Annotated in this window: 191 protein-coding genes, 1 pseudogene and 1 riboswitch; of the genes and pseudogenes, 83 read left to right on the top strand and 109 right to left on the bottom strand. The window is 68.8% G+C overall.

The window, feature by feature from the left end; all coding sequences use genetic code 11:
- Positions 1–552: 552 nt before the first annotated feature.
- The 12 genes from JR064_RS05835 to JR064_RS05890 form a co-directional block, all read right to left on the bottom strand.
- The gene (locus JR064_RS05835; RefSeq protein WP_206229106.1) at positions 553–4896 is read right to left on the bottom strand and encodes a hypothetical protein; all 4344 of its coding nucleotides are present in this window, start codon (positions 4894–4896) and stop codon (positions 553–555) included.
- Positions 4897–5444: 548 nt separating this feature from the next.
- Positions 5445–6293: a hypothetical protein gene (locus JR064_RS05840; RefSeq protein WP_206229107.1), complete on the bottom strand. Its 849-nt coding sequence runs from the start codon at positions 6291–6293 to the stop codon at positions 5445–5447.
- Between the two features lie 71 nt (positions 6294–6364).
- Positions 6365–7042, bottom strand: a complete 678-nt coding sequence (locus tag JR064_RS05845; protein ID WP_206229108.1) for a DUF4145 domain-containing protein — start codon at positions 7040–7042, stop codon at positions 6365–6367.
- A gap of 319 nt (positions 7043–7361) precedes the next feature.
- Entirely contained in the window at positions 7362–9209 is a 1848-nt protein-coding gene (locus JR064_RS05850) for a glycoside hydrolase family 35 protein (protein ID WP_206229109.1), read from the bottom strand.
- 118 nt (positions 9210–9327) lie between these two features.
- Entirely contained in the window at positions 9328–11670 is a 2343-nt protein-coding gene (locus JR064_RS05855) for a GH92 family glycosyl hydrolase (protein WP_206229110.1), read from the bottom strand.
- 130 nt (positions 11671–11800) lie between these two features.
- Positions 11801–13246, bottom strand: a complete 1446-nt coding sequence (locus JR064_RS05860) for a glycoside hydrolase family 125 protein (RefSeq protein ID WP_206229111.1) — start codon at positions 13244–13246, stop codon at positions 11801–11803.
- A gap of 148 nt (positions 13247–13394) precedes the next feature.
- Positions 13395–16124: a glycoside hydrolase family 3 C-terminal domain-containing protein gene (locus JR064_RS05865; protein ID WP_206229112.1), complete on the bottom strand. Its 2730-nt coding sequence runs from the start codon at positions 16122–16124 to the stop codon at positions 13395–13397.
- Entirely contained in the window at positions 16124–18823 is a 2700-nt protein-coding gene (locus JR064_RS05870) for a beta-mannosidase (RefSeq protein WP_206229113.1), read from the bottom strand. The genes JR064_RS05865 and JR064_RS05870 overlap by 1 nt, the downstream gene beginning before the upstream one ends.
- A gap of 16 nt (positions 18824–18839) precedes the next feature.
- Positions 18840–21323, bottom strand: a complete 2484-nt coding sequence (locus JR064_RS05875; protein ID WP_206229114.1) for a family 20 glycosylhydrolase — start codon at positions 21321–21323, stop codon at positions 18840–18842.
- 55 nt (positions 21324–21378) lie between these two features.
- A complete protein-coding gene (locus JR064_RS05880) occupies positions 21379–22434 on the bottom strand; it encodes a glycosyl hydrolase family 18 protein (RefSeq protein ID WP_206229115.1) in 1056 nt (351 codons plus the stop codon).
- A gap of 14 nt (positions 22435–22448) precedes the next feature.
- Positions 22449–24143 carry an alpha-L-fucosidase gene (locus JR064_RS05885; protein ID WP_206229116.1) on the bottom strand — a complete coding sequence of 565 codons (1695 nt, stop codon included), beginning with the start codon at positions 24141–24143 and terminating at the stop codon, positions 22449–22451.
- 103 nt (positions 24144–24246) lie between these two features.
- On the bottom strand, positions 24247–26865 hold the full coding sequence (locus JR064_RS05890) for a TonB-dependent receptor (RefSeq protein ID WP_206229117.1): 2619 nt from the start codon (positions 26863–26865) through the stop codon (positions 24247–24249).
- Positions 26866–27756: 891 nt separating this feature from the next.
- On the opposite strand from JR064_RS05890, the gene JR064_RS05895 reads away from it, so the two are divergent.
- Positions 27757–28779, top strand: coding sequence for a glucokinase (locus tag JR064_RS05895; protein WP_179566391.1), 1023 nt, complete (start codon positions 27757–27759; stop codon positions 28777–28779).
- 162 nt (positions 28780–28941) lie between these two features.
- On the opposite strand, the gene JR064_RS05900 is transcribed toward JR064_RS05895, so the two are convergent.
- From JR064_RS05900 to bioA, 3 genes are all read right to left on the bottom strand, one after another.
- Positions 28942–31560 (bottom strand): TonB-dependent receptor, encoded by a 2619-nt coding sequence (locus JR064_RS05900; protein WP_206229118.1) that lies wholly within the window; start codon positions 31558–31560, stop codon positions 28942–28944.
- Between the two features lie 489 nt (positions 31561–32049).
- Entirely contained in the window at positions 32050–32781 is a 732-nt protein-coding gene (locus JR064_RS05905) for a 16S rRNA (uracil(1498)-N(3))-methyltransferase (protein WP_179566387.1), read from the bottom strand.
- A complete protein-coding gene (gene bioA, locus JR064_RS05910) occupies positions 32772–34163 on the bottom strand; it encodes an adenosylmethionine--8-amino-7-oxononanoate transaminase (RefSeq protein ID WP_179566385.1) in 1392 nt (463 codons plus the stop codon). The genes JR064_RS05905 and bioA overlap by 10 nt, the downstream gene beginning before the upstream one ends.
- Before the next feature lie 74 nt (positions 34164–34237).
- Here bioA and nudE point away from each other — a divergent pair, with 74 nt between their 5' ends.
- The 10 genes from nudE (at position 34238) to JR064_RS05960 (ending at position 42732) form a co-directional block, all read left to right on the top strand.
- Complete coding sequence (nudE, locus tag JR064_RS05915; RefSeq protein ID WP_206229119.1) at positions 34238–34792, top strand: ADP compounds hydrolase NudE; 555 nt, start codon at positions 34238–34240, stop codon at positions 34790–34792.
- Positions 34789–35589, top strand: a complete 801-nt coding sequence (gene cysQ, locus JR064_RS05920; RefSeq protein WP_179566381.1) for a 3'(2'),5'-bisphosphate nucleotidase CysQ — start codon at positions 34789–34791, stop codon at positions 35587–35589. Before nudE ends, cysQ begins: the two co-directional genes overlap by 4 nt.
- A 231-nt stretch (positions 35590–35820) precedes the next feature.
- A complete protein-coding gene (gene mazG / locus JR064_RS05925) occupies positions 35821–36642 on the top strand; it encodes a nucleoside triphosphate pyrophosphohydrolase (RefSeq protein ID WP_425510274.1) in 822 nt (273 codons plus the stop codon).
- Positions 36639–36962 (top strand): YnfA family protein, encoded by a 324-nt coding sequence (locus JR064_RS05930; protein WP_179566377.1) that lies wholly within the window; start codon positions 36639–36641, stop codon positions 36960–36962. Before mazG ends, JR064_RS05930 begins: the two co-directional genes overlap by 4 nt.
- Positions 36963–37114: 152 nt before the next feature.
- Positions 37115–37417, top strand: a complete 303-nt coding sequence (locus JR064_RS05935; RefSeq protein WP_179566375.1) for an Mpo1-like protein — start codon at positions 37115–37117, stop codon at positions 37415–37417.
- A gap of 68 nt (positions 37418–37485) precedes the next feature.
- Positions 37486–38454: an SPFH domain-containing protein gene (locus JR064_RS05940; protein ID WP_179566373.1), complete on the top strand. Its 969-nt coding sequence runs from the start codon at positions 37486–37488 to the stop codon at positions 38452–38454.
- A gap of 3 nt (positions 38455–38457) precedes the next feature.
- Complete coding sequence (locus JR064_RS05945; RefSeq protein WP_179566371.1) at positions 38458–38889, top strand: NfeD family protein; 432 nt, start codon at positions 38458–38460, stop codon at positions 38887–38889.
- Between the two features lie 261 nt (positions 38890–39150).
- Entirely contained in the window at positions 39151–40257 is a 1107-nt protein-coding gene (gene gcvT / locus JR064_RS05950) for a glycine cleavage system aminomethyltransferase GcvT (protein WP_206229121.1), read from the top strand.
- Between the two features lie 100 nt (positions 40258–40357).
- Entirely contained in the window at positions 40358–40753 is a 396-nt protein-coding gene (gcvH, locus tag JR064_RS05955) for a glycine cleavage system protein GcvH (RefSeq protein WP_179566367.1), read from the top strand.
- A gap of 1520 nt (positions 40754–42273) precedes the next feature.
- Positions 42274–42732 carry a histone H1-like repetitive region-containing protein gene (locus JR064_RS05960; protein ID WP_179566365.1) on the top strand — a complete coding sequence of 153 codons (459 nt, stop codon included), beginning with the start codon at positions 42274–42276 and terminating at the stop codon, positions 42730–42732.
- A 1190-nt stretch (positions 42733–43922) separates the two neighbouring features.
- On the opposite strand, the gene JR064_RS05965 is transcribed toward JR064_RS05960, so the two are convergent.
- Positions 43923–45311 carry a serine hydrolase domain-containing protein gene (locus JR064_RS05965; protein WP_218848122.1) on the bottom strand — a complete coding sequence of 463 codons (1389 nt, stop codon included), beginning with the start codon at positions 45309–45311 and terminating at the stop codon, positions 43923–43925.
- Between the two features lie 280 nt (positions 45312–45591).
- Here JR064_RS05965 and JR064_RS05970 point away from each other — a divergent pair, with 280 nt between their 5' ends.
- Positions 45592–46488 carry a DMT family transporter gene (locus JR064_RS05970; protein WP_206229122.1) on the top strand — a complete coding sequence of 299 codons (897 nt, stop codon included), beginning with the start codon at positions 45592–45594 and terminating at the stop codon, positions 46486–46488.
- Positions 46489–46515: 27 nt separating this feature from the next.
- Here the strand turns inward: JR064_RS05970 and JR064_RS05975 are convergent, their stop codons facing one another.
- Positions 46516–48114, bottom strand: coding sequence for a choline dehydrogenase (locus JR064_RS05975; RefSeq protein ID WP_206229123.1), 1599 nt, complete (start codon positions 48112–48114; stop codon positions 46516–46518).
- A gap of 177 nt (positions 48115–48291) precedes the next feature.
- On the opposite strand from JR064_RS05975, the gene JR064_RS05980 reads away from it, so the two are divergent.
- Complete coding sequence (locus tag JR064_RS05980) at positions 48292–49602, top strand: NTP/NDP exchange transporter (RefSeq protein WP_241092882.1); 1311 nt, start codon at positions 48292–48294, stop codon at positions 49600–49602.
- An 83-nt stretch (positions 49603–49685) separates the two neighbouring features.
- The gene (locus JR064_RS05985; RefSeq protein WP_179566357.1) at positions 49686–50039 is read left to right on the top strand and encodes a DUF1304 domain-containing protein; all 354 of its coding nucleotides are present in this window, start codon (positions 49686–49688) and stop codon (positions 50037–50039) included.
- Between the two features lie 31 nt (positions 50040–50070).
- Here the strand turns inward: JR064_RS05985 and JR064_RS05990 are convergent, their stop codons facing one another.
- From JR064_RS05990 to JR064_RS06000, 3 genes are all read right to left on the bottom strand, one after another.
- On the bottom strand, positions 50071–50550 hold the full coding sequence (locus JR064_RS05990; protein ID WP_191826541.1) for a hotdog fold domain-containing protein: 480 nt from the start codon (positions 50548–50550) through the stop codon (positions 50071–50073).
- Positions 50551–50619: 69 nt separating this feature from the next.
- A complete protein-coding gene (locus tag JR064_RS05995; RefSeq protein ID WP_191826542.1) occupies positions 50620–53100 on the bottom strand; it encodes an acyl-CoA dehydrogenase in 2481 nt (826 codons plus the stop codon).
- A complete protein-coding gene (locus JR064_RS06000; RefSeq protein ID WP_206229124.1) occupies positions 53097–54017 on the bottom strand; it encodes an alpha/beta fold hydrolase in 921 nt (306 codons plus the stop codon). Before JR064_RS06000 ends, JR064_RS05995 begins: the two co-directional genes overlap by 4 nt.
- A gap of 139 nt (positions 54018–54156) precedes the next feature.
- Between JR064_RS06000 and JR064_RS06005 the strand changes: the two genes are divergently transcribed.
- The gene (locus JR064_RS06005; protein ID WP_184410732.1) at positions 54157–54768 is read left to right on the top strand and encodes a TetR/AcrR family transcriptional regulator; all 612 of its coding nucleotides are present in this window, start codon (positions 54157–54159) and stop codon (positions 54766–54768) included.
- Complete coding sequence (locus JR064_RS06010; RefSeq protein WP_206229125.1) at positions 54768–56060, top strand: aspartyl/asparaginyl beta-hydroxylase domain-containing protein; 1293 nt, start codon at positions 54768–54770, stop codon at positions 56058–56060. Before JR064_RS06005 ends, JR064_RS06010 begins: the two co-directional genes overlap by 1 nt.
- Before the next feature lie 69 nt (positions 56061–56129).
- Here the strand turns inward: JR064_RS06010 and JR064_RS06015 are convergent, their stop codons facing one another.
- The 5 genes from JR064_RS06015 to hslO all read right to left on the bottom strand — a co-directional run bounded on the left by JR064_RS06015 (position 56130) and on the right by hslO (position 63631).
- The gene (locus tag JR064_RS06015) at positions 56130–56696 is read right to left on the bottom strand and encodes a 2OG-Fe(II) oxygenase (RefSeq protein ID WP_179566345.1); all 567 of its coding nucleotides are present in this window, start codon (positions 56694–56696) and stop codon (positions 56130–56132) included.
- Entirely contained in the window at positions 56693–58540 is a 1848-nt protein-coding gene (locus JR064_RS06020; protein WP_179566343.1) for a tetratricopeptide repeat-containing sulfotransferase family protein, read from the bottom strand. The genes JR064_RS06015 and JR064_RS06020 overlap by 4 nt, the downstream gene beginning before the upstream one ends.
- 77 nt (positions 58541–58617) lie before the next feature.
- A complete protein-coding gene (locus JR064_RS06025) occupies positions 58618–61521 on the bottom strand; it encodes a TonB-dependent receptor plug domain-containing protein (protein ID WP_206229126.1) in 2904 nt (967 codons plus the stop codon).
- A 244-nt stretch (positions 61522–61765) separates the two neighbouring features.
- The gene (locus tag JR064_RS06030) at positions 61766–62617 is read right to left on the bottom strand and encodes an XOO1806 family protein (RefSeq protein WP_179566339.1); all 852 of its coding nucleotides are present in this window, start codon (positions 62615–62617) and stop codon (positions 61766–61768) included.
- Positions 62618–62734: 117 nt separating this feature from the next.
- Positions 62735–63631 carry an Hsp33 family molecular chaperone HslO gene (hslO, locus tag JR064_RS06035; protein ID WP_425510275.1) on the bottom strand — a complete coding sequence of 299 codons (897 nt, stop codon included), beginning with the start codon at positions 63629–63631 and terminating at the stop codon, positions 62735–62737.
- An 81-nt stretch (positions 63632–63712) separates the two neighbouring features.
- On the opposite strand from hslO, the gene mtgA reads away from it, so the two are divergent.
- From mtgA to JR064_RS06050, 3 genes are all read left to right on the top strand, one after another.
- Complete coding sequence (mtgA, locus tag JR064_RS06040; protein ID WP_179566335.1) at positions 63713–64450, top strand: monofunctional biosynthetic peptidoglycan transglycosylase; 738 nt, start codon at positions 63713–63715, stop codon at positions 64448–64450.
- 390 nt (positions 64451–64840) lie between these two features.
- Entirely contained in the window at positions 64841–65863 is a 1023-nt protein-coding gene (locus JR064_RS06045; RefSeq protein ID WP_206229128.1) for a glycosyltransferase family 2 protein, read from the top strand.
- Entirely contained in the window at positions 65823–66251 is a 429-nt protein-coding gene (locus tag JR064_RS06050; RefSeq protein WP_179566331.1) for a CBS domain-containing protein, read from the top strand. Before JR064_RS06045 ends, JR064_RS06050 begins: the two co-directional genes overlap by 41 nt.
- A 115-nt stretch (positions 66252–66366) precedes the next feature.
- Here JR064_RS06050 and JR064_RS06055 read toward each other — a convergent pair whose 3' ends face one another.
- The 4 genes from JR064_RS06055 to JR064_RS06070 form a co-directional block, all read right to left on the bottom strand.
- Positions 66367–68346, bottom strand: a complete 1980-nt coding sequence (locus tag JR064_RS06055) for an AsmA family protein (protein WP_206229129.1) — start codon at positions 68344–68346, stop codon at positions 66367–66369.
- 61 nt (positions 68347–68407) lie between these two features.
- Positions 68408–69052, bottom strand: coding sequence for a PAQR family membrane homeostasis protein TrhA (gene trhA, locus JR064_RS06060; RefSeq protein WP_179566327.1), 645 nt, complete (start codon positions 69050–69052; stop codon positions 68408–68410).
- A gap of 127 nt (positions 69053–69179) precedes the next feature.
- A complete protein-coding gene (locus JR064_RS06065; RefSeq protein WP_179566326.1) occupies positions 69180–70784 on the bottom strand; it encodes a peptide chain release factor 3 in 1605 nt (534 codons plus the stop codon).
- A 46-nt stretch (positions 70785–70830) separates the two neighbouring features.
- Complete coding sequence (locus JR064_RS06070) at positions 70831–71850, bottom strand: M23 family metallopeptidase (RefSeq protein ID WP_338123867.1); 1020 nt, start codon at positions 71848–71850, stop codon at positions 70831–70833.
- A gap of 130 nt (positions 71851–71980) precedes the next feature.
- Positions 71981–72099: riboswitch (SAM riboswitch) on the top strand.
- A 70-nt stretch (positions 72100–72169) separates the two neighbouring features.
- On the opposite strand from JR064_RS06070, the gene metX reads away from it, so the two are divergent.
- The 3 genes from metX to JR064_RS06085 are packed head-to-tail and all read left to right on the top strand — an operon-like array spanning position 72170 to position 75518.
- Positions 72170–73219, top strand: a complete 1050-nt coding sequence (gene metX, locus JR064_RS06075) for a homoserine O-succinyltransferase MetX (RefSeq protein WP_206229130.1) — start codon at positions 72170–72172, stop codon at positions 73217–73219.
- Positions 73216–74433 carry an O-succinylhomoserine (thiol)-lyase gene (locus tag JR064_RS06080; protein WP_206229131.1) on the top strand — a complete coding sequence of 406 codons (1218 nt, stop codon included), beginning with the start codon at positions 73216–73218 and terminating at the stop codon, positions 74431–74433. The genes metX and JR064_RS06080 overlap by 4 nt, the downstream gene beginning before the upstream one ends.
- Positions 74434–74453: 20 nt before the next feature.
- Complete coding sequence (locus JR064_RS06085; protein WP_206229228.1) at positions 74454–75518, top strand: homoserine dehydrogenase; 1065 nt, start codon at positions 74454–74456, stop codon at positions 75516–75518.
- A 22-nt stretch (positions 75519–75540) separates the two neighbouring features.
- Here the strand turns inward: JR064_RS06085 and JR064_RS06090 are convergent, their stop codons facing one another.
- The 3 genes from JR064_RS06090 to JR064_RS06100 form a co-directional block, all read right to left on the bottom strand.
- On the bottom strand, positions 75541–76575 hold the full coding sequence (locus tag JR064_RS06090; protein WP_206229132.1) for an alpha/beta fold hydrolase: 1035 nt from the start codon (positions 76573–76575) through the stop codon (positions 75541–75543).
- Between the two features lie 69 nt (positions 76576–76644).
- A complete protein-coding gene (locus JR064_RS06095) occupies positions 76645–79632 on the bottom strand; it encodes a ligand-binding sensor domain-containing diguanylate cyclase (protein ID WP_338123868.1) in 2988 nt (995 codons plus the stop codon).
- Between the two features lie 360 nt (positions 79633–79992).
- Positions 79993–81375 (bottom strand): L-serine ammonia-lyase, encoded by a 1383-nt coding sequence (locus JR064_RS06100; RefSeq protein WP_179566321.1) that lies wholly within the window; start codon positions 81373–81375, stop codon positions 79993–79995.
- 90 nt (positions 81376–81465) lie between these two features.
- Between JR064_RS06100 and JR064_RS06105 the strand changes: the two genes are divergently transcribed.
- Both JR064_RS06105 and JR064_RS06110 read left to right on the top strand, forming a co-directional pair.
- On the top strand, positions 81466–81696 hold the full coding sequence (locus JR064_RS06105; protein ID WP_206229134.1) for a glutaredoxin family protein: 231 nt from the start codon (positions 81466–81468) through the stop codon (positions 81694–81696).
- A gap of 82 nt (positions 81697–81778) precedes the next feature.
- Entirely contained in the window at positions 81779–83383 is a 1605-nt protein-coding gene (locus tag JR064_RS06110) for an amidase family protein (RefSeq protein ID WP_206229135.1), read from the top strand.
- A 75-nt stretch (positions 83384–83458) separates the two neighbouring features.
- On the opposite strand, the gene JR064_RS06115 is transcribed toward JR064_RS06110, so the two are convergent.
- The 4 genes from JR064_RS06115 to JR064_RS06130 all read right to left on the bottom strand — a co-directional run bounded on the left by JR064_RS06115 (position 83459) and on the right by JR064_RS06130 (position 86040).
- Complete coding sequence (locus JR064_RS06115; RefSeq protein ID WP_206229136.1) at positions 83459–84031, bottom strand: GNAT family N-acetyltransferase; 573 nt, start codon at positions 84029–84031, stop codon at positions 83459–83461.
- 208 nt (positions 84032–84239) lie between these two features.
- Positions 84240–84806: a YceI family protein gene (locus JR064_RS06120; protein WP_206229137.1), complete on the bottom strand. Its 567-nt coding sequence runs from the start codon at positions 84804–84806 to the stop codon at positions 84240–84242.
- An 11-nt stretch (positions 84807–84817) separates the two neighbouring features.
- Positions 84818–85384, bottom strand: a complete 567-nt coding sequence (locus JR064_RS06125) for a cytochrome b (RefSeq protein ID WP_206229138.1) — start codon at positions 85382–85384, stop codon at positions 84818–84820.
- Positions 85381–86040 carry a YceI family protein gene (locus tag JR064_RS06130; protein ID WP_191826561.1) on the bottom strand — a complete coding sequence of 220 codons (660 nt, stop codon included), beginning with the start codon at positions 86038–86040 and terminating at the stop codon, positions 85381–85383. Before JR064_RS06130 ends, JR064_RS06125 begins: the two co-directional genes overlap by 4 nt.
- Before the next feature lie 238 nt (positions 86041–86278).
- Here JR064_RS06130 and JR064_RS06135 point away from each other — a divergent pair, with 238 nt between their 5' ends.
- Together JR064_RS06135 and JR064_RS06140 are read left to right on the top strand one after the other, a co-directional pair.
- The gene (locus tag JR064_RS06135; protein WP_206229139.1) at positions 86279–89881 is read left to right on the top strand and encodes an ATP-binding protein; all 3603 of its coding nucleotides are present in this window, start codon (positions 86279–86281) and stop codon (positions 89879–89881) included.
- Positions 89882–90041: 160 nt separating this feature from the next.
- On the top strand, positions 90042–93575 hold the full coding sequence (locus JR064_RS06140) for a hybrid sensor histidine kinase/response regulator (RefSeq protein ID WP_425510276.1): 3534 nt from the start codon (positions 90042–90044) through the stop codon (positions 93573–93575).
- Positions 93576–93666: 91 nt separating this feature from the next.
- On the opposite strand, the gene mdtD is transcribed toward JR064_RS06140, so the two are convergent.
- From mdtD to JR064_RS06165, 5 genes are all read right to left on the bottom strand, one after another.
- Positions 93667–95097, bottom strand: a complete 1431-nt coding sequence (mdtD, locus tag JR064_RS06145; protein ID WP_206229141.1) for a multidrug transporter subunit MdtD — start codon at positions 95095–95097, stop codon at positions 93667–93669.
- A gap of 815 nt (positions 95098–95912) precedes the next feature.
- Positions 95913–96983 (bottom strand): uroporphyrinogen decarboxylase, encoded by a 1071-nt coding sequence (hemE, locus tag JR064_RS06150; protein WP_206229142.1) that lies wholly within the window; start codon positions 96981–96983, stop codon positions 95913–95915.
- A gap of 10 nt (positions 96984–96993) precedes the next feature.
- Positions 96994–97248 (bottom strand): WGR domain-containing protein, encoded by a 255-nt coding sequence (locus tag JR064_RS06155; RefSeq protein ID WP_179566308.1) that lies wholly within the window; start codon positions 97246–97248, stop codon positions 96994–96996.
- Between the two features lie 370 nt (positions 97249–97618).
- A complete protein-coding gene (gene aroB / locus JR064_RS06160; protein ID WP_206229143.1) occupies positions 97619–98743 on the bottom strand; it encodes a 3-dehydroquinate synthase in 1125 nt (374 codons plus the stop codon).
- Complete coding sequence (locus JR064_RS06165) at positions 98740–99282, bottom strand: shikimate kinase (RefSeq protein ID WP_206229144.1); 543 nt, start codon at positions 99280–99282, stop codon at positions 98740–98742. The genes aroB and JR064_RS06165 overlap by 4 nt, the downstream gene beginning before the upstream one ends.
- A gap of 376 nt (positions 99283–99658) precedes the next feature.
- Between JR064_RS06165 and pdxH the strand changes: the two genes are divergently transcribed.
- From pdxH to JR064_RS06180, 3 genes are read left to right on the top strand one after another with little or no spacing between them, the layout of a single operon-like run.
- Complete coding sequence (gene pdxH / locus JR064_RS06170) at positions 99659–100258, top strand: pyridoxamine 5'-phosphate oxidase (protein WP_179566305.1); 600 nt, start codon at positions 99659–99661, stop codon at positions 100256–100258.
- Positions 100255–100707 carry an aminoglycoside 6'-N-acetyltransferase gene (aac(6'), locus tag JR064_RS06175; RefSeq protein ID WP_338123869.1) on the top strand — a complete coding sequence of 151 codons (453 nt, stop codon included), beginning with the start codon at positions 100255–100257 and terminating at the stop codon, positions 100705–100707. The genes pdxH and aac(6') overlap by 4 nt, the downstream gene beginning before the upstream one ends.
- 1 nt (position 100708) lies before the next feature.
- Positions 100709–101500 carry an ABC transporter substrate-binding protein gene (locus JR064_RS06180; RefSeq protein WP_206229145.1) on the top strand — a complete coding sequence of 264 codons (792 nt, stop codon included), beginning with the start codon at positions 100709–100711 and terminating at the stop codon, positions 101498–101500.
- Between the two features lie 16 nt (positions 101501–101516).
- Here JR064_RS06180 and JR064_RS06185 read toward each other — a convergent pair whose 3' ends face one another.
- Positions 101517–102941, bottom strand: a complete 1425-nt coding sequence (locus JR064_RS06185; protein WP_206229146.1) for an MFS transporter — start codon at positions 102939–102941, stop codon at positions 101517–101519.
- A 99-nt stretch (positions 102942–103040) separates the two neighbouring features.
- On the opposite strand from JR064_RS06185, the gene soxR reads away from it, so the two are divergent.
- Positions 103041–103478: a redox-sensitive transcriptional activator SoxR gene (gene soxR / locus JR064_RS06190; protein ID WP_179566298.1), complete on the top strand. Its 438-nt coding sequence runs from the start codon at positions 103041–103043 to the stop codon at positions 103476–103478.
- A gap of 43 nt (positions 103479–103521) precedes the next feature.
- Entirely contained in the window at positions 103522–104547 is a 1026-nt protein-coding gene (locus JR064_RS06195) for a 2-hydroxyacid dehydrogenase (protein ID WP_206229147.1), read from the top strand.
- Positions 104548–104559: 12 nt separating this feature from the next.
- On the opposite strand, the gene JR064_RS06200 is transcribed toward JR064_RS06195, so the two are convergent.
- From JR064_RS06200 to JR064_RS06215, 4 genes are all read right to left on the bottom strand, one after another.
- Complete coding sequence (locus JR064_RS06200; RefSeq protein WP_191826570.1) at positions 104560–105015, bottom strand: DUF4426 domain-containing protein; 456 nt, start codon at positions 105013–105015, stop codon at positions 104560–104562.
- A gap of 12 nt (positions 105016–105027) precedes the next feature.
- Positions 105028–105861 carry a pyrroline-5-carboxylate reductase gene (gene proC, locus JR064_RS06205; RefSeq protein ID WP_179566292.1) on the bottom strand — a complete coding sequence of 278 codons (834 nt, stop codon included), beginning with the start codon at positions 105859–105861 and terminating at the stop codon, positions 105028–105030.
- Positions 105862–106011: 150 nt separating this feature from the next.
- Positions 106012–107058: a hypothetical protein gene (locus JR064_RS06210; RefSeq protein WP_206229148.1), complete on the bottom strand. Its 1047-nt coding sequence runs from the start codon at positions 107056–107058 to the stop codon at positions 106012–106014.
- 278 nt (positions 107059–107336) lie between these two features.
- Positions 107337–108023: a YggS family pyridoxal phosphate-dependent enzyme gene (locus JR064_RS06215; protein ID WP_206229149.1), complete on the bottom strand. Its 687-nt coding sequence runs from the start codon at positions 108021–108023 to the stop codon at positions 107337–107339.
- Positions 108024–108111: 88 nt separating this feature from the next.
- Between JR064_RS06215 and JR064_RS06220 the strand changes: the two genes are divergently transcribed.
- The 9 genes from JR064_RS06220 (at position 108112) to JR064_RS06260 (ending at position 120042) form a co-directional block, all read left to right on the top strand.
- The gene (locus tag JR064_RS06220; protein WP_104557606.1) at positions 108112–109149 is read left to right on the top strand and encodes a type IV pilus twitching motility protein PilT; all 1038 of its coding nucleotides are present in this window, start codon (positions 108112–108114) and stop codon (positions 109147–109149) included.
- A gap of 113 nt (positions 109150–109262) precedes the next feature.
- The gene (locus JR064_RS06225) at positions 109263–110393 is read left to right on the top strand and encodes a PilT/PilU family type 4a pilus ATPase (protein WP_179566286.1); all 1131 of its coding nucleotides are present in this window, start codon (positions 109263–109265) and stop codon (positions 110391–110393) included.
- Between the two features lie 161 nt (positions 110394–110554).
- Positions 110555–111820, top strand: coding sequence for a WD40 repeat domain-containing protein (locus tag JR064_RS23300; protein WP_206229150.1), 1266 nt, complete (start codon positions 110555–110557; stop codon positions 111818–111820).
- Entirely contained in the window at positions 111817–113313 is a 1497-nt protein-coding gene (locus JR064_RS06235) for a GGDEF domain-containing protein (protein WP_191826574.1), read from the top strand. Before JR064_RS23300 ends, JR064_RS06235 begins: the two co-directional genes overlap by 4 nt.
- Before the next feature lie 50 nt (positions 113314–113363).
- The gene (locus tag JR064_RS06240; RefSeq protein WP_206229151.1) at positions 113364–113963 is read left to right on the top strand and encodes an MFS transporter permease; all 600 of its coding nucleotides are present in this window, start codon (positions 113364–113366) and stop codon (positions 113961–113963) included.
- 168 nt (positions 113964–114131) lie between these two features.
- Positions 114132–114806 (top strand): YitT family protein, encoded by a 675-nt coding sequence (locus JR064_RS06245; protein ID WP_241092900.1) that lies wholly within the window; start codon positions 114132–114134, stop codon positions 114804–114806.
- A 588-nt stretch (positions 114807–115394) separates the two neighbouring features.
- Positions 115395–116768: a hypothetical protein gene (locus JR064_RS06250; protein ID WP_338123751.1), complete on the top strand. Its 1374-nt coding sequence runs from the start codon at positions 115395–115397 to the stop codon at positions 116766–116768.
- 36 nt (positions 116769–116804) lie between these two features.
- Positions 116805–118913, top strand: a complete 2109-nt coding sequence (locus JR064_RS06255; RefSeq protein ID WP_206229153.1) for a LodA/GoxA family CTQ-dependent oxidase — start codon at positions 116805–116807, stop codon at positions 118911–118913.
- A 13-nt stretch (positions 118914–118926) separates the two neighbouring features.
- Positions 118927–120042 (top strand): FAD-dependent oxidoreductase, encoded by a 1116-nt coding sequence (locus JR064_RS06260; protein ID WP_241092886.1) that lies wholly within the window; start codon positions 118927–118929, stop codon positions 120040–120042.
- A gap of 79 nt (positions 120043–120121) precedes the next feature.
- Here the strand turns inward: JR064_RS06260 and JR064_RS06265 are convergent, their stop codons facing one another.
- From JR064_RS06265 to JR064_RS06280, 4 genes are all read right to left on the bottom strand, one after another.
- Positions 120122–121024 carry a DUF72 domain-containing protein gene (locus tag JR064_RS06265; protein WP_206229154.1) on the bottom strand — a complete coding sequence of 301 codons (903 nt, stop codon included), beginning with the start codon at positions 121022–121024 and terminating at the stop codon, positions 120122–120124.
- 104 nt (positions 121025–121128) lie between these two features.
- Positions 121129–122193: a hypothetical protein gene (locus JR064_RS06270; protein WP_338123870.1), complete on the bottom strand. Its 1065-nt coding sequence runs from the start codon at positions 122191–122193 to the stop codon at positions 121129–121131.
- 155 nt (positions 122194–122348) lie between these two features.
- A complete protein-coding gene (locus JR064_RS06275; RefSeq protein WP_179566270.1) occupies positions 122349–122888 on the bottom strand; it encodes a DNA-3-methyladenine glycosylase I in 540 nt (179 codons plus the stop codon).
- A 15-nt stretch (positions 122889–122903) separates the two neighbouring features.
- Positions 122904–124712: a DUF4153 domain-containing protein gene (locus JR064_RS06280; protein ID WP_206229155.1), complete on the bottom strand. Its 1809-nt coding sequence runs from the start codon at positions 124710–124712 to the stop codon at positions 122904–122906.
- 106 nt (positions 124713–124818) lie between these two features.
- Between JR064_RS06280 and JR064_RS06285 the strand changes: the two genes are divergently transcribed.
- The 10 genes from JR064_RS06285 to JR064_RS06330 all read left to right on the top strand — a co-directional run bounded on the left by JR064_RS06285 (position 124819) and on the right by JR064_RS06330 (position 138307).
- Positions 124819–125385 carry a YqgE/AlgH family protein gene (locus tag JR064_RS06285; RefSeq protein ID WP_179566267.1) on the top strand — a complete coding sequence of 189 codons (567 nt, stop codon included), beginning with the start codon at positions 124819–124821 and terminating at the stop codon, positions 125383–125385.
- Positions 125378–125875, top strand: a complete 498-nt coding sequence (ruvX, locus tag JR064_RS06290) for a Holliday junction resolvase RuvX (protein ID WP_179566265.1) — start codon at positions 125378–125380, stop codon at positions 125873–125875. The genes JR064_RS06285 and ruvX overlap by 8 nt, the downstream gene beginning before the upstream one ends.
- Before the next feature lie 19 nt (positions 125876–125894).
- Entirely contained in the window at positions 125895–126842 is a 948-nt protein-coding gene (locus tag JR064_RS06295; RefSeq protein WP_206229156.1) for an aspartate carbamoyltransferase catalytic subunit, read from the top strand.
- A 167-nt stretch (positions 126843–127009) separates the two neighbouring features.
- Positions 127010–129013: a M1 family metallopeptidase gene (locus JR064_RS06300; protein WP_206229157.1), complete on the top strand. Its 2004-nt coding sequence runs from the start codon at positions 127010–127012 to the stop codon at positions 129011–129013.
- Positions 129014–129280: 267 nt separating this feature from the next.
- Positions 129281–130045: a hypothetical protein gene (locus tag JR064_RS06305; RefSeq protein ID WP_206229158.1), complete on the top strand. Its 765-nt coding sequence runs from the start codon at positions 129281–129283 to the stop codon at positions 130043–130045.
- Positions 130046–130506: 461 nt separating this feature from the next.
- Positions 130507–131571 carry a pectate lyase family protein gene (locus tag JR064_RS06310; protein WP_206229159.1) on the top strand — a complete coding sequence of 355 codons (1065 nt, stop codon included), beginning with the start codon at positions 130507–130509 and terminating at the stop codon, positions 131569–131571.
- A 518-nt stretch (positions 131572–132089) separates the two neighbouring features.
- Positions 132090–134327 carry a methyl-accepting chemotaxis protein gene (locus JR064_RS06315; protein WP_206229160.1) on the top strand — a complete coding sequence of 746 codons (2238 nt, stop codon included), beginning with the start codon at positions 132090–132092 and terminating at the stop codon, positions 134325–134327.
- A 529-nt stretch (positions 134328–134856) separates the two neighbouring features.
- A complete protein-coding gene (locus JR064_RS06320; protein ID WP_206229161.1) occupies positions 134857–135033 on the top strand; it encodes a hypothetical protein in 177 nt (58 codons plus the stop codon).
- 233 nt (positions 135034–135266) lie between these two features.
- Complete coding sequence (locus tag JR064_RS06325) at positions 135267–137513, top strand: methyl-accepting chemotaxis protein (protein WP_206229162.1); 2247 nt, start codon at positions 135267–135269, stop codon at positions 137511–137513.
- A 200-nt stretch (positions 137514–137713) separates the two neighbouring features.
- Positions 137714–138307, top strand: coding sequence for a hypothetical protein (locus JR064_RS06330; RefSeq protein ID WP_191825756.1), 594 nt, complete (start codon positions 137714–137716; stop codon positions 138305–138307).
- A 220-nt stretch (positions 138308–138527) separates the two neighbouring features.
- On the opposite strand, the gene JR064_RS06335 is transcribed toward JR064_RS06330, so the two are convergent.
- The gene (locus JR064_RS06335) at positions 138528–139010 is read right to left on the bottom strand and encodes a hypothetical protein (protein ID WP_179566255.1); all 483 of its coding nucleotides are present in this window, start codon (positions 139008–139010) and stop codon (positions 138528–138530) included.
- Between the two features lie 677 nt (positions 139011–139687).
- Between JR064_RS06335 and JR064_RS06340 the strand changes: the two genes are divergently transcribed.
- On the top strand, positions 139688–141082 hold the full coding sequence (locus JR064_RS06340; protein ID WP_206229163.1) for an amino acid permease: 1395 nt from the start codon (positions 139688–139690) through the stop codon (positions 141080–141082).
- Positions 141083–141240: 158 nt separating this feature from the next.
- Positions 141241–141375: a hypothetical protein gene (locus JR064_RS23210; RefSeq protein WP_277420374.1), complete on the top strand. Its 135-nt coding sequence runs from the start codon at positions 141241–141243 to the stop codon at positions 141373–141375.
- Between the two features lie 140 nt (positions 141376–141515).
- Here the strand turns inward: JR064_RS23210 and JR064_RS06345 are convergent, their stop codons facing one another.
- From JR064_RS06345 to JR064_RS06425, 17 genes are all read right to left on the bottom strand, one after another.
- Positions 141516–142778: an arsenic transporter gene (locus JR064_RS06345; protein WP_425510277.1), complete on the bottom strand. Its 1263-nt coding sequence runs from the start codon at positions 142776–142778 to the stop codon at positions 141516–141518.
- Positions 142779–143218: 440 nt separating this feature from the next.
- Positions 143219–143668 (bottom strand): hypothetical protein, encoded by a 450-nt coding sequence (locus JR064_RS06350; protein ID WP_206229165.1) that lies wholly within the window; start codon positions 143666–143668, stop codon positions 143219–143221.
- 320 nt (positions 143669–143988) lie between these two features.
- Entirely contained in the window at positions 143989–144822 is an 834-nt protein-coding gene (locus tag JR064_RS06355; protein ID WP_191825751.1) for a carboxylesterase family protein, read from the bottom strand.
- Between the two features lie 225 nt (positions 144823–145047).
- Positions 145048–146406, bottom strand: coding sequence for a magnesium transporter (gene mgtE, locus JR064_RS06360; protein WP_179566246.1), 1359 nt, complete (start codon positions 146404–146406; stop codon positions 145048–145050).
- A gap of 446 nt (positions 146407–146852) precedes the next feature.
- Positions 146853–148559, bottom strand: coding sequence for a phosphoenolpyruvate--protein phosphotransferase (ptsP, locus tag JR064_RS06365; RefSeq protein WP_179566244.1), 1707 nt, complete (start codon positions 148557–148559; stop codon positions 146853–146855).
- 58 nt (positions 148560–148617) lie between these two features.
- Positions 148618–148887, bottom strand: coding sequence for an HPr family phosphocarrier protein (locus JR064_RS06370; RefSeq protein ID WP_009591660.1), 270 nt, complete (start codon positions 148885–148887; stop codon positions 148618–148620).
- On the bottom strand, positions 148880–149272 hold the full coding sequence (locus tag JR064_RS06375) for a PTS sugar transporter subunit IIA (protein ID WP_179566242.1): 393 nt from the start codon (positions 149270–149272) through the stop codon (positions 148880–148882). The genes JR064_RS06370 and JR064_RS06375 overlap by 8 nt, the downstream gene beginning before the upstream one ends.
- 145 nt (positions 149273–149417) lie before the next feature.
- Positions 149418–150296, bottom strand: coding sequence for an RNase adapter RapZ (gene rapZ, locus JR064_RS06380; protein WP_179566240.1), 879 nt, complete (start codon positions 150294–150296; stop codon positions 149418–149420).
- Complete coding sequence (gene hprK / locus JR064_RS06385; protein WP_179567931.1) at positions 150293–151243, bottom strand: HPr(Ser) kinase/phosphatase; 951 nt, start codon at positions 151241–151243, stop codon at positions 150293–150295. Before hprK ends, rapZ begins: the two co-directional genes overlap by 4 nt.
- A 2-nt stretch (positions 151244–151245) precedes the next feature.
- Positions 151246–151701: a PTS sugar transporter subunit IIA gene (locus tag JR064_RS06390; RefSeq protein ID WP_179566238.1), complete on the bottom strand. Its 456-nt coding sequence runs from the start codon at positions 151699–151701 to the stop codon at positions 151246–151248.
- 22 nt (positions 151702–151723) lie between these two features.
- Positions 151724–152041: a ribosome hibernation-promoting factor, HPF/YfiA family gene (gene hpf, locus JR064_RS06395; RefSeq protein ID WP_003478125.1), complete on the bottom strand. Its 318-nt coding sequence runs from the start codon at positions 152039–152041 to the stop codon at positions 151724–151726.
- Positions 152042–152099: 58 nt separating this feature from the next.
- The gene (locus JR064_RS06400; protein WP_206229166.1) at positions 152100–153548 is read right to left on the bottom strand and encodes an RNA polymerase factor sigma-54; all 1449 of its coding nucleotides are present in this window, start codon (positions 153546–153548) and stop codon (positions 152100–152102) included.
- Positions 153549–153591: 43 nt separating this feature from the next.
- Positions 153592–154311: an LPS export ABC transporter ATP-binding protein gene (gene lptB, locus JR064_RS06405; protein ID WP_191825749.1), complete on the bottom strand. Its 720-nt coding sequence runs from the start codon at positions 154309–154311 to the stop codon at positions 153592–153594.
- A complete protein-coding gene (gene lptA / locus JR064_RS06410) occupies positions 154311–154892 on the bottom strand; it encodes a lipopolysaccharide transport periplasmic protein LptA (protein ID WP_206229167.1) in 582 nt (193 codons plus the stop codon). Before lptA ends, lptB begins: the two co-directional genes overlap by 1 nt.
- On the bottom strand, positions 154870–155436 hold the full coding sequence (lptC, locus tag JR064_RS06415; protein WP_191825747.1) for an LPS export ABC transporter periplasmic protein LptC: 567 nt from the start codon (positions 155434–155436) through the stop codon (positions 154870–154872). The genes lptA and lptC overlap by 23 nt, the downstream gene beginning before the upstream one ends.
- A complete protein-coding gene (locus JR064_RS06420) occupies positions 155433–155981 on the bottom strand; it encodes a KdsC family phosphatase (RefSeq protein WP_179566232.1) in 549 nt (182 codons plus the stop codon). Before JR064_RS06420 ends, lptC begins: the two co-directional genes overlap by 4 nt.
- 91 nt (positions 155982–156072) lie before the next feature.
- A complete protein-coding gene (locus JR064_RS06425; protein WP_206229168.1) occupies positions 156073–157074 on the bottom strand; it encodes a KpsF/GutQ family sugar-phosphate isomerase in 1002 nt (333 codons plus the stop codon).
- 52 nt (positions 157075–157126) lie between these two features.
- On the opposite strand from JR064_RS06425, the gene JR064_RS06430 reads away from it, so the two are divergent.
- From JR064_RS06430 to JR064_RS06445, 4 genes are all read left to right on the top strand, one after another.
- Positions 157127–157357, top strand: coding sequence for a BolA family protein (locus tag JR064_RS06430; protein ID WP_003478139.1), 231 nt, complete (start codon positions 157127–157129; stop codon positions 157355–157357).
- Positions 157358–157401: 44 nt separating this feature from the next.
- Positions 157402–158676 carry a UDP-N-acetylglucosamine 1-carboxyvinyltransferase gene (murA, locus tag JR064_RS06435; protein WP_206229169.1) on the top strand — a complete coding sequence of 425 codons (1275 nt, stop codon included), beginning with the start codon at positions 157402–157404 and terminating at the stop codon, positions 158674–158676.
- A complete protein-coding gene (locus tag JR064_RS06440) occupies positions 158673–158984 on the top strand; it encodes an EF-hand domain-containing protein (protein ID WP_206229170.1) in 312 nt (103 codons plus the stop codon). Before murA ends, JR064_RS06440 begins: the two co-directional genes overlap by 4 nt.
- A 539-nt stretch (positions 158985–159523) precedes the next feature.
- Positions 159524–162505: a TonB-dependent receptor gene (locus JR064_RS06445; protein WP_206229171.1), complete on the top strand. Its 2982-nt coding sequence runs from the start codon at positions 159524–159526 to the stop codon at positions 162503–162505.
- Positions 162506–162679: 174 nt separating this feature from the next.
- Here JR064_RS06445 and JR064_RS06450 read toward each other — a convergent pair whose 3' ends face one another.
- The 6 genes from JR064_RS06450 to purM form a co-directional block, all read right to left on the bottom strand.
- Complete coding sequence (locus JR064_RS06450) at positions 162680–163363, bottom strand: DUF3108 domain-containing protein (RefSeq protein ID WP_206229172.1); 684 nt, start codon at positions 163361–163363, stop codon at positions 162680–162682.
- A gap of 2 nt (positions 163364–163365) precedes the next feature.
- The gene (locus JR064_RS06455) at positions 163366–164217 is read right to left on the bottom strand and encodes a DUF3108 domain-containing protein (protein WP_179566223.1); all 852 of its coding nucleotides are present in this window, start codon (positions 164215–164217) and stop codon (positions 163366–163368) included.
- A 65-nt stretch (positions 164218–164282) separates the two neighbouring features.
- The gene (gene purN / locus JR064_RS06460) at positions 164283–164936 is read right to left on the bottom strand and encodes a phosphoribosylglycinamide formyltransferase (RefSeq protein WP_191825743.1); all 654 of its coding nucleotides are present in this window, start codon (positions 164934–164936) and stop codon (positions 164283–164285) included.
- Between the two features lie 3 nt (positions 164937–164939).
- Positions 164940–165380 carry a hypothetical protein gene (locus JR064_RS06465; protein ID WP_206229173.1) on the bottom strand — a complete coding sequence of 147 codons (441 nt, stop codon included), beginning with the start codon at positions 165378–165380 and terminating at the stop codon, positions 164940–164942.
- A gap of 10 nt (positions 165381–165390) precedes the next feature.
- Complete coding sequence (locus JR064_RS06470) at positions 165391–166017, bottom strand: DUF2238 domain-containing protein (protein WP_206229174.1); 627 nt, start codon at positions 166015–166017, stop codon at positions 165391–165393.
- Positions 166018–166022: 5 nt separating this feature from the next.
- Positions 166023–167048, bottom strand: coding sequence for a phosphoribosylformylglycinamidine cyclo-ligase (gene purM / locus JR064_RS06475; protein ID WP_206229232.1), 1026 nt, complete (start codon positions 167046–167048; stop codon positions 166023–166025).
- A 128-nt stretch (positions 167049–167176) separates the two neighbouring features.
- On the opposite strand from purM, the gene JR064_RS06480 reads away from it, so the two are divergent.
- Genes JR064_RS06480 through hda form a run of 3 tightly spaced genes read left to right on the top strand, consistent with a single transcriptional unit; the run spans position 167177 to position 170177 of the window.
- The gene (locus JR064_RS06480; RefSeq protein WP_191825740.1) at positions 167177–168295 is read left to right on the top strand and encodes a DUF2066 domain-containing protein; all 1119 of its coding nucleotides are present in this window, start codon (positions 167177–167179) and stop codon (positions 168293–168295) included.
- The gene (locus JR064_RS06485) at positions 168292–169461 is read left to right on the top strand and encodes an AI-2E family transporter (protein WP_185822641.1); all 1170 of its coding nucleotides are present in this window, start codon (positions 168292–168294) and stop codon (positions 169459–169461) included. Before JR064_RS06480 ends, JR064_RS06485 begins: the two co-directional genes overlap by 4 nt.
- Positions 169458–170177, top strand: coding sequence for a DnaA regulatory inactivator Hda (gene hda, locus JR064_RS06490; RefSeq protein ID WP_179566212.1), 720 nt, complete (start codon positions 169458–169460; stop codon positions 170175–170177). The genes JR064_RS06485 and hda overlap by 4 nt, the downstream gene beginning before the upstream one ends.
- A 198-nt stretch (positions 170178–170375) precedes the next feature.
- Here the strand turns inward: hda and murU are convergent, their stop codons facing one another.
- The 4 genes from murU to JR064_RS06510 all read right to left on the bottom strand — a co-directional run bounded on the left by murU (position 170376) and on the right by JR064_RS06510 (position 174167).
- Entirely contained in the window at positions 170376–171107 is a 732-nt protein-coding gene (gene murU / locus JR064_RS06495) for an N-acetylmuramate alpha-1-phosphate uridylyltransferase MurU (RefSeq protein WP_206229175.1), read from the bottom strand.
- Complete coding sequence (locus JR064_RS06500) at positions 171104–172132, bottom strand: aminoglycoside phosphotransferase family protein (RefSeq protein ID WP_206229176.1); 1029 nt, start codon at positions 172130–172132, stop codon at positions 171104–171106. Before JR064_RS06500 ends, murU begins: the two co-directional genes overlap by 4 nt.
- Positions 172133–172214: 82 nt before the next feature.
- On the bottom strand, positions 172215–172484 hold the full coding sequence (locus JR064_RS06505; RefSeq protein ID WP_039956005.1) for a GlsB/YeaQ/YmgE family stress response membrane protein: 270 nt from the start codon (positions 172482–172484) through the stop codon (positions 172215–172217).
- A gap of 192 nt (positions 172485–172676) precedes the next feature.
- On the bottom strand, positions 172677–174167 hold the full coding sequence (locus JR064_RS06510; RefSeq protein ID WP_206229177.1) for a M20 family metallopeptidase: 1491 nt from the start codon (positions 174165–174167) through the stop codon (positions 172677–172679).
- 132 nt (positions 174168–174299) lie between these two features.
- On the opposite strand from JR064_RS06510, the gene JR064_RS06515 reads away from it, so the two are divergent.
- The 5 genes from JR064_RS06515 to xopAW all read left to right on the top strand — a co-directional run bounded on the left by JR064_RS06515 (position 174300) and on the right by xopAW (position 177699).
- Positions 174300–174707 carry a ComEA family DNA-binding protein gene (locus JR064_RS06515; protein ID WP_179566202.1) on the top strand — a complete coding sequence of 136 codons (408 nt, stop codon included), beginning with the start codon at positions 174300–174302 and terminating at the stop codon, positions 174705–174707.
- Between the two features lie 490 nt (positions 174708–175197).
- Positions 175198–175794, top strand: coding sequence for a HutD/Ves family protein (locus JR064_RS06520; protein WP_206229233.1), 597 nt, complete (start codon positions 175198–175200; stop codon positions 175792–175794).
- A 139-nt stretch (positions 175795–175933) separates the two neighbouring features.
- Positions 175934–176626, top strand: coding sequence for a response regulator transcription factor (locus JR064_RS06525; protein WP_338123871.1), 693 nt, complete (start codon positions 175934–175936; stop codon positions 176624–176626).
- A 23-nt stretch (positions 176627–176649) separates the two neighbouring features.
- Positions 176650–176982, top strand: a complete 333-nt coding sequence (locus JR064_RS06530) for a hypothetical protein (protein WP_206229178.1) — start codon at positions 176650–176652, stop codon at positions 176980–176982.
- A 15-nt stretch (positions 176983–176997) separates the two neighbouring features.
- The gene (xopAW, locus tag JR064_RS06535; RefSeq protein ID WP_206229179.1) at positions 176998–177699 is read left to right on the top strand and encodes an EF-hand domain-containing protein; all 702 of its coding nucleotides are present in this window, start codon (positions 176998–177000) and stop codon (positions 177697–177699) included.
- A 400-nt stretch (positions 177700–178099) separates the two neighbouring features.
- Here the strand turns inward: xopAW and JR064_RS06540 are convergent, their stop codons facing one another.
- From JR064_RS06540 to JR064_RS06610, 15 genes are all read right to left on the bottom strand, one after another.
- A complete protein-coding gene (locus JR064_RS06540; RefSeq protein WP_206229180.1) occupies positions 178100–179068 on the bottom strand; it encodes a phosphotransferase family protein in 969 nt (322 codons plus the stop codon).
- Positions 179069–179613: 545 nt separating this feature from the next.
- The gene (locus tag JR064_RS06545) at positions 179614–181245 is read right to left on the bottom strand and encodes a sulfite reductase subunit alpha (RefSeq protein WP_206229181.1); all 1632 of its coding nucleotides are present in this window, start codon (positions 181243–181245) and stop codon (positions 179614–179616) included.
- Positions 181242–182231, bottom strand: coding sequence for an FAD:protein FMN transferase (locus JR064_RS06550; protein WP_206229182.1), 990 nt, complete (start codon positions 182229–182231; stop codon positions 181242–181244). Before JR064_RS06550 ends, JR064_RS06545 begins: the two co-directional genes overlap by 4 nt.
- Positions 182232–182274: 43 nt before the next feature.
- Positions 182275–183081 carry a DUF4198 domain-containing protein gene (locus JR064_RS06555; RefSeq protein WP_206229183.1) on the bottom strand — a complete coding sequence of 269 codons (807 nt, stop codon included), beginning with the start codon at positions 183079–183081 and terminating at the stop codon, positions 182275–182277.
- A 29-nt stretch (positions 183082–183110) separates the two neighbouring features.
- A complete protein-coding gene (locus JR064_RS06560) occupies positions 183111–183623 on the bottom strand; it encodes a DUF2271 domain-containing protein (protein WP_179566188.1) in 513 nt (170 codons plus the stop codon).
- 34 nt (positions 183624–183657) lie between these two features.
- Positions 183658–184299 carry a PepSY-associated TM helix domain-containing protein gene (locus JR064_RS06565; RefSeq protein ID WP_191825730.1) on the bottom strand — a complete coding sequence of 214 codons (642 nt, stop codon included), beginning with the start codon at positions 184297–184299 and terminating at the stop codon, positions 183658–183660.
- Between the two features lie 149 nt (positions 184300–184448).
- Positions 184449–185141 (bottom strand): Fe2+-dependent dioxygenase, encoded by a 693-nt coding sequence (locus JR064_RS06570; RefSeq protein ID WP_206229184.1) that lies wholly within the window; start codon positions 185139–185141, stop codon positions 184449–184451.
- 67 nt (positions 185142–185208) lie between these two features.
- Positions 185209–187515, bottom strand: a complete 2307-nt coding sequence (locus JR064_RS06575; protein WP_206229185.1) for a catecholate siderophore receptor Fiu — start codon at positions 187513–187515, stop codon at positions 185209–185211.
- A gap of 300 nt (positions 187516–187815) precedes the next feature.
- Entirely contained in the window at positions 187816–188148 is a 333-nt protein-coding gene (locus JR064_RS06580) for a non-heme iron oxygenase ferredoxin subunit (protein ID WP_053841580.1), read from the bottom strand.
- The gene (locus tag JR064_RS06585; RefSeq protein ID WP_053841579.1) at positions 188145–188681 is read right to left on the bottom strand and encodes a GNAT family N-acetyltransferase; all 537 of its coding nucleotides are present in this window, start codon (positions 188679–188681) and stop codon (positions 188145–188147) included. The genes JR064_RS06580 and JR064_RS06585 overlap by 4 nt, the downstream gene beginning before the upstream one ends.
- A 133-nt stretch (positions 188682–188814) precedes the next feature.
- Complete coding sequence (locus JR064_RS06590; protein ID WP_206229186.1) at positions 188815–190068, bottom strand: cysteine desulfurase; 1254 nt, start codon at positions 190066–190068, stop codon at positions 188815–188817.
- Positions 190065–191327, bottom strand: coding sequence for a Fe-S cluster assembly protein SufD (gene sufD, locus JR064_RS06595; protein WP_191825728.1), 1263 nt, complete (start codon positions 191325–191327; stop codon positions 190065–190067). The genes JR064_RS06590 and sufD overlap by 4 nt, the downstream gene beginning before the upstream one ends.
- Positions 191327–192091, bottom strand: coding sequence for a Fe-S cluster assembly ATPase SufC (sufC, locus tag JR064_RS06600; protein WP_206229187.1), 765 nt, complete (start codon positions 192089–192091; stop codon positions 191327–191329). The genes sufD and sufC overlap by 1 nt, the downstream gene beginning before the upstream one ends.
- A gap of 116 nt (positions 192092–192207) precedes the next feature.
- Complete coding sequence (sufB, locus tag JR064_RS06605) at positions 192208–193650, bottom strand: Fe-S cluster assembly protein SufB (RefSeq protein ID WP_185815763.1); 1443 nt, start codon at positions 193648–193650, stop codon at positions 192208–192210.
- 15 nt (positions 193651–193665) lie between these two features.
- Positions 193666–194124, bottom strand: coding sequence for an SUF system Fe-S cluster assembly regulator (locus JR064_RS06610; protein ID WP_179566171.1), 459 nt, complete (start codon positions 194122–194124; stop codon positions 193666–193668).
- Positions 194125–194325: 201 nt separating this feature from the next.
- Here JR064_RS06610 and JR064_RS06615 point away from each other — a divergent pair, with 201 nt between their 5' ends.
- The gene (locus JR064_RS06615; RefSeq protein WP_179566169.1) at positions 194326–194793 is read left to right on the top strand and encodes an SET domain-containing protein; all 468 of its coding nucleotides are present in this window, start codon (positions 194326–194328) and stop codon (positions 194791–194793) included.
- A gap of 91 nt (positions 194794–194884) precedes the next feature.
- Positions 194885–195430 carry a type 1 glutamine amidotransferase domain-containing protein gene (locus JR064_RS06620; RefSeq protein WP_206229188.1) on the top strand — a complete coding sequence of 182 codons (546 nt, stop codon included), beginning with the start codon at positions 194885–194887 and terminating at the stop codon, positions 195428–195430.
- 392 nt (positions 195431–195822) lie between these two features.
- Here the strand turns inward: JR064_RS06620 and JR064_RS06625 are convergent, their stop codons facing one another.
- The 5 genes from JR064_RS06625 to JR064_RS06645 all read right to left on the bottom strand — a co-directional run bounded on the left by JR064_RS06625 (position 195823) and on the right by JR064_RS06645 (position 198928).
- Positions 195823–196419 (bottom strand): DUF1439 domain-containing protein, encoded by a 597-nt coding sequence (locus JR064_RS06625; protein ID WP_206229189.1) that lies wholly within the window; start codon positions 196417–196419, stop codon positions 195823–195825.
- 116 nt (positions 196420–196535) lie between these two features.
- A complete protein-coding gene (locus JR064_RS06630) occupies positions 196536–196835 on the bottom strand; it encodes a DUF3861 family protein (RefSeq protein WP_179566158.1) in 300 nt (99 codons plus the stop codon).
- Between the two features lie 276 nt (positions 196836–197111).
- Entirely contained in the window at positions 197112–197675 is a 564-nt protein-coding gene (locus tag JR064_RS06635; protein WP_206229190.1) for a M23 family metallopeptidase, read from the bottom strand.
- A 4-nt stretch (positions 197676–197679) separates the two neighbouring features.
- Entirely contained in the window at positions 197680–198378 is a 699-nt protein-coding gene (locus JR064_RS06640; protein WP_206229191.1) for a tellurite resistance TerB family protein, read from the bottom strand.
- 151 nt (positions 198379–198529) lie between these two features.
- Positions 198530–198928, bottom strand: coding sequence for an HU family DNA-binding protein (locus JR064_RS06645; RefSeq protein WP_145708001.1), 399 nt, complete (start codon positions 198926–198928; stop codon positions 198530–198532).
- A gap of 667 nt (positions 198929–199595) precedes the next feature.
- Between JR064_RS06645 and JR064_RS06650 the strand changes: the two genes are divergently transcribed.
- Both JR064_RS06650 and JR064_RS06655 read left to right on the top strand, forming a co-directional pair.
- The gene (locus JR064_RS06650) at positions 199596–200027 is read left to right on the top strand and encodes an OsmC family protein (protein ID WP_179566153.1); all 432 of its coding nucleotides are present in this window, start codon (positions 199596–199598) and stop codon (positions 200025–200027) included.
- A gap of 251 nt (positions 200028–200278) precedes the next feature.
- Positions 200279–200899: a glycine zipper 2TM domain-containing protein gene (locus tag JR064_RS06655; RefSeq protein ID WP_179566151.1), complete on the top strand. Its 621-nt coding sequence runs from the start codon at positions 200279–200281 to the stop codon at positions 200897–200899.
- A gap of 135 nt (positions 200900–201034) precedes the next feature.
- Here JR064_RS06655 and JR064_RS06660 read toward each other — a convergent pair whose 3' ends face one another.
- A complete protein-coding gene (locus tag JR064_RS06660) occupies positions 201035–201913 on the bottom strand; it encodes a PhzF family phenazine biosynthesis protein (protein WP_206229192.1) in 879 nt (292 codons plus the stop codon).
- A 174-nt stretch (positions 201914–202087) separates the two neighbouring features.
- On the opposite strand from JR064_RS06660, the gene JR064_RS06665 reads away from it, so the two are divergent.
- The 4 genes from JR064_RS06665 (at position 202088) to JR064_RS06680 (ending at position 208438) form a co-directional block, all read left to right on the top strand.
- Entirely contained in the window at positions 202088–204697 is a 2610-nt protein-coding gene (locus JR064_RS06665) for a bifunctional aspartate kinase/diaminopimelate decarboxylase (RefSeq protein ID WP_206229193.1), read from the top strand.
- Positions 204698–204784: 87 nt separating this feature from the next.
- Positions 204785–206140 (top strand): UDP-N-acetyl-alpha-D-muramoyl-L-alanyl-L-glutamate epimerase, encoded by a 1356-nt coding sequence (murL, locus tag JR064_RS06670; RefSeq protein WP_179566145.1) that lies wholly within the window; start codon positions 204785–204787, stop codon positions 206138–206140.
- The gene (gene murD / locus JR064_RS06675) at positions 206121–207554 is read left to right on the top strand and encodes a UDP-N-acetylmuramoyl-L-alanine--D-glutamate ligase (protein WP_206229194.1); all 1434 of its coding nucleotides are present in this window, start codon (positions 206121–206123) and stop codon (positions 207552–207554) included. Before murL ends, murD begins: the two co-directional genes overlap by 20 nt.
- Before the next feature lie 89 nt (positions 207555–207643).
- Entirely contained in the window at positions 207644–208438 is a 795-nt protein-coding gene (locus JR064_RS06680; RefSeq protein ID WP_179566141.1) for a dienelactone hydrolase family protein, read from the top strand.
- A 218-nt stretch (positions 208439–208656) separates the two neighbouring features.
- Here JR064_RS06680 and JR064_RS06685 read toward each other — a convergent pair whose 3' ends face one another.
- Positions 208657–209655 carry a polyprenyl synthetase family protein gene (locus tag JR064_RS06685; RefSeq protein WP_206229195.1) on the bottom strand — a complete coding sequence of 333 codons (999 nt, stop codon included), beginning with the start codon at positions 209653–209655 and terminating at the stop codon, positions 208657–208659.
- A gap of 191 nt (positions 209656–209846) precedes the next feature.
- Between JR064_RS06685 and JR064_RS06690 the strand changes: the two genes are divergently transcribed.
- Positions 209847–210362: a single-stranded DNA-binding protein gene (locus JR064_RS06690; RefSeq protein ID WP_179566137.1), complete on the top strand. Its 516-nt coding sequence runs from the start codon at positions 209847–209849 to the stop codon at positions 210360–210362.
- A gap of 139 nt (positions 210363–210501) precedes the next feature.
- Here the strand turns inward: JR064_RS06690 and JR064_RS23360 are convergent.
- Positions 210502–210966 (bottom strand): annotated as a pseudogene (locus JR064_RS23360) (DUF6602 domain-containing protein); the annotation flags it as partial.
- A 429-nt stretch (positions 210967–211395) separates the two neighbouring features.
- On the opposite strand from JR064_RS23360, the gene JR064_RS06700 reads away from it, so the two are divergent.
- From JR064_RS06700 to JR064_RS06715, 4 genes are read left to right on the top strand one after another with little or no spacing between them, the layout of a single operon-like run.
- Positions 211396–212298 carry a hydroxypyruvate isomerase family protein gene (locus tag JR064_RS06700; protein WP_206229197.1) on the top strand — a complete coding sequence of 301 codons (903 nt, stop codon included), beginning with the start codon at positions 211396–211398 and terminating at the stop codon, positions 212296–212298.
- Positions 212299–212328: 30 nt separating this feature from the next.
- Positions 212329–214014 (top strand): GMC oxidoreductase, encoded by a 1686-nt coding sequence (locus JR064_RS06705; protein ID WP_191825712.1) that lies wholly within the window; start codon positions 212329–212331, stop codon positions 214012–214014.
- Positions 214014–214589, top strand: coding sequence for a gluconate 2-dehydrogenase subunit 3 family protein (locus JR064_RS06710; protein WP_179566130.1), 576 nt, complete (start codon positions 214014–214016; stop codon positions 214587–214589). The genes JR064_RS06705 and JR064_RS06710 overlap by 1 nt, the downstream gene beginning before the upstream one ends.
- Positions 214590–214633: 44 nt before the next feature.
- The gene (locus JR064_RS06715) at positions 214634–215377 is read left to right on the top strand and encodes a 3-keto-disaccharide hydrolase (RefSeq protein WP_206229198.1); all 744 of its coding nucleotides are present in this window, start codon (positions 214634–214636) and stop codon (positions 215375–215377) included.
- Between the two features lie 27 nt (positions 215378–215404).
- On the opposite strand, the gene JR064_RS06720 is transcribed toward JR064_RS06715, so the two are convergent.
- From JR064_RS06720 to JR064_RS06740, 5 genes are read right to left on the bottom strand one after another with little or no spacing between them, the layout of a single operon-like run.
- Positions 215405–215701, bottom strand: a complete 297-nt coding sequence (locus JR064_RS06720; protein ID WP_206229199.1) for a c-type cytochrome — start codon at positions 215699–215701, stop codon at positions 215405–215407.
- Positions 215702–215719: 18 nt separating this feature from the next.
- Complete coding sequence (locus JR064_RS06725) at positions 215720–216574, bottom strand: sugar phosphate isomerase/epimerase family protein (RefSeq protein WP_191825710.1); 855 nt, start codon at positions 216572–216574, stop codon at positions 215720–215722.
- A gap of 19 nt (positions 216575–216593) precedes the next feature.
- A complete protein-coding gene (locus JR064_RS06730) occupies positions 216594–217718 on the bottom strand; it encodes a Gfo/Idh/MocA family protein (protein ID WP_206229200.1) in 1125 nt (374 codons plus the stop codon).
- Between the two features lie 11 nt (positions 217719–217729).
- On the bottom strand, positions 217730–218947 hold the full coding sequence (locus tag JR064_RS06735; RefSeq protein WP_206229201.1) for a nucleoside permease: 1218 nt from the start codon (positions 218945–218947) through the stop codon (positions 217730–217732).
- Between the two features lie 27 nt (positions 218948–218974).
- Positions 218975–220027 carry a TIM barrel protein gene (locus JR064_RS06740; protein WP_206229202.1) on the bottom strand — a complete coding sequence of 351 codons (1053 nt, stop codon included), beginning with the start codon at positions 220025–220027 and terminating at the stop codon, positions 218975–218977.
- A 96-nt stretch (positions 220028–220123) separates the two neighbouring features.
- Between JR064_RS06740 and JR064_RS06745 the strand changes: the two genes are divergently transcribed.
- Entirely contained in the window at positions 220124–221128 is a 1005-nt protein-coding gene (locus tag JR064_RS06745) for a LacI family DNA-binding transcriptional regulator (RefSeq protein ID WP_206229203.1), read from the top strand.
- 99 nt (positions 221129–221227) lie between these two features.
- Here JR064_RS06745 and JR064_RS06750 read toward each other — a convergent pair whose 3' ends face one another.
- Positions 221228–221908, bottom strand: coding sequence for a TetR/AcrR family transcriptional regulator (locus JR064_RS06750; RefSeq protein ID WP_206229204.1), 681 nt, complete (start codon positions 221906–221908; stop codon positions 221228–221230).
- Between the two features lie 211 nt (positions 221909–222119).
- Here JR064_RS06750 and JR064_RS06755 point away from each other — a divergent pair, with 211 nt between their 5' ends.
- From JR064_RS06755 to JR064_RS06775, 5 genes are all read left to right on the top strand, one after another.
- Positions 222120–222782, top strand: coding sequence for a DUF3313 domain-containing protein (locus tag JR064_RS06755; protein ID WP_206229205.1), 663 nt, complete (start codon positions 222120–222122; stop codon positions 222780–222782).
- A 286-nt stretch (positions 222783–223068) separates the two neighbouring features.
- Positions 223069–223863, top strand: a complete 795-nt coding sequence (locus JR064_RS06760; protein ID WP_206229206.1) for a MipA/OmpV family protein — start codon at positions 223069–223071, stop codon at positions 223861–223863.
- A gap of 73 nt (positions 223864–223936) precedes the next feature.
- Positions 223937–224944: a lipid A deacylase LpxR family protein gene (locus JR064_RS06765; protein ID WP_338123872.1), complete on the top strand. Its 1008-nt coding sequence runs from the start codon at positions 223937–223939 to the stop codon at positions 224942–224944.
- Positions 224945–224946: 2 nt separating this feature from the next.
- A complete protein-coding gene (locus tag JR064_RS06770; protein WP_206229208.1) occupies positions 224947–226002 on the top strand; it encodes an NAD-dependent epimerase/dehydratase family protein in 1056 nt (351 codons plus the stop codon).
- A 170-nt stretch (positions 226003–226172) separates the two neighbouring features.
- Positions 226173–228107, top strand: a complete 1935-nt coding sequence (locus JR064_RS06775) for an alpha/beta hydrolase family protein (protein WP_241092890.1) — start codon at positions 226173–226175, stop codon at positions 228105–228107.
- A 93-nt stretch (positions 228108–228200) separates the two neighbouring features.
- On the opposite strand, the gene JR064_RS06780 is transcribed toward JR064_RS06775, so the two are convergent.
- Positions 228201–228635 carry a hypothetical protein gene (locus tag JR064_RS06780; RefSeq protein WP_206229210.1) on the bottom strand — a complete coding sequence of 145 codons (435 nt, stop codon included), beginning with the start codon at positions 228633–228635 and terminating at the stop codon, positions 228201–228203.
- 144 nt (positions 228636–228779) lie between these two features.
- The gene (locus JR064_RS06785) at positions 228780–230543 is read right to left on the bottom strand and encodes an oligopeptide:H+ symporter (RefSeq protein ID WP_206229211.1); all 1764 of its coding nucleotides are present in this window, start codon (positions 230541–230543) and stop codon (positions 228780–228782) included.
- Positions 230544–230686: the final 143 nt, after the last annotated feature.

A 230686-nucleotide genomic window follows, 5' to 3' on the forward strand; every position in this document is an offset into this window, starting at 1 on the left:
GTGCAGGTCTGCGGCGGGCGTGGGCGGCGGGGCGCGCGTGGCGGGCGGGCAAGCTCGGCGGCGATGGCGGCCGCGGCGTCTTCAACTGACATCATCGGCGTGCACGGTGGCTCGATGTAACGCAGGAATCCGGCCGGCTCGGGCGCGGGACTGTGCTTCGGTTGGCGCGTTGCACGTTTGCGTGCAGTCGTGGGGCGGGCAGGGGCGCTACGGGGTGACGGTTGACGCATGGCACAGCCTCCTTGGCAGACAGGAACCCGCGCCGAACGGCGACGGGATGTCGGGAGGTTAGAAACCGCACGTAGCCGGCGGGCTTATTTCCCCGAAGGGTGTTGTATTCGCCGCCCTCCCGACGCAGGTAGCACGTCGGAGTGTGCCTGCGGACAGGCACAAAAAACCCACCGGTTTGACGGAGGTGGGTGCCGCTACGTGAGGAGTTTCTACGCTCCTTGGAGGAATGGTGCTATTGGATTTTGGGGATGTCAACTGGTTTGGGGTGACGAGCGATGGCGCGCTTTCTAAATGAACCTGACCTCGTTATCAGAACGTCTCTTACTTCTTCTGTCTTTTTGCTGGCAGCTTGCTAGCCTTCTTACTTGGTTTGGTGGCAAAGGCTGGGGGACTCAGGTCAAGGCCGCGCACGGCAAGAAACGCATCGGGACCCAGCGTCGCCGCCAACTCCTGGGCCTCGCTGTTAAGGCGCCTAATCACCTCGCCGAAGCTGACCTTCTCGCCGTTGGCCGGATCCTCCCAAGTCTTGCTGCCCCTCCAAGAGATCACCAGCGCGCCCACACGCCGCTGTTCTGGCAGGAGATATTTATCCATAAGCTGCGCGCGAAGCGCCCTCTGGAAATCGACAATCGTGTAGCTGTTCTCGCCGACTTTTAGTTCGATAACAGCTTGGATTGATGCGTTAGACTTCGACACCAGCCGGATATCGGTCTCCTTCTCATCACCTGTCACGCCCTCTTGTGTAACTATGTAGCTCCCGCGATCGAGGCGCTCAAATTCCGCTGACAGAGCCCGCCTCAACAGGCGTTCTTTTTGGAAACTCGCCCACCCCTCGCGGTGCGATGAATCTCGGCGAAGATTATCTTCGATTTCATCAAGGCGTCCGTCCAGCACATGGGCCATCTGGCGAAGCGTTCTGGGGAAGATTTCGAAATTCGTCTCGAGTTCCCTGACCTCACGCTCGTTCAGTACCTCTGCGTCGAGTTCTTCCGCAAGTTTTTCTCGGCGGATCGCAATGATTCGGTCGCGGTAGTGCGAGACCTCGGGATCGTCTGACAAGCTGAGTTTCGCTCGCGAGGCTTCTTCCCCCCTTGCATCCATTAGGGTGTTGAACAAACTGGATCGCGCGTATTCCGCGTTCTCTCGGTTGCCGACTGATCGCACGCCTCCGGCCGGGTCGTCGTCCTCACTGCGCACATGGCGGTGTGCTAGCCGTAGCAGCCGAAGGATGAGATCGGGCCGTTCGCTCATTGAACCGAGGCCAAGGGTCGCTTGGTGCCCGAAGAACGCACCAAGCCATTCGACTACTTTCGAGTTCTTGGCGGCAGTGATCGATCCGGAGAGCCGCTCCAAAGTTTCAACTAACGCCTCGGCGTCCAGGCGACCCAAGATTGGCAGCCAGAGATCGACGTTCTTGAAATTGGGCCTCCCAGTCGTCGCAGCGATCGCTGCGTCCCGGAGAAGCGCCGCGTCTTCTGGCGATCCATGCGCGAGCAGGAAGTCGGCTGCGTTTCCAATGTTGCGCCGCTGGATATCAGTTAGACGCTGCTTCGCGACGACTGCATGCGCCCAAGCTCGAACGCGGGGCAGGAGAAGATGCGCCAACGGCTCCGCGCTACGCCGCAGGTATTTCAGGAGCATCCCGTGCGGGTCCGCATCCTTCCGAAGATCTTCTGACAGCTCATGACCAATCACGGCTTTTACGGCGATGGGATGTCGGGTCGCGAGCTGCTCAAGCCAGTAAGGAAGCCGATTGAGTTCCAAAAGCGCGTAACGACAGGCTAGCTTAGCCTCCTCAGTGCTTAGCCTGGCTGCCCAGGCAGGATCTTCCGCCTCGGCATAGATGCCCGCCAGACCCATCCGCCAACCAACTTGCGTTGTGTTCTTGTTTTCCTCATCACGCTCAGATCGAAGCGTGGGACTCTCGCGGCGCCAAGCCGCAGCGAACGCCTTTTGGAAGCGGTCTGCGAGATCCTTACTCAGCATCCGCTCAATGAACCCACGATTCCATCCCGCCTGCGAGTATGCGTCGCGTTCATTTCCCATGGCACGCCAAAAATTCCACAGCGTGTTCTCCACGCGGGCGTCCGAGAAAGCTAAGTCAGGGCTGCCGCGCAGCTCACGATGGAACTGTCGCCAGCTCGCGATACCCTTCGCGTGCTTCCTGCGATTTGCTTCCATACGCTCGGCGTTCTTCTTTTCCCATTCGCTGGGTTCGTGACTCGTGAGATACGCCCTTCGGAAGGCTTCAACCCTTGACCGCAATCCGTGCTCGCCTTTAGTCGATGCACTTAGCTGAGCGATCCACCCTTCAGGATCGGGCTTATGCATCGTCCACTCGATTGCAACTTCCAATGCGAGTGAACGCTCGTCAGGCCTTCTTTGGGGATCCGCAATGGCCGCAAGCACCCACGGCTCATCCCGCTGCGAAACGGGTCGGTAAACACCCTCATGTTGCAATTGATAGAGCCGACTCTTCGCGTCTTGCTTGTCCTTTAGGCAGTATTTGCGCGCGATGGCATCCTGTGCCCAGAAAACGCCGGAGCGGACCGAGTCAGGCGCTTCACTCAAAGCGGCTCGTAGGTCCTTGACATCGTCCCTAGTTTCGTAGCTCTCGACCGTGAGCAAGAGTGCGAGCGCAATGCCCCTGATCAGCACCGCATCGCACGGATGATCGCTTAGGCGCCGCAAGCAGATTGCCAATAGCGCGGGCACCAGATCCTGGCGCTTTGACTGCACCCGATAGAGAGACATGTCCCAGGCCAGGCCCGCATTGACCAGGGCAGATATCTGCCTCTGCATCAATAGAAGCGTATCAGCATGGAAGGGAGCGCGCGCCACAACAATGGTGAAGTGAGTGATAGGACCCGAATAACTTCGCCTCTTCAAGCCTTGCCGCGCGAAGATCTGCATGAGCTGCCCGGGAGACATTCGGTTCGGAAAGAACTCAATCACTGCACGCTTGACGAGAACGGGTGGCCAGTCAGGCGCACCGGCAGCGATCTCGCCGAGAAGTGAGAACAGTCGAGGGTCATCAAGGCGGGATAGTGCTGCGAGGGCGCTGATGCGACTACCAATCTCGGCTTTGGCATCTGCCGCAGCTTCATGAGCCAGATCCGCATTTTTCTTCATCTGGCCCCAGCCGATCAGCCCCAGCAGGGTTTCGCGAACCTCTGGATTCTCGATACCGCTCTTCCAGAGACGTGCCACGTCTGCCATAAGATCTTTTGACGCGAAGCGCTCGACTTGGAGGCTGGGCACGGCTTGGCCGCGCCACCCGCCCTTGCCGAAGCGATCGACATAGCCTTCTAGCGCCGCGCGGCGAAGGGGCATATCGAGCGACTCAGGATCCCCTGCGTGAAGAAGCAGTTCGGGTTCGTGCTTAATAACCTCTCCACGTATGAATGCATCATGCCGAGCTAGCCACGCCACTACAGGGCGCATTGCTGGCTTCGCGATGCGCTCGCCTTCGCGTGTGAGTGCAAAGAGCAGCCGCGCAACTTCGCGATGGGGGAGCCCCTTATCTCTAAGTTGGCGAAGTCGCTCGGCGGCAAGGAACTCAATGGCAGATCGGTGGTAGAAACGCACACGGCCGTAATTGGCGAACCCAAAAAGCCCACGCTCGAGCAAGGTGTCGAGCTGGTCTCCCGTCCAGTCGGGAAGAACCTTGCCGGGATCAAGAGCGCCGTCTCCCGAGGCACGGTCTCCCCCGTGGCCGTGCCAGATGTTGAACTTGCGCCCCAGGAGGGCAGCGAGCGCTATCCGTGCAGCGCCTTCGCGTGCCTTGATGGGCTCAAGCGAGACACGCTCATCGCGCTCTTTGTTCGGGCGCAACCTGATATCAATTGCTGTATCCACCTGATCGCGATGCGAGCGGATATAGCCGTTCTCTTTCCAGTCACCGCACAGCTCAAGGAAATCCAACGGTCTGCGCGCGAACTCGTGCGCGTTTCGAGAACTTATTGCCTCGAATAGCCTTTCCGGGTCAGTGACACCAGCGGTCTTTGCCATTGCCCGCATTTGTTCCCCGTTGAGCGGCGCAAGAGCGACACTTCTCCACATCGGAGCCTTGCCTTCCTGCTTTTCCGCCTCTTTCTCGCGCATCGCAATACTCGCGAAGGCGACCTCTGGATCCATCTGCGCTTCGACCAAAGGGACCGGGAGATACTTGGAAATGATCTCGCGATCCACCGGAATAGGCCGGGTTGTAATCACGATCGTGACTCGTCCCAGATGCCCCGCAAGTGATCTGGCGACTGACTTGACTGCGCGATCAAAGCTTGAAAGCGTCAGGTTCAGTTCGTCGATCGAGTCAAGAAAGAAGATCGCTCGCTCTGTCTGGGCCGACTTCCAGCTATCGAATCGAGCCTCCTCCTCTAGGGAGAAGCCCGCATCGAGTGAGTGTGAAGCGAGCGTAGCCAACTCCACAAAGAAGGCCGCGTGCCCATCGTTCCATAGAGAATCTCGCATTCTCTGGCATTCAAACGTCTTGCCCATTCCGGCTTCGGACACGATCAACACCCGGTCGGATTCCAACAGAGTTGTCCAATCAATCTTGCGTCCACCTGGAAAGTTCGCTAGGAACTCGGTGGCTTCCATGTTTTCGACCTTGTCGTCCGGCAGATCGGAGAAAGAGCGAACGACAGCGGTGTCGGTAATTGCCATGTAGATACGGGGTCTAGATATGGGATCAGGTTGTCTTATCTTTTTCTTTCGGAAGTGGAATTTTATTCATTGATCGAAGTAAGACGATGTACTTGGAGCTGGTGAGCGGCATAACGCCTGAATTAAGCTGTGCCGCGAGGCGGCATAGGCCTGAATGAATTGTTAGGCCGCCGCAGGTGAAAGATGTGCAGCCTTGTCACAATTGACCTGTCGTGTTCGTTCGCACGTTCAGCTTCCAGCGAATTTTCCCCTGCGTCTGACTATGTTGATGGTGGTTCTGGGGCGGAAACGGATCATCTTTATTTGAAGTGATCTCGCGGTTACAGCCCAAGCAAATATAGATACCGGACGTAGGGACCGTGTCACCTGAGTTATATGTGTTTTGCCACCAAGGTTTTGAGGTATCTACACTCTTAAGGACGGAGCTGTCAACATAGTTCGACATCGTGTGATCTCCTTTTCGTATCGAATCTCGCCTGAATTTTGATATGGCGGCCTAGAACTTGAGTTGAGCTGCGCCACGAAGTGGCGTCGGCTTGAATGAGTTGTTAGGCTACCGGTCGCCCCGGCCAGTTATCTTCCGGGTGATACTTCTCAAGTACGGTGTATATCTCTCTTCCTTGCATCGAATCTTCAAAAGTGACAGTCGATAGCACCACTGTAGGCTCTGTTCCAACAACAATCTTTCCGAGATCAGATGCTTTGTGCGAAGGCCGAAGCTCAGTGGCGAAATGAGCTATAAGGCCATCGAAGTAGAACCGTATCGTTTTCATAGGATATGGTGTTGCATTCTCGTTTTCGATATCAGGAATGTATTTGATGTCAGGATAAGGCGTCTGGTTGTGCATCAGGCCCTTAGTCGAAATTTGGGTGAGCTGGACAGGATAAAAGCCTGGATCTGGCTCTTCCTGGCCGAGCACGATCTTGCGTAGAACCTCAAGATCTTTTTGGGGTAAAACTACGTCTTTAAACTCATATCGCTCGCTCGCAGCCGCACGCCACAGCAAGCTGAGAAAGAACATTCGCAACCTCTTTGTGTCGAGGGAGACTTCGCGAATACCTAGGTGTTCACTGAACTTTGTATGCAGTTCGCCTAGCTCAACGGCTTCGCCCCAGCCGCTCCAAACGAGCTTGTGCTCCCGAAGCGCCGCGATTGCCCAGGTATCCAGAGCCGACAGGATGTCTTCACCTGCTCGAGTGACAAGCTCAGAGTCGTACCAACTGCTCCAACGACGACTGGGCTTAAGCCCGTCACCGTACTGAAAAAGTGGTGCGCCGGGTTGGCTCGGCCTAGTGAGCGCTTCAGGAATCAAATGAGATTTGACGAACGCTCCGGGTCTGCCAGTCAACTTGCAGTAGCCGTGACGTGTGCGCTGTGCAGGCTTCTTACGAGTCACTAGTGGCTTCCACTGTTGCCTAGCGCCTGAATTGAGCCGGCCCGCGAAGCGGGTTCGGCTTGAATGAATCTTTATGCCCCACTCGGCATCTCGTCCATGTACTTCTTGGTTAACAGATGGTTGTCTATCCAGTTGACAGTTAGACGAACAAGGATTTTGAGGTCAGACACATCCTTGTCACTCCACTTTCGGATGTAGTGGGTTTCGTCGTTGCCTAGCCAGGCCGCACGCTTTGCGCACTGCAAGATATTTTGATCCGAAACGTAAGTGTCAATGCATTTGGCAAGCGGCATGCGCTCAATCTTGTCTGCCTCGTCAGCATGTTCAGATTTTGAGAAGTCTTTGATCAGGAACTCAAGGGATTTACGCAGACCGATGCCAACTAGCTGATCTAAGTGCTCATCTGAGGCACTCTCAACCTGTCCGTAGATCTCGCAGAAAGTTGGCGAGATGTCTGCTACCGATTGAGGAAAAGACGACCGAGCCTTGTTTCTAGGGGCCACGGACCGGAGTGTGAGTTCCTTGCTGTGGAGCGAACGGCGCCTGTAGGTGGCAATGAATGGTCGTAGACAGCTGCGATTTGTGCAGAGATAGGTTAGATAAGCTTCGGATTTGTCGGTCGAAACATGCTGACTAATCAGCTTGGGGTGAACGGCGGTATGGCACTGGGGACACCGATCTGGAGGCGTGTCAATACTGAAGTACTCTGTCTGCCCGTCTAGAGTCTTTGCTTGAAGTTCAATGCTCATAGGGTCTTGTTGTGGGGCAGAACTACATATTCGGCGGGAAAATGGTGTGTAAAGGAGGTGTGTAGCGCGGCCGCGCCACCTTTCGAGGCAGCACGCATCCCAAATTCGATCCTTAGCCAGTCCCGCTGTCGCATAACCCTTGCGTCTAACCCCACGGCCATTTCCCAGTGCATCCTCGCACAAGGCCGACGCTATCACTTGTTGACGGCCGTCACAAGTTAAAGGCCGCTCGGCGTAACCGCCGGCGGCCTTAATTTGTAGACAAGTTGTTTGATCCCGCGCCATCCCAACTTGCCGGATGGCGCGTTCCACAGATAACTCAGTTACTAGGCGCACTCCAAACCTGCCCCTTAACCCCACGCACACTCGCATCCGCCGCGCTATCCAGATCGAACACGATCACGCTGTTCTCGCCTTTCCGCTGCATCGGCGCGGGGAAATACAACGCCCGCTGCGGCCCGATGTTCCAATGCCGCCCCAGGTTATGGCCGTTGGCCCAGGCGAAACCCTTACCAAACGCCTGCATGTCGAGGAAGGTGTCGGTGGGCGTGCCGATCTTGACGGTGCCGCGGTGGAAGGCGGGGCCGTCGACCTTGGCAGTGGTCCAGCCGGTGAGCTTGCTCGGGTCGTCCATCGGCAGCGGGAAGGTCTGCCAGCCGGTCAGGGGCTTGCCGTCGAGCAGGACGGGGTCGACCAGGCCGGCGCGGCCGTCGGGCAGGTGGGCGCCGTAGTTGATGCGGCCGCCGTTTTCCACCAGCACGTCCACGGTGTGGGTGCCGGCGGGAATGTCCACGTCCACGGCCACCTGCTGCAGGCGGCGCTCGGCGCTGCCGGCCAACTTACGATCCACGTAGACGCGGGCGTAGTCGCGCACCTCGCCCAGGTACAGGCTGCCCTTGCGCGGGCCGGTGACGGTGGTGCGGTAGAGGATGTAGCCGTAGGCCTGGCCGTAGCGCTCCATCGGCTGCGGGGTGTCGGTGGTGGCAGCCGGCGCGGGCAGGTTGTCCCACAGCGAGGCGGATTCGCGCAGCGGGGTGGCCGGCAGGTCGGCGAAGCGGATCGGGGTGGGCAGGGCGGGCGGCTGCACGCCGGTGACGCGGGCGATGGCGTCGCGGAACAGGGCGAACTTGGGCGTGGGCCGGCCGGCTTCGTCCAGCACGGCGTCGTAGTCGTAGCTGGTGGTCTGCGGGGCGTAGTGGTCGCTGGCGTTCTTCTGGAAGTTGGCGCCGTTCATGAAACCGAAGCTGGTGCCGCCGACGAACATGTAGATGTTCGCGGAATGGCCCTGGCGCAGGATCCATTCGAATTCGCTGGCCTGCTTGGCGGCGTCGGTGGCGGCATGCTTCTCGCCCCACTGGTCGAACCAGCCGGCCCAGTATTCGCCCACCATCTGCGGTTGGCCGGGGCGGAAGGTGGCCAGGCTCTGGAACGCTTTCTCGGCTTCGCCGGGGCCGAAGTTCACTACCGCCAGGGTGTCGGGCAGGGTGCCGTTGGCCAACACGTCGGCGCCGTCGGCGGTGAACAGCAGGGCCTTGTCGAAGCCGGCCTTGACGAACATGGCGCGGTTGGCCTGCATGTAGACGTGGTCGTCGTCGTAGGAGCCGTATTCGTTCTCGACCTGCACGGCGATGATGGGGCCGCCGTTGTGGTTGAGCTTCGGCTTGACCTGCGCGGCGACGGCGTCGAGGTAGGCCTGGCTGGCGGCGAGGAAGCGCGGGTCCTGGCTGCGCACGCGCATGCCCGGTTCGGCGAACAGCCAGGCCGGGTAGCCGCCGGCTTCCCATTCGGCGCACACGTAGGGGCCGGGGCGCAGGATCACGTTAAGGCCTTGCGCGGCGGCTTCGTCGATGAAGGCGGCCAAGTCGTTGTTGCCGCTGAAGTCGAACTGGCCCTGGCGCGGTTCGACCAGGTTCCAGAACACGTAGGTCTCCACGGTGTTCAGGCCCATGGCGCGCGCTTTCTGCAGGCGGTCCTTCCAGTAGGCGCGCGGGATGCGCTGGAAGTGGATGGCGCCGGAAATGATCTGGTAGGGCTTGCCGTCGCGGGTGAAGTGTTCGCCCTGGGTGGCGAAGGCGGGCCAGGGCGTGGTGGCGTGCGTCGGCTGTGCGGATGCCGGGAGGGAGAGCAGGAGCGAGAGGGCAAGGGCGGACAGGGAGCGACGCAGCATGTGGGGGTCTCTGGCGGGGGTGAGTTTTGTTTTTTGTAGGAGCGGCTTTAGCCGCGACAGAGTGCTACCGGAGAGTCTCGGTCGCGGCTGAAGCCGCTCCTACAAAGGGCGGGACGTATCAAACGAAGGAAGGAGGCAGATCTTCCTTGGCCGCGCCGAAGGCGGGGTTGGGCTTCGGCCCCATCTCCAGTTCCAGGGTGCCGCCGGCGGCGAGGTCGGCGTGGCGCAGCCAGCTGCGCGTGTACGGCTTGCCGTTCCAGCGGGCGCGCTGGATGTAGACGTTGGCGGCGCTGTTGCCGTGGGCGACGACGCTGAGGGTGCGGCCGTTGCCGACATCGACGTCGGCGCGCTTGAACAGCGGGCTGCCGAGCACGTAGGTGGCGCTGACCGGGTCCACGGCGTAGAAGCCCAATGCGCTGAGCACGAACCAGGCGCTCATCTGCCCGCAGTCCTCGTTGCCGGACAGGCCGTTGCGCGCGTCGTGGTACTGCTCGCGCAGCAGCCGCCGCACCATCGCCTGGGTCTTGTACGGCTGCCCGGCGTAGGCGAACAGGTAGGCCACGTGGTGGCTGGGCTCGTTGCCGTGCGCGTACTGGCCGACCATGCCGTCGATGTCCGGCGGGGCGTCGGCCGGCAGTTCGGAGCTGGTGGAGAACAGTTCGTCGAGCTTGGCGACGAAGCCGTCGCGGCCGCCGAACAGCTCCATGTAGCCGTACAGGTCGTGCTGGTTGAGGAAGGTGGCCTGCCAGGCGTTGGACTCGGTGAAGTCGCGCCATTTCGTGATGTGGCCCATCGCGCGCGGATCGAACGGGGCGGCCCAGTCGCCGTTGCTCAGCCGCGGCTGCACGAAGCCGCTCTTGCGATTGAACACGTTGCGGTAGTTGCGCGAGCGTTCGCGCAGGGCGCTCGCCTCCTTGGTGGCGCCGGCGGCCTGCGCCAGGTGCGCCACCGCCCAGTCGTCGTAGGCGTATTCGAGGGTGCGGCTGACCGCTTCGTCCACCGTGTCGCTAGGGATGTAGCCGCGCTTGCGGTATTCGTCCAGGCCGTGCGTGGTGTCGTCCATGGCGCGCTTGCGGTAAGCCGGCCAGGCGGCGGCGTAGTCGATGCCGGTGAAGCCCTTGGCGTGCGCTTCGGCCAGTACCACGGCGGAGTGGTAGCCGATCATGCAGCCGGTCTCCACGCCTTGCAGCGGCCAGATGCCGACGCCGTCCGGGCATTCGTTGGCGCCGCGCACCAGGCACTGCACCAGGTCGGGCACGCGCTCGGGCTGCATCAGGGTCAGCAAGGGGTGCAGGGCGCGGTAGGTGTCCCACAGCGAGTAGGTGCTGTAGTTGTGGTAGCCGGCGGGCGCCTGGTGCACCTTCAGATCCATGCCGCGGTAGCGGCCATCGGTGTCGCTGAACAGGGTCGGCGCGAGCAGGCTGTGGTACAGGCCGGTGTAGAAGATGCGCTGCTGCGCGTCGTCGTCGCTGTCGATGCGCACCCGCGCCAGTTCCTTCTCCCACGCGGCCACGGCAGCGGCGTGCACGCGCGCGAAATCGAAGTCGGGCAGTTCGGCGTCTAGGTTGGCCAGGGCGTTCTCGGCGCTGACCGCGGAGATGCCAACCTTGACCAGCAGCGGCGCGTCGGCCGCGTCGGGGTAGTGCAGCGCCACCTTCAGGTGGGTGCCGTCGGCCTGGTGCGCGCCGGCGGCCAGCGGCTGGTCTTCGGAATAGAGCTGGGCCTTGGCGAACGGCCGCGACAGGCGCATGGCGAAGTAGAGGTAGCGGCCGGTCGCCCACTGGTACACGCGGCGCCCGCCGGTCAGGGTGCGCGCATCGACGATGCGCAGCTGCGCGTCGCTGACCCGGGTCGCGATCTCGGGCTTGTCCTGCATGCCGTGGCACAGGTCCAGCAGCAGGTGCGCGGGCTTGCCCTTGGGGAAGTGGTAGCGGTGCAGGCCGGCGCGCGCGGTGGCGGTCAGCTCGGCGTGCACGCCGCTGTCTTTCAGGCGCACCCGGTAGTAGCCGGGCGAGGCGGCTTCGTCGGCGTGGTCGTAGCGCGAGCGGTAGCCGGCGTCCGGATCTTGCAGCGTGCCGGGGACCAGCTTGACGTCGCCGGTGGCGGGGACGACCAGGAAATCGAGCAGGTCGCCGACGCCGGTGCCGGACAGGTGGGTGTGCGAGAAGCCCATGATCGAGCCATCGGACTCGTGGTAGCCGGAGCACGAATCCCACACCGCGTTGTAGGTATCCGGGCTCAGCTGCACCATGCCGAACGGCAGCGTGGCGCCGGGGAAGGTGTGGCCGTGGCCGCCGGTGCCGATGAACACGTCGACGTGGCGGGTGAGCTCGGCCTTGGCGCGCGCGTCGGCGGGGAGGGCGTAGCTGCCGGCGCGCGCTTGCGCCAGGCGGGCGATGCCGCTGCTGCCGAACAGGGCCAGGGCGATGGCGCCCTGCAGGAAACCGCGTCGTGTGGCCATGGTGCTGTCCTCGGGGTGTGCAGCTGAGAGGGGATGATGTTTTTGTAGGAGCGGCTTCAGCCGCGACTCTGGCGTTGCCGGTCAGATCCGGTCGCGGCTGAAGCCGCTCCTACAGGGGGCGGTGGGGTGGTCAGGCTTTCAGCAGGTGCGGCTTGCGCTGGTGCAGGTCGATGATCAGTTCGCCGAACAAGGTGTTGGCCCAGGCGAACCAGTCCCGGGTGAACTTGCTGGGGTCGTCCTTGTCGAAGGCTTCGTGCATGAAGCCGCTGCCGGCGTCGGTGCTCTTCAGCCAGGCCAGGCATTGGCGGATCTGCGCGTCGTCGTCGCTGGCCAGCGCGTACTGCATGATCGACATCGGCCAGATCGTGCCCATGCCGCTGTGCGGACTGCCCACGCCTTCGGCGGCGCGGCCACGGTAGAAATACGGGTTGCGCTCGCTCCACGCCAGCTGGCGGGTGCGCAGGAACAGCGGGTCGCGGCGGTCGCAGCAGCCCAGGTAGGCCAGGCTCAGCAGGCCCGGCGCGTTGGCGTCGTCGATGAACAGCTGGTTGCCGTAGCCGTCCACTTCGTAGGCCCAGAACGCCTGCCCATCGGCATCGCGCATCTGCCCGAACTGGCGCGTGGCGGTCTCGACCTGGTCGGCCAGCGCGCGGCATTCGCCGGCGAAGGCGGCATCGTGGTGCAACGCTTCGCTCATCGTGGCCAGCTGGCGCAGCGACGTCACCGCGAACAGGTTGGCCGGCACGAACAGCGGGTACAGGCAGGCGTCGTCGGACGGGCGGAACATCGAGTGGATCATGCCGTTGGGCTTGGTCGGCTGGCCGTAGCCCTCCAGCACCAGGGTCTCGGTGGCCAGCGGCGAGGGGCGCTGGAAATTGTAGGGGCCGCGGTCGTGCAGGCGCTGCTGCTCGCGGAAGGTCTTGACCACCACGTGCATCGCCGCGCGCCAGTCGTCGTCGAACGGGGCGGTGTCGCCGCTGGCGCGCCAGTATTCGTGCGCCAGCCGGATCGGGTAGCACAGCGAATCCACTTCCCACTTGCGCTCGCCGACGCCGGGCTTCATCTCGGTGATGTCGGCCACCGACCATTTCAGGCGCTGGCTCTTGCCGTCGGGCAGGAACGCATTGGCGTAGGGGTCGAGCTGGATGCAGGCGGCCTGGCGCTGGATCAGGCCATGGAACATGCGTCGCAACGCCGGGTCGCGTTTGGCCAGCGGCACGTACGGATGCACCTGCGCCGAAGAATCGCGCAGCCACAGCGCCTCGATGTCGCCGGTGATGACGAAGGTGTCCGGCTTGCCGTTGCGGGTGCCGATTTCCACGGTGGTGTCGAGCGTGTTCGGATAGCAGTTCTCGAACAGCCAGGCCAGGCGCGGATCGCCGATGCCGGCCTTGACCGTGCGCAGGTGCTTTTCCACCGCGGCGCTGACGAAGCGCCGTTGCGCCGGGGCGGGGCGCTTGCTGGGCAGGCCTGCCGCCGCTGCGCCGGACGCGGCGAAGCCGGGCACGGCGCTGGCGAGCAGGCCGGCGCCGGCGGCGCTGCCGAGCAGCTGGAGGACATCGCGGCGGGAAGGCATGGGTGACTCCTGGTCTGGTTTATACGTGTGGGCGCATTGCTTTGCTTTTCTGTAGGAGCGGCTTCAGCCGCGACCGGGGGTTACCGGTAAGGCCCGGTCGCGGCTGAAGCCGCTCCTACAGGAAGCAATGGTGTGGCGCATTCGCTGGTTACCGCGGGATGGGCGCGCTGCCCTGGATCGAAAACGCGGCCTCTTCGCCGGGCGCCCCGGTGCCGGGTTGGCCGCCGCCGACGAACACGCGGTAGTCGCCAGGCTGCACCGTGCGCACGCCGGCGCGATCGACATCGCTCAGCTGGCGCGGCGTCAAGTCGAATTGCACCTCGCGCGACTCGCCCGGCTGCAGCGTCACCCGCTGGAAGCCGACCAGGGTGCGTAGCGGCGACTGCGCGCGTTGCGGGTATTCCAGGTACACCTGCACCACTTCGTCGCCGGCGCGCGTGCCGCTGTTGCGCAGCTGCGTGCGCACCTGCAGGTGCGCGCCGGCCTGCAGCGTCGTCGCCGACAGCTGCGGCGCGGTGTAGGCGAAGCTGGTGTAGCTCAGCCCGCTGCCGAACGCGAACAGCGGCTCGCCCTTGAAGTAGCGGTAGGTGCGGCCCTTCATGTCGTAGCTGACGTAGGCCGGCAGGTCCTTGGTGGAGCGGTAGAAGGTCACCGGCAGGCGGCCGCCCGGGTTGACGTCGCCGGCCAGCACCTGCGCGATCGCGGTGCCGCCGGACTGCCCCGGATACCACGCCGCGACGATCGCATCGGCATGCTGCTTGGCCCAGTTCAGCGCCACCGCGCTGCCGCTCATCAGCACCACCACGAGCGGCTTGCCGCTGGCCTTGGCGCGCTCCAGCAGCGCCTGCTGCGCCGCGGGCAGGGCGAGGTCGTTGCGGTCGCCGCCGTCGAAGCCGGGCACGTCGATGCGCAGTTCCTCGCCTTCCACATCCGGCGACAGGCCGACGAAGGCGACCACCGCATCGGCCTGCGCGACCGCGCGTTCGGCCTCGGCCAGTTGCGGCGCGGCCGGCGCCAGCCATTCCAGGCGCAGGCCCTGGTCCTGGCCGCGGTGCTCCAGTTCCAGGCGGATGCGGCGCGGGCGCGCGTCGTCGAAGTGCAGCACGGTCTCGACGTTGCGGCCGTCGGCGTTGTGCATGCCGGCCGGCAGGTGCTTGTCCTCGGCGTTGCCGGCGACGACCAGCTTGTCGTCGATGTACAGCCGCACCGGATCGTGGCCGGCGCAATCGAAGCAGCGCGCCACGCGCACCGCCAGGGTGTAGTCGCCCGGCCCGGGCGGCAGCAGCTCGCCGCTCCAGCGCACCGAGTAGCGGTCCTTGTCCACGCCCTTGGCCGGCGCCACGTGGTCCCAGTTGAAGCTGACCACGCGGTCCTGGCGTTGCGTGCGCGGCGTGCCGGCCAGGTCGACGTTGTCGAAATACTCGCCACGCAGGCCGGGCTTGCCGTCGCTGCGCAGGGCGGTCTCCGGGATCATGCCGGGCACGCCGGCGGCGAGCGGGGCGCCTTGCGCGTAACTGACGTTCGCGGCGCCGAAGCGCTCGCGCAGGCCCAGCAGCGGCGTCACCGGCGCGGCCGAGGTGCCCTGGTAGTTGGCTTCCAGCGCGGCCAGCGCATCGGCGTTGGGGCCGAGCACCGCCAGCCGCAGGCCTGGCTTCAGCGGCAGGGTGGCGTTGCGGTTCTGCAGCAGCACCAGCGATTGCTGCGCGGCCTGCAGCGCCAGCGCGCGGTGCGCGGCGCTGTCCACGTCCTTGGCACCCAGCCGCGCGTACGGGTCCTTGCGCTGCGGCTGCAGTTCGCCGAGCCGGTAGCGCGCGGCGAACAGCCGCACCAGCGAGCGGTCGAGCATGGCCTCGTCGGCGTCGCCGCGCTCGATCGCCTGGCCCAGCTCGGCATAGGCGTGGCCGCAGTTGAGGTCGTGGCCGGCCTTGAGCGCGGCGGCGGAGGAACCGGCGTTGTCGGTGCGGAAATAATGGAACTGGGTCATGTCGTCGACCGCGTCGCAGTCGGAGACGACGAAGCCCTTGAAGCCCCAGTCGCCGCGCAGGCGGCCGTTGAGCAGCCAGTCGGCGGCGCAGGCCGGGGTGCCATGCAAGGAGTTGTAGGCGCACATCACCGAGCCGGCGCGGCCGTCGACGATGGCGGCGCGGAATGCCGGGGTATAGGTCGCTTCCAGGTCGCGCGGCGACACGTCCACGTCGAAGCCGTGGCGGCCGGGTTCCGGGCCGCTGTGCACGGCGATGTGCTTGGGCGTGGCGATGGTGCGCGGGTGGCTGAGGTCGTCGCCCTGCAGGCCGTGGATGAAGCCCACCGCCAGCTGCCCGGTGAGGTAGGGATCCTCGCCGTAGGTCTCCATGCCGCGGCCCCAGCGCGGGTCGCGGAAGATGTTGATGTTCGGCGACCAGATGGTCAGCCCGGCGTAGCGCGGGTGGTCCTTGCCGGGGCCGCCGGCGAGGTTGAACTTGGCGCGCGCCTCGGTCGAGGTCACGGTGCCGACCTGCTCGAGCAGGGCGGTGTTCCAGGTCGCGGCCAGGCCGATCGCCTGCGGGAACACGGTGGCGTAGCCGTTGCGGGCGATGCCGTGCAGGCCCTCGCTCCACCACTCGTAGGCCGGCACGCCCAGGCGCGGGATCGCCGGTGCGTCGTTCATCGCCTGCGCGACCTTTTCCTCGCGCGTCATCTTGCCCACCAGCGCGGCGGCGCGGTCCTCGGCGTCGTCGGCATGGGCGAGCGGCGCAGCGGCCAACCCAAGCAGAGACAACCCCCGCAAAATCCCCTGTAGCAGCGGCTTCAGCCGCGACCGTGCGCTGCCCGCCTCGCGTCGCGCGCAATCGCTCGTGGTTCCCCGGATTTCCTGGTGCAGTGTCGTTGCCCTCCGCATCACTTCGTCTCCGCCGGCTCGGGCGGCGCACCGGCCAGCGTGGCGGCCAGGTCGCGCACCTGCAAGGCGCCGCGCAGCTGTTCCAGCGTGGCGCTGCTGCGCACGTGCACGGTCAGCGGCTCGCCCGGCAACAGGTCGAAGGCATTGTCGGACAGCGTGGCGTCCAGATCGCCGAACGCCAGCCATACCTCGCGCGCCAGCGTGGCGCTGGTCAGGGTCAGCGTGTAGCCGTCGCCGTCGGCGCGCAAGTCGGTGCGGATGTCCGGGCTGGGCAGATGCAGGTGCTTGGCCGCATCGAAGAACACCAGATTGCGCGACAGCACGCGCGCGCCGTCGAGCAGTTCGAACACCGCGACGCTGCGCTTGGGATCGGCGCGGCGCAGCAGCTGCGCATCGCTGAAGTTGCCCACGCGCACGCTGGACAGCGGCGCCAGGGTCACCGGCTTCTCGCTCTTGCTCAGCACCTTGCCGGAGACGTCCATCACCCGCATGCGCCAGCGCGCGGCCAGCGGCGCGGTGCGGTCGGACACCAGCGTCACCTCGGTCTGGCCCTTGTCGTTGCGCAGCGCGGCGATCAGTTCCGGCGCATAGAAGCGCTTGGCGTGGTAGTGCAGCGCCTTCCAGCGGCCGAAGTAGTCCAGGCTCGACCAGGACGCGCCCGGCCACACGTCGTTGAGCTGCCAGTACAGCGAGCCCATCGACTGCGGCCGCGACGCGCGCAGGTGCTCGGCGGCCAGGGCGATGCCCTCGGCCTGCATCAGCTGGCTCAGGTAGACGAAGCTCTCGAAGTCCTTGGGCTCGCCGAATTCGCGGCGGATGTACAGCAGCAGGCGCTGGTTGCCGTTGCCCTTGTCGAACTTCTGGTGCGCGCGCATCACCGGCGATTCCGGCTGCAGGTCGCCGGGTTCGGCGAAGGCGCGGATGGTGCGCATCTCCGGGAACGACTGCAGTCCGTATTCGGACATGAAGCGCGGGGTCACGTTGAGGTATTCGGTGACCGGCAGCGCCGGGCCGCCCCAGACCTTCCAGTAGTGCATGTCGCCGTCGTCGGGCTGGTCGGCGGCGCCGTCGAAGTCGGTGCCGGGCGAAGTAGCCCAGTACGGGGTGTCGCTGTCGTACTTGCTCACCGCTTCGCGCAGCACGGTGCCGAACAGCGTGGTCATGCCGCGTTCGATGCGGCTGCGTTCTTCCGGATCGATCGACTGCTTGAACTTGACCCGGTCGCCCCAGTTCTCCCAGCCGGTCTGCACTTCGTTGTTGCCGCACCAGATCACGATGCTGGGGTGGTCGCCCAGGCGCTTGACCTGCGCTTCGGCCTCGGCGCGGGTGTTCTCGCGGAACGCCACGTCGTAGGGCGGGATCGCGCCGCCGAACATGAAGTCCTGCCAGATCATGATGCCGAGACGGTCGGCATCCTCGTAGAAGCTGTCCGGCTGGTAGTGGCCGCCGCCCCACATGCGCAGCATGTTCATGTTGGCGTCGCGCGCCGATTGCAGGATGCCGCGCATGCGCGCCGCATCGACCCGGCTGGGGAAGCTGTCGAACGGGATCAGGTTGGCGCCCTTGGCGAACACCGGGATGCCGTTGACCACGATCGCGAAGCCCTTGCCCCACTTGTCGGTGTCGCGGCGCAGCTCGACGCTGCGCAGGCCGGTGACGCGCTGGGTGGCGTAGCTGTCGCCGGCGGCGTCGCGGATGCGCGCCTTGAACGTGTACAGGTCCTGCTTGCCGTAGCCGCTGGGGAACCAGCGCTGCGGCTTGGCGATGCGCACCGGCACGGTGAGCGTGTTGCTGCCCGGATCGAGCACCGCCTTCTGGCTCAGCTGCGCCACGCGCTGGCCGTCGGGGCCGAGCACGTCCAGCTCCAGCTGCACCTCGCCGCTGCGGCCGGCCTGCACCTCCAGTTGCGCGAGCAGTTGCGCCGCGTCGGCATCGACGCGTTGCTGGGCGATGTGCAGGCCTTCCACGCGCAGCGCGTCCCAGGCTTCCACGCGCACGTCCTGCCAGATGCCGGCGGTGACGATGCGCGGACCCCAGTCCCAGCCGAAGGTGTACGGCGCCTTGCGCACGTAGGTGGAGCTGTGCCGCGCGACGGGTTCGTCGCCGAAGGCCGAGTCGTAGGCGCCGGGCAGCGCGTACGGCTGCTTGGCCAGCCACGGCTGGATCTTCTTGATCGGCGAGAACAGCCGCACTTCCAGCACGTTGTCGCCGCGCTTGAGCAGCGGCTTGGCGTCGACCCGCCACTGCCGGAACATGTTGTCGGCGGCGAGCAGCTTCTTGCCGTTGAGGTAGACCTCGGCGTAGGTGTCCAGGCCGTCGAACACCAGTTCCACGTGCTCGCGCGCGAGCAGCGCGGCGTCGGCCTTGAAGCGGGTCTGGTACTGCCAGTCGCTCAACCCGGCCCACTGGATCTTGGCTTCGTTGTCGCGATAGAACGGATCGGGCACCACCCCGGCCGCGATCAGGTCGGTCTGCACCGTGCCCGGCACCTGCGCCGGCAGCCACTGCGCGGCCTTCGGGAATTCCTTGGCATGCGCCTCGCCCGGCGCCAGCCGCACCTGCCAGCCCTGTTGCAGCGACAGCGTCGCCGGCACCGCCGCCTGGGCCAACATCGGCAGGCCCATGGCCAGCAGCAGCCCGAGCCGGGCGGGGAAGCGCGCGCGCGGCGCGGAACGGGGACGGCGATGCGGCTGGGTCATGCGTGGATCTCCAGGGTCAACGCGCGGCGGCGGGGGGCGCCTGCGCGGTGGTTTCGATCAGGTGGACGGCGCCGATGGCGTAGTACGGGCCGTTGATGCGGGCGGTCGAACGCAGGCACAGGTCGTGCGTTCCGGTTTGCTTGGGCAACGGCGCTTCGAGCGAGAACTGCTCGCCAAGGGCCTTGCCGCCCGGCAGCGGGATCCGCGCCAGCAGCTTGCCCTTGCAGTCGCCCAGGCGCACTTCCAGTTCGCCGTGCGCGGTCTTGGCCGGGTACTGCTTGACCTTGACCTGCTCGTGCGCCAGTCCGTAATTGCGCGCCAGCCGCGCCGCATCGATGCGGATGCTGGCGATGCCGTCCAGGCGCGCGTCGGCGTAGCGCCAGCAGCTGCCGAACAGGTCGATGTTGAACACCGGCGTGTCCTTGCCCGGCATGTCCGGCAGCAGCGGCACGCGCAGGCCCAGGCTGCCGTCGGCGCAGGAACCCAGGCCCTGGGTGTCGCGGCTGAGCAGGCCGGGGCGGTCGAGGATGCGGGTACGCGGTGCGGCCAGCACGCTGCCGTCGTCGGCGAAGGTGGCCGCGCGCACGGTGACCGGCAGGGTCACCTCGAACGGCTTGGCGTAACGCGGCGAATCGGCCTTGGGCTCGCTGCCGTCGGTGGTGTAGCGGAAGCTGCCGAACTTGGCCTGGTTGCCGAGCACGATGCTGGCCTTGCCGCTGTCCAGCGCGGCGTTGTCGCCGCCCTGGATGGCGATGTCCGGCGCGAACGCGCCGTCGCCATAGTCGATGCCGAGCGCACGGTAGCGGTTGAGCTGCGCCGGCAGGCGCTGCAGGAAACCGTCCCAGCCACGCACCGCCATCGGCGACCACGCCGCCTCGGCCAGCGCGCCCAGGCGCGGGAACAGCGCGTGGTCGATATGCCAGGCCGAGGGAATGTATTCGGCCCACAGCGCGGCCTGCGCGCCGAGCACGTGCTTGGCTTCCTCGGCGCTGAGCGCGGCCGGGACCGGATCGAACTCGTAGACCTTCTGCAGCGGCAGCACCGCCAGCCGGCCGTTGGGCTCGTCGCTGCGTGCGCTCTGCAGGTTGTCCAGGTACAGCCAGCCGGCCGGCACCAGCACCACGTCGTGGCCCTGCTTGGCCGCGGTCACCGCGCCGTCGACGCCGCGCCAGGACATCACCGACGCGCTGGCCGGCAGGCCGCCTTCCAGGATCTCGTCCCAGCCGATCAGGCGCCGGTCGTGCTTGGTCAGGTAGTCGGACAGCTGCTGGTTGAACCAGCCCTGCATCGCGTGCGCGTCCTTGACCCCGAGCTTGCGCATCTGCGCGCGTACCGCGGGCGACCGCTCCCACTGGTCCTTGACCGCTTCGTCGCCGCCGATGTGGATGTACTGCGAGGGGAACAGCTGCAGCACTTCGTCGAGCACGCCCTGGATGAAGGTCATGCTCTTTTCGTCGGTGTCGAACAGGTAGGGATTGACGCCCCAGTCCACCGACACCTTCGGCCGCTGCTTGGTCACGCCGACCAGTTCCGGATATGCCGCCACCGCCGCCTGCGCGTGCCCCGGCATGTCCAGTTCCGGCACGATGGTGATGTGCCGCGCGGCGGCGTAGGCGACCAGGTCGCGGATCTGGTCCTGGGTGTAGAAGCCGCCGTAACGGTCGGGCACGCCCTGCGTGCCGGCGCCGGGCGGGGTACGCCAGGCGCCGATCTCGGTGAGCTTGGGATAGCGCTTGATCTCGATGCGCCAGCCCTGGTCGTCGGTCAGGTGCAGGTGCAGCACGTTGAGCTTGTGCTCGGCCATCGCATCGATGACGTGCTTGACCGTGTCCGGGCCGTGGAAGTGGCGGGCCACGTCGAGCAGCAGGCCGCGCCAGCCGAAGCGCGGCCAGTCGCGGATCTTGACCTCGGGCACGTCCACTTCGCCCTTGCCGGCATCGGGGGTGAGCAGCTGCCAGGCGCTCATCGCGCCGTAGAACAGGCCGCGCTCGTCGCGCGCCTGGATCAGCATGGTGCTGCCGTCCACGTCCAGCCCGTAGCCTTCCGGCGCTTCCACCGGGGCGTTGGGGTTCATCTGCAGGCGGATGGCGCCGTTGGCCGGAATGGTCTCGGCGCGCACCTCCAGCGACAGGCCGCGGGTCTTTTCCAGCAGCGTGGCCAGTTGCCGGGCCACGCGCATGGCCGCCTCGTCGTCGGTCGGGACCGACAGCGTGCTGCCGGTGCCGATGGTCAGCGTGGCGCTGCCGCGCTTGACCTGCGCCGGCGCCGGAATCAGCGGCAACGGCGCGGTGCTGACCGGCTTCGGCGCAGCCGGTGCGGGCGCTGCGGCGGGCTTGGCCGTGTCCGCCGCGGCGGGGGCCTGGCGGTCGCAGCCGCTCAGCACGGCAGTGAGGGCGAACAGGGCAAGCCCCAGCCACGTGGTGCGGGACGTCGCCGCGACGCCCGCCGGGGCGGTCGTCGGGCGGTGTGGCGTGCGCTGGCGTGCACCTGCTGCAATCATTCGGTCTACCTCGTGCTGTGCGGACGCCTATCGTAGTGGATCGGCGCGTAACGGATCAGCGCGATGCGGTCGGCAGCTCGTCCCACACCTTCGGATCCTCGGCGCCCAGCACCCAGCAGCTGAAGCCTTCCAGGCCGTATTCCTTCACCAAGTCGTAGCGCGCGCGGAAGCTGCGCGCATCCGGGCGGAACACCCACTCGCGCATGTCGTCGCGGTAGAAATAGAACCACGACTCCTGCTCCTGCGCATCCCACTGCACGGTGGCGTTCTGCTCGATCGCCAGCGGGAAGGACTCGTCGGCGTCGATGTAGGTCGCCGAGATGTTCGACGCTTCGGTGCCGTCTTCCTTCACCGGGTTGCCGGTGTACCAGCGGTAGCCGTAGGTGGCGATGCCCAGCGACAGCTTCTCCTTCGGCACCTGGGTCAGCGCGTAGTCCAGGTGCTTCTTCATCCACACCATGCCGTCGACCGGGCCGGGCGTGGTCCAGCGGGTGTGCTGGTCGTAGGTCATCAGGCTGACCAGGTCCACCGCCTGGCCCAGCGCCTTCAGGTCGTAGGCGCCGCGCCAGTACTCCCACATCCACTTGGAGAACTGCCCGCCCTCGGCGTAGCCCGGCGCGTTCGGCACCACCGCCACCGACATCTTGAAGCCGGCCTTGTGCAGCGCGTCGGCGGTCTGCTTGACCATCAGCGTGTAGGCGTCGCGGTCGGTCCAGGCGATGTTCTCGAAATCGAACTGGAAGCCGTAGTAGCCGTTCTTTTTGCCGTGGATCAGCAGCGAAGCGATCATGCGCTTCTTCGCGTCCTCGTCGTGCATCAGCTTGTGGAAGCCGTCGCGGCCGGTGGTCATCGACAGGATCGGCATCACCCGCAGCTGCTTGCGCTTGGCGATGTCGTAGATGTACGCATTGGGGGTGCCGTTGACCAGGCCGTTTTGGTCCACGCCGTACCAGGTCGGCACCACCACGTCGATCTTGTCGACGTTGGCCAGGAACGAGTTGGTCGATTTCTGCGTGCTCATCAGATAGAACAGCGCGGTCGGGTTCTTGGCCATGGCCGGGGTACAGACCATGGCCAGGGCAAGCAGCAGCCCTGCGAATCGCTTCATCATCGGGGGAATATCCGTCAGCGGGTGGAAGTGGGGGAGGGCAGGTCGATGCGGAACACGTAGGCGTGTTCGCCGGCCGGCTTGGCCGGCAGGGTCAGGTGCAGGCCGTCGGCGCGCTGTTCGAACGGCACCTTCTTGCCGGTGGCGAGCAGGGTCACGCCGCGCACGCCGTCGGCGGGCGTGAGCGAGCGGATCACCGCCTTGCCGCCGGCCGGCCAGCCCAGCTCGATCGCGTACAGCGCGCCGTGGCCGGTGGTGAAGCGGAAATCCTCGGCGGTGTAGGGCTTGGTCTTGGTGTCCTGGAAGGTGCCGCCGACCACCTCGGTCGGGCCCTCGCCGTAGGTGCGCCACGGCTGGCTGTCGTAGATCGCCTCGCCGTTGGTCTTCAGCCACTTGCCGATCGACAGCAGGATGTCGCGCTCGGTGTCCGGGATCGAGCCGTCGGCGCGCGGGCCGATGTTGAGCATCAGGTTGCCGTTCTTGCTGACCACGTCCACCAGCATGTGCACGATGAAGGTCGGGGTCTTGTAGGTGTCGTTCTCCACATAGCCCCACGAGGCGTTGCTGACCGAGGTGTCGGTCTGCCAGTGGGTCGGATGGATGCCGGTGAGCTGGCCGCGCTCGATGTCCAGCGTGCCGGCGCCTTCCGGGAACGCGCCGAGTTTGTAGTTCACCACCACCCCGTCGCCGCGCGCGGCGCCGTGGTTGTAGTAGTACGACAGCATGGTCGGCAGGGTGCTGCGGAAGGTGGGGTGCGCGATCCACCAGTCGAAGTAGATCAGCTCCGGGTCGTAGCGGTCGATCAGCTCGGTGGTGCGCGCCAGCCAGTCGTCCAGCCACGCCTGCGACACCGGCGTCCAGTCGTTGGCGACGTCGGCGTCGTCCTTGCCGCGCAGGCGGATCTGCGCCGGGCCGTACAGGCCGGCGTAGCGCGGGTCGTTGACGTCCGACTCGAACGTGCGGCCGCCGTCGAAGAACCAGTTGTGCTCGGCGCGGTGCGAGGACAGGCCGAAGTGCATGCCCTGCGCGCGGATCGCCTTGGACAGCTCGCCGATCACGTCGCGCTTGGGGCCCATCTTGGTCGCGGTCCAGTCCGACAGCTGCGAGTCGTACATCGCGAAGCCGTCGTGGTGTTCGGCCACCGGCACCACGTAGCGCGCGCCGGCCTCGCGGAACAGCTTGGCCCAGCCCTGCGGGTCGAACTTGGGCGCGGTGAACAGCGGGATCAAGTCCTTGTAGCCGAAGGTGGACTGCGGGCCGTACTTCTCGCGGTGGTGCGCGTAGTCCTGGCTGTCCTTGGCGTCGGGTTGGTACATGTTGCGCGAGTACCACTCGTTGCCGAAGGCCGGCACCGAGAACACGCCCCAGTGGATGAAGATGCCGAACTTGGCGTTGTCGTACCAGCCGGGCGAACGGTAGTGCTTCAGCGAGGTCCAGTCCGGGCGGAACGGCCCCTTGCGCGCGCCGGCGTCGGCCTCGCGTACCAGCCGCGCGCGTTCGGGCGCGTACTTGGCGGTGGCCTGCAGCCACTGCTGGTCGATCTGTTCGGGACTGAGGGTGGTGGCGGTGGGCGCGGTCGGCGACGGCGCATCCGCGGCGTCGGCGGACACGGCCGCCAACGCGAGAATGAGGGAGAAGCTGCTTGCCAGAGTCTTGCGTACAGCTCCGGCGTGGCGGGATCGGTCCGCGCGCAGGCGGGTCTCGGACGTCATGGAACTGCACTCCTCTGTAGAAAACGCGATGCCGGCGCAAACGAACTGCCGGGCAAAAAAAGGGCGCGCCACCGTGGAGGGTCGGTGGCGCGCCAGTCCTACATCAGAACTTGAAGTTCAGCTGCGCCTGGTAGCCGCGGCCGTTCTTGTACATGCCGATCGGCGCGTACTTGACCTCGTTGTACCAGTAGTACGTGGAGTCGAGCAGGTTGGTGGCGCTGACGCTGACGCTCATCCAGTCGTTGATCTCGTACGAGGCGGTCAGGTCGAGCTGCTTGTACTCGTCGGTGAACACGTTCGAGTCCAGGCGGCCGATCTGGGTGAAGTACTTGGAGCGGTAGCTGTAGTTCACCCGCACCATCCACGGACCGTTTTCCCAGTACGGGATCACGTTGTAGGTGTTGCGCGACAGGTACGGCAGGTTCAGGCCGTCCTCGGAGCTGGACTCGGCGTAGGTGTAGTTCGCCTGCAGGCCGAAGCCGTAGCCGAACGCCTGCTGGTAGTTCAGCGACGCGCCCTTGACCTTGGCGCCGGTGGCGTTGACCGGACGGGTCACGCTGTACGGCTGGTTGACGATGCCGTTGGTCGGGTCGCTGAGGATCTCCGTGGTCGTGGTGCTGACGATGTAGGAGCTGATGTCGCGGTAGAACACCTCGGCCGACAGCATGCTGGACGGGGCGAAGTACCATTCGGCGGCCAGATCGTAGTTGGTCGACTCGTACGGCTTCAGGTCCGGGTTGCCGCCGCTGGCGGTCAGGTCGCCGCTGGTGCTGTTGAGCGAGAACGAACCGGCCAGGTCGCTGTAGCGCGGGCGTGCCATCACCTTGGCCGCGGAGAAGCGCAGCACCTTGGTGTCGTCCAGGTCATAGGCGATGTTGAAGCTGGGCAGCGGCTTCTTGTACTCGTTGCTGACCTGCTCGAAGGTGTAGGTCGTGCCGCCATCGTTGGTCTGGTAGTACTGCGACTTGTCCTTGGTATCGGCATAGCGCAGGCCGACGTTGCCGCGGAACTTGCCGGCTTCGAAGTTCATCTGCGCGTACAGGTCGCTGGTGATTTCCTTGACGTCGTAGATCTGGCCGTACTTGGGCGTCAGCGCCGCCTGCGGCAGCGACTTCAGGTACTTGAGCACCGAGTTGAGGTTGGCGGTCGGCCAGTTGACCAGATCGCCGCTGGCGCCCAGGCCGTCGTACAGGCCGCTCGGCGTGGTGCCCGGGCTGAAATCGGTCAGCAGCACGTCCTGGTTGGCGAAGATCGCGTTGCCGCGCGAGTTCTGGCCGTTGTCGTGGTTGATGTACTTGTAGCCCACCAGCAACTTGTTGAACGGGCCCCACTGCAGATCGCGGGCCGCATCGAACTGGAAGTACTTTTCCTTGTCCTGGGTGGTGGTGTACTCGACGCCGCCGGCCTGCTGGCCGGACGCCAGGCCCCAGTTGGACGCGCTGTTGTTGTCGTAGGTGACGCCGGTGTGGCTGCCGTCGTAGTTGAAGTTGTAGCCGCCGTCCTGCAGCAGGAACTTCATCAGGTACTCGGGGTTCTTGCCGCCGGTGGCCTTGGTGGTGCCGGCCTGGGTGGTGAACACCCAGTTGTCGCCGTACCAGTCGTGGCGCAGGTTCACGCTCTGCGTGGTGACCGTGCTTTCGCGATAGTTGGTGTCGAGCTGGGCATAGGGCTGGCCGGCGGCGCCGTCGGTGACGGTGCCGGAGGTGATGTAGCCGTTCTCGACGTTGGCGCTGGTGACCTTCTGCAGGTCGTTGTTGCACGCCGGACAGACGTAGCGCGACTCGCTGAAGTTGTTGTACTTGCCCTTGATGTAGATGCCGGTCAGGTTGAACTCGTTCTGCTCGTTCGGCTTCCACTGCAGCGCGCCCTGCAGGCCGTTGCGCTCGCGGGTCTGCTGGAAGTAGGCGCTGTTGATGCCGGCCGGCACCTTGGCAGTAGCAACGTTACCACCGTCGCCCGTGACATTGGCGGTGGCGGGGATGTTGGCGCCGGTGGTGTAGCCGAAGAACTCGATGCCGGCGCGCGAGATGTCCTGCTTGTCGTGGGTGGCGGAGATCAACGCGCCGAACGTCTCGTCGTCGTTCTTCCAGCTCCACAGCGCCGAGCCGCGCGGGTTGCCTTCTTCCGAACGGTCGTTGTAGTTGTAGCCGACCGAGCCGCGGATGGTGTTCTTCGGCAGGTCCAGCGGCTTGCGGGTGTGCACGATCACGGTGCCGCCGATCGAGCCTTCGTCGATGCGCGCTTCCGGGGTCTTGTAGACCTCCATCAGGCCGATGATTTCCGGCGACAGCAGGGTGTAGTTGAAGGTGCGGCCGCTGGTGTCGGACGGGTTGCCGCCCCAGTCGCCCGAGGCGATGGTCTGGCCGTTGAGCAGCACGCGGTTCAGCGCCGGGTCGGTGCCGTTGATGCTGACCTTCTCGCCTTCGCCGAACTGGCGGTCCACGCTGATGCCCGGCAGGTGCGCCAGCGACTCGGCGGCATTGGTGTCCGGGAACTTGCCGATGTCCTCGGCGCTGATCGCGTCGACGATGGAGTTGGCCGAGCGCTTGACCGCCTGGCTCTTCTCCAGCGAGGCGCGGTAGCCGGTGACGGTGATGGTGTCCAGTTCCTGGACGTTCTTCGATTCTGCGCTGGAAGCGGGTGCTTCCTGCGCCATAGCATTACCGGACAGGTACAGCGCGGCCATGATGCTGATGGCTAACGTGGTGGTGCGGCTATTCATTGGCTAAACCTCTGGGTTAGTACATGGGCATGAGGTGCCAACCGATGTTCCGGTGTGCTGGCCGCTGCCCGGCCTGTTGATTGCGCGACACCTTGCGGTGGCTGCGCGTATCGCGTCTCGGTGCGCGTCGTCCGGTCGTTGACGCGGAAGTAGCCGGCCGGCGGCACCGAGGGCGCCGGTCCTTCCTTGTTTCCTGTTGAGTGACAACCAAATCCAGCAAAGCCGTGCAAGTTGCAGTTGCCTGATGCGCGGACGGGACTGTCCCGTTCCGTGCACGGCGTTGGAGCCGTTCGCCTTCCGTTGCGGGCCGCGGCCAGGAAACCTCCTGAGCGCGGCCTGCCAGGCACCGGATCGCGAGGCGGCGCTGCCCGGTGTCCCTGAACGTGGCGTGTCTTGAAGATGTAAAACTTGTATGCGACCGAGTCTGTAATAGCGTTGACAGCGTTGTCAACACTTACTTCACGGGATTTTGACAATTCTCGGCATTGATGCGACGGCAGGTGCCGAAGATGAACCTGCTTAGTTTCCGGGTCGCTGCGTAGGTGCTTGTCCGGCAAAGGAAATCCACGCTGGGAAGGTGGTCCGGCGGCGCATTGGTGGCGACATGTCCGCTGGGCTGCGATGCGCGACAGCAAGACCTGCATCCCAGAATTTGTGCATTGCGGCGAATTTCCGCCTGCCGTTCGCACCCGCTTTCAGGCGCTCCATCGGCAATGTCGGTGTCCTGTCGGAATAAGGCGACGAATCGGCCGCGATGGCTTATCGTGGAAGCAGTGACGGTAGAGCGACATTTGGGTGAATTTCATCTTGACAACGTTGTCAAGGTGGTCTGAAACTCGATCGATCAACAGGCCCATCGGCTGCGCCCTGTGGGGCGCAACGGGAGAATACGTGTCCGCAAGCAGTTCACCAGTGGCAGCGGCCGGGCCGCGCGCCGAGCCTTTCATCGCCGCCGACGTCGGCGGTACCCATGTACGTATCGGCCTGGTGTCGCGCGGCGACGCCACCGACAGCGTGCAGACGGTCAAGGTGCTGGACTATCGCAAGTACCGCTGTGCCGACTATCCGGGCCTGACCGAGATCATCGGCGAGTTCCTGTCCGGCGTGCCGGGTCCGGCGCCGACCCGTGGCGTGATCGCCAGCGCCGGCTATGCGCTGGAAGACGGCAGGGTGATCACCACCAATCTGCCGTGGAGCCTGTCGCCGCCGGAGATCCGCGAGCGCCTGGGCATGCAGGCACTGCACCTGGTCAACGATTTCGAAGCGGTGGCCTATGCCGCCTCGTCGATGGATGCCAGCGAAGTGTTGCATGTGACCGGCCCGCGCAAAGCGCAGCGCGGACCGGCGCTGGTGATCGGCCCGGGCACCGGGCTCGGCGCGGCGGTGTGGATTCCGACCAATGGCGGCGCAGTCGTGCTGGCCACCGAAGCCGGACACGCGGCCTTGCCGATCGGCAGCGAACTGGAAATGGCGATCGCACAACGGCTGCTGCGCACGCGCAGCTATGTGCCGGTGGAACACCTGCTGTCCGGCCCCGGTCTGCTCAATCTCTATAAGGTGTTGTGCGAACTGCACGATGCCGCGCCGGTGCATGCCTCGCCCAGCGAGGTCACCGCGGCGGCGCTGGGCGGCAACGATGCGCTGGCGCACGAAGCGCTGTCGGCGTTCTGCGGCCTGCTCGGCAGCGTGGTCGGCGACATGGCGCTGCTGTACGGCATCCAGAGCGGCATCTACCTGGCCGGCGGCTTCCTGCCGCAGATCGGCGCGTTCCTGGCCGCCAGCGCCTTCGTCGAGCGCTATTTGAACAAGGGCGCGATGCGCCCGGCGCTGGAGCAGATCCCGGTGAAGCTGGTGGAGCACGGCCAGCTCGGGGTGATCGGCGCGGCGAACTGGTTCCTGCAGCAGCAGCGCTAGCGCCTCCTCGCCGCGATTGTCGACCGACTGCGGGAGTGTCGCTGGGTGGCCCCACACCACTCAGTGCCGCTCCCGCGTCGTTTTTGTGCCGTCGTCGCGCGGGTTGACCGACTTTGCGATCGCAGTGCGGCGACCGCCTGCGCGGCCGCCGCGCCGCCGCGGCTACAGCGTGAAGTGCACGCTGAGCATGTAGCCGCGCCCGTTCTTGTACAGATAGTAGGGCTGGCTCTCCTGGCCGACGTAGCTGTAGTAGGTCTCGTCCAGCAGGTTGGTCCCTTCCATCTGCAGCTTGACCTTGTCGGTGATGGCGTAGGACACCGACGCATCGAGCTGGGTGAAGTCGTCGGTCATCTGGTTCGCGCCCAGGCGCCCGATCTGGGTGAAGTAGGCCGAGCGCCAGCCCAGGGTCAGCCGCGCCTCCCATGGCCCTTTCTCGAAGTAGGGGCTGAGGTTGTAGCTGTTCTTGGAGTTGTAGGGCAGGTTGTAGTCGCCCTGGGTGTCGGCCTTGGAGTAGGTGTAGTTCGCCGCCAGGCCGAAGCCGCCGCCGAGTTCCTGCTGGTAGCTCAGCGACACGCCCTTGACCTTGGCTGCGCCGGAATTCTGCGGCAGCGTTACCTCGTAGATGTCCTCGCGGTCGTAGGTGTTGTTGTGCAGCGGCTGCTGCACCAGGGTCTGCAGGATGTAGTTGGAGATGTCGCGGTAGAACAGTTCGCCGGCGAGCACGCTGTTGGGCGCGAAATACCATTCCAGCGACGCGCCGTAATTGGTGGAGCGGTACGGGTCCAGCGCTGGATTGCCGCTGCTGGCGGTGAGCTTGTTGTCGTCGGCGTTGACGTAGGGCGTGAGGTCGGCATAGCGCGGCCGCGCGATCACCTTGGCCGCGGCCACGCGCAGGATCAGCGCATCGGACAGGTCGTAGGCGAAGTTCAGCGACGGCAGCCATTCGCCGTAGGACTTGTTGTAGCGCACCGGCGCATAGGCGCTGCCGTCGTACTGGTAGCCGCCGATCGCGTCGCGGGTGTTGACGTAGCGCACGCCGATGTTGCCGCGGTAGTTGTAGCCGGAAAAATCCGCCTGCAGGTACGCCGCGCGGTTGCGCTCGACCACGTCGAAGCTGCTGCCGTAGCTGGGGGCGAGCGTGTCGCTGCCGGGCAGGCCGCCGACGTAGTCCACCAGCGCGCCAGGGCTTTGCCGCGGCCAGTGGCGCATGTCGTCGCTGACCGACAGGCCGTCCAGGTAGCCGCCGGGTGTGCCGCCGCCATAGACCGCGGCCAGCGTGGTGTCCGGATCGGCGGGGAAGCTGTCGTAGTACATGTCCTGCGCGGTGCTGTGGCGCGTGGCCTTGAGCCCGGCGCGCAGCTTGGTGATCGGCCCCCAGGCCACGTCGTGGTCGAAGTCCAGTTGCGCGTAGCGCTCCTTGTCCAGGTTCGGATAGCGGTTGACGGTGGCGCCCAGCACCGACATCGATTCCAGCGCCGACGGCGGCACGGCGTAGTCCACGCCAACGGTGCGGTGGTCGATGGCGTAGTCGTAGGCGCCGTTGCCGCGGAAGGTGAGGCCGTAGATGCGATCGGCGCCGCCGGCCGAGCGGGTCGCGCCGACCTGGCCGGAAACGTTCCAGCCGTCGCCGTGCCAGTCGCCGCGCAGGGTGTTGCTGCTGGTCTTGACCGTGGTCTTGCGTACGTAGGAGTCGAGGATGGTTTCGGCGTTGTCGCCATAGGCTCCCGAGGTGGCGACGCCGTCAGTCACGTCCAGCGCGGTGGCGTTGGCCGGCACGAAGTTGGCGTAGCGGCTCTGGTTGACGTTGTCGAAGGTCTCTTCGACATACAGGCCGGTGTAGGTCAGTTCGAAGGCATCGTTCGGCTTCCACTGCAGCGAGCCGGTGAAGCCGTCGCGCTTGCGGGTCTGGGTGAACAGCGCGCTGTTGATCGCGGTGGGGTAGACCTCTTGCTTGCCGGCGGCGACCGCGTCGGGAAAGCCGGCGCCCTGGATGTCGCTGTAGCCGAAGATCTCCACGCCGTCGCGGCGCAGCGAGCGCTCCGAATGCATCACCGAGCCGAGCACGCCGAGCGTGCCGGCGTCGTTCTTCCAGTTGTACAGCAGCGAGGCGTTGGGCTTGCCGTCCTCGGAGCGGTCGTTGTAGCCGTAGCTGACGCTGCCGGTCAGCAGGTTCCTGTCCAGTTCCAGCGGCTTGCGCGTATGCAGGATCACGGTGCCGCCCAGGCTGCCTTCGTCGATGCTGGCCTGCGGGCTCTTGTAGACCTCGGCGCTGCCGATCACTTCCGGCGCCAGCAGCGAATAGTTGAACGAGCGGCTGTCCGGATTGTTCGGATCGCCGCCCCAACTGGTGGAGGCGATGCTCTGGCCGTTGAGCAGGACCCGGTTCAGGGCCGGATCGGTGCCCAGGATCGAGACCTTCTCGCCTTCGCCGAACTGGCGATCGACGCTGACCCCGGGCAGGTGCGACAGCGATTCGGCGACATTGGCCGCGGGAAACTTGCCGACGTCCTCGGCCGAAATCGCATCGACGATCGCATCGGCGTTGCGTTTGATGTTGAGCGATTTCTGCAGGCTGGCGCGATAGCCGGTGACCTTGACCGCATCCAGTTCCTGGACCGCCGCGGGCGTGGCCTGGCCGCTGGCGGACGCGCCGGCGTCGGCCGCCGGCGCTGCCGCGTCGTCGCGCTGCGGCGTGGGAACTTGCTGGGCGAAGGCGCTGGCCGGTGCGGCCAGTGCGGCGGCGATGGCGAAGGCCAGGGGAGCGAGGCGGGTGTGGTTCAAGCGGGCGGTCTCCGAAAGGTGCGCAGGACGCGAAAAGCCTGCCGGTGTGGCGGCAGGCAAGTGACGCCATCGGCCCGGATGCGGCGCGATGGGCGAATGGAAAAGAAGGGCGGGGCGTGCATGCCGCCGCGCGGCGGAGACGGCACGTCGGCATCGGTGCTGTGCTGCGTGACGGCGCGCGCGCCGCACGTGGGCGCGGCAGCGGCCGATGGCGCACGCGGCTGCGCGTGCGTGGGTTGTGCGGACGGGCGGCCACGCGCTGGCGGGCCGTGTCGTTCGTTGCGCCGGTTCAAACCGGAAGCACCCCGCGCGATGGCTCAGGAGCGCCGACTGTGTCGCGCTTGTCCTTCGTTGTCAACGCGCATCGCGGTTAAAGAATCGCTAAGAAAAGCGCTGTTTTGCAGGGGAAATCCGCGATTCGTGCAGCGTCGGCGGCACCGCCGCGGCGCGCCTGCGGTCAACGATGTCTACGCGATTGCGTGCGCCGGTTCACAGGTCGCCGCAGCGCGCCTGCAATGCGGCGATCGCGGCCAGGCCGGCGGTTTCGGTGCGCAGGATGCGCGGTCCCAGGCGCAGGCCGGCGAAGCCGGCGGCGTGCAGCGCGGCACGATCGCGCGGCGACCAGCCGCCTTCCGGGCCGATCGCGATCGTCGCCGCGTTGCCGGCGATGTCCAGCGTGCGCAGCCGGTGTTCGCCTTGCGGATCGAGGATGAGCTTCAGCTGCGTGCCGGCCACGGCAGCGGCGGCATCGGCCAGCGCCAGCGGCGCGGCCAGGCCGGGCACGCGCGCGCGGCCGGACTGTTCGCAGGCCGAGACGACGACGCTGCGCCAGTGCGCCACGCGCTTTTCCGTACGCGCCGCATCCAGCTTCACCTCGGTGCGTTCGGCCCACACCGGCACGATCGCGGCCACGCCCAGTTCGGTCGCCTTCTGCAGGATCAGGTCCATCTTCTCGCCGCGCGCCACGCCCTGCAGCAGGGTGATCGCCAGCGGCGATTCGTTGTCCGCCGGCTGCGCCGCGCCGATCCGCGCGCTGGCGCCGCGCTTGCCGACCTGCAGCAGTTCGGCGTCGTAGTCGCAGCCGTCGCCGTTGAACAGCACGCAGCGGTCGCCTTCGCGCAGCCGCAGCACGCGCAGCAGATGCCCGGCGACGTCCTCGGGCAACACCACGTCGTCGCCGGCGTGCAGCGGCAGATCGACATGGCAGCGGGTCAGGCGCATGCCACGGCCTCGTCGATCGCGGCCAGGGTGGTCTCGGCGAGCAGCGCCAGCTGGTTGTCGTCCACGCAGTACGGCGGCATCCAGTACAGCACGTCGCCCAGCGGGCGCAGCACCACGCCGCGCTGCAGGGCGGCCCGGTACGCGCACAGGCCGACCCGTGCGCCGGCGGCGAACGGGGTGCGCTTGTCGCCGTTGCGGGTCAGTTCGAACGCGACCACCATCCCGGCCTGGCGCACGTCGGCCACGTGCGGATGGTCGTTGAACGGCGCCGACAGCGCGCGCATGGTTTCGGCGGTGCTGCGGTTGCGCGCGATCACGTCGTCCTGCTGGAAGATCCGCAGACAGGCCAGCGCGGCGGCGCAGGCCAGCGGATTGCCGGTATAGCTGTGCGAGTGCAGGAAGGCGCGCTCGCGGCTGTCGTCGAGGAAGGCGTCATATAAGTGTTGCGTGGCCAGCACCGCCGACAGCGGCAGGAAGCCGCCGGTCAGGCCCTTGGACAGGCACAGCAGGTCCGGCATCACCCCGGCCTGCTCGCAGGCGAACAGGGTGCCGGTGCGGCCGAAGCCGGTGGCGATCTCGTCGGCGATCAGGAACGCGCCGTTGGCGTCGCACAGCTCGCGCGCGCGGCGCAGGTAGGCCGGGTCGTGCATGCGCATGCCGCCGGCGCATTGCAGGCGCGGCTCCAGGATCACCGCGCAGATCTCGCCCGGATGGCGGTCGAACAGGTCGGCCAGCGCATCGGCGGCGGCATCGGCGCGCTGCCGTGCGCTCTGTCCCGGCGCGGCCAGGTAGGCGTCGGGCGAGGGCGCGAACAGCGCTTCGCACAGCAGCGGCGCGTAGACCCGCCGGTACAGCGGGATGTCGCCGACCGCCAGCGCGCCGATGGTCTCGCCGTGGTAGCCGTTCTCCAGCGCTACGAAGCGGGTGCGGCGGGTCTCGCCGCGGTTGTGGAAATAGTGGAACGCCATCTTCAGCGCCACCTCGACCCCGGCCGAGCCGTTGTCGGCGTAGAACACCTTGGCCAGCGGCGCGCGCCCGTCCTGGCGCGGCGCCAGCGCCAGCAGCTGCTCGGCCAGTTCCACCGCCGGCGCGTGGCTGAACCCGGCCAGCATCACCTGTTCCAGCTGGGTGGCCTGCGCGGCGATGGCCGCGGCGATGCGCGGCTCGCTGTGGCCGAACAGATTGGTCCACCAGCTGCTCACCGCATCCAGGTAGCGGTTGCCTTCGTGATCGATCAGCCAGGCGCCTTCGCCACGCGCGATCGGCAGCAGCGGCAGGGTGTCCGGATGCTCGCGCATCTGCGTGCAGGGGTGCCACAGCACCGCCAGGTCGCGTTGCCGCCAGGCGGCGGCAGTCTGTGATGCGGTCAGGTCTGTTAGCATTTCGCGCTCATGAACAGGTTCTTCGCTCCGTGCATTCTATCGATCGACGCCGCAAAGCGCCGCGGGGTGCCGGCGTGAGCCGTCCGTTGCCGATCATCCACGCGCTGCGCGAGCGCGGCGAGTCGGCCATAGAGCGCAAGGTCGAAGAGCTGGACCTGGAGTTCAGCAACGGCGAACGGCGCGTGTTCCACCGGCTCAAATCCCCCGGCCACGGCGCGGTGGTGGTGGTGCCGATGCTGGACGCGCAGACGGTGCTGCTGGTGCGCGAGTACGCCGCCGGCGTGCACCGCTACGAACTGGGCCTGGTCAAGGGCCGCATCGATGCCGGCGAGACGCCGCTGCAGGCGGCCGACCGCGAACTCAAGGAAGAAGCCGGTTACGGCGCCCGCCAGCTGCAGGTGCTGCGCGCGATGACCCTGGCGCCCACCTATATGAGCCACCAGTCCTGGCTGGTGCTCGCGCAAGATCTCTATCCCGAAAAACTTGCCGGCGACGAGCCGGAGGAACTAGAAGTGGTGCCCTGGAAACTGGCTGAATTGGACCAACTGATGTTGCGTGAGGATTTCTCCGAAGGGCGTTCGCTGGCGGCGCTGTTCATCGCCCGCGAGTGGCTGGGTCGTACCGGATGATCCGCATCACCGCAGACCTGCGCGAAACCGTCATCGCCATCGCCATCGACGCCGCCGCGGCGATCATGGCCGTCTACGCCACCGGCTTCGACGTCGAGCACAAGGCCGACGCCAGCCCGCTGACCCAGGCCGACCTGGCCGCGCACCGGATCATCGTCGAAGGCCTGGAACGGCTGACCCCCGACCTGCCGGTGCTGTCCGAGGAGTCGGCGCACATTCCCTGGGACGTGCGCGAGCACTGGACCAGCTACTGGCTGGTGGACCCGCTCGACGGCACCCGCGAGTTCGTCAAGCGCAACGGCGAGTTCAGCGTCAACATCGCGCTGATCCACCAGGGCGCGCCGGTGTTCGGCGTGGTCCAGGCGCCGGTCGATGGCCGCGTCTGGCACGCGGTGCGCGGCGAGCAGGCGTACCGTCGCGACGGTTTCCGCGACACCGCGCTGAACACGCGGCGGCCGGCCAGCGCGCCGCTGCGGGTGGCGGCCAGCCGCTCGCACCGCGATCCGCGCACCGACGCGCTGCTGCTGCGCATGGGCGAGACCGAGGTGATCGCGCAGGGCTCGTCGCTGAAGTTCTGTCGCATCGCCGACGGCGAGCTGGACGTGTACCCGCGCTTCGGCCCGACCTCCGAATGGGACACCGCCGCCGGCCAGTGCGTGCTGCAGGCCGCCGGCGGCACGCTGCTCGCCGCCGATACCGGCAAGCCGTTCCGCTACAACCGCCGCGAATCGCTGCTCAACGGCGATTTCCTGGCGCTGGGCGATCCGATGCTGCCGTGGCGCAGCTGGCTGGGCTGAGCGCCCGCTGTCGCCGGCAGCGGCGATGGCCTGCAAGGCGGCGTCGCGGCTGACGCCGCTGCAATGCGCGCCCTCGGTCGCCAGGCGCGATGACGGCGTTGCGGCCATGCGCCGCCGGTCGTTCGCGTGCGCCGCCGCGCCGCTGGTCCCGTCGCCGACCGCTCATCGCGCGGGCCGCTCTGCCAAACTAGCCGGCAGGCGGCGCCGTTGCCGTCGCATCGGAACCCGCACGTGACCGCAGCCCGCTACGACCTTCCCGCCCTGCTCGAGATCATGGCGCGCCTGCGCGATCGCGCGCACGGCTGCCCCTGGGACCTGGAACAGGATTTCGCCAGCATCGCCGCGTACACGATCGAAGAGGCGTACGAAGTCGCCGACGCGATCGACCGCAACGACCTGGGCGAGCTGAAGGACGAACTCGGCGACCTGCTGCTGCAGGTGGTGTTCCATGCGCAGATGGCGCGCGAGCAGGGCGCCTTCGGCTTCGACGACGTGGTCGCCGCGATCTGCGACAAGATGGTGCGCCGACACCCGCATGTGTTCGGCGACAGCCAGGTCGCCGACGCCGAGCAGCAGACGCTGAAGTGGGAAGAGATCAAGCGCAACGAGCGCGCCGCGGCCGGCAAGACCGACAGTTCGGCGTTGGCCGGGATCGCCCGCGGCCTGCCGGAATGGCAGCGCGCGGTGAAGCTGCAGGCGCGCGCGGCGCGGGTCGGCTTCGACTGGCCGGGGCCGGCGCCGGTGCTGGAAAAGGTGCGGGAAGAGCTGGAGGAAGTGCGTGCGGAATTCGCGCGCGGCCCCGTGCAGGACAACCAGGCGCGGCTGCAGGACGAGATCGGCGACCTGCTGTTCGTCTGCGCCAATCTTGCGCGCCACGCCCAGGTCGATGTCGGTGCTGCGCTGCGCCATGCCAACCAGAAATTCGAACGCCGTTTCCGCGCGATGGAGCAGCTGGCGCAGCACGACGGCGGCGCGTTGGATGGCTTGTCGCTGGACCGGCAGGAAGCCTACTGGCAGCGTGCCAAGCGCCAGGAACGCGACGCGGCGCAGTGAAGACGCTGCTGCTGTTCGTGCTGACCGCCGTGGCCGAGATCGTCGGCTGCTACCTGCCGTACCTGTGGCTGCGCGAGCAGCGCAGCGCGTGGCTGTTGCTGCCGGCGGGCGCCAGCCTGGCCGCGTTCGTGTGGCTGCTGAGCCTGCATCCGGAGGCCAGCGGCCGCGTCTACGCCGCGTACGGCGGCGTCTACATCGCGGTGGCGCTGCTGTGGCTGTGGGCGGTGCAATCGATCCGGCCCACGCGCTGGGACCTGCTCGGCGCCGGCCTGTGCCTGCTGGGCATGGCGGTGATCATGTTCGCGCCGCGGCAGGCCTGAGCTGCGCAATGTGGGCGTGGCGCAGATGCGGGCGATCCACGCTGCTCGCCACGTCCTGCGCAGCGGTTCCCCGCTGCCGCGTCCCTCCTCTTTGATGTCGGCGCCCGCGCGGCGGCGTATGCTGTGCCTGCGCTGCCTGGGAGGGCCAACGCATGCGTCGCTTCGACAGTTTCCGCGCGTTCTATCCGTTCTACCTGAGCGAGCACCGGCATCCGCTGTCGCGCCGGCTGCACTTCGTCGGCAGCGCCGGGGTGTTGCTGATCGTGCTGCTGGCGATCTGCAGCGGCCAGCCACGCTGGCTGTGGGCGGCGCCGCTGTGCGGCTACGGTTGCGCCTGGGCCGGACATGTCTTCTTCGAAAAGAACCGTCCGGCCACCTTCCGCCATCCGCTGTATTCGTTCGCCGGCGACTGGGTCATGTTCAAGGACATGCTGCTCGGGCGTATCCGCTGGTAGCGCTGGCGGCCGGCCGGCGCTCGCTATACTCGCGGCGTATTCATTTCTTTGGTCAATGGAGCGAGCCGATGCCGTCCACCTATTTCCTCGCGCTGGTGATCCTGGTCGCGGGCGTGATCGTGCTGTTCAAGACCGTGCGCATGGTGCCGCAAGGGTTCCAGTGGACCGTGGAGCGCTTCGGCCGCTACACCCACACCTTGTCGCCCGGCCTGCACTTCCTGATTCCGGTGGTCTACGGCGTGGGCCGCAAGGTCAACATGATGGAGCAGGTGCTGGACGTGCCCAGCCAGGACGTGATCACCAAGGACAACGCGGTGGTGCGGGTGGACGGGGTGGTGTTCTTCCAGGTGCTGGACGCGGCCAAGGCCGCCTATGAAGTGTCGAACCTGGAGATCGCCACGATCGCGCTGGTGCAGACCAACATCCGCACCGTGATCGGCTCGATGGACCTGGACGAATCGCTGAGCCAGCGCGAGACCATCAACGCGCAGCTGCTCAGCGTGGTCGACCATGCGACCAATCCGTGGGGCATCAAGGTCACCCGCATCGAGATCCGCGACATCCAGCCGCCGCGCGACCTGATCGATTCGATGGCGCGGCAGATGAAGGCCGAGCGCGAGAAGCGCGCGCAGATCCTGGAGGCGGAGGGCTCGCGGCAGTCGGAGATCCTGCGCGCCGAGGGCGAGAAGCAGGCCGCGGTGCTGGAGGCTGAAGGCCGCAAGGAAGCCGCGTTCCGCGACGCCGAGGCGCGCGAGCGCCTGGCCGAGGCCGAAGCGCGCGCCACCACGATGGTGTCCAAGGCGATCGCCGAGGGCGACGTGCAGGCGATCAACTACTTCATCGCGCAGAAGTACGTGGAGGCGTTCAAGGAACTGGCCACCGCGCCGAACCAGAAGTTCGTGCTGATGCCGATGGAATCCAGCGGCATCATCGGCTCGATCGCCGGCATCGGCGAACTGGCGCGCGAGGCGCTGGGCAAGCAGCAATCCGCGCCGCCGGCGGTGCCGCGTGGCATGCCGCCGCGCAGCGGAGTCTGAGCCATGCGCGCCGAGGTGGTCGCATGGGGCGCGCTGACCTTGCTGCTGTTCGCGGCCGAGGCGCTGGCGCCGGGCGCGTTCATGCTGTGGATGGGCTTCGCCGCCGCGGCGGTGTTCGTGGCCGTGCTGGTGCTGCCGGACATCGCGCTGCTGCTGCAGATCGGCGCGTTCGTGGTGCTCAGCTTCGTCTCGATCCAGATCTACCGCACCTGGTTCCGCGGCCGCGACCGGGTCAGCGACCGGCCGCTGCTCAACCGCCGCGCCGAACAGTTGATCGGCCGGGTGGTGACGCTGGACCAGCCGATCCAGGCCGGCCGCGGCCGCGCCAAGGTCGACGACGCGTTCTGGGTGGTCGGCGGCCCCGACCTGCCCGCCGGCAGCGCGGTGCGCATCGTCGGGGTGGATGGGATGACGCTGTTGGTGCAGGCGGAGTAGGGCCGGGATTGGGGATTGGGGATTGGGGATTGGGAGGCTGCCGTGCGTGCGCGGCATCTCCGCATGCTGCATGCATCCGTTGTAGGAGCGGCTTCAGCCGCGACACAATCTCTGATAATGCCTGTCGCGGCTGAAGCCGCTCCTACAACGGCGTGCCTTCGGGCGGGATCGTATGCGGCCGCCCCGAATCCCCCAATCCCGAATCTCCAATCCCGGCCGCTCGGCGGCGATAATGGGCGACTTTTCTCACGGACCCGCGCCATGACCCAGAAGACCATCCTCAACGACAGCCATCGCGCCCTCGGCGCCAAGATGGTCGACTTCGGCGGCTGGGACATGCCGATCCACTACGGCTCGCAGATCGACGAGCACCATCAGGTGCGCCGCGACGCCGGCATGTTCGACGTCAGCCACATGACCGTGGTCGACCTGCATGGCACGCAGGTGCGCGGGTTCCTGCGCCACCTGCTGGCCAACTCGGTAGACAAGCTGAAGCTGCCGGGCAAGGCGCTGTACACCTGCATGCTCAACCCGCAGGGCGGGGTGATCGACGACCTGATCGTCTACTACATGTCCGACACCTTCTTCCGCCTGGTGGTCAACGCCGCCACGCGCAGCAAGGACCTGGCCTGGATCGGCGCGCAGGCGCAGGCGTTCGGCGTGGAGGTACGCGAGCGCGAGGACTTCGCGATGATCGCGGTACAGGGCCCGAATGCGCGCGCCAAGGCGATCGGTCTGCTGCGCGAGGACGACCGTGCCGCGGTGCAGAAGCTGGGCCGCTTCGCCGCGTTCGAGGCGACCTCGACCGACGGCGTGGCGCTGTTCGTCGCGCGCACCGGCTACACCGGCGAGGACGGCTTCGAGATCGTGCTGCCGCAGGAGCAGGCGGTGGCGTTCTGGAACGCGCTGCTGCAAGCGGGGGTCAAGCCGGCCGGGTTGGGCGCGCGCGACACGCTGCGCCTGGAGGCCGGCATGAACCTGTACGGGCAGGACATGGACGACAGCGTGTCGCCGTACGAGGCGGCGCTGGCCTGGACCGTGGCGCTGGACGAGGGCCGCGTGTTCATCGGCCGCGACGTGCTCGAGGCACAGAAGGCCAACGGCGCGCCGCGGCAGATGATCGGCCTGGTGATGGACGAGAAGGGCGTGCTGCGCCACGGCCAGAAGGTGCTCACCGCGCAGGGCGACGGCGAGATCCTGTCCGGCACGTTCTCGCCGACGCTGGGCAAGGCGATCGCGTTCGCGCGCGTGCCGGCCGGCGACCCCGGGCAGGTGCGGGTGGACATCCGCGGCAAGGAGGTGCCGGTGCGCGTGGTCAAGTTCCCGTTCGTGCGCGAAGGCCAGGTCCAGCCCGGCGTCCTCGATTGAACCGGCGGCCGCCGCAATGCGCCCGCGACGTCGTTGCGGAGCATCCGGTTCGCTACACTAGCCACCCATCCCCGATACCGTCTTTTTCCGGAGCAGCCCCATGAGCGAGATCCCTGGCGACCTCAAATTCCTCAAGTCCCATGAATGGGCGCGCGTCGAAGGCAACGGTCGCGTCACCGTCGGCATCTCCGAACATGCCCAGGGCCTGCTCGGCGACCTGGTCTATGTCGAGCTGCCCAACGTCGGCGACGAGGTCGTCGCCGGCAACGGCGTGGCCGTGGTCGAGTCGGTCAAGGCCGCGTCGGACGTGTACAGCCCGCTCACCGGCAAGGTGGTCGAGGTCAATGCCGCACTCAGCGACAAGCCGGAGACGATCAACGAGGACGCCTACGGCGAAGGCTGGATCTTCGTGCTGGAGATCGCCGATCCGGAGCAGTTGAACGACCTGCTGACGCCGGACGACTACGCCGAGCTGCTCGAGGAAGACGGCCACTGAGCCGAGCCCCACGTCGCGACAGCCGAACCGGCCGCCTTGTGCGGCCGGTTTTCGTTTGTGCGGCACAAACGAAAGCGGCGGCAGGAAGCGGAGCGCGCTGTCGACAGTCCGCGAGGTTTGCCGATCGGGCGATCGGCATCTCCGAGTGGCCGGAGTCGCGGCGAGCGGACGCAACGCAGGCGCCGGATGCGCCGCACCAGGCGGTGGATGCCGGCCGCGCCGCATGCATCGACGCGCACGACCCGGGCGATCGGCATGTCTGCGTGGGCGGAGTCGCGGCGAGCGGACGCAACGCAGGCGCCGGATGCGCCGCGCCAGGCGGTGGATGCCGGCCGCGCCACATGCATCGACGCGCACGACTCGGGCGATCGGCATGTCCGCGTGGGCGGAGTAGCGGCGAGCGGACGCAACGCAGGCGCCGGATGCGCCGCGCCAGGCGGCGGATGCCGGCCGCGCCGCATGCATCGACGCGCACGACGTGGTCGCCACGTGCTGGAAGGCGGCGCCGCTGCAGCGGTGCCTGGACGCGGCGAACGTCGCGCCGGTTTTTTGGCAGTGACGGTGATGTGCATCGCAGTCGGGCGTCGCGGGCGCGGCGTCTGCGATCGCAGCAGCGCTTGCTGCGCTGCGGCCAGCGGCGTCGCGTTCGTCCGGTCGGGTGTGTTCGTCGTGGCGCGCGCGCGCGGTGCTGCGGGTCGGTCGAGGCGAGACACGCACTCGGCAGCGGACGCGGCGGCAACAGCACGCGCGACGCATCCGGTCGCGTGTGCGTGACGTGCCGGTGAGGAGCATGCGCAGACATGCGGACGCTACAACGGCATCGTCGTCGCCGCGGCGATGCGCTGCGAGGCGCCGCGCACGCGCGCTCGCAAGCGCCGAACAACGCGAAAAAGTTTGCGCAGTTTTGCGCATTTGCTCTTGTGCGATGCCGGAACGGCGCATGCCGCGAAAAGTTTTTTTCAGCTTGCGGACAGGCTCGCGTATGCGCGCCTGGATGCCGCCAGCGCCGCGCGCGGCAGCACGCGAAACGGCCGGTCGCGTCGGCGTGTTGCAAAAAAGCACGGGAATTACCGCTGTTTTTGTTTGCGTCGAAGTTTCGCCGCGGGTTTCGCAACGGCTGTCGTCGAGGTCCCGGGGCCGCCGATCGCGACGATCGGTGCGCTCGCGGCACGCGACGCCTGAAAAAAAATTGCGTAGAACTGTTGACAGTAAAAAAAAGCGTGATTAGGTTTCGCCCAGCAGACGTTGCTGCGCAAGCGAGTGAATCGGATCGACATCAGAACGCGAAGCACAACTTGGACCTCCACCAGGAACCTGACGATGGTGGATCAGGTGTCGCTTCCCTCCGAGAAACGCAACGTCTCCCCTGGCACGACACCCGTATCGAGCTTCGATACGGGTGTTTCTGTATCCGACCCGGCCCGCACTACGCGCCGGCGGATCCTGCAGGCGGACCATCGCCGCGGGTTTGCTTTAACTGGGCGTTTTCAATCCATAGTTCACTGACGAGGAGCCATCCCATGGCCACGAAAAAAGCTGCGAAAAAGAAGCCGGCCGCTAAGAAAGCGGTCAAGAAGACTGCCGCCAAGAAGCCGGCAGCGAAGAAGGTCTCGGTAAAGAAGGCGGTCAAGAAGGTCGCCAAGAAAGTCGCCAAGAAGGTCGCCAAGGTGAAGAAGGCCATCAAGAAGGCCACCGCCAAGAAGACCACCGCGAAGAAGGCGGTAAAGAAGACGGCGAAGAAGGCGACCGCCAAGAAGGCCGCCACCAAGAAGACCGCGAAGAAGGCCACCGCTAAGAAGGCCGTAAAGAAGACCGCGAAGAAGGCCGTCGCCAAGAAGGCGGTGAAGAAGTCGGCTGCCAAGAAGCCGGCCGCGAAGAAGGCCGTCGCCAAGAAGGCCGTCGCGAAGAAGAAGCCGGTTGCCCGCAAGAAGAAGACCGCTCCGGTCGCGCTGCCGGCAACGCCCGCGCCGCTGATCTGATCTGATCCATCCCGATAGCCGTACCTAGAGCTCTCTCCCCGGTGCCCAGCGGGGAGGGAGCTTTTTTATGGGCGTCCGTCTGCCGTCGCCGCGACCAGCTGCTTGCCGGCGTCGACATGGCACCGACCTGCCGCTGACGTGTCGGCTGCACGGTGGCCAGTCCGCGAGCCGGCGCTGTTGCCGCCACCGTGTTCTCTCGCCGCCGGGCGCGTGCCCGGGCTGCACTGAATTCCGACTGCGCTGCAGGCGGCGATGCTGCGCGAGTTCGCCAAGCCGCTGCCTCGCTGCCGCAGGCGACGTGGTCGAGGCCGCGCTCGGCTCCTCGCTTTCGTCTGCGCGAGGACATCCCGGCGGCGCTGCCATGTCGTGCTGGCAGCCTCGGCGTTTTCAAACCATCCGCACCGTGCTCCATGCGCCGGTGCCGCGCGCGCTGGCGGCGCCGGCGTGGAGCGTGCGAGCGCGAGCGGCAGGCGCTGAGGTGCTGGCAACCCCATCGTTGCAGTGCCGACCTGCTGCTCGGGCTGACTGATCTTGCTCCTCCACCTGGACCACGGGGGGAGGGAGGTGGTGCGCAGCGCCGGATGAGGGTGCGTGCGTAGCGACGCGTGTGGGGCGAGGTGGACGTGCGTCGCCATGCGCACTCATTGCCATGAGGCTTGGCCCGGATCCTCACGGCAGCTTCTTGCCGCGAGGCTGCGCCCCACCCTCAGCAACCTCTTGCGGCGAGGCTTCGTTCGATCCTCAGCAACCTCTTGCCGCGAGGCTTTGTCCGATCCTCGGCAACCTCTTGCCGCGAGGCTTCGCCCGGCCCCTCACTCCAACCCCTCTCCCGATGGGAGAGGGGCTCTATTCGCTTGATGGGACTTCTGCGCGGGTGTCCGCAGCTGATCCGGCGCCGGTTGTCGTAGTGACGGACGACGGTCGACGCAACCAAGGTTTTTCGGTCGATTGCTTCAAGCAGCGCTTCGATGTTGGCCGAGCCGCTACCGCGTGCCGCTCCCCTGTAGGAGCGGCTTCAGCCGCGACCGTATCGCCTGGATTCCATCAACGTCGGAGCCGGCGCAATTGCTGGCTTGCGCAGCCTCACCAGATCCTGTCGCGCCGGAGCGCAGGTCTCCCGAAACCAGCGCGCAGACAGCAGAAAGGCGGCTTGCGCCGCCTTCCGCCGAACCATCGGGAGACCACCTGCGTCAGTGCGGCGACGCGGTCGACTTGGACGAGGAGGCGCCCTTCTTGTCCTTCGGATCCGGACGCTCGGCCATCATGTTGTCGCTGCCGAAGTCGGTGTCCACGTCCAGCCAGCGCTGCGTCGGCAGGCCGATCGCGCGGTCCAGGATGGTCGGCAGCAGGCCGGAGGGCAGGCCGCTCTCGCCGTTCCACAGGATCGCCACGCCCAGGTCGCGTTCCGGCACCAGCGCGACCAGGCCGCGATAGCCCTGCACCGCGCCGGCATGGAACACCACCTGGTGGCCCGAGTAATCGAAGATGCGCCAGCCCAGCGCGTAGCTGGCCGAATTGACCCGCTCGCGGCGCCAGCCCGAGCGCATCTCGCCCGGGGTGGTGATCAGCGGCGCGTGCAGCGTGGCCAGCAGCGGCGCCGGCAGCACGTCCGGACGATGCCCGGTCTGCGCGATCAGCCATTGCGCCATGTCGCTGATGCTGGCGTTGACGCCGGCGGCCGGGGCCAGCCGGTAGTAGGTGGGCTTGGGCATCAGCGACACCCAGCCGTTGCGGCTGCGCACGTGCGGGCGCGCCCAGCGCGGGCTGGCCTGGATCCCGGCCAGGCCCATGCTGGCGTCGTTCATGCCCAGCGGCTTGAAGATGCGGCGCTCCACCGACTGCTCGTAGAAGCTGCCGGAGGCGGCGAACACCACGTCGCCGATCAGGCTGAAGGCGACATTCTGGTAGGCGTAGCAGTCGCCCGGCGCGCACTTGAGCGGCGCGTAGGCGAGCTTGTGGCTGAGCGTGTAGTAGTCGGTATTGGATTCGACGTCGCGGTCGTAGGCGTTGTAGGTCAGGCCGACGCGATGGCTGAGCAGGTCGGCCACGTTCAACTGGCGGGTGGCGACCGGATCGCTGAGCTGGAAGCCGGGCACGTAGTCGACGACCTTGCTGTCCCAGCGCAGGGTGCCGTCGTTGACCAGCAGGCCGGCCATGGTGCCGGCGAAGGCCTTGGACAGCGAGGCCAGGCGGAACACGGTGTGCGCATCGACCGGCTCGGGGCGGTTGACGTCGGTGACGCCGTAGCCGCGCGCACTGATCACCTGGCCGTTGTGCACGATCGCCACCGCCAGGCCGGGCACGCGCTCGCCGTAGGTGAGCTGCTCGGCCATCGCTTCCAGGCTGGCGACATCGAAGTCCCTGGCCAGCGGCAGTACCTTGCTCTCCGGCAGCGAGGCGCGGTACGGCAACGGCTGGGTCGGCGAGGTGTAGCGCGTGGCCTCGGTGTAGATCGGCGGCGGCAGCGGCTGCGAGGGCGCCGGCGTCTGCGCGGTGGAGGACATCGCAAAGGGCAGCAATGCCCCGAGCAACCCGGTTGCCACCGGTCGAAGGAGCCGGTGCCTGCTGTTCTGTTTCATCGCGCGTGTGGCCTGTGAGGTGCTGCCGAAACCGATTCTAGCGCCGCTTTTCGCCATTGCACAAACCGGGAGAAGATGAATGGGCATCGTCTTGATCCTGCTGGTGATTTTGCCGGGCCGACAAGGCCGGCAACGCGGCGTCCGCCGCGGTTGCCGCAACGGCGCGGCAGGTGCCTGAAACGCATGCAATCGATGTGCCGAAGCCGCTGCGGTCGCCGCCGGCCTGGCTGAACCGTTGCCAGCGCAGTGACGGCGCGGTACCGCTGCGGGATCATGGCGCATGCCCGATCCCGACCTTCCCCCGATCCCCGCCGCGCGTACGGCGCCGGCCGCCGCGACCTGGCTGGGACTGGCCTTCGTGCTGGTCTGGTGCACCGGCTACATCGCCGGCAAGCAGGTGGTGGCGCATGCGGCGCCGTTCACCGCGCTGCTGTGGCGCTTCGGCCTGACCGCGCTGTGCTTCGCGCTGGCTGCCGGTCCCGCACGCTTGCAGGCGCTGCCGCGGCAGGAACTGGCACGCAGCGCCGTGGCCGGGGTGCTGATGCTCGCCTTGCAGTTCGGCGGGGTCTACGCCGCCTTCGCGCTGGGCACCGGTTCCGGCGTGGCCGCGCTGGTGATCGGGGCGATGCCGCTGCTGGTGGCTTGGGCCAGCCCATGGTGGGGCGGCCAGCGCTTGCGCGCGGCGCAGTGGCTGGGCATGGCGCTGGGCTTCGCCGGCGTCGCCACGGTCGCCGCCGACCGCATCGACGGGGCGACGCCGTGGGGCGGCTGGCTGGCCTTGCTGGTGGGCCTGTTCGGCATCGCCGCCGGCACCCTGTACCAGAAGCGGCATGCCGCGCAGCTCGACCTGCGCGTCGGGCTGGCGGTGCAGAACGCCGCGGCGACGCTGGTGCTGCTGCCGCTGGCGGCGTGGGAAGGCTTCCGCTTCCAGGCCAGCGACGGCTTCGTCGCGGCGATGGCGTGGCTGGTGCTGGTCAATTCGATCGGCGGCTTCGCGTTGCTGTTCCTGCTGCTGCGGTGCGGCGCGGCCACGCAGGTGGCGAGCCTGTTCTTCCTGATGCCGCCGGTGACCGCGGTGTTCGGCCACGTGCTGCTCGGCGAGCACCTGACCGCGCTGAAGCTGTGCGGCTTCGCGCTGGCGGCGCTGGGCGTGTGGCTGGCAGGGCGCGCGCGGTGAGGCGCGGGTAGGCCCGCACGCTGCGCCTCAGCCGTCGCGCAGCACGCTGTGGCCGCGGATCAGGTCGGCGGCGCGCTCGGCGATCATCATCGTCGGGCCGTTGGTGTTGCCGCTGACCAGGCGCGGCATCACCGATGCATCGACCACGCGCAACCCTTCCAGTCCGCGCAGGCGCAGTTGCGGATCGACCACCGCCTGCGCATCGTTGCCCATGCGGCAGGTGCCGATCGGGTGGTAGATGGTCTCGGCCTTGGCGCGGATGTAGGCGACCAGGCCGGCGTCGTCCAGGTCGTCGCGTGCCGGCAGCAGCGGCGCGCCGCGCCAGGGATCGAATGCCGGCTGCTGCAGGATGCGCCGCGCCAGGCGCGCGCATTCCACCAGCATGCGCAGGTCGAAGCCGTCCGGATCGCTGAGGTAGTTCGCCTGGATCCGCGCCGGCGTGCGCGGGTCGGCGTCGTTGAGCGACAGGCGGCCGCGGCTGCGCGGCTGCAGGTGGCAGGCGTGCAGGGTGAAGCCGTCGCCGGGCAACCGGTTGCGGCCGTGGTCGTCGAGCATCGCCGGCACGAAATGCAGCTGGATGTCGGCGCGCGCGTCCGGCGCCAGCGGCGAGCGGATGAAGCCGCCGGCTTCGGCGATGTTGCTGCTGCCGGCGCCGCGGTGGCCGCGCAGGAAATAGTCGAAGGCGATCTTCAGCTGGTTGCGGCGGTCGTAGCTGATGCCCGGGCGGGTGCGGTACAGCGTGCACACGTCCAGATGGTCCTGCAGGTTGGCGCCGATCTGCGGCTGGTCCAGGCGCACCGTGATGCCATGGCGCTGCAGTTCGTCGGCCGGGCCGATGCCCGAAAGCATCAGCAATTGCGGCGAGTTCACCGCGCCGGCGCTGAGCAGCACCTCGCGTGCGGCCCGCGCCTGCACTTCGGCGCCGCGTTGCGCGTAGGCCACGCCGACCACGCGCTCGCCCTCGAGCAGCAGGCGCAGCACCAGCGCGTCGGTGATCACCTGCAGGTTGGCGCGCGCCTGCGCCGGCGCCAGGTAGGCGACCGCCGCCGAGCAGCGCGCGCCGTCCTTCTGGGTGACCTGGTACAGGCCCACGCCCTGTTGCTGCGGGCCGTTGAAATCGCGGTTGTGGGCGAAACCGGCCTGTTCTCCGGCAGCGATGAACGCGTCCGACAGCGGGTTGTGATAGCGCAGATCGGACACGTGCAGCGGCCCGTCGCCGCCGTGCAGCGCATCGCCGCCGCGGCTGTTGCGTTCGCTGCGCCGGAAATACGGCAGCACGCCCTGCCAGTCCCAACCCTCGGCGCCGTCGGCGGCCCAGTCGTCGTAGTCGGCCGCCACGCCGCGCACGTAGCACATCGCGTTGATCGAACTGGAGCCGCCCAGCACCTTGCCACGCGGCCACCACAGGCGCCGATCGTTCAAGGCCGGCTCCGGCGCGGTGAGATAGTTCCAGTTGATGCGGCGGTTGCCGGTCAGCCGCGCCAGGCCCGCCGGCATGTGGATGAAGGGATTGCGGTCGCGCGGCCCGGCCTCGATCAGCAGCACCTTGCAATCGCGATCCTCGCTGAGCCGGTTGGCCAGCACGCAGCCTGCCGAGCCTGCGCCGATGATGATGTAGTCGTACACCCGCGGTCCCCCTGTTTCGTGGCGCCGACGCTAGTCGCCGGGGATAGAGCATATGCTCGGCCGCGCCGCGGGATTGCGGACGCCGCGATGGGCGTGGGTCTGCGCGTGTCGGCGGCGCTGGCGATGTTGCAGTGCATCGGCTAACGTGCGCGCAACCACACGGCGAACGGCAGGCCGATGCAAGCGGAAAACAAGCGCGTCCAGACCGGCGAGCTGCGCGCGGTGCTGCTGTCCTTCGTCTATTTCTTCTGCGTGCTGTCGGCTTACTACGTGATCCGCCCGGTGCGCGAGCAGCTGGCCGCGGCGGTCGGCTCGACCCAACTGCCCTGGTTCTACATGGCGACCTTCGTCGCCACGCTGCTGCTGACCCCGCTGTTCGCCTGGATGGCGGCGCGTTGGCCGCGGCGGATCGTGGTGCCGGCGGTGTACGTGTTTTTCGCGCTGTGCCTGATCGGCTTCGTGCCGCTGTTCAGCGGCTACGGCGGGCTTGGTCCGCGTGCGCTGGGCGTCGTGTTCTTCGTCTGGGTCAGCGTGTTCAATTTGTTCGTGGTGTCGGTGTTCTGGAGCTTCATGGCCGATATCTGGAGCAACGAACAGGCGCGGCGGCTGTTCCCGCTGATCGGCCTGGGCGGCACCGCCGGCGCGGTGGCCGGGCCGCTGCTGACCCGCGGGCTGGTTGGGGTGATCGGTGTGGCGCCGCTGCTGCTGGTGTCGGCGGCGCTGCTCGGTATGGCGCTGGCATGCGTGATCCTGCTCGGGCGCTGGGCGCGGGTGCATGGCGCGCGTCGCCACGACGCCGGCCACGAGGCGGCGGTCGGTGGGGGCATGTTCGACGGCCTCAAGCAGATCCTGGCCAATCCGTTCATGCGCGGCATGGCGCTGCTGATGTTGCTGGGCGATTGCATCGGCACGGCCGGCTATGCGCTGATGACCGATTACTCCGGCGCCACCTTCCACAACGCGGTCGAGCGTACCGAGTTCGCTGCCAATATCGATATGCTGGCCAATGTGCTGCAGGTCGCCGTGCAGATCACCGTGACCCGCTGGCTGCTGATGAAGAAAGGCGCCGGCGCGGTGATCGTGCTGTGGGCGCTGATCAGCGTGGGCACGCTGGTGGCGACCGCGTTGTCGCCCGATCCCTATGCCCTGGCGGTGTGGATCGTGCCCTGGGTGGTGCTGCCGGTGGTGATCACCCGTTCGCTGACCTACGGCATGGTCGGCCCGGCGCGCGAGTCGCTGTACACGCGGGTGCCGCGGCAGCTGCGCTACCAGGGCAAGAACGCAGTGGATACGGCGGTGTGGCGTGCCGGCGACGTGGCCGTCTCCTCTGCGATGATCGGCCTGCGCGGGTTGGGCATGGGCGTGCCCGGTTTCGCCGCGCTGGCGGCGCTGGCGGCGACGCTCTCCGGCGTCATCGGCTGGCGCCTGGCGCGTGCGGTCGAAAGCGCCGCGCCCGTTGCAGCGGCAGAGACGTCCCCGACGCGCTGAGCCCACGCGCGCCGTACGCCTCCGCTGCCGGCCGCCGCGCCAGCCGCTATGCTGTGCTTCCTCTTTCGCCGATGGACGCGCGCATGACCCTGCTGGCCTCGATCCTGGTATGCCTGGTGGCCTTGCTGCACGTCTACATCCTGGTGCTGGAGATGTTCCTGTGGACGCGGCCGCTGGGCATGAAGGTGTTCCGCAACACGCCGGACAAGGCGCAGCTGACCAAGGTGCTGGCGGCCAACCAGGGCCTGTACAACGGCTTCCTCGCCGCCGGTCTGGGCTGGGGCGTGGCGGCGCAGCGCGTGGACGTGATGCTGTTCTTCCTGGGCTGCGTGGTCGTGGCCGGCCTGTACGGCGCGTGGAGCGTCAGCCGCCGCATCCTGTTCGTGCAGGCGCTGCCGGCGGCGCTGGCGAGCGCGGCGGTACTGCTGGCGTATTGAGCCGGCTGCGCGCCGGCATCGCGGTGCCGCGTCAGCCGTTCGCTGCCTTCGCGCGCGGCGACACCCACATGGCGATGCTGGCGAAGAACACCACCTGTTCGCGCGCGTCGCGGATCTCCACGCTGACCGGCAGCTCGTAGCCGCTGTCGGCCGCCACGATCGGCACGTCCGGTGTCGCCACCGCGTGCATCGTGCCGTTGGCCTTGCTGCGGTATTCGACGCGCATGCCTTTCGGGATCCAGCGCATCGACGGCGGCAGGCTGGCATCGACCATGACCCCGCCGGCTAGCTCGGCCAGGTTGCACAGCGCGATCGCATGCACGGTGCCCAGGTGGTTGCTGACCCGCCGCCGATGCGCGATGCGCGCCTCGCAGCGGCCCGGCTGCAGCACGGTGATGCGCGGGGCGATGCTGGCGAAGTAGGGCGCCTTGAAGCACACGGCGCGGGAAAACAGCCATTGCCCGGCCGGCCAGCGCTGCATGCGTCGATAGAGCGACAGCAGTTTGCTCATGGTGCGTGCCTCAAATGAAGACGGCGGACCGAAGTCCGCCGTCGTGGTGAGCGCATTGCCGAATGGATCTCAGGCCGCTTCGCGCGAATGGTCGTCGCCGGCCGTGGCACGGTGGTAGTAGCTGGCCGAGCGCAGTTCGTCGGCGTCGAAATCGTCCACGCTGATCGTGTCCATGGTGATCTCGCGCAGTTCCTCCAGCTGGCGGCGCTCGTCGGCCGACAGCACGCCTTCGCGCACCGCTTCGTCCAGCTGCGAGGCGAAGTCCAGCGCCTCGATGCCCTTGCTCTTGAGCGCCTTCAGGAACTTGCGCTCGACCGGCTCGGCCAGCACCGCCTTGGTCAGGTAGCTGGCGATGCGGCCGCCCGGATTGTTCTCGCACGGGGTCAGGAACACGCCCTGGCCCAGACGGTCGCGGGCTTCGTTCGGCGTCATCAGCAGCGCGGCGACGCGGTGGCCCAGGCGGTCGCCCGGGGCTTCGGCGCGGCGGCCCCACGGGAAGATCAGCGCCCACATCAGCCAGCCCACCGGACGGATCGGGAAGTTGCGCAACGCCGCCGACAGCGCCAGCTCGATCTTGTGCACGCTGTCGTGGAACGCCCAGGCCAGCAGCGGCTGGTCGGTCGCCGGCGCGCCGTCGTCGTGGTAGCGCTTGAGCATCGCGCTGGTCATGTAGATGTGGCTCAGCACGTCGCCCAGGCGGCCGGACAGCGATTCCTTGAACTTCAGCTTGCCGCCGAGCATCAGCATCGACACGTCGGCCATCAGCGCCAGGTTCGCCGAATAGCGGTCCAGCTTGCGGAAGAAGCGGCGGGTGTAGGCGTCGCCGGGCGCGGCGCCGATGCGCGCGGCGGTCAGGCCGAACCACAGCGAGCGCACCGCGTTGGAGATCGCGAAGCCGATGTGGCCGAACAGGTTGCGGTCGAACTCGTCGACGCCGGCCTTGTGGTCCGGATTGCCGGCGGCCTTCATTTCCTTCATCACCCACGGATGGCACAGGATCGCGCCCTGGCCGAAGATCAGCAGGCTGCGGGTCATGATGTTGGCGCCTTCCACGGTGATCGCGATCGGCGCCGCCTGCCAGCTGCGGCCGGCGAAGTTGCGCGGCCCGAGGATGATGCCCTTGCCGCCGACCACGTCCATCACGTCGCTGATGACCTCGCGGCTCATCGTGGTGCAGTGGTACTTGGCGATCGCCGACGGCACCGACGGCACGTCGCCGCGGTCCACCGCCGCGGCGGTCGCCTGCGACAGCGCGCTGATCGCATAGGCCTTGCCGCCGATCCGCGCCAGCGCCTCTTCCACGCCCTCGAAGCGGCCGACCGACAGGCCGAACTGCTTGCGGATGCGCGCGTAGGCGCCGGTGACGATCGCGCCGTACTTGGCGCCGCCGCTGGCGGTGGAGGGCAGGGTGATCGAGCGGCCCACGGCCAGGCACTCGTTGAGCATGTTCCAGCCCTTGCCGACCATGTCCACGCCGCCGATCAGCTGGCTGAGCGGGATGAACACCTCGCGGCCGTGGATCGGGCCGTTCTGGAACGGCGAGTTCAGCGGGAAGTGGCGGCGGCCGATCTCGACGCCGGGGGTTTCGCGCGGCAGCAGCGCCAGGGTGATGCCGATGTCCTTGGTGTCGCCGATCAGGCCGTCCGGGTCGTACATGCGGAACGCCAGGCCGACCAGCGTGGCCACCGGCGCCAGGGTGATGTAGCGCTTGTCGAAGGTCAGCTTGACGCCGAGCACGTTGGCGCCGTTCCACTCGCCCTTGCAGACGATGCCGTAGTCGGGAATCGAGGTCGCATCGGAGCCGGCGAACGGGCCGGTCAGGCCGAAGCACGGCACTTCCTGGCCGACCGCCAGACGCGGCAGGTAATAGTCCTTCTGCTCCTTGGAGCCGTAGTGCAGCAGCAGTTCGCCCGGGCCCAGCGAATTGGGCACGCCGACGGTGGAGCTGACCACGCTCGAGACCGAGGCGATCTTCTGGATCACCTTGTGGTGGGCCAGCGCGGAGAAACCCAGGCCGCCGTATTCCTTGGGAATGATCATGCCGAAGAACTTGTGCTTCTTGACGAAGCTCCACAGCTCCGGCGGCAGGTCGGCATGGACGTGGGTGATTTCCCAGTCGTTGGTCATCCGGCACAGCTCTTCCACCGGGCCGTCGAGGAAGGCCTGCTCCTCGGCGGTCAGCTGCGGCTTCGGATAATCGAGCAGCTTCTGCCAGTCCGGGTCGCCGGTGAACAGTTCGCCCTCGAAGCCGACCGAACCGGTTTCCAGCGCGATCCGCTCGGTCTGCGACAGCGGCGGCAGCACCTTGCGGAACACCTTCAGCATCGGCGCGGTGAGCAGCGGCTTGCGCACGAACGGCAACAGCAGCGGCACTGCGACCAGCGCCAGCAGCACGGCGGCGACGATGGTGGCGGTGTGGCTGGCGCCGAGCAGCCAGCATGCGACCAGCAGCGTGGCGCTCAGCGCGGCCCAGACGGCGAGCCGCATGCGGTGATAGGCGGCGAAGGCGCCTGCCAACAACAACACGAGGAAGGGTGCGACGATGCTCATGGGCTTGCTCCGGGGACTTGCTCGGTGACGGCGGACGGTGCGCCGGCGCTAGCCGGTGGCAGTGCGTCCAGATAATGCAACACAGTGGCGGTAAACGCGGCGTTGTCGTCGCCGGCCAGCATATGCGTGGCTTCGGGCAGGTGCACATGCTGCGCATGCGGCACCAACGACAGGAATTCTTCGATGCTCTGCGGCGTGACCAGATCGCTGCGCCCGCCGCTGACCAGCAGCACCGGGCAATGCACCTGGCGCGCGGCCTGCGCGATCGCGTCCTGGTGCTGCTCGCCGTCGCGCGCCAGCTCCTCGACCAGGCGCGGGTCCCAGTGCCAGTACCAGCGGCCGTCGGCGTGCCGGCGCAGGACGCTGCGCAGCGCGTCGGGCGACTTGCGCGCGCGCTGCGGCAGATAGGCGGCGATGGCATCGCCGGCGGCGTCCAGCGTGGCGAAGCCGTGCGGATGCGCCGTCATGAAGGCGAGGATGCGTTCGACCCCGGCCGGCTGCCAGCGCGGGGTGATGTCGACCAGCACCATCGCGCGGAACAGCCCCGGCCAGCGCGCCTCGGCCATCAGCCCGAACAGCCCGCCCATCGAGGCGGCCACCAGCACCGGCGCCGGCGCCATTTCGCCGGCGACCACGATCAGGTCGTCGGTGAATTGCTCGCCGCGGTAAGGCAGGGCGGCGGGATTGCGCGTGGAGTCGCCATGGCCGCGCGCGTCGTAGGCGATGCTGCGGTAGCCGTGCGCCTGCAACGCCGCGGCGCTGGCCATCCAGGCATGCCGGGTCTGCCCGAAGCCGTGCGCGAACAGCACGCTGCCCGCAGCGCCGGGTTCGGTGACGGTCGCGGCCAATTGCATGTCGTCCGCGCCGGCGAGCAGGGCGGAGGCCGCAATCGGCATGCTGGAAGGAGAGGAAACCATACGAGCTAGTATGGATGAGCCGGCAGCGATGTCAATACGATGCAGTATGGAAACGAAAAGCCAATGCTGCCGGGCATTTGCGTGCGATTCATGGAGGGCACATACTGCAACCGACTTCCCCGTATGGTTAAATCGACGGATGAACAATGCCTCCGTGTCTACCACCGACGATGCCGCCGCTCCCAGCGGTGGCCGCAACAACCGACTCAGCGCCGAAGATTGGGCGCAGGCGGCACTGGACCTGATCGCCGAACAGGGCGTCAACGCGGTGGCGGTGGAGCCCTTGGCACGGCGTCTGGGCGTGACCAAGGGCAGCTTCTACTGGCACTTCCCCTCGCGCGATGCGTTGCTGCAGGCGGCGCTGGAGCGCTGGGAACTGGTCGAGCAGCAGCAGGTGTTCGGCAGCCTGGAAGAGGTGCCGGATCCGCGCACCCGGCTGCGCGCGCTGTTCCAGCTGGTCGCGCACGAGGTCAAGCCGCACATCATCTACAGCGAGTTGCTGAAGGCGCTGGACCATCCGGCGGTGCGCCCGGTCATCGACCGGGTCTCGCAGCGGCGCATGGAGTACCTGATCGCTTCGTTCCGCCAGGCCGGCCTCAGCCGCACCGATGCCCAGCACCGCGCCCGCCTGGCCTACGCGGCCTACGTCGGCTTCCTGCAGTTGTCGCTGCAGTTGCACCAGCCCAAGCAGGCGCGCGAGGAGTTCGAGGCCTACGTCGAACACGTGATCGTGACCCTGATTCCCGGCTGATGTTCCAGGAACTGACCCGCGCCAGCGTGCACGAGCAAGTGCGCCGCCATCTCGCCCAGGGCGACCATCGGCGTGCCGATGCGCTGTGCGAACAGGTGTTGGCCACGGCGGCGGACGATGTGACGCTGCGGCGCATGCACGCGATGCTGCTGATGGAGAGCGGCGAGATCGCGCGCGCGGCCCAGGCCTGGGCCCTGGTGGCCGCCGCCGAACCGAGCCTGGAGGCGTGCAGCCGGCTGGGCATCTGCCTGGCCCGGCTGGGCGAGCATGCGCAGGCGTTGCCGGCGTTCGAGCAGGCCTTGCAGCTGTCGGCGGACGCGTTCCTGGTGCGGCTGTGCTACGCCGAGAGTCTGGATGCGGTGGGGCGCGGCGACGACGCCTTGCCGATGTACTTCGCCGCGGTGCATGCCGCGCAGGCCAAGGGCCGCTGGCTCGATCAGCACAGCACCGCGCCGGAGTTGCGGCCGCGGGTGATCGCGGCGATGGCGCGGATCGACCAGGGGCGGCACGCCTTGTTCGCGGCGGCGGTGCAGCCGCTGATCGACCGCTTCGGCGAAGCGGCGCTGCGCCGGGTGACGGCGGCGCTGCGGATCTATCTGGGGCTGCAGCCGCGTCCTGCCGACGACGGCCAGCGCCCTACCTTCCTGTATGTGCCCGATCTGGACCCCTCGCCGTATCTGGATGCGTCACGTTTCCCCTGGTACGCGCGGCTGCAGGCCGCCACCGAGGGCATCTGCAACGAAGTGCGGCAGGTGCTGGCGTCGCGCCAGGCGGTGCAGCCGTTCCTGGATTTCAGCAACGGCGCCACGCCGCAGGACTATCTCAGCGCCAAGCACGGCGATGGCGCCTGGGATGCCTATTTCTTCTATCGGCACGGCGTTGCGCATGCCGAGAACCTGCAGCGTTGCCCGGTCACCGCGGCGGCGCTGGCGCATGTGCCGTTGACCCGGATCGACCTGCACGCGCCGGAGGTGCTGTTCTCGATCCTGGCGCCCGGTACCACGATCAAGCCGCACTATGGCGTCAGCAACTCGCGCGTGGTCACCCATCTGCCGCTGATCGTGCCGCCGGAGTGCGCGCTGGAGGTGTCCGGCATCGCCCACCACTGGCAGGTCGGGCAACTGGTCACCTTCAACGACACCTGCCTGCACCAGGCCTGGAACCACAGCGATCAGCTGCGGGTGGTGATGATCCTGGACACCTGGCATCCGGACCTGGAAGAAGCCGAGACCCTGGCGCTGCGGCAGCTGATCGAGACGATCGGCGCGTTCAACCTGCGCGCTGGCCTGTAGCGGACGCAGTCGGCGGGACGCCGCGCGCGGCCCGCTCCAAGCACCCGGCGTCGGGCCGGCACGCGCCGCTCAGCGCTTGAACATCAGGTAGGTGGAGAGGATGTACTTGTCGTTGGAGACCGGCGGGTTGCCGACGTGCTGGTACATCCAGTACGGCGGGAACATCAGTAGCCTGCCGGTGCGCGGCACGGTCTCCACGTCCAGGTCGCAGAAGCGCGTGGTGCCGCCCTCGGCCACATCGTTGAGGTACCACAGGAACACCAGGTAGCGTTCGGACACCTCGTCGATCGAATCGAAGTGCGGCTGGAAGCGGTCGCTGCCGCCGACCTGGTATTTCTTCAGGATCAGCCGATCGATGGTGGGCCGGTACGGGATCGACAGGGTCAGCCCGAGGTCCTGGTTGTAGCGCGCCAGGTAGTGCTCGATCTTGTCCAGGAAGAATCCCAGGAACGCCGGATCGGCCAGCTTGCCGACATCCAGTTCGGTCCAGTTGCTGTCGCCGAGCGCCGCGCGGCTGTTGCTGCCGTTGCGCTGGTGATGCGCGCGCGAGGCCTCGAAGCCGTCGATCAGCTGGCGGCAGAACGCCTCGGGCAGCGCATCGTCGTAGCTGCGGATGTAGTCGCTCAGTGCTTTCATGGCGCAGCTGTCTCCAGGTCGTACCCCCAATGCGCGGCCACCGGTTGCAGGATCGGCAACGCGCCGGCCAGCCACGGCGCGTAGGCGTGCCAGCGGTCCACCGCGCGCCGGTTCACCGGTTCCACCACCTGCGAGTAGCTGGGCGTGCTGATATAGCCCTTGCGTGCGGCATGCTGGCTGAAGCCTTCCAGGAACTCGGGCTGCGCGATGCCGAGGAAGCCGCCGATGCGCTGCACCTGCGCGGGGAAATCGGCAACCGTTTCCTCGTATTTGAGGATCAGCAGGTCCGGCTGCAGCAGCGCCTGATGGTGGATCCAGAACCGCATCGCGTTGACGTAGCTCTTGGCCAGGCGTTCCAGGCTGGAGCACAGCACCATGAACGCCGGCGAGCGGAAGTTCTGCATGTAGCAGCTCAGCAGCACGTCGCAGGGATGGCGCAGGGCGAGAATGATCTTGGCGTTCGGGAACAGGCGCACGATCATCGGCAGGCGCAGCATGTTGAGCGGATTCTTGTCGACCAGCTGCTGGCCCGGGGCCAGCGCGATGACCTTGGCGATCTCCGACCAGTACAGCTGGCGCATCGCCTCGACCTGCGCATCGTCCAGTGCGCCCAGATCGTAGGGATAGCGCTTGCCCTGCGCCTCCATCCACTCGATGCAGCGCTGCAAGGTGGCGCGTTCGTCCATCGACGCGTAACCCGGGTGCGCGTCCAGCATCTGCTCGAGCATGGTGGTACCCGAGCGCGGGAAACCGACGATGAACACCGGCGAGGCGTCGCTGCCTGGCGCGTCGCCGCGCACGCCGGCGTAGCGCGCCTGTGCGTCGTCCAGCCATAGGCTGGAGACCTGCAGCGGCTCTTCGTTGGAGTAGGCGATCTCCGGCACGCTATCGGCTGCGAGCTTGAAGTGGATGGCATGCGCCTTCTCCAGCATGGCCATCGCGGCGGCGGGATGGCCTTGCTTGTCCTCGATGCCGGCAAGAGCGAAATAGGCGATGGCTTGGACCTGGATGTGCGGCTGCAGCTCTAGCAGGTTCTCGATTGCGCGGCGTGCCGCGGCATAGTCCTTGCGGCGCTGCGCCAGCGACGCTTCCAGTTGCAGGATTTCCACGCGGGTCTGACGGTCGTGCTGCTGTGGCGGCATGGATGCCGCCTGCGCCAACAGCGCGCTGGCCTGTTCGACGCGGTTGGTGCGTTCGTGCAACTGGGCCAGGCGGAGGACGTTGGACAGCGACGGGGCCTGTCCGGGCCGGCTCTGCGTGAGCAGCGCTTCGGCTTCATCGGTGCGGCCGACCTGGATCAAGGCGGTGGCCAGTTCCTCGCGCAGGTTGTCCGGCAGTTGCGGCCAGATCGCCGGTGGCGGCAGCAACGCTGCCGCGCGCTGGGCGTCGCCGCACTCGAAGCAGGCGATCGCGGCATAGATGCGTGCCTCGGCCTGGCTGGGGTCCAGGTCCACGGCATCGAGGAATCGGTGGCGGGCATTGGCGATGTCGCCCTTGTCCAGCAATACCAGGCCGTAATCGACCAGGTAGTGATACGTCTGCGGCGCAAGCGCCAGGGCTTGCCGATAGGCGTGCTCGGCCGGGGCGTGCTCGCCGAGCGTGCGCAGGGTCAGGCCGAGATTGGCCCAATGCGCGGATTCGTGCGGCTGCAGTTCGGTCAACCGCCGATAGATGGCGGCAGCGCCTGCGATATCGCCGGCATGTTGCAGCGACATCGCCAACAGCGTGTTCCAGGAAGGATCGCCAGCGGCGTTGGCCAGCGCCTTGCGACAAAGGTCGGCGGCCATCTCGGCCTGACCCTGGTCGATCAATTGGATGGCGTATTGCAGTTGCGGTGAGTTCATTCGGATCTGCCAATGAAAAGGGCCGCGCGAATGGTTCGCGCGGCCCCGTCTTCAAATCAAGAGCGTCGTTGCCGTGCTCAGAAGTTCATGCTGTAACGAGCCCACAGGTAGCGGCCCACGGTGTCGAAGCTGTTGACGTCCGTGTTCGCGTTGAGCACGTTGTTCTGATACAGCATGGGCGGCTGCTTGTCGAACACGTTGTCCAGGCCGACTTCCACCTTCGAATTGAACCACGGCAATGCGTAGTTCACGCTGACGCTGTGCAGGAAGTAGGAGCCGTAGCTAGGCGAGATGCCGCAGAACTGTGGCCTTTCAATGAGATCACAGCCCGCATCCGCACTTTTGTTGTCAACCAGAACGCGGCTGCCTACACGGAACGGCCCGATATAACGAATACGCCAGCTGGCGCCAAAATCACCCTTCTGCCAATTGACGAAAAGACGGCCGCGGACGCGTGAGTACAGGCCGTAGGTATCGTTGTAAGTGCCCGCGATGTGGGTCACCACACCATCAGGATCGGCCGGGTTGGTCTTGTTGTCGTAGCGCGCGATGTATGTGCCGTCCAGGCCGAAGGTGTAGCTACCCCAGGCGGTATCCGGCAGGCGGTAGCGCAGCGCAAGATCCCAGCCCTTGGTATCAAGGCGGCCCAAGTTGACCATGGGTTCGCGGATGAAATTGACCTGTCCATCCGGAAAGCGATTGATGAAGCCGCAGAACGGACTGCTCTCGTCTTGGTAGCAAATGTTGGTTACGGTCTGCGCATCGGCACGATTGATCGTGTCATTCAGGTACAAGCGCCAGTAGTCCAGGCTGACCGAGAAGCCCGGTAGCCACTCCGGATCGTACACCACGCCCCAGTCGAACGACTTGCCCTGTTCCGGCTTCAAGTCGAAACCGGCCGCGACCGAGCCAGACCATACGCCATTGGTCTGCGAGTTCGGAGCAGGAGCGATGCCCGTGCCGGGGATCGCGGTGGCGCCGGTGGGTGCGCCGCAAGCGGCTTCATGGTCGCGCGGCGCGCCAGCAGCGCCGTAGCCAAGACACGGATCGCTTAACTGCGGCGCATCGCCGGCGGCGCCGCTATACAGGTTGTCGATGGTCGGGGCGCGGAACACTTCGGCGACCGTGCCACGCAGCAGCAGGTTCTCGATCGGACGCCATTCCAGCTGGATCTTGCTATTGGTGGTGTTGCCGAAGGTGTTGTAGTCCGAGTAGCGCGAGCCCAGGGTCACCGCCAGCAGGTGCGCGAACGGGACTTCCGACAGCAGCGGGACGTACAGTTCGCCGTAGACTTCCTTGACGTTGTACTTGCCGCTCAGCGGGGTGCTGCAGGCTTCCTGCGAGATGAAACAGTTGCCGTCCGCATCGGCGATGGCGATGTAGTCCACCGAGGTCTTCTGGTACTCCTCGCGCCAGGAGACGCCCACCGCCAGCTGGGCGGCACCGGCCGGCAGCGTGAACAGCTCGCCGTTGGCATTGGCCTCGAAGCTGCGCATCTGATAGGTGGTGGAATAGGTCGGACGCGCTTCGTAATCTTCCAGCGTTGAGATCGTCTGCGGGTCGTTGATATTGAAGATGTTGAGCGGGGTACAGCCGGCGATCACGTTGCCGGCGCTGCCGCACTTGACCACGCCATCGGTGTCCTGGAACGACGGACCCAGTGCGTCGCGCAGGCCGGCGTAGTAGACGTAGCCGTAGCTGGTGTTCTCGCGGGTGTAGTGGCCGTAGTTCATCGCCGCGTCCCACTTCCAGGACGTATCGCCGACGAAGCCTTCCAGGCCGGCGACGACCTGGTCGGTGACGGTGCTGTAGTACGAACGGCGCTGACCCAGCGAAGTGAAGCGGGTCAGGAGCTGGTCGTATGTATTGCCAGCGGTATCGGCGCCGAAGCTGACGCCGAACGGGTTGTAATAGTTGTCGGCGGAGATCACAACCTTGTCGCTGCGGGCGTCGAACGGCAGCGCCGCGATGGCGAAGTTCGAGCTGGTCTTGTTGTGGTAGACCTGGGCGAACGCGTTGATGCTGTCGGTGATCTGGTAGTTGGCCAGGAAGAACGCGTTGGTGCGCTCCTGCGGCGTCATGATCAGGTTGGTGGCCTGATAGTTGAACGAGTCGCGCGCGCCGGAGTAGCAGCGGTAGTCGCCCTGCGAAGCGCCGCTGGCGCCCGGGGTCAGGGTGACGGTGGCGCAGCCGTACTGCGTGGCCAGGTTGGCCGGCATGGTGATGCGGCCGCCCGGGGTGCGGCTGGAACCGAGGATGGTCACCGAGCCGCTGTACAGGTAGGTCGCGTCCTTGGAGTACTTGCGGTCGGCCGAGGAGATGCCGTCGAACTTGTTGTAGTTCAGGCCCGCCATGATGTTGCCGCGGTCGCCGACCTGGCCAAAGGTGACCGAGCCGCCGTTGCGCGCGCCATCGCTCAGGTGGGTCGCTTGGCCGTAGTCGACGCTGACCGCCAGGCCTTCGAAGTCCTTGCGCAGGATGAAGTTGACCACGCCGGCGACGGCATCGGAGCCGTACACGGCCGAGGCGCCGCTGGTCAGGACTTCGATGCGCTCCACCGCGGTGGCGGGGATCGAGTTGACGTCGTTGTTGGCGACGCGGCGGCCGTTGACCAGCAGCAGCGTGCGCTCATCGCCCAGGCCGCGCAGGTCGACCGAGGACTTGCCGTCGCCGCCGCCGTTGTTGACCGCCGGGGTGGACGGCGCGCCGGACATCGCCGGCAGTTCCTGCACCAGGTCGCCGAGGGTCAGCTTGCCGGTCTGCTCGATCGCGGCGCGATCGATCACCACCACCGGGCTGGCGGTTTCGGTCTCGACGCGGGCAACGCGCGAGCCGGTCACCTGGATCGTGTCCAGGGTCTTGGAGGGGTCGCTGGAAGAGCTGTCCTGGGCAACGGCCGCACCCGTGCTGAGCAGGGCGGTGGTGCCAGCGGCGAGCGCGAACGTGATGGCGTCGCGCAGGCGATGGGTCTTGCAATTCATTGGCTCTCTCTCCGAATGAGATGTGGTGTCAACTGAAGGTTGTCCAGCGGTGGCGTCGAAAGGCGACACCAAAATCCGCAGGGTGAACCGATAGTAACTGCGTCTTCAGAGAAATTAAAGAGTTGTTAATAAGATCGACATAAATGTGATGTAAGTATCACTAATTTGCGCCGATCGGACAAAAAAAAGCCCCTCAAGGGGGCGTTTTTCCGCGGCAACTCCTTTTCGAACAAGGGGTTGGTGTTTACAAGTCCTGTTCGTAGCGCACGTAAGGGATGGTGCCTTCCTCGGTGCTGATGTTGTTCGGGGCGAACGGGTTCTTGCCGCGGGTGATCACGTTCTCGGCGCCGACGGTCAGCTGGCCGCTCCACGGAGTGCGCCAGGTCAGACCCACGCCGAGGCCGGACCACTTGCCCGGCTGGCCCGGCGCGTCGACGACGCGGCCGATGACGTTGGCGCTGAACGAGCCGTAGCCGCCGCCGATGCTCAGGCTCTTGCTGTCCCATTGGTCGACCAGCGCCTGCGAGGCATCGGCGATCGGGACCAGGCGCGCACGCGCATAGGTGCCGCCGATCGAGACGAAGCCTTCGCGGCCGATGTTCTGTTGCGCGAACACGGTCAGATCGTTCTGCTCCATGCGCAGCGCGGGCGTCTTGTTGGGGCCCGCCAGCCACGCCGGCATGTTCTCGCGGCCGGTGCCGGCCGACAGCGACACGCGCCCGCCGGGGCGGTTGAAGGTGGTGGTCGCGGCAACGTGGTGGCCGACATCGTTGTCGTCGTCGCCGAGGCTGGCGAGCATGCAATGGCTGGCCAGCCCGCTGATGCTGCTGCCACTGGCGCTGTTGCACAGCAGCCCGAGCGAATCGCCGGAGGACAGGCCGAAGGCGGCGTCGAGCGAGTTGCGGCCGAAGTGCCAGCGCGCGCCGACCGCCTGTTCGCCGGTCGGCTCCAGGTACAGCAGCGCCTCGACCTTGCCGCTGCCCTTGTTCCAGACCGGCAGCACGGTACGGTCCGCGGGCTTGCTCTGCGCATGCGCGCCCGTGCTCGCCGCAAGGGCGATCAGCAGGGCAAGTGGCAGGCGCAGTAAGGCTCGCATCGGCAGTCTGTGACTCTCGGGCGGGGACTAAAGTTCCCGCCGTGCAGGGTGAACGATACTAGGGGGTTTATGTTTCTTTAACAAGTCGGACTCCCCGGTCCTAGTCCTCGCCCCTGCCTATTGCAAGCGCTCCGAGGACGCCGGTTCAGCCGGGGTTACAGCGAACAATACGCCGAATTCCGTCAAGGGGAAGTCATAGTGTCGGCCGCAGAACTCGCACCGTATCTCAACTTGGCCGGTTGCCTCGGCCGCGGCGCGCGCTTCTTCCTCGCCCAGCGAGCGCAGCATGGCGGCCACCCGCTCGCGCGAGCAGGAGCAGCCGAAGCGCAGCGGCTTGGTGCCCAGCAGCTCCGGCGCTTCCTCGTGGAACAGCCGGTGCAGCAGCGTGTCGGCCGGCAGCGCGAGCAGTTCGGCCTCGCTCACCGTCTCGAACAGGGCGCCGGCGCGGTTCCAGCCGTCCTCGTCGCCGCTGTCGCCGGGCAACTTCTGCAGCAGCAGGCCGGCCGCCTGGTGGCCGTCGGCGGCCAGGATCAGGCGCGTCGGCAGCTGTTCGGACTGGCGGAAATAGTCCTCGAAGGCCTCGCCCAGCTCGGCCGCCGACAGCGCCACCAGGCTCTGGTAGCGCTGCGGCTCGCGCGGGTCCAGGCCGGGGTTCTCGATGGTGATCGCCAGCAGCGCGCCGCTGCCCAGCGCGCGCAGGTCGCGCGGGGCGTCGCTGCCCTCGCCGAGCTGGACGATGCCGCGCAGGGTGCCGGCCGCGGTGCACTCGGCGAACAGGGTGCGCAGCGCGCCCTGGCTGCGCAGTTGCACCGACAGGCGTCCGTCGACCTTGGTGTGGCCGGTGAACAGGGCCGCGGCCACGCAGGCCTCGCCCAGCAACTCGGTCGCCGCGGCGGGATAGCTGGCTGGCGCGAGGATGTCGCGCCAGGCGGACTCAAGGCGCACGTGCACGCCGCGCACGCCGGCGCTGGGCAGCAGGAAGCGGGTCAGGTGATCGTGATCGGAAGAACTCATCGCGGCCTCGCTGCGCATGGGAAGATGGCGACCGCAGGATAGTGGGTCATCTCGGTGGACAAAGTCGAAGAAGGCATAGCAATGGGGGCGACGCGGGGCGTTGCAAGTGGCGCGGCCGTGCCGCGGCGACGGCGCTGGCTGCGTTGGCTGCTGGCGGCGCCGCTGTTGTTCGCGCTGGCGAGCACGTCGCAGGTGATCATGCTGCGCTTCGTCGATCCGCCGTTCTCGGCGATGATGCTCGAGCGCCAGCTCGGCGCCTGGGGCGAGGGCGACTGGTCGTTCCGCGTCGCCTACGACTGGCGCGACAGCGCGCAGATCGCTCCGAGCCTGCCGATTTCGCTGGTGGCCGCGGAGGACCAGCGCTTCCCGAGCCACCACGGCTTCGATCTGGAGGCGATCGAGAAGGCGCGCGACCACAATGCGCGCGGCGGGCGCCTGCGCGGCGCCAGCACGATCAGCCAGCAGGTGGCCAAGAACGTGTTCCTGTGGCAGGGCCGCAGCTGGCTGCGCAAGGGATTGGAGGCCTGGTACACGGTGCTGATCGAGGCGCTTTGGTCCAAGCAGCGGATCCTGGAGGTGTACGCCAACGTCGCCGAGTTCGGCGACGGGGTCTACGGCGCGCAGGCGGCGGCGCGCAGTTTCTGGGGCAAGGATGCGGCGCAACTGAGTCCGGCGCAGAGCGCGCTGCTGGCGGCGGTGCTGCCGGCGCCGCAGCGCTACAACGCCGCGCGCCCGGGACCGTATGTGCAGCGCCGCGCCAACTGGATCCAGCGGCAGACGCGGCAGCTGGGCGGGCCGGCCTATCTGCAGGCGCCCTAGGAACATTCGAGCAATGGCGCGTGCGACGTTGGCCGCTTTTGCATATGTGCGTAGCGACGTGAGCGCTCGGGCACCAGCCCATGGGCCTGCCTGAGCCGTCCGTGCGTGAGGCGGACACTGCCTGCCAGGAGGCGGTCGAGGGTTTCGGCATGGCGCTGCGCAGGCGCCGCGTTTTAGCCCCTCTCCCATCGGGAGAGGGGTTGGGGTGAGGGTACGGCCTTCCATGAAGTTGGGGTCTTCGGCGGCAGGCGTGTCCTCATCCGCTTCTTCGAGGCACCTTCTCCCGAAAAGGCGGCCATGGTCCCGGTGAGAGAAGGGAGTGGCTCCGGATCCTCGTCGGGTGATGCGCTGCCGCTGGTGAACGCGCAGGCCGCTCCGTACCATCGGCACATGGAACCCGAGCGCCTGACCGTCGTCGTCACTGCCTTCAACGAGGCGCAGACCCTGCCGCTGCTGCAACCGCGGATCCTCGCCGCGCTCGATGGCGTGGATGGCCTGGAGGGGCGGGTGCTGTACGTGGACGACGGCAGCCGCGATGCGACCTGGGAGGTGATCCTGGCGCTGGCCGCGGCCGATCCGCGGGTCGGGGCGCTGCGTCTGTCGCGCAATTTCGGCAAGGAGCTGGCGCTGACCGCGGGCCTGGATTTCGTCGAGCGCGGCGCGGCGATGCTGCTGGACGCCGACGGCCAGGATCCGCCGGAACTGATCGCGCAGTTCGTCGCGCATTGGCGCGCCGGCTACGACGACATCTACGGCACCCGCATCGCGCGCGACGGCGAAGGCTGGCTCAAGCGCGGCACCGCGTCGCTGTTCTACCGGGTGATCGGACGCCTGTCGAAGACGCCGATTCCGGCCGACACCGGCGATTTCCGTCTGCTGTCGCCGCGCGCGCTGGCAGCGCTGGCGCAGTTGCGCGAGCGCCATCGCTTCATGAAGGGGCTGTTCGGCTGGGTCGGGTTCCGGCAGATGGCGTTGCCGTACCGGCGTGCGCCGCGGCTGGCCGGGCGCAGCAAGTTCGGCCTGTGGCGGTTGTGGAACTTCGCGCTGGAAGGCATCACCAGTTTTTCCACCGCGCCGCTGCGGGTGGCGACCTATCTGGGCCTGGCGACCGCGGTGGCCGCGTTCGTGTTCGGCACCTGGATCGTGATCAAGGCGGCGCTGTGGGGCGATCCGGTCGCAGGCTGGCCGACGATGATGGCGGTGATCCTGTTCCTGGGCGGCGCGCAGCTGATCGCGCTGGGCCTGATCGGCGAATACCTGGGCCGGCTGTACGAGGAATCCAAGCAGCGGCCGCTGTATCTGGTCGACAGCTGGCGCGCACCGGGCGGAGGAGTATCCTCGGCCGTACGATCCAGCGAACCGGGAGGCAGCGATGCGTACGGTACGACAGTTGTTGGGCGACAAGGGCGGTGAGATCCACGCGGTGTCGCCGGATGCGGCGGTGGTCGATGCGCTGCGGCTGATGGCCGACAAGGGCATCGGCGCAGTGCTGGTGATGCAGGACGGGCGTCTGGCCGGCATCCTCTCCGAGCGCGACTACGCGCGCAAGGTGGTGCTGCAGGACCGCTCTTCGGCGACCACGCCGGTGCGCGACATCATGAGCGCGAAGGTGTACACGGTGGAGCCGTCGCAGAGCGTGCAGCAATGCATGGAGCTGATGACCGGGCAGCGCATCCGCCATCTGCCGGTGGTGCAGGCCGGCGCGGTGGTCGGGGTGATCTCGATCGGCGATCTGGTCAAGGCGGTGATCGAGGAACAACAGCAGGAGCTCGATCAGCTGCAGCGCTATATCAGTAGCTGACGCGGGATTGGGGATTCGGGATTCGGAAAGTCAAAAGCACATCAGCCGCTCTTGCTTTTACGAATCCCCAATCCCGGCTTTCCACAGCCGAATGGCTGGTCATCCCCAATCCCGGCTACTTGGCGTAATGACCGCCGCAATCGGCGTCCTTGCCCGGGCCGGTTTCCAGCGTGGCGAGCAGGGCCGCCGGCGGGGCGATGCTGCCCAGCGCCAGGGCGATCGCGCCGCGCATGCCCAGGGCCTTGAAGTCGGGGCGGAAGGTCGGATCCTTGAAGGTGCCGCCGACGCGCAGCGGCGAGCGCAGCGACAGGATGCTGCGGTCCTTCGGGCGCGCCTTCAGCAGCAGGTCCAGCGTCTCGTCGCCCAGGTCGATGTCGCCGCTGCCGATCAGCAGCGTATCGGTACTGTCGAAGGCCAGGGCGCGCGACGCCATCACCCCGTCCCTGACCGCGAAATCGCCGAACGCGCAGCGCACCGGAATCTCGCGGTCCTTGGTGACCAGGAATTTCAGCGATTCGGCGATGTCCAGTCCGGCCAGTTCCATGATCAGGTTGCTGATGTGGCCCTTGCCCATGCCGATGGCGACGCTGCCGTCGGCGCTGCCGAGCATCTGTGCGATCGAGTTGCCGGTGCCGGCGAGCGCGATCTCGCCGCCGATCGCGCCGGAGGCTTCCTTGGCCAGTTGCCCGTCCGGGAACAGCTTGCCCAGTTGCATGCCGCGCACCGAGATCTGCGCGCGGGTGGCGATGGTCGGCTTGCGCGCGTCCATGCGGATGTCGGAGCGGATGTTGCCGCCGGCCACGCCGAAGTCGAGCGGCTGCAGCAGCAGGACGCCGTCGTTGAGTTTGAGGTGCGCGTCCATGTCGTCCAGCGGCAGCGTCTGCGCGTTGATCCGCTGCGCCTTCCAGCGCACGTCGGCGTCCATCGCGCGCAGCTTGCCCAGGTCGTACGGGGTGGAGGGCAGCACCTTGCTGTTGGCGGCGAGCTTGGCCGCCTGCGCCTTCTGTTCGTCGTTGGCGGTCTCGCCGGCGCCGGTGCGCGGCGGCGCACCGACGAAGCCGGCCAGGTCGTCGAAGTCCAGGCGCCGCGAACGCAGGTCGGCGCGCAGGAACGGGCGCTGCCCGGCGGTGTCGATCTGCACGGTGCCGGCCAGGTCGCTGTCGCCGGCGCGGCCGCTGAACTCCTCGTAGCGCCAGATTTCGCCATTGCGCTTGAGCCGGCCGTCGAGCTGGTAGGGCGGGGTGGAGGGAATGGCGATGCCGAGCAGTGGATACAGGTGTTCCATGTCGGTACCGGCCAGGCTCAGCTGCAGGTCGAACACACGCAGCTGGAACGGATTGGTCAGCGTGCCGCGCATGTGCGCCCGGGTGCTGCCGGCGCTGCCGCGCAGGTCGATCTTGAACGGATGGTCGCTCTCGCTCAGTTCCAGCGGCGAGGCGGTGCTGCCCTTGAGCGTGAACGGGTTGCCGCGCCAGCGGCCATCGCCGGCGACCGCGATCGGCGGCGCGGCGTCGCCGCGGCGGCGCTGCGAGGTCAGGCTGTCCACGCTGACGTCGATGTCGGTGCGGCCGGGGATGTCCTGGAAGCGCAGCCGCCCCTGCTGCACCAGCATGCGGCCCAGGACCACCTGCGTGCCGCCGTCGTTGCTGCCGAAGCTCCAGTTGCCGGGTTGCCCGTTCGGTCCGGTTTCCAGCAGCAGCGTTGGCTGGGTCAGGCGGATCTCCGGAATGCGTACCTTGCCGCGCAGCAACGGCCACAGCGACAGGTCGATCTCGGCACGCTGCGCGCTGGCCATCTGCGCTTGTTTCGACCAGTCCGCGTTGGCGAAGCGCAGGCGATCGCCGCGGATGGTGACGGTGCTGCCGAGGTCGACGTCGAGATTGCCGTCGATATGGAATGCGCGGCCGGTCTTGGCCTGCACCGCGCGTTCTACCGGACCTTTGAACCAGTTCCAGTCGAAGATCAGAATGACCACCAACAGCACCAGTACCAGTGCGCCGAGGACCAGCGGCCAACGCCGCAAGCGGCCGTCGGGCCGGCGCCAGGGCCAGGAGCGGCGCCGGCCACGTGACGCAGAAGTGGGTTCGCGATCCATCCCGCCATACTAGGCAGCGTGCGTGCACGGGGCGCGAAAGCGCGCCCTCCGGCAAACCGGTCTACAGGACTTGCCCGGTCACCGCGACGAAGTGGCAGACGCTGCCGCCGAGCACGAACAGGTGCCAGATCGCATGGAAGTAGCGCACCGTGTCGCGCTGGTAGAAGTAGGTGCCCAGCGTGTAGAACAGGCCGCCGGCCAGCAGCCAGCACAGGGTGCGGACATCGACCGAGTGCAGCAGCGGTTCGATCGCCACCACGATCAGCCAGCCCATGGCGAGGTAGAGGATGGTCGACAGCAGCCGGAAACGGCCGGTGAAGAACAGCTTGAAGATCACCCCGGCCAGGGCGATGGTCCAGATCGCCGCGAACAGGCCCCAACCCCAGGGGCCGCGCAGGCCGATCAGGGTGAAAGGCGTGTAGGTGCCGGCGATCAGCACATAGATCGCGCAGTGGTCCAGCACCTGCAGCCGCGCCTTGGCGCCGGGATGCGGAATGGCGTGGTACAGCGTGGAGGCGGTGTACAGCAGCAGCAAGGCGACCCCGAACACGATCGCGCCGGCCAGTTGCCAGCCGTCGCCGTAGATCGCGGCCAGGGTGATGAGCACCGAGCTGCCGGCCAGTGCGGCGACCGCGCCCAGGCCGTGGGTCAGCGCGCTGGCGAGTTCGTCGCGCCAGTCCGTAGAAGGCGGCGCGTCGGCGTTCATGAGCGAGGACCGCGGGTCTGCTTCCATGACCCGAAACGGTACCGCAATTGCGAGCGGTTCGCATCCGTTGCGATGCAGCACTTGGCGCGCGGTTCATGCCCGCGCGCTGCCGCCTCGGTTCCTCGCGTCAGTCCAGCGCGACGCTGTGCGCGTGCTCGCGGGTCGCGGCGAAGCGCACGTCCGGCGCGCGTTCCTGCGCCAGCTGCAGGTTGACCCGGGTCGGCGCCAGATAGACCAGTTCGCCGGCGCCGTCGATGCCGAGGTTCATTGCGTTCTTCTCGCGGAATTCCTCCAGCTTCTTGGCGTTGTCGCAGTGCACCCAGCGTGCGGTGACCACGCCGACCGGCTCGAAGCTGGCGTCCACGCCGTATTCGTCCTTGAGCCGGTAGGCGACCACTTCGAACTGCAGCACGCCGACCGCGCCCAGGATCAGGTCGTTGCTCATCAGCGGGCGGAAGAACTGGGTGGCGCCTTCCTCGGACAGCTGCGCCAGGCCCTTCTGCAGCTGCTTGAGCTTGAGCGGGTCGCGCAGCCGCGCGCGGCGGAACAGTTCCGGGGCGAAGTTGGGGATGCCAGTGAACGACAGCGCCTCGCCCTCGGTGAAGGTGTCGCCGATGGAGATGGTGCCGTGGTTGTGGATGCCGATGACGTCGCCGGGGTAGGCCTCGGCGGCGATTTCGCGGTCGCTGGCCATGAAGGTCAGCGCGTTGGCCAGCTTGGTGTCCTTGCCGGTGCGCACGTGCAGGGTCTTCATGCCGGCGCTGAAGCGGCCGGAACAGATGCGCATGAACGCGACCCGGTCGCGGTGCTGCGGGTCCATGTTGGCCTGGATCTTGAACACGAAGCCGGTCAGCTTCTCCTCGGTCGGCTGCACCGGGCGGCCGGTGGTGGCATGCGCCTGCGGCGGCGGCGCGTGCTCGGCGAAGAAGTCCAGCAGCGGCTGCACGCCGAAGTTGTTGACGCCGGAGCCGAAGAACACCGGGGTCTGCTTGCCGGCGCGGTAGGCGTCCAGGTCGAACGGATGGCTGGCGCCCTGCACCAGCTCCAGTTCCTCGCGCAGTTCGGCCAGCATCTGCGCGCCGATCCGCTCGGCCAGGCCGGGCGCGTCCAGCGACGGGAAGATGGTCGAGTCCTGGCGGGTGAAGTTGCGGCCCTGTTCGTACAGGTGCACTTCGCCGCTGATCAGGTGCACCACGCCCTTCAGGCGCTGGCCCATGCCGATCGGCCAGGTCACCGGCGCGCACTGGATGCCGAGCACGGTCTCCACTTCGTCGAGCAGGTCGATCGGCTCCTTGCCTTCGCGGTCGAGCTTGTTGATGAAGGTCATGATCGGCGTGTCGCGCAGCCGGCACACTTCCATCAGCTTGATGGTGCGTTCTTCCACGCCCTTGGCCACGTCGATCACCATCAGCGCCGAGTCCACTGCGGTGAGCACGCGGTAGGTGTCCTCGCCGAAGTCGGCGTGGCCGGGGGTGTCGAGCAGGTTGATGATCTTGCCTTCGTACGGGAACTGCATCACCGACGAAGTCACCGAGATGCCGCGCTCCTTTTCCAGCGCCATCCAGTCGGAGGTCGCATGGCGCGCGGCCTTGCGGCCCTTGACCGAGCCGGCCATCTGGATCGCGCCGCCGAACAGCAGCAGCTTTTCGGTCAGCGTGGTCTTGCCGGCGTCGGGGTGGGAAATGATGGCGAAGGTGCGGCGGCGCGCAGCTTCCTGGGCAACATCGGACATGGCAACGGCGCCCACTGGGCGATCACGGCTACAGGGAAGATCGCAATTATAGCGCCGCGGCGGCGGACACGGGTTGCGCGGCGGCCGCGGCGTCCTCGCTGCGCGGCAATTTGAGTTCGCCGAGCGCGCCGGCCATGCGGAACGGGATCGAGTCCAGGCGCATGCCGCGGTTGACCTGTACGGCGAAGTGCAGGTGCGGCGCGGTGCTCAGGCCGGTGTTGCCCGACAGCGCGAGGCGTTGCCCGGCGACGACGCGCTGGCCCGGCTGCACCGCCACGCCGCTCGGCGCCAGGTGCGCGTACAGCGCCATGCTGCCGTCGGCGTGGAGGATGCGCACGAAGTTGGCGCGGCCGCCGAAGGTCTCGCGGTCCAGTCCGGCCTCGGCGAAGCCCGCTTCCACCTGCATCACCGTGCCGGCGCGCGCGGCCAGTATCGGGGTGCCTTCGGCCAGGGCGAAATCCAGCGCGTAGTAGTTCTGCGCGTCGTGGTGGCTGAAGTGGCCGCCCACGCCCTGGTCCACGCGCACCGGCGCCGCAGCGAACGGCAACCTGTACAGGGCGTCCTGCGGCTTGGCGGCCGGGTCGCCGGGCACCGCCTCCAGTACCAGCTCGAACGGACTCGCGTAGCGCGGGTCGCTGGCGTAAAGCCGCGACAGCAGCGCGCTGCCGCGGGCCGGCAGCACCGCGCGCAGCGGCAGTGCCGGGACCGCGGCGAGGTTGTCGGCGCGGCGGGAGCGCAGTTGCACCTGCAGCGGCCCGTCCAGGCGGTTGTCGGCCCAGGCCTGTTGCCGTGGAGGTTGGCCATCCAGGCGCAACTGCGCCAGCGGCGGCTCGGCGCTCGCCGACGCCGGCGGCGGTTCGGGCGCCGCAGCGCGCTGCGGATCGGCCACGTGGTCGCCGTAATGGGCGATGCCGTTGGCGTCCTTCCACGCATACAGCGTCCCGGCTGCGCCTGGGGTGGACGCGACACCCAGCGCCCAGGCGACCAGCAGCGGCCAGCGTGGCGCGGCGCGGAACGGAGCGAGGGCGTTGTGGGCGGTGGCGGGGGCCGGGCACTGGCCGGGCATCGGGGCTCCTGGCGCCGGCGTGGGAGCGCCGTGGGTGCGGAGTATGCGGCAGCCGCGGCCCGGGCTCTCTTATATCGCTCCATCCGAATAAAGAGATTTGACAACGCCGAAAAACGCTGGCATCGTGGCGTCACCATCGAGACCGGCGGAGGGACAGGCCCTTTGATGCCGGGGCAGCCAGCGGACGCGCAAGCGACCGTGTAGGTGCCAAATCCTGCGGGGACCACCGCGTCCGCCGAAAGATGGTTCGATTCGTGCCTCCCGCACGTCGAACGCGAGCTCCGCGAAGCTCGATGGCCGTTCCTCCCCGGATACCGCCATGAGCCTCGTGAATACGCCAAACCGCCCCCTTACTGTGAATGCCCCGCTCGACCGCTATGCCGCCGCCGTTGCGCCGGCCGCCGACGGCGTGCTCGCGCTGCGCGGCGAAGTGGCGGTGGCGCTGCCGCTGCGCCACGCCGGCGTGCAGTTGCTGCGCCTGCGCTACGAGCTGACCGGTCCGGCGGACGCGCCGGTGGTGTTCGTCGCCGGCGGCATCTCCGCGCATCGCCATCTCGCCGCCAACGCGAGCTTTCCCGAGAAGGGCTGGGCCGAAGGCCTGGTCGCGCCTGGGCGGGCGCTGGACCCGAGCCAGCGGCGGCTGCTGGCGTTCGATTTCGTCGGCGCCGACGGCAGCCTGGACGCGCCGATCGACAGCGCCGACCAGGCCGATGCGATCGCCGCGCTGCTGGATGCGCTGGGCATCGCCCAGTTGCACGGCTTCGTCGGCTATTCCTACGGCGCGCTGGTCGGCCTGCAGCTGGCGGTGCGGCATCCGCAGCGCTTGCTGAAACTGGTCGCGGTCAGCGGCGCGCACCGCGCGCATCCGTATGCCGCGGCGTGGCGCGCGCTGCAGCGCCGCGCGGTGGCCCTGGGCCAGTTGCAGTGCGCCGAGAGCCACGGGCTGTCGCTAGCGCGGCAGTTCGCGATGCTCAGCTACCGCACCCCGGAAGAATTCGGCGAGCGCTTCGATGCGCCGCCGGAAGTGATCAACGGCCGCGTCCGCGTCGCCGCCGAGGACTACCTGGATGCCGCCGGCGCGCAGTACGTGGCGCGCACCCAGGTCAACGCCTACCTGCGCCTGTCCGAATCCATCGACCTGCACCGCATCGACCCGGCCGCCGTCGCCGTGACGACCGTGGTGGTCGCGGTCGAAGGCGACCGCCTGGTGCCGCTGGCCGACCTGGTCACCCTGGTCGAGGGCCTGGGCCCGCGCGGCAGCCTGCGCGTGCTGCGTTCGCCGTACGGCCACGACGCCTTCCTGAAAGAAACCGACCGCATCGACGCGATCCTCGCCACCGCCCTTCGCCCCACCGGAGCTACCGCATGAGCACTGCCCACGACAACGATCTGCCCTGTAGCTCCGCCACCGCCGCGGTGCGCGCCGGCATCGATCGCGATACCGCCTACGGCGCGGTGACCCCGCCGATCGTGCTGTCGTCGAACTTCAGCTTCGACGGCTTCGGCAACAAGCGCCAGTACGACTACACCCGCAGCGGCAATCCGACCCGCGACCTGCTCGGCGAAGCGTTGGCGGAGCTGGAAGGCGGCGCCGGCGGCGTGATCACGGCCACCGGCATGGGCGCGATCAACCTGGTGCTGAACGCGCTGCTGCAGCCGGGCGACAAGCTGGTGGTGCCGCACGATGCGTACGGCGGCAGCTGGCGCCTGTTCAACGCGCTGGCCAAAAAGGGCCATTTTGAACTGATCACCGCCGACCTGACCGACCCGCGCTCGCTGGCCGAGGCGCTGGCGCAGTCGCCGCAGCTGGTGCTGATCGAGACCCCGTCCAATCCGCTGCTGCGCATCACCGACCTGCGCTTCGTCATCGATGCCGCGCACAAGGCCGGCGCGCTGGCGGTGGTCGACAACACCTTCCTGTCGCCGGCGCTGCAGAAGCCCATCGCCTTCGGCGCCGACCTGGTCATCCATTCCACCACCAAGTACGTCAACGGCCACAGCGACGTGGTCGGCGGCGCGGTGATCGCCGCCACCGCCGAACTGCACCAGCAACTGGTGTGGTGGGCCAACGCGCTGGGCCTGACCGGTTCGCCGTTCGATGCGTTCCTGACCCTGCGCGGCCTGCGCACGCTGGATGCGCGCCTGCGCGTGCACCAGGAGAACGCACAGGCGGTGGTGGCGCTGCTCGACGGGCATGCCGCGGTCAACCAGGTCTATTACCCGGGCCTGGCCACGCATCCGGGGCATGCGGTGGCGGCGCGGCAGCAGACCGGCTTCGGCGCGATGATCAGCTTCGAGCTGGCCGGTGGCGAAGCCGAGGTACGTGCCTTCGTCGATGGGCTGCGCTATTTCACCCTGGCCGAGTCGCTGGGCGGGGTCGAGAGCCTGGTCGCGCATCCGGCGTCGATGACGCACGCGGCGATGACCGCCGAGGCGCGCGCCAATGCCGGCATCAGCGATGGCCTGCTGCGGCTGTCGGTGGGCATCGAGTCCAGCGAGGACCTGATCGCCGACCTGCAGGCAGGTCTGCTGCGTGCGCAGCAGGCGGGCGAGGCGGTGGCGCGCAAACGGGTGGACGCGTGAGCAGCAGCGTCGCCGATGCAATAGCGCCGGCGCCGGCGCAGGCCGCCGATGCCGCATTGCCGCGACTCGGTCTGCTCGGCACCGGCACGGTCGGCCGCGCCTTCGTCGCGCGCTACCAGGTGCTGCAGCAGCGCCGCCCGGGCTTGCCGACGTTCGCCTGGCTGGCCAATTCGCGGATCCTGCAGGAGTGTCGGCAAGCGCCGGCGCAGGCGTTGGCCGTGGCCAATGCCGCCGTGCGTGGCAATCGCGGCAGCGCGCCGCAGCCCGCCGACCTGCGTGCCGGCGACATCGTGGTCGACGCTACCGCCAGCGAGGCGGTGGCGCAGCGGCATGCCGAGTGGCTGGCGCGCGGGGTGCATGTGGTGACCGCGAACAAGCTCGGCCAGGGCGCTGCGTTGGCGCGCGCCGAACAGATCCATGCCGCGCGGCATGCCGCCGGCGCGCACTACGGCGACAGCGCCACGGTCGGTGCGGGCCTGCCGTTGCTGAGCAGCCTGCGCGCGCTGGCCGCCGGCGGCGACCATATCCACGCGGTGGAAGGCGTGCTGTCCGGCTCGATGGCGTGGCTGCTGCATCGCTACGACGGCAGCCGTGCGTTCTCCGCGTGCGTGCGCGAGGCCGCGGCGGCCGGCTACACCGAGCCCGATCCGCGCGAGGACCTGTCCGGCGAGGACGTGCGCCGCAAGCTGCTGATCCTGGCGCGCGCGGCCGGGCTGTCGTTGCGCGCCGAGCAGGTGCAGGTCGAATCGCTGCTGCCGGCGGCGCTGGCCGCGGCGGCACCGCGGGACGTGGATGCCGCGTTGTCGGCGCTGGATGCGCCGCTGGCGACGCGCCTGGCGCAGGCGCACGCGAACGGCGCCTGCCTGCGGTTCGTCGGCCGTTTCGATGCGCACGGCGCGTCGGTGGGATTGCGCGAGCTGCCGCTGGCGCATCCGCTGGCCAGCGGTGCCGGTACCGACAACCGCGTCGCCATCCACAGCGACCGCTACCTGCAGCAGCCGTTGCTGATCCAGGGCCCCGGCGCCGGGGCCGAGGTGACCGCGGCGGCCTTGCTCGACGACGTGCTGCGCATCGCGGTGCGCTGAGGCGCCGGCATCCGCTGCGCCGCTACGGCGCAGTGCTCGGTGCGGCGCTCGGCGCGGCCAGCGCCTGCAGCAGCGCGGCGTTGAAGCGCTGCGGCGCTTCGACCTGCGGGGAGTGGCCCAGGTCGGCGAATTCGACCAGCGTCGCGCCGGGAATCGCCGCCGCCGCGCGCTTGCCCAGCGCCGGATAGTCGCCCAGGGTCCTGGCCAGCGCCGGCGGCGCCAGGTCCTTGCCGATCGCGGTGCGGTCGCGCTGGCCGATGAACAGCGTGGTCGGTACGCGCAGTTGCGCGAACTGCTGCACCACCGGCTGGTTGAACACCATGTCCGAGGTCAGCGCCTGGTTCCAGGCCACGCGCGCGTGGCCGGGGCCGGCATACAGCCCGGCCTGCATCGTCACCCAGCGGTCGTACTCCGGTTTCCATTGCCCGCCGTAGTAGACGCTCTGCTGGTACTGCTTGATCGAAGCGGCATCGGTCTTGAGCTCCTTCGCGTACCAGTCGTCGACGCTGCGCCACGGCACGCCGGCCGCCTTCCAGTCCTCCAGCCCGATCGGATTGACCAGCAGCAGCCGGCTCACGTCCTGCGGATACTGCAGCGCGTAGTGCGCGGCGAGCATGCCGCCCATCGAGTGGCCGACGAACACCGCCCGGGTGACCCCGGCGTGTTGCAGCAGCGCATGGGTGTTGGCCGCCAGTTGCGCGAAGGAGAACTGGTAGGCCTGCGGCTTGCTCGACTTGCAGAAACCGATCTGGTCCGGCGCGATCACCCGGTAGCCCGCGGCGACCAGCGCGGCGATCGCCGACTCCCAGGTCGCCGCGCAGAAGTTCTTGCCGTGCAGCAGCACGACCGTGCGGCCGTTCGGCGTGCCGCTCGGGGCCACGTCCAGATAGGCCATCTGCAACGGCTGGCGCTGCGAGGCGAAGTCGTAGCGCGCGACGGGGTACGGATAGTCGAAGCCTTCCAGCTGCGCGCCGTAGCGCGGTGCGGGCGTGGCGGCGTGGCAGGGCGGCAGCAGGAGCGCGGCGGCGAGCGCGGCGAGGAGCGTGTGTCGGCGCATGCGGGCTGGAGCGAGTGCGGGGATGCCGCGACTCTAGCCCGGGCCATGCACGGGCCGCGTCAACGCGCTTCAGCAGCGCGAGTGCACCAGGCTCAGGCAGGCGTGGTGCTGCATGCGCTCGGGCGGCTCCTGCAGCGCCGCCAGCACCTGCTCGGCCTGCGTGCCCAGCACCGGCCGGTACGCGGCCCAGCCGTTGCGGCCCTTGGCCTTGGCCTGGTACAGCGCGCGGTCGGCGAGGATCAGCAACTGCTCCCAGCCCAGGCGGTTGTCGGGATCGTGCACGAACGGGAATTCGGCCAGGCCGATCGAGCAGGTGACCTGGCTGTGGCGGCCATGATCGAGCGCGAAGGAGTGCGCGGCGATCGACCGGCACAGGCGCTCGGCGGCCACGGTCAGGTTCTCGCGCGGCGCCGAGCGCAGCACCAGCAGGAATTCCTCGCCGCCCCAGCGCACCACGTAGTCGCTTTCGCGGGTCAGCTTGACCAGCAGCTGCGCCATCTGCTGCAGCACCGCGTCGCCGGTGTGGTGGCCGCCGCTGTCGTTGATCGACTTGAAATGATCGATGTCGATCAGCGCGAACAGCATGCCCGAGGACAGCATGTCCTGGTCGTTGGCGGCCATGCGCCGGTACAGCGCGATGTCGCTGGGGATGTGCAGCGACAGGTAGCGGCGATTGCGCAGCTGGGTCAGGTCGTCGGTGAAGCTGGCTTCTTGCAGGCGCTGGTTGGCCGCCTGCAGCGCCTCGGTGCGCTGGCGCACCTGCCGTTCCAGGGTTTCGCGCTGGCGCTGGTTGACCACGCGCGCGATGCCGATGCCGAGCAGCGCCAGGGCCAGCACGCCCAGCACCAGCAGCAGCTTGTAGTACAGCGTCTCCTGGAAGCGCAGCCGGATCCGCAGCGGCAACTGCGCCGGCGCCTGCGCCCAGACGCCGGCGTTGTTGCTGCCGCTGACCTCGAACACGTAGTCGCCGCCGGGCAGGTTGGTATAGCTGGCCACGCGCTGGCGGATGTCGTCCAGGCTGCGCCACTGCGTGTCGTAGCCGACCAGGCGGTAGCGCAGTTCCACGTTCTCCGGGGCCTGGAACGAGGCCGCGGTGAACTCGAAATCCAGGTCGCGCGCCTGCGCCGGCAGCGGCGTGTCGCGCAGCGCCTGCGGCGCCATCCAGCGGCCCTGCGCGCGGATCCGTTCCACCACCGGCTGCGGCGCGACCGGATTCTTGACGATGCCGGCGGTGTCCATGGTCACCACGCCGTCGCGGCTGGGCAGCCACAGCGTGCCGTTGTCGATGAAGCCCTTGCCGTTGCCGGCGCCGTTGCAGCACAGGCCCTGCACGCCGCCGTGGCGCTGGCCGCGCTCGTTGAGCAGCAGTTCGGCCTGCAGCGGCGTGCCCGGCACCGCGATGCGCTTGAGCAGGCTCGCCAGCGGCACCCGGTACACGCCGCGCAGGCCGGCCACCCACAGGCTGCCGTGGCCGTCGTCGGCGATGAAGAACGCGGCGTTGGCGGGCAGCCCGTCGTGTTCGTCGAACATGGTCCAGCGCTTGCCGTCGAACACCCACAGCTGGTCGGACAGGGTGCCGATCACCCACTGTCCGCCGGGCAGTTCGTGGATCGCGGTGACGTCGGCGTCGGCCAGCGCCGAACCGGCCTCGGCGAGCGCCAGCAGGCGCTCGCCGCGCACTTCGTACAGGCCGGCCTGGGAGCCGATCAGCAGGCGCCCGGCGCGGGTTTCGTGGATCAGGCGGACCCGCGGGTCGCGCAGGCCCTCGCTGTTGCCATAGTGCTGCAGGCGCACGCCGTCGCTGCGGAACAGGCCGTCGCTGGTGGCGAACCACAGCCGCTGCGCGCGATCGCGGACGATGCCGTTGACCTGCAGTTCGTGCAGCGGCGCCAGCAGTGGCGGCTCGGCCGCGCGCCCGTCGCGGTACAGCAGTGCGCCGCGGCGGGTGCCGATCCACAGGTGGCCGGGTTCGGCGAGCAGGGTGTAGGGAACGTCGCCGGGCAGTTGGTCGCGGCTCAGCACTTGCTGATAGCGGCCGGCGCGCAGCCGCGCCAGGCCGCTGCCGGTGCCGACCCACAGCGAGCCGTCGGGGTCGCGCGCCAGCGTCCACACCAGCGGATCGGTCAGCCCTTCGTAGCTGCTGTAGCGGCGGGTCCAGCCGTTCCACAGCCTGGTCACGCCGCTCAGCTGGGTGCCCAGCCAAAGGTTGCGCTCGCGGTCCTCGAAGACCGCGCTGACGACGGTATTCTGACCGTGCTGGAGGGATTGCTCGACGATGCCGCCGTCGCGCACGCGCAGCAGATAGCCGGGCAGGCCCACCCACAGGTTGCCGTCGCTGTCCTGGAACAGCGCTTCCACTGCGCGTCGGGTCACCGCCGGGTCGCCGGGCAGCCACTGCCAGCGGCCGTCGCGGCGGAACAGCAGGCCGTCGCGGCTGCCGGCCCACAGCCGTCCCTGCGCGTCCAGCAGCTGCCGCACCGGCGCTGCGTGCGCGTCGGCCGGCAGCGGCAGCGGCTCCTCGTCGCCCTCGGCGAAGCGCAGCACGGCGCCGCGCGTACCGACCCACAGCTCGCCGCCGCGCGGCAGCAGCGCATAGGCGCCATCGGCGATGCGATGACGCAGGCGCAGGCCGTCGCCGACCACGGCATAGACGCCATCCTGCGCGGCGACCAGCACCGTGCCTTGCGCGTCGACCGCGATCGCTTCGATGTTCAGCAGCGGGGCTTGCGGGTCCAGCGGCAGCAGATTGCGGAAGCGGCCGTCGCGGTAGCGCGCCAGGCCGCGATAGGTGCCGATCCACAGGTCGCCGCGCGGGTCCACCTGCAAGGCCTTGATCCACGGGCCGGGCAGGTTGGCGGGGGCTTTCTCGCCGAAGGTGGTCATGCGCACGCCGTCGAAGCGCGCGAGCCCGCCCATCGTGCCGATCCACAGGTAGCCCTGCCGGTCCTGCGCGAAGGCCTGCACGCTCAGCTGCGGCAGGCCTTGTTCCAGGCCCCAGCCTTGGCGTTCGTAGTGGTTGAACTGCTTGTCCGGCTGCAAGGCGGCCGCCGTCGGCACGAGCGAGATCCACACTCCCAGGAGCATGGCCAGCTTTAGCGCACAGGTGCACCAGGAAGCGGGGTGGGACTGCAAGGGCATTCCAGTGCCGGTTCGGCGGATCGTCAATGTCGCTATCGGCGCAGGCGCGCCGATCTTTATCCGTAGCGCAACAAAGGCCTGCGCGGCGTCGGCGATCGCGACGGCCGCAAGGCCTGTCATCCAGGCAGGTCCGACCCGTGGCACGCGGTGGCGCGCCGCCCATGCAGCGTCGCCGTGCGGGCGCTGCGCGCTGCGCGGGACCGCGCCCCGGCCTGGTCCGCGCATGCGCCGCGGCGGCGCGATGTGCTCGGACAGGGAGGACGCGCCGGCGCCATCATCTCAGCACTCGATCACGTTCACCGCGAGCCCGCCGCGGCTGGTTTCCTTGTACTTGTCCTGCATGTCGCGGCCGGTGTCGCGCATGGTCCGGATCACCTTGTCCAGCGACACCTTGTGCTTGCCGTCGCCGCGCATGGCCATGCGGCTGGCGTTGATCGCCTTCACCGCGCCCATCGCATTGCGCTCGATGCACGGGATCTGCACCAGCCCGCCGATCGGATCGCAGGTCAGGCCGAGGTTGTGTTCCATGCCGATCTCGGCGGCGTTCTCGATCTGCCCCGGCTTGCCGCCGAGCGCGGCGACCAGGCCGCCGGCGGCCATCGAGCAGGCCACGCCGACTTCGCCCTGGCAGCCGACTTCGGCGCCGGAGATGGACGCGTTTTCCTTGTACAGGATGCCGATCGCCGCGGCGGTCAGCAGGAAATCGAAGATGCGCTGCTCGTCGCTGCCCGGGCAGAACCGGTCGAAGTAGTGCAGCACCGCCGGAATGATCCCGGCCGCGCCGTTGGTCGGTGCGGTGACCACGCGCCCGCCGGCGGCGTTCTCTTCGTTGACCGCCAGCGCATACAGGTTGACCCAGTCCAGCGTGGTCAGCGGATCGCGCATCGCCGCTTCCGGCTTGGACGACAGTTCGCGGTACAGCGCCGGCGCGCGGCGCGACACGTGCAGGCCGCCGGGCAGCGTGCCTTCCTCGCGGATGCCGCGCGCCACGCAGGCCTGCATCGCGTTCCACAGCTCGCGCAGGCCGTCGCGGATCTCGTCCTCGCTGCGCCAGCACTTCTCGTTCTCGAACATCAGCGCGGCGATGCTCAGGCCGCTGCGCGCGGCCTGCGCCAGCAGTTCGTCGCCGCTCTTGAACGGGTAGGGCAGCGGCGTCTCGTCGGCGACGATGCGGTCGTCGGCGGCGTCGTCCTGGTTGACCACGAAGCCGCCGCCGACCGAGTAGTAGTCGCGCGTGGCGATCACCTCCTCGTCGGCGGCGTAGGCGGTGAAGCGCATGCCGTTGGTATGGTAGGGCAGCTTCTGGCGCTTGTTCAGCGCCAGGTCGCGCTTCTCGTCGAAGGCGATGCTGTGCTGGCCCATCAGGTTGATGCGCTTGCTGCTGCGGATGCGCTCCAGCGTGCTCGGAATGATGTCCGGGTCGATCAGGTTCGGGCGCTGGCCTTCCAGGCCCAGCAGCACCGCCTTGTCGGTGCCGTGGCCGCGCCCGGTCAGCGCCAGCGAACCGAACACCTCGGCGCGGATCCGCACCACCTCGCCGAGCCGGCCCGGATCCAGCAGCCAGCGGTGCACGAAGCGCTCGGCCGCGCGCATCGGCCCCACGGTATGCGAGGAGCTCGGCCCGATGCCGATCTTGAACAGGTCGAAGGTGCTGACAGCCATACGTGCCGGAGAGGTGGAAGGCCAAAGACCGTCTATTCTATGCCCCTGGCGCATTGCGCACGCCCGCAACGCAGCATCGGAGCCGCGGCCATGTCCCTGACCCTGTACCAGCGCGACGACTGCCATCTGTGCGACCAGGCCCTGCTGGTCCTGGCGCAGGCGCGCGTGGGCGACCTGGACAGCATCTTCATCGACGGCGACCCGGCATTGGAAGCGCGCTACGGCGAGCGGGTGCCGGTGCTGCGCGACGCGGCGGGGCGCGAGCTGCAATGGCCGTTCGATCCGGCGGAGGTCACGGGCTGGCTGACCGCCGCGCAGTAGCCTGGCGGGTAGCGGCGCCTGGCGCGGCGGCATCACAATGCAAGTCATCCCCAGTCATGGCGACAAACGCAGAGGCGGCGACATGAGGGTTCCTTATCGTGCGGGCCTGGCAGTGCTTGCGCTGCTGTGGAGCGTCGCCGCAGCGCACGACCAGGCGCAGCGCCGTTTCGATCTGGAGACCGCGAGCATCGCCGAGATCAACCGCGCGATCGACAGCGGCGCCCTGGATTCGGAGCGGCTGGTCGCGCTGTCGCTGGCCCGGATCCGGGCCTACGATCCGCAGCTGCATGCGGTCATCAGTCTCAATCCGCACGCGCTGGAGCAGGCCCGCGCGCTGGACGCCGAGCGCCGCGCCAGCGGACGCCGCTCGCCGCTGCACGGCATTCCGGTGCTGCTGAAGGACAACATCGATACCCGCGATCTCCCCACCACGCTCGGCTTCTACGGCCTCCGCGGCGCGGTGCCGTATGCGGACGCCGCGGTGGTCGTGCGCTTGCGCGAGGCGGGCGCCATCATCCTGGCGAAGGTCAACCTGAGCGAGCTGGCGTCGGGGCCGGCGCTGAGTTCGCTGGGCGGGCAGACGCGCAATCCGCACAATCTCGCCTACAGCCCGGCCGGCTCGTCCAGCGGGACCGCCGTGGGCGTCGCGGCCGGCTACGCGCCGGTGGGCATCGCCACCGACACCACCGGCTCGGCGCGCTGGCCCGCGGCAACCAACGGCGTGGTCGGCCTGCGTCCGACCACCGGCGCGATCGGCTATGCCGGCATCCAGCCGAATGCGCCCACGCTCGATGCGGTCGGTCCGATCGTACGTTCCGTCGCCGATGCGGCGCTGGTGCTGAGCGTGCTGGAAGATGCGGACCGGCGGCCAGCGGCGGCGCGCGACGCGGACGGCCGCGCTCCCGCCGATTCCATGCTCGGGCTGCGCGCCGATGCGCTGCGCGGGGCGCGCATCGGGTTCCCGCGGCGCGACTTTTCCGGGGACGATCCGCAGGTGGACGCGGCGATGGAGGCGGCCCTCGACGCGCTGCGGGCGAGCGGCGCGTCGGTGGTGGAGATCGAACTGCCGCCGTGGTTGCTGCGCCTGAGCGGCGAGCTGCAGGCGATCCTCGTGCGCACCGAAGCCGCCCCCAGTCTCGATGCGTATCTGCCGGCGGCTTTTCCGCCGCGGTATCCGCAGCGCCACGCCGACATCCTGGCGCTGAGCGAAGCGCTCAACGCGGCCACGCCGGCCGGCGCCTTCCCCAATCCGGGGCGCCGCGACGGATACCGCGAGGAGGCCGCCGCGCCGCCGCCGACCGATGCGGTCTATCTCGCGGCCCGCGAACAGGGCCGCCAGTTCCTCAAGGCGTCGATGCAGGCGGTGCTGGCCCGGAACCGTCTCGATGCGATCGTCTATCCGACCCAGACCATGCGCATCAACCGGATCGGAGAACCCGCGCAGCGCAATGCGCGTGGTCTGTTCGGCAACTTCGGTCCGGGTCTGGCGAGTGTGGCGGGCTGGCCCGAGCTGACGGTACCGGCGGGTTTCACCGCGGACGGCCTGCCGGTGGGGGTGTCGTTCCTGGGGCCGGAGTTCAGCGAGCGGCGGCTGTTGGGCTACGGCTTCGCCTTCGAGCAGCGCACGCACGCGCTGCGCCAGCCGGCGGCGACGCCGCCGCTCGCAGGCGACCGTTTCGTCTATTGAAGCGGCGCGCTGCAAGCGGCGATCGCGCTCGTGCGGCGAGGTCGATCCGGTGTGGCCACAGCAAGCGCCGTGCGCCTATTCCGCCGCCAGGCCGGCCGCGGGCGCAGTGCCGTGCGGTTGCTCGGTCGCCGGCGGCGCGTCCGCATGCCATGCGAAACAGCAGATCACCGTGCCTTCGGCGTCCGTGCGGGTCGGCGCCGGATGCATGCCGGCCTTGCGCAGCACGCGCAGCGAGGCCAGGTTCTGCGGATACGCGGTGGCGATCGCGTGCTGCAGGCCCAGTTCCTCCCGCGCATACGCCAGCATCGCCTGCGCCGCTTCGGTGGCCAGTCCGCGTCCCCAGTGTTCGCGCCGGAACGCGTATTTCAGTTCGGCCTCGGCCTGGCCGGCCGGGTGGACCAGCCCGCAGAAACCGATGGTCTGGCCATCGGCGCGGTCCACCAACGCAGACATGCCGTAGCCGCGCGTGCGGTAGTTGCGTTCGGAGACGGCGACCCATTCCCTGCACTGCGCGCGATCCAGCGGCTCGCCGTCGCCGACCCAGCGCATGGCCTCGGCATCGCCGTAGACCGCGAACAAGGCATCGACGTCGGATGGGCGCAAGTGGCGGCCGATCAGGCGCGCGGTCCTGAAGATGTCCTTTTCCATGCCGCAAGTGTGGCATGCGTGGCGAAGCGCGCCGTTGGCCGGCCTCGGCACGCGAGCGCTCAGCGCGTGGCCTGCCAGCGAGCCGGGCATCGCTGGCCAAGACGGCAGGCCATGCCCTTGCTGCACCCCTCCAGGCACAAAAAAAGCGGCGGACCCGACGAGGGAATCCGCCGCCCAGTGGCCGCATGCCGCTGCGGCCTGTGGCGAATCACTTCGCCTTGAACACCACCTTGGTGCTGATCGCGGTTTCGTTGGGGATGGTCTTGGTGTCGGCCCAATCGCCGCCGCCGACGCCGAAGTCCAGGCGCTTGACGGTGGCCTTGCCGGCCAGCACCGGCTGCGCGCCGGGGGTCCAGGTGAAGGTCAGGGTCACCGGCTTGGACACGCCGCGCAGTTCCAGGGTGCCGTCGGCGGCGTACTGGTTGTTGCCCAGCGAACGGAACTTGTCGGCGCGGTAGTGGGCGGTGGCGAACTTGGCCACGTTGAAGAAGTCCGGCCCCTGCAAGGTGGAGTCGCGGTCGCCATTGCCGCTCTTGGCGCCGGCCAGCGGGATCGCCACGTCGAGCCTGGCGTTGGCCAGGTTGGCCGGGTCGAAGCTGAGCTTGGTATCGAAGCCGGGGAACTGGCCGGTGAACACTTCGCCGTCGTACTTGCTGGCGAACACCAGGCTCGAGCCCGGCGCCTGCACGTAATCGGCGGCGAACGCGGGGGCGGCGGCGAGCATCGCCACCAGGCTGGCGGCAACGGCGGCGGGGGAGGCGAAACGGGACGACATGATGGAACTCCTCAGGACTTGGGGGTCAGCCAGCCGCGCGGCAACATCCGCGCCAGGGTGGCATCGCGTTGGAACAGGTGGTGGTAGAAGGCGGCGCCGGCATGCGCCAGCACCACCGCGATCAGGATCCAGAAGCCCCATTCGTGCACCGCATGCGACAGGTCGCGCAGGTGCGTGTCGGGCGCGCTGAGCTTGGGCACGGCGACCAGGCCGAACCAGCGGAACGGGCGCAGGCCGCTGCTGGAGTCGTACAGCCAGCCGGACAGCGGCATGGCGAAGATCAGCACGTACAGCAGCGCGTGGGTGGCGCTGGCGATGCGTTCCTGCCAGCTTGGCGTGCCCGGCACCGGCTTGGGCGCGCCGGCGTACAGACGCCAGCCCAGGCGCGCGATCACCAGCGCCAGCACGGTCAGGCCGAGCGACTTGTGCGCGGTGTAGACCCAGAAGTACTTGGGCGTCTTCGGCAGCTCGCCCATGGTCAGGCCGACCACGCCCAGCAACAGGATCAAGGCGGCGATCAGCCAATGCAGGGTCTGGCTGACGCCACCCCAACGCTCGGCGGTGTTCTTGGCGGTCATGGCGTGGATTCCTGGCTGGCGCTGGGCGAGGGAGTGGGGGTGTCGGCGGGTGCGTCCGCCGGCGGCGGGTCGGGGTCGGCGCGGCCGTCGCGGGTGGCCTCGGCCTCGATGCGCAACTCGACCGTGGCGCCGATCACCGACGGCCAGGCGGCGATGCCGAAGTCGGCGCGCTGCAACGTGGTGGTGGCGGAAAAGCCCACGGTGCGGCGGAACGGCGGCAGCGGATGCCGCTTCAGCGCGTTCAGGGTCACGTCCAGCGCGATCTCGCGGCTGACCCCGTGCAGGGTCAGCGTGCCGAACACCTTGGCGTGGGTGGCGTCGACCGGCTCGATCCGGGTGGAGACGAAGCGCGCCTCGGGGAAATGTTCGCCATCGACCAGGTTGTGCGCCAGCGCGGCGCGGTTCCATTTGTCGTCGCCCAGGTCCAGGCGCTGCAGCGGCACCCGCGCGTCCAGCCGCGCGCTGCGCCAGTCGTCGGGGTCGAACGACAGCGTGCCGGTGCTGCCGGACACGGTGCCCAGCGCCTTGGAGAAGCCGGCGTGCTCGATCGCGAACAGCACGCGGGTGTGCACCGGATCCAGCGCGTACTGCGCCGGGGCGGCCAGCGCGGCGGTCGGCAAGGTCAGCAGCAGGGCGATCAGGCAGCGCTGGAGCATGGGTGGGCCAGGCAGGAGGGGTAGGCGGGATTCTAGGCGCAGTCCGCGGCGCTTGCGCCAGCGCGTGGCGCAATGGTTCGTTGCGTTGCGCGGCGGGTGGGATTTTGCGGCCCCCCGCGGTATAAGAACGCTGCCGCATCAAGGCGGCACGGAGCGGTCGCGCTGTCTGCGGCCGGCCCCGGCAGTGCGCCGGTGTTCATCCGCCGCCGATCGTTCACTGCCGCTGGAGCCGATGTCGATGCAAATCCCATGTCCTCGACGCCTGCGCCGCGGCTGGACGCTCGCCTGGCTGCTGCTGGTGCTGGCCGGTTGCTGCGCCGGTGCGCTGGCGTCGGTGCCGGAGCTGCCGCGGTTCCGCGTGCTGGGCGCCGAGCACGGGCTGCCGTCCAGCGAGATCTCGCGGCTGGCGCTGGACCGCGACGGCTACCTGTGGATCGCCAGCGGCGACGGCCTGGCCCGCTACGACGGGCGCGAGTTCCGCATCTGGCGCCACGACCCGGACGATCCGCAGTCCCTGCGCTGCAACTACGTGCAGGAACTGCACATCGATGCGCGCAACCGGGTCTGGGTCGCCTGCGAAGGCGGCGGCCTGAGCATGCTCGATGCCGCGCGCCGCGGGTTCCGCCACTTCAACATGGCCACGCAACCGGCGATGCGCAGCGACGAGGTGTTCGCGATCGCCAGCCGCGGCGACGAGGTGGTGTTCGGCACCTATGCCGGCGGCCTGTACCGGGTGCCCGCGGACGGACGCGTGCAGCGCATCCAGGCCGGCGACGGCGAGGTCGACGCGATGCTCGACGGCGCGATCGTCGGCCTGGGCTTCGACGCGGCCGGGGTGCTGTGGATCGGCACCTTCAAGGGCATGGTGCGCTACGACGGCACGCGCGCCAGCGCCTACCGCCTGCCCGGTCCCACGGATGCGCCGCAGAAGGTCGCGGCGGTGATCGCCCTGTCCGATGGCCTGTGGGTCAGCACCAACGGCGAGCTGTACCGGCTCGGCCACGATGGCCGCTGGCAGCGCGCCGACTGGACCGGCGCGTTGCAGCGCGGGGTGCTGTGCATGGCCGAGGACGGCAACGGCGGCTATTGGCTCGGCAACGGCCAGGGGCTGTGGCACAAGCCGGTCGACGGCGCGTTGCGCCGCATCGCCGAGGGCGAGGCGGCGGTGGCCGGCGCCAACGTGGTGGTGAGCATGCTGCGCGACAAGGAGGGCGGACTCTGGGTGTCGTTGCCGACCCGCGGCCTGGGCTATCTGCGCCCGGGCTGGCGGCGGCTGGCGGTGCTGGGGCCGGCGCACGGCCTGGCGCCGGACCTGTATGCCAGCCTGGCGCCGGCCCGCGACGGCGGGGTATGGCTGGCCGGGACCGGCGGCAATGTGTACCGGCTGCAACCGTCCAGCGGCGAGCTGAGCAAGCCGCGCTGGACGCCCAGCCTGCCCGGCGTGCGCGTGCTGTCGGTGCTGGAAGATACGGCCGGCGACCTGTGGCTGGGCAGCAGCGCCCAGCTGCTGCGCGGTCCTGCCCACGGCGGCGCGCTGAAGGGGTGGGGGCGTGCGTCGGCGGCCGACGCGACCCCCGACATCGGCGTCAACAGCTGGTTGCGCCAGCGCGCCGACGGCACCTTGTGGGTGGCCGCGCCCGGGTTCGGCGTGCAGGTGCGCGCGCTCGCCGACGGCCACGTGCTGGACAACATCCACGGCCCGCAACGCGGCCTGGCCGCTGCCGCCGATATCGCCGCGTTCGACCTGGCGCCGGACGGCACGCCGTGGCTGGCCGCCGAGCGCCTGCACTATTGGGACACCGCCGCCGGCCAGTTCCGCGCCCCGCCGGAGTTCGCCGGCGAGCGGGTGCAGTCGTTCGCCTTCGCCGATGCGCAGACCCTGTGGCTGCATCGCCTGTCCGGACTCGAGCTGTGGCGCCGCGAGGGCGGGCACTGGCAGCAGGCGCACCGCTATGCGGCGGCCGAGGGCGTGCCGGCGACCGAGTCGCAGGGCCTGGTCGTCGATCAGCAGGGACGCGCCTGGCTGGGCACGCGCCGCGGCCTGTTCCGGATCGATCCGCGGCACATGCCCGCGGTGCGCGCGTTCGGCACCCGCAACGGATTGAGCAGCCAGGAAGTGGTCAAGCGCGGGCTGTTGATGGCGGCCGACGGGGTGCTGGTGGCGGCCGCCGCCGATGGCAGCGTGGCGCTGCTGGATACGCGGCTGCCGGACCCGCCGCCGGTGCCGCTGACGCTGAGCGTGGAGAGCGTGCAGGTGCGCCGCGGCGAGCGGCTGCTGGCGCTGCCGGTGAGCGGCCGCTTCGCCCTGCAGCCGGACGATCGCGATCTGCGCGTGGTGGCGCGGCTGCTGTCGTTCGTCGATCCGGAGGGCATCGTCTACCGCTTCCGCCTGGCCGGCTACGACCGCGACTGGGTCGCGGTCGGCGCCACCGGCGAGCGCACGCTGCCGCAGTTGCCGGCCGGCGCGCACGTGCTCGAGGTGCAGGCGCGCACCCGCAACGGCGCCTGGTCGCCGACGCTGCGGCTGCCGTTCCGGGTATACCCGCCGTGGTGGCGCAGCGTCTGGGGCATTGCCGGGCTGCTCGCTGCCGCCGCGCTGCTGTTGCTGGCCTCGCTGCGCGCCTACCGCCGCCGCCTGCGCCGCCAGCATGCCTGGCAGCTGGCGCTGCACAAGCAGGAAGTGGCCGAGCAGGCGTCGCTGGCCAAGACCCGTTTCCTGGCCACGCTCGGACACGAGGTGCGCACGCCGATGACCGGCGTGCTCGGCATGAGCGAACTGCTGCTGGCCACGCCGCTGGATCCCAGGCAGCGCGGCTATACCGAATCGATCCGCCGCGCCGGTACGCACCTGCTGCACCTGGTCAACGATGCGCTGGACCTGGCGCGGATCGAGGCCGGGCGGCTGCAGCTCGACCTGCAACCGTTCGCGTTGCAGGCGCTGATCGCCGACGTGGTCAACCTGATGGCGCCGCTGGCGCAGGCGCGCGGCTTGCGCTTCGAATGCCACGACACCTTGCCGGGCGCGGTGACCGTCAACGGCGATGCGGTGCGGGTGCGGCAGATCCTGCTCAATCTGATCGGCAATGCGATCAAGTTCACCGCCAGCGGCTCGGTGACCTTGCACGTGTCGCCGCTGCACAGCGGGCACGGGCTGTGCGTGGAGGTCGCCGACACCGGCCCGGGCATCAGCGCCGAGCAGCAGGCGCGGCTGTTCCAGCGTTTCGAGCAGGGCGAAGGCCCGCGCACCGCCGCCCGCTACGGCGGCAGCGGGCTGGGCCTGGCGATCAGCCAGGAACTGGCGATGGCGATGGGCGGGCGCATCCAGGTCGACAGCCGGCTCGGGCACGGCGCGCGCTTCCGGGTGACGCTGCCGCTGCGCTGGCAGGCGCGGCCTGCCGAAACGGCGACGGTGGTGCCGCTGCCGGCGCGGGCACAGGCGCCGCTGCGGATCCTGCTGGTCGAGGACGAACCGACCGTGGCCCAGGTGATGGCCGAACTGCTGCGCAGCCGCGGCCATCATGTGGCCTGCGCCGCGCATGGCCTGGAAGCGTTGACCGAAGTGACACAGGGCACGTTCGACCTGGGCCTGCTGGACCTGGACCTGCCGGCGCTCGACGGCCTGGCGCTGGCGCGGCAACTGCGCGCGCTCGGCTACGACTTCCCGCTGATCGCGGTGACCGCGCGTTCCGACGGCGAGGCCGAGGCCGCAGCCAAGGCGGCCGGTTTCGCCTCTTTCGTGCGTAAGCCAGTCACCGGCGACATGTTGGCCGAGGCGATCGGGGAAGTGATGGAGGTTGAGGCCGGGACCCGGGACGCGGGACCCGGGACCCGGAAAGCGTAAGGTCTCGCTCGATTGCGCAGCGGGGTCGCAAGCCAGGGCCTGTGACGCTTCGAGTCCCGGGTCCCGCGCCCAGCGTCCGTCTGTTGCCAGCGGCGGCGCTTATCGCCGACGATGGCAGCGGGCATCGGGGGACACGGCGCCCATGCACAAGGGGACGAGGATGCGGTCGAGACGGATCTTGGGATGGCTACTGCTGCTGTGGTCGATGGCGGTCGCCGCGGCGGTGCCGCCGACGCCGCAGCCGCGCCAGCTGACCGTGGCCGACGGTTTGCCGTCCAACAGCATCAACGGCTTCGCCGAAGACCAACTCGGCTATTTGTGGCTGGCCAGCAGCGACGGCCTGGCCCGGTTCGACGGGCGCGGCTACCGCATCTGGCGGGTCGAGGACGGGCTGCGCGACAACAAGATCTGGACCGTGCACGTCGATGCGCAGAACCGGGTCTGGTTCGGCACCCAGAACGCCGGCATGGGCATGCTCTCGGCGGACCGGCGCACGTTCCGCTACTACGACCGCAGCAACTATCCGCAGATCGGCGGCGGCACGGTCTGGGCGATCGCCTCCACGCCCGACGGCAGCATCTGGTTCGGTACCGCCAACGGCGGCCTGGACCGGCTGCGGACGGACGGCACGCTGAATCGCTACATGCCGATGCCGGGCGACGAGCGCAGCCTGCCGTCGCCAGCGGTGATCTCTCTGGCGACCACGCCCGACGGCACGCTGTGGGTGGGGACGCGCGGCGGCGTGGCGCGCTGGACCGGGCACGACTTCGAACGGCTGCCGGCCTCGGCGCTGCCGCGGCCCGAGGTGCTGGGCCTGACCCCCGAGCGCGACGGCACGCTGTGGGTGGCCAGCCAGGGCGGTGCGCGCCTGCTGCGCGCCGACGGCAGCGTGGTGGCGCCGTACTGGAGCAACATGCCGAGCGAGAGCGTGCTGGGGATGCTGGTCCACGACCGCCACGGCAATCGCTGGTTCGACACCCTGGACGGCCTGGGCCGCGAGAGCGAAGCCGGGCAGATCCACAACGTGCCGCTGTACAGCAACTCCGCGCACGGCTTGGTCAAGCCCAATTGGTCGCTGGCGTTCGAAGACCGCGAGGGCGATCTGTGGTTCGCCAGCTTCAACGCCGGCCTGTGGTACCTGCCGGCCAATTGGCGGCAGTTCTCGGTGCTGTCGTACCGGGTGGACGATCCGGACTCGATGGGCAATCCCTACGTCATCGCGACCGCCGCCTCGCGCGATGGCGGGGTGTGGCTGGCAGGGACGCGCGGCGTGCTGGACAAGCTGGATCCGGCCACCGGTACGGTGCGCCACCACATCATGGCGCTGTTCGGGCGCGATTGGTCGCGCACGCTGGTCGAGGACGGCCAGGGTCGGGTATGGGCGTCGGCGTTGGCCGGAGTGCTGCGCTACGACCCGGTCAGCGGCGAGGTGCGGCGCTGGGGCAAGCAGGACGGTGCCGATGCGCCGATGCCCGGTGACGTCGATCGGGCGATGCTCAGCGGCGACGGCCGCCTGTGGCTGTTCGGCGAGGTCGGCGGTGCGCAGGTCCGCGATCTGGACGGACACGTGTTGCGCAACATCGCCCCAGGCGCCGACGGGCTGCCGGCGGAGCTGACCGTGGACGATGCCCGGCCCGGCCCGCTGGGCCAGCCCTGGGTGCTCGGCCAGCACGGCGTGCTGGCCTGGGATGCGACCAGCGAGCGCTTCGCGCCGGTGCCGGGTGCGCCAACGCGGCCGCTGAGCGCCTTCACCCTCACCGACGGCAACGTGGTGTGGCTGGCCAGCCTCGGGCGCCTGGAACGCTATCTATGGGACGGCGAGCGGCTGAGCCTGCTCGACCGCATCGACGCCGAGCAGGAGTTCCCGTCGCTGGCGCCGAACGGCATCGTGGTCGATGCCAGCGGCGTGGCCTGGCTGAGCAGCGTGCGCGGCCTGATCCGGGTCGACCCGGCGAGCAAGGCGATCCGCTCCTACAGCGTGCACGACGGCCTGCCCAACCAGGAATTCCGCGCCCAGACCCTGATCCAGGCGCGCAGCGGGCAGATCCTCGGCGGCACCCCCGACGGAGTGGTGCTGTTCGAGCCGGCGCAGGTGGTGCCGTCGCGGCGGCAGCCGCCGCTGGTGATCGAACGCATCGGCGTGCGCCGCGGCGAGCGCGCGCTGGATCTGCTGCATGCCGGCAGCATCGCGCTGCAGGAAGGCGACCGCGACCTGCATGTGGTCGCGCGCCTGCTGTCGTTCTCCGACACCGACGCCAACACCTACCGGTTCCGGCTCAGCGGCTACGACCCGGACTGGGTCGACGTCGGCGCCAGCGGCGAGCGCCTGTTCTCGCGCCTGCCGTCGGGCCACTACACCCTGGAAATGCAGGCGCGCACCGCCGACAAGGTGTGGTCGAAGGTCACCACGCTGCGCTTCCGCGTGCTGCCGCCGTGGTGGCGCAGCCCCTGGGGCATGGCCGGGCTGGCCTTGCTGGCGCTGTTGGCGCTGTGGCTGGCGTCCTACCTGTACCGGCGTCGTTTGCGCCGGCGCAACGCGTGGCAACTGGCCCTGCACAAGCAGGAGCTGGCCGAGCAGGCCTCGCTGGCCAAGACCCGCTTCCTGGCCACGCTCGGCCACGAGGTGCGCACGCCGATGACCGGCGTGCTCGGCATGAGCGAACTGTTGCTGGCCACGCCGCTGGATCCCAAACAGCGCGGCTATACCGACTCGATCCGCCGTGCCGGCGCGCACCTGCTGCGCCTGGTCAACGATGCGCTGGACCTGGCGCGGATCGAGGCCGGCCGCCTGGAGCTGGACCAGCAGCCGTTCGACCTGATCCAGCTGATCGCCGAACTGGAGGCGATGATGGCGCCGATGGCGCACAGCCGCGGCCTGGCCTTCGCCCTGGACAACGCGATGCCCGCGGCGGTGACCGCCAGCGGCGATGCGACCCGGGTGCGGCAGATCCTGCTGAACCTGCTCAACAACGCGATCAAGTTCACCGACCACGGCGGCGTGACCCTGCGCGTGGCGCCGCTGCACGAGCGCCACGGCGTGCGTTTCGAGGTCGCCGACACCGGTCCTGGCATCAACGCCGAGCAGCAGGCGCGGCTGTTCCAGCGCTTCGAGCAGGCCGACGGCCCGCGCACCGCCGCCCGCTACGGCGGCAGCGGCCTGGGCCTGGCGATCTGCCAGGAACTGGCGGTGGCGATGGGCGGCCGCGTGGAGCTGCACAGCAAGCTCGGCGTCGGCACCCGTTTCATCGTCGATCTGCCGTTGCCGTGGACCCCGGACGCGCTGCATCCCGCGACGCGCGGCGAGCGCGAGGCCCTGGCGGCGACGCAGCCGCTGCGCATCCTGCTGGTCGAGGACGACCCTACCGTCGCCGAAGTCGTCAGCGGCCTGCTCAGCGCGCGCGGGCACCACATCACCCATGCCGCGCATGCCCTGGCAGCGCTGACCGAAGCGGCCGGCAACCGCTTCGACGTGGCCTTGCTGGACCTGGACCTGCCCGGCCTGGACGGCCTGGCGCTGGCGCGGCAACTGCGCGTGTTCGGTTACGAGATGCCGCTGATCGCAGTCACCGCCCGCGCCGACGCCGACGCCGAACCGCAGGCCCGCGCGGCCGGCTTCGACGGCTTCCTGCGCAAGCCGGTGACGGGAGACATGCTGGCCGAGGCGATCGAGGCAGTGCTCGGAGGCCGGGATTAGGGATTCGGGATTGGGGATTCGCAAGAGCGGCAGTGGTGGCAATTCGCTTTTGCGAATCCCCAATCCCGAATCCCCAATCCCGGCCACTCAGCTACTCAGCCACTTCCTCCACCTTGTCCGGATGCGGCCGCGTATCGGGCAACTGCCAGAAGATCAGGGTCGAGGTCAGGGTGATCGCGCCGACGCAGACGAAGGTCGCGTGCAGTGCGGCGGTGGCGCCGTGGCTGTCGCCGAGGTGGTCGTTGAAGGCCGCCAGCAGGCTGCCCGCGGCGGCGGCGCCGAAGCCGGTGGCCAGCATCATCACCATCGACAGCAGGCTGTTGCCGGCGCTGGCCTGGTCGCGGTCCAGGTCGCGCAGCGTGACCGTGTTCATGACCGTGAACTGCAACGAATTGACCGCGCCGAACAGCGCCAGCTGCAGCAGCCGCCAGCCCAGCGGCTGGCCGGCGTCGAACAGCATGAAGCTGGCCATCGCGACGCCGACCAGCACCGTGTTGCTCATCAGCACCCGGCGATAGCCGTAGTTCTCCACCAGTTTCACCGCTGCGCGCTTGGCGGCCATGCCGGCCAGCGCCACCGGGATCATCATTAGCCCCGCGCGCATCGGACTCATGCCCAGGCCGACCTGCAGCAGCAGCGGGATCAGGAACGGCATGCTGCCGCTGCCCACGCGCGCGAACAGATTGCCGAGGATGCCGATGCGGAAGCTGACCACCTTGAACAGGTGCAGCGGGAACAGCGCCGCCGGCGCGTTGGCCGCATGCAGCCAGTAGCCGATCAGCGCGGCCAGGCCGGCGATGGCCAGCAACATCACGAACGCATGGCGCAGGCCCAGTTCGGAAATCCCGTCCAGCGCCAGCGACAGCGCGATCATGCCGAAGGCCAGCATCGCGTAGCCGATCAGGTCGAAGCGGGTGCGCTGCTCGCCGTGGAAATCGGGCATCACCTTCAGCGCCGCGGCGAAGCCGATCGCGCCGATCGGCAGGTTGATCAGGAACACCCAATGCCACGACGCCACCTGCACCAGCCAGCCGCCGAGGGTCGGCCCGACCAGCGGCCCGATCAGCGCCGGGATCGCGATGAAGCTCATCGCGCTCAGGAACTGCTCGCGCGACACCGAGCGCATCACCGCCAGGCGCCCGACCGGCAGCAGCATCGCCCCGCCGATGCCTTGCAGCACGCGCGCGGCGACCAGGTAGGGCAGGCGCGGCGCCGCCGCGCACAGCAGCGAGCCGAGGGTGAACAGCACGATCGCGGCCAGGAAGGTGCGGCGCGTGCCGTAGCGGTCGGCGATCCAGCCCGAGGCGGGGATGAACATCGCCACCGCCAGCGCATAGCTGAACACCACCGACTGCATCTGCAGCGGGCTCTCGCCCAGGCTGCGCGCCATCGCCGGCAGCGCGGTGTTGACGATGGTCGCGTCCAGCATCTGCATGAAGATTGCCAGCGACACCAGCCACAGCAGCGGCCGGAAACTGCGGTAGTTCGGAACGGAGATCGGATCGGGGGAGGGCGCGGACATCGGCACGCACGGCAACGCGAGGGATGCATAGGATCGCGCAGATCGCGTCGCGGCGTCGTGCAGCAGCGGGCGGTTGTGGCGCATGGCGAGCACGGCAGCCCTGCTGCGACGGCGGAGCGAGGCGCGTCGCGCGGCGTGTCGTCTTCGGTTCTGTGCGGGGCTTCGGTGCCGAAGCTGTCCGCAGCCGTTGGGTTAACCGCTGCTTTCGTCGCGACTGAAGTCGCTCCCACAGGGATTTGCGGCGAGTTGGCTGGTCCACTGTAGGGGGCTTCAGCCCCGACCTGTGTCCGCAGCTGTCGGGTCCGCCACTTCGCTCGTCGCGGCTGAAGCCGCTCCTACAGGGATTTGCGGCGAGTTGGCTGGCGCACTGTAGGAGGTGCTTCAGCCCCGACCTGTGTCCGCAGCTGTCGGGTCCGCTACTTCGTTCGTCGCGGCTGAAGCCGCTCCTACAGGGATTTGTGGCGAGTTGGCTGGTGCACTGTAGGAGGGGCTTCAGCCCCGACCTGTGTCCGCAGCTGTCGGGTCCACCACTTCGTTCGTCGCGGCTGAAGTCGCTCCTACAGTGAGCTTGCGGCAAGTTGGCTGGGTGCACTGTAGGAGGGGCTTCAGCCCCGACCGATGCTCGCAGTCGTCGGGTTCGCCACTTCGTTCGTCGCGGCTGAAGCCGCTCCTACAGGGAGCTTGCGGCGGGCCGGCTGGGTTCTGTGGGAGGGACTTCAGTCCCGACTGCAAGATGTTGGAAGTGCGTGTTGCGCCACTCCCCGCATCCGAGGGACGCAAGGCGCCCAGCGGATGCGACGGCTCGGCGCGCGGCGCTATGCCTGCCCGCGGCGGCTGTGCCGCTGCACCGCGGCGACCAGCGCGCCGACGTGCTCGGGCTGCATGTCCGGCGACAGCCCGTGGCCGAGGTTGAACACATGGCCTTCCGCCGAGCCGTTGCCGTCGGCATAGCTGCGCAGCACGCGCTGCACCTCGCGTTCGATCGCCGCCGGCGAGCCGTACAGCATCGCCGGATCCAGGTTGCCCTGCAACGCGACGCGGCCGCCGGTGCGGCGCGCGGCATCGGCCAGGTCGATGGTCCAGTCCACGCCCAGGCCTTCGGCGCCGGACGCGGCCAGCTCTTCCAGATACGGCGCGTTGCCCTTGCCGAACAGGATCAGCGGGGTGCGCTCGGCGCCGTCGCCGCGCGGCAGTTCGCGGGCGATGCGCTGCAGGTAGGGCAGCGAGAACTCGCGGTACATCGCCGGGCTGAGCACGCCGCCCCAGGTGTCGAATACCTGCAGCGCCTGCGCGCCGGCCGCGCGCTGCGCCGCCAGGTAGGCGATCACCGCGTCGGTGTTGACCGACAGCAACTGGTGCAGCGCCGCCGGTTCGTTCAAGGCCAGCGCCTTGATCCGCGCGTAGTTGTCGCTGCCGCCGCCCTCGACCATGTAGCAGGCCAGCGTCCACGGGCTGCCGGAGAAGCCGATCAGCGGCACGCTGCCGTCCAGCTCGCGGCGGATCACCCGCACCGCGTCCATCACGTAGCGCAGTTCGGTCTCCATGTCCGGCACGCCGAGCCGGGCGATCGCCGCCGCGTCGCGCACCGGGTGCTTGAACTTCGGGCCTTCGCCCTCGACGAAATACAGCTCCAGGCCCATCGCATCGGGGATGGTGAGGATGTCGGAGAACAGGATCGCCGCGTCCAGCGGGAACCGCGCCAGCGGCTGCAGGGTCACTTCGCAGGCCAGTTCCGGGGTCTTGGCCATCGCCAGGAAGCTGCCGGCGCGGGCACGGGTGGCGCGGTACTCGGGCAGGTAGCGCCCGGCCTGGCGCATCAGCCACACGGGGGTCTGGTCCACGGGCTCGCGGCGCAGGGCGCGCAGCAGACGGTCGTTCTTGAGCATGGGGGTTTCCTTAGCGCGGGGCGTCGGCGCCGCGAGTGAACATGACCTGGAAGCCGCGCTTGATTTGCGCATCGCGGGCTTTCTCGAAGGCGGCGTGGGCCTCGTCCTGCAGCAGGTATTGCTCGCGCTTGAGCTGCGCGCGGCCGCCGATCTGGCCGCTCTCGCGCAACAGCTCCCAGCTGCCGAACAGGTCCGGTTGCAGGGTCAGCTGGATGTAGCGGGGCGGCTCGTTGCCGCCGGGGCGTTGCTGTAGGAAGACGCGCATGGGCCGATTGTACCCATCGCGGGTCGCCGCGGCGTCGGCGCCGGCCGCGCGTTATGGGACGGGTGGGGAAGCCGGCAGGGCGTCCGGGCCGCGGTCGGCGGGCGGCTGGCGCGATGCGCGCATTTGCCGGCGCGCTGAACCATGGACGACGCGCGACGTCCGGGGCGCGCGCGTCTTGGCGCAGGCCTGCGCCCCGGGCGCGGTGCAGGGCACGCGCGCATGCTGGTTCCAGCTGGGGGCACTGTGGGAGGTCCGACGTGGTGAGACTGACACCCACCACGTCGCTCGTCGCGACTGACATCGCTCCCACAGGGACTTGCGGCGCGCCGGCGGCCGAGGGCGGATGGATGCCGCGGCGCGACGGGGTGCGCTACGCCGCGGCGCGCACGGCGGCGTCCAGCACCGCCAGCACCGCCGCCTCGTCCACGTCAGGCACCACCTCGGCCCGGCCGATGCCGCGCCACAGCACCAGCCGCAGGCGCCCGGCGATGTTCTTCTTGTCCAGCCGCATCCGCGCCAGCAGCGCCTGCGGCGCCAGTCCGGCCGGCAGCGCGGTGGGCAGGCCGTAGTCGGCCAGCAGCGCGCGCAGCCGTTCGGTGTCCTGCGCCGTGGCCATGCCCAGCTGCGCCGACAGTTCGGCCGCCAGCACCATGCCCACCGCCACCGCTTCGCCGTGGTTGAGGTTGGCGTTGCCGGGCGCGCCGTAGCCCTGTTCGGTCTCGATCGCATGGCCGAAGGTGTGGCCGAGGTTGAGCAGGGCGCGCTCGCCCTTCTCCAGCGGGTCGCGGGCCACGATCTCGGCCTTGTGCTCGCAACTGCGCGCGATCGCCTGCGCCAGCGCGGCCGGCTCGGCGCCCAGCAGCGCGTGGCGTTCGGCATGCAGCCATTCGAAGAACAGCGGGTCGCGGATCGCGCCGTACTTGATCACCTCGGCCAGGCCGGCGCGCAGTTCGCGCGGCGGCAGGCTGCGCAGGGTGGCGGTGTCGGCCAGCACCGCGCGCGGCGGATGGAACGCGCCGACCAGGTTCTTGCCCTGGGCGATGTCCACCGCGGTCTTGCCGCCGACCGACGAATCGACCATCGCCAGCAGCGTGGTCGGCAGCTGCACGCAGTCGACCCCGCGCATCCAGCACGCGGCGGCGAAGCCGGCCAGGTCGCCGACCACGCCGCCGCCCAGCGCCAGCACGCAGGCGTCGCGGGTCGCGCCGAGCTCGGCCAGCGCGGCGATCGCCGCGCCGAAATTGTCCAGGGTCTTGGAGGCCTCGCCGGCGGGGATCGTGAAGGCGCCGATCTGCAACTGCGGGCGCGCGGCCAGCAAGGCCTGGCGGACCTGCGCCGCGTACAGCGGGGCGACGTTGCTGTCGCTGAGCAGCAGCACATGGCGGCCGCGCACGTGCTCGGCCAGAAGCGCGCCGTCGTCGAGCAGGCCGGGGCCGATGCGGATGGTGTAGGCCGGGTCGCCTTCGACCGCGACGCTGCGTTGGGAGACAGTCATGCAATGGGGTCCGGAAGTTTCCACGACGCGGCCAGGCGCACGACCAGCTGCGCGGTGGCTTCGGCGGGATTGAGGTGGTCGGTGTCCAGGATCAGGTCGGCGACTTCGCGGTACAGCGGCTCGCGCACCGCGTGCAGGTCGTGCAGCACCCGTTCGCGGTCGCCGCGCTGCAGCAGCGGGCGGCTGCGGTCGCGTTGCAGGCGCTGCAGCTGCGAGGCCACGCTGACCCGCAGGTAGACCACGAAACCGTGCTCGCGCATCTCGCGGCGGCTGTCGGCGTCGAGCACGGCGCCGCCGCCGGTGGAAATGAGGTGGCCGGGGGTGCTGAGCACGCTTTCCAACACGGTGCGCTCGTGCTCGCGGAAACCGGCTTCGCCGGCATGCTCGAACAGCGAGGCGATGCTCGCGCCGGTGCGTTCGACGATGGCCTGGTCGCTATCGACGAAGGCAAGGCTGAAGCGCTCGGCCAGGCGGCGGCCGATGACGCTCTTGCCGGCTCCCATCGGGCCGACCAGCACGAGATTGGGGGCGGGATTCATCCGCCGATGCTAGCAGACGCGCCGCGTGCGCAGGCCGGTCGCGCTGCTTGCATGCATTGCGCCGAGCGCGTGCCGGCGCGCTTGCGGCACGAGCGCGTCGCGGCGCTGGCCGGCGCCTCTGCGCGTCGCGCGGCGTTGGCGGCCAGTCAGCTGGGACGGCCAGCGCGCCGGTCGCGGCGGCCATGCCCGCGCGGCCCTGCGCACGGCATGTGTGGCGCGGTGCTGCGGGCCGCAGCGAAGGCTGGCGAGCGCGCAGCCGATCGCGGCACGCGGTCCGGGCCGGTAGGACCGGCGCCATGGCAGCCCCGCGCTGCCGCGTGCGTCGCGCCGTGCATGGCGCGACAATGGGGCATCGTCCGCCGAGTGCCTTGCCGCCATGCCCGATCTCTACGCCGAAGCCCTGTCCACGTTCGCCGACCTGTTCGCGGAGGCGCGGACCAGCGACGAGGCCGAATACAACGCCATGGTCGTCGCCTCGGCCACGCTGGAGGCGCGTCCGTCCTCGCGGGTGGTGCTGCTGAAGTCCTACGACGCGCGCGGTTTCGTGTTCTACACCCACCTGGACAGCCAGAAGGGCCGCGAGCTGCAGGCCAACCCGCAGGCCTCGCTGCTGTTCCTGTGGCGGCGCATGCGCGAGGACGGGGTGCAGGTGCGCATCGACGGCGAGGTGCAACTGGTCGCCGCGGCCGAGGCCGATGCGTATTTCGCCTCGCGTCCGCGCATGAGCCAGATCGGCGCGTGGGCGTCGGCGCAGTCGCGCACCTTGCAGTCGCGCGAGGAGTTCGAGCAGCGCGTGGCCAAGGCCGAGGCCAGCTTCGAAGGCCGCGAGGTGCCGCGCCCGGACGGGTGGGGCGGGTTCCGCGTGGTGCCGCGCAGCTTCGAGTTCTGGTACGGCGGCAAGTACCGCCTGCACGAGCGCTGGCACTACGCCGCCGACGCCGCCGGCCACTGGTCCAAGCGGATGCTGTTCCCGTGACCGAGCGGTTCTCGATCCGCGCCGCCGCTGCCGCCGACCTGCGCGCCTGGGCGGCGCTGCGGATGGCGCTGTGGCCGGACGAGCGCGATGCCTTCGGCGGCGTGGCCGAGGCGCTGCAGCGCGAGGACGCGGCCAATTTCCTGGCCTTCGCCGGCGATGGCCAGGCGATCGGCTTCGCCGACGTCACCCTGCGCCAGGACTACGTCAACGGCACCGACAGTTCGCCGGTGGCGTTTCTGGAAGGCTGGTACGTGGCGCCGGCGTGGCGTGGCCACGGCATCGGCCGCGCGCTGCTGCGCGAGGTGCGCGAGTGGACCCGCGCGCAGGGCTGCAGCGAGCTGGCCTCCGATGCGCTGATCGACGACGCCGCGGCGCAGGCCGCGCACCGTGCCTGCGGGTTCGAGGAAACCGAGCGCGTGGTGTATTTCCGCATGCCGGTCGAGGACTGACGTGGGTCCGCAGCGCATCGTCTGCCTGACCGAGGAACCCACCGAGACGCTGTACGCGCTCGGCGAACAGGCGCGCATCGTCGGCATCAGCGGTTTCACCGTGCGTCCGCCGCAGGCGCGCCGCGACAAGCCCAAGGTCAGCGCCTTCACCAGCGCCAAGATCGGCGAGATCCTCAAGCTGCAGCCGGATCTGGCGATCGGCTTTTCCGACATCCAGGCCGAGATCGCCGCCGAGCTGGTGCGCAACGGGGTGGAGGTGTGGATCGCCAACCACCGCAGCGTCGAGGGCATCCTCGACTACATCCGCCGGCTCGGCGCGCTGGTCGGCGTCGGCGCGCGTGCCGCGGCCTACGCCGACGAGCTGCAGCGCGGGCTGGACACGGTCGCGGCACAGGCGGCGGCGCTGCCGCGGCGGCCGAAAGTGTATGTCGAGGAATGGGACGAGCCGATCATCACCGGCATCCGCTGGGTCGCCGAACTGGTGCGCATCGCCGGCGGCGACGACGTGTTTCCGGAGCTGTCGGTGGAACCGCTGGCCAAGGCGAGGATCCTGGCCAACGGCGACGAAGTGGTGCGGCGCGCGCCGGACATCATCCTCGGCTCGTGGTGCGGCAAGCGCTTCCGCCCCGAGCGCGTGGCCGCACGGCCGGGCTGGGCGGCGATCCCGGCGGTGCGCGACGGCCAGCTGTTCGAGATCAAGTCGCCGCTGATCCTGCAGCCGGGACCGGCGGCCTTGACCGACGGCGTGCGCGCGATCGCGGCGATCGTGCAGGCCTGGGCGCAGCGCCAGTAGCCGCGCCCACGCGGGCTCAGCGCGCCGGCACCGCCTGGGTGCGGCCGGCGATGCCCACGCCGAGCAGCGCCAGCAGCGCGGCCACTGCGAAGGTAGACAGGTACGCGGCGGCCACCGACCGGGTCAGCAGCGCCGCGAACAGCGAGCCGCCCACCGCCAGCGTGGTCGCCACCGCGATCGCCTCGCTCAACTGCAGCGCCGAACTGTTCGCGCCCTGCTGCGCCGGCGGCGACAGGGTCAGGGTCAGCACCGACAGGGTCGGATAGATCAGGCCCATGCCCAGGCCGGTGGCGGCCCAGCCGCCGATCGCGACCGCCGCGGGCAGCGCCGGCCACAGCGCCAGCGCGGTGATCGCCACGCCCAGCGTCATCAGTGCGCAGCCCACGCGCAGCCGGCGCAGGCGGGTGCCGTCGCGGCCGTAGTGGCCCTGGTACCAGGAGCCGGCGAACCAGCCCAGCGCGCCCACGCTCAAGGCCACCCCGGCCCAGGTCGGCGACAGGCCGCGTTCGCGCGACAGCAACAGCGGCAGGAACGCCTCGCAGCCGAAGAACGCCGATCCGGCGATGCCGCGCAGCGCGATCACGCTGGGCAGCCCGCGTGCCGCGCGCAGGGTGCCGCGCGGCAGCAGCCGCCATGCGCAGGCCAGCAGCAGCGCCAGCGCCGGCAGCACCGTGGCCGCCGCCCAGGCGCCGCGCTGCTGGCCGCCCAGGTACAGCAGGCAGATCCCGGCCGCAGCGCCGATCGACCACAGCAACGGCGCCGCGCTGGAACGCGCCGCTGCGGCCACGCGCGGCAGGCTGCGCAATGCCGGCTGCAGCAGCGCCGCCGAGGGCAATGCCAGCAGCGGCACCGCCAGGAACACCCAGCGCCAGCCGACGTGTTCGACGATCAGCCCGCTGATGCTCGGCCCGATCAGCGACGGCACCACCCAGCCGGCGGAGAACGCGGCGAAGATGCGCGGCCGCAGCGCCTGCGGATACAGCCGTGCGACCAGGACATACAGCGCCACCGAGATCGCGCCGGCGCCAACGCCCTGCACCAGCCGCCCGGCCAGCAGCATCGGCATCGACAGCGCGAAGCCGGCCAGCAGCAGGCCGCACACGAAGCACAGCAGGCCGGCCCACAGCGGCGCCGCCGGACCGCGCAGATCGCTCCAGCGCCCGGCCACGGTCATGCCGATCGCGCTGGTGGCCAGGCTGCCGCCGAACGCCAGCGCATACAGCCGCAGACCGTCCAGCTCGCGCGCCACGGTCGGCATCGCGGTGGCCACCGCCAGCGCTTCGAAGGCGATCAGCGAGACCAGCGCGACCATGCCCAGCGTGGTCGCGCGGTAGCGCGGTGCCAGCACCGAATCGGCGGCGGACGCTGCGGGTGCGGTGGCGTCCGGCAGCGCCGGTGCGGCGCCTTGGGATTCGTTGCTGGAAGACGTGGCGTGGTTCATCGAAAAGCCTTGTGCGGGGCAAACGGGCCGGCAGCGGCCGCTTGCGCGGCGGGGAGCGGACGCGCAGCATGCAACCTCAACCGGACTCGAGGTCAAGCGATGCACGAGGAACTGAGCGTGGGGCAGGTGGCCGAACGCAGCGGCGTGGCGGTGTCCGCGCTGCATTTCTACGAGAAGAAGGGCCTGATCCATAGCCTGCGCACAGCCGGCAACCAGCGCCGCTATGCGCGCGACGTCCTGCGCCGGCTGGCGGTGATCCGCGTCGCGCAGCGCGTCGGCGTGCCGCTGGACAGCATCAAGGCCGCGTTCGCGCAGCTGCCCGATGCGCGCACGCCCACGCGCGCGGAGTGGGCGCGGATGTCGGCGGCCTGGCGCCAGGAGCTGGACGCACGCATCCTGCAGCTGACCCAGCTGCGCCACCAGCTCACCGATTGCATCGGCTGCGGCTGCCTGTCGCTGCGCCGCTGCCGCTTGAGCAACCCCGCCGATGCGCTGGGCGCGCAGGGCGAAGGCGCGCAGCGCTGGACAGCGCCGTGAGCCACGCCGATGCTGGGCGCTGCGTAACCAGCGGAGCGGTGTGATGAAAGTGGCGGTCTACAGCGCGCGACGCTACGACATGAAGTTGCTGGCGCAGGCCAATGCCGCGCATGGCCACGACCTGGTGTTCGTGCAGGACGCGCTGAGCGCGGCGACGGTGCCGTTGGCGGCCGGCTGCGGCGCGGTCTGCGTGTTCGTCAACGACCGGGTCGACGATGCCGTACTCGCGCTGCTGGCCACGCTGGGCGTGGGCCTGGTCACCACCCGCTCCACCGGCTTCAACCATGTCGACGCGCTGGCCGCGCAGCGCCACGGCATCGCCACCGCGCGGGTCAGCGACTATTCGCCGTACTCGGTGGCCGAGTTCGCGGTGGGGCTGCTGATCGCGGTCAACCGGCGCATCGCCCGCGCCAGCCAGCGCACCCGCGACGGCAACTTCGAGCTGGACGGGCTGATGGGCTTCGATCTGCACGGGCGCACCGTCGGCGTGGTCGGCACCGGCAAGATCGGCCGCATCTTCGGCCGCATCATGGCCGGCTTCGGCTGCCGCATCCTCGGCTTCGATCCGTTCCCGCATGCCGAGTTCCTGGCCCAGGGCGGCACCTATGCGGACCTGCCGACCCTGCTGGCGCAGAGCGACGTGGTCTCGCTGCACTGCCCGCTGACGCCGCAGACCCAGCACCTGATCGACGCGGCCGCGCTGCAGCGGATCAAGCCCGGCGCGCTGCTGGTCAACACCAGCCGCGGCGGCCTGGTCGATACCGAAGCGGTCATCGCCGCACTGAAATCGGCACGGCTGAGCGGCCTGGCGATCGATGTCTACGAACAGGAAGCGGACCTGTTCTTCCACGACCTGTCGGCCACGGTCATCACCGACGACGTGATCCAGCGCCTGGTGTCGTTCCCGAACGTCATCGTCACCGGCCACCAGGCGTTCTTCACCGAAGAGGCGATCGGCCAGATCATGGCGGCGACGCTGGACAACATCAGCGCCTTCGAACGCGGCGCGCCGGTGCCGAACCCGGTTCCGTTGCCGCTCCCGCCCGGCGCTGCGAGCGGCGGCGCCTGACCCGAAAACGCGCTAGAAGCTGCGGCTGAAGCGCACCGTGCCGGCGCCGTCGGCGCTGCGCACGTCCACCACGAAATTCAGCTGGTCGTGCTCGCTGGTGCGCACCGTGCCGACATAGTCGGTGTAGGCGTCGGTGACCGCTTCGCGCAAGGCGATGGGTTGCCGGCGGCCGCTCAGGTCGGCGGCCACGGCACGCACCTCGCCGGTGGCCGGGAGTTCTTCGCTGCCGTGCACGCGGCGCAGCGCGATCATCACCAGGGCGGTGTCGGCGGCGCGCACGATGCCGTAGCGGCGCGCCACGCTGTCGCTCATCGCCAGCGTCGGCAGCGCGTTGTAGTGCACCCGCAGCGCACCCAGGTCGGCCTGCGCGGGCGTGGCCGCGACCAGCGTGGCGGGGCGCGGCGCGTCCTGCGCCGAGCAGGCGGCCAGGGTCAGGCACAACAGCGCGGTGGCAGGCAGGCGGCGCATGGCGGCTCCGGGTCAGTCGTTGGCGGCGGACAAGGCGCGGCCGCGGGCGGCGGCGGCGGCGATGGCGGTGGCGGTCAGCGCCTCGAAGCCGCCGGCCTGGAAGGTCTCGATCGCGGCCTGGGTGGTGCCGTTGGGCGAGGTCACCCGGCGCCGCAGTTCGCTCGGCGCCTCGCCGGATTCGGTGAGCATGCGCGCCGCGCCGAGCACGGTCTGCAGCACCAGCGTGCGCGCCGCCGCGGCCGGCAGGCCTTGCGCGATGGCGGCCGCCTCCATCGCTTCGGCGAGCAGGAACACATAGGCCGGGCCGCTGCCGGAGACCGCGGTGACCGCATCGATCAGCGCCTCGTCCTCGACCCAGACGGTGACGCCGGCGGCGGCCAGCAACTGTTCGGCCTGGCGCTTGTGCGCGGCGCTGGCCTGCGCGTTGGCGAACAGCCCGGTGACGCCGGCGCCGAGCAGCGCCGGCGTGTTCGGCATCGCCCGCACCACCGCGTGCGCGCCGCCCAGCCAGCGGTCGATCTGCCGTGCGGTGATGCCGGCGGCGATGGACAGCAGCAGCGGCCGCTGCGCCTGGGCCAGCGTGGCCAGTTCGTTGCAGACGCTGCGCAGCACCTGCGGCTTGACCGCGAACACCCACAGCGGCGCGCCGTCGGCCGCTTCGGCCGCCTCGGCGACCGCGTGCACGGCGTAGTCGGCGGCCAGCGCCTCGCGCAGCGCCGGCACCGGCTCGGCGACGCGGATGGTGTCCGGCGCGATGCCCTGCCGGACCAGTCCGGCGATCAGGCTGCGGGCCATGTTGCCGCCGCCGATGAAGGCGATGTCGGCGCTGGAATGGGCAGGAGGCATGGCGAGGCACCGAGGACGCGAGTGCGCCTATGGTAGCGGCTGCAATGCCGGCGGACAGCCTGTCGGTCGCTGGCCGGCGCGGCGAGCGGCCGCTGCTGCCGTTCCGGTGGCCCGCGCTGGCGACAGGCCGCATCGCCAGCGCGGGGTGGCTCAGTTGGCCTCGGTGAAGGCGATCGAGGGCGTGCTGCCGCCCGACGCGGTGCAGCTGCCCAGGTTCAGATTGTTGGTCTCGCCGGTGGTGCCGGCATTGGCGGCACAGGTCGGCGCGGCAGTGGAGCCGTTGGTCGCCGCCACCTTGACCGTGATCGACGAACCGGAATTGAAGTTCGCGCGCGAACCGCCGGCATTGCCCACCACATTGAACTCGGACGACTTCCACACCGTCGCCAGTTTCACCACGCTGTCCTTGGCGCTGATGCTGTAGGCGGTGCTGCCGTTGGTGAAGGTGATGCTGTCGTTGCCGTTGGCGGTCGCCGAGCCGGTCAGCTTGACGTTGGCCAGCTGCGTCGCCGGCACGTCGGGGGCGCTGACCGCATTGCTGTTGCGGTAGCAGTCGGTGCCGCCGTCGCTGAGCCAGCCGCTGGGGCAGCTGGAGCCGTAGCCGATCAGCCAGTACTGGATGAACACCGCCGCCTCGCCCTGGGTCTCGTAGTCGGTGGCGTAGACGAACTGCTGCCACACGGTGCAGCCGGAGTGTCCGTTGCACACGCTGGTGGTGCCGTCGTAGTTGGAGTTGATCTGCAGCGAGTATTCGTTGGGACCGAGAATGCCGCCGCCGCCGAAGGCGGAGACGCCGACGCCGGTTTCCGAGGTGACCCCGCTGACCTGCGGAAAGCTGCCCACGGTCTTGCTGATCAGGGTGCTGGACTGCAACGCGTAGTCGTAGCCGTTGCCGGTGGTTTCGGTGGCGCCCCAGTGCACGCGGTGCGGGATGGGATGGACATGCCGGGTCAGGGTCTTGCAGGTGTCCGCTTGCCAGTCGGTGCTGGGGTAGGTGGCGTGGAAGCAGCCTTCGGCCGGCGCCGGCAGGTGCGCCATGGTGTCGCGCCAGGCGCCGTGCGCGCGCACCTCGGCGGGCGTCATCAGCGATTCGTCGGTTGCCGACGCCGCAGTCGCCATTGGCGCGGCCATGGCGGCGGGGACCTGCAGCAAGCCGATGACACACGAAGCAAGCAGGAATCTGGTCGATGCATCCATTTGGTTGACCTCGTACGAGCCGATCTCATTCGGCGATGGGCCGCGGAAAGCCCGCGGCCGGGGCCATGGAAACGGAGGTTTTCGAGGCAGGACTTTGACCGACTTAACGGTTATTGACCCGCTCTGCGGGCGGACGTTCGCGCACGCAGAAACGCGATGTTTTTCAACTGTTTGACCTACGACATCTTTCCGACGTCGCTTAATCGCGTTTGAATATTCCGTAGACAAGCGCGCGCCCGCGCTTGCCATCGCAACAGCGTTGGCCGCGCTGCGCGGTTTCAGGGCGCCGCGCGTGGCGCGCGGCTGCCGAACAGCGCGGTGCCGATGCGCACCATGGTCGCGCCGTCGGCGATCGCCGCGGCGAAGTCGCCGCTCATGCCCATCGACAGCGTGTCGGCGCCGGGGTGCCGCGCTTGCAGGCCGTCGAGCAGGGCGCGCATGCGTTGGAACGCCGCGCGCCGCAGCGCCTCTTCGGGAAACGGCGCCGGGATCGCCATCAGCCCGCGCAGGCGCAGCCTCGGTTGCGCGGCGATCGCCGCGGCCAGCGCGTCCACCTCGCCGGGGGCGCAGCCGTGCTTGCTGGTCTCGTCGTCGATGTTGACCTGGATCAACACGTTCAGCGGCGGCCGCTGCGCTGGGCGGCCGTTGGCCAGGGCGGCGACCAGCTTGATCCGGTCCACGCTCTGCACCCAGTCGAACAGCACGGCGGCCTGTTCGGCCTTGTTCGACTGCAGGTGGCCGATCAGATGCCATTCCAGCTCCAGCCCCGCCAGCTCGGCGATCTTGCCGGCCGCTTCCTGCACGTAGTTTTCGCCGAACGCACGTTGTCCCTGCGCGGCCAGGGCCGCGATCGCCGCGGCCGGCTGGGTCTTGGACACGGCCAGCAGGCACGCCGGCGGGCGCTGTGCGCAGGCCGCGGCGCGGTCCATGTCCAGGCGGATCTGCTGCAAGGGGGAGAGGGGCACGGGCGGCGCTTCTGGCAATGGGGAAGGGCGCTATACTGCCGCCCGGGGAATCATCCTTCCAGTCGCAGCCCAAGGGGAAAAGCAGCGTATGGATATCGCTGAACTATTGGCGTTCTCGGTCAAGAACAAGGCATCCGACCTGCACCTGTCCGCCGGCCTGCCGCCGATGATCCGGGTCGATGGCGACGTGCGCCGCATCAACATCCCGGCGCTGGACCACAAGCAGGTGCACGCGCTGGTGTACGACATCATGTCGGACAAGCAGCGCCGCGACTACGAAGAGTTCCTCGAAGTCGACTTCTCGTTCGAGATTCCCAGCCTGGCGCGCTTCCGCGTCAACGCGTTCAACCAGAACCGCGGCGCGGGCGCGGTGTTCCGCACCATTCCCTCGGAAGTGCTGACCCTGGAAGACCTGGGCTGCCCGCCGATCTTCCGCCAGCTGATCGACCAGCCGCAGGGCCTGATCCTGGTCACCGGCCCGACCGGCTCGGGCAAGTCGACCACGCTCGCCGGCATGATCGACTACATCAACAAGAACGAATACGGCCACATCCTCACCGTCGAGGATCCGATCGAATTCGTGCACACCTCGCAGAAGTGCCTGATCAACCAGCGCGAGGTGCACCGCGACACGCACGGCTTCAACGAGGCGCTGCGCTCGGCGCTGCGCGAAGACCCGGACATCATCCTGGTCGGCGAGTTGCGCGACCTGGAAACCATCCGCCTGGCGCTGACCGCCGCGGAAACCGGGCACCTGGTGTTCGGCACCCTGCACACCAGCTCGGCGGCCAAGACCATCGACCGCATCATCGACGTGTTCCCCGCCGGCGAGAAGCCGATGGTGCGCTCGATGCTGTCCGAATCGCTGCGCGCGGTGATCTCGCAGGCGCTGCTGAAGAAGGTCGGCGGCGGCCGCACCGCGGCGTGGGAGATCATGGTCGGCACCCCGGCGATCCGCAACCTGATCCGCGAGGACAAGGTGGCGCAGATGTACTCGGCGATCCAGACCGGCCAGCAGAACGGCATGCAGACCCTGGACCAGCACCTGCAGGACCTGGTCAAGCGCAGCCTGATCACCCGCAACCAGGCGCGCGAGTACGCCAAGGACAAGCGTGTGTTCGAGTAGCCGGGATTGGGGATTCGGGATTGGGGATTCGCAACGGCGGGTTTCCGGTCCGGGCCCCGCTCTAGCGAATCCCGAATCTCCAATCCCGAATCCCTGCTCCGAAGGAGCCCGCCATGAGCACCATCGACTTCACCTCGTTCCTGAAACTGATGGCGCACCAGAAGGCGTCGGACCTGTTCATCACCTCGGGCATGCCGCCGGCGATCAAGGTGCACGGCAAGATCACCCCGATCACGCAGACGCCGCTGACTTCGCAGCAGAGCCGCGATCTGGTGCTGAACGTGATGACCCCGGCGCAGCGCGAGGAGTTCGAGAAGACCCACGAGTGCAACTTCGCCATCGGCGTGGCCGGGGTCGGGCGCTTCCGCGTCAGCTGTTTCTACCAGCGCAACCAGGTCGGCATGGTGCTGCGCCGGATCGAGACGCGCATCCCCACGGTCGATGAGCTGAACCTGCCGCCGGTGATCAAGACCCTGGCGATGACCAAGCGCGGCATCATCATCTTCGTCGGCGCCACCGGCACCGGCAAGTCGACCTCGCTGGCGGCGATGATCGGCTACCGCAACCAGAATTCCACCGGGCACATCATCACCATCGAAGACCCGATCGAGTTCGTGCACAAGCACGAGGGCTGCATCATCACCCAACGCGAAGTCGGCATCGACACCGACAGTTGGGAGAACGCGCTGAAGAACACCCTGCGCCAGGCGCCGGACGTGATCATGATCGGCGAGGTGCGCACCCGCGAAGGCATGGACCACGCCATCTCCTTCGCCGAAACCGGCCACCTGGTGCTGTGCACCCTGCATGCCAACAACGCCAACCAGGCGATGGACCGCATCATCAACTTCTTCCCCGAGGACCGCCGCAGCCAGCTGCTGATGGACCTGTCGCTGAACCTGCGCGGCGTGGTCGCGCAGCAGTTGATCCCGACCCCCGACGGCAAGGGCCGGCGCGTGGCGATGGAGATCATGCTCGGCACCCCGCTGGTGCAGGACTACATCCGCGAGGGCGAGATCCACAAGCTCAAGGACGTGATGAAGGAATCCACCAACCTGGGCATGAAGACCTTCGACCAGAGCCTGTTCGAGCTGTACCAGGCCGGCGAGATCAGCTACGAGGACGCGCTACGCCACGCCGACTCGCAGAACGAAGTGCGCCTGCGCATCAAGCTCGCCCAGGGCGGCGACGCCAAGACCCTGGCGCAGGGCATGGACGGGGTGGAGATCGCCGAGGTGCGCTGAGCCGGTCCGTCCGACAGGCGGTCGGGAGGGCAGGCGCAGGCAAGATGACAGGGAATCGACACGACACCGGTTATATGCAGGTCCTCCGCTGGTGTCGTGTTTTCAGCCAAATGCTCGCAGGAGTCCGTTGAGGACTCTTCAACCCAAGGGAGGGGATCCGCGTGAACGACGTGCCTGAGGTGCTCTGGTCGACACAGCCGCATGCCGGCTACTACATCAATTCGGTGGCGGTGTCCGGCGATGGCAATGTCATCGCCGCCGGTACCTTCTTCCACGAATACAGCAGCGCGTCGCAGAGTGCCGGGCTGGACGCGGTGCCCGTCGCCCAGCGCAAGATCTTCGAACGCATCGACCCTGCCGCCACGCGCAGCGATGTGCGCGGCAACCAGGACGGGACCTTCGGCACCTACGCCTGGGATCGCACCGGCAAGCCGCTGCTGGCGAAGGAATTCGACGGCTGGCAGGGCGTGTACTGGGTCGATGTCGCGGCGAACGGGAGCACCGTCGCCAGCTGCGGCTGGAGGAGCCAGAATCCGTACGCGGGCTTCATCGGGGCCTGGTCGGTGCCCGGCGGCGAGGAACTGCTGTCGTATCCGCTGACTGGGGGCCGCGGCAACATGGTGTCGCTGGATGGGCGTGGGCTGACCTTGCTGGCCGGTGCCGATCAGGGCTATCTGTTCTGCCGCGGCGCCGCCGCAGCCTTCCCCGCGCCTGTGTACATCGCGCTGAGCGCTGCCGGCGACACCGTCGTCGCCACGGGCCTCTCCATCGACGGCAGCACCGGGCTGGTGGCCAGCTATCACGGCGAGATCATCCTGTTCTCGATCGCCTCCGGACAGCCGACGGCGCTGGCGCGCTGGCAGTTGCCCAATGGCGCCTACACCCATACCGCGGCGCTGTCCGGCGATGGGCGCAGGGCCTATGCCGGCGCCGGCGACGGCACGCTGTACGCCTTCGACGTGGCCGCGTTCCAGCGCACGCCCGCGCCGGCCTGGAGCGTGGCAGCACCGGGTGGCGCGAAGACCATCTACGGGCTGGCCTGCGATGCCGCCGGGGACAAGGTCGCGATCGCCGGCAACGTCCCGCAAGGCGGCATCGTCGCCGTGTTCGCCGATACCGGCAGCGCGGCCCAGCCGCAGTGGACGGCGTCCAGCCAGTACTCGCCCAACTGCCTGGCGTTCGATCCTGGCGGGCGCTGGTTGGGGCTGGCCGATGGCCACCCCGACGGTACGCCTGGCGGGTTCACCCTGTGGGATGCGAGCGATGGCGCGCTGCAATGGAACTGGGCCGCGGGCAACATGAGCTGGCCGATCCGGCTGAGCGGCGATGCGTCGGTGGTGGTGGGCGGCAGCGACGACAGTTCGGTCACCGCGTTCGTCGGCCCCGGTTCGGCCACCGTCCGGAGCCGGCCGGAGGCGGATGGATGACAGGCTGGGACGCCGAGGCGCCGTTCCGCACGCGCGCCGCGGCGCCGCGCCGTCCCGGCGCGCTGCTGATGCTGTCGGTGGTGCTGGTGGTGGCGTGGTTGGCGGGCTTCGAGTTGGCGCGGGTGCTGGGCTATCAGACGCATGCGAGCCTGTGGTTCCCGCCGGTGGCGGTGACGCTGGCCGCCTTCATGGTGCTGGGCTGGCGCGGCGCGCCGGCGATCGCCATCGCCTGCGTGCTGGCCACGCTGCTCAGCTTCTATCGCACGACCGAGCATCCGGCCGTCCCCGGCCGGGCGGTCCTGTGGTACGCGCTGCTGTTCACCGCGCAACAGTTCTGCATCTGGGGCGGACTGGCCTGGCTGCTGCGGCGGGTCGGGCAGGGGATGTCCTCGACCAGCCTGCCGCGCGCGGTCACCTACTTCATCCTGGGCGGCGGGGTGGCCTCGCTGCTGTCCGCCTGCCTGGGCGGCGCGGGACTGGTCGTCACCGGCGCCATCGATCTGCCGGCCATGTTCGCCCAGTCGATCCCGTGGGCGATCGGCGACTACGCCGGTCTGCTGGCGCTCGGCCCGCTGGCGATCCTCGCGGTGCTGCGTCTGGCCGAGTCCCTGGGGATCGCACCGCGGCCCGGCATCCCGCGCTTGTCGGGGATGATCGCGCCGAGCGGAAGCGCCGCGGGCTATCTGGTCAAGCTCGCGCTGCTGCTCGGCATCACCCTGGTGGTGATGTGGCTCGCGGCCGCGTTGCCGCGACAGCCGGCGGTGGTCTTCGCGTTGTTCGTGGTGGTGGTGATCCAGCTGTGGATCGTGCATACCCACGGAATGCTGCAGGCGCTGGTGGCGATCGCCGCCTTCAGCCTGATGATCGCACTGGCCACGCCGCTGCTGCGGCTCGAGGCGCAGGCGCTCGCGCTGCAGTTCGCCATGATCAGCCTGGCGGCGAACAGCTACTTCGGTTTGGCCGTCCCCGGGCTCTACGCCGACAACACGCGGCTGCGCCATGCGCTGGTGCGCGATCCCGTGACCGGGGCGCTGTCGCGGACCGGATTCCTGGAACAGGTGCTCAACGATCTGCAACTGGCCGCGCAGGAGCCACGTCCGTTGGCGGTGATCGTCGCCGACATGGACAACCTCAAGGCGATCAACGACCAGTTCGGACACGCCGCCGGCGATGCGGCCTTGCGTGCCTTCGTCAAGCGCTGCCGGAGCTGTCTGCGGCCGGGCCAGTTGCTCGGGCGCCGCGGGGGCGACGAGTTCGCGCTGTACCTGCCGCTGACCACGCCGGACAAGGCGCGCGGGCTCACCGATGCGCTGCGCGGGGCGCTTGCCAATCCCGGCGAGGACGACGGCTTCGCGACCGGGCTGTCGGCCAGCTTCGGCCTGGCCCTGTGCGACCGGCGGGATCTAGACGCGGAGGCGCTGGAGGAACTTCTCGAACGCGCCGATGCGGAGATGTACGCGGACAAGCGGCAGCGCCGCGCCTTCGCTCGCTGACCGCGGTCGACGCGGCGCGATTCGACAAACGCATCGGCCGAGTGCCACGCATGCAAATGGACAACCCCTACGCCGTCCCTGCCGCCGCGCTGGCGGACGCCGCGCCCGATGCCGCCCCGACCGATCCGCTGGCCGCGCTGTTCGCGCCGTCGGGCATCAAGCTGGCCCTGTTGTGCACGACCACGTTCGGCTGGTATGCGCTGTACTGGTTCTATCGCAACTGGCAGGCGATCCGCCTGATCTGCGGGCGCCGGCGCATCTCGCCGGTGTGGCGCTCGGTGTTCTCGCTGATCTGGATCTTCGCCTGCTTCCGCGCTCTGGATCGCTTGATCGGCGCGCACCGCCGCAGCGTACTGGGCTGGTGGGGACCGGCCCTGGCGTATGTCGGATTGAGCCTGCTGGCGGCGTGGCCGACCCGACTGTCGTTCCTGGCGCTGCTGTCCTGGACGCCGCTGCTCGCGATCAACCGGCGCCTGGTCCGCTTCAAGCGGGCGCGCGGCTTGCGCGAACGCCCGCAGGAGCGATTCACCGCGTGGACGTGGGTGTGGCTGGCGATCGTCGCACCGTTCTTTTCGCTGGCGCTCTTCATGCTGGTGGTGAACGTGCTGCTGCAGCAACCGATCCAGGTGAACTTGCCCGCACCCCGCTGAGCCGGCGTCGCGGGGGGCGGCGCATCGCCGGTCCGGCATGCGGTCGCGATCCGTGGATGAAGTTTCATCTGCAACCACCGCCCCGCTTGGTGTCTAATACCGCACCCCCGCGTCTTGCCTATTCCCGTGAGCCTCCCCGATTCCGATCTGCGTCCGGACCTGGACCCTTTGCCCGACGACGGCACCGTCGTCACTTCCGGGCCGCTGACGCCGCCGGCGGATTCGGCCGGCACCGCGCGCGATGCGCAGGCGCTGCGGCACAGCGTGGCCGAAGACATCCAGGGCATGCTGCTGGCGACGCTGGTGGCCTCGCTGGGCCTGGCGGTGTTCGCCAAGGGCGGACTGATGATCGGCGGCATGGCCGGGGTGGCGTTCCTGCTGCACTACGCGCTGGGCTGGAACTTCGGCCTGATGTTCGTGCTGGTGAACCTGCCGTTCTACTGGCTGTCGGTGCGGCGCATGGGCTGGGAGTTCACCCTGAAGACCTTCGTCGCGGTCGCCGCCTGTGGGGTGCTGACCGATCTGCTGCCGCGCTGGGCGCAGTATTCGGCGATGACGCCGCTGTATTCGGCGCTGGTCGGCGGCGCGCTGGTCGGGCTGGCGATCCTGTTCTTCATCCGCCATCGCGCCAGCCTCGGCGGCGTCGGCATCCTGGCGGTCTACCTGCAGCGCAGCCGCGGCTGGAGCGCGGGCAAGGTGCAGATGAGTTTCGACGGGGCGCTGATGCTGATCGCGTTCTTCGTGCTGGCGCCGCCGCAGGTGCTGTACTCGGCGATCGGCGCGGTGGTGCTGAGCCTGGTGCTGATGTTCAACCACCGCTCCGGGCGCTACATGGGCGTGTGAGCGGCACGCCGCTGCGCCTGCGTTGCGCGACGCGCGCAATGCGCGGCGCGTCGGTCTGCGTTGGACGCAGGCGGCGAATGCCGACACCATCGCCAGGCGGCGCTCGATGCCGTGCCGATCCCATGTGCGTGCAACCGCCTTTGCGGTAGTGGGCGTCCGATCCACCTTTCGCACTTTCATGATGCGCATTCCATGCGCTGCGGGCGCGTGACCGCAGCAACAGTTGGAGTCAGGACGCCATGCCTCGGGTGAAGGCATGGCCCGTTCGCAACTGTCTACGGGAGATCCCGCGTGTCTACGAAATGGCCTTGTCGGCGCGTTCGCCGGCGGCGCATGCTGGTTGCGCAGGCGAGGGGCAATACGCGCGAATGACGTGACGCGATCCACGGGAGTCATCGTGCCTGCGATGGGGGAACCGAACTAGATTTTCCAGCGCTTGCCGGTCGGCATCGTGAGCTGCCGCATGGCCGCGCGCCGTCATGGAATGTGGCGTTTTCAGCTGTCTTTCGCGTACCGAAGGAGAATGCGATGAAGCGTGCGATAGGGTTCGCGGCGTTTGTCTGTGTCTTGATCGCGGCGTGTTCGGCCGTGAATCCCGGTCCCGGTCCGGGACCGCAACAGGGCAGTGGCGGCGTGCTGCCGACCAAGCCGGGATCCGTGGCCGGCGCCTGCGTGCCGCCCGGGTCGCCGAATTCGAACTGGTTTCCGCACGCGAACACGCCGGCGCCGGATTCGACGGATTTCGGTTCCGACAGCACCAATTGCGACTTCCACATCTGGTCGTGGAATGCGTTCCTGTGGCTGACCCAGGACGTGGGCGGCCAGCCGCGCTTCCTGACCATGACCACCGACGGTATCGGCGGTGTCGCCGACGGCGTGCTGGACCCGTTGATCGGCCGCGCGCAGCAGGCGCGCACCGTGGAACTGATCGATCAGGCCGGGCCGGACGGGGTGTTGGTGGATCGCAACGGACGCGCGGTCTACTACTCGATCCACTCCAACGACGTCTTCGGCCAGTTCATCGCCAGCAACGGCCTGCAGGACCCCAAGCGACTGCGCGCATTCAATCCCGACACGGCCTTTCCGGTGGGCAGCATGACCCTGAAGGCGGCGTGGAAGGTGGTGCAGCCGGGCGAGGACGTCTCGACGTTCTATACCCGCCAGGCGCAGATCGCGAAGCTGGGCATGCGCAAGGGCAAGATCGTGGCCACCGCCGACACCGAAACCCAGACCGTGGCGCTGGTCGGCTTCCATATCGGCGGCACGGTCAACGGGCATCCGGAAATGATCTGGGCCACCTTCGAGCACCAGGACAATGCGCCGGACCTGCCGCAGCCGATGGAGAAGATGCAGCCGAACGACATCGTCTCCGCCAGGGATTGGACGTTCTATCAGGCCAATACCCCGCTGAAGCAGTGCAACGTCAACGCGGCCGGTTCCGGTGCGCTGACCCTGAACGCGCAGACGCAGACCCTGAGCCCGGTCACCCAGGTGTGCCGCATGGTGCCTTACGGCGGAGAAAAGCCGTGCCCGAGCGGACAGGACTGCAACATCGACAACATCAAGTCGATGAACGCCTCGGTGGATGGCCAGTTGAACGATGTGTGGAAGAACTACTTCGAGGTCGGCGCGATCTGGTTCAACCAGATGGACGCGCTGCAGCCCAACTGCACCTTCCAGCCCGGCTCGTCGCTGGAGTGCGTGCCGCCGGACAAATCGCCGCTGCTCACCGGCTCGATGCGGCTGTCCAATTCCACCATCGAGACCTTCACCCAGGTGCAGAGCACGCAGGACAACTGCTTCGCCTGCCACAACACCACCCAGGTGATTTCGCCCGATCCGCGCGCGCAGTCGTTGCCGGGGCTGAACGTCAATCTCAGCCATGTGGTGATCAACGATTACTTCCAGGCGCAGCTGCCGCAGAAGGCGCCGCCGGCGCCGCGGCCGGCCGCGCAGCGCTGATGCGCGCCCCCTCATCCGGATCAGGAGCAGATCATCATGTCCAGCAACGTGTTTCGAGTGCATCCGGCGATCGGCATCGGCCGCGTCGGCGATAGCCAGGCGTTCTATCTGGCGCCGGTGACCGCGGCCGGCGTGCGCGGCGCCGACGGTCTGATGGGCGGGTTGCCGGTGCAGCCCGGTACCGAGTCCACGCCGATCACCGCCGAGCAGTTCCGCGATGCCGACGGCAACGTCAAGCGCCAGGCCGCGCGTTTCCACATCTACGCCTATCCCGGCGGCAGTTCCGGCACGTATCCCAACGGCGGCGGCACGCGCGTGGACGTGGGCAGCACGATCGACGGCAAGACGGTGAAGGACATCGTCTGGACCGTGCATGTGGCCAACAAGAAGCTCAACAACTATTCGACGGTGAGCAAGGGCGAGCAGTTTCGTGGCATCGCCGCGTACGAGTCGCCGGGCCTGTTGCAACTGCGCAATCCGGACTACACCGGTTCGGGCGACCCCGACGATCCGGTGCGCCTGCAGCAGTTGGTCATCGACCCCGGTCCGCGCGCGATCAGCGTCGCTGCCGGCAGCGCGGCGGCGCTCGGTTTCGATATGCAGACCACTCCCAGCTACGCCGATGCCGCCGGCACGATCCAGCCGGTGCCGGACTATCCGGTCAGCTTCCCGTTGATGTTCCATACGCTTCACGAGCCGCTGGGCACGCTCGACTCGTTGGGCGACATGCGCGTGGAAGCCAACGGCGCGTTGATCGTGGCCGGCGGCTTTGCGCGGACCTCGGCGGTCGTGCAGGCCGACGGAAGCTATCCGCCGTTGACGGATGCGACCGAGAACGGCCTGTGGTACGACGATGCCGCCGACGGCCCGGTCAATGCCGTGCTGATCTTCAGCGACGGCTCCAGCGCCAGCGTGCAGGGCGCCTGGTACGTCACCGGCGATCCGGGCTACGCGCCGCAGACCCGCAATGTGGTCTCCACCTGGGACGACGTCTACGACGTGTGGGTGCGCGAACTGGGGCTGGTGCCGTCGCTGTACGCCAACAACGCCTTCGTCGGCACCTACCAGCCGTCCTTCAGCGACGACATCCAGCCGATCTTCCACGCGGCCATGCTGCAGCGCTGGAACACCAACCTGCCGTCGGGCGCGATCAGGGGCCACGACATGATCGGGCAGATCCAGCCGACCGACGACCCGACCGCCAAGATCCCCAACCTGAAGACCCTGATCCGCGATCCCGCCTCCGCGGCCGACACCCAGACCGGCTCGCCGATGATGCCGCTCTCGCTCGGCGATGCGCAGAAGAGCTTCCTCAGCGTCAGCGCGACCCAGTACTTCCTGCTCAACCAGTGGCATGGCAACAACTACGTGCAAGGCGGCGCACCGACGCTGGGGCCCGGCGAGCTGCTGGACCGGGTCACGCTGCAGAACTGCCTGGGCGGCCGCTACAGCCCGGGCATCGAGGTGTCGTTCCCGATCCGCGACACCAACCTCTATGTGACGCAATGGCAGCAACAGGATTGCGGGCCGTTCCGCATCAACCAGGCGTCGCTGGACTACGGCGCCGCGCAGAAGGGCAAGCCGTTCCTGAGCTTCGGCTACGTGCCGCTGCAGTCGTACCCGGTGGAACCAGGCGATCTGTCCAAGTTCATGTCGGTGCCGTGGCATACCGACTACAACTCCTGCGCCACCCATCTGCCCGATCCCAATCCGGGAGCCGGCAGCAGCAACCCGAACATCCCCCCGAACAACACCTTGTTCTGGTCGTGGCCGGCGGAGCGGCCCTTCGCGGTCTATCCGGTGGCGTTGTGCCAGGTCGATCCGGAAGACGAGACATGGTACCCGGGCCCGCAGGTGTATTCCGTGCGCGGCACCGGCACCGACAGCGACTATCCGGCGCAGGTCGGGCGCTTCCAGAACTACGCGGATTTCGTCGCCAACTGGGCCAAGGTCGGCTTCGTCGTCAGCGGTGCGCAGATCGCGCCGCCGGCGGGGCAGCCGCCGTATCCGGCGGACATGTTCCTGGAGGTCGCGAGCCAGTTCGACGTGGGCCAGGAATTCGTCGCGCCCTGGCCGATGGCCAACATTCCGGCCTATCCGCCGCCGTCGGCAGCGGTGACCGCCGATGCCGATGGTCTCGGCTGAGCCGATCGACGCGATGGCCGCGAACGCACGCCATGCCGTGGCGATCGTCGGCGGCGGCGCGGCCGGATGCGCCACCGCACTGGCGCTGGCCGCGCGCGGTATCGAGGATGTCGTGGTGGTCGACATGGGCCGCGCGCCGGGCTGGCGGCTGGGCGAGGCGCTGGCACCGACGGCCAGCGCGGCGCTGCAGCGCCTGGGCGTGTGGGATGCGTTCCTGGCGCAGCGGCCGCTGGCGTCGGCCGGCAGTTGCGCCAGTTGGGGCGCGCCGGAACTGGGCTACAACGACTTCATCGTCGCCGGCCAGGGCAAGGGCTGGCACGTGGATCGCGCCGCCTTCGACGCGATGCTGGCGGCGGCGGTTCCGGCGCGGGGCGGCACGCTGTTGCGCGGACTGCGCCTGGGCGCGATCGGCCGCGACGCGGACGGCGGCCATGTCCTGGAACTGCATGGCCAGCACGGCGATGCGCGCCGCGTGCGTGCCGGATTCCTGGTGGATGCCAGCGGCATCGCCGCCGTCGCGGTGCGGCGGCTGGGCGTGGCGCGCAACGAAGTGGACTGCCTGGCGTTCGTCGCCGGCGTCTTCGCGCTGGAGCGCGCGGACGCGATTCCGTCGCAGGCCTTGCTGGAGGCCTGTCGCGATGGCTGGTGGTACGCGGCGAAGTTGCCGGGTGGGCGCATGATGCTGGCCCTGGCGCTGGAGCCGCGCCGGCAGCGGCAGTTCCTGGACACGGCGGCGTGGCTGGCGGCGGCGCAGCAGACCCAGCACGTCGCGCGCTGGCTGGCGCAGGGCGGTGCGACGTTGCCCGATGCCGGCGGCCTGATCGCCGCACTCGGGCCGTCGGCGATCCTCAGCCGCGTGGTCGGCGAGGATTGGCTGGCGGTGGGCGACGCGGCCAGCGCCTACGACCCGCTGACCGCGCACGGCATCGTCAAGGCCCTGCAGGACGGCGAGGCGGCGGCGCACGCCCTGGCGGCGCGGCTGCAGGGCGGCGGCGCGGCACCGCTGGCGGCCTACCAGGACGGGGTGTTCGCACGCTTCCGTGCCTATCTGCGCGAGCGCGGGGCGTTGTACGCGCGCGAGCGGCGTTGGGCGCAAGCGCCGTTCTGGCAGGCGCGGCTGGCGGCTTGATCCGCCGCACGGCGGCGCTGCATGTGCGCTGCGGCGCAACGACCGTGTCGGGGCATGCCGTCGCGTGCTGGTGCCGGCGTCAGCCGTCGCGTTCGTCGCGATCCGGGCACGGCGTCGCGATGCCGAGCCGTTGCGCCAGGCGCCGCGCGTCGAACGGCGCATGCACCTTCATGTCGTTGTCGAAGTAGCAATACACGTCGCGGCGCGTGCGCCGCGCGGCGGCAGGACCCGCGCGTTGCGCCGCGGCCGGCTCGCCGCCGCGGTGCCAGGCGTCGATCCGTGCGGCCCAGGCGTCCAGCGCCTGGTCGCTGTAGCCGCTGGCATACAGCTGCGCGTCGCCGTGCAGGCGCAGGTACAGGAAATCGGCGGTCACGTCTTCCAGGTACGGCCATTTGCCGGCGGTGTCGGCCTGCACCAGGGCGACGCGGTGCTTGCGCAGCAGCGCGATCGCCGCGGGCGTGGCGAAGCTGGGATGGCGCACCTCCAGCGCGTGGCGCAGGCGCCGGTTGCGGTCGATATGCAGCAGGCTGCGCTCGCGCATGCGTGCGGCGTCGCGCTTGCTGGCCAGGGTCAGCGCCGCTGCGTGGCTGCGCGGCAACAGCGACAGGAACTCGTCCAGCAATGCAGGGTCGAAGGCCAGCGACGGCGGCAGTTGCCACAGCAACGGTCCCAGCTTCGGCCCCAGCCCGAGCAGGCCGGAAGCGAAGAAGTTGGCCAGCGGCTGCTCGCAATCGCGCAGCCGTTTCAGGTGGGTGACGAAACGCGGACCCTTGACCGCGAACACGAAGCCGCGCGGCGTCGCAGCGTGCCAGGCGGCGTAGCTCTTCGGCGTCTGCAGCGAATAGAACGAGCCGTTGAGTTCGACCGAGCGGAAGCAGCGCGAGGCGTATTCCAGTTCGCGCCGCTGCACCAGGTCGGGCGGATAGAACACGCCGCGCCACCGGGGGTAGCGCCAGCCGGAGATGCCGATACGCAGGCTCATGCGCCGACCATGCCGGCGGCGGCGTTCAAGCGCCGTGCATGCCATGGCAAGACCGCGTCGGCCGTGGCGTGGCCGGCGTGGCGCAGACGGTCAGCCGGCGGCGTTCATTGCCCAGCCGGCGTGGCCGCGATCACTGCGACGCCGGCGCGCGCGCGAATGGACAACAACGGCAACGCCACCGCCTGCTGGCCGGGCGCGGCGTACAGCCACAGCGCGCAGCAGGCGGCGTAGGAGGTCAGGTAGCTGCTGCGGAAGGCGACGATGCTGGCGCTGTAGCAGTCCGATCCGTGCCGCAGGCGCAGGTCGGCGACGTAGTCGAAGGTGTAGTGGCCGGCGTCGCGCCACGGCCATTGCGCGCGTTCCTCGGGGTCGCCGATCCCGGCCGGAACCGGGCAGCGCGCGTTCGGGTCCGGGCTGCGCTGACGACCCTGCGCATCGAAGCCGAGGCGCTGCAGTTCCTTGTCCGCGACCGCGCGCCACTGCGGGTGCTGTGCCAGCCAGCGCGCTGCGTCCTGGTCCTCGGGCGTGGCCTGCGCCGGATCCTGCGGCGGCGCCAGCGTGTGCCGGTAGCGGTAGCGCACCTGCAGCACGCGCGGGCTGCTGCGCTCGCCGGGCAGCGGCGACAGCGGGCGCGACAGGGTCAGCATGTCCTGGAAGTAATCGCCGTCGCGATACGCCGCATAGCTGCGGCCGTCGATGCGCAGCCAGTACAGGGCCTGGTCGCCGCCGCGGCCATTGATGCTGAATACCCCCGTCGCCGGTTCCGCTTCGGATGCGGCATTGGGCGGGGCGAGGAAGCCGTGCGCGGCGTCGCGGCGCAGCACCGCGATCTCGGTGAACAGACCGGTGCCGCCGACGTAGGCGGTGTCCAGCAGGTCGCGTTGCCCGTCTTCGTCCAGGTCGAGCAGGGTGTAGTGGTGGTTGCCGTTTTCGGAGACGTCGTCCTGCACGGTGCTCGCGGGACCCAGGTATGTACGCAACGCCTGCCATTCGGCGGCGCTGACGCCGGCCGGTTGCTTGGGCGGCGGCGCCGCGGCGCCGTCCGCGTCCGCCGTGGCGATGTCGAAACTCAGCCCGGTGGTGTCCGCATGGCGCTGCAGCACCGTGTCGATCGGGGTGGGGTCGGTGGCCGGTTCGGCCTCGATCTCGCGGCGCAGCTGTTCCAACACCTGCGGCAGCGTCGTCGTCCCGCCATCGGCTACATGCGCCTGCGCCGCGCTGAAGGCGGCCAGCGCAAGCAGCGTTGCCGCAATCCACGATGTCGGCCGTGTCCGTGGCATCCGCTGCGAGGCGGCGCCGGCGACGCACGCAGGCGCGGCATGGTTCACGCGCTGCGCATCCACGCCGGATCCAGCCGCGCGATGCGCGCGAAGGCCGGGCAGTCTTCGCGGTGCGCGCCGCGCAGGTAGCCCAGGCTCATCAGGAACTCGCCGGTGATCTCGCCGCCGGTGAAGCGGAAAGTGCGCTTGAACAGCTTGATCCACTCGGCCTTGGCGCGCGGATGGTGCGCGTCCAGCCAGGCGGCGAAACCGCCGTGCGAGGCGCGCAGGCCCTGGATCACCTGCGCGTTGTGGATCGCCGCGTGCACCTTGAGCCGGTTGCGGACGATGCCGGGGTCGGCGAGCAGGCGCAGCACGTCGGCCTCGCCGTAGCCGGCGACCGTGTCCACATCGAACCCGGCATAGGCGGCACGGAAGCCGGCGCGTTTCTTCAGCATCAGCTCCCAGCTCAGTCCGGCCTGGTTGATCTCCAGCACCAGCCGTTCGAACAGGTCGGATTCGGCGCGCTGCGGAACCCCGTATTCGTCGTCGTGATAGGGGCCGTGCAGCGCGTGGCCGGGGGCGATGTCGCAATAGCTGGTCATGTCGGGCGGACTCCGTCAGTCGTCCTGGTCGTTGTCTTCGGGGGAGATTTCGGCGCGCTGCGCATCCGGCAAGGTCAGGTCCGGCCAGCGCCGCGGCGCCAGTTGCAGCTTGCCGGCGCGCAGCGCGTCGAACGGCGCATCCGCGCGATCGGGCGAGCTGGGCGAGAAATGCACGCGCGCCACGTCCTGCCAGCGGTCCTGGCGGTGCGCATGGATCCGGCATTCCATGCCGAAGTTGTCGGTGTCGTTGCACAGCAGCGCTTCACCGCTACCGTCGCCGTCCAGGTCGCGCACCAGCAGCACGCAGTGGTCCTCGCGCTGGCGACAGCCGCCGTCATGCAGGGTGCCGGCGAGCACCGCCTGCCACCAGCCATCGCCGGGATCGGCGCTGCCGGCGGCGAGCGGGATGTGCTGGCGCAGTTCGGCCGGAGCGGCGATGCGCTCCTGCGCGCGCTTCTCGTCGCTGGCGTCGCCGTCGTCGCCCCAGCGCTGCGTGCGCTGCAGGATGCGTTGCAGCCGTTCGCGCTGCGCCGGGTCCTCGGCGAAGCCGGGCGCATCGCGTAGCGACTGCGCCGCCCGGTAACCGCGGCGGCCGCTGTCGAAGCGCAGGTAATACAGATCCACGTCAGCGGCCGCGGTGCGGCCGTCGGCGAAGCGTTGCAGCTGGTCGCCGGCCACGATGCGGTACGGGTCCAGCAGCGGCGAAGCGGTGGCCAGCGCCAGCGCGATCACCACCCAGGACATGACCCGGTTGACCGGCGCCAGCGGCCGCAGCCAGCGCCCGTCCGGGCGCAGTACCGCCCACGCGTAGCCGAACGCGTAGCCGCAGGCGACCACCGCCACCAGCACGCCGTTGAAGCGCTCCGCGCTCCAGCCGTACTGGTCGATGCGCAGCCACAGCGCGTACAACGCCAGCAGCGCGTACAGCGACAGGCTCAGCAGGCCGGCGTCGATCAGCCGCCGCAGCCATTGCGGATAGGGCGCGGTGGCGGCGCCGTCCTGGTAGACGGCATTGACGAACACCACCAGCGCCGCCACCAGCGCGATCAGGATCTTGGCCGCGGCGCGGGTTTCCCACAGCGGCTGCAGGCCGGTGAACGGCAGGCTCAGCGCGAACAGCACCGCCACGAACGCCAGCAACGGCAGCAGCCCGGTGCAGATCGCGAACAGGATCTGCCGCATCACCTGCACCGCGCGCTGCTGGGTGCGGCCGATCAGCAGGCCCAGGCCGAACATGATGCCGGTGGCGAGATAGACGAACGCGCTCTGGCGGAACAGCTCGCGGAAGAACTCCAGCTTCACCAGCGCGAACAGCGCGCCCCACAGCCACAGCACCAGCCAGCAGATGCCGACGAACAGCCAGGCCAGGGCCAGGGTCAGCGCGTTCTGCCAGGCATGTTCGAACAATTCGCGGTACGGCGCCTGCCAGTGGCCATGCTGCAGCCGGCACTGCAGCCACGGCAGCAGCACGAACATGCCCAGCGCGATGGCCATGCCGAACGGCACCAGCACCTTCTCGCTGCGCAGCCCGGGCGCGCCGGTGGCGCTCCACGCGGCCCAGGCCGACAGCGCCGCCACCAGCAAGGCCAGGGCGATCGCGTGCTGCCACAGGCGCAATTCGCCCAGGCGCCGCACCGACAGCAGGATCAGCGTCGGCACCGTCAGCACCAGGGTGTACCAGCACACCCGGCCGCCCAGCGCCGCGAACGGCCACCACCCGGCATCGGCGCCACGCTGGGCCAGGTACAGCAGCGCGCCCTGCAGCAGCGCCACCAGAACGATGAAGGCGCGGGTCTGGCGCGGCAGATCGGGGGCGGTTTCCATGCGAGACAGCATCCTTGGCGGCGCGGCGGTGCGCGATCGGGGCGATTATGGCAGTCCGCCCCGGCCCGGCGCAGCGCCGGCGCGGGAGGGACGATAGAATGGGGCCATGTCCGCTTTGCCTACCCCCCTGGCCAACCAACTGCTGATCGCGCTGCCGGCGCTGTCCGATCCCAATTTCGCGCGCGGTGTGGCCCTGATCTGCCAGCACGACGCCAACGGCGCGATGGGCGTGCTGGTCAACCGCGCCTCCGAATACACGCTGGGCGAAGTGCTGGCGCAGATGGGCATCGACACCATCGACGACACGCTGCGCGAGCAGGTGGTGCTCAGCGGCGGGCCGGTGCATCCGGAACGCGGCTTCGTGATCCACGACGGCGAACGCGCCTGGGATTCGAGCCTGGCGTTCGGCGACGGCCTGTTCCTGACCACCTCGCGCGACGTGCTCGAAGCGATGGCGCGCGGCGACGGTCCGCGCAACGCGGTGGTCGCGCTGGGCTGCGCCGGCTGGGGCGCCGGACAGCTCGAATACGAACTGGGCGAGAACAGCTGGCTGACCGCGCCGGCCGACGCCGAACTGCTGTTCGAGCTGCCGCTGGAGCGGCGCTGGCAGACCGCGGCCGGCCGCATCGGCGTGGACCTGTTCCGCCTCACCGACTACAGCGGACATGCCTGAGCCCGGCGCGCCCGCTGCGGACAGCGCCGCCGCCGGCACGATTCGCCGCGACGGCACCGTGCTCGGTTTCGACGTCGGCAACCGCCGCATCGGCGTGGCCGTCGGCAGCAGCTTCGGCAGCGGCGCGCGCGCCCTGGCCGTGGTCGATGTGCACGCGCAGGGGCCGGACTGGCCGGCGCTGGACCGCCTGCACGCCGAATGGCGCCCGCACGGCCTGGTGGTCGGCGACCCGCTGACCCTGGAAGGCGCCGACCAGCCCAACCGGAAGCGCGCGCATGCCTTCGCCCGCGAACTCGGCGCCCGTTACAAGCTGCCGGTGGTGCTGGTCGACGAGCGCTCCAGTTCGGTCGAGGCGGCCAAGCGCTTCGCGGTGGACCGCGCCGCCGGCCGCAAGCGCCGCCGCGATGCCGCCGCGCTGGACGCGGTGGCCGCCGCGGTGATCATCGAGCGCTGGCTGGCCGCGCCCGACGACGCCACTCCCATTTCCTGATTCCCTGCCCGGACCCGCCATGACTGACCCGCAACTCGATTCGAACGGGCGCCTGCGCCACCTGCTGACCCTGGAAGGCCTGCCGCGCGCGACCTTGCTGCAACTGCTGGACCGCGCCGGGCAGATCCGCGACGCGGCGGTGGGCCGGGTCGGCAAGCGCAACGTGCTGGCCGGCACCGCCGTGTGCACGCTGTTCTTCGAACCGTCCACGCGCACCCGCAGCTCGTTCCAGCTGGCCGCGCAGCGACTCGGCGCGGACGTGCTGAACTTCGACGCCTCGACCTCGTCCACGCGCAAGGGCGAGACCGCGCGCGACACGCTGAAGAACCTGGAAGCGATGGGCGTGCGCGGCTTCGTCGTGCGCCATCCCGAGGACGGCGCGGTCGAGCGCCTGGCTGAAGCGGCCGGCGAGGGCACCGCGCTGATCAACGCCGGCGACGGCCGCAGCGCGCATCCCACCCAGGGCCTGCTCGACATGCTGACCCTGCGCCACGCCAAGGGCGGCGATTTCTCCAAGCTCAAGCTGGTCATCGTCGGCGACGTCAGGCACTCGCGCGTGGCGCGTTCGGACCTGCATGCGCTGCGCACGCTCGGCGCCGGCGAAGTGCGCGTGTGCGGCCCGCAGGCATTGCTGCCCGACGACGGCACCCTGGATGGCTGCGTGGTCGGCGACGACTTCGACGCCATGCTCGACGGCGTGGACGCGGTGATGATGCTGCGCCTGCAGCGCGAGCGCATGGAGGAAGGCCTGGTGGCCTCGCTGGAGGGCTACCACGCCCAGTACGGCCTCACCGCCGAACGCCTGCGCCGCGCCGCGCCGGGCGCGGTGGTGCTGCATCCGGGCCCGATCAACCGCGGCGTGGAGATCACCGACGAGGTCGCCGACGGTCCGCAGTCCTGCGTGCTGCGCCAGGTCGCCAACGGCGTGGCGGTGCGCATGGCGGTGCTGGAGACGTTGTTGGGGTGAGCGCGAGCGTGTGATCGCGACAGAACGTGTGGGAGCGACTTCAGTCGCGACGGGCCTTGTCAATAAAGCCTGTCGCGACTGAAGTCGCTCCCACAGGCTGACTGGCACATCCGCGCCACGCCGTTTCGGCCTACCATCGGGGGCGATCCTCCCCACGGACGCCCCACATGATCCATGTCCTGCGCCGCGCCGGTTTCGCCGCGGCTTGCGCTTCCTTCGTCGCCTTCGCCCAGGCCAGCGCCGCCGCGCCGGCCGCCGCCGCCCCCGCCGGCGGCTACGACCCGCTGGCCCTGTTCGCGCCGCTGCAATTGCCGCAACCGGCCACGGCCTATCGCAGCGGCGGCGGCGTGCCCGGGCCGCTGTACTGGCAGAACCGCGCCGATTACGACCTGCACGCCAGTATCGATCCGGCCACGCGCACGCTCAGCGGCCAGGAAACCATCACCTACAGCAACCGCAGCCCGGACACGCTGGACGTGCTGTGGCTGCAGCTGGACCAGAACATCTACCGCGCCGACGCGCGCGCCCGCGGCGTGCGCCCGGCGCGGGCGGAACGGCCGCCGGCCCCGGCCAGCGACGGCTATCGCATCGCCAAGGTGGAAGTGGAGCAGGGCGGCAAGCGCGTGCCGGCCAACTTCCTGGTCGACGACACGCGCATGCGCGTGGACCTGCCGCAGCCGCTGGCCGGCGCCGGCAAGGCGCTGAAACTGCATATCGACTACGCCTACACGGTGCCCGGCACCTGGGGCGGGCGCACCGCGGTCACCCCGGCCGGCGACGGCGACATCTACGAGATCGCGCAGTGGTATCCGCGCATGGCGGTGTACGACGACCAGCGCGGCTGGGACACGCAGCCCTACCTGGGCGCGGAGTTCTACCTGGAATACGGCGACTTCGACTACGCGGTGACGGTGCCGTGGAACTACCTGGTCGCCGGGTCCGGCGAGCTGGTGAACCCGGCGCAGGTGCTCACCGCCACGCAGCGCCAGCGCCTGGCCCAGGCCGCGGCCAGCGACCGCACCGTGGTGATCCGCAGCGCCGCCGAAATCGGCGATGCGGCCAGCCGGCCCACCGCCAGCGGCACCCAGACCTGGCGCTTCCACATGGCGCATACCCGCGACGTGGCCTTCGCCGCCTCGCCGGCGTTCGTCTGGGACGCGGCGCGCATCAACCTGCCGGAAGGCAAGCATGCGCTGGCGATGTCGGTGTATCCGCGCGAAGGCGTCGGCGCCGACAAGTGGGACCGCTCCACCGAGTTCGTCAAGGCGTCGATCGAGCACTTCTCGCAGTGGTATCCGTATCCGTGGCCGGTCGCGGTGAACCTCGGCGGCCATGGCGCCGGCATGGAATATCCGGGCATCGTCTTCGACGACATGCACGACGGCGGCAAGGACCTGTTCTGGATCACCGCGCACGAGCTGGGCCACGGCTGGTTCCCGATGATCGTCGGCTCCAACGAACGCCGCTACGCGTTCATGGACGAAGGCTTCAACACCTTCATCGACGTCTACGCCTCCGATGCGGTCAACCACGGCGAATTCGCACCCAAGCGCGACAGCGAGTACGCGCCGAAGGGCGGCAACCCGGTCGACGAGATCCTGCCGCTGCTGGCCGATGCGCAGGCGCCCAACCTGCTCGACCGCGCCGACGCCACCAGCGAGACCTACCGGCATCCGCTGACCTATTTCAAAGGCGCGCTGGGCCTGGTGCTGTTGCGCGAACAGATCCTCGGCCCAGAGCGCTTCGACCCGGCGTTCCGCAAGTACATCGCCACCTGGGCGTACAAGCATCCGACTCCCTCGGATTTCTTCCGGCTGATGGAAAGCGAGTCCGGCGAGGACCTGGCGTGGTGGTGGCGCGGCTGGTATCTCAACAACTGGCAGCTGGACATGGGCGTGCGCGCGGCCAGCTATGTCGAGCACGACCCGGCGAAGGGCCTGCTGGTGACCTTGCAGAGCAGGCAGAAGCTGGTGATGCCGGCGACGCTGCGCATCGACTTCGCCGACGGCAGCCATCTCGACCAGCGCGTGCCGGTGGAGACCTGGATCCAGCAGACCCAGCCGCAGATCCGCGTGCCGAGCACGCAGAAGGTGCTGCACGTGACCCTGGATCCGGACCACCGCCTGCCCGACGCCGATCGGGGCGACAACGCGATCGACGCGGTAGGCTGAGTCCGCGGGCACCACGGCGCCTGGCGGTTGCGCGCCGCTTGCGCCGTGCCGCCGGCGCGGCGATCGTGCCGCGCCGCACGCGTCCGCGTGCGTTCGCACGCAGGGAGAAGGATCTTGCGAACCCGTGCCGCCGCCGTAGCGATCGCCGCATGCAGTGCCGTAACGCCGGGCAGGGCGTCGCGCGTTGCGCGGGCCATGCGCATTCGCCTGCTCCACGCGACGACGGCGCCGCCACGCGCGCGCCTGTTGCCGCGATGGCGCGGCGGCGTGTCGCGTCTGGCCGCGCTGCTGTGCCTGCTGGCGGCCGCGCCGCTCGCCAGCGCCTGGCATCCGCAATATCCGCCTTGGGCCGGCACGCCGCCGAGCGCGGCCTGCAAGCTGCAGGCGCTGGAGCCGGCCGATGGCGGCGAGATGCGCTGGGATGGGATCACGACCTATCGCCATGCCGGCATCCGCCTGCAGCTCGACGTCACCGGTATGCCGACGCTGCAGCTGTTCGATGCGCACGATCGCGCCCTGGTCGCGCCGGTCGCCTTGAGCGGCTCGCCGATGGGGTTCCATGGCGTGGAAACGGTGGATCTCAACCACGACCGACGGCCGGATTTCATCGTCACCCTCGGCAGCGGCGGGGTCGGCCTGGCCGGCGGCAACGCGTGGCGCCGGGTGCTGCTGTCCGATGCCAACGGCTACCGGTCGATCGACGTGGAGACCCACGAGCCCAGCGCCGATGATTACCGGGCGCTGCCGCACCGCGCCGGCTGCGGACTGCTGCAGCTGGTGCCGGTCTGGGCCGATGCGTCGCTGACCCGCGACCGCAAGCCGCATCTGTTCTGGGTCTATCGCCTGTTGCGTTTCGACCACGGGCGCGCCGCATACGCCGACGCGCGTCTGCCCGGCTTGCCCAAGTGGATCCTCTACACCGCGCGACCGCACAACAGTCGGACCACCGCGCTGCTCGGATCCGCGCAGAAGCGCGTGGCGTGGGCAGCGCGCGAGCATGGCAGGATCACGCCGGCACCGACTGGCCCATAGCGTTCCCGATCGTCCGGGCGGCCGTTGGCGGCAGCGCTCGGCCGACATCGCCTGCGCCGGTCCATGCTGCACGCGCAACATCGGCCGCATGTGGGGCGGATGCGCCAATGGCGCGCGAATGTCTCCGCGGCGAAGCGAGCGCGCTCGTCGGGTGGCGCCGAGCGTCGCGCCGATGACGCTGCGTCGCGGTTCTTCGTCGTAGTCGGCACGCCCGCAACGTCGCGCGCGAGCGCGTTGCAGGCACCTGTCTTCGCCTGTCGTTGTCTGTCTCCATCTGTCCGTTCGTGTCTGTTTCGCATGTCTTGCGGCGCGATCGTAGGTGCGGATCTAGCTTCCCGTTTCGGCCGATTGCGCCGGCGCCGAGCCGGGCGAAGACTGCGCCCGGCCCCCACGCCCCGTGCCATCGCCCATCGCATCCGCGAGGGCGCCAGGCATCTATCGCTGCAAGATGGGAGAGTCTGATGAACATCCAGCCGCTCAAGGGCGCGCTCGCGCTTGCCCTGGTTTTCTGCGTATCGCCGGCTGTCGCCGGCCCGGTCGGCTACGGCGCCGCCACCACCGGCGGCGGCAACACGACCCCGATCAACGTCGCCACGATGCAGGCGATGCAGGCCGCCATCGACAACTACTCCGGCAGCGGCGGCCTGGTGCTGAACTACACCGGCCAGTTCAACTTCGCCAGCATCGGCAACGTCTGCGCGCAGTGGCAGTTGCCGGCCAATACCGTGCAGATCAAGAACAAGAGCAACATCACCATCAAGGGCGCCAACGGCTCGTCGGCGAATTTCGGCCTGTGGGTGGTGGGCAATGCGCACAACATCATCATCCGCAACATGACCATCGGCCTGCTGCCCGGCGGCGAGGACGCCGACTCGATCTCGCTGGAAGGCAACTCCAGCGGCGAGCCGTCCAATATCTGGGTCGACCACAACACCTTGTTCGCCTCGCTGACCAAGTGCTCCGGCGCCGGCGACGCGTCCTTCGACGGCGGCATCGACATGAAGAAGGGCGTCCACCACGTCACCGTGTCGTACAACTACGTGCACGACTACCAGAAGGTCGCGCTCAACGGCTACAGCGACAACGACACCAAGAACGCGGCCGCACGCACCACCTATCATCACAACCGCTTCGAGAACGTGGAGTCGCGGCTGCCGCTGCAGCGCCGCGGGCTGAGCCACATCTACAACAACTACTTCAACAACGTGCTCACCTCCGGCATCAACGTGCGCATGGGCGGGATCGCGCTGGTCGAGGCCAACTACTTCGAGAACGCGAAGAATCCGGTGACCTCGCGCGACAGCAGCGAAATCGGCTACTGGGACCTGATCAACAACTACGTCGGCGGCGGCATCACCTGGAGCGTGCCGGACAGCACCAGCAAGCCCTACGCCAACGCCACCACCTGGATTTCGTCGAAGACGTTCCCGCAGCCGCTCGGCTACGTCTATACCGCGATTCCGGCGGCGCAGGTCAAGGCCAAGGTCATCGCCACGGCCGGCGCGGGCACCAACCTGGCGGAGTAGGCCGCCCGACGGCCGTGCGGCCGCCCGGCGCTGTCCGGAGCGGCCGCATGCGGTCCATCCGCGTGCGCACCGCGCATGCGATGCTAGCTGCGTGTGCGCGGATCCGCGCCGCATCGGCCGCTCGGTTTAGGCCAGGTTCGGAACGGCGTGCGGGTCGCAACGACTCGCCGCTGGGTATCACGATCCCGTCGCCGTCGCGCCTTGTAGGTGCATTTTTCACGTGGAATTCATCGATCCGGGCGTGTCGCAGTCACTTCGCCGGTCGATCTCCACACGCCTTTCACGTATGTGAGGGCATTCAATAAAATGTGCGAAATTGCGCATCAAGAATTCGCGGCGATCGCCGTTACATCGCCCAAGCGCCGATACTTGCGTTGCGTAAAAATGTCTCGAAATTGAAACATTCGGCTCGGCGCTCGCGTTGTGTCAGGGCTCCGCGGCCCCTCGATTTCGTGCCCATTTCCGCACTCGACCAGTGGAGGCGCCTTTCTATTCCATTTCCCCCACTAGGTACCTCCATGATCGGATTTCTTCAGCGCTACAACGTCGGTACGCGCCTTTCCTCTGCCTTCGGCCTGCTCATCCTGCTCTCCTGCGGGCTCGTCGTTGCCGGGCTGATCACGCTGGCGCAGTCGCGCAACCAGATGGAAAACATCGTCAAGCGCAACACGATCCTGGCGTATACCGGCGAAATGCGCGAGGCCAGCGCGATCATCGCCATCAACCTGCGCAATATCGTCCTGCCGACCACGCACGGGCAGAACCTCCATTTCGCGAAGATCATCGAGCAGGAGCGCGCGCGTTACAGCGAAGCGCACGACAAGCTCTACGCGATACCGGTCACCGACAGCACTGGCGCGGAGATGCGCAGGCAGATCGATCTCGGCTACCAGAACTCGCGCGTGGCCAACCAGTCGGTGTTGGATCTGGGGATGGAAGACAAGGACGAGCAGGCCCTGCTCGTGCTGACGGAGCAGGCCGGTCCCGCGACGGACAAGTGGCAGGAGGCGATCACCACATATTCGGAGCGGCAGCGCCAGCGTGGCGCGAGCGCCTACGCCGCCGCCAACGCGGCGATGGACCGCGGCCGCGGCATGCTGATCGCCGGCGGCGTCATCGTGATCCTGATCAGCTGTGTGCTGGCCTGGCTGATCACCCGCAGCCTGACCGTGCCGCTGAGCCGCGCCACCCGCGCTGCCGAAGCGATCGCACGTGGCGACCTGGACAACGATGTGCAGACCCAGGCCACCGACGAAACCGGGCGCCTGCTTGGCGCGATGCACGGCATGCAACACCAGCTGCGCAGCCTGATCGGCGCGCAACTGGAGATGGCCAAGCGCCACGATGCCGGCGAAATCAGCCATCGCATCGATGCGCAGGCGTTCCCCGGCGACTACGGGCGCATGGCCGCGGAAACCAATGCCGTGGTCGGCTCGCATGTCGCGGTGCAGCTGAAGCTGGCGCAGATCATGGGCCGCTATGCGGTCGGCGACCTCGATCAGGACATGGACCGCCTGCCCGGCGAGAAGGCGACGTTCACCCGGACCATGGACGAAGTGAAGGCCAACCTGTCGGCGATGAACGGCCAGATCAAGCAGCTGGCGCAATCCGCCGCCGACGGCGACTTCAGCGCGCGCGGCGATGCCGAGCGCTTCCAGTTCGACTTCCGGGTCATGGTCGAAAGCCTCAACCAGCTGATGACCACCGCCGATGGCAACCTGCAATCCTTGTCGGCGTTGCTGCAATCCATCGCCGCCGGCGACCTGACCGCGCGCATGCACGGCGAGTTCCGCGGCGTGTTCGCGCAGATGCGCGACGACGCCAATGCCACCGCCGAGCAGTTGTCGGAGATCGTCGGCCGGATCAAGCATTCGGCGGTGTCGATCAACGCCGCCGCCACCGAGATCGCCGCCGGCAACGACGACCTGTCGCGGCGCACCGAGCAGCAGGCGGCCAGCCTGGAAGAGACCGCTGCCTCGATGGAGGAACTGACCTCCACCGTGAAGCAGAACGCCGAGCATGCACGCCAGGCCAATCAGCTCGCAGTGGGCGCTGGCGCGGTCGCGTCGCAGGGCGGCGAGGTGGTCGGCCAGGTGGTGACCACGATGAGCGGCATCGAGGCCTCCTCGAAGAGGATCGCCGACATCATCAGCGTCATCGACGGCATCGCCTTCCAGACCAACATCCTTGCCTTGAATGCCGCGGTGGAGGCGGCGCGCGCCGGTGAGCAAGGCCGCGGCTTCGCCGTGGTCGCCAGCGAAGTGCGCACCCTCGCCCAGCGTTCGACGGGGGCGGCCAAGGAGATCAAGGACCTGATCGACGACTCGGTGAGCCGGGTCGCCGAAGGCTCGGCGCTGGTCGGCCAGGCCGGCAAGACCATGCACGAGATCGTGTCCTCGGTGCAGCGCGTGACCGACATCATGAGCGAGATCTCCGCGGCCTCGCAGGAGCAGTACGCCGGCATCGAGCAGGTCAACCAGACCGTGACCCAGATGGACGAGAGCACGCAGCAGAATGCGGCGCTGGTGGAAGAGGCCAGCGCCGCGGCGCGCTCGATGGAGCAGCAGGCGACCGAACTGACCCAGGCGGTGGCCTTGTTCAAGCTGGAAGAGAACGCCGCGCCGGTGCGCCAGCCGACCCTGGCGAAGGCGCCGAAGCCGAGGAACTACGCCCGCCCGGCGCCGGCGCCAGCCACTGCGCGTCGCCTGCAGTCCGTCGCCGCGGTGGCCACCGACAAGGACTGGCAGGAGTTCTGATCGGCGTATGCGCTGCTCGCCGCCCTCCAGCCGGGGGGCGGCGTGCTGTCCAGCACACGCATCGCATGTCGTGCTGGAAGTGCGGGCCAGTTGCCGCGGTATCCGGCAGCGGACGCCGCGCCGCCGCCCGCAATGCTATCTCGATCGACCGACGCGCCTCACGCCGTCGGGCTTGCTGTGTTTTCGCGGCGGCGTGATGTTGAGCCGCCTGCCGGTCCACCCCGGCATTCCGCATCGACGGGGAAGAAACCACGTCCCATGTTCGACGCCACCGCCGCGGCGCTGCCCGCGCTGTTCCGTCACCTGGATCTCGTCCAAGCCGCTCCTGCAGCCGCTGGGCTATAGGTACACCGCGTCACGGCGGCGCAGACCAAGGCCAAGGTCATCGCCACGGCCGCTGTGAGCACCAATCCGGACTAGCGGCTTGCGCTTCTCGCGTCACGCCATGCGTCCGCGCGATTCGTTCGCGGGCACGTGGCGCTGCGTCTTGCGCGCATGCTGCAGAACGCGAACTTGCGGTGCAAGACGCGTGAAGAGCGCGGCCGCCGATGCGGCGATCGACCTGGCCGAGCCGCGCTATGGCCGCCAGCCAAGGATGCGCGACGTCATGACGCCGTCGCTGCCGGCCTTGCGCGTTTTTCACGTTGATTTCACCGTTTTCCCGCTTTCCGGATCCGTCCGCAACTTCGGATTCACATCACGATGATGTCCGTGACGGCATTCAAAAAAATCTGTGTCAATGCGCATCAAGAATCCAATGCGGTCGCCGTTACTTCGCCCAAGCATCGGCGCTGGCTTCGCGCGCAGTGGGCAAGAATTTTCAAGATTCGGCCTGCAGTCCACGCTGCGTCGCAGCTTCGCGATGTGTTCCATTTCGTGCCCGGTTCCGCATCTTCGAACTCGTAGCGCGTTTCCATTCCATCCCCTGGCAGGTACCCCATGATCGGATTTCTTCAACGCTACAACGTCGGTACGCGCCTCTCCGCGGCCTTCGGCGTACTCATCCTGCTTTCCTGCGCGCTCGTCGTCGCCGGGTTGATGACCCTGGCGCAAGCGCGTGAACGCATGGACAGTATCGTCAACCGCAACATGACCATCCTCGAGTACACCAGCGCGATGCGCGAGGCCAGTTCGATCATCGCGGTCAACCTGCGCAATATCGTCCTGCCGACGACGCAGGAAGAAAACATCCAGTTCGCCAAGCGCGTCGAGCAGCAGCAGCAGAACTACAGCGAGACCCACGACAAGCTCTATGCGATTCCGGTGACCGATGCCACCGGCGCGGAGATGCGCAGGCAGATCGATCTCGGTTACGAGCGCTCGCGCGCCGCCAACCAGCAAGTGCTGGATCTGGGCATGAACGACAAGCCCGACGAGGCGCTGCAGGTACTGATGAAGCAGGCCGCGCCGGCCACCCAGCAGTGGCAGGACGCGATCAACGCGTATTCGGAACGGCAGCGCGTGCGTGGTGCGAGCGCCTATGCCGCCGCTAGCTCGGCGATGGATCGTGGCCGCGCCATGCTGATCAGCGGCGGCGTGGTGGTGGTCGTGGTCAGCGCGCTGCTGGCCTGGCTGATCACCCGCAGCCTCACCGTACCGCTGAGCCGCGCCACCCGCGCCGCCGAAGCGATCGCACGTGGCGACCTGGACAACGACGTGCAGACCCAGGCTACCGACGAAACCGGGCGCCTGCTCGGCGCGATGCATGGCATGCAGCATCAGTTGCGCAGCCTGATCGCCGCACAGCTGGACATGGCCAAGCGCCACGATGCCGGTCAGATCAGCTTCCGCATGGACGCCGCCGCGTTCCCCGGCGACTACGGACGCATGGCCGCGGAAACCAACGCCGTGGTCGGCTCGCATATCGAGATCAAGATGAAGTTGATGCAGATCATGGGCCGCTACGCGATCGGCGACCTCAGCCAGGACATGGACCGCCTGCCTGGCGAGAAGGCCGTGCTGACCCAGACCATGGACGAGGTGAAGGCCAACCTGTCGGCGATGAACGGCCAGATCAGGCAGCTGGCGCAGTCCGCCGCCGACGGCGACTTCAGCGCCCGCGGCGATGCGGACAGTTTCCAGTTCGACTTCCGCATCATGGTCGAGAGCCTCAACCAGCTGATGACGACCGCCGACGGCAATCTGCAGTCCTTGTCGGCCCTGCTGCAATCCATCGCCGCCGGCGACCTGACCGCGCGCATGCACGGCGAGTTCCGCGGCGTGTTCGCGCAGATGCGCGACGATGCCAACGCCACGGCCGAGCAGCTGTCCGAGATCGTCAGCCGGATCAAGCACTCGGCGGTGTCGATCAACGCCGCGGCCAGCGAGATCGCGACCGGCAACGACGACCTGTCGCGGCGTACCGAACAGCAGGCCGCCAGCCTGGAGGAAACCGCCGCCTCGATGGAGGAACTGACCTCCACGGTCAAGCAAAACGCCGAACACGCGCGCCAGGCCAACCAGCTCGCGGTCGGCGCCGCGACGGTGGCGTCGGAAGGTGGCGAGGTGGTCGGCCAGGTGGTGACCACGATGAGCGGCATCGAAGCTTCCTCGAAGAGGATCGCCGACATCATCAGCGTCATCGACGGCATCGCCTTCCAGACCAACATTCTCGCGCTCAATGCGGCGGTGGAAGCGGCGCGCGCCGGCGAACAGGGCCGTGGCTTCGCCGTGGTCGCCTCGGAAGTGCGCACGCTGGCGCAGCGTTCGGCCAGCGCGGCCAAGGAGATCAAGGAGCTGATCGACGACTCGGTGAGCCGGGTCGCCGAAGGTTCGGCGCTGGTCGGCCAGGCCGGCAAGACCATGCACGAGATCGTGTCCTCGGTGCAGCGCGTCACCGACATCATGAGCGAGATCTCCGCCGCCTCGCAGGAGCAGTACGCCGGCATCGAGCAGGTCAATCAGACCGTGACCCAGATGGACGAAAGCACGCAGCAGAATGCGGCGCTGGTGGAAGAGGCCAGCGCCGCGGCGCGGTCGATGGAGCAGCAGGCCACCGAACTGGCGCAGGCCGTGGCCTTGTTCAAGCTGGAAGACAACGCCGCGCCGATGCGCCAGCCGACTCCGGCGATAGCGCCGAAGCCGAGGAGCTACGCGCGTCCGGTGCCGTCGCCGGCGCCGACCGCCGCGCGTCGCCTGCAGGCGGTCGCCGCGGTGACCAACGACAAGGATTGGCAGGAGTTCTGATCGGCACTGCGGTGTTGGCCGCCCTCCGAGCGGAGGGCGGCTTGCCGTCGCGGCACGCAAGCATCGCGTGTCGCACAGGTTTCACGGGCCGATTGTCCCAGGCAAACGCCGTGTCAGGCAGCGGCGCAGCGCCACGATTTTGGCTATATTTGCCGCATGGGCGCAGGCAGGGGGCGGGCGTCGCAGATCAAGGAAAGATCGTGGAAATCCAGCAACGCCGCTTTTCGAACCGTATCGGCTACGTTTTCGGCGACGACGAAGTGCACTATTCGGTGCAGGACAGTTCCGGCAGCCGCAGCTTCTCGGTGGCTTACGGCGATATCGGCCGCGACCGCCAGGCGCTGACCGAACGCAACCAGTGGCTGCGCAATGCCGGCCTGCTGTGGGGCGTGTTGGGGCTGGTGCTGACCGTGATGTCCTCGCTGAAATACCACGCGTTCGCGCCCTCGTTCTGGCTGTGGGTCGGCATGATCTGCTATTGCGCCTATCACCTCGTGGTGACCCACTACCTGATCATTCCGACCGAAAAAGGCAATCTGCTGGTGATCAAGAATGCCGACGGCGAGCGCATCGTTGCGCAGATCGAGCAGCGCCGCGCCAGCTACCTGCGGCGCGAGTACGACGTCATGCTCGCCGAAGAGCATCCCGAGCAGCGCCGCAACCGCTTCAAATGGCTGCATCGCGAGGGTGTGCTGAGCAGCGAGGAACTGGAGCAACGCCTGCAGCAGGTGGATGCCCGCGATCCGGCACTGCTGGTGGTGCAACAGGTCTTGTCGGGCAACCAACTGCCCTGAGCCGGCGGCGCGTCGCCGACGCGGGTGCCCGTGCCGCGCGCGGATGCATGAGGTGATGCAGCGTCCGCTGTCCCGGTAATGCCGGCGTGTCTGATTCGTCCAGAGCTGCACGCGGTTATGGATCGCGATCCTGCTTGGTCGAATGTGGACTTGCGCATGCAACAAAAAACGCCGCGGCCGTCGCCGGCCGCGGCGCTGTGATGCAGGCAGGTGAGGCCTGTTACTGCGGCGCGCTCGGCGCCTTGGTGCGCGGGAGCACGTACGAGGTGATGTACTCGCCGTTGGAGCCGTAGACCACGACGATCATCTGGTTGGCGTCCTGGTAGACCACGGTGGCGCTGCACGGGCAGCTCGCGGCGGCGGTGACCATGCCGAGCGGGCGGTCCTTCTCGTCGTTGACGACGATCAGCTGCTCTTCGGCGGCCAGGCCGATCGGCAGGCGCGATTGGGCACCCGGGGTGATCCCGAGTACCGTGATCACCTCGTCCTTCGACGAGTTGATCTGGGCAAAGGTCAGCCCGGATTTCTCGAACGTGTAGACCTTGAACAGCGGCGACAGGCTGACGTTCTTCTTGCCGGCCGGGACGCGTTCGCCCAGGCCTTGGATCGTGTCGTTGGCGTCCAGCTTCTGCCCGGTGGCGTGGGTCTGCGCCGCGGTGAATGCGACCGCCAGAACGGCCAGGGTCAACAGGGGTTTGATCATGGTGTCTCTCCTTGTCTTGATGCAGCGGACCGTTGCGCTCGGGCCGGGCGGCAGCCGTGGTCCTTTCCGGCCGAGCCGCTCGGTGCAGGCCATCTCCCGGCCTGCCATCACGCGTGCGGACGGAGCCGTACCGGACGATCGGCGTAGCGCCTTTGGGCGGCGCTACGCCGGTCGTCGGGCAACGCTTCCGATTCGACGCTTTGTTCAGTATTTCTGACGTTAGTATCGCTGTCAATATCTAAAATCAACGACATACGTCGCGCGCGCCGAAATTTCATGGTTTCGTATCTCCGAACTCGGGGTGTCGCCTATCGGCCGTGCAGGTCGTGCCCGGTCCGCACGCGCGCGGGCAGGTTGAGACGGGCAGGGAACGCGAAGGGCGGAGCGACGGGCAGGGCAACGTGCAGGGCAGGGCGACGGGCATGCGTCCGGTGGCGGCACCGCCGCTGCTCTCGGCTGCGCGCGAACGCGCAGCGCAGTGGATGGGGCGGTCGCCGCTCGACAGCGCGGACGCGGCGCCGCACGCTCGGCGCCACCGAGCGCAGGCGCGCCCGTCCAGCGCCGGTCGTGGGTCGGAAGATCCGGCGACCCGCTCAGGATCGGCTGCTGCGCGGCGGCGAGCACGGCACCATCGCGACGCGGTATCGTGTCGGGATTCCTGCCAATCGACGAACCCGATGCCGCATCCGTCCATGCCTCCCGGTCCCGCCGCCCCGTCCGCCGCGCCTGCGTTGCGCCATGCGCTGAAGCCGCGGCAACTGATCATGATGGGGCTGGGCAGCGCGATCGGCGCCGGCCTGTTCCTGGGTTCGGGCGTGGGCGTGCACGCGGCCGGGCCGGCGGTGCTGATTTCCTACCTGGTCGCCGGCGCGCTGGTGATCATCGTGATGAACGCGCTGGGCGAGATGGCCGCGGCCAAGCCGGCCAGCGGCGCATTCTCGGTGTATGCCGCCGATGCGATGGGCGCCACCGCGGGCGCGACGGTGGGGTGGTTGTGGTGGCTGCAGCTGGTGATCGTGATCGCCGCCGAGGCGGTGGGTGCGGCCGGGCTGCTGGCCACGGTCTGGCCGGCGTTGCCGGTGCCGCTGGTCGCGGTGGTGTTCATGGCCGCCTTCACCGCGATCAACCTGCTCGGCGTGCGCAATTTCGGCGAGTTCGAATTCTGGTTCGCGATCCTCAAGGTCGTGGCGATCGTCGCCTTCATCCTGGTCGGCGTGGCGCTGCTGGCCGGCTGGCTGCCGAACGTGGCCTCGCCGGGCTGGTCCAACGTCACCGGCAACGGCGGTTTCGCGCCGAAGGGCGCCGCCGGCATCGGCGCGGCGCTGCTGGTGGTGGTGTTCGCCTTCGGCGGCACCGAGATCGTGGCGGTGGCGGCGGCCGAGACCGCCGACCCGGAGCGCAGCATCGCGCGCGCGATCCGCACCGTGGCCTGGCGCATCCTGGTGTTCTACATCGGCTCGCTGAGCGTGATCATCGCGGTGGTGCCGTGGCAGAGCGAGGCGCTGAGTTCGCCGTTCGCCGCGGTGCTGCAGGCGGCCAAGATTCCCGGCGCGGCCACCGGCATCACCCTGATCGCGGTGATCGCGCTGCTGTCGGCGCTCAACGCCAATCTGTACGGCGCCTCGCGGATGATCTTCTCGCTGGCGCAGCGCGGCGAGGCGCCGCGCGTGCTGGCCTTCACCAACCGCCAGCAGGTGCCGCTGCTGGCGGTGCTGGCGAGCGTGCTGTTCGGCTTCGTCGCCGCGGTGCTGGAATTGCTGTATCCGAATCGGGTGCTGCCGACGCTGCTGAACATCGTCGGCGCGACCTGCCTGCTGGTGTGGACGATCTCGCTGCTGTCGCAGCTGATCCTGCGCGCGCGCGCCGATCGCGCCGGGACGCGCCTGCCGTTCCGCATGCGCGGCTATCCGGTGCTGACCCTGCTGGCGCTGGCGATCCTGGCGGTGATCTTCGGCCTGCTGGTGGCCTCGCCCGACACCCGCGCGCAGTTCCTGTCGATGGCCGCGCTGACCGCCGCGATCGCGTTGATCAGCGGCGTGGCGCGGCGGCTGCGCGCCGGGCGGGCAGGGTAGGGCGCCGCACTACCTTGTAGGAGCGGCTTCAGCCGCGACCGGAAGGTGGGTAACGCGATCAGGCCCGCACAGCACGGGGTTCTTGCGAGAACGCAAAGCCCTCTGGCTCACGCTCGTCGCGGCTGAAGCCGCTCCTACACAAAAGCGGTAACGGCCTGGTGGCCTCGCCCGACACCCGTGCGCAATTCCTGTCGATGGCCGCGCTGACCGCCGCGATCGCATTGATCAGCGGCGTGGCGCGGCGGCGGCGCGCGCAGCGGGCAGGGCAGGGCAGGGCGCCCAGCTTCCTGTAGGAGCGGCTTCAGCCGCGACCTGATGCCGGGTACTGCGATGAAGGCTGAAGAGCACGTGGCGTTTTTTGCGAGGAATGCAGAGCGCCCGGTGCTCACGTTCGTCGCGGCTGAAGCCGCTCCTACACAAGAGCGGCGACGGCTCAGCCCAGCAACAGGCGCGCGCCCAGCGCACACAGCAGGGCCGGCGGCATCACCAGCGCGCCGACTTTCAGGAAGCGCCAGAAGCCCACGTCCTCGCCTTCGCGGCGGATCGCGGTCAGCCACAGGATGGTGGCCAGCGAGCCGGTGATCGACAGGTTTGGCCCCAGGTCCACGCCGATCAGCAGCGCGTCGACGACCAGTTGCGGCGGATGCGCCTGGGCGATGGTGGTGCTGGCGATCAATCCGGCCGGCAGGTTGTTCATCAGGTTGGAGGCGAACGCCAGCAGCGTGCCGGACGCGCCGGCGGTGGCCAGCGGCGACTGCGCCGCGGAGGCGGACAGCGTCTGCGCGAGCCAGGCGATGACCCCGGTGCGCGACAACGCCTCGACCAGCACGAACAGCCCGGCCACCAGCGGCAGCACCGCCCACGACACCGCCTTGGCCAGCGGCAGAGGCGATTGCCGGCCGCCCAGGCACACCGCCGCCAGCGTGGCCACGCCGGCCAGGCAGGTGGGCAGGCCCAGCTCCAGGCCCAGCGCCGACACGCCGACCAGCAGCGCCGCGGTGGCGAGGATGCCGGCCAGCGCGAAGGCGCCGCCGCGGCTCAGCGGCACCGTGTCCACGCGTTCGGCGCAGCGTCCGCGCAGGTCCTTGCGCTCGGCCCAGTACAGCATGCCGAAGGTGACCCCGATCGCCAGCAGCGACGGCAGCGCGAACGCGGCCATCCACGCGCCCAGGGTCGGCATGGTGCCGCCGTACAGCACCAGGTTGGCGGGATTGGAGATCGGCAGCACGAAGCTGGCGGCGTTGGCGATCAGCGCGCAGGCGAACAGCAGCGGCAGCGGCTTGGCCCCGGCCTTGCGTGCGGCCGCGTATACCGCCGGGGTCAGCACCACCGCGGTGGCGTCGTTGGACAGGAACGCGGTGACCACGATGCCGACCCCGAACACCAGCGCGAACAGGCGCCGCGGCGAGCCCTTGGCCAGGTTCACCGCATGCATTGCCACCCAGTCGAACAGGCCCTCGGCGCGCGCGGTTTCCGACAGCAGCATCATCCCGATCAGGAACAGGTAGACGTCGTAGCCCTTCAGCACCGCATGCCAGGCTTCGACGCCGGGCATCAGGCCGAGGACCATCAACAGCACCGCGCCGCCCACCGCCCACAGCGCCTCGGGCAGCTTGAACGGCCGCGTGATCACGCCCGCCGTGGCCAGCGCGCAGATGCTCCAGGTGGCGAGGTTCGCCGAGTGTCCGCTGAGCATGGTCATGCCGCCGTCGCGGCGGGTGCGGCCGGGCAGGGCGCATGCACGCGGCAGTCGGCGAGGGTGGTGGCGCGGTCTGCGGCGGATGCGGAGGGAAGAACGGACATGGCGGCAATCGGCGCGCGTATCGGCGAGGAAGAACGGGCCGGCAAGGATAGCAAGCCGGTCGCCTGCGGCCTGGCGTTCAACCCGCTTCGCGGAGCGGGCGCGCGTCGGCGTTCAGCGGCGAGGCGGTAGCGACACGCGAACTCCGACAAGCAGGGACAAGGGCCATGGCGGCGTCGCCACTATGCGTTGCACGCGTCGACCGCCCACGCACGTTTCTGCCGGCCTCGGAAAAGCAGGCGCCAGCGCTGCGAATGCACTGCGCGCGCGCGGTGCAGGCAGCGATCGATTAGAGCCCGCTTCTGCCGATTCCCCATTCCCCATTCCCGATTCCCCTACCGCACATACCTATCGATCCAGCGCTGCAGGAACTCGCTCAGGCTCAGCCTGGTCGGCGGCGATAGACCGGCGCTGCGTGCGAAACCGGCCGCGGCCTGGGCGAAGTCCTGTTTCGCACGCCGCGTCGCCTGCTGCGCGGCCGCCTGCTGCTGGCGCAACTGCACGATGTGCAGCGACGGCCGCCCAGGCGGCGCGAACTTCTGGTCGCGGCGCAGCGCATCGGCGGACAGGGTGGTGGCGTGCGCGGCGTGCGACAGCGCCTGCCTGGCCTTCAGTACCTGCAGCAGCCATTGTCCGGTCTCGCTGAGCCGCCAGGGCGCGGCGGGATCGGAGGTGGCGATCAGCAACGGCGGGAGCGCGGCATCGGCGAGGCCGGCGGTGCTCGCGTCCAGGCGCTGCAGCCGTTCGAGAAAATCGGCCTGTGCGGAGGCGGTGTCGGTTGCCATGGGCGGCCCGGGAAGAAACGAGCGCGGACTGTACGCGGTTTTGCGCGGGGGTGGATGCTGCGCCGCCGAGGGGCGCGCCGTGCGCATGCAAGCCTAGCGCGCAATATATTTGCACGCGCATTCGCGGCGGGCGAGCGCGCCGCGGCTACGTTCAGGCGCCTTCGTCTGGTAGCCGTTGCCCTGCCTTCGCCTGGCTTGGCGCCGGCCGTGTCGGGCGCATTTCCGGTCCGGGCGCTGCCGCTTGTGGCAAGGGTTCGGTCGCGGCTGAAGCCGCTCCTACAGGGGCAGGGCCGGAAGACGCGCCGGTGCGCACCGCCGGCTCAGCTGCCGCCGGTCGCGGTCTCCGGCGCCGCGTCGGCGGTGTCGCCGCCGCGCTTCTGCGCGAACAGCCATTGCCACATCTTCGGGTCGCGGTAGGTGGCATCCCAGGCGTTGTGGTTGCCTTCCGGATATTCGGTGTAGCGCACGTCGGCATCCAGGTTCTTGAACGCGCGATAGATCTTGCGGTCGTCGTGCGGCAGCACCACGTCGTCCTCGGCGCCATGGAACATCCACACCGGGATCCGTTGCAGGCGTTCGGCCAGCGCGGTGTAGGGGTCGGGCAGTTCCGCCACCGGGGTCACCACCAGGTATTCGCGATCCTCGTGCGGGGACAGGATCGCGCCGCACACCGGCACCAGCGCGGCGAAACGCTGCGGCTGCTGCAGCGCGATTTCCCAGGTGCCGTAGCCGCCCATCGACATGCCGGTCAGGTAGGTGCGCTGCGGATCGCCGTTGAATTCCGCGCTGGCCGCGTCCAGCGCCTGCAGCGCCATGGTCGCGTTGACCCCATTCCACTCCTGCTCGTCCGGCACCTGCGGCATCACCACCAGCGCCGGGAAGTCGCCCAGGTGGCGGCGCAGGTACGGCCCCACGCCGGCATCGGCCTGCTGCCTGCCGTCGCTGCCGCGCTCGCCGGAGCCGTGCAGGAACAGCACCACCGGCACCGGTCCCTGGCGGTGCGGCGGCGCCGGCACGAACACCTGGTAGCGGTACAGGCGACCGTCCACGGTCAGCTGGCGGGACACGAAATGGCCGGTGGCCGGGTCGCTGGGCAGGCTGCTGCAACCGACCATCGACAGGCACAGCAGCATCAGCAACGAACGCATGGACATGGGCGGCCCTCGGCGGTGGAGGTCCCCAGTATCGGCGTCCCGGCGCTTCGGCGACAGAGCGGCGTGCGGCCAGGGCCGGGTCCGGACATGCGCCAGTCAGGCGCCACCCGCGCGGCGTTCAGCCTGTCGCGGCCGCCCGGCACGCGACGGCGAGAAAGCCGACACATGTGCGCGCGCGGGCGATGCGACGGCGTTCGCGGCAATGCGCATGCCGCGCAGGCTCGCCTACAGCAGCACCAGCGTGGCCAGGCCGAGGAAGCTCAGGAAGCCCATCACGTCGGTCAGAGTGGTCAGGATCACGCCGCCGGCCAGCGCCGGATCGAAGCCCAGGCGCTTGAGCGTCAGCGGCACCAGCACGCCGCCGAGCGCGGCGGTGAGCAGGTTGATGGTCAGTGCCGAGCCGATCACCAGCGACAGCAGCGGCTGCTTGAACCAGGCCAGGACGATCAGGCCCAGGCCGATGCCCAGCGCCAGGCCGTTGATCAGCGCCACCGCCAGTTCCTTGCGCAGCAGCACGGTGACGTTGGACGCGCCGATCTGGCCCAGCGCCAGGCCGCGCACCATCAGCGCCAGCACCTGGGTGCCGGCGTTGCCGCCCATGCCCGCGACGATCGGCATCAGCGCGGCCAGCGCCACCAGCTTGGAGATGGTGCCCTCGAACTGGCTGACCACGCTGGAGGCGATGAACGCGGTGCCCAGGTTGATGGTCAGCCACAGCAGGCGGCGCCGGAACGCGCGCCGCACCGGGCTGAACATGTCCTCGTCCTCGTCCAGGCCGGCGGCGCTCATCGCCTGGTGCTCGGCCTGGTCGCGGATGATGTCGACCACGTCGTCGATGGTGATGCGGCCGAGCAGGATGTTGTTGTCGTCCACCACCGGCGCGGAGATCCAGTCGTGGTCGGAGAACTGCCGCGCGACCTCGTCGGCGCCTTCGCCCACGTCGATGGCCGGCTGCTCGTCGTCGATCAGCCGGTTGATCGGGGTGGAATCCTCGTGGGTGACCAGCGCGGCCAGCGACACCCGGCCCAGGTACTGGTGGCGGCGGCTGACCACGAACAGGTGGTCGGTGTGGTCCGGCAGTTCGCCGCGCAGGCGCAGGTAGCGCAGCACCACGTCGACGTTGACGTCGGCGCGCACGGTGACCACGTCCGGGTTCATCAGGCGCCCGGCGCTGTCCTCGGGATAGGACAGCACCTGTTCCAGGCGCTCGCGGTTCTCGCGGTCCATCGACTTGAGCACTTCGTCGATGACCGTGTCGGGCAGATCCTCGACCAGGTTGGCCAGGTCGTCGATGTCGAGGTCTTCGACCGCGGCGATGATCTCGTCCGGGTCCATGTCCGCGAGCAGGCTTTCGCGCACCTCCTCGCCGACGTGCAGCAGCACTTCGCCGTCGTCTTCCGGATCGACCAGGCCCCACACCACCACGCGCTTGCCGGGCGGCAGCGACTCGAGCAGGTTGCCGATCTCGGCCGGCGCCAGCGTATTGACCAGCCGCCGCACCGGGCCCAGGCGCCCGCTGTCCAGCGCATCGGACAGCAAACGCAGCTGCCGCGCGGTCTTGTCGTGGCGGACGGCATCGGCCATGCGCTGCTCCTGAAAGTGGAAGGCCGCGCGCCGAGGGCTCGCGGTCGGTCAGATGTTCATCGCAACATTATCGCCTGCATGTTGCGGGAAGCACAGCGGGCAGGGATTTGGGAGTCGGGAGTGGGGAGTCGCAACGGCGCGGCGCCGTCCGGCGAAATCGCGTCCTGCGGGCTGGCGAAAAAAGTGCCATGCCCGGAAATCGGCGTCCGCTCCCTGTAGGAGGGGCTTCAGCCCCGACGCCTTGCCGTTAGAGCGCCGGGGCTGAAGCTCTTCCTGCGCAGGCGCAGCTGCAGATCCCGAATCTGCTTTCCAGAGGCGGTGGGGCCTGAAAGCGCGGGAGCTGGAGCAGGGGTCATTGCGCTAGCACCGGCGCGGTGGTAGCGCAGGTGGTCACGCACGCTCTTGATTGTTGCGAATCCCCAATCCCGACTCCCCAATCCCGGCTCTCAAGCCAACCAGCGCTCGATGCCCTTGCGGTCGCGCGCCTGCAGCAGCTTGGCGCCGCGCAGGCGCAGCGCCTGCAGGTCGGTGTCGCGGATCACCCGGCGTACTTCCAGCATCGTCGCCGGGTGCAGGCTGAACTCGCGCAGCCCCAGCGCCAGCAGGATCGGGGTCAGCGCCGGATCGCCGGCGATCTCGCCGCACACCGCCACCGGCTTGGCGTGGGCGTGGCCGGTGGCGATGACCTGCGCGATCAGGCGCAGCACCGCCGGGTGCAGCGGCGAATACAGCTCGCCCAGCGCTTCGTTGTTGCGGTCGGCGGCGAGCAGGTATTGCACCAGGTCGTTGGTGCCGATCGACAGGAAGTCGATGGCGTCGATGAAGGTGTCCAGCGCGATCGCCGCGGCCGGGACCTCGATCATCGCGCCGATCTGCACCTGCTCGGCGATGGCGTGGCCCTCGCGGCGCAGTTGCGCGGCGATGCGCTTGAGATGCCGGCGCATCGCCATGATCTCCTCGCGCGCGCTGATCATCGGCACCAGCACGCGCACCGGGCCGTAGCCGGAGGCGCGCAGGATCGCGCGCAGCTGCGTGTCCGAGACCTTCGGCCGGGCCAGCGACAGGCGCACGCCGCGCAGGCCCAGTGCCGGGTTCTGCTCGTTGCTCATGGTCAGGCCGGTGCGGTCGGCCTTGTCCGCGCCCAGGTCCAGGGTGCGTATCGTCACCGGCCGCCCGCTCATGCCGAGCACCGCGTCGCGGTAGGTGCGGAACTGTTCTTCCTCGTCGGGCAGCGCGTCGCGCTGCAGGAACAGGAATTCGGTGCGGTACAGGCCCAGGCCGTCGGCGCCGAGCGCATGCGCGCGGGCCACGTCGTCGCGCGACTCGGCATTGGCCAGCAGCACGATATCGACCCCGTCCAGGGTGCGGCTGGGCTTGGAGCGCAGCTTGCCGAGGCCGCGTTGCAGCTTGGCCTGGTCGCGCACGCGGGTCCGGTAGTCGCGCAGGTCGTCGGGCGTGGGCTCGACGATCACCGCGCCCTGCACGCCGTCGACGATCAGCACGTCGCCGTCGTTGATCTTCTGCAGCGCATCGGCGACGCCGACCACCAGCGGCAGGTGCAGGCTGCGCGCCAGGATCGCGCTGTGCGACAGCGCGCTGCCGGCGCTGGTGACGATGCCGACCACGCCCTGCGCCTGCAATTGCGCCAGTTCCGACGGCGCCACGTTCTCGCACACCAGGATCTCGCCGGCCAGGCCGGCGCTGTCGGGCTGGCGCTTCTGCAGGAACGCGTGGATGCGCCCGATCACATGGTCCAGATCGTCCATGCGGCTTTTCAGGTAGGCGTCCTCCATGGCGTCGAACACGGTCGCCAGGCGGTCGCGCTGCAGGCGCAACGCATAGTCGGCGCTGTAGCGGCCGGTGCGGATCAGTTCGTCCAGGCCGTGCAGCAGTTCCGGGTCGTCGAGCAGCAGCGCGTGCAGGTCGAGGAACTCGCCGACCTCCTTGGCCAGGGCGCCATGCAGGCGCTGGCGCAGGCCGTGCATTTCCTCGCGCGCGGCGTTTACCGCCAGGTGCAGGCGTTCCAGTTCCTCGGGCACCTGCGCTGCGCCGATGCGTTGTTCGGCCACGTCCAGCGCATGCGGCAGGCGCACGCGCGCGCGGCCCAGCGCGTTGCCGCGCGAGGCGCCATGGCCGGCGATGCGCAGGCTCACCGCGCGCACCCGTGTCGGCGCGGCGGCGTGGTCGCGGCCGGCGGCCGGCGCCGCATGCTCAGCTGTCCTCGTCGAAGCGCCGCTCGAACAGGCCGACCACGGCCTCCAGCGCGTCGGCTTCGTCGGCGCCGTCCACCCGCACCGTCACCGGCGTGCCCTGCGCGGCGGCCAGCAGCATCACGCCCATGATGCTCTTGGCGTTGACCTCGCGGCCCTTGGCCGCGAGCGTGGCGTTGCAGCGGAACGAGGACAGCGTCTGCACCAGCTTGGCGGTCGCGCGCGCATGCAGGCCCAGTCGGTTGGATACGATGAGTTCGCGTTCAAGCATCGTCGATCACCACTCCATTGCGCGAGCCAGCGGCCGCGGTCGCGGGCAACTGGTCCAGCCCCTGTTCGGGGTAGTTCATGATCCGCAGCAGCATCGGCAGGCTCAGCGCCGAGACGCGCCGCACCGGCGTGCCGAGGCGGGCGAGTTTCGTCGCCAGGTTGCTCGGGCTGGCGCCGTACAGGTCGGTCACGACCAGCACGCCGTCGCCGTCATCGACCCGCCGCAACGCCGCCGACGCCTGCGGCAGCAGCGCATCCAGATCGGCATCGAGCGGAACTTCGAACGCTTCGGTCTTCAGCGGCAACTGCCGCAACAATCCGGTGGCCACGCTCAACAGCGACGCGCCCACACCGGGATGAGTAATCAGGAGAATGCCACAGGCCATGGGAGAACGTTAACAGGTCGGGCAGGGCGCAGGGAATGGCCGGAAGGCCGGGAGTGGGGATTCGGGATTGGGGATTCGCAAACGCCAGAGCAACGGCCGCAGCCGCTCCCGCTTTTGCCAATCCCGAATCCCCAATCCCGGCCCTTCAGTCCTGCTCGCGATGGAACGTCGCCACTTCCGGCCAGCCCTGCTCGCGCGCGTGGCGGGCCAGGCGTTCGGCCAGGTACACAGAGCGGTGCTTGCCGCCGGTGCAGCCGAAGGCGATGGTGACGTAGCTGCGGGTGTCGTTGCGCAGCCGCGGCAGCCAGGTGTCGAGCAGGTCGACGATCTGCGCGGTGTACCGCTGCACGTCCGGCTGTGCGTCCAGGTAGTCGCGCACGCCGCTGTCGCGGCCGGTCAGCGGCCGCAGTTCCGGATCCCAGTGCGGGTTGGGCAGCACCCGCGCGTCGAACACGAAGTCGGCTTCGGCCGGCACCCCGCGCCTGTAGGCGAAGGATTCGAACAGCAGCGACAGGCTGTTCTCGTTGGTCAACGCGAACTCGGTGGTCACCCGCCGGCGCAGCTGGTGCACGTTGAGCGTGCTGGTGTCGATCACCGCGTCGGCCTCGCGGCGCAGCGGTTCGGTGAGCGCCCGCTCGCGCTCGATCGCCTCGGGCAGCGACAGGCCCAGGTGCGACAGCGGGTGCCGGCGGCGGGTGTCGGCGTAGCGCTTGATCAGCGCCTCGTCGGTGGCGTCGAAGAACAGCAGCCGCGCGTCCAGGCCGAACTGCGCCACCGCCTCGCGCCAGCGCGACAGCTGCGCCAGGTCGCTGTGGCGGCTGCGCACGTCGATGCCCACCGCCAGCTTGCCGGGGCCGACGTCGTCGCGCACCAGGCTCTTGACGAAGGCCGGCAGCAGTTCCACCGGCAGGTTGTCGACGCAGTAGTAGTCCAGGTCCTCGAAGGTCTTCAGCGCCACCGATTTGCCGGAGCCGGACAGGCCGCTGACGATCACCAGGGTGGAGGTGTTCGCCACCGCGTTCATGGCGTGCGCCGTTCGAGCAGGTTGCTGTGGCGGGCGATGAACATCGCCGCCGGGTCGATGCCCTTGGTGCGCAGGATGTGCAGGCGCGTGGCGGCCTCGGTCAGCACCGCCAGGTTGCGTCCGGGCATCACCGGCAGGGTGATCAGCGGCACGTCCAGGTCCAGCACGTGGCGGGTGCCGGAATCGCCGGTCAGGCGCTCGTAGCCATGCGGGGTCGGTTCGGTCATGGGCCGGGTCAGGTGCACGATCAGGCGAAGATACTTGTTCTTCTTTACAGCGGTGTCGCCGAACATGTCGCGCACGTTGAGCACGCCCAGGCCGCGCACTTCCAGCAGGTCCTGCAGCAGTTCCGGGCAGGTGCCGTCGAGCACGTCGGGCGCGATCTGGGTGAACTCGGGGGCGTCGTCGGCGACCAGCCGATGGCCGCGGCTGAGCAGTTCCAGCGCCAGCTCGCTCTTGCCGGAGCCGGCCTCGCCGGTGATCAGCACGCCGATCGAGTAGATCTCCATGAACACCCCGTGCAGGATCACCCGCGGCGCCAGCGTGCGCGCCAGATGATAGGAGAGGTGGTTGAGCAGTTCGTGGCCGCGCTTGGGCGAGCCCCACAGCGGCGTATCGGATTCGTCGGCGGCCGCGCGCAGGTCTTCCGGGCACGACTGGTTCTTGGTGATCACCAGCGCCAGCGGCCGCACCTGCACGATCTTCTCGATGGTCTCCCAGCGCTGGCGCGAATCCAGCGAATCCAGCCAGGCCAGTTCCTCGGTGCCGAGGATCTGCACCTTGTTCGGGTAGATCGTATTGAGGTAGCCGGCCAGCGACGGGCGCCGCGACACCGCGTTGCCGGCTTCCAGCTCGCGGTGTTCGCCCTTCTGTCCGCCCAGCCAGCGCAGGCCGAGCCGGTCGCGTTGCTGGTCGAACAGTTCGCGGGCGGTGATGCTGGTATTCATGCTCATGCGGCGCTGGCCTGGGGGGCGCCGCCGAGCAGGTCGTGCAATGCGGCAGCGTCGGGGGCGCGGCGCAGCGCGGCGCGGAAGCCCTCGTCGGAGAACTGTTCGGCCAGTTCCGACAACAGCATCAGGTGTTGGTGGGTGTAGTGCGCCGGCACGGCCATCGCGAAGATCAGGTCGACCTGCGCGCCGTGGCCGTCGAAGTCGATCGGCTGGTCCAGCCGCAACAACGCGCCACGCGGTGCGTCGAGATGCGGGGCGCGGCCGTGCGGGATGGCGATGCCATGGCCGATGGCGGTGCTGCCGAGCTGTTCGCGCTCGCGCAGGCTGGCGAAGAGTTCGTCGAAGCCGGCTTGCGGACAGGCCAGCAGGCCGGCGGCGGTACGCAGCAGGGTGTCGCGATCGGCGGCCGGCAGCACCTGGGTGCGGACGGCCGCCATCAGATCGGTCAAGGGCATGGCAGGAGCAACGTGTGCAGGATCACACGATATTGTCGCGCACCTCGGCGGCGTGGTGGTCCTGTTTCTTTTCCTTGTGCTTGATGATCAGCCGGTCGAGCTTGTCGGCGAGCAGGTCGATCGCCGCGTACATGGTCTGCGCGCTGGCATCGGCGTGCAGGGTGCGGCCGGGAACGTTGACCGTGGCTTCGACGTGGTGGTCGGGCTTGCGCAGCGCCAGCTGGGCGCGGACCTCGATGGTTTCCTCGTAATGCCGCTTCAGCCGCTGCAGCTTGGTCTCCACGTACTCGCGCAAGGCGGGGGTGACTTCGATCTGCTGGCCGTAGGTCTCGATACGCATCGGATACTCCTTGGTTCGGGATTCACCTTATGAACCATTGCCGCCTGCCGCCGATGCGTCAACCGATGCGGACGCGTTCGTGGGAAGCGGAAATGTTCATGGCCTCACGATACTTCGCAACCGTGCGCCGCGCTACAGGCACGCCGGCGCCTTTCAGCAGGTCGGCCAGCTTGGCGTCAGAAAGCGGCTTGCGCGGGTTCTCGGCCTCGATCAGGCGCCGGATCATCGCCTGAATGGCGGTGCTGGAGGCTTCACCGCCGCTATCGGTGTCGATGCCGGAGGCGAAGAAGGCGCGCAGCGGGATGGTGCCGCGCGGGGTGCGCACGTACTTGCGGGCGATGGCGCGGGAGATGGTGCTCTCGTGCAGGCCCAGTTCGCCGGCGATCTCGCGCAGGGTCAGCGGGCGCAGCGCCTGTTCGCCGAATTCGAGGAAGCCGGCCTGCTGGCGCAGCAGGCAGCGGGTCACCTTGAGCAGGGTCTCGCCACGCGCCTCCAGGCTCTTCAGCAGCCAGCGCGCTTCCTGCAACTGGCCGCGCAGGTAGCCGGCGTCGCTTTCGCCGCACTGGCGGATCAGCTGTTCGTAGCCGCGGTGGATGGTGACCTTGGGCCGCGCGTGCCCGGCCAGCGCCGCGTGCCAGACGCCGCGCTGGCGCCAGATCACGCAGTCGGGCACCACGTAGGTGTCGGCGCTGAGTTCGCCGACCTGCTTGCCCGGGCGCGGGTCCAGCGAGCGCAGCAGCGTGACCGCGGTCTCCACCGCCGAGGCCGGGCGCTTGAGTTCGTGGGCGATGCCGGCGATGCCGCTGCGCGGCAGTTTCTCCAGCGGACCGTTGGCGATGGCGCGCGCCAGTTCCAGTCCGGGCGTGTCCGCGGGCAGCACGTCCAACTGCAGGTTCAGGCATTCGCCCAGCGTGCGCGCGGCGATGCCGACCGGGTCGAAGCGCTGGATCTGGTGCAGCACGGTGAGGATTTCCTCCTCCTCGGCGACGATGTCCGGCTGCAAGGTTTCGGCGATCGTGGCCAGCGGTTCGCGCAGGTAGCCGTCGTCGTCGAGCGCGTCGATCAGCGCCGCGCCGATGCTGCGGTCGCGCGGCGACAGGTGCGACAGGTGCAACTGCCACAACAGGTGATCGATCAGCGTGTCGGGTTCGGCGACGCGCTCGGCGGCGCTGCCCATGTCGTCGTCGTCGTCGAAGGAGCCGCCGCCGCCGCTGCTCCAGGCCGGCTCGGCATCGGACCAGTCGTCGCCGTCGTGTTGCGGCACGTTGTCCAGCGTATCGCCGGCCGGCGGCGCGACCTCGGCCTCGCCTTCGGCGCTGCCGGTGCCGGCCACATCGAGCGTGGGTGCGGCGTCTTCGGCCCATTCCAGCAGCGGATTGCTCTCCACCGCCTCGGCGATCTCCACTTCCAGTTCGGCGCTGGACATCTGCAACAGCTTGATCGCCTGCCGCAACTGCGGCGTCATGACCAGATGCTGTCCCAGCGATGTCTGCAGCCGTGCTTTCATGCCTGTGCCGAACGGGAAAGGGCGTGGCGCAACGCCCGCGCGGTCAGAGCCTGAAGGTTTCCCCGAGGTAGACGCGGCGGACGTCGCTATTGGCCAGCAGCGCTTCCGGCGCCCCCTGCGCCAACACGCTGCCTTCGTTGAGGATATACGCCCGGTCGCAGATTCCCAAGGTTTCGCGCACGTTGTGGTCGGTGATGAGCACGCCGATGCCGCGTTGCTTGAGGTGGGTGACGATGCGCTGGATTTCGCCGACCGAGATCGGGTCGACGCCGGCGAAGGGTTCGTCGAGCAGCATCATCCGCGGTTTGGCGGCCAGCGCGCGGGCGATCTCGCAGCGGCGGCGCTCGCCGCCGGACAGGCTGGCGCCGAGCTGGTCGGCGACGTGGCCGATCTGCAGTTCGTCCAGCAGCGAGGACAGTTCGCGCTCGCGGCCGGCGTCGTCCAGGTCCTCGCGCAGTTCCAGCACCAGGCGGATGTTGTCGGCCACGCTGAGCTTGCGGAACACCGACGGCTCCTGCGGCAGGTAGCCGACGCCGAGCTTGGCGCGCTTGTACATCGGCAGCGCGGTGATGTCGTTGCCGTCGAGCACGATGCGCCCCGCATCGGCCTCGACCAGGCCAACGATCATGTAGAAGCAGGTGGTCTTGCCGGCGCCGTTGGGGCCGAGCAGGCCGACCACTTCGCCCGCCTCCAGGGTCAGGGCGAACTCGCGCACGACCTCGCGCTGCTTGTAGCGCTTGCGCAGGCCTTCGGCGAGCAGCATCACTGGCCTCCTTGCTTGGCCGGCGTGGTGGGCTTGGCCGGCGTCGCGGCGGGCTTGGCAGCTGGCTTGGCGCCAGCGGCGCCGGCCGGCGCCGCGTTCTTCGGCTGGATCACCGTGTGCACGCGGGTGCCGTCGCCGCCGCCCTGCATGTCGCCGGTCTTGGTGTTGTAGACCATACGTTGGCCGGCATTGGTGCCCTTGGGCGAGGTCATGCGGTAGTTGCCGGTCAACACCACCGTGTCGGTCGGCACCTTGTAGTCGATGTTGTCGGCAACCGCGTCCATCGGCGAGCCGTCGTCCAACTCCTGCTTCAGTGTCGCCTGCTTGCCGGAGAACACGACGCGATCAATGTCGCCGTTCTTGAGGAACAAGTCGGCTTTATCTGCGTGGATTTCAAGTGTTCCTTGAATGATGACGACATTGCCCCAGTAATGGACCTGGCCGTTGTCGGCGAGCATGTTGCCGTCCTGTTTGTCGGACTTGATGTCCATCGGCTGATTGCGATCGGACGACTTGGCCATCGCCAGTGCGGGCAGCAGCAGGGCGAGCAGCGCGAGCTTAGCGGGCAGCGTTGGGTTCATAGCGGGTCTTGACCTGTGAAAGGAGCTTGTACTGCCGGGATTTCAAGTCGACCTCGAAGCCGACGCCGGACTGCATCATACCGGGCCGGGTCATGGTGACCGGTTCGGCGGTGCGCGCGGTGCTGGTCTGCGGGAAGACGTCCAGGCTCTGGGTACGGAAGGTGGTGGGCGGGATGCTGGGCACCTTGGGGCTGTCGCCGGCGACGTCGCCGCGCAGGCGCAGTTCGGTGCCGTCGGCGCTGACCCAGCCGGTCTTGCTGCGCATTTCCCAGTGCTGGCCGTTGGCGTCCGGCATCAGGAACAGCGGGGTTTCGATCGCCATGGTCTGGTCGGCGCGGCTGCGTTCCATCTGCGGCGCGCGCAGGGTCATCGACTCCTTGCCCTGCTTGTCCAGCGCGACGATCTGGAAATCGTGCGCGATGTAGTCCGAGCGGGCCTCGGCGTCGCTCGTCGGCACCCGCTTGCTGCGCTGGTGCCAGGCCGACCAGCCGCTGACCACGGCCGCGACCAGCAACAGGCCGCCGAGAACGGTGCGCCAGCTCATGCGCCATGCTCCTGCAGCAGGGAGGGGACGTGGCCTTGCGCGGCCAGCAGCACGTCGCACAGCTCGCGTGCGGCGCCTTCGCCGCCGCGGGCGCGGGTCAGCCAGTGCACATGCTCGGCGGTCCACGGATGCGCATTGGCCGGGGCCACCGCCAGGCCGACCACGCGCAGTGGCGCCAGATCCGGCAGGTCGTCGCCCATGAAGCACACCTGCTCCAGGCTCAGCCCGCGTTCGTCGCACAGCGCCTGCACCCCGGCGCGCTTGTCCTTGACCCCGATCTGCACCAGCAGGCCCAGTTCCTGGCCGCGCTTCTCCGCGGCCAGGCTGGGCCGCGCGGTGATCAGCGCCACCTCGATGCCGTGCCGGCGCAGCTGCACCAGGCCCTGGCCATCGAGCACGTTGAACGCCTTGCTCTCGTTGCCGTCGCGGTCGTAGTACAGGCGGCCGTCGGTCAGCGTGCCGTCGACGTCGAAGCACGCCAGGCGGATCCGGGCGGCGCGGTCGATCAGGTCGGCGGGAAGGTCGGCCAGCGGGGAATAGGGCATGGTTCGCTATATCGGGGCGGGAAGGCCGGCTTTCCAGCAGGCCAGGGCCAGCGGCGCAGGGCGCCGGCGGGCGGTGAACAAGTTCAGGCTGTTAAACCACTCTGGCGCGCAACAGGTCGTGAATGTTGAGCGCGCCGACCGCGCGGCCGTCGCCGTCGACCACGATCAAGCCGTTGATCTTATGGGTTTCCATCAGCCGTGCGGCCTCGGCGGCGAGCTGGTCGGCGCCGATCGTGCGCGGCTGCCGGGTCATCACGTCGGCGATGCGGGTCTGGCGCACGTCCAGCGCGCTGTCCAGGGTACGGCGCAGGTCGCCGTCGGTGAACAGGCCGAGCAGGCGCCCGTCGCCATCGACCACCGCGGTCATGCCCAGGCGCTTGCGGCTCATCTCCACCAGCGCTTCGCTGAGGCTGGCGTCCTCGCGCACCCGCGGCAGGTCGTCGCCGCCGTGCATCACGTCGGTGATGTGCAGCAGCAGGCGCCGGCCCAGGCTGCCGGCCGGGTGCGAGCGGGCGAAATCGTCGGCGGTGAAGCCGCGCGCGTCCAGCAGCGCCACCGCCAGCGCATCGCCCAGCGCCAGCGAGGCGGTGGTGCTGGAGGTCGGCGCCAGGTCCAGCGGGCAGGCCTCGGCCGGCACGCTGACGTCCAGGTGCAGGTCGGCCTCGCGGGCCAGCGTGGACTGGGCGCGGCCGGTCATCGCGATCACCGCGTTGCCCTGGCGCTTGAGCACCGGCAGCAGCATCAGGATCTCGTCGGATTCGCCGGAATAGGACAGCGCCAGGACCACGTCGGCATCGGTGATCATGCCCAGGTCGCCGTGCCCGGCCTCGCCCGGATGCACGTAGAACGCCGGGGTGCCGGTGGAGGCGAGGGTGGCGGCGATCTTGCGCGCCACATGCCCGGACTTGCCCATGCCGGTGGCGACCACGCGCCCGCGCGAGGCCAGGATCAGCCGGCAGGCGGCGGCGAACGCGGCGCCGATGCGCGCGCCGACCGCGCCCAGCGCAGCCTGCTCGATCTCGACCACGCGGCGGCCGCTGGCGACCAGGCTGGCGTCGTCGATCGCGGCGGGGGACAGGGGCGATACAGCCATGCGGATGCCGGTCGGAGGGTAGAATGGCCAATCATTTTATTAGGAAAGCCCGTTGGACGCCGAAACCATCCGTAAACTGATCGAGGCCGGCCTGCCCGGCGCGCGCGTGCAGGTGCAGGGCGACGACGGCGTGCACTTCGAGGCCACCGTGGTCAGCGCCGCGTTCGCCGGCAAGCTGCCGCTGGCCCGCCACCGCATGGTCTACGCGACGCTGGGCGAGCTGATGGGCGGGGCGATCCATGCGCTGGCGCTGACCACGCTGACCCCCGAGCAGGCCGGCTGAGCCGCGTTCCGTTCCGTTTCTTCTTTTCGAATCCCCCGAGACCCATGGCCAAAATCGTAGTGACCGGCGGCAACGCGCTGCACGGTGAAGTGAACATTTCCGGCGCCAAGAACGCGGTGCTGCCGATCCTGTGCGCGACCCTGCTGGCCGATGCGCCGGTGGAGATCACCAACGTGCCGCAACTGCACGACGTGATCACCACGGTGAAGCTGCTCGGCGAACTGGGCGCCGAAGTCACCATCGACGAAGGCACCCTGGCGCGCGGCAGCGCGATCACCGTCGATCCGCGCAAGGTCGACCAGCACGTCGCGCCGTACGAACTGGTGCGCACCATGCGCGCCTCGATCCTGGTGCTGGGCCCGCTGCTGGCCAAGTTCGGCGCGGCCGAAGTGTCGCTGCCCGGCGGCTGCGCGATCGGCTCGCGGCCGGTGGACCAGCACATCAAGGGCCTGCAGGCGCTGGGCGCGGAGATCAGCGTCGAGAACGGCTACATCAAGGCGACCAGCAACGGCCGCTTGAAGGGCGGCCGCTACGTGTTCGACATGGTCAGCGTCACCGGCACCGAGAACGTGCTGATGGCCGCGACCCTGGCCGACGGCACCACGGTGCTGGAGAACGCGGCGATGGAACCGGAAGTCACCGATCTGGCCGACTGCCTGATCGCGCTCGGCGCCAGGATCGAAGGTGCCGGCACCTCGCGCATCGTGGTGCAGGGCGTGGAGCGCCTGTCCGGCGGCCGCCACGCGGTGCTGCCCGACCGCATCGAGACCGGCACCTTCCTGGTCGCCGCGGCGATGACCGGCGGCAGCGTCACCGTGCGCCGCGCGCGCGCCGACACGCTCGACGCGGTGCTCGACAAGCTGAGCGAGGCCGGCGCCACCATCGAGAGCGGCCCGGACTGGATCCGCCTGGACATGCATGGCAAGCGCCCGCGCGCGGTCAGCCTGACCACCGCGCCGTACCCGGCGTTCCCGACCGACATGCAGGCGCAATTCATGGCGCTCAACTGCGTGGCCGACGGCGTCGGCGTGATCAACGAGACGATCTTCGAGAACCGTTTCATGCACGTCAACGAACTGCTGCGCCTGGGCGCGGACATCCAGGTCGAAGGCCATACCGCGATCGTGCGCGGCAACGAGCGGCTCAGTGGCGCGCCGGTGATGGCCACCGATCTGCGCGCCTCGGCCTCGCTGATCCTGGCCGGGCTGGTCGCCGACGGCGACACCACCATCGACCGCATCTACCACCTGGACCGTGGCTACGAGAACATCGAGGAGAAGCTGGGGGCGCTGGGCGCGTCCATCCGGCGCATCGCATGATCCTCAAGGGCCGCTTCACCCGCCGGCGCAAGGTGCTGCTGGCGGTGGTGATCCTGGTGCTGGCCTGGGTCGGTTACGCCTGGTACGCGGGCATCGCCATCACCCAGGGCATCGAACAGCGCGACATGGACTGGAACGGCGACGGCCAGGTCAGCCGCAGCGAGATCGCGCAGGCGTTCTACGCGGTCGGCGTGACCCGCACCCAGGACGGCCCGCGCCAGTGCAGCACCTTCTACTGGCGCGACAGCGGCGCGCAGATCCGCGTGGACTGCCGCACCACGTTCGCGCCGGCCGACCACGCCAAGTAGTCGGCGGCCACGGCTCCGCCGTCGATCGCGGCGGCCGCGCCAAGGCCGGGCGTTGCCACGATGCAACGCCCGGCGCTTCGCATGCGGCGCGTCTTGCGCCTGGATGGCGGCATCGGGACGGCCGCACCGGATGGCGTGGAAGCTGCGCACGCAGCCGCTTGGGGTGCGCCACAAAGCGCATATGAACGTTTTATGAAGAACGGCGCGCCGATTTGCAGCTCGCCGTTCATGCGTGGCGCCGTTTGTATCGGTGACCGCAACGACTGAAATTCTGCTGGACAAGCGTTTTCTGCGCAGCGCGCGGGCAAAGCGTGTCCGCAATGTCGTGGTTCTTGCCTGAACGTCGTGATTGCGTGGAGCGGCGGCGATGCCCGGTAAACGTCCGGCGCAACCCCGATGCGTAAATGCGGGTCAAGCCTTCGTAGGAATTTCGTTAAGAGCCTGCGTAACGGCGACTCCGTCTTCCGCCCACGTGCGCGTCTCTCGCCGCGCGTGCCGCGGAAGGCCCCCAACGCCTCGTCCTGCAAGAACCCGCCCTCATGAGCCAGACACGTTCACGCCACTCGTTCAAACCTACCGTAATAGCCACGATGCTGGGCCTGTGCCTGGTGCAGGGCACTGCGCTGGCGCAGAGTACCGCCGGCGACATCGCCGGCAGCGCGGCCTATGTGCAAGGCGTGCAGATCCAGATCAAGAGCCTGGATAGCGGGACAGCCCGCGTCGTCGCGTTGGGCGCGGAAGGCAAGTTCCGCATCCCCGCGCTGCCGAGCGGCAGCTACGATGTCAGTCTCATCGAAAACGGCAATGTGGTCGCCACGCGCAATGTGATGGTCGTGGCCGGCAAGACGGTGACGGTCGATTTCGGCGAGCCGGCGACGAAGTCGTTGCGCGCCGTCACGGTCAAGGCGCCGATCGTGGTCAACGGCATCGACACCAGCAGCGTCGAATCGCGCAGCACCTTCAATGCCGCACAGTTGAACGAACTGCCGTTGCCGCGGGACGTGAGCAGCGTCGCCCGCATGACCCCAGGCACCTCGCAGGGCAGCGGCTATTTCGGCAACCTGAATTCGTTCGGTGGCGCGTCGGTGGCCGAGAACGCGTACTACGTCAACGGCATGAACATCACCGACTCCTACGACAGCCTGTCCTTCAGCGAGGTGCCGTGGCAGGCGATCGACCAGCTCGACGTGCAGACCGGCGGCTATGGCGCCGAGTACGGCTTTTCCACTGGCGGCGTCACCAGCGTCAACATCAAGCGCGGCACCAACGAGTGGCACGGCGGGGTGAGCATCGATTCGGCGCCGGACGCGTTGCGCGCGCACCTGGACGACGAGTATTTCCGCAGCGGCAGCCTGTACCGCCCGCAAAGCAACAACACCACCAACTCCAATACCTACTCGCTCTGGGAAGGCGGTCCGCTGATCCAGGACAAGCTGTTCGTGTTCGTGATCGGACAGTTTCAGCGCAACACCGGCAGCGTCTGGAACGGACGCACCGCGTCCACCAGCACCAGCAGCACCAGCTACGACTACAACACCAGCAAGCCGTACAAACTGGTCAAACTGGACTGGTTCCCGAACGATCGCAACCATCTGGAATTCACCGGCTTCGACGACAGCAGCCGGACCAGCTACGACTATTTCAAGACCTCGTTCAGCGGCGACGAGGTGACCCGGACCACTTACAACGGCCGGCTCGTGTCCAAGAGCGGTGGTCCCACGACGGTCTTCAAGTGGACCAGCAACCTGACCGACAATCTGACCGCGTCGCTGCAATACGGCAAGATGAAGACCGTCAGCGAGCAATACACCAGAAGCCCGGACGGCACGACGACGACCTACGACGGCGATGTGAATTCCACCAGCAGCTCCGGCTGCCCGGTCACCTTCTATGCGTCGCGCTATACCGGTGCCGAAAACAGCTGCTACGCCAGTTCGACGCTGGGCATCAGCAATGGCTACAGCCAGCGCGAGGACACCCGGCTCGATTTCCAGTGGACGCTGGGCAACCACGATCTGTCCTTCGGCTACGACTACAACGACTTCACCGCTCGCCAGGGCACTTCGTATTCCGGCGGCCACTACTACTACTATTACAACGACAACTACGTCTACGACTACGTCTACAAGACCGGCGGCACCGTCGAGGTGAAGCAGAATTCGTGGTACGTGCAGGACAAGTGGCATGTCACCAGCAATTTCCTGCTGTCCTTGGGCATCCGCAACGACGGCTTCAAGAACTACAACACCGCCGGCGACGTGTTCGTCAAGCAGGACAACATCTGGCAGCCGCGCCTGGGCTTTTCCTGGGACGTGAACGGCGACGGCGCGTCGCGTCTGTTCGGCAACCTGGGACGCTACGCCCTGCCGATCGCCGCGAACGTCGCGTTGCGCGCGGCCAGCGCCTCGGTCTACTCGGAGACGCTGTACAGCTACAGCGGCGTCAGTTCGACCGGCGTGCCGCTCAACGCCTCGCAGATCGGCGACACCTACTACTACAACGGCGAGAACGGCACCTCGCCCAATGCGACAAGCGTGACCAGCAAGAACCTCAAGCCGTATACCCAGGACGAGGCGATCCTCGGTTACCAGTACACCTTGAACACCCAGAACGACTTCCTCAACAGCTGGGTGCTGGGAATCAAGGGAACCTACCGCAAGATCCACAACGCCATCGACGATACCTGTTCGACCCAGTCGCTCTACAACGCGGCCACTTCCGCCGGCTACGACACCTCGGCATGGGACGAGTGGACTGCGCCGGAAGGCGCTTCGGGTTGCTGGCTCTACAATCCCGGAAGCTCCTCCACCGTCAGTGTCGACGTCGATGGCGACGGCAAGCTCGACACCATCACCATGTCCGCCGATTCGCTCGGTTCCAAGGCCCGGCGCACCTACAAGGCGTTGACCCTGAGCGCGGAGAAGTCCACCGACACCTGGTATGCCAACGTCAATTACACGTGGTCGCAGAGCAAGGGCAACTACGAGGGCCTGGTCAAATCCAACAACGGCCAGTCGGATACCGGAACCACGGCGGATTTCGATTTCGCGCAGATCATGCAAGGCGCGTACGGCTTCCTTCCCAACGACCACATGCACACGCTGAAGCTCTATGGGGCCTACAAGTTCTCACCGGAATGGCAGGTCGGCCTGTCCCTGCAGGTGCAGTCGGGCGCTCCGGTCAGCTGCTACGGCGGCGGCTACGGCACCTTGGATACCTACTACGGCTATGGGGCGCAGTGGCACGTGTGCAACGGCGAGATCAGCACCCAGGGAACGCAGGGGCGCACGCCGTGGACCTTCAACGCCAGTCCGAATCTGGTCTACAAGCCTGCCGCGATCAAGGGCCTGACGGCGCAGCTCTCGCTGTTGAACATCTTCAACAACGTCAAGCCGCTGCAGGTGTATCAGGCCTACGAGACCGTGAGCTCGTCCGGTACCAGCTACTACGAGTACTACAAGCTCGGTCAGTACTACCAGACGCCGCGCTATGCACGTCTGCAGCTGATGTACGAATGGTGATGCGCCGGCGCCGTGCCCGAATGCACGGACGGCGGACCCTGGCGTCCGCCATCGGCTAAAAAAAACCCCGGTCTCGGCCGGGGTTTCTTTTATGCGGAAGGGCGTTGCCGGCGTGCACGGCGCGGAAGATCTGGCGGTCCGCGCCTTGGGCGAGCTTTGCCGCCCTTGCGCGGATCAGTGCAGCGTCTTGATGGTCAGGTCCAGTGCGTCCTGGCCGTTCTCGCGCTGCAGGATGCGTACCGGCACCGGCATGTCCGGCACGATCCAGGCGATGATTTCCTTGGAGCCGTCGCTGCGGCTGACCTTGGTCGCCTGCTCGCTCTTGCCGTTGACGGTGATCGCTTCCTTGCCGGCCACCTTGTAGGTCATCGGCTTGGCGCGGCCCTCGTCGACCATGCGGTAGCTGGGGGTCTTGCCGGCGTTGACGTCGCGCGCGATCGCCAGGTTGATCAGCAGCGCGTCCATGTCGCCGGGCTGCAGCTTCACCGGGCCACGGCGGTCGGGCTTGATGTCGCCGGCCCAGGTCGCCTGCGCGGTGCTCCAGTCGTAGTTGGCGGTCACCGCCTTCTTCTTGATCAGGAACAGCGAGCGGTCGTCGCTGCTGAGCGGGCGCAGCTGCCCGCCCTTTTCCTCGAACACGGTGCTCTGGCTCAGGTCGGCGACCTGGTTCTTGATCGACAGGCTGTAGCGCCAGCGGTTGTTGCCTTCGCTGGCCAGGGTCATCAAGCCGTTGGCCTGCATGCCCATGTAGCTGGCCTGGTAGTCCGCCTTGAACGGCTCCAGCGCCAGGGCGGGCAGGCTGGCCAGCGCCAGCAGGGCGGCGGCGACGGCGGACAGCGGGCGGGCGATGCGTGTCATGGTCAGACTCCTTGGTATTCGGTCAGGCGCAGGTCGATGCGGTCTTCGCCGTCTTCGCGCTGCAGGATACGCACCGGCGTCGGCACGCCGTTGGCGATCCACAGAATGGTCTCATTCTTGCCGCCGTTGGTGCGCGACACGCGCAGCGCGTCGTAGCTGATGTCGCCGACCTGCACCGTCTCGGTCTGCTCGGCGGCGTGGTAGATGTGTTCGCGCACCCGGCCGACATCGACGAAGCGGTAGGTCATGGTCTTGCCCGGCTGCGCGTCGCGCATGATCGACAGGTTGATCAGCAGCGCGCTCTGGTCGCCGGGCTGCAGCGGGATCGGCTGCTGCCGGTCCTTCTTCAGGTCGCCGTCCCAGCGCGCCACGCCCTTGCTCCAGTCGTAGACGCCGGTGACCTTCTTGCCAAAGAACATCGCCTTCTTCACCGTGCTCTGGCTCTGCGGCACGTAGCGCCCGTCCTGGGTGCGGAACACCGTGCTCTGCTCGATGTTCAGGCCGAGGATGCTGGCGAAGCCGCTGCGGCCCTGCACGCCCAGGTCCACGCGCCATTCGTCGCCATTGCCGTGGCTGACTTCCATGCGCGCGTCGCCGGCCTGCTTGCCCTTGTACAGCGCCTGGTAGGTGGCCACGAACGGCTGCAGCGGCGGCGGCGTCCAGGCTTCGGCCGGCAGGCCCGGCGCCGCCGCGGCAGGCGCGCCGGGTGCGGCGGCCGTGGCCGGTGCGGCCTGGGCCGATGCCGGTGCAGATGGCGCAGGCGGCGGCGCCTGCGCGAGCACGCCGACGGCTGGCGCCAGCAGGCCGAGGCTGGCCACGGCGAGAACAGCGAACTGACGCGGAAGGAGCTTCATGGGATGGCTGCGAGGGAGGGAAGTTGGGCGCGAACACGACCAGTGCGCTTCGCGCTGCGACGTATTCAGGGAATCAGCATGCCCTGGCAATCTAGGCGCAGCGGACTAAACCGGCACTGACCGTCGAGCCAGACCCTGCCATCCCGTTCAGCCAGGCGCCCGGACGCAGCCAGCTGCAGCGCCGCGCACAGCAGCTGGTGCTCGCGCGGCAACAGGCGTTGCGCCAGGTCCTCCGGGCGGTCGCCGGGCTGCACCGGCACCCGCACCTGCGCGACCACCGCGCCGGCATCCAGTTCCGGCACCACGAAGTGCACGCTGGCGCCGTGTTCGGCGTCGCCGGCCGCCAGCGCCTGCGCATGCGTGTGCAGGCCGCGGTACTTGGGCAGCAGCGACGGGTGGATGTTGAGCAGGCGGCCGGCGAAGCGCTGCACGAAGCCGGCGCCGAGGATGCGCATGTAGCCGGCGCAGACGATCCAGTCCGGCTGCACGGCGGCGACCGCGTCGCCCAGCGCCTGGTCGAAGGCGGCGCGGTCGGGGAAGCTGCCAGGCGCCGCCGACCAGCGCTGTGCCGGCGCCACCTTGGCCAACGCCGGCGCCTGCGCGCGGTCGCTGAACACGCCCGCCACCTGCGCGTCCAGCGCGCCGGCGGCGATCGCGTCGAGCAGCGCCTGCAGGTTGGAGCCACGGCCGGAGACCAGCACCGCAAGACGGATCGTCATCGGCTACGCCTTCCGGAACAGGGCGATGGCGGCCGGGCGCTGCAGCACCAGCAGGGTCCACACGCCCAGTGCCGTGCCCAGCGGGAAACCCAGGCAGGTCACCACGGCGGTGGCGTTGCACAGCAGCAGGCGGCGGCGCTGGCGCAGCGCGCGCCCGGTCAGCACCTTCAGGATCAGCGAGACCAGCCCGAACGCCAGCAGCATCGACAGCAGCACGATCGCGACCACCCCGGCCTGGGCCTGGTCGGGGCTCTGGCCGACGGCGTTGAGCTCGGCCTCGCGATGCACGCCGTAGGCCAGGAGGCCGCCGACCAGCAGCAGCATCAGGCACTGCAGCCCCGCCATCACGGCATACAGCATCGCCAGGGTGCTCAGCTCGGACTCGGCACGCAGGGTCTCGGCGTGGGCGATGTCCGCAACGGGAAGGGGTGGGGGCAGTGCCATCGTCCGTCTTCTAGTGCGGGGAAGGGGGCAGGCGCCCGCCGCGCTGCCACGGCCAGGCGCTCGCGCAGCCCAGCGTGGCCAGCAGCATGTCCATGTGCGCGTCCCACGGATCGCCCTGCTGGCCGTTGTAGGACTCGGCCTGCTCCGGCGACAGCAGCAGCGCGATCAGCCACTCCAGCCATTCGTAGAGCAGGCTGGCGCACATGATCGCCATCGTCGCCAGCACGAACGCCTGCCGTGCGGTCAGCGCCGGCCAGCGCTGACGGGCGTAGTCGCGCAGCGCCGGCGCGAAGCACAGCCCGAACAGCAGGTGGATCAGCCGGTCGGTGTGGTTGCGCTGCCAGCCGAACGCGGCGTTCGGCGACCAGCCGCCGCTCAGCGTGCGCAGCCACTGGTCGTAGGGCACGTTGGAATACAGCCAGTGCGCGGCGATGTTGTGCACGCTGATGAACGCGCAGATCGCGGCGAAGTGCGCGCTGCGCAGCGGCCAGCGGCGGTCGTGCCAGACCAGCCAGGCGATGCCCAGCACCGCCAGCGAACTGTGCATCGCCTGTTCCGCCGGCCACAGCGTATGCACCCAGCTGGCGGCGAACACCGCCAGGGTCAGCGCCAGCCAGGCGCGTTTGCCCGCCGCCATGCGGCTCAGCCGATGTGCACGCGTTCGCCGGCGCCGGCCGCCACCACCGCGCCGATCTGCCAATGCGCCAGGCCCAGCGTGTCCAGGCTGCGCTCCAGCGCGGCGATCTGGTCGGGCGCGGCCACCAGCACGAAGCCGATGCCGCAGTTGAAGGTGCGCCACATCTCGCTGTCGGCGACCGCGCCTTCGCGCTGCAGCCATTCGAACACCGGCGGCAGGGTCCAGGCGCTGGCGCGGATGTCCAGGCCCAGGCCGTCGGGGATGACGCGGATGATGTTCTCGGTCAGGCCGCCGCCGGTGATGTGCGCCATCGCGTGGATGCCGTCGGCGTGCTCGCCGCGCAGCAGCGACAGGATCGGCTTGACGTACAGCGCGGTCGGCGCCATCAGCGCGTCGGCCAGGGTGGTGCCGCCGAGCTGCAGCTCGGCCGGGCGCCCGGCGCGGTCGTAGATGCGGCGGACCAGCGAATAGCCGTTGGAGTGCGGGCCGGAAGAGGCGATGCCGATCAGCACGTCGCCCTGGCGCACCTTGGCGCCGTCGAGCAGCTGCGACTTCTCCACCGCGCCGACGGTGAAGCCGGCCAGGTCGTACTCGCCTGGCGGGTACATGTCGGGCATTTCCGCGGTCTCGCCGCCGATCAGCGCGCAGCCGGCCAGTTCGCAGCCGCGGGCGATGCCGCCGACCACCGCCACGGTGGTCTCCACGTCGAGCTTGCCGGTGGCGAAGTAGTCCAGGAAGAACAGCGGCTCGGCGCCCTGCACCAGTACGTCGTTGACGCACATGCCGACCAGATCGATGCCGATGCTGTCGTGCCGGCCCAGCTGTTGCGCCAGCTTCAGCTTGGTGCCGACGCCGTCGGTGCCGGACACCAGCACCGGCTCGCGGTACTTGCCGGACAGGTCGAACAGCGCGCCGAAACCGCCCAGCCCGCCCATCACTTCGGGGCGGAAACTGCGCTTGACCAAGGGTTTGATGCGTTCGACGACGGCATTGCCGGCATCGATGTCGACGCCGGCGTCGCGGTAGGTCAACGGGGCGGCGGCGGGGGTCTTGGGAGTGGTCACGGGCGGTGGCGTCGGCGGAAAGACGGCGATTTTAACAGGCCGCATTGGCGCTACGACCGCATTCGGGCAACAATTCGCCCCGGATACGCCGAGCAATGGAACCTTCGATGCGCCGCAGCCTTGCCTTACTCCTGTCTTTCGCGCTGTGCCTGCCTGCCGCGGCCGCCCTGGCCCAGGCCGGTCTGCGCACCGAAGGCGACGTCGCCGGCGCGCAGAGCCCCTACGACGCCGAGGTGCCGGTCAACAGCCAGAGCGAGGCCGACCGCAACGGCGCGGTGGCGCGCGCGCTGGGCGTGGTGCTCGGCAAGATCTCCGGCGACCGCGCGGTGATGTCGCGCCCGGGGGTGACCCAGGCGCTGCGCAACGCCAAGAACTTCGTCGACAGCTACGACTACCGCCAGGACCAGGGCACCTCGCCGAGCGGCGCGCCGACCTTCCGTACCACCTTGATCGCGCGCTTCCGGCAGAGCGACGTCGACGGCCTGGCCGCGGCGCTGGGCCTGCCGCTGTGGCCGCAGCCGCGGCCCAAGCCGGTGCTGTGGCTGGCGATCGACGACGGCAGCGGCCCGCGCCTGGTCGGCGTGCAGCAGTCCAATGCCGCGCGCAGCGTGCTGGACCGGGCGATCGAGCGCGGCTACCGGCTCGGCCTGCCCACCGGCAGCGCCGCCGAGCAGGCGCTGGTCGGCGCGATCTGGCGCCAGGACACCGCCGCGGTGGCCAGCGCCTCGTCGCGCTACAGCCCGCCGATGCAGCTGATCGGCAAGCTGTACCGCAGCAAGTCCGGCGGCTGGACCGCCGACTGGGTGTTCGTCGACAGCGGCAAGACGCTGTCCAGCTGGTCGGTCAGCGACGCCGACGCGCGCCGGGCCATGGCCGCCGGCGCCGACGGTGCCGCCGACGCGCTGGTCAAGCGCTACGCCAAGGCGGCCAGCACCGGCCCGGCCGGCGTGTACCGGGTGGTGATCAGCGGCATCCGCAGCGCCGACGACTACCTGCGCGTGTCCGCGGCGCTGCAGAACACCTCGGTGGTGCGGCGCATCGTGCCGATCCAGGCCAGCGGCGACCGCCTGGAACTGGATCTGGACCTGCTCAGCGGCGTGTCCGGGCTGAACCGCATGCTCGGCGCCGACAGTCCGCTGCAGCCGGTGACGGTGCCGGTCGAGGGCGGTCCGATCATCCTCAATACCGAGCGCACGGAGTACCGGCTCAAATGACGCTGTCCCCCGAAGCGGAAATCGCCCAGTTCCTGCGCCGCCTGAAATGGGCCGCGGTGATCCTGGGCGTGCTGTGGGTGATCGCGCTGCTGGCGCCGATTCTGACCCCGTTCGTGCTGGCGCTGCTGCTGGGCTGGCTCGGCGATCCGCTGGTCGATCGCCTGGAGCGCGCCGGCCGTTCGCGCAACATGGCGGTGACCCTGGTGTTCGTGCTGATGCTGCTGTTGCTGGTGCTGGCGCTGCTGATCCTGGTGCCGATGCTGGAGCGGCAGATCGTCACCTTCATCGATGTGCTGCCGCAGGCGCGCGACTGGTTCACCGGCACCGCGATCCCGTGGGCCGAGCAGAAGACCGGGCTGCAGCTGATGGCCTGGCTGGATCCGGAGCGGCTGATCGAATGGATCCGCGGCCACTGGCAGCAGGCCGGCGGCGTCGCCGCGACCTTCTTCGGCTATCTGTCGCGCTCGGGCTTCGCGATGGTCACCTGGGTGGTGAACCTGGTGCTGCTGCCGATCCTGACCTTCTACTTCCTGCGCGACTGGGACATCCTGGTCGAGCGCGTGGCCGCGACCATCCCGCGCAACCACGTCGCCACGGTCGGCCGCCTGGCGCGGCAGTCCAACGACGTGCTGGGCGCGTTCATCCGCGGCCAGTTCCTGGTGATGCTGGCGCTGGGGGTGATCTACGCCGGCGGGCTGAGCCTGATCGGGCTCAATCTGGGCCTGCTGATCGGCATCGTCGCCGGCCTGATCAGCTTCATCCCGTACCTGGGCGCGACCACCGGCATCCTGCTGGCGATCCTGGCGGCGCTGGTCCAGTCCAAGGGTTTCGACCTGCAGCTGATGATCCTGGTCGGCGTGGTGTTCACCGTCGGCCAGTTGCTGGAAAGCTACGTGCTGACCCCGCGCATCGTCGGCGACAAGATCGGCCTGCACCCGGTGGCGGTGATCTTCGCGGTGATGGCCGGCGGCCAGTTGTTCGGCTTCCTCGGCATGCTGCTGGCGCTGCCGGTGGCGGCGGTGGCCAACGTGCTGCTGCACTACCTGCACGAGCAGTACCGGCAGAGCGAGCTGTATGCCGGCGACAAGTCGGCGATCCTGCTCGATGGCAGCGCCGAGCGCGCGCCGCTGATCGAACTGCCGCCGCGTAGCCCCGACCAGCCGTGAGCGTGCCGCAGCTGCCGTTGGCGTTGCGCTATCCGCCGGAGCAGCGCTTCGACCGCTATGTCGGCGCCCCGGCCGGCCTGCTGGCGCAATTGCAGGCCGTCGCCGACGGCCGCGACGTGGACTGGATCTACCTGTCCGGTCCCGCCGGCACCGGCAAGACCCATCTGGCGCTGGCGCTGTGCGCGGCGGCCGAGCAGGCCGGGCGCAGCGCCGCCTACCTGCCGCTGCAGGCCGCGTCCGGGCGCCTGCGCGACGCGCTGGAAGCGCTGGAAGGCCGCGACGTGGTCGCGCTGGACGGGCTGGAGGCGATCGCCGGGCAGCGCGAGGACGAAGTGGCGCTGTTCGATTTCCATAACCGCGCGCGCAGCGCGGGGGGCACCCTGTTGTACACCGCGCAGGCGATGCCCGACGGGCTGGCGCTGAATCTGCCCGACCTGCGCTCGCGGCTGGCGCAATGCACGCGCATCGCGCTGTCGCCGCTGGACGACGCCGGCCGCGCCGCGGTGCTGCGCGAGCGCGCGCAACGCCGCGGGCTGGTGCTGGAGGATGCGGCGATCGACTGGCTGCTGACCCATGCCGGCCGCGACCTGGCCGGCCTGGTCGCGTTGCTGGAGCGGCTGGACCGCGAATCGCTGGCGGCGCAGCGGCGGGTCACGGTGCCGTTCTTGCGCAGGCTGGGAATGGGGAGTGGGGAATCGGGAATGGGGAAAAGCTGACACTCCGCAACCGGAAGCCGTGCTGCGAACTCGGTGAGCGATTTTTCCTGCTTGGGCGATGCACGGTATCCCCGATCTCCCAAGAATTCGACGCACGCGTTCGCATTTCATCGGCCGTGCCCTGGCGTGCCGTTCTCGGAATCGACGTTCTTGGAGGTGGCTGCGCGCCAGCGTGACGCGGGCAACCCCGCGGGAACCTCAGCTTTTCCCCATTCCCGATTCCCCATTCCCGATTCCCAGCTCTCCATCCAACGCTGCCAACCGCTGCGGCGTGCCGACGTCGGTCCAGCGGCCGCGATGGTGCAGGCCATGGATGGCGCCGTCGCGCATGTGCGCACGCAGGATCGGCGCCAAGGCGAATCGAGGCGGCGTGCCGTGGTCGGCAATCGGCGTAGCGAACGCCGCCTGCCAATCGCGCAGCAGCTCCGGCCGATAGACGCCCACGCCGGCGTAGGTCAGCAGCGGCGCGCCGTCGCTGCGCAGCGTGGCGTCGGCATGCAGCGCGAAATCGCCGTGCGCCGCATAGGCCGGCGGATCGACCAGCACCAGCTGCGCCAGCCCGGCCGGCTCCGGCGCCAGCTGCGCGAAATCGAAATCGGTCCAGATGTCGCCGTTGACCAGCAGGAACGGCGCCGGCCCGAGCAGCGGCAACGCGTGCAGCATGCCGCCGCCGGTCTCCAGCGGCGTGGCGCCTTCGTAGGAATAGGCGATGCGCAGGCCGAACGCGCTGCCGTCGCCGAGCGCCTGCGGGAACTGCTCGGCCAGCCACGAGGTGTTGATCACCACGTCGCGCACGCCCAGCGCAGCCAGCTTGCGCAGGTGCCACACGATCAACGGCGTGCCGCCCACGCTCAGCAGCGGTTTGGGCGTGCGTTCGGTCAGCGGCCGCATGCGTTCGCCGAAGCCGGCGGCGAAGACCAGCGCCTTCATGCTCCAGCCGCCGCGCGCTGCGCCAGCGCCGGCTTGATCCGCGTCTCCAGCAACTGCGCCAGCGGCTGCAGGGCGGGGTGGCGCGGCAACACCTCGTCGAGGTAGCCGATGAAGCGCGGCACGTTGTCCAGGTACCAGGCCTTGCCGTCGCGGTAGTTCAGCCGCGCGAAGATGCCCAGGTTCTTCAGGTGCCGCTGCACGCCCATCCAGTCCGCATCGCGCAGGAACTGGGCCAGCGGCGGCAGCGCGATCCCGGCCTGCAGCGCGCGCGCGTGGTAGCGCGCCAGCCAGCCATCGACCCGCGCCAGCGGCCAGCTCACCGTGGTGTCCTTGAACAGGCTGACCGGATCGTAGGCGACCGGGCCGAGCACGCAGTCCTGGAAATCCAGTACCGCGGGGCCGTCGGCCACCGGCATCAGGTTGCGCGGCATGAAGTCGCGGTGCACCAGCACCCGCGGCTGCGCCAGCGCGTTGTCCATCAAGCGGCGCTGCACCAGTTCGAGCGCGTCGATTTCGGCGCAGTCCAGGTCCAGGCCCAGGTGCCGACGCAGGAACCACTCGTCGAACAAGCCCGCGTCGCGCTGCAGCAGCGCCTCGCCGAACACGCCCAGTTCCGGCGGCGGCGCGATCGCCTGCAGCCGCAGCAGTTGCCCGAGCGCGGCATCGAAGTGGGCATCGGCCGAGGCAGCGTCCAGCGTCTGCGCCAGGGTCGGCCCGCCCAGATCTTCCAGCAGCAGGAAGCCGGCCTCCGCGTCCTGCGCCAGGATCGCCGGCACGCGCACGCCGCCTTGCTGCAGTAGCGCATGCATGCGCAACCACGGACGCACGTCCTCCAGGCCGGGCGGCGAATCCATCAGCACGCGGCTGGCGCCTGCGCCGTGGCTGCGCCAGTAGCTGCGCCAGCCGGCGTCGATCGACGCGCGCTGCAGCGTCGCCTGCGTATCGCCCAATGCGGTGCGCGCCCAGTGTTGACGTTGTGCTGCGCGCAGGTCCGGCGCGTCGGGAAGATCGGTGCTGGAACTCATCGGTACGCTGCGGCGGACATTGGCCGCACAGCGTAAACGTGCGGCGTCGGCATGGCGAGCCGTGCCGGCGCCGCGGTGCGGCCTAGCGCTTGCCGAGGAACAGCCGCAGCAGCGCGAGCAGGGCGATGGCGCCGAGCAGCGCACCGAGGAAGCCGGCCGGCTCGCCGCGGCTGTACCAGCCCATGTAGTGGCCAAACCAGCCGGCCACCAGCGCGCCGGCGATGCCGAGCAAGACGGTGAACAGGCAGCCGGAGCGGCCGCCGCTCGGACCCAGGAAGCGCGCCAACAGGCCGACCACGAAGCCGACCAGGATGACGTACAGCCAACTGTCGCTGCCGAACAGGTTGTGCATGGGAGCGTACCGAAACGTGGAAGTGAAGCGGATCGTGCCAGATTCGGCCGCCACGCGGCGTACATGGCGCAGTGGCGGGCGACGCCCTTTAAGCGGCCGTGCAGGCGCGGCTCACGCAGGCGCTGCAGCGATGCACCGGGTCTGGCCGCGCCCGCAGCATGGCGGCCGTCGTCGCCGACGGCCGCCGCACCCTCAGCAGCAGCCGTGCCCGCCGTGCTGCTCGCCGCCGGCCACCGCGGCGCTGCCGGTGGTCTCGCCGCGCACGCTGGCCGCATGGTGCTCGGCGATCACCCTCGACACGCAGGCGGTGACCCGCTTGCCCATCGGGATGTGCAGGAACTCGTTGGGCCCGTGCGCGTTGGAATGCGGGCCGAGCACGCCGGTGATCATGAACTGCGCGCCGGGGAACTTCTCGCCGAGCATGCCCATGAACGGGATCGAGCCGCCTTCGCCCATGTACATCGCCGGCTTGCCGAACGCCGCCTGCGAGGCGGCCTCGATCGCGTCGGTCAGCCACGGCGACTGCGCCGGCGCGTTCCAGCCCGAGGATGACTTCTCCAGCGCCAGCGACACCTCGGCACCGTACGGCGGGTCGCGCAGCAACACGTCCTTCAGCAACTCGCCGGCGCGCTTGCCGTCCAGCGTCGGCGGCAGGCGCAGCGACAGCTTCACCGCGGTCTGCGGGCGCAGCACGTTGCCGGCCGAGGCCAGCGGCGGCAGGCCGTCGGCACCGGTCACCGACAAGGCGGGGCGCCAGGTGCGGTTGAGCACCAGTTCGGTCAGGTCCTCGTCCATCGGGGTCATCCCCGGCAGGAACGGGAACTTGCTGTAGACCTCGTCGCCGAGCACCTCGGCGACCTTGCGCGCCTGCGCCAGGCGTTCTTCCGGAATCTCCGAATACAGGCCCTCGATCTTGATCTTGCCGGTGGCCTCGTCCTCCAGCCGCGACAGCAGGTCGCGCAGCACGCGGAAACTGGACGGCACCACGCCGGACGCATCGCCCGAATGCACGCCTTCGCTGAGCACCTTGACGCTGAAGTTGCCGCCGGCCAGGCCGCGCAGCGAGGTCGTGCACCACAGCTGCTCGTAGTTGCCGCAGCCCGAATCCAGGCACACCACCAGCGACGGCTTGCCGATGCGTTCGGCCAGGTGGTCGACGTAGGCGGGCAGGTCGTAGCTGCCCGATTCCTCGCAGGCCTCGATCAGGATCACGCAGCGCGCATGCGGGATGCCCTGGTCCTGCAGCGCCAGGATCGCGGCCAGCGAACCGAACAGCGCATAGCCGTCGTCGGCGCCGCCGCGGCCGTACAGGCGGTCGCCCTTGAGCACCGGCGTCCACGGACCCAGGTCGTCGTCCCAGCCCGTCATCTCCGGCTGCTTGTCCAGGTGCCCGTACAGCAGCACCGTGTCCGCGCCGGTCTCCGCGCCGGTGGCCGGCACTTCCAGATAGATCAGCGGCGTGCGCCCTTCCAACTGCACCACCTCCACCGCCAGGCCAGGGATGGCCTGCGCGCGCGCCCAGCGCTCCATCAGCCGCACCGCATCGTCCATGTAGCCATTGGCGACCCAATCGGCGTCGAACATCGGCGATTTGTTGGGGATGCGGATGTAATCGACCAGTTGCGGGATGATGTCGTCGTCCCACTTCTCGCTCAGGAAACGGTCGATCTTGGCACTGTCCATGGAGCACTCCAGCTTTGTTGCAAAAGAAAGTGACGCACATTCTACGCCGCGACCGCCGTGTAGGGTTTTTCCTACACGTTGACGCGCCGTTTACCTGCTGTTTGGAAAGGGCGTTGGCGATAGGCTGTACCCATGTGGCGAGGGATGCTTTCGACACCGGCAGGAGAGGCCGGTGAAGTCCCCATCCAAGTCACAAGGAGTGTTGCCATGCAGTCTTTTATCGTGGTCCTGAAGTCTCTGGTCCTGGCGTTGCTGCTGACCGGTTCCGCGCTCGCCGCGGACAAGGTCAACATCAACTCCGCTAGTGCAGCGGAAATCGACCGGGTGTTGTTGAACGTGGGTGCCTCCAAGGCACAGGCGATCGTCGACTACAGACAGGCACACGGCCCCTTTAAAAGCGTCGAGGACCTGACGCAGGTGAAGGGAATCGGACTCAAGACGGTCGAACGGAACCACGACCGGATCGAAGTGGGAGCCACGAAGGCGACCACGCCGACGGTAGCCAAGACGGCAGCCGCCAAGCCGGTGGAAAGGCGTTAAACGGATTTAAGGATTAAACGGATTTAAAGGCATTCAAGGGATTTGAAAGGACAGAGGATACGGCTGGCGCAGGACGCGCGGTCGCGACCTCGCTGAGCAGGACGCTCAGCGGGGGAGGCAGGAAGCCGACAAGGACGTACATCGTCGCCCGGTGTTGCACAATGACGTGCAGCCGGGCGACGTTTTTTATGGGCGAAGGTTTTTTGTCGGGCGCTTCGCGCCGGTCTGCTCGCCGCGATCCGGTACTCCTGCTGTCGGTGGCTGCCAGAGCGGCGCGCCGATGCGCCTGCGCCGGCGAGACCCGCCGACGTCGCCGAACGGGCGATGGCCCGTCGCGATTCTCGCAAGACCGCTGGCTGGCGCTCGCCGACGCCGTTCGTACTTGCCGACGGCTGGGGGGTAGGCGCGGGAAACCGCAGATGCCTGCCGATGTCGCTGCCTCCGGCAGCGCCGCCGGATCGTGCAGAATGCGCCGATGGACTGGTGCAACATGCCTTCGCGGGTGATCCCCGCCAACGACTACCGCCGCGAGCGCTGGCGTAACGGACTGGGTTGGACGCGGGAGATCCTGCGCCTGCCGCAAGCGGACAGCGACGACTGGCTGCTGCGCCTGTCGATCGCCGAGATCGAGCAGGACGCGGCCTTTTCCAGTTTTCCCGGCATCGATCGGGAACTGGTGCTGCTGCGCGGCGCCGGCCTGCGCCTGCGCTTCGACGACGGCGCGGTGCACCTGCTCGAGCCGCCGTATGCGCGGCTGCGCTTCGCCGGCGAGCGGCCGCTGCGCGGCGAACTGCTCGACGGCCCCACCCACGACTTCAACCTGATGTGGCGTCGCGACCGCCTGCGCACGCAACTGCTGCATCGGCCGCTGGTCGGGCCGATGCTGTTCTTCGCCGAACCTGGAATTCGTTGGGTCGTTCATCTTCTGGCAGGGCAGGCGCAGTTCGATGAGGGCTGCGGATTGCCGCCGCTGGCCGCCGGCGACAGCGCCTGGTTGGCCGCCAACACCAGGCAGCGCTTCGCTTTGAGCGGTGGCGGCGAGCTGCTGGCGATCTGCATCGAGCCGCTGGCGACGCACGCCGACTGAGCTTCCTGCGCCACGCGCGTGGCTCTTGCGGGGTTGCCGCCGACCGCGTCCAATGCGCGAACGCGGCTATCCCGGAGCCGTGGACCGGAACGAACAGGTGGCCTCGGATAACAGCAGGTGGTTGGCGAAAGTATTGGTAGTGGACGACGACGCGGCCTTGCGCGACCGGATTCGCGATTATCTGGCCCGTTTCAACTTGCAGACCCACGATGCCGAAAACGGCGTGCAGCTGTATGCGCAGCTGGCGGCCGATCGCTACGACGCGGTGCTGCTCAATGCCGGCCTCGGCGGCGGCGAAGGGCTGAACCTGTGTCGGCAGCTGCGCGACCGCGGCGGCATCGCGATCGTGATGATGGCCGACCAGGCGGAGCCGGTGGATCGGGTGATCGGCCTGGATCTGGGCGCGGACGACTATTTGAGCCGGCCGCTGGACCTGCGCGAACTGGTGGCGCGGCTCAACGCGGTGTTGCGGCGTACCCGTGCGGCGCCGCCGCCAGCGCCGGCGCAGGACGGCGCGTGGCAGGTCGATGCCTACCGGCACCAGGCGGTGGCGCCGGATGGGCGCGCGATCCCGTTGTCGCCCAGCGAATTGCGCTTGATGGCGGTGTTCCTCGAGCAGCCTGGCAACGTGCTCAGTCGCGAAGACCTGCGGGCGGCGATCGGCGACAGCGACGGCAGCGTTCCCCAGGGCGGTCGCGGCATCGATCTGCAGGTCTCGCGGCTGCGGCAGAAGCTGGGCGACGACCCGCTGGTGCCGCAATGGATCCGCACCGTGCGCGGCAAGGGCTATCTGTTCGAGCCGCACCGGTTGGGGATGCCTGCCGCACGCTGATCCCGTGCCGCGTTGCAGGCGGCATGGAGATCGCTTCAGTCGTGCCTGCACGCCGGGCATCGCCGATCCGCGTATCAGCTGCCGGTACCGCTCGCGGTGCCGCGCATGGCCGCGCCCATGCGGCCGGCGCGATGAGACTGCCGGCGCGCGCGCGGCACGTGTTCGACCAGCGGATGCCGCGCGCCGCATCGCATCGTCGGTCGCGGCTGCAATGTGATGTTTATCGCGTGTTTCAATATCGATACAAAGCCGATATCTGGCTGACAAACCCTGCATCGACACTGCCTGCGTCGGGTTGCCGCGTCGGCGCAGCCATGACCGCAGCGATGGCTGCATTCCACGACTGCACTTCATGACCACAGGGGGTCAACATGATCAGCAGCATCAGCAGTGGCAGTTCGGCCTATGCCGTCAGCCGCACCAGCACGGCCAGCAGTGCGCTAGCGCAGACGACGCAGGCCGAAAAGCAGAATCCGCTCCAGCAATTGTTCAAGAGCATCGACAGCGACGGCGACGGCAGCCTCAGCAGTTCCGAGCTGAGCACGGCGTTGAAGTCCAGCGACAGCGACACCGATTCCAGCATCGATATCGATGGCTTGCTTGGCATGCTCGACCAGGATGGCGGCGGCACCGTCAGCGAAAGCGAGTTCGCCCAGGCCTTGCAGCCGCCGCCGCCGCGTAGCGATGGCGGTGGCGACAAGGTGGACGCCGAATCGCTGCTCAACAGCCTGGACACCGATGGCGACGGCACCATCAGCAGCGAGGAGTTGAGCGCAGCGAGCCAGGGCAGCGACAGCAGCGATCTGTTCGCCACGCTCGACAGCGACCAGGATGGGGGGATCAGCCTGCAGGAGCTGAAGGAAGGCACGCGTCCGATGGGACCGCCGCCGCCGCGAGGGGGGGAGGGCAGCGATGCCGCCAGCGCCGGTACCGGCAGTTCCAGCGCCTCCAGTTCAAGCAGCGACAGCAGCGCGCAGGATGCCTATGCCTTGCTGGCCCAGCTGGCATCGAACCAATACCGCAGCTTCGGCGGCGCCGCCAGCGCATCGAGTTCGTTCTCCGTCGCCGCCTGACCGCGGCGGTCCGCCCTCGTGGCGGACCGGCCGCCGCGTCGTGCGCCGCTGGCGCACGGCAAGTCCGGTGCCGACGCAGCGTAGGGATCATCCAGGCGATTCGCACGGCATCGGCGCGCGCATTGCGCATCCCGCATGTTTCGGGGCACGCCTGCGGACGGCGGTAAGCGCGCACTCGCCGGCATTGCCGACCTGGCTCGCATGATCGTGCTTCATGTGCATCGGCGCCCAATGGAGCGATGGCGTACGGCCGCTTCCGCGTTTCCCGCGACAGGTCACGTTCGGCCTGTGCCTCGGCCAGCGCACGGCGCTGGCGTGCTGCGCCGGCGCCGTGTCCGGCAACGTGCATCGCAGGCGATCGGCCGACGACGCGCTCGCGCAGTTCAGCGCCGGTCCCGGCTCACAACGGGAACAGCTGCAAGGCGATCTGTTCCCAGGTGTCGCGCGGTCCGCTGATCGGAACCTGCTGCATGCAAAAGCCGATGTCGGAATCGGGCCTGATCAAGGCGGTGGCCATGAGCCGGCGGCGCAGGGTTGGCGCATCGTAGCCGTCGAGCAGGCCATAGGCATCGAGCAGCGCCTTCACCAGAGTCGGGTCGCCTTGCGCCATGAAGATCAGTGGCGTCAGCAACTCGAACAGATCGCACTGGCCGACGATCGCGTCGCCGAAATCGAGCAGCCCACTGAGGGTCCATTTCCCCTGGATGTGGTGCGCCATCAAATTCCAGGGATGGATGTCCATGTGAATGAAGCGCGGCTGCGCGGGTGGCGAAAAATCGCCCGCCGCCTCGATGTAGGGCAGGACCTGTGCCGCCAGATGCGCGGGCATCGCATTGCGCCGATGCCGCGCGAGGCAATCGGAGATCAGCGTGGCGATGTAGTGGCGCCACTCTACCCGGATCGCGATGTCGGCCTCGAACGCGACGCTGCGCAGCTCGCGCAGCAGCGTTCCCACTTGCAGCATGATCGAACGCTTCTGGCCGACCTCCAGGGCCGGCCAGACATCGGCCAGCGAGGAGCCCGGCAGTCGGCTGCAGATCACGAACACCCAATTGTCGACCACGCCGCCGCCAAGGAGACGCGGCGTCTGCAGCGACAATGTGCCGTCCAGCAACGGTGCGACGAGGCGCTCCTTTTCGCCTTGCTGGCGCCAGTTGGGCGGCACCAATTTGACGATCACCTCGTCGCCAAGCTGGAACAAGGCATTGGCGCCCTCGGGGATCCGCGTCCAGCGATCGCCCGGCAATCGAAACGCTTGTCGAAGCCGGTCCAGTACCGGCATCCAGTCACTCAATGGCGCGCGCGCGATGAGCTCGCAGGACTGGGCAATGCTGGGTTGTTCGGGCAAACAGGCGACGGAGATTTTCATTGCGGAAGGTGCTGGCGTTGCGCACGCGATCATACGCCGGCACGCCTTGCCGCCGCCGCCGCGCGGGCTTTCGCGCGTGTCATGCATCGGGCGGGGAAAGAAGTCTGCGAGATCGCGTCGTCCCATTGTCGGTAGTGGGATGACGCGCGCGTGGCGAACCATCGCACTTACTTGGTGAAGCGCGGACTCCAACCGTCGAAGCGTAGGTGCAGGTGACGGTGCTTTACCAAGTAGGTGAGCGCGACCATTGCCGCGGCGAAGCTCGCGGCCGCACCGATGCCCAGTGTCCGGCGTGGACCGAATGCGTCGACGACCCAGCCGACGATGGGGCGCACCGAGCGGCGTCGTACCCACCGCGATGGCCAGACGCAACGGCGTGATCGGCGCGCGCACCGCAGGTCCTGTGGAGCGTTGCGTCAGGCTGCTGATCGAATCGGTCAGGGGCAGTGCCGACATGGCAAGCGGCACCGGCAGGTTGCGCAGACCGCTATCGCACATGGCCACGCCTGGATCGCATTGCCCCGACGCCGGCGCAAGCGCTGGCCTCAGTACACGTCGCGCCGATAGCGCCCTTCCAGCAGCAGGGTTTCCTTGCCCAGCCGCCCCAGCACCTCCTCCAGCACCGCGTCCACGCCCGGGGCCATGCCGCGCAGGCTGCCGCAGACGTAGATCGCCGCGCCTTGCGCGACCCAGTCGCGCAGGTCCGCTGCGGCCGCGCGCAGCGCATCCTGCACGTAGCGGTGCGCGCCGGCGTCGCGCGAGAACACCGCATCCAGCCGCTGCAGCGCGCCGTGCGCCAGCCAGGTGCGCAGTTCTTCGCCGTAATGGTCGTCGTGCGCGGCATGGCGTTCGCCGTACAGCAGCCAGGTACGGGGCGCGCCGGCGTCGATGCGCGCGCGCAGGTGCGCGCGCAGCCCGGCGAGGCCGGTGCCGTTGCCGATCAGGATCAGCGGCCGCGCCGGATCGGCCGGCGGATGGAAGTGCGGATTCGGGCGCAGCCGCAACGCGATCTCGGCACCGATCGGCGCGGTGTCGCATAGCCAGCCGCTGCCCAGGCCGGGCGTGCCGTCCGCGTGCAGCGCGCGGCGCAGCAACAGGCGCAGCGCGCCGTCGCTGGGCATCGAGGCGATCGAGTATTCGCGGTGCGGCAGCGGTTGCAGGTGCGCGGCCACGGCGGCGGGCGCGGTGCCGGCGAGCTGCTCCGGCTCCGGCAGGTGGCTGCGCGCCAGCAGCGCGGCCAGCGTCGTCGGCGCCTGGCCGGGGCGCTGCAGCGTCGCCGTGCCGTCCACGCCGCTGGCCTGCAGCCAGGCCTGCACCACGCTGTCGCCATGACACGGGCCGATCTCGACCAGGTCGCCGGCCTGCCACGCAGGCAGGGCGCCGTCGGCAGGCAGCAGCGCCAGTTCGAACACCGCGCCGCCGGCGCTGCCGGGATTGCACAGGCGCCGCTGCTGCAACTGCCAGCGCTGGTAGGCCGGCGGACTCCAGTCGGGTTGCTCGCTGCCGCCGGCGAGCTGGCCGAGCAATTGCTGCCAGTGGCGCAGTGCGGCGTCGTCGGCGTTGTCCACGTCGATGCGGTCGAACAGCGGATGCGCGCCGTGCTGGCGCAGCCAGGCATCGAGCTGGCGGCCGAATGCGCAGAAATGGTCGTAGCGGCGATCGCCCAGCGCCAGCAGCGCGTAGCCCAGCTGCGGCAAGGCCGGCGACTGCGCCATCGTCTTGCGCAGGAACGGCAGCGCGTGGTCGGGCGGATCGCCTTCGCCGCTGGTGCTGACCACGAACAGCGCCTGCGTTGCGCCGGCCAGGTCGGCCGCGGTGACGTTCTGCAAGGGCAGCACGCGTACCGCCTGGCCCGCCGCGCGCAAGGCCGCGGCACTGCGCAGCGCCAGTTGCTGGGCGAAGCCGGTCTGGCTGGCCCAGGCCAGCAGCAGCGGCGCATCGCCCTGCTTGCCGGTGCGCCGCGCGCCGCGGCGACCGCGCCCCCACAGCCAAAGGCAGGCTGCCGCGTAGCTGCCCGTTGCCAGCGCCGCGTAGAGAATGCGCTGCTGCGATGGCGCACCGTTCCACCATGGTTGCGGGTGCAGCCGCAGCAGCGCATAGCCGATCGCGCCCAGCAACGCGAACGTCGCCACGTGCCCGACGGCATTCCAGTTGCGTTGCGGCCGCGGCCGGGTCATGCGTCGAGCAGCGCGGCGAAGGCGCTGCTGAGCCGCTCCTGCACGCGTTCGCCATCGCGCAGCAGGAAGCGTGCCGCCAGCCGTTCGCGTTCGGCGCAGGCCAGGCCGGCGTCGGCGCCGAGCACGCTCAGCGCGGTGGCCCAGGCATCGGCCTGCATCGCATCCGTGGCGACCACGCTGACCGCCGCCAGCGTCGCCGCGATCGGCCTGCCGCTGCGCGGATCCAGGGTATGGCTGTAGCGCTGGCCGTCCTGTTCGAAGCGGTGCCAGCGATCGCCCGAGGTGGCGACCGCGCGGCCGTCCAGCGCCAGCACCCGCGGCGGCGTCGGCGCCTGCGCGTCTTCGTCCGGCGCCGATTCCACCAGCACCCGCCATGGCTGACCATCCGGCTTGCGGCCGTAGCCGTAGAGTTCGCCGCCGACCTCGACCAGTGCGCTGGCCACGCCCTGCGCCTGCAGTGCGCGCACCGCCAGATCCACCCCGTAGCCCTTGGCGATCGCCGAAAGATCCAGGCGCAGGCCGCCCGGCTGGCGCAACCCGGCGCCGCTCTCGTCCAGCACGAGTTGCCGCCAGTCGCCAGCAGCGCGCGCCTGGCGCAACGCATCCGCATCGGGCACGCGCTGGCGGCTGGCGTCGGCGCCGAACCCCCACAGGCCCAGCACCGCGCCGATGGTGGGATCGAACGCGCCGTCGCTACGCCGCGCGATGTCCAATGCGCAGCGCAGCACCTCGGCGAACGCCGCGGGCAGCACGTGCACGCTGCCGGCGGGGGCGCGGTTGTAGCGGCCGATGTCCGAGTCCGCCTCCCAGGTGCTCATCTGCGCGACCACCTGGTCGAGCTGCGCCTGGATCGCCGCGTGCAGCGGATGCAGGTCGCGACGGCGGCGCAGCACCAGCTTCGCGCTCCAGGTCGTGCCCATGCTCTGGCCGCCAAGCGTGGCGATCTCGGTCTCGGCGTCGGCCTGGGGCGCGAGCGGCGTGTTCATGCCGCGCCGTGCCGCCACGCGCAGGGCAGGTGCGCTGTCGCGGTCACTGCGGCAGCACTTCCAGCGTCGCCACGTAGCTGAGCCGGCGCTGCTTGGCCTGCGGCAGCGAGGTCTTGCTGTCCTCGCTGGTGGTTTCCAGCCAGTACATGCCCGCTTCCGGCCAGGTCACGCTGAAGCTGCCCTGCGCGTCGGTGGTCAACTTCTGTTCGTCCTGCGCGTTTCGGTAGCGGGTGCCGCCGCGCACGATCTCCACCTCCAGCCCCGGCGCCGGCTTGCCGTCGATCTGCAGCCTGAAGGTGGCCTTCTCGCCGGCGAACAGGTCGTTGGGATGGGTCACCGGCACCAGTTCCAGGCCGCGGCCGCTGGGCTTGAGCGCGGTCTGGTTGGGCGCACCGTTGGTGACGAAGGTTTCCACCCGGCCCAGCGATTGCGACACCTGCAGGTCCTTCGCGTCCTTCGGCACTTCGCTGGCGAAGCTGGCGGCGTTGCCGCGCCAGCGCTTGCGCTGGCCGTTCTCGTTCCAGTTGGCGAACAGGCCGTCGTTGACCAGGGCCAGGCGGTAGGTGCCGGTCTGCAGCAGTTCCACGTCGAACACGCTGCGGTACTTGCCGGTGGCCGGATTCTGCGGCTGCACCGCGCTGCCGTCGGGCGCGGTGATGGCCAGGGTATCCAGGCGCAGCGGCACGTGGTTGAAGTAGAACAGGTCGTTGGACACCGCCGCATCGACGGTGATCCACGGCCGCTCGCCGGCCAGCACGGTCTGCGAGGGTTGCAGCCAGGCCTTGTGGGCGAGGGCGGAGAACGGCAGCACTGCGGCGATGGCCAATGCCAGCACGAAAGAACGCTTCATGGACTTGCTCCTTGCGACGAAAGAGGGAATCACGGCTTGACGCTCAGGCGCACCGCGCCCAGTTCGCTGCTGCCTTGCGCGCTGCCGGTTGCGCCGGCCTTGGCCGGCCACGCGAACGGGATCTTCAGCAGCTCGCGGCCGCCGACTTCGCGGACCGCCTCGACCACCAGCGTGTACTGGCCCGGCGCCAGGCCCTTGAGCTGCTGCGCGTCGGTGAACGCCAGCGCGTGCTTGCCGGCCGGGCGGGTCGGGCCGCTGACGCCGTCCACCGGCATCTGCAGCGTGCGCCCGCTGCGCCGCCACCACTGGCGCAGGTCCGGCAGCCACTTGGTGCCGTGGCCTTCGGCGGTGTCCTTGGACTGGTACCAGACCGCCAGGTTGCGCGCGACCTGCTGGTCGGCGCCTTCCACCCAGATCGCGACATAGGGGCGGTGGTATTCGGCGACGTTGAGCTTGGGAATCTCCACGTCCAGTTCCAGCGTGGCCGCATACGCGGGCATCGACAGCAGGCCGCTCAGGGCGATGGTCAGGGTGACGCGCATGCGAGGCTCCATGGGGTGAAAGAGGTGGATCGGATCAGTGGATCAGCAGCAGTGCGATCAGCAGCGGAATCAGCAGGCCCAGCCCGACCAGCGGCCAGGTCAAGCGCCGCTGCCGCGCATGCAGCTGCAGCAGGAACAGGCCGGTGATGCAGAACACCAGGCAGGCCACCGCGAACAGGTCGATGAACCAGCCCCACGCCGGGCCGGCATTGCGGCCCTTGTGCAGGTCGTTGAAATAGGAGATCCAGCCGCGGTCGGTGCGTTCGTACTCGACCGCGCCGCTGCTGCGGTCGATGCTCAGCCAGGCATCGCGGCCGGGACCGGGCAGCGCCAGGTACACCTCGTCGGCCGACCACTCGGCCGGTTGCCGGCCCAGGCTCAGCGCCAGTTCGCGTTCCAGCCAGGCCGACACCGGCCGCGGCAGCGGCGCGTCGCCATCGGCATGGGCGCCGAGCCGCTGCAGCAACGTGGCCGGCAGCTGCGTCGTGCGATTGAGCACCTGCGGCTTGGCCTCGATGCGCGCGGCGTGGTTGAGGGTCAGCCCGGTAGCGGCGAACACCAGCATGCCGATCAGGCACAGCGCCGAGCTGATCCAGTGCCACTGGTGCAGCGTGCGCAGCCAGAAACCGCGGCGCTGCTGCGCCGTGGCCAGATCGGGAGAGGAAGAGTCGGACAACGCGGCGGTCGAATCGAAGTAGGGCGGGATGCATTCTACATAAATGAGAATTAGTCGCAATTGCGGCGGTGCTGCCGCCGCAGATGCGGCCCGGCAATGGTCGGGCTACACCTCAAACGCAGCGGCGCCGTCCCGGTTGACCGCCCGGGTCAGGTCTCGGACCAGTCGCGCAACAGGTTGTGGTAGACGTTGCTCAGCCGCAGCAGCGCCGCGGCGTCGGCCTTGGTTGCGGTCAGCGCCTGGATCGAGGTGTCCAGTTCGAACAGCAATTGCCGCCGGCTGGCGTCGCGCACCAGGCTCTGCACCCAGAAGAACGCCGCCACGCGCGCGCCGCGGGTCACCGGCAGCACACGGTGCAGGCTGCTGGACGGATACAGGATCAGGTCGCCGGCCGGCAGCTTCACCTCGTGCTCGCCGTAGGTGTCGCTGATGACCAGTTCGCCGCCGTCGTACTCCTCCGGTTCGCACAGGAACAGGGTGCAGGACAGATCGGTGCGCAGAGTCAGCGCCGGCTGCGTGGCGCTGGCGGCCAGGGTCATCACCGAACCATCGACGTGGAAACCGTACTCGCCGCCCCCCTCGTAACGGTTGAAGCGCGGCGGGATCGTGCGCAGCGGCAGCGCGGCGGCGAAATACAGCGGGCTGCGCGCCAGCGCGTTGAGCACCGCCTGGCCGAGTTCGTGCTTGAGCGGCGAGGCGTCGGGCAGTTGCAGGTTGCGCTTGACCTGCGCGCCCTGCGCGCCGACCGTCTCGCGGCCGTCGGTCCAGTCTGCGCCGTCGAGCGCCTGGCGGAAGCGCGCCACTTCGTCGGCGCTGAGGATATCGGGGATGTGCAGCAGCATGGGGCGCTCCGGCAGCGGCCGCCTTCGAGCGAAGGCGGCCGCTGCGCATGGATGGACGAAGCGGCGGTCAGAACTTGATTTCGGCGCTCAGCATCGCCGAGCGCGGCGCGCCGGGCGTGTAGCGGAAGCCGCTCTTGTTGATGGCCGCGACGTAGTCCTTGTCGAACACGTTGTACACGTTCAGGCGCAGGTTGAAGTGGTCGTTGATCGGGTAGGTCACGACCGCGTCCCATACCGTATACGACTTCACCAGGGTCGGCGTGCCCACCGCGCCGTCGGTGCCGCGCTTCATCTCGCCGGAGTAGCGGGCGCCGCCGCCGACGGTCAGGCCGAACGGCAGGGTGTAGGTGGTCCACGCGGTGAACGCGCTGTCTGGGGTGTAGGCCAGGTCCATGCTGCCGTCCTGCGACACCTTGGCGCCTTGCTTCACCTGCGCGTCGAGCTTGGTGTAGCCGGTGGAGATCGACCAGTTGTCGCTGAGCTTGCCGACCGCCGACAGTTCCACGCCCTGCACCTGCTTCTCGCCGGTCTGGTAGTACAGCCCGTCGCTGCCCTGCGCGATCTCGTTGCTGACGTCGGTGCGGAACAGCGCCATGGTCACGAACAGGTTGTCGTCCAGGAAGTTCCACTTGGTGCCGACTTCGGCGGTCTTGGCCTTCTGCGGGTCGAAGCTCGGATTGTTGGCGTTGTTGGCCGACGCGCTCAGTTCCAGCGAGCTGCCGCCGGGAGGCTGCTGCGAGATCGCGTAGTTGGCGTACAGGCTGATGTTGTCGGCCGCCTTGTAGACCGCGCCGAGCTTCCAGCTGAACAGCGTATCGGACACGTCCGCGTCCACGCCGACCGCGGTGGTGCAGGGCACGGCGGTGGAGGTGGCGGTGGTGCAGGTCAGGCTGTTGAAGTCGGTCTTGTAGCGGTCGGCGCGCACGCCGGCGGTGACCAGGAAGCTGTCGCCGAACTTCAGCGTGTCGAAGGCGTAGGCCGAGAACGTGGTGGTGGTGCCCTTGCTGTGCGCGCCGTTGCGCGCGGTGAACAGCGGCGTGGTGTTCCAGTCCGGGGCGTAGACGTTGGCCGGGTTGGCCGCCAGCCAGGCGGCGCGGTTGACGATGTTGTGGCCCCAGCTCTGCAGCTCCTCGCGCGCGGCTTCCACGCCGGTGCTGAGGTTGTGCTGCACCGCGCCGGTGGCGAAGTCCACGCGCAGGTTCAGCTGGTCGGTGAGGATGGTGTACTGCTGGTCCTTGAACGTGGGCAGGCTGCGCGCCACCGTCCAGGTCGAGGTGTCGGCGGGGTTCGGCGTGCGCAGGTTGGCGGTGTTGGGCATGAACGCGAACAGCAGGTAGTCCTGTTCGTTGCGGCCCCAGCGCGCGGTGTTGGTCAGCTTGACCGTGTCGGAGAAGTCGTGCTCGAAGCGGAAGGTCGCCATCTTCGCGGTCACGTCGTCGTGGTCGTAGCGGGTGCCGTAGAAGTTCTCGCTGTCCACGCGCGGGGCGTTGGTCAGCCAGGGACGCGCGGGATCGGGCGAGGTGTAGCCGGGCAGGCCGAAGGTCGGCACGCCGCCGTCGGGCACGTTGTCCTGCTTCACGTACAGCAGGTCGAAGTAGTAGCGGGTGTCGCTGCCGAGACCGAACACCAGCGACGAGGCCAGGCCCCAGCGCTTGTTGTTGACGTGGTCGCGGCCGATCGCATCGCTGTCCTGGCCCATGACGTTGACCCGCAGCGCGCTGCTGGCGCCCAGCGCCTGGTTCCAGTCCGCGGTGACGCGGCGCTGGTTGTCGCTGCCGCCGGACAGCGTGCCGCTGACCGCATCGGTCAGGTTCGCCTGCTTGGTCACCAGGTTGATCGCGCCGGTCGGCGCGCTGCGGCCGTTGTCGGTGCCGGCCGGGCCCTTCTCGACCTCGATCTGCTCGATGTTGAACACATCGCGCGAGATCGAGCCCAGGTCGCGCACGCCGTCGACGAAGATGCTGCTGGAGCTGTCGAAGCCGCGCATGTAGATCGCATCGCCGGTGGTGGTGTTGCCGTTCTCGCCGACGTAGAAGGTGCCCACGCCCGGGCTGTTGCGCAGCGCCTCGGTCAGCGTGGTGGCGCCCTGTTCGTTGAACAGGTCCTTGCTGATCACGTTGATCGTCTGCGGGGTGTCGATCAGCGGCTGGGTGAACTTGGGCGAGTCCGGGGTTTCCACCAGGTAGCGCTTGGCGCGCTGCGCTTCCACGTCGACCTTGTCCAGGGTGGTGGGCTGGTCGGCAGCCGCGGCATCGGCGGCCAGCGCCGGAGAGGACAGCAGGCTCAGGCCGCTCAGCAGTGCGGCGGCGGTGAGGGTCTGCGCGGAGATCTGGCGGGAAACGGCGTGCTTGCGGCTCTTGATCGGGGAGGTCATGGAAGGTTCGGCTATGCAGGATGGAAGGGCGGTCCGCCGCGCACGCTGCCGCCGTGTCCGCAAGGACAGGGAAGCGCGTGCGAAAGGTCGGAGGGTGGCCGGATGGACCGGCTGCCGCTGGCCGCTTAACGCGGACATCACATCTATTTCCGCGCAAATGCGAATTATTTGCAATAGCTTTCGTTACATTGCGTTACATGGCGGCCGGTGGCGCTGCTCCGGGGATCGCCGCGCAAGCAGCTTGTTCCGCTGTAGATATTTGAAAGATAAAGATTTTCGGGGGCGAGCGCGGCGGCGCGCTCAGTCGCGGTCGTCGCGGGTCCACAGTCCGCCGTGTTCGGACTTCACCGGGAACTTGGGCACCGGACTGTAGGCCGGTGCGCACAACGGACGGCCGTCGCGGATGTCGAAACGGGCACCGTGCAGCAGGCATTCGATGCTGCCGGCGGCGGCATCGAAGGTGCCGGGGGACAACTCGTAGTCCTCGTGGCTGCAGCGGTCCTCCAACGCGTAGAAGGTGCCGTCGAGGTTGAACACCACGATCGGGGTGGCGGTGACTTCGTCCCACACCGTCGCGGTCTCGCCCGGCGCCAGCGCGCCGTCGGCGCAGACGAAGGTCCAGGTCTCGCTCATGCGGCGCCGCCCAGCGGCTTTTCCAGCACTTCGAAGCGCAGGTCGTCGCGCTTGGGTGCGCCGAAGCGTGCGTCGCCGTAGGGGAAGGGTTTCTTGATCCCGGTGCGGCGGTAGCCGCGGCGCTCGTAGAAGGCGATCAGTTCGTCGCGCACGTCGATCACCGCCATCCGCATCACCGGCAGCTGCCATTCCTGCCAGGCGATGCGTTCGGCCTCGGCCAGCACGGTCTTGCCCAGGCCGCCGCCCTGCGCCTGCGGCTGCACCGAGAACATGCCGAAATAGCCGGCGCCGTCGTCGTCGGCGATGTGCGCGCAGGCGATCAGGTCGCCGTCGCGCTCGGCCAGCAGCACCAGGCTGCGCGGGCGCAGGATGTCGGCGCGCAGCACCTCGCGGTCGATGCGGTTGCCGTCGAGCAGGTCGGCCTCGGTGGTCCAGCCGATGCGGCTGCTGTCGCCGCGATAGGCCGAGGTGACCAGGGCGGCGATGGCGTCGAGATCGGCGACGGTGGCGGTGCGGAAGGTGAGGGTGTGCATGGGCCGATTTTAGGCTTTGGAGCTGGGAATGGGGAATGGAGAATCGGGAGGCGTGCGCTCACTGCGTTGGCCGGGCGTAGCCCGCGCGCTGAGCGCTTTGCCGATTCTCGATTCCCCACTCCCGATTCCCTGCCTACCTCAACAGCTTGCGCACCTTCAGCAACGCCGCCACGAAGCGCTCGATCTCGGCGTGGGTGTTGTAGAACGCCAGCGAGGCGCGGCAGGTGGCGGCGACGCCGTAGAACTGCAGCAGCGGGTGCGCGCAGTGCTGGCCGGAGCGCACCGCCACGCCTTCCAGGTCCAGCAGCGTGGCCAGGTCGTGGGCGTGCGCGCCCTCGACCAAGAACGACACCACCGCGGCCTTGCCCGGCGCGGTGCCGAAGATGCGCAGGCCGTCGATCTTCTGCAGTTCCTCGGTGAAATGCGCCAGCAGTTCGGTCTCGCGCGCTTCCACGTGCTGCAGGCCCAGCGCGCCCAGGTAGTCCACCGCCGCGCCCAGGCCGACGAAGCCGGCGATGTTGGGGGTGCCGGCTTCGAACTTGTGCGGCGGATCGTTGAACACGGTGCCGTCGAAGCTGACTTCCTTGATCATCTCGCCGCCGCCGATGAACGGCGGCATCGCCTGCAGATGCTCGCGCCGCGCCCACAGTGCGCCGGTGCCGGTCGGGCCGCACATCTTGTGCCCGGTGATGGCGTAGAAGTCGCAGCCGATCGCGGCAACGTCCAGCGCGCGGTGCGGCGCGGCCTGCGAGCCGTCGATGACGCTGACGATGCCGCGCTTGCGCGCCTCGCGACAGATCTCGCGCACCGGATTGACCGTGCCCAGTACGTTGGACACGTGGGTCAGCGCCAGCAGCTTCACGTCCGGGGTCATCGCCTTGCGCAGCGCGTCCAGGTCCAGCGCGCCGTCGGCGGTGATCTCGGCGACCTTGATGGTGGCGCCGGTACGCTGCGCGACCAGTTGCCACGGCACGATGTTGGCGTGGTGCTCCATCCGCGACACCAGGATGCTGTCGCCGGCCTTGAGCCGCGGCAGCGCCCACGAATAGGCCACCAGGTTGATCGCGAAGGTGGTGCCGCTGCACAGCACCAGCTCGTCGGCGCACACGTTGAGGAAGCGCGCCAGCTTGTTGCGCGCGCCCTCGTAGGCGTCGGTGGCCTCGGTGCCCAGCGCGTGCACCGCGCGGCTGACGTTGGCGTTGTAGCGCCGGTAGAACTCGTCCAGCGCCGCGATCACCTGCAGCGGCTTCTGCCCGGTGTTGGCGTTGTCGAAATAGATCAGCGGCTTGCCGTGCACCTGTCGCATCAGCAGCGGGAAATCGCTGCGGACCTTGTCCCAGTCCGGCGCCTGGTCCGGCGCGGTCTTGTGCGGGGCGACGCTGCTCATGCCACGCCCGCGGCGGCCAGCGCCTGGTCCAGGCGCGCGACCAGGAATTCGCTCAGCGATGCATCCAGCACGCGCAGCGGTTCGCGGCAGAACGCGGCGGTCAGCAGCTGCTGCGCGCGCTCGCGCGGCAGCCCGCGCGAACGCAGGTAGAACAGCGCATTGGCGTCGAGCTGGCCGACGGTGGCGCCGTGCGCGGCCTTGACCTCGTCGGCGTCGATCACCAGCACCGGCTGGGTATCGATCTCGGCATCGGCGGACAGCAGCAGGTTCTTGTTCGACAGGTTGGCATCGCTGCCGTCGGCGCCCTGGCGGATGTGGATGCCGCCATGGAACACCACCCGGCTGCGCGCCGCGGCCACGCCGCGCCACAGCAGTTCGCAGGCGGTGTCGCGGGCGATGTGCTCGATGCCCAGGCGGGTGTCGATCTGGCGGCGGCCGTTGCCGAGCAGCACGCCGTTGGCGACCAGCCGCGCGTTGTCGCCTTCCAGGCGCACGTTGAGCTCGTGCCGCGACAGCGCGCCGCCCAGCTCCAGGTCGATGCGCCGGTACTGCGCGTCGCGCGCCAGCACCGCATCGGTGCGCAGCAGCGCGGTGACGCCGGACGCGTCCGCCTGCACCCGCGCGTGGGTCAGCTGCGCGCCGGCGGCCAGGTGCACGTGCGCCAGGGTGTTGCTCAGGTGCGCGGCCTCTCCCAGGTGCAGGTGATGCTCGACCAGCGACAGCGCCGCGTCCTGGCGCAGTTCGATCAAGTGGCGATGGTGCCAGGCATGGTCGCCGGCGCCGGCGGTGGACACGAACACCAGGTGCAGCGGCACCGCGGCCTGCACGCCGGCATCCACGCGCAGCACGCTGCCTTCGTCGGCCAGCGCGGCATTGAGCTGGGCGAACACTTCGTCGCTGCGCTCGAAGCGGCGGCCGAGGAAGCGCATCGCATCGTCGCCGCTGCGCAGGATCGTGGACAGGCGCTGCAGTTCGACCCCGGCCGGCAGGCCGGCCAGGTCGGACAGCGCATCGCTGGCGCGGCCGTTGACGAACACCAGCCGCGGCGCAGGAATGCCGTCGACGATGGCCGCATCCACGGCGGGCGCCGCGCTCGGCGCCGGGCTGAAGCTGCGCCGCTCCAGCGCACGCAGCGAGGTGTACTTCCACGCCTCGCTGCGCGGGCCGGGCAGGCCGTCGCGCAGCGCCTGTTCCAGCGGCGCGCGGCGTGCGCCGTCGCCGTGGAAGGCGGCCGCCAGGGAGTCGAGCAGGGCGCTCATCAGACCGTCGCCTCCGGCGCCACACGGTCCTTCAACCATGCGTAGCCATGCGCTTCCAGTTCCAGCGCCAGTTCCGGGCCGCCGCTCTGCACGATGCGGCCGTCGGCCAGCACGTGCACCACGTCCGGCTTGATGTAGTCGAGCAGGCGCTGGTAGTGGGTGATGACCAGGAACGCGCGCTCGGGCGAACGCAGCGCGTTGACGCCTTCGGCGACGGTCTTCAGCGCGTCGATGTCCAGGCCGCTGTCGGTCTCGTCGAGGATCGCCAGCTTCGGCTCCAGCACCGCCAGCTGGAAGATCTCGTTGCGCTTCTTCTCGCCGCCGGAGAAACCCTCGTTGACGCCGCGGTGCAGCAGCTCGTCCTTCAGGTGCAGCACGGCGAGCTTCTGCCGCACCAGCTTCAGGAACTGCATCGAATCCAGTTCGGTCTCGCCGCGCGCCTTGCGCTGCGCGTTGAGCGCGGCGCGCAGGAAGTAGGTGTTGTTGACCCCGGGGATTTCCACCGGGTACTGGAAGGCCAGGAACACGCCGGCGGCGGCGCGTTCTTCCGGTTCCAGCTCGAGCAGGTCGCGGTCTTCGAAGCGCACGCTGCCCTGGGTCACCTCGTAGCCGTCGCGGCCGGCGAGGATATTGCCCAGCGTGGATTTGCCGGCGCCGTTGGGACCCATGATGGCGTGCACCTGGCCGGGCTGCACCTGCAGCGACAGGCCCTTGAGGATGTCCTTGCCGGCGACGGAAGCGTGGAGGTTTTCGATGTTGAGCATGGGAATTGGGAATCGAGAATGGGGAATAGGGAAAAGCAGGTGTTGCCGCAGCTCGGAAGAATCGGGAAGAGAACCGATTCCCGATTCTCCATTCCCGATTCCCTGCCCGGTGGGCGTCAGCCGACCGAGCCTTCCAGCGAGACTTCGAGCAGCTTCTTGGCTTCCACCGCGAACTCCATCGGCAGTTCGCGGAACACCTGCTTGCAGAAGCCGTCGACGATCATCGACACCGCGTTTTCCTGGTCGATGCCGCGGGCGCGGCAGTAGAACAGCTGGTCGTCGCTGATCTTGGAGGTGGTGGCCTCGTGCTCGACCGTGGCGGTGGGATGCTTGACCTCGATGTACGGGAAGGTGTGCGCGCCGCACTGCTTGCCGATCAGCAGCGAATCGCACTGGGTGTAGTTGCGCGCGCCCTCGGCGCTGCGCTCCACCTTGACCAGGCCGCGGTAGGTGTTCTGGCCGCGGCCGGCGCTGATGCCCTTGCTGACGATCTTGCTCTTGGTGCGCTTGCCGATGTGGATCATCTTGGTGCCGGTATCGGCCTGCTGGCGGTGATGGGTCAGCGCCACCGAGTGGAACTCGCCGACCGAGTCGTCGCCGAGCAGCACGCAGGAGGGATACTTCCAGGTGATCGCCGAACCGGTCTCGACCTGGGTCCAGGTGATCTTGCTGCGCGCGCCGCGGCATTCGCCGCGCTTGGTCACGAAGTTGTAGATGCCGCCGACGCCGTTCTCGTCGCCCGGGTACCAGTTCTGCACGGTCGAATACTTGATCTCCGCGTCTTCCAGCACCACCAGCTCGACCACCGCCGCATGCAGCTGGTTCTCGTCGCGCATCGGCGCGGTGCAGCCTTCCAGGTAGGACACGTAGGCCTTGTCCTCGCACACGATCAAGGTGCGTTCGAACTGGCCGGTGTGGCCGGCGTTGATGCGGAAGTAGGTGCTCAGTTCCATCGGGCAGCGCACGCCCTTGGGAATGAACACGAAGCTGCCGTCGGAGAACACCGCCGAATTGAGCGCGGCGAAGTAGTTGTCGCCGACCGGCACCACGCTGCCCAGGTACTGCTTGACGATTTCCGGATGTTCCTTGATCGCCTCGGACATCGAGCAGAAGATCACGCCCTTCTCGGCCAGTTCCTTGCGGAAGGTGGTGCCGACCGAGACCGAGTCGAACACCGCGTCCACCGCCACGCCGGCCAGCTTGGCGCGCTCGTGCAGCGGCACGCCGAGCTTGTCGTAGGTGTCCAGCAGTTCCTTGGGCACGTCGTCCAGCGAGGCGTACTTGGGACCCTTGGGCGCGGAGTAGTAGCTCAGCGCCTGGAAATCGATCGGCGCGATGTTGAGCTTGGCCCAGTGCGGCATCGGCATCTTCAGCCAGTGCCGGTAGGCGGCCAGGCGCCACTCGGTCATCCACTCCGGCTCGTCTTTCTTGACGGACAGGGCGCGCACGACGTCTTCGTTCAAGCCGGGCAGGAACGAGTCGGATTCGATGTCGGTAATGAAGCCGGCGTCGTAGCGACGTCCCAGCCGTTCCAGGATTTCAGCGTTTTCGGTGGCCATGGGGGCTGCCTACAGTCAGGTGGTCGCGAAACGCACGGCGATCGGACGCCGTCTGGTTTCGCCGGAAGAGGGAAGCGGGTGCAGCATCTGCGCCAGGGTCACGCCGCGCAGCGCATCGGCGACCACGTCGTTGATCAACCGCCAGTTGGAACGCACGCCGCATTTCTGCGCGATGCTGCACTGGCTTTCCTGGTGGCTGCATTCGGTGATCGCCAGCGGGCCTTCCATCGCCTCGACGATCTGGATCAGGGTGATGGCGTCGGCCGGGCGCGCCAGCCGGTAGCCGCCGTGCACGCCGCGCAGGCCCTCGACCAGCCCGGCCTGGGCCAGCGGCTTGAGCAGCTTGCTGACGGTGGGCGGCTCCAGCCCGGACTGCTCGGCCAGTTCGGTCGCGCTCAGCACCTCGCCGGGACGCGCGGCGAGCACGGTCAGCACGACGGTGGCGTAATCGGTCAACTTGGTGACGCGGAGCATGGGGCAACGGCCGGAATTCAATGCGGACCGAAATTGTACGCTTTCGCGGCGCCGGCGTCCAAGCCGCCCGTTCATGTTTTTCGCGATCGCTGCGATCGCTGCCGCCTACAGCCCCGGTGCTGCTGCCTGGCGCGATCGGAAGGGCTTGGGATCGCCGCCGATGTGCGCCAGAATCAGCGCTTTCCCGTTCCGGACCGCCGCATGCCCCGCAAGATCGCCGCCCGCAAGTCCCGCATCCATGGCAATGGCGTGTTCGCCGTGCTGCCGCTCAAGAAAGGCGAGCGGGTCATCGAGTACAAGGGCCGCCGCCGCACCCATGCCGAAGTGGACCGCGACGAGGCCGGCGATGTCGAGACCGGGCACACCTTCCTGTTCACCCTCAGCGACGACTACGTGATCGACGCCAATTACGAAGGCAACGACGCGCGCTGGATCAACCACAGCTGCGCGCCCAACTGCGAGGCGGTGATCATCGAGGCCGAAGGCGACGACCGGCGCCAGGACAAGGTGGTGATCGAGACGTTGCGCGCCATCAAGCCGGGCGAGGAATTGACCTACAACTACGGCATCACCCTGGGCGAACGGCATACGCCGCGGCTGAAGAAGATCTGGGAGTGCCGCTGCGGATCCAAGAACTGCACCGGGACCATGCTGCAGCCCAAGCGCTGAGTGCGCACCTGCACGTGGCCTAGACGCGCGGCTCACGACGCGGCAACCGCGGCGCTCCTACGGTGACGCTCCCCCTGTAGAGGAGTTTCCCATGAGCACAGCATCTTCCCTGTCCGGCAAGCGCGTCGCGGTCCTGGCCACCGACGGCTTCGAACAGTCCGAGTTGCAGGAGCCCAAGCGGCTGCTGGAATCGTGGGGCGCGCAGGTCGATGTGATCGCGCCCGGCGACGCCTCCAGCATCCGCGGCTGGAACAAGAAGGACTGGGGCGACAGCGTGCCGGTCGACAAGCGCCTGGCGCAGGCCGATGCCGGCGACTACGACGCGCTGGTGCTGCCGGGCGGAGTGATCAATCCGGACAACCTGCGCACCGAAGCCACCGCGATCCGCTTCATACAGTCCTTCGCCGGCGCCGGCAAGCCGGTCGCGGCGATCTGCCACGGCCCCTGGCTGCTGGCCGAAAGCGGTCTGGTGCGCGACAAGCAGGTGACCTCGTGGCCGTCGGTGAAGACCGACCTGAGCAATGCCGGCGGGCGCTGGCAGGATGCGGAAGTGGTGGTGGACGGCAACCTGATCACCAGCCGCAAGCCGGACGACATTCCCGCGTTCGCCGCGGCGGTGGCCAAGGCGCTGGGCTGAGTTTGGCGCCCGGCCTGCGCAACCAGAAACGGCGGCCTGTGGGCCGCCGCTTTCTGTAGGAGGGCTTCAGTCCCGGCCGGGAATGCAACAGCCGGATCGCGTTCGGGCCGAGAGCAGTGTCGCGGCTGAAGCCGCTCCTACAGAAAAGCAGTGGCCCACCAGCTGCACTGTAGGAGCGGCTTCAGCCGCGACAGACGGCATCAGACGCCCGACGTTGTCCAACCGGTTAGGTTCCTGCAGAGCTCCCTGCCAATCGTCGCGTCCAAGACGTCGCGCGCGACTAGCACCGAACAAGACGTCGCGCGCGACTAGCACCGAAGCCAATACGCGGTTTCTCCCTCGCCCTGATCCGCGGCGCGCAGCGTCACCGCCTCACCCGCCGCAGCGCAGCCTCACTGCCCCGACAGTGCGCCGGCCGGTACCAGCTTGCCGATGTCCTGGTTGAAGTGCACCACCAGCTTGCCGTTCTCCACCGCCGCCGATTCGATCTGCACGTTGCCCATCACCGCGCCCAGCGCCGGATCCAGCTTGTAGATCGGTTCCTTGCGCGCGTAGTCGCCCAGCCAGACATTGAGCAACTCGCGGGTATTGGCGTCGAGCTTGCCGCCGTTGGCGGCCGGGCGGAGATCATCGATGGTCGGCGACTGCAGGTGGAAGCCCTGGGTCTGCTGTTCGTAGCGCAGCCCGCTGGTCAGCAGCACCGTGCCCAGCGGGGTCGGCGCGCCGCCGCCGGTGGCCATGCTCAGGTCGAACTGCATCTTCAGCCGGTCGCCCGGCGGCAGCGACAGCTTGGGATCGCGGATGGTCATCTTCACCAGCCCGCCGAGCGCCTTGTGCGTCTGCGGGAAGCTGCCGTCCAGATACTGCTGCACATCGGCAGCGCCGACGCTGACCTGTCTGCCCTGGATCATCGGCTCGGCCTGCAGCTGGGTCGCGGCAACGAGGGTCAGCAGCGCGGCGGCGCGCAAGGTCAGCAGGCGGAGCTTCATGGGATGTGGTGCCTTGGCGGAATCAGGGGTTCAACATAACCGCAGCCGGTGAATGCGCGATTAGCGGAAGAGGGGGGTGGAGCGGTCAGGCCTGCGGAAACGCGTGCGCCGGCTGGTCACGCGGCGGTCGGCGCCAGCCGCGCCAGGATCGCATCCAGCGCCGGACGCAGCGGTGCCAGCAAGGCCTGCGCCTCGCTGTCGCTGCGCTCGCTGAGTCCGCGCAGCAGTTGCGTGCCGACGGTCAGCGCGGCGCGCTCGTCGCCGTGCAGGCCGGGATGACGCTGCGCGGCTTCGAGCAGGCGCATCCAGTCCTGCCGGCAGCGGGCCTCGAATTCGATGGTGCAGCGGCCTTGGCATTGCAGCCCGTCGGCCTCGATCGGCGTGACGGTGATGCGGTAGCGTTGGGAGGCGGTCATGGGCGTGCGCACGGCGGGTCGGTCGACCCAAGATAGGCGCCGTCCGCCGCTATCACGAGAGGGATGGCCGCGACGCTCTGTTCCAGGGCGCGTCATCAAGCATCGGGCGCCGGTCGTGCCGCAGGCGGCGGCCGTGCGGGTTGGGCCATGGCCGCCGATCGGCGCTACGCGGCGTGGATCCGGCCGTCAGAGGCGCGTTGCCATTTCCCTCGCAGAACAGCCAGCCAGACTCGGTTTAGATGCCTTGGGCGCGATGGCACGCCTCTTTGCGACCGTTCAGCGCGCCGCACGCAGCAGCGGCAGCGGATCGTGGGTACCGCCCTCGGCATAGACGCCGTAGTGCAGATGCGGCGGCGTGCCGCGCGCGTTGCCGCTGTCGCCGACCGTGCCGAGCGGATCGCCAGCCTCGACCAGGTCGCCGACCTGCAGGTCCGGCGCCCAGTCCTGCAGATGCGCGTAGTAATGGCGTTGCCGGGCCGGACCCATCACCCACACCTGGCGGCCGCCGAGGCCGCGCTCGGCGACCGCGACCACGATGCCACGCGTGGCCGACAGCACCGGCGTGCCGCGCTTGGCGAAGATGTCCACGCCGGCGTGCTGGCGATCGCGACCGCGCGGCGCGCCGAAGGTGGCGGCCACGCGGCGCGGGTCCACGCCTTGCACCGGCATGCGCAGCGCGGTCGGTGGCGGCTGCCGCGCCAGTTCCCAACCGGCCCGCGCACGCAGCGCCCACGGCTGCTGCCAGGCCCAGGCCAGCGCGAGCGCCGTGCAGGCCAGTGCGGTCGAGCGCAGCAGCCAACGGCGCAGCGTCCGCGCAGGCGAGGGCGCCGCTGCCGGCATCGCCTCAGCCAGCCTGCGTGCCGGCCTGCTTCTGCAACTGCTGCTTCAGCGCGTCGTCGATGCCGAGCTGGCGCGCCAGTTCGTCCAGGTAGCTGCGTTCCATAAAGTTCTGTTCGTCGGCGGCGAGCAGGCTGGCCAGGTACATCTCCGAGGCGATTTCCGGCGTCGTCGCGGCTTTCGCCACTTCGGCCGGGTCCAGCGGCTTCTCCAGTTCCGCGTGCAGCCAGCGCTGCACGTCCTCGTCGCCGTCGAGGCGGGTGAACTCGCCTTCGATCAGTTCGCGTTCGCGGGTGTCGATATGGCCGTCGGCCTTGGCCGCGGCGACCAGCGCGCGCAGGATCGCCTGGCTGTGCTGTTCCACTTCCAGCGGCGGCAACCGGTCCAGGGTCTGCGGTTCTTCCGGCGCGGCGGCACCGAGTTGCTGGCGCTTGTAGTCGCCGTAGGCGCGGTAGGCCATCACCCCGATCGCGGCAAGGCCGCCATAGGTCGCCAGCTTGCGCGTGGTGCGGTTCTTGCCCAGCAGCAGGCCGAGCGCGCCGCCGCTCAGGGCGCCCTTGCCGAAGTCGGCGTTGAGCATGCCGCCGAGGCCGCCGCTCCTGGCGGGCGATCCCGCCGAGGCGGACGTGCCGGTCTTGGCCATGGCCTGGCCGGCGGCGCCCTGCGCCGATTGCAGCAGTTGGTCGAGAAAGCCCTGTAGCTTCATGCACGCGTTCCTTTCGAATTGAAGCACCGGTATAGCCGGCGTCGCCTTAGCGGGCTGTCAATCCCGCTGCGGGCGGCGGCGAGCGCGCAAAAAAAACGAGACGGCGCAGGCCGTCTCGTCCGGTGTGCTTGCCTGGATCAGGCGACGCTGCTCAGAGCGCGGCGTCCTTGAGCTTCTTCAGCGGGCGCACCTTCAGCTTGGTGGTGGCCGGCTTGGCGGCGAACCACTGCTCTTCCTTGGTGAACGGGTTGATGCCCTTGCGCTTCGGCTTGGCCGGCACGCTGACGGCGGTGATCTTGAGCAGGCCCGGCAGGGTGAACGAACCGGCGCCCTTCTTGCTGACCGAGCCGGCCACGGCGTGCTCGAGCGAGGCCATCACCGCGCGCACGTCCTTGGCGACGACGCCGCTGGCTTCGACGATGTGGGCGACCAGCGCGGACTTGCTCAGCGCTTCCTTGATCGGCTTGGGAGCGGCCGGCTTGGCGGCGGTCTTGGTGGCTACTTTCTTCGCTGCCTTTTTCGGGGCAGCCTTTTTCGCGGTCTTTGCCATGATGTCCTGATTCCGTAAACGATAGGTGGTTGGGTCGCGCCGACCCCGTCGGCATGGCGAAATGTAGGGCATGTGCTACGCCGCGCCAATAGGCAAACCGCAAAAAGACGCGGAAAAAGCCCCGTGCCGCGTTTTTTTTCGCCGCAAGGGCGGATTTGGACCGGGAAAACGGCAGCGCGCTGCCGCTAGGCGCAGCGTTCATGCCGAGCCGCGACCGGCATCGCGCCGCCTCGCCGCGGCCATTGGCAATGCTGGAATCCAGTGCGCAGACGGCTGCCCGGACCGGTCCGGCGGACAGCGATCTCACTCGCCGCGTCGCCGTCTGCTTCCGATGTGCGCGGCTGGCGCGCACGCTCCGGAGGCGGCGCGGTCGCTGCCGTGCGTGGAGGCGCCGGGTTGCGCGGCGAGCTGGCCGTTGCTGCGCAGGAGGCGTGCAACCTGACGAGCTGGCCGCGCCGTCGTCCGTCGACGAGTTCGCCGGGCTGGGCGGCCGGCGTCGTCTGTGTGCGAGCAACCGCCATCGCTTGCGGAGCATCGCTGCGGTTGGCCAAACAACGCCGCCAGCGGTGCCCGGACGCGCGCACCGCCCACGGCGGGTATTGCGGCGCACAAGGCCGTAACGCCCGCTGCTCTATCGTGCCTGCCTCATTCACCACGGGAGTACCGCATGGGCATTTCGCGTCACGCCACCGCGCATTGGGAAGGCGATCTCAAGAACGGCAAGGGCCAGCTGAGCACGCCGCAGAGCGGTCTGCTGGAGAACACCCGCTACGCCTTCAGCAGCCGCTTCGGCGACGAGAAGGGCACCAACCCGGAAGAGCTGATCGCCGCCGCGCATGCTGGCTGCTTCACCATGGCGCTGTCGGCCAAGCTCAGCGAGGCGGGCTTCCCGCCGACCTCGCTGGACACGCGCGCCGAGGTCGATCTGTCGATGGAAGGCGGTCCGCAGTTGTCGCAGATCCGGCTCAAGGTCAAGGCCGTGGTCCCGAACATCGAGGCGGCGCAGTTCCGTGCGTTGGCCGACGACGCCAAGCAGAACTGCCCGGTGTCCAAGGCGCTGAGCGCCGTGCCGATCAGCCTGGAAGCCGAACTGGGCTGAGTGTTGGGCCTGGCGCGTGCCGCCAGGCCTTTTCCCGAAACGACGGTCAGGCCACGCCGGCTACGGCTCGCGCGGCCTGGCCGTTTGCCGTTGCATGGGAACGGTTCCAGTTGCGATACGCGCAAGGCCCCGTTGCGGCAACAGCTGTCGCGGCGCTAAACAGTCGCCGTCCACCGGGCCCAATTCAGTCTCGTTTCACCGGCGCGGACCGAGCATGCAGGTGCGCGATCCACGCGCCTGGAATCTTCGACATGAACAAGCTCTCGACCCGTCTTCTGACCGCCGCGCTCGCCGTGGGCGTGGTCGGCTCCGCCACTGCGCAGGACTACGGCCGCTACGATGGCTATCGCGATCGCGGCTATCCGAGCAGCGGCAGCTACGAATACGCCCGTGTGGTCCGTGCCGACCCGATCATCGTGCCGGTGCGCGGCCCGCGCGAGACCACCGAGCGCTGCTACGAGCGCCCGGCTTCCGGCGAATATGTCGAAAACGGCTACCGCGGCAATGGCTACTACAGCGACGGCTACCGCGGCACCGACGGCGGGCGCAGCGCGGCCACGGTGGTTGGCGGCATCGCCGGTGCGCTGCTGGGCAGCCGCGTCGGCGGCGGCAGCGGGCGCTTCGTCGGCACCGCGGTCGGCACCATGGTCGGCGGCCTGGCCGGGCGCTCGATCTACGACAGCAATACCCGCACCACCGTGCAGACCGGCTCGGTCAGCGTGTGCGAACCGGTGGCCTATCGCAGCGAGAGCTACGACCGGGTGGACGGCTACGACGTGACCTACGAATACGGCGGCCGCTACTACCACACGCGCAGCGCGGAGCGTCCGGGCGACCGCATTCGGGTGCGCGTGGACGTGTTGCCTGACTGAACGATGCGGACGCCTCGCTGAGGCGTCCATGGGGCATCGGCCGCCAGCGCCGTGGCGCTGGCGGTCGACGACGATTCGTCAGGCGGCCCTGCCGCCCACTCCTGCCGTTGCAGGCAAGCGTTATCGATCTGCCGCTCAGCGCCAGTCGATGCGCCCGTCGATCACCGTCTGTACCTGGCCGCCCGACCAGACCTCGCCGGCGCTGTCCACGCTCAGGGTCAGCAAGGCATCGTGGCCGACCTCGCGGCCCTGGCTGACCACGTAGCGGCCGTCGCGGCCGGGCAGGGCGTCGCGGTGGTCCAGCCACGCGGCGAGTACGGCGTTGGCGGCGCCGGATGCGGCATCCTCGAACCGGCGGCCATTGCCGACGAACGCACGCACTGCCAGCTGATACGCCTGGTCGTCGGCCCGCGCATAGGCGAACACACCCATGCTGGCGGTGCTTTCGGCCAGCGCGGCGATCGCTTCCCAGTCCGGCGCCAGGCCGCGCAACGCGGCCTCGTCGGCGATTTCGACCAGCCACCAGCAGCGGCCGCCGTCCATGCGCACCGGCGGTTGCGCGCCCAGCCTCCAGCCGGCCAGCGCCGCGGCCAGGCGCGGATCGGCGGCGTCGGCGATCTCCGCGACCTGCGCGCGCGGGGTGCGGATGGCGATGCTGCGCTCGCCACCGTCCGCATCCACGCGCAACGGCAGCAGCCCGGCGATGCCTTCCTGGACCAGCACGCCGTCCTTGGGCACGGCGATGCCTGCCTCCAGCACCGCATGCGCGGTGCCGACGCTGGGGTGGCCGGCGAACGGCACTTCCTTCTGCGGACTGAACATGCGGATGCCGTAGCTGGCGCCTGGCTGCGTGGCCGGAAACACGAAGGTGGTCTCCGGCAGCCGCGTCCAGCGCGCGATCGCCTGCATCGCCGCCGCGTCCAGGCCTTGCGCATCCAGCACCACCGCCAGCGGATTGCCGGCGCCGGGGCGCGGGGAGAACACATCCAGTTGCAGGAAACGGCGCGTGGTCATGGCAGGCACTCGAAGGCGGGGGCGCGCAGCTTAGCAACCGCGGCGCGCGCCCGATGCAGGGCCGGCGCATCGCGGGCTTGGCCGGCAAGCGCCAGGAGCGCTGCGCTTGGCATAGAATCGCAGGTTCCGCCCGGCGTTCCGGGCCTCTTTCCCTCCACCAGACCCCACAACGAAATGTCCTCTTCCCCCCACGTCGATCGTTGGATCGTCCTCAAGTTCGGCGGCACCTCGGTGTCGCGTCGTCATCGCTGGGACACGATCGGGAAGCTGGCGAAAAAACGCGCCGACGAGACCGGGGCGCGGGTGCTGGTGGTGGTGTCGGCGCTGTCGGGGGTGACCAACGAGTTGACCGCGATCGCCGACGGCAGCGCCGACAGCGCGCAGCGCGTGGCCGCGCTGGAGCAGCGCCACCGCGAGTTCCTGGGCGAACTGGAACTGGATGCGGACAGCGTGCTCGGCGAGCGCCTGGCGGCGCTGCGCGGATTGCTCGACGACCCGCGCGCGGCGAGCCGCACGCTGGACTGGCAGGCCGAGGTGCTGGGCCAGGGCGAGTTGCTGTCCTCGACACTGGGCGCGGCCTACCTGCGCGCCAGCGGCCTGGATTTCGGCTGGATGGACGCGCGCCAGTGGCTGGACGCGCTGCCGCCGCAGCCGAACCAGAGCGAGTGGTCCAAGCGGCTGTCGGTGTCGTGCCAGTGGCAGTCCGACACGGCCTGGCGCGAACGTTTCGTCGCCCAGCCGGCGCGGATGCTGATCACCCAGGGCTTCATTTCGCGGCACCAGGACGGCGGTACCGCGATCCTCGGCCGCGGCGGCTCGGACACCTCGGCGGCCTACTTCGGCGCGCTGCTCGGCGCCAGCCGGGTGGAGATCTGGACCGACGTGCCGGGTATGTTCAGCGCCAATCCGCGCGAAGTGCCCGATGCGCGCCTGCTGACCCGGCTGGACTATTACGAGGCGCAGGAAATCGCCACCACCGGCGCCAAGGTGCTGCACCCGCGCTCGATCAAGCCGTGCCGCGACGGCGGCGTGCCGATGGCGATCCTGGACACCGAGCGCCCCGAGCTGCCCGGCACCAGCATCGACGGCAATGCGCGCACCGTGCCCGGGGTCAAGGCGATCAGCCGCCGCAACGGCATCGTGCTGGTGTCGATGGAAGGCATCGGCATGTGGCAGCAGGTCGGCTTCCTGGCCGACGTGTTCGCGCGCTTCGCCAAGCATGGGCTGTCGGTGGACCTGATCGGTTCGGCCGAGACCAACGTCACCGTGTCGCTGGATCCGAGCGAGAACCTGGTCAACACCGACGTGCTGGCGGCGCTGTCGGCCGACCTGGCGGAGATCTGCCGGGTCAAGATCATCGTGCCGTGCGCGGCGATCACCCTGGTCGGACGCGGCATGCGCTCGCTGCTGCACAAGCTCTCGGACGTGTGGGCCACGTTCGGCAAGGAGCGCGTGCACATGATCTCGCAGTCGTCCAACGACCTGAACCTGACCTTCGTCATCGACGAGGCCGATGCCGACGGCCTGTTGCCGATCCTGCACGCCGAGCTGATCGACAGCGGCGCGATGCCGGTGGAGGAGACCGAGGTGTTCGGTCCGCGCTGGCGCGAGATCACCGGCAGCGTGCGCGCGCGGCCGACGCCGTGGTGGCATGCCGAGCGCGAGCACCTGCTGCGCCTGGCCGACGCCGGCACGCCGCGCTATGTCTACCATCTGCCGACGCTGCGCGAGCGCGCCCGCGCGCTCAAGGCGATCGCGCCGATCGACCAGCGCTACTACGCGATCAAGGCCAATTCGCATCCGGCGATTCTCGAGGCGCTGGTCGCCGAGGATTTCGGCCTGGAATGCGTGTCGCACGGCGAACTGCGCCGGGTGTTCGACACCTTGCCGGAGCTGTCGCCGCGGCGGGTGCTGTTCACCCCCAGCTTCGCGCCCAAGGCCGAGTACGAAGCCGCGTTCGCGCTGGGCGTGACCGTCACCGTGGACAACGTCGAGCTGCTGCAGCGCTGGCCGGAACTGTTCCGCGGCCGCAGCCTGTGGCTGCGCATCGACCTGGGCCACGGCGACGGCCACCACGAGAAGGTCAACACCGGCGGCAAGGCGTCCAAGTTCGGCCTGTCGGCGACGCGGGTGGACGAATTCGTCGAGGTCGCGCGCACGCTGGACATCCGCATCGTCGGCGTGCACGCGCACCTGGGCAGCGGCGTGGAGACGGCGCAGCACTGGCGGCGCATGTGCGACGAACTGGCTGGCTTCGCGCGCCGCATCGGCAGCGTGGAGGTCATCGACATCGGCGGCGGCCTGCCGATCGCGTACAGCGCCGACGACGAGCCGTTCGATCTCGATGCCTGGGCGCAGGGCCTGGCCGAGGTCAAGGCGGTGCACCCGGCGTTCCGCCTGGCGGTCGAGCCGGGCCGCTACCTGGTCGCCGAATGCGGCGTGCTGCTGACCCGCGCCACCCAGGTGATCGAGAAGGACGGCATCCGCCGCGTCGGCATGGATGCGGGCATGAACGCGCTGGTGCGCCCGGCGTTGTACGACGCCTGGCACGACGTGGCCAACCTGAGCCGGCTCGAGCGCGAGGCCGATGCGGTGTTCGACGTGGTCGGCCCGATCTGCGAATCCAGCGACGTGTTCGGCAAGCGCCGCCGCCTGCCTGCCGCCACCGCGGCCGACGACGTGATGCTGATCGCCGATGCCGGCGCCTACGGCTACGCGATGGCCAGCACCTACAACCAACGCGAGCTGCCGCGGGAGGACGTGATCGATGCGCCTGCCGTCTGAGACCCGCTTTCTTGCGCCGCCGCGCGCAGCGCGAGCGGCATGCCGTGCTTCGGCGCGAATGCCGCTCAGCCCGATTCCGGATACGCCATGACCGCTTTCGACAAACAGCAGATCACCACCTTCCGCTTCGTGCGCTGCGCGTTCGACGCCGACAGCGGCGTCGCGCGCCTGGTCTATGCCTTCGACCAGGGCCCGGAGCTGGTGGAGACGATCACCGTGCCCGGCGCGCCGTTCGTGCTGGACGCGGCGCGCGCGCAGGCCGTGCAGCACGCGCTGCGCCTGCTGCACCTGATCGCCGGGGTCAGCTACTACAAGGCCGCGGTGCCGCCGCGGATCGAAATCGACGACTACGCGATCGATGCCGAGACCGCGGCGCTGCTGGACAGCGTGTATCTGCACGGCCTGGGCGAGTTCGCCTATCGCAACGGGCTGGATCTGCGCGAGCGGATCCGCTTTCCGGCGACGGCGGCAGACGAGCAGGGGGCTCCGGCACTGGGTCTGCGCGGGCATGCGCTGGTCGCGATCGGCGGCGGCAAGGATTCGCTGGTCAGCATCGAGGCGTTGCGCGCGGCCGGCGTGGAGCAGACCGTGGCCTGGATCGGCGGCTCGCAGCTGATCCGCGCCTGCGCCGAGCGCACCGCGCTGCCGACCTTGAACATCGGCCGCGCGCTGGCGCCGGAGCTGTTCGAACTGAACCGGCAGGGCGCGTGGAACGGGCATATCCCGGTGACCGCGGTGAACTCGGCGATCCTGGTATTCGCCGCGCTGCTGCAGGACGCGGGCCAGGTGGTGTTTTCCAACGAGCACTCGGCCAGCTACGGCAGCCAGATCGCCGGCACCGGCGAGGTCAACCACCAGTGGTCGAAGGGCTGGGCGTTCGAGCAGGCGTTCGGCGCGCACGTGCAGCGCTACGTGGCCGCGGATCTGCGCTACTACTCGCTGCTGCGCCCGCTGTCGGAACTGGCGGTGGCGCGGCAGTTCGCCAAGACCGACCACTACGACGCGCATTTCTCCAGCTGCAACCGCAACTTCCACATCCTCGGCGAGCGTCCGGCGCACCGCTGGTGCGGGGTATGCCCGAAGTGCCATTTCGTGTTCCTGGCGTTGGCCCCGTTCATGCCGAAGACGCGGCTGGTGCGGATCTTCGGCCGCAACCTGCTCGACGATGCGGCGCAGGCGCCGGGTTTCGATGCGCTGCTGGAATTCCAGGACCACAAGCCGTTCGAATGCGTCGGCGAGGGCCGCGAATCGCGCGCGGCGATGGCCACCCTGGCGGCGCGCGCGGAATGGAAGGAGGACGCGCTGGTGGCGCGGTTCATCCGCGAGATCCAGCCGCAGCTGGACGCCGGCGACCTGCGCGTGGAGCCGCTGCTGGCGCTGGACACGCAGCACCGCATTCCGGCCGAGCTGTGGGAACGCGTGCGTGCGAATTTCGCAGCTTGACGGTCTGCGCGTCGCGCTGTGGGGCTGGGGCCGCGAGGGCCGGGCGGCGTATGCCGCGGTGCGCGGCAGGGAATGGGGAATGGGGAATGGGGAATCGGCGGCGGCGCTGCCGCTGACGGTGTTCTGTTCGGCTGACGAAGCGGCTTCGCTGTCGGCGCTCGGGGATCCCGCGCTGCAGGTGGAAACCGAGGTCAGTGCCGAGCGGCTGGCTGCGTTCGACGTGATCATCAAGTCGCCCGGGATCAGCCCGTATCGGCCCGAGGCGCAGGCCGCCGCCGCGCAAGGCACGCGCTTCATCGGCGGTACCGCGCTGTGGTTCGCCGAACGTGCGGACGCCGACGGCGTGGTGCCGGGCAGCGTCTGCATCACCGGCACCAAGGGCAAGAGCACCAGCACCGCATTGCTGGCGCACCTGCTGCGCGCCGGCGGCCATCGCACCGGCCTGGTCGGCAACATCGGCCTGCCGCTGCTGGAAGTGCTGGCGCCGCCGCAGCCGCCCGACTACTGGGCGATCGAACTGTCCAGCTACCAGACCGGCGACGTGGCGCGCAGCGGTGCGCGGCCGCAGTTGGCGCTGGTGCTGAACCTGTTCCCGGAACATCTGGACTGGCATGGCAGCCAGGCGCGTTACGTCGAGGACAAGCTGGCGCTGGTGACCCAGGCGCGGCCGCGCATCGCGCTGCTCAACGCCGCCGATCCGCAGCTGGCGGCGCTGGCGCTGCCCGACAGCGAGGTGCGCTGGTTCAATCGCGAAGACGGCTGGCACATGCGCGGCGATGTCGTGCATCGCGGCGAAGTGGCGGTGTTCGACAGCGCGCGGGCCCCGCTGCCGGGCCGGCACAACCGCGGCAACCTGTGCGCGGTGCTGGCGGCGATCGAGGCGCTGGGCCTGGACGCGGCGGCGCTGGCGCCGGCCGCGGCGGAGTTCCGGCCGTTGCCGAACCGGCTGCAGACCTTGGGCGAGCGCGACGGCGTCGCCTACGTCAACGATTCGATCAGCACCACGCCGCACGCCACGCTGGCGGCGCTGGAGTGCTTTCGCGGGCGCCGCATCGCGCTGTTGGTCGGCGGCCACGATCGCGGCCTGGACTGGCAGGCGTTCGCAGAGGCGATGCGCCACGGCGCGCCGCTGGAGATCGTCACCATGGGCGGCAACGGTCCGCGCATCCACGCGCTGCTGGCGCCGTTGGCCGCGACCGGCGGTTTCGGCCTGCACGCGGCCGCGGACCTGCCGGCCGCCGTGGCGTTGGCGCGCGAAGCGCTGGGCGAGGGCGGCGGCGTGGTGCTGCTGTCGCCGGGCGCCCCCAGCTTCGGCGCCTACCGCGACTACGTCGCGCGCGGCCGCCATTTCGCCGAACTGGCCGGGTTCGATCCGGAGGCGATCAGCGCGATCCCTGGGCTGGGCATCGCCTGATCTGGGGGCTTCGCGCATTGAGCTGGCGCGCACGCCGCATGACCGCCGCTGCGCTTAGACTGCCGGCTGGTTCCGATGGGAGAGACGCGATGCGCACTCGTTCGATGCGGTGGATCGGCCTGCTGGGCCTGGCCTTGGCGCTGCCGTTGCCGGCGCTGGCCGCGATGCAGGCCAAGCCGGTGGAATGGAAGGTCGGCAAGGACAGCTTCAGCGGCGTGCTGGTCTACGACGATGAAGACAACGACAAGCGCCCGGGCCTGGTGATGGTGCCGAACTGGCGCGGGGTCAACGCGTCGGCGATCGAAAAGGCCAAGCAGCTCGCCGGCGACGACTACGTGGTGCTGCTGGCCGACGTCTACGGCAAGGGCAAGCGTCCGGCCAACGACGCCGAGGCCGGACAGTTCGCCGGGGCGCTGAAGAAGGATCCGGCGACGTTGCGCGCGCGTGCATTGAAGGCGGTCGAGGTGCTGAAGGCGCAAGCCGGCAAGGCGCCGCTGGACGCTGCACGGATCGGCGCGGTCGGCTTCTGCTTCGGCGGCACCACGGTGCTGGAACTGGTCCGCGCCGGTGCGCCGCTGGCGGGCGTGGTCAGCCTGCACGGCGGCCTGAGCACGCCGTCGCCGGCCGCCGCAGGCAGCGCCAAGACGCCGCTGCTGGTGCTCAACGGCGCCGACGACAAGAGCGTGAGCCGCGACGACATCGCCGCCTTCGAGCAGGAAATGAACGGCGCCGGCGCCGACTGGCAGTTCGTCAACTTCAGCGGCGCGGTGCATTGCTTCGCCGAGGCCGATGCCAACAGCCCGCCGGGCTGCCAATACAATCCGCGCGCGGCCAAGCGTGCCTATCGCATGCTGCACGATTTCTTTGATGAGCGATGGGATTAGGGAATAGGGATTCGGGATTCGCAAAAGCGGCAGGTCTGCGCTTTACGAATCCCAACCCTGTCAGGGCACGCGCGCGCGTCGGATCAGCGCTTAAGTTCGACTGCGGAGCACGCGTTTCAGAACCATGGGGATTCGCAGAAGCCGCATCGCCGCTTCTGCGAATCCCCAATCCCCAATCCCCAATCCCCAATCCCGTCCGGCGCGCGCAGCGCGCCGGATCAATGCCTGCGTTCGACCGCGTAACGCGCCAACCCGCGCAGCGCGGCCACCGCCTCGCTTTCCGGCAGGCCGTCCAGCGCGCGTTCGGCGGCGGCGGCGTATTCGGCGGCGCGGCGCCGGCTGTACTCGAGCCCGCCGCTGGCCTGGATCGCCGCCAGCACTTCCGGCATCGCGTCGGCATCGCCTTGTTCGACGATATGGCGCAGGCGCTGGCGGGTGGCGTCGTCGGCGTGCGCCATCGCGTGGATCAGCGGCAGGGTGGCCTTGCCTTCGGCCAGGTCGTCGCCCAGGTTCTTGCCCAGGTCGGCGGCATCGGCGGTGTAGTCGAGCACGTCGTCGGCGATCTGGAACGCATAGCCCAGGTGCATGCCGTAGTCGTACAGGCGCTGCTGCACCTCTTCGGACGCGCCCGAGGCCATCGCCCCGAGCCGGGTGCCGGCGGCGAACAGCACCGCGGTCTTGCGCTCGATCACGCGCAGGTAGGCGGCCTCGTCGGTATCCGGGTTGTGCACGTGCAACAGCTGCAGCACCTCGCCCTCGGCGATGCGGTTGGTGGTGTCGGCGAGCAGCCGCATCACCGCCATGCTGTCCAGTTCGACCATCAGCTGGAAGCTGCGCGAGTACAGGAAATCGCCGACCAGCACGCTGGGTGCATTGCCCCACAGCGCATTGGCGGTGCTGCGGCCGCGGCGCAGGTCCGATTCGTCGACCACGTCGTCGTGCAGCAGGGTCGAGGTGTGGATGAACTCGACGATCACCGCCAACTGGTGGTGCATCGGCCCGCCGTCGCCGCAGGCGCGCCCGGCCAGCATCACCAGCATCGGCCGCAGGCGCTTGCCGCCGGCGGAGACGATGTGCTCGGCGATCTGGTTGATCAGCACCACGTCCGAAGCCAGACGGCGGCGGATCAGGGCATCGGCGGCGCTCATGTCGGGCGCGGCCAGCGCCTGGATCTGAGGCAGCCCCAGGGCGGGGCGGAGGTCTTCGGCGAGGCTCATGCGGTCGGACTAGGGGGAATGCAGGGATTATAGGCCCCCCGGTGCGGGCAAGTCTTACGCCTGAACCGGGGTCGGGCTGATATCCGCCGCCAGCCCGGTATAATTCACTGTCCTCGCCCGTTCCCGAACGGGCAACCCTATCCGACATGCCCGCGCCCGAGCGGGTTCACCACCCCGAACGGAAGAATTCCATGGCCCGCGGCATCAATAAAGTCATCCTCGTCGGCAACCTCGGCAACGACCCCGACACCAAGTACACCCAGGCCGGCATGGCGATCACCCGGATCAGCCTGGCCACCACCAGCGTGCGCAAGGACAAGGACGGCAACCAGCAGGAGCGCACCGAATGGCACCGCGTGGTGTTCTTCGGCAAGCTCGGCGAGATCGCCGGCGAGTACCTGCGCAAGGGCAGCTCGGTCTACGTCGAAGGCTCGATCCGCTACGACAAGTACACCGGCCAGGACGGCGTGGAGAAGTACTCCACCGACATCGTCGCCGACGAGATGCAGATGCTGGGCGGTCGCGAAGGCGGCGGCGGTGGTGGTGCCGGCATGGGCGGCGATCGCCCGCAGCGTTCGGCACCGCCGCGCCAGGAGCGCCCGAGCCAGGGCGGCGGCGGGCAGGACTACGCGCCGCGCCGCCAGCAGCCGGCACCGCAGCAGTCCGCGCCGATGGACGATTTCGCGGACGACGATATCCCGTTCTAAGACACATAGTCATTAGAAATAGGTCCAGGAAGAGCCCCGTTTTGCGGGGCTTTTCTTTTTCTCGATGCTGCTGGCCCGCAGACGCGAAGCAGTTCTTGTCGAAGTGCGGCTCGGATTCGAATACGGCGTACACCGTTGTGGCGGGGACGGAGCGATGCCGCTGTCGGTCGAGCGATATAGGCGTGAAATGTCGATCGAAGATGACGATATCGATCTGTTCGCTGCGGCCGCCGGCGCTGTCAGTCACAAAGCCCGTCTCGACCTTGTCGCGATCGGGCAAGCCAGCACGGAAGACCTCGATCCAGTGGTCTCGTTGACACTGGCTTGCATGCCACGATGCTTGATCGCCTGAGAGGCGCAGCGAACCTCCGGCGCGAGTTGGTCCCGTACTCCAACGACGGCGTCGAAGCCTGACGTTATCGACCGATTGGGTGGTCATAGGCATAGTTCTTCTCACGATTTGGAGAATTGGGGCCGAAGCGTGCGCGCAAGCGGCGGGTGCCTCGCTGTTCTTGCCTTCGCGGGACCGGATTGATCGCCGGCGTGGCTTCGTGAGCGGCCGCCTCGAGCAACGACCTAGCGCGGTCTTTCGTGCCGAATCCATGCTGTCGCTCACGGGCGGGCACAGCCCGGCCGGAACGGGTCAAGTGGCGTGAATGCAGGTAGCCAGTGTGGCGAACAGGCCCTGGAACGCATCGTCGAACCGGCCCCCAGCCGCCATCCAGGCAGTCCACTGCCACAACCTCAAGCAGGAATCACGGTTTCGCCGGTTTCTCGCCATGCCTCGCCTGCGTAGCGGGCCATGGTGCACGGGAGGCCAGCCCCTTTCCGCTGCACCTCCGGTAGTGCCCTCCGTGCGCCGCACGAAATTCCATCGTCGTCCTGCAGCGACCGGCGCGACGGGCGTTGTGCTTTGCAGCATGGGTTTTCGTGCACTGCGTCTTGCAAAAAAACGATTGTCTACTTTATGGTGCAATCGATTGCATTGCGGCGAATCCTCAATGTTTGATACCGGTTGGGAGGCCGGAAGTGGATGTCCATCCATTCGATCGGACCGGCGCCAGCCCCGGGGTTCACGAGGCGAGATGCGCTGCGCGTCGCTGTCGCCGGGAGCCTTGGCCTGGGCGCTGCGGGCATGCTGCCTGCGTTTGCCGCTGCCGCTGCCGCGCCGCTCAAGGGCAACCTGAAGCATTCCGTCGCCCGCTGGACCTTTCCGCAGCAGTCGGTCGCCCAGCTTTGCCAGACGGTGAAGAGCATCGGTTTTGCCGCGATCGATCTGGTCGGCCCGGCGGATTGGCCCACGCTGAAGGCCAATGGCGTGTACAGCGCGATGTGCAACGGCGCGGAGATGGGCCTGGACAAGGGCTTCGCCGGCAGCCAGTTCCACGACCAGCTGGTCGAGCGCTATACGCGGCACATCGATCTGGTGGCCGATGCCGGCTATCGCAACCTCATCTGTTTTTCCGGCAATCGCAACGGCATGGATCCCCAGGAAGGCATGGCCCACGCCGAAGCGGGACTCAAGCGCATCCTCGGGCATGCCGAGAAGCGCGGCGTCGTGCTGGTGATGGAGCTGCTGAACTCCAGGGTCGATCATCCCGACTACCTGTGCGACCACTCCGCCTGGGGCGTCGAGCTGTGCCGGCGGATCGGCTCGGATCATTTCGGCCTGCTGTACGACATCTACCACATGCAGATCATGGAGGGCGACATCATCGCCACCATCGGCAAGCATCACGCGTGCTTCAAGCATTACCACACCGCGGGCGTGCCTGGCCGGCACGAGATCGGAGACCAGCAGGAACTCCACTATCCCGCCATCTGTCGCGCGATCCGCGACACCGGTTTCGACGGCTATCTGGCGCAGGAATTCATGCCTGCGGCGCCGGATCCCGTCGGCTCGCTGCGCGAGGCGATCCGCCTCTGCGACGTCTGAAACGCTATCCACCAAGGTGAAGTAGAACCCATGGCAGACAATCACTACGACGCCATCGTCGTCGGCTCGGGAATCAGTGGCGGTTGGGCGGCGAAGGAGCTGACCGAGAAAGGCCTCAAGGTGCTGATGCTGGAACGCGGACGCAACATCGAGCACGTCAAGGACTATGTCAACGCGATGAAGGAGGCGTGGGATTTCCCGCACCGCAACCGACCGACCCAGGCGATGAAGGCCGACTATCCGGTGCTGATGCGCGACTACGGCCTGGTCGAGAACCTGCAGGGCATGTGGGCCAACGAAAAGGAATCGCCCTACACCGAGATCAAGCGATTCGACTGGTACCGCGGCTATCACGTGGGCGGTCGCTCGCTGCTGTGGGGACGGCAGAGCTATCGCCTGTCGGACCTGGATTTTCAGGCGAACCTCAAGGACGGCATCGCCACCGATTGGCCGATCCGTTACGCCGACATCGCGCCCTGGTACGACTACGTGGAGAAGTTCGCCGGCATCGCCGGCACGCGCGAGGGCCTGGACGTGTTGCCCGACGGCGAGTTCCTGCCGCCGGTCCCGTTGAACATCGTCGAGAAGGACGTGGCCGCGCGGATCAAGAAGGCCTTTGGCGGGACCAGGCACCTGATCCACTCGCGCACCGCCAACATCACCGAGCCCAAGGTCGAGCAGGGCCGCGTCAACTGCCAGTATCGCAACAAGTGCATCCTGGGCTGTCCCTACGGCGCCTATTTCTCGACCCAGTCGGCGACGCTGCCGGCGGCCATGAAGACGGGCAACCTGACCTTGCGGCCGTTCTCGATCGTCAAGGAAGTGCTCTACGACAAGGACCGCAAGCGTGCGCGGGGCGTGGAGATCATCGATGCCGAGAGCGGACAGACCTACCAGTACACGGCCAACGTGATCTTCCTCAACGCCTCCTCCTTCAACTCGACCTGGCTGCTGATGAACTCGGCCACCGATGTCTGGGAAGGTGGGCTGGGCTCTTCGTCCGGCGAGCTTGGGCACAACGTGATGGACCATCATTTCGGCGCCGGTGCCGCCGGCCGGGTCGAGGGCTACGACGACAAGTACTACTTCGGCCGGCGTCCCTGCGGCTTCTACATTCCGCGTTTCCGCAACGTCGCCGCGGACAGGCGCGGTTACCTGCGCGGGTTCGGCTACCAGGGCGGCGCCAGCCGCACCGGGTGGTCGCGCGAGATCGCCGAGCTGAACATCGGCGCCGACCTGAAGGACGCGCTGACCCTGCCTGGGGACTGGCGCATCGGCATGACCGGATTCGGCGAAATGCTGCCGCACCACGACAATACGATCCGCCTGGACCCGCAGCGCAAGGACAAATGGGGGTTGCCGGTGCTGGCGATGGACGTGTCCCTGCGCGCGAACGAAAAGGCCATGCGCAAGGACATGGCCGCCGATGCCGCGGAGATGCTGGAGGCCGCCGGCGTCAAGGACGTGCAGATGCACGACGACGACTACGCCCCGGGCAAGGGCATCCACGAAATGGGGACCGCGCGCATGGGCCGCGACCGCAGCAACTCCGTGCTGAACCAGCACAACCAGGTCTGGGACGCGCCGAACGTCTACGTGACCGACGGCGCCTGCATGACCTCCAGCGCCTGCGTGAATCCCTCGCTGACCTACATGGCGCTGACGGCACGGGCAGCGGACCATGCGGTGCGCGAGCTGAAAGCGGGGAATCTGTGATGGAACGCCGCGAACTGCTGAAGATGATCGTCGCTGCCACGGGCGCGGCCATGATCGGCCTGCCCGCGCTCGTCCATGCACAGGCGCCGGCCGAGGGGGCGAACAACGCCTTCTCCGCGGCCGATGTCGGCACCCTGGACGAGATCGCCGAGACCATCCTGCCGCGGACCAAAACGCCGGGGGCGAAGGACGCCGGCGTGGGCCTGTTCATGGCGCAATTCGTCACCGATTGCTACACCGCCCAGCAGCAGGCGGCGTTCCGCGCCGGCCTGGTCGAGATCGACAAACGCGCCGGCGGCCGATTCGTAGCGCTCACGCCGCAGGCCCGCACCGAGCTGCTGCGCACCCTCGACGCAGAAGCCAGGAAACACGTCGTCGCCATGACCGACACCGGCACCGCCAAAGTGGCGGACGCGATGCCGCATCACTTCACGATGCTCAAGCAGCTGGCCATCTTCAGCTTCTTCACCTCGAAGGTCGCCGCGACCGACGTGCTGCGCTACGTCGCCGTGCCGGGTCGCTACGACGGCGATCTGGCCTATGCCCCCGGTACGCCCGCCTGGGCGACCAACTGATGGACCGCAACGATTCGCCCATGCACCACTTCCCAGGGGACAAGATGACCAGACCCTTCCTGACGGCGGCCTGCCTGCTGGCCGCGGCGCCTGCGTTCGCGCAGGCCGGCGGCGACCTGTCGCGCGATCCGGCGAAGACCGAGGTGTGGAAGCCCGTACCCGCGATCGTGGCCACGCCCCCGGGCCGCGCGCCCTCCGACGCGATCGTGCTGTTCGATGGCAAGGATCTCTCGGCCTGGGAGTCGGAGCAGGGCGGACGCGTGCCCTGGAGCGTCGCCGACGGCGCGCTGACCGTGGTTCCGGGCAGCAAGGGCATCCGGACCAAGCAGCGCTTCTGCGACATCCAGCTGCATGTCGAGTGGCGCACGCCCACCGCGACCCGGGGCTTCGACGGCCAGCAGCGGGGGAACAGCGGCATCTTCCTGCAGGAACTGTACGAGCTGCAGGTGCTCGACAGCTACAACAACCCGACCTATGCCAACGGCCAGGCCGGCGCGATCTACAAGCAGGCCATTCCGCTGGTGAACGCTTCGCGTGCGCCGGGCCAGTGGCAGGCCTACGACATCATCTGGAAGGCGCCCCGCTTCTCGCAGGGGGGCGGGCTCACGTCACCTGCCCGCATCACCGTCCTGCAGAACGGCGTGCTGGTGCAGGACGACACCGTGCTGTCGGGCAAGACCGAATACATCGGCGCGCCGTCGTACTCGCCACATGCGTGCGCGCCGATCTCCCTGCAGGAGCACGATTCCAAGGTCAGCTACCGCAACATCTGGGTGCGCGAACTGTAGCGCCGGCGCGCAGCCGGCGCCGGCTTCCTACTGGGCCAGGAAGCTGGCGATGTTGTCCACGTCCTGTTGGGACAGCAGCGGAAACGGCGGCATCAACCCGCCGCCCTTGCTGATCTTCTCCTTGATCTGCGCCGAGTCCAGCCGCTTGTCCACGTCGGTGAGCGCGGGGAACGCGCCCGGGACGCCCGCGCGATCGGCGCCGTGGCAGGCCGTGCAGTTGGTCGCGTAGAGCTGCGCGCCGGCCGCAGGGTCGTCCTTGGACCACGCCGTGGTCGCAAGCGTCGCTCCCAGTAGAGCCGCGGCCACTGTCAGGATCGTTTTCAAGCGAGGCTCCTTTGCGTGCTAGCGATGCGTGCTGGCGGGCAGGTGTTCGCGCAGATAGTCGGCACCGGTCTGGATGACCGTGGCCGGATCGCGCGGATGGTCGTGCTCGATGATGTACCAGCGCACGCCGGCACCCGCCGCGGCAGGCAGGATCGCGTTCCAGTCCAGCACGCCCCGGCCCACGGCGGCGAAGCCGCCCTCGTCCTCGGCCTGGCCTTTCGGCGCGTTGTCCTTGGCGTGTACCGCGAACATGCGGCCCTTGAATTTGCCCAGCATCGCCGCCGGGTCGTAGCCCGCGCGCGCGACCCAGGCCAGGTCCAGCTCGGTCTGCAGATCGGGGCCGGCCGCGGCGAACAGCAGTTCCAGGCCCGTCTTGCCATCGAAGTCGACCAGCTCGAAGTCGTGGTTGTGGTAGGCCAGGCGCATGCCCTTGGCCCGCGCCCGCTTCGCGATCTGGCCCAGTTCCCGGCCCAATGCGGTCCAGCCCGCGGCATCGGTTGGCCGATCCTTCTCGGCCAGGTAAGGCACCACCAGCGTCGTGTTGCCGATCGACCGGTTGAAGGCCACCACGCCGTCCAGGTCCTTGCGCAGATCGGCCAGTTGCACGTGGGACGAGATCGCCTTGATCGCATACCTGTCCAGCAGCTGCTTGAGTTCCACCGCGCTGACGTTCTGCGTGCCGACCGTTTCCACCGCGCCCACGCCCGCGTCGTGGACGATCTTCAACTGTTGGTCGAGCGAGCCGGCGTCGCGCAGCGTGTACATCTGCACCGCGATGGGTGCTTGCGGGCCGGCGGCGTCGCGTGCGAAGGCGGGCAGGGCGACGAGGAGCAGCAGTGCGAGGGTCGCGGTCCTGCGTATAGGTGTGTTCATCAAGAAGTCCTCCCGGGATTCAACCGATGGATGTCCAGGCGCGCGTCCTGGCCGATGTGATGACGCGATCGACGATCAGCGCCGAGCGCACGCCGTCTTCGAAGGTGGGCAGGCCTTCCGGCCGTTCGCCTTCGATGGCGCGATAGGTGTCGGCGACGAACGCCTCGAAACAATCGCCGTAGCCCTGCGCGTGCCCGGCCGGCAACGTCGACAGCCGGCGCTGTTCGGCACTGCCGGCGCCCGGTCCGCGCACGAAGATTTCCTCGCGCTGGTCGGGCCGGCCGATCCACAGCCGTTCGGCGTCCTCCTGGTCGAACGCCACGCTAGCCCTGGCGCCATCGATCTCGAACCAGAGGCGATTGCGGCGTCCCGCCGAGACCTGGCTGACCGTCAACGACGCCAGCGAGCCCGCGCCGGTCCTGAACATCGCCGCGGCCACGTCCTCGCTCGAGACCGCCTGCATCGCGCCGCCCGCCCCCGGCGTGGTGAAGCTCTGCCCGGTGAGGGCGCCGCGCTCGGCGATCACGGTGGCGAACGCCGCGCTGACCTCGACGAAACGTTCGCCGCCAACCCATTCCACCAGGTCGCACCAGTGCGAGCCGATGTCGGCGAACACGCGCGATGCGCCGCCCAGTGCCGGGTCCACGCGCCAGTTGTTGCTGGCGGGGTCCAGCAGCCAGTCCTGCAGGTAGCTGCCGTGGATCAGGCGCAGCGGCCCCAGTTCGCCCTGCGCGATGCGTGCGCGCGCCTCGCGGACCACCGGGTGGTAGCGGTAGACGAAGGGCACCGTGGCGACCAGTCCGGTCGCGGCGGCCAATGCCGCCAAGGCCTGGGCGTCCTGCAACGTCGTGGCCAGCGGCTTCTCGCAGATCACGTGCTTGCCGGCGTCCAGCGCCGCCTGCGCCATGGCGCGATGCAGGTGATTGGGCGTGCACACGTGCACGACCTGCACCTGCGGATCGGCGACCACGTCCTCGATGTCGCGGTAGGCGCGCGGCACATCCCACGACTGCGCCACGTCGCGTGCGCGTTGCGGGGAGGAGGCGGCGACGCCGCGGACGTCGGCACCGGCCAGCAGCGCCGCGCGACGATGCACGGCGCCGATCATGCCCGTGCCGACAATGGCGATTCCAAGCTTGCTCATCGGATGGGGTCTCAGCGCGTGGAGGGCGCAGCGGCGGCGACCGGGCGGTCGCGGAACAGCAACAGGAAGGCGACCAGCACGACCAGCGCCACGCCTGCCGGGAACAGCCAGATCTGCTGCCAGTTCGGACCCGCCGCCGTGGTGTAGTGCTCCACCACCGCGCCGGACAGGAACGTGCCGATCAACATGCCCACGCCGTACGTGGCCAGGGTGATGAATCCCTGCGCGCTGCTGCGCGCGGCGGGGCCGGCGTGCGCATCGGTGTAGATCTGGCCGGTGACGAAGAAGAAGTCGTAGCAGATGCCGTGCAGCACGATGCCGATCACCAGCAGGGAGAAGCCGCCGCCCGCATCGCCGAAGGCGAACAGGGCGTAGCGCACCACCCAGGCTGCCATGCCCACCGCCAGCATGGTTTTGACGCCAAGCCGCACGAACAGGAACGGCATCGCCAGCATCAGCAGGACTTCGGACACCTGGCCCAGCGATTGCAGGCCGGCCGCGCCGCGCACGCCCAGATCGTTGAGATACGGGTTGGTGAAGTTGTAGTAGAACGCCAGCGGGATGCAGATGGCGATGGACGCCAGGAAGAACACCAGGTAGGAGCGCGACTTCAGCAGCCGCAGCGAGTCCAGCCCCAGGATCTGCCCCAGCCCGGCGTCGCGCTGTTGCGCCAGCGGCGGCGTGTGCGGCAGGGTGAAGGCATACAGGCCCAGGGCCAGCGACGCCATCGCCGCCATCCGGAACGTCAGCTCGAGCCGGTGCGCCTGTTCCCAGCCCAGCCAGCCGATCAGCACGCCCGCCACGATCCAGCCGACGCTGCCGGCCACCCGCACCAGCGGAAACTGCTTTTCGGGCGATTGCATGTGCCGCATCGCCACGCTGTTGGCCAGCGCCAGCGTCGGCATGAACAGCAACATGTAGCCCATGACGCAGGCGGAGAACATGCCGAAGCTCGTCGCCGTGGACGCCAGCCACATGAGCACCGCGCCGGCGAGGTGCAGCACCGCGAGGATGCGCTGCGCCGCGAAGTAGCGATCGGCGATCAGGCCGACCAGGAACGGCGCCACGATGGCGCCGATGGACTGGCTGAGGAAGGCCGTCGCCACCTGGCTCGCGCTGGCCTGCAGGGGGCCCTGCACCAGGTACGTGCCCAGGGTCACGAACCATGCCCCCCAGATGAAGAACTGCAGAAACATCATCGCGCCCAAGCGCGACATGGTGTGCGTCATGGCTTCCCCTCCCAGGGCGGTAGTGGCTCAGGTCCCCAGCATGCGGCGCAGCGATTCCGGATCGGCGCCGCTGTCGGCAAAGTCGTCGAAGGCGCGTTCGGTCACGCGGATGATGTGCTCGCGGATGAACGCGGCACCCTCCCGTGCGCCGTCTTCCGGATGCTTCAGGCAGCACTCCCACTCCAGCACCGCCCAGCCCGGGAAATCGTATTGCGCGAACTTCGAGAAGATCGCCTTGAAGTCGATCTGGCCGTCGCCGAGCGAACGGAACCGTCCCGGACGATCGATCCAGTCCTGGTAGCCGCCATAGACGCCGCTGCGCGCACTGGCGCGGTACTCCGCGTCCTTGACGTGGAAGATGCCGATGCGCGCGTGATACCGGTCGATGAAGCCCAGGTAGTCCATCTGCTGCAGCAGCAGGTGACTGGGGTCGTACAGAATCCGGGCGCGCGGGTGGTGGTCGACCACCTCGAGGAAGCGCTCGAAGGTCGCGCCGTCGTGCAGGTCCTCGCCCGGGTGGATCTCGAAGCACAGGTCCACGCCGCAGGCGTCGAAGGCATCCAGGATGGGACGCCAGCGGCGGCCGAGTTCGGCGAAGGCCTCTTCCACCAGGCCGGGCGGGCGTTGCGGCCAGGGATAGAAGTAAGGCCAGGCCAGTGCACCGGAGAACGTGGCATGCGCCGCCAGCCCCAGGCGCTGGCTGGCCTTGGCGGCCAACAGCAACTGCTCCACCGCCCAGGCCTGGCGGGCGGCAGGATCGCCGCGCTTGTCCGGCGGTGCGAATCCGTCGAACAGGTGGTCGTAGGCAGGGTGGACGGCGACCAGCTGCCCCTGCAGGTGGGTGGACAGCTCGGTGATCTGCAGGCCGTGTCCGGCCAGCATGCCGGCGATGTCGTCGCAGTACGCCTGGCTCTGCGCGGCCTGGGCCAGATCGAACAGGTGGGGCGCGCTGGTCGGTACTTGTACGCCAGAATATCCCAGGCCCGCGGCCCACCCGGCCAGCGTGTCCAGGCGATCGAAGGGAGGAGTGTCGCCGATGAACTGCGCCAGGAACAGCGCCGGACCCTTGAGCGTTTTCACCGTGATTCGCCCTGATGCAATCGATTGCATTTATCCTAGCATGGGCCTTCCGCAAGACCCGTTGTGCACTGCACAGAAGAAAGAAGAACTGACGTCATGGCAACCATTTACGACATCGCAAGGCAGGTCGGCGTCTCCGCCGGCACGGTGTCGCGAGCGCTTTCCCGGCCGGAAAAAGTTCTGCCGGCCACGCGCACGCGCATCGAGCAGGCCGCCGCCGCGCTGGGCTATGTCCCCAACACGGTCGCCAGGACGCTCAAGACCCAGCGCAGCGGCAAGCTCCTGGTCACCGTCCCGGATATCGCCAATCCCTTCTTCGCCCAGATCCTGCAGGGCGCGGAGGACGCGGCGCAGGCCGTCGGCTACGCGGTCCTGCTGGGCGATACCCAGCACCAGCCCGATCGCGAGGAGCGCTACGCGCAGATGCTCCGGCGCAACGAGGCGGATGGCCTGATCGTGCTGGGGCACCGCCTCCCGCCGACGGCGCGCGCGATCGTCAAGCAACTGGGTGCCGCCGCGCCGGTGGTCAACGGATGCGAGTTCGACCCGGCGCTGGGCATTCCCAGCGTCCACATCGACAACGCGGCCGCCGCGCGCACCGTGATGGAACACCTGTATGGACTGGGGCACGAGCGGATCGCCGTGGTGGGCGGCCCGCCCGACAATCCCCTGCACCAGCAACGGCTGGAAGGGGTCCGGGCCTGCGGCAAGGCGCGCGGCCGCCTGCGCAACCTGACCGTCGTGCCGGGCGACTTCTCCGTGGAATCCGGCCATGCGGCCGCGATGGCGCTATTGGCTCGCGCGCCCATGCCGACCGCGATCTTCTGCTTCAGCGACCAGATGGCGCTGGGCGCCCTGGCGGCCTGCCGCGACATGGGCATCGGCGTGCCGGACGACCTGTCCATCGTCGGCTTCGACGACCTGGCGTCGTCCAGTTATCTCACGCCGCCATTGACGACCATCCGGCAACCCATGCGCGAGATCGGTGTCCGCGCGGTCAACCTGCTGCTGGCCATCATCGAAAACGTGGACGTGCCGCTTCAGCAGACCCTGGATTTCAGCTTGATGTTGCGTGGGTCGACTGGTGCGCCGCGGGGGTAGGTGACGGCAGGAGGCGACCGGGCTGGTGGCGCAGTTCCCGAGCGAGGGGCATCGCGAAACGCAGCTCGGCGCGAGTATTGCGATGGCGCACGATCGCTCTCAGGCGCGCCCGCGCTTGCGCGCCGACACCTTGCCGGCTGCGCGTGCGCCCGTGCCGGTCGCCTGCCGCGGCGCGGCGCCGAGCAGGAACTGCTCGACGGCGCGTTGCGTCATCTTGCGCACCAGCGCTGGCGCCAGCGGCGGCGGATCGCGCTGGTAGATGCGCGCGTCCACTTCCGCGGTCAGCAGCGCCAGGAAGTGCAGGGCGGCGATGGTCGGGTCGCTGTTGCGCAGCTCGCCGCGCGCCATCGCCGCTTCCAGCACCGCGGCCACCGCCACCACCGATTCGCTGGGGCCGGCCTGGTAGAACAGCTGCCCGACCTCGGAGCGGCCGGCCTCGGCCACCACCATGCGGTAGACCGCGATGGCGAGCGCATCGTTGGTCACCACCTGCAGCATGCATTCGCCGAAGTGCAGCAGCATCGATTGCAGGTCGGTCTCGCCGGCCAGGGGCGCCTGCAGGCGCCGGATCGCGTCGGACAGATGCGCGGTCGCCGCGGCGCGCACCACCGCGCTGAACAGTTTCTCCTTGGACGCGAAATAGCCGTACAGGGTGGCCTTGGAGCCGCCCAGCCGCTTGGCCAGTTCGTTCATCGAGGCGCGCTCGTAGCCCAGTTCCTGGAACAGTTTCGTCGCCGCCTCGACGATGGCCTCGCGTCGGGCCTCGGTTCGAACCTTCATTGCGCCTCCTAAAGTGAACCCAACTGTACATTTTTCTTGACAGTGGGGAAATTCGCTTCTAATAATAAACCGTACAGTACGGTTTCATTTCGAGGCGACGATGTCTCGGCCAGCGATCGGCGGCGTCGGTCGCTGTGATGCCGCACTGCGATGTTCCGTGCACCACCGCGCGAAGCGGCTGTCCCGTCGAATCCACGAAAAGGGCTTTCCCATGAAACGTTCTTCCTTGCTCTGCCCGCTGGCGCTGACGATCTGCCTGGGTGCAGTCGGTTGCGCCAGCACGCGCCCGGTCGTCTACAGCGGGCTTGCTTCGGCGCAGCAGTTGCGGCCGAACCTCGGCGACCGCTCCGGCCGGGTTCCGTACGACTACGCGGCCGGCGCCGACTGGCGCGACTACGACAGCGCGGTGATCGAGCCGGTGGCGATTTATCGCGGGCCGGACAGCCAGTTCGACGAAAAGGTGACCGAGCAGGACAAGGCGGAGCTGGCGAATTTCATGCGCGCCACGTTCGGCGAAGCGCTGCAGGCGCGCTTTGCGCTGCTGGACCGGCCGCGGCCGGGTTCGCTGCGTGTGGCGGTGACCCTGACCGGCGCCAAGAAGACGCCGCAGGTGGCCGGCACGGTGACCAAGTTCGATCTGGCCGGCGGCCCGTACAACGTGGTGCAGTCGATCCGCGGCAAGGAAGGCGCCTTGTCCGGTTCGGTCAGCTACGCGGTGGAGATCTACGACGCCGGCACCAACCGCCTGCTCGGCGCCTACGTGTCCAAGCAGTATCCGAACGCGATGAACGTCAAGGCCAGCATCGGTGGCCTGGGTGCGGCGAAGGCGGGGATCCGCAAGGGCGCCGAGGATCTGGTCGCACGGTTGAACTAGCGCTGTCGCGGTAGGCGACAGGCCACACCGCCGTGTCGCCAACGCCATCGCGCCCATGCAGTGCCGGCCGCCGCGCACACGCCTGGATGTCGTTGCGGCGGCGGCTGCATCCACCGCGTCGCCGCACGTTGCGCCGCCTCGTGCACAGCTGCTTTCCGTTCCGCTCCTCTCCGATCAGGACACCCCCATGCGCCCGCGTCGACCCACTCCGCCACGCCTTCCGCATAGCCTGCGTCCGGGATTGCAGGCGCTCTACGATCTTCCCGATATCCCGCCGCGTCGGCGTATGCCGGCGGCGTCGCTGTTCTGGCGCGGCACGGTCGTGGCGGTCGTCCTGGCCGCGCTGCTGGTGCTGCCGATCCGCGCAGCCTGGGCCGCCACGGTCGACGACGACGCCGCGCCGGCACGCGGCTCGCGCTGGGGCCTGGGCATGGCCGCACTGACGGTGCACAAGCCGTACCGCGGGGTCGAGCCGGACCTGATCGCGCTGCCCTTGCTGGTCTACGAGAGCAAGTGGTGGAGCGTGTACGGGCCTTCGCTCAGCCTGAATCTGCCGTCGCTGGGGCCGGTGGCGTTGTCGTTGACCACGCGGCTGTCCCACGACGGCTACGACGCATCCGATTCGCCGTCCCTGGACGGCATGCAGCAGCGCAAGGATCGGCTGTGGCTGGGCGGCTCGGGCACGTGGCGCACCGGTTTCGCCGACACCGCGCTGGAGTGGATGCACGACGTGTCCGGTTACAGCCGCGGGCAGCGCGTCGGCCTTTCGGTCGAGCATGTCTTCGATCGCGGCCTGTTCGAACTGATTCCGCGGCTGGGTGCGGCATGGCTGGATCGCCGCTACGTGGACTATTACTACGGCGTGCGGCCGCAGGAAGCGCGTGCGCAGCGGCTGCCGTATCGCCCCGGCGCCAGCATCAATGTCGAGGCCGGTCTGCGCGCGGCCTACCGCGTCGCGCACCGCGATTCGTTGTTTCTCGATGTGGGCGTGGATCGCCTCGGTGCGCAGATCCGCGACAGCCCGCTGGTCGACAGCGCGCTGCAGTCGCGCATCGTGCTGGGCTACGTGCATGTGTTCTGAGCGCGCGCCGCGCTCGGCGCATGCGCTGGATCGTCGGCGACGGCGCGGTGGCAGCTGTTGGCTGTGGCTGGCCGTGGCCTTGGCCGTGCCGGACCCGGCTGCGGCGCAGGCATGCGCGACGCCTGCGGCGCAACGCGGCCCGGCGCTGTTCGATCTGCGCCTGGACAACGATTTTCTCGGCCTGGCGCAACAGGACCAGGGCTATACCAACGGTGCGGTGGCCAGCGTGGTTCTGCCGGATATGGTCGGCGCGGCGGCCGATCCCTGCCGCGCCCGCGTCGCGCGCTGGCTCAACGCGCGCACCGAGCAGTGGTTCCCCGGCCGCTTCACCCGCCAGAAGCTGACGGTCAGCCTCGGCCAGGGCCTGTTCACGCCGACCGACGGCAAGCGCGCCGATCCGATCCTCGACGATCGTCCGTATGCGGCGGTGGCGATGCTCGGTCTTGGCTACAACCTCGGCGATGCGCGCAGTCTGCGTAGCACGCAGTTGCGCGTCGGCATGGTCGGTCCGTCGGCGCGCGGGCGCGAGGTGCAGGACGCGGTGCACGGCGTGTTCGGGCTGCAGCGCTTCCAGGGCTGGGACCGGCAGTTGCGCGATCGGCCGGTGCTGCAGCTGGTGCACGAACGCCTGCAGCGCTGGCCGGGATCGGCGCCTGGTGAAGGGTGGGGTTGGGACGGCGTCGGCCATGTCGGCGCCAGCGTCGGCAATTTCGCCCGTTATGCCAACGCCGGATTCGAATGGCGCTGGGGCCGGCGCTTGCCGGACGATTTCGGCAGCGATCCATTGCGCCCGGCCGGCGGGCACAGTGCGATGGCCGAAACCGGATGGGCCGCGCGGCCGTGGGCCTGGCATCTGTTCGTCGGCATCGACGCGCGCTGGATGGCCCACGACCTGACGCTGCAAGGGCAGTCCGGGCAGCGCATCGATCCGCGCCCGTGGGTGGGCGATCTCGCCGCCGGCGCGGTGCTGCGGCGCGGCCGTTGGCAGGCGACGCTGGCGCAGTACCGGCGCACGCGCGAGTTCGACCAGCAGCGCGAGCCGGCGGTATTCGGCAGCCTCAGTATCAGCCGCGCGTTCTAGCCATGGCCACGCTCTGCGACGACGCGACCAGGATGCGCGGGCGGCACCAGGAGTGCGTGCTGGTGACCGACGGTTTCGGCTACCTGGGACGCTGGATCGTCGTCGCGCTGTTGCGCGACGGCTACCGGGTGCGTGCGGCGGTGGCCGATCCGCGCTGGGAAGCGGAGATCCGCGGCGCGATCGCGCTGCACGCGAACGCCGCCGGTCGGTTCGACATCGTCGCCGCCGATGTCCAGTGCGACGCCGGCTGGGAGCGCGCGATTGCCGGTTGCGCGTTCGTGCTGCATAACGCCGCGCCGGTCGTGGCCGACACGCCGCGGCGCACGGAGTTGGCGCAGCGCGCGCAGCAGGCGACGTGGCGCGTGCTGCACGCGGCCGACCGCGCCGGCGTGCAACGCGTGGTGATTACCGCGCCGGCGCTGGCGGCGCTGCCGCCGTGCGGAGCGACGCGCCGTGCCGACGAGAGTTGCTGGACCCGGATGGAGGCGGTGCGGCTGGACGCGCGAACGCAGATGCGGATCCTCGCCGAGCGCGATGCGTGGGCGTTCGTCGAACGCCACCGCAGCCGCATGCAGCTGACCACGCTGCTGGCCGGTTCGGTGCATGGGCCGCTGCTGGGCGCCGACACCCCGGCCTCGGCGCAGCTGCTCGCGTGCCTGCTCAACGGCCGCGTGCGGCGGCTGCCGCGGCTGGGGTTCGACGTGGCCGACGCGCGCGATCTGGCCGCGCTGCACCTGCGCGCGATGCGGCATCCGGACGCCGCCGATCAGCGCTTCCTGGCTGTCGGCGAGCATATGCAGGTCGACGAGATCGTGACCTTGCTGCGCGCGCGTTTCCCGCAATACGCCGCACGCATGCCCACGCGCGTGGCGTCCGGCCTGAGCGCGTGCCTGGACCGGCTGTTCGACACCGGCGTGCAGCGCCTCGCGCCGGAGCTGTGCCGTTGCCGCGACTACGACACGTCCAAGGCGACGCGGGTGCTCGGCTGGTCGCCGCGTCCTGCGCGCGACAGCCTGATCGACGCGGCCAGGAGCCTGATCCTGGCGGGGCAGGTATAGCGTTGCACTCGGCCATTTTCTTGTCATGTCCGGCGGCGACCGCTTCCGCTACGTGCGCGCCGTATTACACTTCGCCCGCAAGCCAAACCAACACATGGATACAGGGGATAGGGATGAGCGGGAGACTGGGGGCAGTCGCGTTGTGCTGTTTGCTGGGGATGGGGATCGGAATGGGGAGCGCGCAGGCGCAGGTGAATCTGGCGCCGTTCCTGATGAAGGAACAGGTCGTCGAGCTGAAGCTGTCGCCGACCGGCGAGTATTACGCGGCCACCGTGCCGCTGGCGGACCGCACCGCGCTGGCGGTGATGCGCCGCTCCGACAACAAGATCGTCGGCAGTTTCTCGATGGAGAAGAACACCCATGTCGCCGGCTTCGAGTGGGTCAACGACACGCGTGTGTTGTTCAGCATGAATATCAAGATCGGGGCGATGGACCTGCCGCGTTCCACCGGCGAGCTGTTCGCGATCAATGCCGACGGCAGTGCGGCCGAACTGTTGGTGGGCCAGCGCGTCACCGGCAGCGGCCCGGGCACGCTGATCCAGACCAAGAAGGTGGAGGATGTCATCGCGGAGTGGGTCGGTCGGTTGCCTGGCGACGACCGCAACGTGGTGATTCAGGTGCGTCCGTTCAGCGTCAACAAGGATCCTTACAGCCGCAGCGAGGTGCTGGACGTGTACAGCGGCCGGCGGCGGCCGCTGGTCGGCTCGCCGAAGGTGCGTGGCGCCGATTTCTACAGCGACGAGCAAGGCAAGGTGCGTTTTGCCTGGGGTTCCGATGCGGACAATGCCAGAAAGCTGTTCTACCGCGATGCGCAAGGCGGCGACTGGCGGCTGCTCAACGACGAGAACCTCAGCCATCATGGCGAAGAGCCGATCGGCTTTTCCGAAGACGGGCGCACCGCGTATCTGCAGGTCGAGCAGGACAAGGGCAGCGACGCGATCGTGGCCTGGAACGTGGACAGCAACGAGCGCAAGGAGGTGGCACGCGATGCCCTGGCCGACCGGTACCGGATCATGTATCGCCACGGCACCCGTATTCCGGTGGGGATCCAAGTGCTGGCCGACAAGCCGCGTAGCCTGTTCTTCGACCCGACTTCCCCTGAGGCCAAGACCCAGCGCTCGCTGGAAGCCGCGTTCCCGGGGCAGGCGGTCTATGTGACGTCCAGCACCCGCGATGGCCGGCTCAACCTGGTGCAGGTGCAGTCCGGGCGCAATCCTGGCGAGTTCTACCTGTTCGACACCGTGGCGAAGAAGGCGGATTTCGCATTCGCCAGCCGTGCCGCGTTGCAGCCGCCGAAGCTGGCCGAGGTGCGGCCGATCGCATTGCAGGCGCGCGACGGCCTGCCGCTGCACGGCTTCGTGACCCTGCCAGCGGCGGCTGCGGCCGGCAAGGTGCCGATGGTGGTGATGCCGCATGGCGGCCCGTTCGGCGTGTTCGACGACGGCCTGTTCGATCAGGACGCGCAGATCCTGGCCAGCGCCGGCTATGCGGTGCTGCAGGTCAACTACCGCGGTTCGGGCAACTACGGACGCGCCTTCCACCTGGCAGGCGGCGGGCAATGGGGCGGTGCGATGCAGGACGACGTGACCGACGCCACGCGTTGGGCGATCGCCCAGGGCATCGCCGATCCTGCGCGCATCTGCATGTACGGTGCCAGCTATGGTGCCTATGCGTCGCTGATGGGCGTGGCCAAGGAACCGGCGCTGTACCGCTGTGCGGCCGGCTATGTCGGCGTCTACGATTTGCCGATGCTGTACGTCAGGGGCGATACCTACCAGCGCGACTCCGATCAGACATTTCTGCGCGAATGGGTGGGATCGAGCGCCGAACTGGCCGCGGTGTCGCCGGTCAATCTCGCCGACAAGATCAAGGTGCCGGTGTTCCTGGCGGCGGGCGGCGAGGACGAACGTGCGCCGATCCAGCATTCGAAGAAGATGGAAGCGGCGCTGAAGAAGGCCGGCGTACCAGTGGAGACGCTGTATGTCCCGACCGAGGGCCACGGCTTCTACACCGAGGAACACCGCCGTGAGTTCTACACCCGGCTGCTGGCGTTCCTGAGCCGCTCGCTGGGCGGTGCACAGGCGGCGCCGGCGCCTGCGCGCTAGTCGTCGCGAGGCTAGCGCTGCCATGCGCAGGCACCCGTAACCGGCGAAGACCGATCCGCGGCCCGACCCCATGGTCGGGCCGCAGGTCGCGCATCACTTCTGACTGGGGTAGCTCAGTGTCACCAGCTGGCACTTGGAGCTCTTGCCGCCATCGTAGTCGTAGATGACGTGCAGGTTGATACCCTTCGAATTGACGATGGGCAGCACGATCTGCCAACGATTGGGCTTGCCTTCCGGTTCCTCGCGCACCTTCTTCCGGATTTCCGATTCCAGGTCCGACGGCGTGTTGATGCCGTCGGCAGGGCCGCGTTCGCGCACGCGGCTGTAGAAATGGAAACCGTTGTCGGTCCACTGCCGCGGCAGCATCTTGTTCCAGGCCGAATTGGTCACCTGTTTCCACTGCTGATCGATGTTGCCGCTCAGCTGAAACGGATACGGGCAGGCGGCCTGCGCCGCCGTGGTGCCCAGGCACAGGGCCAGACAGGCCACTGTCTGCGCGGCGAAAATCTTCCACTTCATGGTCTTCATTGCGGTCCTCCGTTGCGATGCATGTGGTCCATGCGCCCGGCTCGGTGCCCGGCGCCTGCGCAGGCGGTGCCTGCGATCCGCATGACGTGTGCGCGGCCGCGTTGTGAAACGCCGCCACATTGCTGTGCCCGCGCCGGGATCCGCTCAACGCACCCCGTGCATCATCCGCCGCAGCAGCGGCGCGGCCAGGAAGGCCAGCACCGCGCAGCCCACGCCGATCCACAGCATCAGCCAGAACAGGTGCGCGTACTTGGCGGCGGCGTCGGCGACGTTCAGCGCTTCGCCTTCCGGCACGTCGATCGCGGCGAGCTTGCCGAACAGCGCGGCCAGCGCCTCGGAGAATGCCGTGGCCAGGAACCAGGTGCCCATCATCAGGCTGACCACGCGCGGCACTGCGAGTTGGGTCACCGCCGACAGCCCGACCGGCGACAGGCACATCTCGCCGGCTTCCAGCACCAGATAGGCCAGCACCAGCCACCACACGCTGGCCATCTGTCCACTGGCGCCGACCTGCTGCGCGGCCAGCGCCAGCGGCACGAACGACACCCCGGCCAGCAGCAGGCCCATCGCCGACTTGGCAGGCTTGGACGGCTCCAGGCCGCGCCGTTCCAGCCACGCCCACAGCGCGGCGAACAGCGGCGCCAGCAGCACCAGGAACAGCGCCCCCAGGTAGGTCAGCGAACCGGCGGTCTGCGGCAGCACCAGACAGTCGCGGATCAGGAGCAGCAGCATCAGCACGCTGACCGCGACGAACAGCAGGCGTGGCGCGGCCGAGGTCGGGTTGCGGTCGGACAGCGACGCCGCGGCGACGAAGCCCAGCGGCGCCAGCAGCAACGAGGCGATCGACCACGGCAGCGGCGTGCCAGTGCGGATCACCAGCGACGGCACGATGTCCTTGGTCATCAGCCGGTCGGTGAAGGTGACCCAGGAACCGTAGGTCTGCTCGTACAGGGTGAAGTACACCAGCGCCATCGCGATCAGCACCATCAGCGCGATCATCTGCTGGCGCTGCACCGGCGTGCACTGGGTGCCGGTGAACCAGGCGAACCACAGCAGCACGCCGCCGAGCACCACCAGCATCAGCAGCAAGGCCAGCGAGATCTCGCCGCCCAGGCTGAAGGCGCCGTTGGCCGCGGCCCACATCAGCCAGGCGACCGGCAGCACGCCGAGCACCGCGACCAGATAGATCGCCCATTCGCGCGGCAGCCCGGCCACGCGCTGGCGCAGCAGCGCCGGTTGCGCCGGCTCGGCATGGCCGTGCAGGTATTTCTGGCCCCACAGGAACATGCCCAGGCCGAGCAGCATGCCGAGCCCGGCGGCGCCGAAACCGTAGCGCCAGCCGTAGGCTTCGCCAAGGAAGCCGCACACCAGCGAGGCGAACAGCGCGCCGAGGTTGATGCCGGCATAGAACAGCGAGAAGCCGGAGTCGCGGCGCGGATCGTCCTGGGCGTACAGCTTGCCGACGATGGTGGAGATGTTGGGCTTGAGGAAGCCCACACCCATGATGATCAGCGCCAGCGACAGGTAGGTCACGCCCAGCGACGCGGTATCGCGGACCACTTCGCCACCGACCCGCGTGGCGGCGTGGCCTTCGAAGGCCATGCCGACGTGGCCGAGTACCAGCAGGATGCCGCCGAACACCACCGCCTTGCGCATGCCCAGCCAGCGGTCGGCGAGCAGGCCGCCGATCACCGGCACGCAGTACACCAGCCCGCCATAGGCGCCGAGCAGGTCGAGCCCGGCCTTGTCGCCGAACAGGTGGTACTTGGTCAGGTACAGCAGCAGCGCCTTCATCCCGTAGAAGGAGAAGCGCTCCCACATCTCGGTGAAGAAACAGACGTAGACGCCCTTGGGGTGGCCGAGGAAATCGTCGCGCGCGTCGCGGGCGGGGAGGGCGGTGGCGGACACGGCTGGCCTGGGGCGGGAAGGGCAGCGGCGGAGTATAGGCGTGCCGGCGGCGCTTGGCTGAGTCGCCGCAGCGTGGCGATATTTCCTCCTTCGGGACCATGGCTCTTTTGGGGGAGAAGGTGCCCCGCCGGGGCGGATGAGGG

This window comes from Xanthomonas bonasiae (assembly GCF_017163705.1).
Classification (GTDB): Bacteria; Pseudomonadota; Gammaproteobacteria; order Xanthomonadales; family Xanthomonadaceae; genus Xanthomonas_A; species Xanthomonas_A bonasiae.

Coding starts and splice junctions, on each gene's coding strand:
- JR064_RS05835 (WP_206229106.1), bottom strand. CDS start 4,896: ATGGCAATTACCGACACCGCTGTCGTTCGCTCTTTCTCCGATCTGCCG.
- JR064_RS05845 (WP_206229108.1), bottom strand. CDS start 7,042: ATGAGCATTGAACTTCAAGCAAAGACTCTAGACGGGCAGACAGAGTAC.
- JR064_RS05850 (WP_206229109.1), bottom strand. CDS start 9,209: ATGCTGCGTCGCTCCCTGTCCGCCCTTGCCCTCTCGCTCCTGCTCTCC.
- JR064_RS05855 (WP_206229110.1), bottom strand. CDS start 11,670: ATGGCCACACGACGCGGTTTCCTGCAGGGCGCCATCGCCCTGGCCCTG.
- JR064_RS05860 (WP_206229111.1), bottom strand. CDS start 13,246: ATGCCTTCCCGCCGCGATGTCCTCCAGCTGCTCGGCAGCGCCGCCGGC.
- JR064_RS05865 (WP_206229112.1), bottom strand. CDS start 16,124: ATGCGGAGGGCAACGACACTGCACCAGGAAATCCGGGGAACCACGAGC.
- JR064_RS05870 (WP_206229113.1), bottom strand. CDS start 18,823: ATGACCCAGCCGCATCGCCGTCCCCGTTCCGCGCCGCGCGCGCGCTTC.
- JR064_RS05875 (WP_206229114.1), bottom strand. CDS start 21,323: ATGATTGCAGCAGGTGCACGCCAGCGCACGCCACACCGCCCGACGACC.
- JR064_RS05880 (WP_206229115.1), bottom strand. CDS start 22,434: ATGATGAAGCGATTCGCAGGGCTGCTGCTTGCCCTGGCCATGGTCTGT.
- JR064_RS05885 (WP_206229116.1), bottom strand. CDS start 24,143: ATGACGTCCGAGACCCGCCTGCGCGCGGACCGATCCCGCCACGCCGGA.
- JR064_RS05890 (WP_206229117.1), bottom strand. CDS start 26,865: ATGAATAGCCGCACCACCACGTTAGCCATCAGCATCATGGCCGCGCTG.
- JR064_RS05905 (WP_179566387.1), bottom strand. CDS start 32,781: ATGCGCCTGACCCGCTGCCATGTCGATCTGCCGCTGCACGCCGGCGAC.
- bioA (WP_179566385.1), bottom strand. CDS start 34,163: ATGCTAACAGACCTGACCGCATCACAGACTGCCGCCGCCTGGCGGCAA.
- cysQ (WP_179566381.1), top strand. CDS start 34,789: ATGATCCGCATCACCGCAGACCTGCGCGAAACCGTCATCGCCATCGCC.
- JR064_RS05935 (WP_179566375.1), top strand. CDS start 37,115: ATGCGTCGCTTCGACAGTTTCCGCGCGTTCTATCCGTTCTACCTGAGC.
- JR064_RS05940 (WP_179566373.1), top strand. CDS start 37,486: ATGCCGTCCACCTATTTCCTCGCGCTGGTGATCCTGGTCGCGGGCGTG.
- JR064_RS05945 (WP_179566371.1), top strand. CDS start 38,458: ATGCGCGCCGAGGTGGTCGCATGGGGCGCGCTGACCTTGCTGCTGTTC.
- gcvT (WP_206229121.1), top strand. CDS start 39,151: ATGACCCAGAAGACCATCCTCAACGACAGCCATCGCGCCCTCGGCGCC.
- gcvH (WP_179566367.1), top strand. CDS start 40,358: ATGAGCGAGATCCCTGGCGACCTCAAATTCCTCAAGTCCCATGAATGG.
- JR064_RS05960 (WP_179566365.1), top strand. CDS start 42,274: ATGGCCACGAAAAAAGCTGCGAAAAAGAAGCCGGCCGCTAAGAAAGCG.
- JR064_RS05965 (WP_218848122.1), bottom strand. CDS start 45,311: ATGAAACAGAACAGCAGGCACCGGCTCCTTCGACCGGTGGCAACCGGG.
- JR064_RS05970 (WP_206229122.1), top strand. CDS start 45,592: ATGCCCGATCCCGACCTTCCCCCGATCCCCGCCGCGCGTACGGCGCCG.
- JR064_RS05980 (WP_241092882.1), top strand. CDS start 48,292: ATGCAAGCGGAAAACAAGCGCGTCCAGACCGGCGAGCTGCGCGCGGTG.
- JR064_RS05985 (WP_179566357.1), top strand. CDS start 49,686: ATGACCCTGCTGGCCTCGATCCTGGTATGCCTGGTGGCCTTGCTGCAC.
- JR064_RS05990 (WP_191826541.1), bottom strand. CDS start 50,550: ATGAGCAAACTGCTGTCGCTCTATCGACGCATGCAGCGCTGGCCGGCC.
- JR064_RS05995 (WP_191826542.1), bottom strand. CDS start 53,100: ATGAGCATCGTCGCACCCTTCCTCGTGTTGTTGTTGGCAGGCGCCTTC.
- JR064_RS06000 (WP_206229124.1), bottom strand. CDS start 54,017: ATGGTTTCCTCTCCTTCCAGCATGCCGATTGCGGCCTCCGCCCTGCTC.
- JR064_RS06005 (WP_184410732.1), top strand. CDS start 54,157: ATGAACAATGCCTCCGTGTCTACCACCGACGATGCCGCCGCTCCCAGC.
- JR064_RS06010 (WP_206229125.1), top strand. CDS start 54,768: ATGTTCCAGGAACTGACCCGCGCCAGCGTGCACGAGCAAGTGCGCCGC.
- JR064_RS06015 (WP_179566345.1), bottom strand. CDS start 56,696: ATGAAAGCACTGAGCGACTACATCCGCAGCTACGACGATGCGCTGCCC.
- JR064_RS06020 (WP_179566343.1), bottom strand. CDS start 58,540: ATGAACTCACCGCAACTGCAATACGCCATCCAATTGATCGACCAGGGT.
- JR064_RS06025 (WP_206229126.1), bottom strand. CDS start 61,521: ATGAATTGCAAGACCCATCGCCTGCGCGACGCCATCACGTTCGCGCTC.
- JR064_RS06030 (WP_179566339.1), bottom strand. CDS start 62,617: ATGCGAGCCTTACTGCGCCTGCCACTTGCCCTGCTGATCGCCCTTGCG.
- hslO (WP_425510275.1), bottom strand. CDS start 63,631: ATGAGTTCTTCCGATCACGATCACCTGACCCGCTTCCTGCTGCCCAGC.
- mtgA (WP_179566335.1), top strand. CDS start 63,713: ATGGGGGCGACGCGGGGCGTTGCAAGTGGCGCGGCCGTGCCGCGGCGA.
- JR064_RS06045 (WP_206229128.1), top strand. CDS start 64,841: ATGGAACCCGAGCGCCTGACCGTCGTCGTCACTGCCTTCAACGAGGCG.
- JR064_RS06050 (WP_179566331.1), top strand. CDS start 65,823: ATGCGTACGGTACGACAGTTGTTGGGCGACAAGGGCGGTGAGATCCAC.
- JR064_RS06055 (WP_206229129.1), bottom strand. CDS start 68,346: ATGGATCGCGAACCCACTTCTGCGTCACGTGGCCGGCGCCGCTCCTGG.
- trhA (WP_179566327.1), bottom strand. CDS start 69,052: ATGAACGCCGACGCGCCGCCTTCTACGGACTGGCGCGACGAACTCGCC.
- JR064_RS06065 (WP_179566326.1), bottom strand. CDS start 70,784: ATGTCCGATGTTGCCCAGGAAGCTGCGCGCCGCCGCACCTTCGCCATC.
- JR064_RS06070 (WP_338123867.1), bottom strand. CDS start 71,850: ATGCCCGGCCAGTGCCCGGCCCCCGCCACCGCCCACAACGCCCTCGCT.
- metX (WP_206229130.1), top strand. CDS start 72,170: ATGAGCCTCGTGAATACGCCAAACCGCCCCCTTACTGTGAATGCCCCG.
- JR064_RS06080 (WP_206229131.1), top strand. CDS start 73,216: ATGAGCACTGCCCACGACAACGATCTGCCCTGTAGCTCCGCCACCGCC.
- JR064_RS06090 (WP_206229132.1), bottom strand. CDS start 76,575: ATGCGCCGACACACGCTCCTCGCCGCGCTCGCCGCCGCGCTCCTGCTG.
- JR064_RS06100 (WP_179566321.1), bottom strand. CDS start 81,375: ATGGCTGTCAGCACCTTCGACCTGTTCAAGATCGGCATCGGGCCGAGC.
- JR064_RS06105 (WP_206229134.1), top strand. CDS start 81,466: ATGTCCCTGACCCTGTACCAGCGCGACGACTGCCATCTGTGCGACCAG.
- JR064_RS06110 (WP_206229135.1), top strand. CDS start 81,779: ATGAGGGTTCCTTATCGTGCGGGCCTGGCAGTGCTTGCGCTGCTGTGG.
- JR064_RS06115 (WP_206229136.1), bottom strand. CDS start 84,031: ATGGAAAAGGACATCTTCAGGACCGCGCGCCTGATCGGCCGCCACTTG.
- JR064_RS06120 (WP_206229137.1), bottom strand. CDS start 84,806: ATGTCGTCCCGTTTCGCCTCCCCCGCCGCCGTTGCCGCCAGCCTGGTG.
- JR064_RS06125 (WP_206229138.1), bottom strand. CDS start 85,384: ATGACCGCCAAGAACACCGCCGAGCGTTGGGGTGGCGTCAGCCAGACC.
- JR064_RS06130 (WP_191826561.1), bottom strand. CDS start 86,040: ATGCTCCAGCGCTGCCTGATCGCCCTGCTGCTGACCTTGCCGACCGCC.
- JR064_RS06135 (WP_206229139.1), top strand. CDS start 86,279: ATGCAAATCCCATGTCCTCGACGCCTGCGCCGCGGCTGGACGCTCGCC.
- JR064_RS06140 (WP_425510276.1), top strand. CDS start 90,042: ATGCGGTCGAGACGGATCTTGGGATGGCTACTGCTGCTGTGGTCGATG.
- mdtD (WP_206229141.1), bottom strand. CDS start 95,097: ATGTCCGCGCCCTCCCCCGATCCGATCTCCGTTCCGAACTACCGCAGT.
- hemE (WP_206229142.1), bottom strand. CDS start 96,983: ATGCTCAAGAACGACCGTCTGCTGCGCGCCCTGCGCCGCGAGCCCGTG.
- JR064_RS06155 (WP_179566308.1), bottom strand. CDS start 97,248: ATGCGCGTCTTCCTACAGCAACGCCCCGGCGGCAACGAGCCGCCCCGC.
- aroB (WP_206229143.1), bottom strand. CDS start 98,743: ATGACTGTCTCCCAACGCAGCGTCGCGGTCGAAGGCGACCCGGCCTAC.
- JR064_RS06165 (WP_206229144.1), bottom strand. CDS start 99,282: ATGAATCCCGCCCCCAATCTCGTGCTGGTCGGCCCGATGGGAGCCGGC.
- pdxH (WP_179566305.1), top strand. CDS start 99,659: ATGCCCGATCTCTACGCCGAAGCCCTGTCCACGTTCGCCGACCTGTTC.
- JR064_RS06185 (WP_206229146.1), bottom strand. CDS start 102,941: ATGAACCACGCCACGTCTTCCAGCAACGAATCCCAAGGCGCCGCACCG.
- soxR (WP_179566298.1), top strand. CDS start 103,041: ATGCACGAGGAACTGAGCGTGGGGCAGGTGGCCGAACGCAGCGGCGTG.
- JR064_RS06195 (WP_206229147.1), top strand. CDS start 103,522: ATGAAAGTGGCGGTCTACAGCGCGCGACGCTACGACATGAAGTTGCTG.
- JR064_RS06200 (WP_191826570.1), bottom strand. CDS start 105,015: ATGCGCCGCCTGCCTGCCACCGCGCTGTTGTGCCTGACCCTGGCCGCC.
- proC (WP_179566292.1), bottom strand. CDS start 105,861: ATGCCTCCTGCCCATTCCAGCGCCGACATCGCCTTCATCGGCGGCGGC.
- JR064_RS06210 (WP_206229148.1), bottom strand. CDS start 107,058: ATGGATGCATCGACCAGATTCCTGCTTGCTTCGTGTGTCATCGGCTTG.
- JR064_RS06220 (WP_104557606.1), top strand. CDS start 108,112: ATGGATATCGCTGAACTATTGGCGTTCTCGGTCAAGAACAAGGCATCC.
- JR064_RS06225 (WP_179566286.1), top strand. CDS start 109,263: ATGAGCACCATCGACTTCACCTCGTTCCTGAAACTGATGGCGCACCAG.
- JR064_RS06235 (WP_191826574.1), top strand. CDS start 111,817: ATGACAGGCTGGGACGCCGAGGCGCCGTTCCGCACGCGCGCCGCGGCG.
- JR064_RS06240 (WP_206229151.1), top strand. CDS start 113,364: ATGCAAATGGACAACCCCTACGCCGTCCCTGCCGCCGCGCTGGCGGAC.
- JR064_RS06255 (WP_206229153.1), top strand. CDS start 116,805: ATGTCCAGCAACGTGTTTCGAGTGCATCCGGCGATCGGCATCGGCCGC.
- JR064_RS06260 (WP_241092886.1), top strand. CDS start 118,927: ATGGCCGCGAACGCACGCCATGCCGTGGCGATCGTCGGCGGCGGCGCG.
- JR064_RS06265 (WP_206229154.1), bottom strand. CDS start 121,024: ATGAGCCTGCGTATCGGCATCTCCGGCTGGCGCTACCCCCGGTGGCGC.
- JR064_RS06275 (WP_179566270.1), bottom strand. CDS start 122,888: ATGACCAGCTATTGCGACATCGCCCCCGGCCACGCGCTGCACGGCCCC.
- JR064_RS06280 (WP_206229155.1), bottom strand. CDS start 124,712: ATGGAAACCGCCCCCGATCTGCCGCGCCAGACCCGCGCCTTCATCGTT.
- JR064_RS06285 (WP_179566267.1), top strand. CDS start 124,819: ATGTCCGCTTTGCCTACCCCCCTGGCCAACCAACTGCTGATCGCGCTG.
- ruvX (WP_179566265.1), top strand. CDS start 125,378: ATGCCTGAGCCCGGCGCGCCCGCTGCGGACAGCGCCGCCGCCGGCACG.
- JR064_RS06295 (WP_206229156.1), top strand. CDS start 125,895: ATGACTGACCCGCAACTCGATTCGAACGGGCGCCTGCGCCACCTGCTG.
- JR064_RS06300 (WP_206229157.1), top strand. CDS start 127,010: ATGATCCATGTCCTGCGCCGCGCCGGTTTCGCCGCGGCTTGCGCTTCC.
- JR064_RS06310 (WP_206229159.1), top strand. CDS start 130,507: ATGAACATCCAGCCGCTCAAGGGCGCGCTCGCGCTTGCCCTGGTTTTC.
- JR064_RS06315 (WP_206229160.1), top strand. CDS start 132,090: ATGATCGGATTTCTTCAGCGCTACAACGTCGGTACGCGCCTTTCCTCT.
- JR064_RS06325 (WP_206229162.1), top strand. CDS start 135,267: ATGATCGGATTTCTTCAACGCTACAACGTCGGTACGCGCCTCTCCGCG.
- JR064_RS06335 (WP_179566255.1), bottom strand. CDS start 139,010: ATGATCAAACCCCTGTTGACCCTGGCCGTTCTGGCGGTCGCATTCACC.
- JR064_RS06340 (WP_206229163.1), top strand. CDS start 139,688: ATGCCGCATCCGTCCATGCCTCCCGGTCCCGCCGCCCCGTCCGCCGCG.
- JR064_RS06345 (WP_425510277.1), bottom strand. CDS start 142,778: ATGCTCAGCGGACACTCGGCGAACCTCGCCACCTGGAGCATCTGCGCG.
- JR064_RS06350 (WP_206229165.1), bottom strand. CDS start 143,668: ATGGCAACCGACACCGCCTCCGCACAGGCCGATTTTCTCGAACGGCTG.
- JR064_RS06355 (WP_191825751.1), bottom strand. CDS start 144,822: ATGTCCATGCGTTCGTTGCTGATGCTGCTGTGCCTGTCGATGGTCGGT.
- mgtE (WP_179566246.1), bottom strand. CDS start 146,406: ATGGCCGATGCCGTCCGCCACGACAAGACCGCGCGGCAGCTGCGTTTG.
- JR064_RS06370 (WP_009591660.1), bottom strand. CDS start 148,887: ATGCTTGAACGCGAACTCATCGTATCCAACCGACTGGGCCTGCATGCG.
- JR064_RS06375 (WP_179566242.1), bottom strand. CDS start 149,272: ATGGCCTGTGGCATTCTCCTGATTACTCATCCCGGTGTGGGCGCGTCG.
- rapZ (WP_179566240.1), bottom strand. CDS start 150,296: ATGAACGCGGTGGCGAACACCTCCACCCTGGTGATCGTCAGCGGCCTG.
- hprK (WP_179567931.1), bottom strand. CDS start 151,243: ATGAATACCAGCATCACCGCCCGCGAACTGTTCGACCAGCAACGCGAC.
- JR064_RS06390 (WP_179566238.1), bottom strand. CDS start 151,701: ATGCCCTTGACCGATCTGATGGCGGCCGTCCGCACCCAGGTGCTGCCG.
- hpf (WP_003478125.1), bottom strand. CDS start 152,041: ATGCGTATCGAGACCTACGGCCAGCAGATCGAAGTCACCCCCGCCTTG.
- JR064_RS06400 (WP_206229166.1), bottom strand. CDS start 153,548: ATGAAAGCACGGCTGCAGACATCGCTGGGACAGCATCTGGTCATGACG.
- lptB (WP_191825749.1), bottom strand. CDS start 154,311: ATGCTGCTCGCCGAAGGCCTGCGCAAGCGCTACAAGCAGCGCGAGGTC.
- lptA (WP_206229167.1), bottom strand. CDS start 154,892: ATGAACCCAACGCTGCCCGCTAAGCTCGCGCTGCTCGCCCTGCTGCTG.
- lptC (WP_191825747.1), bottom strand. CDS start 155,436: ATGAGCTGGCGCACCGTTCTCGGCGGCCTGTTGCTGGTCGCGGCCGTG.
- JR064_RS06420 (WP_179566232.1), bottom strand. CDS start 155,981: ATGCCCTATTCCCCGCTGGCCGACCTTCCCGCCGACCTGATCGACCGC.
- JR064_RS06425 (WP_206229168.1), bottom strand. CDS start 157,074: ATGGCTGTATCGCCCCTGTCCCCCGCCGCGATCGACGACGCCAGCCTG.
- murA (WP_206229169.1), top strand. CDS start 157,402: ATGGCCAAAATCGTAGTGACCGGCGGCAACGCGCTGCACGGTGAAGTG.
- JR064_RS06440 (WP_206229170.1), top strand. CDS start 158,673: ATGATCCTCAAGGGCCGCTTCACCCGCCGGCGCAAGGTGCTGCTGGCG.
- JR064_RS06445 (WP_206229171.1), top strand. CDS start 159,524: ATGAGCCAGACACGTTCACGCCACTCGTTCAAACCTACCGTAATAGCC.
- JR064_RS06450 (WP_206229172.1), bottom strand. CDS start 163,363: ATGACACGCATCGCCCGCCCGCTGTCCGCCGTCGCCGCCGCCCTGCTG.
- JR064_RS06455 (WP_179566223.1), bottom strand. CDS start 164,217: ATGAAGCTCCTTCCGCGTCAGTTCGCTGTTCTCGCCGTGGCCAGCCTC.
- purN (WP_191825743.1), bottom strand. CDS start 164,936: ATGACGATCCGTCTTGCGGTGCTGGTCTCCGGCCGTGGCTCCAACCTG.
- JR064_RS06465 (WP_206229173.1), bottom strand. CDS start 165,380: ATGGCACTGCCCCCACCCCTTCCCGTTGCGGACATCGCCCACGCCGAG.
- JR064_RS06470 (WP_206229174.1), bottom strand. CDS start 166,017: ATGGCGGCGGGCAAACGCGCCTGGCTGGCGCTGACCCTGGCGGTGTTC.
- JR064_RS06480 (WP_191825740.1), top strand. CDS start 167,177: ATGGAACCTTCGATGCGCCGCAGCCTTGCCTTACTCCTGTCTTTCGCG.
- JR064_RS06485 (WP_185822641.1), top strand. CDS start 168,292: ATGACGCTGTCCCCCGAAGCGGAAATCGCCCAGTTCCTGCGCCGCCTG.
- murU (WP_206229175.1), bottom strand. CDS start 171,107: ATGAAGGCGCTGGTCTTCGCCGCCGGCTTCGGCGAACGCATGCGGCCG.
- JR064_RS06500 (WP_206229176.1), bottom strand. CDS start 172,132: ATGAGTTCCAGCACCGATCTTCCCGACGCGCCGGACCTGCGCGCAGCA.
- JR064_RS06505 (WP_039956005.1), bottom strand. CDS start 172,484: ATGCACAACCTGTTCGGCAGCGACAGTTGGCTGTACGTCATCCTGGTC.
- JR064_RS06510 (WP_206229177.1), bottom strand. CDS start 174,167: ATGGACAGTGCCAAGATCGACCGTTTCCTGAGCGAGAAGTGGGACGAC.
- JR064_RS06515 (WP_179566202.1), top strand. CDS start 174,300: ATGTGGCGAGGGATGCTTTCGACACCGGCAGGAGAGGCCGGTGAAGTC.
- JR064_RS06520 (WP_206229233.1), top strand. CDS start 175,198: ATGCCTTCGCGGGTGATCCCCGCCAACGACTACCGCCGCGAGCGCTGG.
- JR064_RS06530 (WP_206229178.1), top strand. CDS start 176,650: ATGGAGATCGCTTCAGTCGTGCCTGCACGCCGGGCATCGCCGATCCGC.
- xopAW (WP_206229179.1), top strand. CDS start 176,998: ATGATCAGCAGCATCAGCAGTGGCAGTTCGGCCTATGCCGTCAGCCGC.
- JR064_RS06540 (WP_206229180.1), bottom strand. CDS start 179,068: ATGAAAATCTCCGTCGCCTGTTTGCCCGAACAACCCAGCATTGCCCAG.
- JR064_RS06545 (WP_206229181.1), bottom strand. CDS start 181,245: ATGACCCGGCCGCGGCCGCAACGCAACTGGAATGCCGTCGGGCACGTG.
- JR064_RS06550 (WP_206229182.1), bottom strand. CDS start 182,231: ATGAACACGCCGCTCGCGCCCCAGGCCGACGCCGAGACCGAGATCGCC.
- JR064_RS06555 (WP_206229183.1), bottom strand. CDS start 183,081: ATGAAGCGTTCTTTCGTGCTGGCATTGGCCATCGCCGCAGTGCTGCCG.
- JR064_RS06560 (WP_179566188.1), bottom strand. CDS start 183,623: ATGCGCGTCACCCTGACCATCGCCCTGAGCGGCCTGCTGTCGATGCCC.
- JR064_RS06570 (WP_206229184.1), bottom strand. CDS start 185,141: ATGCTGCTGCACATCCCCGATATCCTCAGCGCCGACGAAGTGGCGCGC.
- JR064_RS06575 (WP_206229185.1), bottom strand. CDS start 187,515: ATGACCTCCCCGATCAAGAGCCGCAAGCACGCCGTTTCCCGCCAGATC.
- JR064_RS06580 (WP_053841580.1), bottom strand. CDS start 188,148: ATGAGCGAGACCTGGACCTTCGTCTGCGCCGACGGCGCGCTGGCGCCG.
- JR064_RS06585 (WP_053841579.1), bottom strand. CDS start 188,681: ATGCACACCCTCACCTTCCGCACCGCCACCGTCGCCGATCTCGACGCC.
- JR064_RS06590 (WP_206229186.1), bottom strand. CDS start 190,068: ATGAGCAGCGTCGCCCCGCACAAGACCGCGCCGGACCAGGCGCCGGAC.
- sufD (WP_191825728.1), bottom strand. CDS start 191,327: ATGAGCGCCCTGCTCGACTCCCTGGCGGCCGCCTTCCACGGCGACGGC.
- sufC (WP_206229187.1), bottom strand. CDS start 192,091: ATGCTCAACATCGAAAACCTCCACGCTTCCGTCGCCGGCAAGGACATC.
- sufB (WP_185815763.1), bottom strand. CDS start 193,650: ATGGCCACCGAAAACGCTGAAATCCTGGAACGGCTGGGACGTCGCTAC.
- JR064_RS06610 (WP_179566171.1), bottom strand. CDS start 194,124: ATGCTCCGCGTCACCAAGTTGACCGATTACGCCACCGTCGTGCTGACC.
- JR064_RS06615 (WP_179566169.1), top strand. CDS start 194,326: ATGCCCCGCAAGATCGCCGCCCGCAAGTCCCGCATCCATGGCAATGGC.
- JR064_RS06620 (WP_206229188.1), top strand. CDS start 194,885: ATGAGCACAGCATCTTCCCTGTCCGGCAAGCGCGTCGCGGTCCTGGCC.
- JR064_RS06625 (WP_206229189.1), bottom strand. CDS start 196,419: ATGAAGCTCCGCCTGCTGACCTTGCGCGCCGCCGCGCTGCTGACCCTC.
- JR064_RS06630 (WP_179566158.1), bottom strand. CDS start 196,835: ATGACCGCCTCCCAACGCTACCGCATCACCGTCACGCCGATCGAGGCC.
- JR064_RS06635 (WP_206229190.1), bottom strand. CDS start 197,675: ATGCCGGCAGCGGCGCCCTCGCCTGCGCGGACGCTGCGCCGTTGGCTG.
- JR064_RS06640 (WP_206229191.1), bottom strand. CDS start 198,378: ATGAAGCTACAGGGCTTTCTCGACCAACTGCTGCAATCGGCGCAGGGC.
- JR064_RS06645 (WP_145708001.1), bottom strand. CDS start 198,928: ATGGCAAAGACCGCGAAAAAGGCTGCCCCGAAAAAGGCAGCGAAGAAA.
- JR064_RS06650 (WP_179566153.1), top strand. CDS start 199,596: ATGGGCATTTCGCGTCACGCCACCGCGCATTGGGAAGGCGATCTCAAG.
- JR064_RS06655 (WP_179566151.1), top strand. CDS start 200,279: ATGAACAAGCTCTCGACCCGTCTTCTGACCGCCGCGCTCGCCGTGGGC.
- JR064_RS06660 (WP_206229192.1), bottom strand. CDS start 201,913: ATGACCACGCGCCGTTTCCTGCAACTGGATGTGTTCTCCCCGCGCCCC.
- JR064_RS06665 (WP_206229193.1), top strand. CDS start 202,088: ATGTCCTCTTCCCCCCACGTCGATCGTTGGATCGTCCTCAAGTTCGGC.
- murL (WP_179566145.1), top strand. CDS start 204,785: ATGACCGCTTTCGACAAACAGCAGATCACCACCTTCCGCTTCGTGCGC.
- JR064_RS06680 (WP_179566141.1), top strand. CDS start 207,644: ATGCGCACTCGTTCGATGCGGTGGATCGGCCTGCTGGGCCTGGCCTTG.
- JR064_RS06685 (WP_206229195.1), bottom strand. CDS start 209,655: ATGAGCCTCGCCGAAGACCTCCGCCCCGCCCTGGGGCTGCCTCAGATC.
- JR064_RS06690 (WP_179566137.1), top strand. CDS start 209,847: ATGGCCCGCGGCATCAATAAAGTCATCCTCGTCGGCAACCTCGGCAAC.
- JR064_RS06700 (WP_206229197.1), top strand. CDS start 211,396: ATGTCCATCCATTCGATCGGACCGGCGCCAGCCCCGGGGTTCACGAGG.
- JR064_RS06705 (WP_191825712.1), top strand. CDS start 212,329: ATGGCAGACAATCACTACGACGCCATCGTCGTCGGCTCGGGAATCAGT.
- JR064_RS06710 (WP_179566130.1), top strand. CDS start 214,014: ATGGAACGCCGCGAACTGCTGAAGATGATCGTCGCTGCCACGGGCGCG.
- JR064_RS06715 (WP_206229198.1), top strand. CDS start 214,634: ATGACCAGACCCTTCCTGACGGCGGCCTGCCTGCTGGCCGCGGCGCCT.
- JR064_RS06725 (WP_191825710.1), bottom strand. CDS start 216,574: ATGAACACACCTATACGCAGGACCGCGACCCTCGCACTGCTGCTCCTC.
- JR064_RS06730 (WP_206229200.1), bottom strand. CDS start 217,718: ATGAGCAAGCTTGGAATCGCCATTGTCGGCACGGGCATGATCGGCGCC.
- JR064_RS06735 (WP_206229201.1), bottom strand. CDS start 218,947: ATGACGCACACCATGTCGCGCTTGGGCGCGATGATGTTTCTGCAGTTC.
- JR064_RS06745 (WP_206229203.1), top strand. CDS start 220,124: ATGGCAACCATTTACGACATCGCAAGGCAGGTCGGCGTCTCCGCCGGC.
- JR064_RS06750 (WP_206229204.1), bottom strand. CDS start 221,908: ATGAAGGTTCGAACCGAGGCCCGACGCGAGGCCATCGTCGAGGCGGCG.
- JR064_RS06755 (WP_206229205.1), top strand. CDS start 222,120: ATGAAACGTTCTTCCTTGCTCTGCCCGCTGGCGCTGACGATCTGCCTG.
- JR064_RS06760 (WP_206229206.1), top strand. CDS start 223,069: ATGCCGGCGGCGTCGCTGTTCTGGCGCGGCACGGTCGTGGCGGTCGTC.
- JR064_RS06770 (WP_206229208.1), top strand. CDS start 224,947: ATGGCCACGCTCTGCGACGACGCGACCAGGATGCGCGGGCGGCACCAG.
- JR064_RS06775 (WP_241092890.1), top strand. CDS start 226,173: ATGGGGAGCGCGCAGGCGCAGGTGAATCTGGCGCCGTTCCTGATGAAG.
- JR064_RS06780 (WP_206229210.1), bottom strand. CDS start 228,635: ATGAAGACCATGAAGTGGAAGATTTTCGCCGCGCAGACAGTGGCCTGT.